This window comes from Novosphingobium decolorationis, from assembly GCF_018417475.1.
Lineage (GTDB): Bacteria > Pseudomonadota > Alphaproteobacteria > Sphingomonadales > Sphingomonadaceae > Novosphingobium > Novosphingobium decolorationis.
In genome coordinates this window covers 1,395,001-1,622,563 of record NZ_CP054856.1, presented here as the reverse complement: position 1 = coordinate 1,622,563, position 227,563 = coordinate 1,395,001, and the positions used below count along the sequence as shown (strand labels likewise).

Below are 227,563 nucleotides of genomic sequence, written 5' to 3'. Positions count from 1 at the left end.
TCATCGAGCCGCTCGAAAAGGCGCCCGCCGTGGAAGAATTCAGGCTGATCGAGCCGATTCCGCCCTATGAAGTGCCTTGAGTGGCCTGCCCGCCTTGACTTTCGGGCACCCATGACGCAAGGGGCGCAACCTTGAAGGGCGGCGCTGCAAAGCCACCCGCTTCATTTTCAACGCAGATGCCGGCCTGCCAGGGCGGCTGAAACGAGAGATTACAGGAAACCGCCATGGCGAAGCCCGCAACCGTCAAGATCCGTCTGGTCTCGACCGCTGACACCGGATTTTTCTACGTCACGAAGAAGAACCCCCGGAACACGACCGAGAAGATGAACTTCCGTAAGTACGATCCCGTCGTGCGCAAGCACGTCGAGTTCAAGGAAGCCAAGATCAAGTAAGGTTCACCGTCGGTTCAAGGCGCTGGGCCCAGGAGCCCTTGCCATGAAGACACTGACGAAGACCTTCCGCATGATTTCCGGCGCGGCGGCCCCCATTGCCTTGGGAGCGGCCGCGCTTGGCGTTTGTGCCACGCTTTCGCCCGCTCCGGTTCTGGCCGCGCCCGCCAGCAGCAATGCCGCCAAGCTTGACCAGGCGGTGAAGGCGCTGCGCGCGATCACGACGCTCAAGGCCGACTTCATCCAGCGCGACCGCAACGGCGGGCAGGTGAGGGGCACGCTGACGCTCAAGCGTCCGGGCCGCATCCGCTTCGAGTACGAGAAGAGCGTGCCGATGCTGATCGTGGGCGACGGCAAGGCGCTGACCATGATCGACTACGAGGTCAACCAGGTTCAGCGCTGGCCGATCAAGAACAGCCCGCTCGGCGCGCTGCTCGATCCCAGCCGCGATGTCGCCAAATACGGCACCGTGCGCGACACCGGAAATCCGGACGTGATCTCGGTCGAGGTGCGCGACAGCGAGCATCCCGAGTACGGGATCATCACCCTGATCTTCACCCGCAAGGCGTCCGCGCCGGGCGGTCTTGAACTGGCCTACTGGGTCGCGCTCGATGCGCAGAACACGCGCACCACGATCCAGCTTTCCAACCAGCGCTACGGCGTGGCGGTGGGCGAGGACGCGTTCCGCTGGAAGGACCCGCGCCCGCGCCGCAGGACACACTGAACGCCGTTGCACGCCCTGGGCACCGCGCGATTCGCACAGTCGCACAGTCGCACCGGGGATTTCCCAAAGAGGGTCCGGACCGTTTCCGGGCCCTTTTTCGTGTGTGGCTGGGAATCGCGCGGAGGGGCTTGCGTGCGCGGTTCGTCGACGGGATTCGGCATCTGGTCGCGGGTGTGCACATTCTTGCGACAAACGGCGACATTTTCGCGCGATCTGTTCACTTAACAGACAGCCAAATCGTCCTACATAGGGGGTGTCGGAACGGTCCGAGGCGGGTTTCCCCCCTGTTGCCCATGCCTCTCAAGAGACCGACCGGCAAGCGTGACGAACGCTGACAGGACCCTCGAGCCCTTGCCCCCGGCTCGAGGGTTTTTGTTTGCCCGGCGGAGATGCGCTCCGGCCTCCGGCCACATGCGAAAAGGGGAAGCGCGCCCTCTGGCCTTTCGGCGACGCGCTGCCTAAAGCGGCTCCCATGAAAATTGCCACGTGGAATATCAACTCCGTCCGTCTGCGCATCGACCAGGTCGAGCGCTTCCTGACCGAGCAGGCGCCCGATGTCCTGTGCCTTCAGGAGATCAAGGTCGCCGAGCATCTCTTCCCGCACGAGATGTTCGAGCGCCTGGGCTATACCCACCGCGCGATCTGCGGCCAGAAGGGCTATCACGGCGTCGCCACCGTCTCGAAGGTCCCCTTCGTGGAGTGCAGCCGCTACGATTGGCAGGACAACGGCGAGGCTCGCCACGTCGGCGTCGAGCTGCAGGGTGAGGGCAAGGGCCTCATCGTCGAGAACGTCTACATCCCGGCGGGCGGCGATGTCGCCGACCGCGAGGTCAATCCCAAGTTCGGCCAGAAGCTCGACTTCCTCGCGCGCATGACCGAGTGGGCGGCGAAGATTGATCGCCCCACGCTGATTGTGGGGGACTTCAACATCGCCCCGCTCGAAAGCGACGTCTACGACCACAAGGCGCTCCTGAAGGTCGTCAGCCATACGCCGATCGAGGTCGAGACGCTGGGCAAGTTCCGCGATGCGCACGGCTGGGTGGATCTGGGCCGTCAGTTCATCCCCGCGCCCGAGCGCAACTACTCCTGGTGGTCCTACCGCAGCTACTGGCGCCAGAAGGACCAGGGCCGCCGTCTCGACCACATGTGGGCCTCGCCCGACCTCGCCGCGAAGGCGCGCGCGCACCACATCATCGAGGAAACCCGCAAGTGGGAGAAGCCCAGCGACCACGTGCCGCTGATCACGGAGTTCGCGCTCTGAGCACGGCGCCGGCCTTTTCCCTCCCGGCGCGCCGGGTGGCGCTGGCCATCGACGCGCTGCGCCATGGCTGGCCGATCCGCGTGGGGCCGCAGGTGGGGGAGGGCGAGATCCTCCTGCCCGCCGAGACCGGCTTTGCGCCGGGTACGGCCGCGCCGCGCATGCTGATCTCCTCGGCCCGCGCGGTGACGCTGAAACTTGCGAACCAGCGCGAGGCGGCGGTGCCCGAGGCCCCGGTGCTGATCCGCGCGGCGGAGCCCTTCACGCTGGAGACCGCGCGGGCAATCGCCGATCCCGCGCTCGATCTCGACTACCCGATGAAGGGTCCTTTCGCGGCGCTGCCGCTGGCCGAAGGCTTTGGCGATGGCGCAGCTGCGCGCGTGGCGATGGAGCTGGCGCGCCTTGCCGGCATCCTGCCGGCCTTCCTCGTTGCGCCGGATATCGAGGCCGGGGCCGCGCAGACGCTCGCCGTCGCCGACCTCGACGCCTGGAAGGACACCGCGCGCCTGGGCATTGCCTCGCGCGCGCGCCTGCCGGTCGAAGTCTGCGAGAACAGCGAGATCGTGGCCTTCCGCTCGGCCGATGACATGCGCGAGCACGTCGCGCTGGTGATCGGCACGCCGTCCAAGGCGCGCGTGCCGTTGGTGCGGCTCCATTCGGAATGCCTGACAGGCGACATCCTGGGCTCGCTCAAGTGCGACTGCGGGCCGCAGCTCCAGGCGGCCCTCAGCGCGATGGCGGCCGAGGCGGAGGAAGGGGGCTGGGGCGTCCTTCTCTACATGCGCCAGGAAGGGCGCGGGATCGGGCTCATCAACAAGCTGCGCGCCTATCGCCTGCAGGACCAGGGGCTCGACACGGTCGATGCCAACAATCGCCTGGGCCTTCCCACCGAAGCGCGCGACTTTCCCGTCGCGGCGCGGATGCTGGACCTGCTCAAGGTCGGCGCGATCCGGCTGATGACGAACAACCCCTCCAAGGTCGAAGCGCTCAAGGGCGTGGGCGTCGATGTGGTGGAGCGCGTGGCGCACAAGCTGCCAGCGAACCCGCACAACGCGCGTTATCTCGATACCAAGCGGGATCGGACCGGACACATTCTCTAAGCCGAAGAGGGAAGGGTTTTTTCAAGGGGCCATCGCCCCTTGACCCCAAAACGGGCGACCTCACCTCTCTCAACCCGCGTGGCGCAAGAGCCTTGAGGTCGACAGTTCGGGGAGCCCGAGGGCGATGGCCCTCGGAAATGATCTCCATCGGAAAGTTTGGAAGCCGGGGCGCGCGCGGGATGCTTGGGGGGAAACGCGCCCCGGCTTCCGCCGTCAGGGCGCCATGAGGGATAGCGCGCCCGCGACGGCTGCGACCGTCCCAAGCACGACAAGCAGCCGGCCAATTCTTCTCGGTCCGGAAACTCCGTAATGGGCGGCGCGGAACGCGCGGTAGTGGGGGGCGATGGTCGGGTCCTGCGCCAGCGCGAGGACGTCGGCCGGGGTGGCGACGCGGTCGAACCAGTTGGTGAGGTCCTCGGTCTCGCGCAGCGTGAGTTCGTGGGGATAGCGTGTCAGCAGATAGGCGACGTGGGCGCGCTCTTCGGCGGCAACGACGCCTGCGTTCTCGATGGGCAGCATGCAGAGTGTCCTGAAACGAAGCGGGGGGGAGGGCGCGCCAAAGGGCGCACCCGGCCGGGGTCGGTTCAGGCGCGGGGCGGGGCGGTGCTGTTCGGGGGGCGTGCGGGATGGCGCTGGGGCGGCGGAGCCTGCGCGCGCGGGGCCAGCAAGCGCCGCGAGCACGGCAGGCGCATTCGGGCTCAAGCCTGCGGTGCTGCGCTCGGGAAGCGGCTGGGAGGCTGGGGCGGTGTCCTGCGCGCCGTCCTCACCGCGCCGCGAGGGCGAGAGCGCAAGGTCGCTTGTCGCCGAACTCCAGGCCGAGCCCGGGGCGCGTTCGAGCGGGGCACGGATGGGCTCTGCCGCCTGGAGGCCAATCGCGGCCAGCAGCAGAAGCGCCCAAATGCGCATGCGCAGGAGGAAGGTGAGGCCAAAGCTCATCGCCTCGCCGTGTATACGAGGATACATTATCACGCAACGCGCTTGCGGTGAGGCGTGGGGTCTCGGCTGGCGGGGCGCATGGGCGACCTCACCGTTCTCAGCCAGCGTGGCGCAAGAGCCTTGAGGTCGACAGTTCGGGGAGCCCGAGGGCGATGGCCCTCGGAAATGATCTCCATCGGAAAGTTTGGAAGCCGGGGCGCGCGCGGGATGCTTGGGGGGAAACGCGCCCCGGCTTCCGCCGTCAGGGCGCCATGAGGGATAGCGCGCCCGCGACGGCTGCGACCGTCCCAAGCACGACAAGCAGCCGGCCAATTCTTCTCGGTCCGGAAACTCCGTAATGGGCGGCGCGGAACGCGCGGTAGTGGGGGGCGATGGTCGGGTCCTGCGCCAGCGCGAGGACGTCGGCCGGGGTGGCGACGCGGTCGAACCAGTTGGTGAGGTCCTCGGTCTCGCGCAGCGTGAGTTCGTGGGGATAGCGTGTCAGCAGATAGGCGACGTGGGCGCGCTCTTCGGCGGCAACGACGCCTGCGTTCTCGATGGGCAGCATGCAGAGTGTCCTGAAACGAAGCGGGGGGGAGGGCGCGCCAAAGGGCGCACCCGGCCGGGGTCGGTTCAGGCGCGGGGCGGGGCGGTGCTGTTCGGGGGGCGTGCGGGATGGCGCTGGGGCGGCGGAGCCTGCGCGCGCGGGGCCAGCGAAAGCGCCGCGAGCACGGCAGGCGCATTCGGGCTCAAGCCTGCGGTGCTGCGCTCGGGAAGCGGCTGGGGAGGCTGGGGAGCGGTGTCCTGCGCGCCGTCCTCACCGCGCCGCGAGGGCGAGAGCGCAAGGTCGCTTGTCGCCGAACTCCAGGCCGAGCCCGGGGCGCGTTCGAGCGGGGCACGGATGGGCTCTGCCGCCTGGAGGCCAATCGCGGCCAGCAGCAGAAGCGCCCAAATGCGCATGCGCAGGAGGAAGGTGAGGCCAAAGCTCATCGCCTCGCCGTGTATACGAGGATACATTATCACGCAACGCGCTTGCGGTGAGGCGTGGGGTCTCGGCTGGCGGGGCGCATGGGCGACCTCACCGTTCTCAGCCAGCGTGGCGCGAGAGCCCCGAGGTCGACAGTTCGGGGAGCCCGAGGGCGATGGCCCTCGGAAATGATCTCCATCGGAAAGTTTGGAAGCCGGGGCGCGCGCGGGATGCTTGGGGGGAAACGCGCCCCGGCTTCCGCCGTCAGGGCGCCATGAGGGATAGCGCGCCCGCGACGGCTGCGACCGTCCCAAGCACGACAAGCAGCCGGCCAATTCTTCTCGGTCCGGAAACTCCGTAATGGGCGGCGCGGAACGCGCGGTAGTGGGGGGCGATGGTCGGGTCCTGCGCCAGCGCGAGGACGTCGGCCGGGGTGGCGACGCGGTCGAACCAGTTGGTGAGGTCCTCGGTCTCGCGCAGCGTGAGTTCGTGGGGATAGCGTGTCAGCAGATAGGCGACGTGGGCGCGCTCTTCGGCGGCAACGACGCCTGCGTTCTCGATGGGCAGCATGCAGAGTGTCCTGAAACGAAGCGGGGGGGAGGGCGCGCCAAGGGCGCACCCGGCCGGGGTCGGTTCAGGCGCGGGGCGGGGCGGTGCTGTTCGGGGGGCGTGCGGGATGGCGCTGGGGCGGCGGAGCCTGCGCGCGCGGGGCCAGCGAAAGCGCCGCGAGCACGGCAGGCGCATTCGGGCTCAAGCCTGCGGTGCTGCGCTCGGGAAGCGGCTGGGGAGGCTGGGGAGCGGTGTCCTGCGCGCCGTCCTCACCGCGCCGCGAGGGCGAGAGCGCAAGGTCGCTTGTCGCCGAACTCCAGGCCGAGCCCGGGGCGCGTTCGAGCGGGGCACGGATGGGCTCTGCCGCCTGGAGGCCAATCGCGGCCAGCAGCAGAAGCGCCCAAATGCGCATGCGCAGGAGGAAGGTGAGGCCAAAGCTCATCGCCTCGCCGTGTATACGAGGATACATTATCACGCAACGCGCTTGCGGTGAGGCGTGGGGTCTCGGCTGGCGGGGCGCATGGGCGACCTCACCGTTCTCAGCCAGCGTGGCGCGAGAGCCCCGAGGTCGACAGTTCGGGGAGCCCGAGGGCGATGGCCCTCGGATATCTTTTTCCCTTCTGCCCCTGTAGCGAACCTCAGCGCGCCTCGAACCGGACGAGCCCTGCGCCCAGCGTGTTGCCCTCGATGCGGATGGGCTCCTTCGTCCAGTCGGCGACAAAGGCGCTGCGCCGCTCGATCCCCGGCGCGAAGCGGGCGTTGTTGCCGTGGACCGAGAGGCCTGCCGAGGGGTGGTTCCGGTGTTCGGCGGCGAGCGCGATGAAGGCGGAGTAGTTCTCCTTGTCGCGGCCCTGAACGAACCAGTTGTCGGCGATTTCACCGGTCGCGCCATCGGGCAGGTCGATCATGTAATTGGTGGCGCGCCCCTGCGTGTCGTCGAAGCTGGAGTTGAGGATGGCGACGCGCGCGGCCCGGCTCTTGACGTAGTGCCCGCCCGTGCCCGCCTCGAAGCGGCTGCGCGTGACGGTCAGCGTGCCGTAGTCGCCGATGTAGAGCGAGTGCGCGCAGCCCGGCCCCTCGCACGTACCCAGGCGCGTGAAGGTCGACTTGTCGATGGCGATGCGCCCGTCCGGGTCGCTGCCCGTCAGGATGCCCTGCTCGCTGTCGCGAAACCAGCTTTGCGAGACCGAGAGGTCGCCGTGTTCGAGGCGGACGCCTGCGCCGTTCTTTTCGGGCACGCGGAAGTTGGCGAAGACGAGCCCCTCGATGCGTGCGGCGCGTCCGCGCAGGACCAGCGCGGCCTTGCCCTCGCAGGTCACGCCATCGAGGACGGCCTGCCCGGGGACCTGCGCCTGGTAGGTGATGGAGCCTTGCGTCTGCACCGCGCAGTCGGCGTAGCGGCGCGGGGCGAAGCGGATCGTGCCCGTGCCATCGCCGATGGCGTCGACCGCTTCCTGCAGGCGCGCGTAGCTGCGCTGGCTCTCCACGACGGTGTACGGCGTCTCCTGCCCTTGTGCGGAGGAGGCGGCGGGGAGGAGCGGGCTGGCTCCCAGCAGGGCAGCCGCAAGGGCGAGTCGGGTCGTGCGCATGGCAAGGTCTTACGCCCGGTTGGGGCGCAAAGGGTAAACGCGAAAGGCCGCCGTCCCGCTTCGGTACAGGCGGCCCTAGTCGGTGCGCCCCCAGCGCCAGCGCCAGCCGCCCCGCGTGTGGTGCGCGCAAATCGGCAGGACAAGCGCGCTGACGGCGAGGAACAGGCCGATGGCGCTGCCCCGTGCGCCGGTGGTCCCCGTCTGGAAAAGAGCCACGCAGCCCGCGATGGCGGCGAGGTAGAGGGCGTAGACCAGCCAGCCCTGCCAGCGGATCGGAAGGCCCGAGCCCAGGCCATAGCGCTTGGGGGCGAACCAGGCGCGGGCCTCGGCCTCTTTCCTTGCCTTCTCGGCGCGGGCGGCCTCGCGGGCCTTGCGCGTATTGCGGGTGCTCATGTCTCCTCACTCCCGGGCTTTGACGTGGACGTTGCAGGCGGACGGCCGCGCCGCGAGGGCGGGCTGACCGGAACCTTCACCCCGCGCCGGGCGAGCGCCTCGCGCAGCAGGACCTCGATCTCGGCATTCACCGAGCGCAGGTCGCCTGCGGCTGCGCGCTCCAGCGCGGCGTGAAGCTCGGGATCGAGCCGCAGGGGAAAGGCCTTCTTCGCGGAACTGGGCATGACGGGCCGCCGCAGCGCCTTACTACTGGTAGAGCGAGCCGGCGTTGACGACGGGCTGGGTGTCCCGCTCGCCGCACAGCACGACCATGAGGTTGGAGACCATCGCCGCGCGGCGTTCGTCATCAAGCTCGACGACCTGCTTCTCCGAGAGCTGCGCCAGCGCCATCTCGACCATCGAGACCGCGCCCTCGACCAGCTTGCGGCGCGCGGCGATGACCGCTTCGGCCTGCTGGCGGCGCAGCATGGCGCCCGCGATCTCGGGGGCGTAGGCAAGGTGGGTGAGGCCGCATTCGTCGACCGTCACGCCGGCCACGCGCAGCCGCTCGTTCAGTTCCTCGCGCAGCTCGCGGTTGACGTCCTCGTGGCTGCCGCGCAGCGTCGTGTCCTCGTCCTCGCCATCGTAAGGGTAGCGCGAGCCGATGGTGCGCACGGCCGCTTCGATCTGGACGTCGACGAAGCTGTGGTAGTCGTCGACATCGTAGAGCGCCTGGGCGGTGTCGGAGACGCGCCAGACCACGTTGGCGGCGATCTCGATGGGATTGCCGCGCAGGTCGTTCACCTTGAGCTTTTCCGAGACGATGTTGTTGGTGCGCACCGAGACCTTGGACTTCATCATCCACGGCCAGGTCCAGCGCAGGCCCGTCGTGCGATCGGTCCCGCGGTAGCTGCCGAACAGGACGATGGCCGCGCCCTGGTTGGGCTGGATCATGTAGAAACCCGGAAGCACGAGCAGCGCGGCGAGCGCGCTGGGGACCAGCAGGAGCAGAAAGACCGGAGAGCCCGTACCGACCCCGCCCCCCACACTGAGGAGGGCAAGCAGTGCCAGCCCCAGAAGCACAACCAGCATGAGGTAGCCGTTGAAGGCGGACGCGGGGCGTTCGCGGCTGGCGTTCATCGGCTGAAGGTTGGCGGACATCGATAGGCTCTCCCTGTTAAAGTGATATCATATTAATATCGTTTTGCGCGGCAGGTCAAGGCGTGTGAGGACATGTGCGGGAAGGCGCGGTTGTAACAAGAGCGTTTTGGTCTTATATGGATGGAGCGGGCCGGGCCCCTCTGGCGCGAGCGATTGAGCCTCTTCCATGCGGAGCGCTGATCGCCGCGTGATGTCGGACCGCATCGGGAAAGACCGATGCAACGATCCGGGTCGCGCATGTATTCCACGGGTCCAAATTGCGGTTTCAGGGGCAAACTTGCACCGCCCCATGCAACCAAGCGTCGTCTCGACCGATCGAACTATCACATGCGTTCGACAGGGAATGACCGATGACCGATAAGATGTATGCAATGCTTGAGACGCTGGCGCGACTGGATTCGCGGCTTCGTCGCCTGCAGGCCGGACGCACGTCCGATCCGGCCCTGATCGCCCTTCTGCTCACGGCAAAGGAAACCCTTCGGAACAGGCTCCAGCGCCTGCCATCCCCCATGGCGACGGCCTGACAACGGCCTGTTCCCGCGCCGGCGCGTAAGTCCCCCTCCGACGCGCCGGCGCTTCCTTTTCCCCGTACCAAGCAGGTCCTGATCCATGGAATTTCTATCGACCTACTGGATGGGCACGAGCCTGTGGTTCTGGCTCGCGTTCATCGCCATCGTCATCGCCTTGACCGCCTTCGATCTTGGTGTCCTGCACAAGGACGACAAGGAAATGGGCATCGGCGAATCGCTCAAGCTGTCGGTCTTCTACATCGGCATCGCCATGATCTTCGGCGGCTGGATCTGGGTCCAGAAGGGCCCCACGGCGGGCATGGAGTACTATACCGGCTACTTCATCGAGAAGGCGCTCTCGATCGACAACGTCTTCGTCATTTCGATGATCTTCAGCTTCTTCGCGGTGGAGCGCAAATACCAGTACCGCGCGCTCCTGTGGGGTATCCTGGCGGTCATCGTGCTGCGCGGGATCATGATCGCGGGCGGCGCGGCGATGATCGAGAGCGCGTACTGGGTGATGTACCTGTTCGCCGCGTTCCTGATCTTCACCGGCCTCAAGATGCTGGTGACGGGTGAGAGCGAGCCGGACGTGGGCAACAACGCGGCCGTGCGCTGGATCTCCACGCACCTTCGCGTCACCAAGGAGCACCACGCCGAGCATTTCTTCGTGAAGGTCCCGGCCAATCCCGAGGCACCCGAGGGCGCGCGCGGGAGCCGTCTGGTCTGGGCCGCGACGCCGCTGTTCCTGGCGCTGGTGGTCATCAACCTGGCCGACCTTGTCTTTGCGGTCGATTCGGTGCCCGCGATCTTCACGATCACGCGCGACACCTTCATCGTCTACACCTCGAACATCATGGCGATCCTGGGCCTGCGCGCGCTGTACTTCGCGCTCGCCGCGATGGTACACCGCTTTCACTACCTGCAGTACGCGCTCGCGCTCGTCCTCGTCTTCATCGGGGGCAAGATCTTCGTCTCCGACTTCCTGCTGTCGGGCGCCAAGATCCCGCCGGTCCTGAGCCTGGGCGTGACCGTGGCCCTCATTGCGGGCGGGGTGATCTGGTCGCTGGTGATGACGCGCGGGGAGGGGGCGAAGAAGGCCTGAGGGCCATCGCCCTCGGGCTGACCTCACCTTGCGCGCGCTGCCCTAGCGGAGAAAGGTGAGGCGGCCCATTCCGGGGTCAAGGGGCGATGGCCCCTTGAATCCACCTTCCTTCTTCAACCCTCACCGCGCAACAGAGCGTGCCGTTCACGCACCAGGGCAATGTCGGGGCCGGAGAGGTGCTCTGCGGCCTGCTCGGCCAGTCGGTCCATCTCTTCCAGCAGCAACCGGCGCCGGTGCGCGGAGGTCACCTGCTGCGATGCGGTGTGGAGGGACTCCAGCGCCATCAGCGCGGCAAGGCGGCTGGTCGCCACCGCGCTGCGCATGGCGACAAACCCACGCTGGAGGAAGTGCGCGAAATCGCTGTGGAGGCGCGCGACGGGGCAGGCCGGATCGCCCGTGTTCCAGGTCTCGAAGGCAAGGTCCCGGCGTCCGAAATCGGCGGTAGCCGCGCCGATCCAGTGGAGCGCGGTGATCGCGGTGAAGGGATCGTTGATTCCCGGCGACAGCGCGCGCAGCGCAATCTCGACCAGTTCGTCCATCGAGAACTCGATGTCCTGCTCGGCCGTGCGCGAGGCGCCAAGCGCCATTGTCGCGCGCACTTCGCCGGCAAACGAACCGTCGAGGCGGCGCGCGTCGGTATGGGCGAGGACGACGCCGGGATAGACGAAGTCGCCGGTGCGCACGGCCAGATTGACGAGCCGATCGTGGCGCGCGGCGACCTCGCACAGGGTGTCGAGTTCGATCACGCGCACGTAGCCGGTCTCCTGCGCGCAGATGGCCTCACCCCGCGGGGTCGCGCGGCGGGCCGGGTCGCGCGAACCTTCCTCGGGATAGCGCGTGGCGATCTGGCGCAGCAGGCGCCGACCGATCGCTTCGAGCACGGTGTCGATGCGGATGCTGGCGGGGATGTGGTGGAGGAAATAGACCAGCACCGCCGTCGTCACGATCAGGAAGGCGAAGGCGACAAGGAGCGAGATCTGCGGCACGAAGGCCTCGTCCTCGCCCCCGCCGCCGCGCATCGCGCGCATGACGGTAAGGCCATAGACGAAGGTGCCGATGAAGGTTGCAAGGCTGAGCTGGTTGCCCTTGTCCTCCATGAAGTTGGTCAGGAGGCGTGGGCCATAGTTGCCGCTGGCATAGGCCACCGCGGCAATCGTGATCGAGAACACCGTGCCCGCCACGCCCAGCATCGAGCCGGTCGCCACGCCCAGGAGATCGCTTGCGTCCGAGGCGTGCATCGGGCGCAGCCAGCCGTCCTCGACGAAGCGCGCAAGGAGGTCTGTGTGGTCCAGTTCCACCGTCAGTGTGCCCAGCAGCACCGAGCACAGCGCAAAGAGGGCAGGGTAGAACCAGTAGCTGGCGCGCAGGGCGTACCAGTACGAATGCAGGCGGGCGATCATTGACGTTTTCCTTCCAACCGGCAAAGTGCACGAAAGCACACGCTTGTTCCCCCCCCAATCCGGTCGGAGACCCCTTTTCGCGATGGCGCGCCTCATCCTGTTCAACAAGCCCTTCGACGTGCTCTCGCAGTTCACCGATGCCCGCTCGGCCAGTCCGCGCGCGACGCTGTCGGACTATATCGACGTGCCCGGTGTCTATCCTGCCGGGCGGCTCGACCGCGACAGCGAGGGGCTCCTGCTCCTGACCGACGACGGGTGGCTGCAGTCGCGCATCTCGGACCCGAAGTACAAGACCGAGAAGACCTATCTCGTCCAGGTCGAGCGCGAGCCTGACGAGGCCGCGCTCGCCGCGCTGCGCAAGGGCGTGATGCTGAAGGACGGGATGACCCGCCCGGCCGACGTGCGCCGGATCGACGAGCCGGACCTGTGGGCGCGCACCCCGCCTGTGCGCTTTCGCAAGTCGGTGCCCGACTGCTGGCTGGAGCTCACTATCCGTGAGGGCCGCAACCGGCAGGTGCGGCGCATGACCGCGGCTGTCGGCCACCCGACGCTGCGGCTGGTGCGCTGGCGCATCGGGGACTGGAGCCTCGAGGGCATCGCCAACGGCGAATGGCGCGAGGCGTGAGGGGGATGCGCGCAAGGGTTGCCTTTGCCGCGGCCCTGGGGCTGGTCCTCGCAGGCCCGGCCTTCGCGCAGGACGGGGAGGACCCTCTGAACCGGCCCGTTGCGCTGCAATATGCCGAAGCTTTCGGGGAGCCCGGGCCGCCGCGTCTCGTCCATGGGGCGACCTGGTCGCTGGGCTCGCCCACGCTTGCGGTCACGCTGATCGACAGCGGGGCAGGGCTCGTGCTGATCGATGCCGGGCTTGCGCAGTGGGCCCCGGTCATCGAGGCGCACCTTGAACAGATCGGCTATGCCATTGCCGACGTGAAGCTGATCCTCAGCACCGAGCCGCACTACGATCACGCCAGCGGCCTTGCCGCACTGGCCCGCGACAGCGGCGCGAAAGTGCTGGCCAGTGCCGCGGGGGCCGAGGTGCTGCGCGCAGGCCATTCGACCCGCAGCGATCCGCAACTGGATGAGCTCTTCACCTATGCTCCGGTGCCTGAGGTCACGGTGGTCGGCGATGGCGAGGTGGTGCGTCTGGGCGCTCTGGAGCTGACCGCGCACGCGACGCCCGGCCACACGCCACGCAGCCTCACCTGGTCCTGGCAAAGCTGCGCGAACGCGGACGGCTGCCGCAACCTTGTCGCGGCGGCCAGCCTGACCTCGCGCACCGATGGCACCTACCGCTATTCCGCGCCCGAGAATGCCGGGGCGCTGGCCGCGTTCCGCGACGGGCTGGCGCGCCTGGCGGGGCTTCCCTGTGACCAGGTGCTCAGCCGCCATCCCGCCCATGCGCAAGCGGCGGGCGCGACAGGGGCGGAGCCGTGCAAAGCGCTCTCGGCGCATTTCGGGGCGGCGCTCGACGCGCAGCTGGAACAGGAAGCGGCCTCAGGGCAGCCCTGAGGCGGGCGCGGTCAGCACGCCGCGCGCGACGAGATCGCGGATGCGTGCGCGCTGGGCCTGTGCGTGATCCTCGCCGGGCGCGGGCGGCGCATCAAAGCGCGCGGCGGCGTAGTCGGGTGCGTGCAGACCGCTCTGGAGCTGGAGCAGCGCGTTGGCAGGCCCGGGCGTGCAGCGCGCGCGACGCTGGGCCTCGATGTCGAGCGTGGCTGTGATCGCGCGGGCACTTGCATCGCTCGAGGCGGCGAGCACGTTGCCGTGGTAGTCCACGATTTCGCTCGGCTGCATGGCCCCGAGAGGATTGCCGTCTGCCTCCCCCACCGGACCCAGGTTCGCGGTCAGCATGTAGGCCATGTTCTCATAGGCGCGCAAGCGCCGGGCCATGACGGGCAGCGCCGGGTCGTTGGCATCAGGGGCGTTCGCGGCGCGCTGTGCCGGGGAACTGGGCGTGACGTTGGGCGAAGCGAGGCAGGTGGCCACCACTTCGGCGCCCCGCAAGGCCAGGCTGCGCACCATCTCGGGCCAGTTGGCGTCGGTCCCCACCGTCAGCCCGATCCGGCCCAGCGGCGTGTCGGCCACGGGAAACAGCGAATCGTCCCCATAGAGGTCGCGCCATTGCGGCAGGACGTCGCTCGGCCGGGTCTTGCTGGTGAGGTCGTAAAGCTTGCGGTAGGTGAGCGCGATCTCGCCTGAGGGGGAGAGCAGCAGCCCGGTCAGGAAGTAGCGCCCGGGAAACGCGGCGATGGCCTCGACAGGATTGAGGACGACGTAGGCGCCCGCGCGCTGCGCGGCGGCGCGAAGCCGGGCGATCTCGGGGCCTGCAAGATCCACCGCGCCCGCTTCCCATTGTTCCGGCGAGAGGCGCACGAGCGGCATCTGCAGGCAGAATTCGGAAAAGACGAGGAGCTTCGCGCCGCTCTCGCCCGCCGTGCGTGCAATGGCGTCAGCGACGGTCTCGACATTGGCGGTCCGCGCTTCGGGGGGCGGTGCGCCGCTGGAGGACCAGGTGGGAAGGACGCGGGTCTGCACGCAGGCCGCCGTGTAGGGCGCGATGGCACCGGGCACAGCCGCGCGCGACGTGGCGGAAAGGAAGGGAGCGCCCGCAGCCAGTCCTGCGCCCAGCAAGGCGCCTTCACGCAGGACGGTGCGGCGGGCGGGCATGTCTCAGCGGGTGCCCAGGTCGCCCTTGCCGACCGTGCCCGAGGCCATTTCGAGCATGGCATCGAGGCTCTTCTTGGCATCGAGCCGCAGGGTTTCCTCGATCTCGATCTTCGGCTCCAGGTCGCGCAGCGCGATGTAGAGCTTTTCCATGGTGTTGAGCGCCATGTAGGGGCAGATGTTGCAGTTGCAGTTGCCGTCCGCGCCGGGGGCACCGATGAAGGTCTTGCCGGGCAGCGCGCGTTCCATCTGGTGGATGATGTGCGGCTCGGTGGCCACGATCAGCGTGTCGCCTTCCATCGCCTTCGCGTAGTTCAGGATACCGCTGGTCGAGCCCACGTAGTCGGCGTGGTCGACGATGGTCGGCGGGCATTCCGGATGTGCGGCGATCGGCGCGCCGGGGTGCTGCGCCTTGAGCTTCAGAAGCTCGGTCTCGCTGAAGGCCTCATGCACGATGCACACGCCCGGCCAGAGCAGCATCTCGCGGTTGAACTTGCGCGAGAGGTAGCCGCCCAGGTGCCGGTCGGGGCCGAAGATGATCTTCTGGTCGGCCGGGATTTGCTGGAGGATCGTCTCCGCGCTGGAGCTGGTCACGATCACGTCCGAGAGCGCCTTCACCTCGGTCGAGCAGTTGATGTAGGTGAGCGCGATGTGGTCCGGGTGGGCCTCGCGGAACGCCTTGAACTTTTCAGGCGGGCAGGAGTCTTCGAGGCTGCAGCCCGCTTCCATGTCGGGCAGGATCACGGTCTTCTCGGGCGAGAGGATCTTGGCGACTTCGGCCATGAACTTGACGCCGCAAAAGGCGATGACGTCCGCGTCGGTCTCGGCGGCCTTGCGGCTGAGTTCCAGACTGTCGCCCACGAAGTCGGCCAGGTCCTGCAACTCGGGCTTCTGGTAGTAGTGGGCGAGGATGACGGCGTTGCGCTCCTTGCGCAGACGCTCGATCTCGGCCCGCAGATCGAGGCCCTTCAGATCGGCACGATCAGGCATGGCAGTCATGGCGGATTTCCCTTCGGTCCTTGTCCGGGCGTCTCGGTTCGCGGCGCGCCTGCGCCAGTCCGATCCCCTTTTGCGGCCTACTTAGGGGCGGGTGTGCAAGGACCCAAGGGAAAAATGCGCAAGGGCGCGGCGGGTGGCGGCCTGGCCGCCAGGTGGACGCGCTCCTGTCAGGGCTTAGCCTTGCGCGATGCGTTCGGCCAGCGCGTGGACGGCGGGGAGGCGGCCCATCATCTCGACCAGGGTGTGCGAGAAGGCCACGGCCCCAAGCGAGACCAGCGTGGCGCGGTGGACCCGCCCGAACTGGGCCAGATCGTGGCGTGCGACCAGAGCCAGGACGCCCAGCTGCAGCACCATGACGGCAAATTCGCCCCAGGGCTGCATCAGCGGGAAGGGCAGGAGACGCCCCAGCGCGGGCTCCAGGATCATCACGTTGGCGCCCACGATCAGGCGCGGGTGCGCCGTGATGTCACGCCCAAGCGCGACCACCGCGCCCAGCACCAGCGCACCGAAAGTCGCGATGTTGATGGTGTTGAGCGTCAGGAAGTACGACGGCGCAAAGAAGCCGGGCACGTGGCGGCTCGCCACGCTCATGTAGGTGGAGTAGGTCCCCAGAACCACGACGCCGAGCGCGAGGACAAGAGCGATGGCCCCGGTCTGGCGATGGCGGGCGACGTCGCCGCGTGCGATCAGCGTGGGCTGGAGAACGAAGAAGCCGAGCCAGGCGAGCATCGCGGCGGCGTGAAGATGGATCCACAGCGGCGCGGCGCCGACATCGGCGAATCCGCGCGCGGTAAATTGCAGGAACGCGAAGAGATCGAACGCCGCGATTCCCAGCGCGACTTTTTGCCAGAAGCTCAGTGCCTTGGTCTTGGCAGGTGCCAGGCTTGCCATATGTCTTCCCCCAGTTTTTCGGTTTTTTCTGGGGGCAGAGTACGCCAACTCGTGCGATTTGCGAAATCCTGTTTTACATTTTCGCAATTATCGCCGGGGTGCTGTCAAGCGATTCCCTCGGGCAAACGCCACGCATCGCCGCAGCGCAGGACCAGGTCGCGGCGCTCCAGGTCGATGAGGTGGGCCAGCACGGAGCGGCCTGCCGCGGGCCACAGACGCTCGTCGACGCCCTTGTACATGGCAGGGACCATGGCCGGGATGGTGGTGTTGCCGGCCTCGATCTGGCGCAGGATCTGGCGCTCGCGGCTGCGGCGGTGGCCGAGCATCCCGCGCACGAGCTGGTGGGGCTTGGTAATCGCGGGGCCATGCGCGGGAAAGTAGATGGTGTCCTGCGTACGCTCGTAGAGCCGCGCGAGGCTGGCGAGGTAGTCGCTCATGTCGCCATCGGGCGGGGAGACGACGCTGGTCGACCAGCCCATGACGTGATCGCCGGTGAAGAGCGCGCCGGTCTCCTCCAGCGCAAAGCACAGGTGGTTGGAGGTGTGGCCGGGTGTCGCAACCGCGGTGAGCGTCCAGCCTTCGCCCGAAATGCTCTCGCCGTCGGCGAGCACGCGGGAGGGGCGGTAGTCGGCGTCGAAGGCCGCATCGGCACGCGGGCCGTCGTCTTCCAGCGTGAGCGGCGCGCAGCCGATGATGGGGGCGCCCGTGCGCGCGCTCAGCGGCGCGGCTGCGGGGGAGTGGTCGCGGTGGGTGTGGGTGCACAGGATGGCTGTGAGGCGGGCCTCGCCCAGCGCGTCGAGGATCGCGGTGATGTGCTCTTCCTGCGCCGGGCCGGGATCGATCACGGCAACCTCGGCGCCATCGCCCACGAGGTAGGTCTGGGTGCCGGTGTAGGTAAAGGGCGAGGGATTGCGCGCGAGCACGCGCCGTACCTTGGGGGCAATCGTCTCGGCCAGGGCATAAGGCCGCTCGGGTTCCGCGTCGCTCTGCATGGAGGCGCTATGGGGGCTTGGGGCGCGCATGTCGAGGCGTGTCGGCCGGCGAAAAGAGCCGCGCCGGGCACTCAGCTGGCGAGGCGGCCCTCGATGCGCTGGCGCAGCCGCTCGATGGCGCTGGCCGCCGCGGCTTCCTCGCGCGACAGGCTCCAGGTCTCGTCAAGGCGCTCCAGGCGCGCGTAGAAGGTGCGGGTGCGCGCGACGAGCCGGGTGATCCCGGCATCGAGCAGGGTCTCGTCGTCGGCGCGTCCCTCGCGGGCATGGCGCAGGTCCTGGGCGAGCCGTCCGTGGCGGCGCAGCTGCTCCGCGCCGATCTCGCCCATGAAGTAGGCGCGGTGCTGCAGCAGCCAGGCAATCGCGTGCATCATGCGCGTGGTCGTGGCGAGGCCCACGCGCGAGTAGGCGATGCGGATGCGGTCCTCGTCGGTGGAGGATGTCCTCGCGCCGGATGTCGGCCGGGCCGGGGGCGCAAGCTGGCCGGACATCTGCCCAGACGCGGAGAAAGTCCCGCGCACGTCTTCCGACAGCGCGAGCGCCTCGCGGTAGAGGCCCTCCACGATGCGGGGGCAGATGGCCAGCGTGTGGGTCATGGCCAACAGCTATTTCGCATGCGCGAATCAGGGGCAATGGGAAAGGTACGCAAACGCCGGCTGGACAGGGCATGTGTCCCTGACTGGCACGGTTTAAGGTTGACGTACTTTAACCTTTATTGCGGATTTGCCCTGATTTTTCACGTTGCCCTGATTTTTCACAGGGCCCCGAGAGTCGCGCGCCGGATTGCGGAGCATCTCAGGCGATGATGTCGGGAATCAGGTAGTCCTCGATGTGGCTGATCTGGTCCTTCAGGCCCAGCTTGCGCTTTTTCAGGCGTGCGATCTGCAGCTGGTCGGTGCCGCCTGCCGCGCGCAGGGCATCGATCGCGGCGTCGAGATCGCGGTGCTCGATCCGCAGGATTTCCAGCCGTTTACGCATTTCCTCTTCGGTCACGGCGGATTCCTCGAACGCTAGAATGGGCCCGTTTGTGCAGTGCGATTGGTGAATCCGGCCTGACGCAGGTTTCACGCAACTCACCGATATGTAGCAATCCCGGACTTCGCAAGATGCTGTGAATGTGGTTCCCTTCGATTGCGCCGGTCCCTGAGAACCGAGTCGCCAATCCGGGCCACCGGAAAGAGGGATCGCGTATCCACGAAAGAGGAGACACCATTCATGGAAAGTTCTCACGTCAGCGCCTTGCAGCTCAAGCACGCCGGTATCGATCGCCGGCTTCACGACGAATTGAGCCGCCCGATGCCTGATGCCGTGGTGATACAGGCCCTCAAGAAGCGAAAGCTGATGATCAAGGAGGAGATCGGCCGGGGCTGAACGCTTCGCGCTGGGCCTCGCGCCGCGCGTGACGCGGCGGTTTCCAGCCCTGTTTTGGGACAAGCTCCTCCGGAAACGGAGGCCTTATCCATAGCTGGGTCGATTTGCGCGCTCCAACCGCGTTTCCAAACGCCCGCGTTTGGGGTACTCCCCAAGGCATGACCAGCGGAGCCGTCGACGCAGCACGAAACATCCTCACCGGCCTTCACGAGGTGATGGCCTCGCGCCAACACGCGCAGGCCAAGCTCAATACGGTCGTGGAAGTGATCGGGGAGAGCCTCCATTCGGAGGTCTGCTCGATCTACCTCCTGCGTGAGGGCATGCTGGAACTCTTCGCCACGCGCGGCCTGGCCCAGGAGGCCGTCCACGTGACGCGCCTGGCCATTGGCGAGGGTCTCGTCGGCACGATTGCCGAGAAGATCGAGACCCTCAACCTGGCCGAGGCCGCCGCGCACCCCGACTTCTCCTATCGTCCGGAAACGGGCGAGGAAAAATTCCACTCCTTCGCGGGCGTGCCCATCGTGCGGCGCGAGCGGGCCGTGGGCGTGCTGGGTGTCCAGCATGTCGAGCGGCGTCGCTACGAGGAAGTGGAGATCGAGGCGTTGCAGACCGTGGCGATGGTGCTCTCCGAGCTCATCACCAACGCAGGTCTGATTGACGACGATTACGCCGCCTCGCTGGATCCCACGCACAACGCCCCCGAGCAGCTGCGCGGCCTGCCGCTGGTCAAGGGACTGGCACAGGGCACGGCGGTCTACCACCAGCCGCGCGTCACCATCGAGCACATCGTCGCCCAGGACACCGAGGCCGAGCGCCAGCGCGTGATCCTCGCCTTCGACAAGATGCGCGAGCAGATCGACCGCATGGCCGGGCAGGCCGAGTTCGGCGTGGGCGGCGAGCACGAGGAAGTGCTCGAGACCTACCGCATGTTCGCCTACGATGAAGGCTGGACGCGCCGCATCAACGAGGCGATCGATTCCGGCCTTACCGCCGAAGCCGCGATCGAACGCGTGCAGCAGCGCACCCGCATGCGCATGCGCCAGATCGACGACGCGCTCCTGGCCGACCGCATGCACGATCTGGAGGACCTGGCGAACCGCTTGCTGCGCATCGTCTCGGGCCAGATCGGCACGGCGGCCTCGCTGGGCCTGCGCAACGATGCGATCCTGATCGCGCGCAACCTGGGGCCGGCCGAGCTCCTCGAATACGACAAGCGGCGTTTGAAGGGCGTGGTCCTGGAAGAAGGCTCGCTCACCAGCCACGTGGTGATCGTGGCGCGGGCGATGGGCATTCCGGTGCTGGGCCGCGTGCGGGGCCTTCGCGGCTATGTGCGCGAGGGCGATACGCTGCTGCTCGATGCCGAGCAGGGCATGGCCACGGTCCGCCCCTCGCCGGGCGCGATCGAAGCGTTCGAGGCGCGCTTTGCCAAGAACCGCGAGAAGCAGGCGGTCTACGCCTCGATGCGCGATGTCGAGCCGGTCACGAAGGATGGCACGCGCATCCAGGTGCGCATCAACGCGGGCCTGCGCGACGATATCGCCAATCTCAGCCTGACCGGCGCGGACGGCATTGGCCTCTTCCGCACCGAGTTCCAGTTCCTCGTCTCGGCCACGCTCCCTGCGCGCGAGCGCCAGACGCGCCTCTACCGCGACGTTCTCGATGCGGCGGGTTCCAAGCCGGTGGTCTTCCGCACCGTCGACATCGGCGGTGACAAGACGCTGCCCTACCTGCGCCATGATGACGGCGAGGGCGAGGAGAACCCGGCGATGGGCTGGCGCGCGCTGCGCGTCGCGCTCGAACGCGAGGGCCTGCTCAAGGTCCAGGCGCGCGCGCTGCTCGAAGCGGCCGGAGGGCGCGAGCTCAACGTGATGTTCCCGCTCGTCGCCGAACCCTGGGAATTCGACGAGGCCAAGGCCGTGTTCGAGGGCCAACTGGCGTACCTGCGCAAGACCAAGCGGATGCTGCCCGAGGCGATCCGCTACGGCGTCATGCTGGAGGTGCCCGCGCTGGCCGAGCAGCTCGACATCCTCGCGCCCAAGATCTCGTTCCTGTCCATCGGCACCAACGATCTGACCCAGTTCCTCTTTGCCGCGGACCGTTCCAACCCCAAGCTGGCCGAGCGTTACGACTGGCTCAGCCCTGCGATCCTGCGCTTCCTGCGCCGGGTGGTGACTTCGCTGGAGGGCAGCAACGTCGATATCGGGGTGTGCGGCGAGATGGGCGGGCGCCGTCTGGAGGCGCTGGCCCTGTTGGGGCTGGGCATCCATCGCCTTTCGATCACCCCGGCCTCGGTCGGGCGCATCAAGGACCTTGTCGGCAAGACCGATCTGGGCGAGATCGAGACCGCGATGCGCGGCTGGCTGGCCGAGCCGCCCGCCAACCTTCGCGAGACGATGCACGCCTGGGCCTCGGCACGCGGGCTTCTCACCGACTGATCCTTGGTGATCCCAAGTGATCCTTTCGTGCGGCCTGTGCACCGTCATGGCTCGCACGCGGCGCAAGAGCGGGAAATGCGAACGGCAGGCGTGCAAATTGCACGTCCTGGCGCGCGATGGTGGGAAGGTGTTAAAACTTTTTGGTTCCAGAGGCCCTCTTCGATTGACTTTGTCGTGTCGTAAAGGTTGGTTAGCGCGCGCAGACAGACCGTGTTCTGATCGCCGCTCGTGCCCCTCGGAGCCTAATGGATAACGTGGAAACACCCGAACCGACCTCGCAGCCCCTCACTGCGGGCCAGACCCTGCTCAAGGCCCGCGAAGAGGCCGGTCTCAGTCGCGCCGACATCGCCTCGCGCACCAAGGTTGCCGAGCGCCATATTCTCTCGATCGAGGAGGACCGTTTCGAGGACCTCGCCGCGCGCACCTATGCCGTTGGTTTCTCGCGGGCCTATGCCCGTGCGATGGGGCTCGATGAAAAGGTCATCGCCGAGAAGGTGCGCGCCCAGCTTGACGCGCACGAGCCCTATGCGCCGGTCACCCAGCCCAGTTTCGAGCCCGGCGATCCCGCCCGCGTGCCCTCCAGCGGCCTCGCCTGGCTGGCGGGCGGCGCGGTCGTCCTGGTGATCGGCCTCGTCTTCTATTTCTGGAGCAGCGTGTTCTCGCCCGAAGGCGAGCTGCCCTCGCTTCTGCCCGGCGATGAACCGAGCGCGGCGCCCACTCCGGCGCAGGCTGTCGCCGCGCCATCCCCTTCGGCCGCGGTCCCGTCCGGGCCGGTCGTGCTGACGGCCAACGCCGACCAGGTCTGGCTGCGCGTCTCGGATGGCAGCGGCGCCACTCTGGTGGAAACGGTGCTGGCGCGCGGCGAGAGCTGGACCGTGCCCGCCGATGCCGACGCGCCCACGCTGCGCACCGCGCGTCCCGACGCCCTTGCGATCACCGTGGGCGGCACCGCGGTACCTGCGCTTTCGGACAAGCCCGAGACCGTCTCGGGGGTTTCGCTCGCGCCGCGCGATCTGCTCGGGAGCACCGCTCCCGCGCCCGCCTCGAGTCCGGCCGCCACGCCCGCCCCAACGTCCACGCCCACGGCTGCGAGCACGCCTGCGCCCCGCGCGACCTCGACGCCGACCGCGCGCACCAGTCCGGCGGCCAGCCCGCGTCCCAGCCCGACGCCGAGCCGCACGGCCACGGCGCGCCCGAGCCCGGCGCCCAGCCGCACGGCTGCTGCACGTCCGGCCACGGCCCGCCCGAGCCCGAGCACGCCGGCCACGCAGGAGAGCGGCGGCCCGGTCTCGATCCTGCCGACCGGCAACGCAAGCCCGAGCCCGACCACGGTATCCACGACTTCCGAATAAGCCAGCCTCGACAGGTGCAGGTGCCTTGCGGCAAGCAGGGGGCCTGTCGCCCGTGGTTCATCCCCTGTTCGATGCCGGGCGCCCATGGTTGCAGCCGCCGGGCCTCAGGGGCCCAGAGACGGAGAAGAATTAGGCGATGATTGCGTATCCCACCAAGACACAGGTGCTCCGCCGCCTGCCGCGCACCTCGGCCCTGGCCGCACTGGCCGTCGCGCTCGTGGCGAGCGTGAGCCCGGTTTCGGTGGCCGCGCAGGACAGCACCGACGCGCGCCTGCGCAAGGTCGAGAAGGAAGTGAGCGCGCTCCAGCGCAAGGTCTTCCCCGGCGGCAGCGGCACTTTCTTCGAGCCCCAGATCACCGCGCCCGCCGCCGGATCGCCGGAGCCCCAGACGGCCACGAGCACGCCGGTCAGCGATCTTCTGAACCGCATGGAAGCGGTGGAATCGCAGATGGCGCGCCTGACCTCGCAGGTTGAGCAGAACAGCAACCGCCTGGCCCTCCTGGAGGAAAAGGTCGCCGCCTCGGCTCCGGTTGCCGCCGCGCCCGCGCCCCAGAGCACCCCACAGGCAGAGCCGGTCAGCGCCTCGCAGAACAACCTGTCGGCGATGAGCGGCGGGGTCATCAAGACGCCCCCGGCTTCGGCTTCGGCTGCGGCTGCAAAGCCTGCGCCCGCCCAGCCTGCTCCGACCCAGCCTGCGCCTGCCACCAGCGCCCGCGCGCAGGGCGTGCAGGCGATCGTCAAGCCGCAGACCGCCGATGCGGGTGAGGACGAGTACACCTACGGCTTCCGCCTGTGGGACGCGGGCTACTTCCCCGAGGCGCGCCAGCAGCTCAAGATCTACCTTGAGAAGTACCCCAACCACCGCATGGCGAGCTATGGCCGCAACCTGCTGGGCCGCGCCTGGCTCGACGACAAGAACCCGTCCGAAGCGGCCAAGTGGTTCCTCCAGAACTACCAGGCCGACAAGCAGGGCGCCCGCGCGGCCGACAGCCTGCTGTACCTGGGCATCGCGATGAAGCAGCTCAAGGACACCAAGCGCGCCTGCATCGCGCTGGCCGAATTCAGCGAGACTTACGCCTCCGAAGCGGCCGGACGTCTGGGCTCGCTCTATTCCACCACGCGCAATGGGCTTGACTGCAACTGATCCCGCGCTGGTCCCGGCTCCCGAGGCGGTCGATCGGTTTCGCGCCGATCTGACCGCGCTGTGGGGCTGGGCGCTGGCGGATGAGGCCGTGCGCCTGGGCCTTGCGGTTTCGGGCGGGCCGGACAGCACCGCGCTGCTGCTGCTCGCCGCCGCGGCCTTTCCGGGCCGGGTCGAGGCCGCGACCGTCGAGCATGGCCTGCGCCCCGAAAGCGCGCAGGAGGCCGCCGATGTCGCGGCGCTCTGCGCGACGCTGGGCGTGCTCCATGCCATTCTCCCCGTTACCGTGGCCGAGGGCAACGTGCAGGCCATGGCCCGCGCCGCGCGCTACGCCGCGCTGGCGACCTGGGTCGAGGAGCGGCAATTGGCCGCGATCCTCTCGGCCCACCACGCCGACGACCAGGCCGAGACACTGCTGATGCGCCTCAACCGCGCGAGTGGAGTGGCCGGACTTGCCGGAACGCGTGCGCTCGGCCGGGTACCCGAGACGCAGATCCCGCTTTTGCGCCCGGTGCTGGGCTGGCGCCGCAGCGAGCTGGCCCAGATCGTCGAGGCGGCCGGGGTCGAGGCCGCGCAGGACCCCAGCAACGCGAACGAGCGCTACGACCGGGTGCGGCTGCGCAAGGCGCTGGCGCAGGCGGACTGGATCGACGTTTCGGCGGTCGCGCAAAGCGCCGCACACCTGGCCGAAGCGGACGCCGCGCTCGCGTGGATGGCGGACCTCGAATACCGCTCGTGCCTCAAGAAGGAGCCGATGGGGCTGCGCTACAAGCCGCAGGCCCCGCGCGCGGTGGCCCTGCGCGTGGTCGCCCGGATCGTCACCGAACTCGACGGACAGGAACCGCGCGGAAGCGCCGTTGCACGCCTGTTCGAGGCGCTGTGCGCGGGCGAGCCTGCCTCTATCGGCAATCTTGTCGTGCGACCCAACGCGGGCGGGTGGAGCTTTGCCAAGGCGCCGCGCCGGGCGGTGAAGAGTTAGAAGAGGGATATCCGAGGGCCATTGCCCTCGGGCTCCCCGAACTGTCTAGCTCACCTTGCGCGGGCTGCCTTGGCTGAGCGTGGTGAGGTCGCCGATTCTATCAGGTCCTACCCCTCGACGAGGCTGTCCCCCATGCCCACGTGCTTGCCGCGCGTGATGTAGACCTTGTCGCCCAGCTTGGTCATCTGGAACAGCTTGGCCGCGAAGGGATCGGGCATGCCCACGCAGCCGTGGCTGGCAAATCCCTTTTCCACCTGCGAGCCGTGCAGCGAGACGCCGTCGTTCGTCAGGCGCTGCATGTAGGGCATCGGCGCGCCGGTGTAGATGTTCGAGACGTGGTCGATGTCCTTCTCGGTAATGGGAAAGACGCCGGTGGGGGTGGGCTTTTCCTGGCTGCCGAGCAGAACGGCCGTCGCCCCGATCTCGTAGCCGCCGCGAAAGACCGAGAGCACGCGCGCGTCGAGGTCCACGGTGATGACCAGCGGGCCATCGGGCACGCCGTCCTCGTCCCAATGCCATTCGCCGTAGCGGATCGGGCCTTCGATGGGGAGGATGCGCTTGATGACGAACGGCTCGTCCGGCGCGGGGGCAGGGGGCTCGGCTGGGGCTGGCGCTGGCGCAGGTTCGACCTTGGCAACCTCCACCGGACTCGGCGAGGCCTCAGGCGCCGGATCCGAGCGGCCTACAAGCGTCAGCACGCCGCCGATGACCACGATGGCGCCAAGGCCGGAAAGCAGGAGAAGGCGGGAACTCACGTCGGCGGGTCACTTCGTGTGGGGTCTGTCTACCCGGTCCTGATCGCAGATCGCCCGCCTGTGCGCCAGTGCCTTGGCGCCGGGTGTCCCGGAGCGGGAAAGGGGCCTTACCCCGCCGGGTCGTCACCGTGCGCGGTGATCCCGCCGCGCAGGATGGCGTTCGCGATCTCGGCCACTTCGGCGGGGCTGCGGTCCTGTGTCCACACGGCGTAGCGCAGCCCCAGGAACACGTTCATGCCCATGATCGCCCAGGCGTGGGCTTCCTCCACGTCGGCGCGCAACTCACCCTTGCGCACCCCGTCGGCGAGGCGCTCGGTGATGCGGCTCGCGGTGCCTTCGTAGTGCGCGCGGAAGGTCGCGGGATCGACGAACTCGCACTCGTCGATGATCCGGTAGATCTCCTTGTGCTCGTTCGCGAACTTGAGGAAGTTGGTGAGCGCCACGCGCTCGGCTTCCAGCGCGGGAAGCTCGGTGCGCCGGGCCTCGCGCGCGGCTTCGCGTACGCGCGCGCTGAGGTCGCTGACGAGCGCGCGGTAGATCTCGTCCTTGGAATCGAAATAGGTGTAGAAACTGCCCAGCGCGGTTCCGGCGCGCTGCGTGATCGAGGTGATCGAGGCCTCGTGAAAGCCCCGTTCCCCGAATTCGATGGCCGCCGCGTCGAGCAGCTTGCGCCGCGTCTTGCGCCCGCGCTCGGTGCGCGGAATCTTGTCCGCTGGCGGGTTTGCGCCATTTTCGGTGGGGGACGGCGCGCCGTTCGGATCCTCCAGGGGGGGCTTTTCTGTGCTCACGAAGCCACAGCTATCGGCTCTTGCGAGCCTTGGCAAATCTTTGGAGTTGAAACCCGGTTCAAGTATCAATAAGCAGAGCCCAACAAGAATTGGTTCATTGGGAGTGAATGCTATGAACAAGGCGCGATTCCGCGTTCGTGAGGTGAGTGCGCTGGCGCTTCTCGCCGGGTTGGGGGCTCTTGTCGTTTCGGCTCCGGCCACCGCACAGGAGGCGGAGGCCGCCCCCGCACAGGCCGAAACGCCGCCCGAGGCCACCGGCGGCGCGATCATCGTCACCGCCCGCCGGCGCGAAGAGCGCCTCGTCGATGTGCCCATCGCGGTGACCAGCTTCAGCGGGGAGCAGCTTGCCAAGACCGGCGCGCTCGATGTCACCGAGATCGCCCAGTCGGCCCCCAACGTGACGCTCGAACCCTCGCGCGGGACCAACTCCACGCTGTCGGCCTTCATCCGCGGTATCGGCCAGCAGGACCCGGTCTCGGGCTTCGAGCAGGGCGTGGGCATCTACCTTGACGATGTCTACCTCAACCGTCCGCAGGCCGCCGTCCTCGACATCTATGACGTTGAGCGCATCGAGGTCCTGCGCGGGCCGCAGGGTACGCTCTACGGACGCAACACCATTGGCGGTGCGGTCAAGTACGTGACCCGGAACATGCCGATGGAACCCTCGATCAAGGTGCGCGGGACGCTGGGTACCTACGACCAGGCCGACGTGGTGGTGACGGCCTCGACGCCGCTGACCGACCTTGTCCGCGTGGGCGGTTCGTTCGCGCGTCTTTCGCGCGGCGGCTTTGGCGACAACCTCACCACGGGAGAGGAAAACTACAACAAGGACATCTGGGCGGGACGCGCCAGCCTCGAGATCGGCGGCTACGGCGAGCCGGTGCTCATCAAGATCTCGGGTGACTACACCAAGGACAATTCCAACGCGCGCGGCGGCCACCGCCTGATCCCGGGCTTTTCGAGCGGCGCGCCGGTGCTGGACGATGTCTACGACACCCGCGGCGGGCTGATGGACCCGGCCCAGTACGTCGAGGCCTATGGGCTTTCGATGAACGCGACGGCGGACCTCTCGGACACGCTGACGCTCAAGTCGATCAGCGCCTGGCGCAAGGATTCCAGCGCCTCGCCGATCGACTTCGACGCGCTGCCCGCGGTCGACCTCGACGTCCCGGCCTACTACCGCAACGAACAGCTGAGCCAGGAATTCCAGCTGCAGTACGATGACGGCGGCGCGCTCCAGGCGCTGGTCGGCTTCTACTACCTGACCGCCACCGCCGACACCCAGTTCGACGTGCGCCTGTTCACCGCGTTTGACGGCCTCACCGCCTTCACCCAGGCCGATGTCGACACCGACACCTGGGCGGCCTTTGCCGACTTCACCCTCGATATCACCGACCAGCTCAGCCTGTCGGGCGGTGGCCGCTACACCTGGGACAAGCGCTCGGCCTCGATCCTGCGCCAGAACTACCTCGGCGGTGGCTCGCCGGTCTTTGGCGGCGCGGGCATTCCCTTCGGCGAGGCGAGCACCAACTTCTCGGGCTCGGCGACCTTCAAGAAGTTCACCCCGCGCGTCTCGCTCTCGTTCAAGCCGACCCCTGACCACAACATCTACGGTGGCTTCAGCCAGGGCTTCAAGGGTGGCGGCTTCGACCCGCGCGGCGTGGGCGTGAACGCGCCGACCAGCAACCCGAGGGGCATTCCCAGCGACGGCGAGATCGCCGATTACCTGAGCTTCGATCCCGAAACGGTGAACAGCTACGAGATCGGCTACAAGGGCAACCTCTTCGGCGGTGATCTCTACGTGGCGCTCGCGGCCTTCCACATGGACTACAGCGACGTCCAGATCCCGGGCTCGGCGGGCTGCACGGTGGACGGCATTCCGACCTTCTGCGGGGTCATCACCAATGCGGGCAAGGCCAAGATCGACGGTATCGAACTGGAGACCAACGCCACGCTTGCCCGCGATTTCCTCGGCATGGGTGACCGCCTGACCTTCGCGGGATCGCTGGGCTGGATCGATGCGCGCTACACCGAGTACGAGGGCCTCATCGCGGGCGTTCCGACCGACGTCTCGGACTACCGCAAGATCCAGAACACGCCCGAATGGACCGGCAGCGGTACGCTGGGCTACGAAACGCCGGTCGGCGATGGCGACCTCTCGTTCAGCTCGACCCTCTCGTTCCGCAGCAAGACCTACCAGTTCGAGGTGCCCAACCCCTACCTCGACCAGGGCTCCTATGCGCTCATCGATGCAAGCATCGTCTACACCGCGCCCGGCGGGAACTGGAGCCTGGGCGTCCACGGCAAGAACCTGACCGACAAGCGCTACAAGACCTCGGGCTACACCTTCATGGCCGCCGATCCGCTGACCGGCGCGCTGGCGAGCCCGCTGACCCCGACGCTGGGCACCGAGGGCACGCTGACCGCGTTCTACGGCAACCCGCGGCAGGTCTTCGTGACCGCGTCGCTGGAATTCTGAACGTAGACACGCACTAGAGGCAGGGCCTACCGGTCCGGCTGGGCGGCGATGCTGGGGGGCATGCCGCGCGGCCGGACCGGACCAGACCGGACGAGGGACGGGCTTTGCCAGGAAAGGATATCCCAACGATGGACTACGCGCTCCACCGCTATCGCAGCGCCTGTGGGCGGCTGGATCTGGTCGCGCGCGACTATCCGGCCGCGCGCCCCGACGCGCCCGTGCTGCTGCTCATGCACGGGCTCACCCGCAACAGCGCCGACTTCGCGCCGGTCGCGGCCTATCTTGCAGGCGAGTACCGCCTGATCGTGCCCGACCAGCGCGGGCGCGGGCTCTCGCAGTGGGACCCGGACCCGGCGCAGTACCGGCCCGACATCTACTGCGCGGACATGTTCGCGCTGCTCGACGGACTGGGCATTGAGGACTGCGGCGTGATCGGCACCTCGATGGGCGGGCTGATGGCGCTGGTCATGCAGGCGATGCGCCCGGGCTTTGCCAGGGCCATGGTCTTCAACGACATTGGCCCTGTTCTCGAGGCCGAGGGCCTGACCCGCATCCAGGGCTATGTCGGGCCGGGTGGTCCCATGGCGGACTGGAATGCGGCCGCCGCGCGGTGCCGGGCCATCAATTCCTCGGCCTTTCCCGATTTCGGGCAGGCGGACTGGATGGCCTTCGCGCGCCGGACCTGCGTGGAGAACCCGGACGGGACGGTCTCCTTTGCCTACGACCCGGAAATCTCGAAGGGCGTGTCGGGCGAGGATGCGACCGTGGTGCCGCCCGATCTGTGGCCCTTGTGGGACGCGCTCGATGCGATCCCGGTGCTGGTCATTCGCGGCGCGATTTCGGACCTCCTGAGCGCGGCGACCGTTGCCGAGATGGCCAGCCGTCATTCCGGGCCCTATGAAGCGGTGGAAGTTCCGCGCGTGGGCCATGCCCCGATCCTCGACGAGGCGCCCGCGCGCGCCGCGATCACCGCCTTCTGCAAGGAGCACATGGGCTGACATGGCCACACTGGACACCTCCCGCGCCGCGCCCCCACCCGCACCCGCTTCCGCACCTGCTTCCGCACTGGGGGAGCGCAAGGCCGCGTCGCCCAACCTGGTGCTGGCGATGCTGCTGCTGGTCTACATCTTCAATTTCGTGGACCGGCAGATCCTGGCGATCCTCGCCGCGCCGATCCAGGCGGATCTCGACCTGTCCGACGCGCAGATGGGCCTGTTGGGCGGGCTCGCCTTCGCGATCCTCTATTCGACGCTGGGTGTGCCACTGGCCTCGCTGGCGGACCGCACGAGCCGCTCCTGGGTCATCACCGGCTCGCTCGTGTGCTGGAGCCTGTTCACCGCCATGTGCGGTCTGGCGCAGGGGTTCTGGCACATCTTCCTGGCCCGGCTTGGTGTGGGCATCGGCGAGGCGGGCGGCGTTGCGCCGTCCTACGCGGTGATCGGCGACCACTTCCCGTCCGAGCGGCGCGCCTTCGCGCTCTCGATCTACTCGCTGGGCATTCCTCTGGGTTCGGCGGCCGGCGTGCTGGCGGGTGGCTATGTCGCGGCGACGGTGGACTGGCGCGCGGCCTTTGCGGTGGTGGGCCTGTGCGGCCTCCTCATCGCGCCCGCCTTCAAGTTCGTGGTGCGCGACCGCCCCAAGCCCGCCGTGGCGGACCGGGGCCCGGCTGCACCCACGCTGGGCGCGGTGGCCCGCGTGCTTGCGCGCAAGAAGGCGTTCTGGCTGCTGAGCTTCGGCGCGGCCTCCAGTTCGATGCTGGGCTATGGCCTCGCGTTCTGGCTGCCGAGCCTCCTCCAGCGCAGCTTCGCGCTCGACCTTGTCCACACCTCCTGGTTCATCGGGGCGGTGCTGCTGATCGGGGGAACGGTGGGCGTCCTTCTGGGCGGTATCCTGGCCGACAAGCTGGGCAAGGCCGACCGGGCCTTCTACGGCTGGGTTCCGGCGATGGCCTATACCGTCGCGGTGCCGCTCTTTGCCGCCGGGATCTGGACCTCGAGCGTGCCGCTGGCCTTTCTCCTCTTCCTCGTGCCCCAGGCGCTGGCCTACGTCTGGCTGGGGCCGGTGACTTCGGCGATCCAGCATCTGGTCGATCCACCCGCGCGCGCGACCGCTTCGGCGCTCTTCCTCCTCATCAACAACCTCATCGGGCTTGGTGGCGGGATCTATGCGCTGGGCGCGCTCTCGACCGCGCTGACGCCGGTTTACGGGAGCGAGGCGCTGCGCATGTCGATGCTCTTCGCGCTGGTGCTCTACCTTGTCGCCGCCACGCTGATGGCGTTGGCCGGGCCGTTTCTGCGCCGGGAGTGGGTGGACGAAGTAAAGTAGGAGCCCGAGGGCCATCGCCCTCGGAATCCCCAAACTGTCGACCTCACCTTACGCGCGCACCGCGGCGTGAGAGAGGTGAGGTCGCCCGTTTTGGGGGCAAGGGGCGATGGCCCCTTGAAGCAATCACTTCTCTCCATCTTTTCAGATCGGTAGCTCGGTCGTCGACTTGATCTGCGAGAGCGCCACGATCGAGTTCACTTCCTGCACGCCGGGCAATTGCGAGAGCTTGCCGAAGAAGAAGCGCTCGTAGGCCTTGATGTCCTCGGCGACGACGCGGATCATGAAGTCGATCGAGCCCATCATCACGTAGCAGTCGAGCACCTCGGGAAAGTCGCGGATCTGTGCGGCGAACTCGTCGAGGTTGGCGCGGCCGTGGGCGTTGAGCTTGACCTGCACGAAGACGTGCGCGTTGAGCCCCACTTTCTCGCGGTCGATGATGGCCACGCGGCGCACGATCACGCCCTCGCGTTCAAGCCGGTCGATGCGCCGCCAGCAGGGGGATGCAGACAGGCCCACCTTCTCGGCGATCTGCGCCGTGGTCTGGCTGGCGTCGCGTTGCAGCTCGCGGAGAATTTTTCGCTCATAGGCGTCAAGCTCGGTCATATTGACCTATATAGTCCCTTCTGGAGGATGGTCCATTCACTGGGAGGCTCGACGGGGCCGGAATGAGAAAAGATTTTCCGTGGCGCACACGCTATAGGCGGTCTCCCAAGCAAAGGAGTGATACGATGGTTGTCGCCGCCACGCGCAGCGTACCCGAAGAATGCATCCGCCTCGAAGATCCCAAGGCCGGTCTCGATGGCTACATCGTCATTCACTCCACCGCACGCGGCCCCGCGGCGGGCGGCTGCCGGTTCTGGACCTACGATGCCCCCGAGGCGGCGCTTGCCGACGCGATGCGCCTTGCCGAAGGCATGAGCTACAAGAACGCCTCGGCCGAACTGCCGCTGGGGGGCGGCAAGTCGGTGATCCGCCGTCCCGCCGGGGACTTCGACCGCAAGGCCCTGTTCGAAGCCTTCGGCGAGGCGGTCGAGCGCCTTGGCGGGCGGTATGTCACCGCCGAGGACGTGGGCACGACGATTGCCGACATGGAAGCCATCGCCACCAACACCCGCCACGTGGCCGGGCGTACGGCGCGTCCCGGCTTTGCGGGCGGCGATCCCTCGCCGTGGACGGCGCTGGGCGTGTTCGAGGCGATGAAGGCGGCGGCAAAGCTGCGCTTCGGCGGCTCGCTGGCGGGAACGACCGTGGCGGTGCAGGGCGTAGGCAGTGTGGGCGGTCGCCTCGCGCGTCTGCTTGCCGAGGAGGGTGCAAAGCTCGTCCTCGCCGATATCGACGGCGCGCGTGCGTCCGCGCTCGCCGAGGAACTGGGCGCGCAGCTGGCCTCGATCGACACCATTGCCGGGATCGCCTGCGATGTCTTCGCGCCCTGTGCGCTGGGCGGCGCGCTCGATGGTGCAACCGTCGCGGGCCTCAAGGCCGGGCTCGTGTGCGGGGCGGCCAACAACCAGCTTGCCACCCCCGAGATGGCGCAGGCGCTGGCGGCGCGTTCGATCCTCTACGCGCCCGACTACGTCGTGAACGCGGGCGGCATCATCAACGTGGCCGCCGAATACCTGGGTGAAAGCGAAGACCAGGTGCGTGGCCGCGTGCTGGCAATCGGGCCGCGCACGGCCGGGATCCTGGAGATGGCCGAGGCGGAAGGCCTGACCAGCTCGGCGGTCGCGGACCGTGAGGCGGAAGCCAAGATGCGCCGCCCCGAGGTCGCGGAAACCGCCTGAATTCAGGCGGCGCGCAGGAGGTTGCGACCTTCGCGCTTGGCCCGGTAGAGGGCGCCGTCCGCTTCGGCAAGTAGCTGCTCGGCGCCTTCTGTCCCCTTGAGCGTGGCGACCCCGATACTGGCGGTGACCGAGTCGGGGCCATCGGCGCCCCAGTCCGCGGTCTCGATGGAGACGCGCACCCGCTCCCCCACGTTCTGCGCGGTGGCGCTGTCGGCGCCCGGCAGGATCAGCACGAATTCCTCGCCGCCAATGCGTCCGGCCATGTCGGAAGAGCGCACCGCGCCGCTGCACAGGGCGGCCGTCTTGCGGATGACCGCATCGCCCGTGCCATGGCCGTAGCGGTCGTTGATGCTCTTGAAATGGTCGATGTCGAGGATGGCGACGCTGAGCGGTGTGCCGTCTTCGAGCGCGTGACGCATCTCGGTTTCCAGAAAGCTGAGCGCGCTGCGCCGGTTGGCGATGCCGGTGAGGGCATCGGTCTGGGCCATGAGCATCGCCATGTCCGCCTGCTTCTCGGCCAGTTCGCGCGCCTCGGCCAGCCGCAGGTTGGCAATCGTGGTCTCGGTCACATCCTGGAAGATCCCGAACAGGCCCACCGCATCGCCCGCGGCGTTGCGCTCCACATCGCCGCGGCTGCGCACGTAGCGTTCCTCTCCCTGGACGGTGAACAGGCGGGCCTGGAAATCGAAGGGCTCGTGGGTTTCCACCAGCTTGGCGAGGAAGGCCTCCACCTTGGGTCGGTCATCGGGATGGTAGTAGTTGATCGCGCCCTCAAGCGGCGGGTTGGGACCCGGCTCCAGCCCGTGGATGTGAAACACCTCGTCCGACCAGAACACTTTCTGCTTGGCCAGATCGAGCCGCCAGTGGCCGACATGGGCAAAGTGCTCGGACATCTCCAGCCAGCGGTTGGCGCGGCTGACCTCGGTGATGACCCGGTCGCGCGCGCCCAGGAGCGCGGCCAGCGGAAGCGCCGAAAGCAGCAGTACGAGCAGGTAGAACTGCATGAACAAGGTAGCCGCAAAGGGGCTGCGGTCGCGCATCAGGTGGATCGGCCCGCTGTCGGTCAGGGTCAGGCTCGAGCCGATGACGGCAATGATGAGGATGCTCGTCATCGCGCCGTTCGGGCCGATCAGGTAGGTCGCGATGATGACCGCCATGAGCGGAACGAACAGCAGCGGGAAGGTGCTCTGGTGGAACACCACATAGCTGACGACGGCAACGGTCGCGAGGATCAGGACCGGCGTGAGGAGAAGCCGCGGATGGCGCAGCAGGCTCGCGGAATATCCGTGGGCAATGTTGAGGATGAGGGGCACCACGATCATGATGCCAAGGCTCACCGTGGTCGCCCAGGAGACGAACATGATCGACAGTCCCGCGCCCGTCAGCGCCGAGGCAATGGCGCCGCTCAGCGTGCCGGTCAGGAGCGCGGCGATGCAGAACTGCACGACGCTCAAGGGTCTGTAGATCGTTTCGCGCTCGCGATTGATTTCCCGGATGCAGAAATAGCCGATGGCCGCTTCCAGCGTGTTCGCGGTGGTGAAGGCCGCGATCTCCACGACCGGGATCTGGGCATAGAGATTGGCCGCGAAGCTGGCGAGGGCGATGGCGAGGAACATGGCCGGCCGCTGGGCGGAGCGGCACAGGAGCAGTCCGGAAATCGAAATGCCGCTCGCGGGCCAGACGGTGGCGATCCCATCGGTGCCTTCGGTCAGCTTGAGGGCGATGGCCGCACAGGCAAAATAGGCAACGCCGACCAGGGCAGGCCAGATGCCCACATGAGTCGAAAGACGTTGGCCGTTTTGCATAAGGGCGTTTCGCATTGGGGCAGTTAATTCCCACTAAACAGATTTGCGGAGCGTTGGAAAGTCCCGTGCGTTCCCCTCGGGGAAAGCCGATAAGGCCCCGGAAAGTTCCATAATTGGCAGGGCCCTGGCCAGGATGCACGTGTGCATTCGATTGCCGGGGGGCGGTACACAGGTTAGCTTCGCAGCCAAACCGACGGGCCCGCAAGAAGGAGTTAGGAAATGGTCGCAGCGCGGGCGCTTGGATTGGATCTGGCCTTGCAGGGCGGAGGCGCGCACGGCGCCTTTACCTGGGGGGTGCTCGACCGCCTGCTGGCCGAGGAGCGCATCTGGATCTCGGCCCTGAGCGGGGCGAGCGCCGGGGCGGCCAACGCCGCGGTCTTTGCCAGTGGGCTCGTCACCGGCGGGCGCGAGGGCGCGGCGGCGGCGCTTGCGCGTTTCTGGGAGGCGATCCACCGCTCGGGACGCAGCGCAGGGCCGCTGCTGCCGATGATGGAGGCCTTCCCGGCGACCTTCGAGGCGCTCTCGCAGATGTGGAGCACGATGCTGGGCAACGTCACCTTGCCCAGTTCGCCCGACATGGGGGCGCGCACGCAGGCTCTCCTGCGCGAGGTCTTTGCCGAGCATATCGACTTTGCGGCGCTGCGCCGGCCCGAGGCGCCCCGCCTGTTCATCTCGGCCACCGACGTGCGCACGGGAAACGCGCGCATCTTCGAGAACGAGGAGCTTTCAAGCGACGTGCTGCTGGCCTCGGCCTGTCTGCCGCTGCTCTTTCCGCCGGTCACCATCGACGGCGTGGACTACTGGGACGGGGGCTATAGCGCCAACCCGCCGATCTTTCCGCTGATCCAGAACAGTCCGAACGATGACATGCTGCTGGTCACGATCAACCCGATGTCGCGCGCAGACACCCCGCGAAGCGCGGCGGAGATCTCCAACCGGCTGACCGAGTTCTCGTTCAACCAGACCCTGATCAAGGACATGCGCGGGCTCGTGCTGATCCAGAACGAGGTCGGCCCGCTGGCGTTCGGCAAGGGCCTGCTGGCGCGCCTGCGGCGCCTGCGCGTCCATGAGATCCACGACGAGGCGACGCTGGGCGCGATGCCCGCGGGCTCCAAGATGATGCCCGTGCGCGAGGTGCTGGAGCACCTCCACGATGCCGGACGCGACGCGGCGGACAGCTGGCTGGCGGCGCATGGTGAGGACCTGGGACGGCGCGGCACGGCCGACCTGGCAACCCGCTACGCGCCCTGAGTGCAAGCGGCGCGACAGGCCCTCAGGTGAATTCCTGAGGGGAGCTACAGGGCAACACACTTTCCAAAGCCCTGAAATCGGCTATTCTTGCCTCTTCCAGATAGGAGCAGGCAGGACAGGCATGGACACAGGCAGCACCAGACCCGAGGGCGCCGAGCCGGGCCCGGGCAACCAGCCGATCGCGGGGCAACTCGCCGAGATCCGCGAGCGTCTGTGTGCCGCCTTTCCCCGCGCGAAGAGCGTGCTGCTGGAGTTCGATGGCACCTTCAAGGCGCATATCGACGTGCGCGAGGGAGAGCTCGTCCCGGCCATCGAGGCGCAGCTGGCGCATATCGACAACGGGCGCTTTACCCGGGTGGAGCATGGCGCAACGCCGCACCACCCCTTCCTTCACCGCATCAGCGCGGTGATCTCGGCCTGAACGCACCCTTGCGGTGAACGCGAAAAGGGGCGGCCTTCCCGGTGTGGAAGGCCGCCCCTTTCGTGTCGGTTCGTGCCCCGGATCAGGGCCGGATATCAGTGGTTGTCGCGCGGCAGACCACGGGTCTGGTGGATGCGCTGGAACTTCTCGGTGCCCTCGAGGATCATGCCGGTGTTCATCTGGCCGACGATCCCGCGCTGGATTTCCTGCCAGGGGGTCTGCGAGGCGGGGTAGGGGTAGCCACCGCGCGCTTCGAGGTCGGCACGGCGCTGGCTCAGTTCCTCGTCCGAAATGAGCACGTCGACGCGGCCCTTGCGAAGGTCCATGCGCACGCGGTCGCCGGTCTGGATGAGGGCAAGGCCGCCCATCGCTGCCGCTTCGGGCGAGGCGTTGAGGATCGAGGGGCTGCCCGAGGTGCCCGACTGGCGTCCGTCGCCGATGCAGGGGAGCGCGCCCACGCCTTCGGTGATGAGGTAGCTGGGCGGACGCATGTTCACGACCTCGGCCGCACCCGGATAGCCGATGGGGCCGGCGCCGCGCATGAACAGCAGCGTGTCGGTGGTGATGCCGACCGAGGGATCGTCGATGCGCGCGTGGTAGTCCTCAGGACCGTCGAACACCACGGCCGGGCCTTCGAAGGCTTCCGGATCGTCGGGGTTCGAGAGGTAGCGTGCGCGGAATTCGTCCGAGATCACGCTGGTCTTCATGATCGCCTGGTCGAACAGGTTGCCGGTCATGACGATGAAGCCGGCTTCCTTCTTGAGCGGGGCGTCGAAGGTCTTGATGACCTTGTCGTCCTCGATCGTGGCGTCGCGGCAGTTGTCGCCGATGGTCTGGCCGTTCGCGGTGATCGCGTCCTCGTTGATGAGGCCCTGGCCCATGAGCTGGGCAACGACCGCAGGCACGCCGCCCGCATGGTAGTAGTCTTCGCCCAGGTACTCGCCAGCGGGCTGCAGGTTCACCAGCAGCGGGATCTTGTGGCCCTTCTCCTCCCAGTCGGTGAGGGGCAGGTCGACGCCGACGTGGCGGGCCAGTGCGGCCAGGTGGATCGGCGCGTTGGTCGAGCCGCCGATGGCCGAGTTGACGCGGATCGCGTTGTGGAAGGCGTCGAGCGTCAGGATGTCGGAGGGCTTGAGGTCCTCGTGCACCATGTCGACGATGCGCTTGCCGGTGCGCCATGCGCATTCCTGGCGGTCGCGGTAGGGCGCGGGGATCGCGGCCGAGCCGGGCAGGGACATGCCCAGCGCCTCGGTCAGCGAGTTCATCGTCGTCGCCGTGCCCATGGTGTTGCAGTAGCCGGTCGAGGGCGCCGAGGAGGAGACGAGCTTGATGAAGCCCTCATCGTCGATCTTGCCCGCGGCCAGCATCTCGCGGGCCTTCCACACGATCGTGCCCGAGCCGGTGCGCTCGCCCTTGTGCCAGCCGTTCAGCATCGGGCCGACCGACAGGGCGATGGCCGGAATGTTGACCGTTGCGGCGGCCATCAGCGCGGCGGGCGTGGTCTTGTCGCAGCCGATCGTCAGCACCACGCCGTCGAGCGGATAGCCGTAGAGCAGTTCGACAAGGCCGAGGTAGGCGAGGTTGCGGTCGAGCGCAGCGCCCGGACGCTTGCCGGTTTCCTGGATCGGGTGGACCGGGAATTCCATGGGAATACCGCCCGCTTCGCGGATGCCTTCACGCACGCGCTCGGCCAGCACCAGGTGGTGGCGGTTGCAGGGCGACAGGTCGCTGCCCGACTGGGCGATGCCGATGATCGGCTTGCCCGAGCGCAGTTCCTCCAGGCTGATGCCGAAGTTGAGGTAGCGCTCCAGGTAGAGCGCGGTCATGTCGATGTTCTCGGGGTTGTCGAACCAGGCGCGCGAACGCAGCTTGGGTTTGGTCTGATCGGTCATGGTGGATCTTGCCTTGCTCAACGCTCGACCGAAACGCGATAGACCATGACATGCCGGTAAGGCGTGCCGGGATCGACGCGGGCCGAGACGAAGTTGGAATGGTTGGGCGCATCGGGGAACTTCTGCGGTTCAAGCGCAATGCCGTCGCCCATGCGGTAAAGGTGGCCGTGCTTGCCGAGGAACGTGCCGTCAAGGAAATTGCCGGAGTAAACCTGGAGGCCCGGTTCGGTCGTCAGCACTTCGAGGACGCGGCCCGATTCGGGATCGGAGAGCCGTGCAGCAAGCTCGGGAGTCTTGGTGAGGCCCTTGTCGAGCGCGAAGTTGTGGTCAACCCCGCGGCCATAGACGATCTGCTGGTCGGTGCCGTCGCGCAGACCCTCTTCCATCGCCTTGCCCGCGCGGAAATCGAACGGGGTGCCTTCGACCGCGGCGAGTTCGCCGGTCGGGATCAGGGTCTCGCTGACCGGGGTGTAGTGGCTGGCGGGCACCGTGAGCACGTTGCCCATCGCGCCTTGCGGTGCGCCTTCACCCGCCATGTTGAAGATGGCGTGGTTGGTCATGTTGATCACGGTCGGCTTGTCGGTGGTCGCGTCGAACGCGATCTGGAGCGAGCCGTGGTCATCGAGGGTGTACGTCACGCGGGCCTGGACAGTTCCGGGATAGCCGGCCTCGCCGTCGGGGCTGGTACGGGTAAAGATCGCGCGCGCGACCTTGCCCGAGGAGACCTTCTCGACCTTCCAGTTCTGCACGTCGAAGCCCTTGCCGCCGCCGTGCAGCGAGTTTTCGCCGTCGTTCTGGGGAAGCTGGTAGGCCGTGCCGTCGAGGGTGAAGCGGCCGTGGTCGATGCGGTTCGCGTAGCGGCCGACCGTGGCGCCCCAGAAGTTGGGTTTGTCCTTGAACAGCTGGAGGTCGTCATAGCCCAGCGTGATGTCGGCAAGTTCGCCGTCACGGTCAGGCGCCATGAACTTCCACAAGGTCGCGCCGAAGGAGAGGATCGTGACCGAGACGCCGTCCGCGCCGGTCAGCGTGACCGAAGTCACCTTGGTGCCGTCGTCCAGCGTGCCCGCGGTGTCCTGGCTCGCCTCGGCGGCGAGGGCAGGCAACGCGCCCGTGGCGGCAAGCGCCATCGCCGCGGTCGACATGAATGCCTTGCTCAATAACCTCACAATCCTGGCTCCCGTAGTATTCTGCAGTCGAATTTTGACTTTCGCGTGATTTTCGTCGGCCATTGACGTGGCCGCTGGCTGCATATAGTCCGACAAATAGATAGAGCGCAAGCCGGATTGCGTCGATGGCACCCGGCCGATGTGACGAGAGGATCACCATGCCTTCAGTTGGAACTTCACCCAGCGCCCCGGTGGCGCAATCGCAGCCTGCGGGCGTGCGGTACGGCCCCGCGCTGGCTCTGCTGGCCAGCCTGTTTTTCATGTGGGGCTTCATTACGGTCATCAACAACACGCTGCTGCCGCACCTGCGTAGTGTGTTCGAACTCAATTACACCCAGACGACTCTCATCGAATCGGTCTGGTTTATTGCCTATTTCGTGGCCTCGATTCCCTCGGCCAAGCTGATCGAGTGGGTTGGCTACAAGAAGTCGCTGGTCATCGGCCTGCTGACCATGGCCGCGGGCGCAGTGGGCATGATGCTGGCCGCGATGATCCCCTCCTACGGCGTGACGCTGGTGATGCTCTTCATCATCGCCAGCGGCATCACCCTGCTGCAGGTGGCGGCGAACCCCTATGTCGCGGTCTGCGGCAAGCCCGAGACCGCCTCGGCGCGCCTCAACCTGGTGCAGGCGCTCAACTCGATGGGCACCATGCTGGCCCCGATGTTCGGCGCCTACCTGATCCTGGGTCGCACCAAGGGCGGTACGGCGGCAGAGGGCGCGGTCGCGCTCACCCAGGCCGAGCGCCTGGCCGACGCGCAGTCGGTCATCCTGCCCTACGCGCTCGTGGCAGGCGTGCTGGTGGTGCTCGCGATCATCATCGCCCGGTTCCCGCTTCCCGCGATGGTCTCGGAAAGCGATGACGCGAAGGAAAAGCGCAAGCACATCATCAACCCGGAACTGTTCAAGCACCGCAACCTGGTGTTCGGCATCCCGGCGATCTTCATCTACCTCATCGCCGAGATCGGCGTGGGCAACCTCTTCATCAACTTCGTCTCGCGCCCCGACATCGGCAACATGTCGCTCGAGCAGGCCGGTCACTACCTGACTTTCCTGTGGGGCGGGATGATGGTGGGCCGCTTCGTCGGCTCGGCGATCATGAGCCGTTTCGATGCCGCGCACGTTCTGGCCGTCTTCTCGGTCGGCGCCTTCATCACCATGCTGGTGACGAGCTTTGCCGATGGCCATGTCGCGATGTGGTCGCTGATCCTGGTGGGCCTGTTCCACTCGATCATGTTCCCGACCATCTTCACGCTGGGCATCAAGGGCCTGGGCCCGCTCACCGAGGAAGCCTCGGGGCTTCTGGTCATGGCGATCGCGGGTGGCGCGCTGGTCTTCGTGCAGGGCTGGATTGCCGATGCCTATGACCTCCAGACTTCATTCCTGCTGACTGCGGCCTGCGAGCTTTACGTCCTGTTCTACGCGCTGTGGGGCTCCAAGCCGACGCACGCCGAGCCGGAACCGGAGCCGGAACCGGACGCGCTGTTCGACTGAATTTGCTCTCCCTTCCGTGAGCAAAGTGCCCCGCGGGACCCTTCGTCAGGTTCCGCGGGGCTTTTTCATGTGTGGTGCGGGCAAAAGAAAAGGGGGCGCGATGGCCCCCTTTTGTACGTGTGCAGGTCTGTGCGATTTACTCCCCGGTGAGCGCGTCCGGCTGGGCCTGCGGGGCGTCGCGATCCTCGATGGCGCTGCGGGTGTCTTCCAGCGCGAGGTCGACGAGCACGTTCATCGCGTCGGCCGCCGCGGCCTCGTCGCCCGCCGCGATGGCGTCGTAGACGCGCACGTGGTCGGGGATCGGGTTGCGGGGCAGGGCGCGGGCGCGCTGCTTGAACTGGGTCGTCCAGTTGACCGCCGCGCCGATCGAGGCGCTGAGCACCATGAGCGCGTCGTTGCGCGTGGCGGTGAGGATGGCGTTGTGGAAATCGCGGTCGGCCGCGCGCCCGGCGTCGGTCGTCAGCGTGTGACGGCGCATCGCGGCCAGCGCGTCCTTCATCGTCTTGAGGTCGTCCTTGTCGCGGCGCCTTGCGGCAAAGCGCGCGGCGGCGGGCTCGACGATGGCGCGCAGTTCGAACAGCGAGCGCACGAATTCGATGTCGGGTTCGCCCGCGAAGGCCCAGCCCAGGACATCAGGATCGAGCAGGTTCCAGCGTTCGCGCGGCAGGACGCGCGTGCCCGCCTTGGGGCGGCTCGCGACAAGGCCCTTGGCCGTCAGCACCTGGATTGCCTCGCGGTAGGCGCTGCGCGAGACTTTCAGCTCCTCGGCAAAGGCCACTTCGCCCGAGAGAACGTCGCCGGGCGCATATTTGCCTGACAAGATGTCGGTGCCCAATCGGTGCGCAATCGCGCCATGAAGCCGGCGCCCCGGTCCGCGCGTTTCATCGGTCTTCCTGGACGTTTCGTCCACCTTCATATTTTTCCCAGTTGTCACAGAAATTCGCACCTCCCACGTGCAACCTACACGCCATCCCGTGCCGAAGGAATGACAAACATTGCGTTTCCTGATCGCACATAATATGTCGGAGTAAATAGGGAGACTTTTCTATGACCGAATTCCGTTCCATCGCAGCCGCAACCGGCGAGCCGCACGGGGACGCCTTTGCCGTCAACACGCCCGCCGATGTCGCAGAGGCCTGCGCCAAGGCGGCGGCCGCGTTCGACACCTACCGGGCGATCGACCTCGAATCGCGCGCCAAGTTCCTCGAGCGAATCGCCGACGAGATCATGGCGCTCGGCGAACCGCTGCTCGAAGCCTACCTGACCGAAAGCGGGCTTCCGCGCGCGCGTTCGGAAGGTGAGCGTGGCCGTACCTGCGGCCAGCTGCGCATGTTCGCCGACGTTGTCCGCAAGGGCCAGTTCCTGCAGATGCGCATCGATCCCGCGCTGCCCGACCGCGCCCCGCCGCGCCCGGACCTGCGCCTGCGCATGATCCCGGTTGGCCCCGTCGCCGTGTTTGGCGCGTCCAACTTCCCGCTCGCCTTCTCGACCGCGGGCGGTGACACCGCCTCGGCGCTTGCCGCCGGTTGCCCGGTCGTCGTGAAGGGCCACCCCGCCCACCCGATCACCGGCAGCCTGATTGCCCAGGCGATCAGCAAGGCGGTGGCCGATTCGGGCCTGCCCGAGGGTGTCTTCCAGCACCTCGTCGGCCCCTCGAACGATCTGGGCGCCGCGCTCGTGCAGGACCCCAACATCATGGCGGTCGGCTTCACCGGCTCGCGCGCGGGCGGTCTTGCCCTCACCAGGCTGGCGCAGGCCCGCGAAGTGCCGATCCCGGTCTACGCCGAGATGTCGGCAATCAACCCGGTCGTGATCCTGCCCGAAGCGCTCAAGGCGCGCGGCGCTGCGCTGGGTGAAGCCTTCGTCGGCTCGCTGTGCATGGGCGCAGGCCAGTTCTGCACCAACCCCGGCCTTGTCGTGACGGTCGAGGGCGATGGCCTTGACGACTTCGTTCAGGCGGCGGCCACGGGCGTCAGCGGTGCCAAGCCGCAGACCATGCTCACCACCGGCATCGCGGACGCCTATGCCAAGGGCGTCGAGAAGCTGGCGGGTGCGCCGGGCATCGAGGAAGTGGCGCGCGGCGAAGCCGGTTCGGCCACCACGGGCGGCGCGGTCCTGTTCCAGACCACGGCCGAGAAGTTCCTCGCTGACAAGGCGCTGGGCGAGGAAGTCTTCGGCTCCTCCTCGGTGATCGTGCGCTGCAAGGACGAGGCCGAGCTCAAGACCCTCCTCGAAGGTCTCGAAGGCCAGCTTACCGCCACGATCCACATGGACGATGCCGACGAAGGCGCGGCTGCCAAGATCCTGCCCACGCTGGAGCGCAAGGTTGGCCGCATTCTCGTCAACGGCTGGCCCACGGGCGTCGAGGTGTGCCACGCGATGGTCCATGGCGGTCCGTTCCCGTCGACCACCGATGCGCGCACGACCTCGGTCGGCAGCCTCGCCATCGACCGCTACCTGCGTCCGGTGAGCTACCAGAACATGCCGCAGAGCCTGCTCGCGCCCGAACTGCGCGACGCGGCCTTCAGCGACGGCGCGCCGCGTCTCGTCGACGGCAAGCTCACCCTCAACTGATCCAATCCATGCCCCGCAGCGCGCCCACCTCATAAGAAGGCGCGCTGCGGACCCTGGGAGAGACCCCTGACATGACTACTCTTCGCCTGCTGCAGCACCGTGCCGAGGACGGCACCCGTTCCGTCATCCTCGCCGAGGGCGATGCCGCGCACGTCCTGACCGGCGTTGCCTCCGTGCGCGAACTCGCGCTGCGCGCCATCGAGGAAGGCAATTCGCTGGCCGCGACCGCACGCGCCTGCGGCATTGGCGATGCCATCGACATTGCGGCCGAGCAGGCGGCGGGCCGCCTCATCGCGCCGATCGACCATGCCGATGACGCCCACGTGCTGCTGACCGGCACGGGCCTCACCCACCTGGGTTCCGCGGAAGGTCGCAACAAGATGCACCAGGCCGCAGCTTCGGGCGAGAACGTCACCGATTCCATGCGCATGTTCTTGGAAGGCCTCGAAGGCGGCAAGCCCGCTGAGGGCCAGGAAGGCCAGCAGCCGGAATGGTTCTACAAGGGCGACGGCTCGCAGCTGGTCGGCCCCGGTGAGGCGCTCACCATGCCCTCTTTCGCCAAGGACGGCGGCGAGGAGCCCGAACTGGCGGGCATCTACATCATCGGCAACGACGGCCAGCCCTATCGCCTGGGCATCGCGCTGGCCAACGAGTTCTCCGACCACGTGACCGAGCGCCACAACTACCTGTGGCTTGCCCACTCCAAGCTGCGCCAGGCGGCACTGGGCGCCGAGCTGCTGCTGGGCGAAGTTCCCGAGAAGATCGAGGGCACCAGCAAGATCGTGCGCGGCGGCGAGACGATCTGGGAAAAGCCCTTCCTTTCGGGCGAGGGCAACATGTCGCACAGCTTTGCGAACCTGGAGCACCACCACTTCAAGTACGACCTGTTCTGCCGCCCGGGCGACATCCACATCCACTTCTACGGCACCGCGACGCTTTCGTTCAGCGACGGTGTGCAGACGGAGGAAGGCGACGTCTTCGAGATCGCGGCCGCGCCCTTCACCCTGCCGCTCGCCAACCCGCTGGCCCGCGCCGCCGAGCGCGCGGTCACCGTCAAGGCGCTCTGAGCCATGGACCCGATCCGCATTGCCATCGTGGGCCTGGGCAAGATTGCCCGGGACCAGCACATCCCCGCCATTCGCGGCAACGGCAACTTCGACATCGCCGCGACCGTGAGCCCGCACTCGCCGCCGATGGAAGGCATCCCCCAGTTCGCCTCGATAGAGGAGCTGCTGGAGAAGGGCCCGGCGGTCGACGCGGTCGCGCTCTGCACCCCGCCCCAGGTGCGCTATGACATTGCCGTCACGGCGCTGAAGGCCGGGATGCACGTCTTCCTCGAGAAGCCGCCGGGCGCCACGCTCGCCGAAGTCGAGGCGCTCAAGGATCGGGCCGACAAGGCCGGCGTCACGCTCTTTGCTTCGTGGCACTCGCGCTTTGCCGCAGGGGTTGCGCCTGCGCGCGCCTGGCTTGCCGAGCGTACGGTGAAGAGCGCGAAGATCGTCTGGCGCGAGGACGTGCGCGTGTGGCACCCGGGCCAGGACTGGATCTGGCAGCCGGGTGGTCTGGGCGTCTTCGATCCGGGCATCAACGCGCTCTCGATCATCACCCACATCCTGCCGCGTCCGATGTTCCTCAAGGACGCGACGCTGAGCCTTCCGGCCAACCGCGCCGCGCCGATTGCCGCCGACATCGATTTCCAGGACACGGCGGGCGCGCCGATCCACATGGACCTCGACTGGCGCCAGACCGGCCCGCAGTCCTGGGACATCACCGTCGAGACCGACGCGGGCGAGCTCAAGCTCTCCAGCGGCGGCGCGGTGCTGACCCTGCCGAGCGGGACCGAGCGTAACGAGGACCTGGAATACGCCGGGCTCTACGCGCGTTTTGCCAACCTCATCCGCGGCGGGCGCAGCGACGTCGATGTCGCGCCGATGCGGCTGGTGGCCGACGCCTTCCTGCGCGGCAAGCGCGAGACGGTTGACGAATTCCACGATTAAGAACGCCCTGGGAGGGGATAGAAGACATGATGAAGGCATTTCGCCACACCGCCGCCACCCTGCTTCTGGGGGTGAGCGTCTTTGCGAGCACGGGCGTCCTGGCCGACACCGCCGGGACCCCGACGCGCGCGACGATCCACGCCGATACGCCGGGCCCGGTCTACGACAAGGACATCTTCACCCAGTTTGCCGAGCATCTGGGTGAGGGCATCTACGGCGGCCTGTGGGTCGGCGAGGACAGCGCGATCCCCAACACCAACGGGTTTCGTAACGACGTGGTCGGCGCGCTGCGCGATCTCTCGGTGCCGGTCATCCGCTGGCCGGGCGGCTGCTTTGCCGACGAGTACCACTGGCGCGAGGGCGTGGGTCCGAGGAAGGACCGCCCGACCAAGGTCAACACCCACTGGGGCGGCGTGACCGAGCCCAACACTGTGGGCACGCACGAGTTCTTCGAGCTGACCCGCCAGGTCGGCGCAGAGGCCTATGTCGCGGGCAACGTGGGCAATGGCTCGCCGCGCGAAATGGCCGAGTGGATCGAGTACATGACCGCGCCTGCTGGCACGTTGGCCGAAGAGCGCGCGGAGAACGGCCACAAGGAGCCCTGGAAGGTCAAGTACTTCGGGGTTGGCAATGAACTATGGGGCTGCGGGGGCAACATGCGTCCCGAGTACGCCGCCGATGTCACGCGCCGCTACTCCACCTTCATCAAGCCGCCTGCGGACACGAAGATCCTCAAGGTCGCGGCGGGCGCCAATGTCGAGGACTACAACTGGACCGAGCAGATGATGAAGATCGCGGGCAACATGCTCGATGGTCTCTCGCTGCACTACTACGTCCACCCCGCAGGGGGCTGGCCGCCGCGCGCACCTGCCGTCGATTTCGACGAGAGCGGCTGGGCCGACGCGCTCCACGAAGCCTGGCGCATGGATGAGCTGATCACCAAGCACAGCGCGATCATGGACAAGTACGATCCCGAGAAGCGCCTGTTCCTGGCCGTGGACGAATGGGGTTCGTGGTATGCCCAGGACGAGGGCACGCACCCCGGCTTCCTGCGCCAGCAGAACACCATGCGCGACGCGCTGATCGCCGCGATCAACCTCGACATCTTCGCCAAGCACGCCGACCGCGTGCGCATGACCGCCATCGCGCAGATGGTGAACGTGCTCCAGGCGATGATCTTCACCAAAGACGACCAGATGGTGCTGACGCCCACCTACCACGTCTTCGAGATGTACAAGCCCTGGCAGGACGCGACCGTGCTGCCGATCGACATCCAGACGCCGACCTACAAGGTGGGGGACTACACGCTTCCCGCCGTCAGCGGTTCGGCGGTCAAGGGCAAGGACGGCAAGATCCACGTCGGCCTCTCCAACGCCGATGCGAAGGAGGCGAACACCGTCACCATCGCGCTCGACGGCGTGAAGGCGGGCAAGGTCTCGGGTCGTATCCTGACGGCGGGCGCGATCAACGCGCACAACACCTTCGAGAACCCCGAGGTGGTCAAGCCCGCCGCGTTCAACGGCGCGCGGGTGAAGGGCGGCACGCTCACCGTCACCCTTCCGGCCAAGTCCGTCGTGGTGCTCGAACTGCAATGAGCCGCGTCCACGTCCTTGGCGATTGGGGCACGACCCACCTTCGGCTCTACCGGGTCGAGGACGGGCGTGTCACCGACAGGCTCGACGGTCCCGGCGCGCTGAGCGCCGATCCCGCCGGTATCCTTGCCGCGCGCCTGGCGCAGTGGCAGGAGCAGGGCCCGCTCGAGGACGTGGTGCTGTGCGGCATGGCGGGCGCGAAGGGCGCGCTCGTCGATGCCGGGTACGTCACGTGCCCGGCCCGTCGCGACGACTGGCTGGCCGGCCCCACCCGCACCACCGTGGCCGGACTTCCCGTCACCGTGCTGGCGGGCGTGTGCGGCCACATGGGCGGCGTGGTGCCCGATGTGATGCGCGGCGAGGAAACGCAGATCTTCGGCGCCATCGCGCTCCAGCCCGAACTGGGTGAGGGGCGTCACCTGATCGTCCTGCCCGGCACCCACTGCAAGTGGGTGGAAGTGACGGACGGCGTGCTGACCGGCTTTCGCACCCATCCCACCGGCGAGCTTTTCGCGCTCCTCACCGGCCACTCGACACTGACCGGCCCGGACACGGATGGGGAGGGACGTTTCGAGGACGGCTTCGCGCGCGGTCTCGAACGCGCGGGCGAACCGCTGACCGGCGCTCTCTTCGAGGCGCGCGCGGCACGCCTGCTCGATGGCCGCTCCAAGGCGTGGTCGCACGGCTACCTCTCTGCGCTTCTGATCGGCGGCGAAGTCGTCGCCGAGGCGAACGCGGGGGCCTCGGTGGTTCTCATCGGCGATGGCAAGATCGTCGATCTCTACGAAAAGGCGCTTCCCCTTTCCGCCGCGGTGGCGCAGCGGATCGATGGCGAGGCAGCCGTACTGGCGGGCCTCGCGCTCGCTACAGGAGTGAAGGCATGAAGATCGCAGACGTTCTGGCGCAGGGCGCCGTCCCGGTGGTGGCCATCCTGCGCGGGGTCGAAACCCACGAAGTCGTCGCCATCGGCGAGGCGCTGGTCGAGGCAGGCGTGCGCCTGATCGAAGTGCCGTTCAACTCGCCCGATCCGGCGGGCTCCATCGCCGCGCTGTCCGCCGCGCTCGAAGACCGCGCGGCCATCGGCGGGGGTACCGTCATCTCCACCGGACTGGCCGAGGATCTTGCAGGGGCCGGTGGCACCTTCATGGTTTCGCCCAACACCGACCACGCGGTCATTACCCATTCGCTGGCGCTGGGCATGGATGTCCTGCCCGGTTTCCTCACCCCGACCGAGGCGTTTGCGGCGGTGTCCGCAGGCGCGCGCGACCTCAAGCTCTTCCCCGGCTCGGTTCTGGGCGCGTCCTACGTGAAGGCGATTCTGGACGTGCTGCCCCGCGAAACCCGCGTCTGGGCCGTGGGCGGCGTTGGCCCGGCGAACATTGCCGAATACCGCAAGGCCGGGGTCTTCGGCATCGGCGTGGGCGGCAGCCTCTACAAGCCCGGTGATACGCCCGCGCAGGTGGGCGAAAAGGCGCGCGCGCTCGTCGCCGCCTGGGCCGCGAGCGAGGGGTGAGGGCGATGGTCCGCACATTCTCCCGCTTTCTGGCCCTGGGCGCGCTGGCGCTTGCGATGGGCGTTTCGGCCAAGGCGCCGGAGGCCGACGCTCCGGTCCTGAACGACCGGCTGACGGGCGCGCTCGCCCCCACGCACGATCCCGTCCTGATCCGTGAGGGCGACACCTACTACGTTTTCAACACGATAGGCCGCTACATCGGCATCAAGACCTCGCACGACCTCGTCCATTGGCAGGAGGCCGGTTCGGTCTTCGCTGAGCTTCCCGAGTGGGCGACGAAGGCCGTACCGGGCACCGAGGGGATCTGGGCGCCTGACATTCAGCGCGTGAATGGCGAATACCGCCTCTACTACTCGGTCTCGACCTTCGGCTCGAACCGTTCGGCGATCGGCCTTGCGACCGCCAAGACGCTGGACCCGACCTCGAAGGACTATGGCTGGAGCGACAAGGGCCTTGTCGTCCAGTCGACCCACGCCGACGATTTCAACGCCATCGACCCCAACCTGGTGATCGATGAAAAGGGCGGGCAGTGGCTCTCGCTCGGCAGCTTCTGGACGGGTATCAAGCTCTTCGCCGTGAACCCTGAGACCGGCAAGGTCGATGCAGGCACCCGGCCTGTTTCCATCGCGCGCCGTCCGGCCCCGGCCGGAGCGCCCGCGCCGGTCGAGGCGCCGTTCATCCTCAACCACGGCGGCTGGTACTACCTCCTCGTCAGCTACGACTATTGCTGCAAGGGCGTGAACTCCACCTACTACACCGTGATGGGCCGGTCGCGCGACGTGAAGGGGCCCTATCTCGGCAAGGACGGCTCGAAGCTGATGGAGGGCGGCGGCACGATCCTGCTGCGCGCGGACCTGGAAGAGAAGGAGCGCTTCCGCGGCCCCGGCCACGTCGGCGCCTTCACCGACACCGATGGCACCACCTACCTCGTCTACCATGCCTACGACCGCGAGGCGAACGGCGCGCCCACGCTGCGCATCGCGCCCCTGACCTGGGACGCGGACGGCTGGCCGGTGGCGCAGTACTGAACACCACCAACTGGCCCCCCGCATCCACGCCGGGGCGGGGGGCCGTTTTTTTGACGCTTTTGCCGCGATCCGGCCTCCGCAAGAGAGGTCCCTCGCGCCCGACCAGAGACCGGAGAGGACTTATGCCGTTTTCCCTTTCGCGCCGCACCTTTGCCCTTGGCGCAGCGCTTCTTCCCATCGCCTGCAGCGAGGCGGGCCGCACGGTCCTTGCCGACGGTGAAGACGCCGATGGCGCCGCCACGCCCGCCGTTCCGGTCAACCCGCTGGTCAAGAACCGCGCCGACGCGCAGGTCTTCCTCCACACCGACGGCTACTATTACATGATGGGCTCGGTGCCCGAGTATGACCGTCTGGTCCTGCGCCGCGCCAAGACGCTGGCGGGCCTCACCGACGCAGAGGAGCGCGTGCTGTGGCGCCACGAGGAGGAGGGCCCGCTCTCCGGCTTCATCTGGGCGCCCGAAATGCACCAGATCGACGGGCGCTGGTACGTCTACTTCGCCGCGGGCCCCTCGGGCGGGGGCGAGGACGTCTTCCGCATCCGCACGTATGCGGTGGAATGCGCGGGTGAGGACCCGATGACGGGCACGTGGTCGGTGAAGGGCGAGTTCAAGGCGCCCTGGGACAGCTTCAACCTTGATTCCAAAGTCTTCGTCCACCGGGGTGAGCGCTACTTCACCTGGGCCCAGCGCGAGCCGGGCATCGAGACCAATTCCAACCTCTACATCGCGAAGATGACCGGCCCGCTGACGGTCGGCCCGGCGACCCGCCTTTCGGTCCCGACCTACGACTGGGAAATCCGGGGCTTCAAGGTCAACGAAGGCGCCGCCGTGCTGGAAAACGCGGGCAAGCTCTACATGACCTACTCGGCCAGCGCGACCGACGACCGTTACTGCCTGGGCATGCTCTCCATCGACGCCGAGGCCGATCTCCTTGTCGCCGAGAACTGGACCAAGTCGCCCGAGCCGGTCTTCCAGACCAGCGTCGCGACCTCGGTCTATGGCCCGGGCCACAACGACTTCACGGTCGACGAGCAGGGGCGGCCGATGCTCGTCTACCATGGCCGCGATTACAAGGAGATCGAGGGCGATCCGCTGTTCAACCCGGACCGCCACACCCGCGTCCAGCGCGTCTACTTCGATGAAAAGGGCGCGCCCGATTTCGGCGTGCCGGTGGGCAATGGTCCGCTGCCCGAGCGTTTCCTCAGCGCGGCCAGTGAGGGCGCGTTCCTGGCGCACGAGGACGAGGCGCTGGTGATCGGGGCCCCGGCGCTGCCCCAGACCCAGATCCGTTCGCTTCCCGTCAAGGATGGGACCGTCCAGCTCTCCCCGATCCTGCTGCGCGAGATGTGCCTCACCGTGGGCGGGGATGGCGCCTGCACGCTGGCGCCGCGCGCCGAAGGCGGCGCGCAGGACGGGGCCGACCGCTTCCGCCGCAAGGTGGAGGGGGAAGGCAAGGTGCGCTTCGAGTCGGTGGCGCAGGCCGGAAAGGGGCTTGCCGCAATCGACGGCAAGGTCGCCCTGGCACCGCTCTCGGACCCGCGCACGCTGTGGACCGTGGACTGATACATTCGTTCTAAAACTCGGACAATAATGTCGCGGATTTGCGCGGTTTTGTGAGGGCGTGTGGCGCGCAGTGATGCGAAGATGCCACGCTCCCTTACGAGTTGCTGAATTGTAAGGCAGGCTTGCACTTTTCGCTTGCACAAAATAACTCCGACAAATAATCAGGCCCCCACGAACACGGCGCAGGAACCGCTGCGCGCTTAAAATTGGGAGGGTTGATCATGGCATTCCGGCCATTCGCATTCTGCACAGCTTCTGTTCTGGCCCTGGGCATCGCCGGCGTGGCGAACGCGCAGGAGGCCGCCCCCGCCCCGCAGGCCGATGGAGCCAGCGACCCCAGCGCCGAGGAAATCATCGTCACGGGCGTGCGCGCCTCGATCCTGGGCGCGCTCAACGTGCGCAAGAACAACGTCCAGATCGTCGATTCGATCGTGTCGGAAGACGTCGGCAAGCTGCCCGACAACAACGTCGTCGAGGCGCTCCAGCGCGTCACCGGCATCCAGATCACCGACCGCGCGAGCGGCGAGGCGCAGACCGTCACCATTCGCGGGTTGAACGACCCCGTCACCACGCTGAACGGCATCAACGTCTTCACCGCATCGGGCCAGAGCTTCTCGCTCCAGGACATCCCGGCGAACCTTGTGAAGCAGGTCAACGTCTTCAAGACCCGCTCGGCCGACCAGCTCGAAACCGGCCTTGCCGGCCAGATCGACGTCAAGACCCGTCGTCCCTTCGACTTCAGCGGCTTTGCCGTGTCGGGCCAGGCGCGCGGCACCTACGACGAGATCGCCGACACCTTCAATCCGAGCGGCGCGCTGCTGGTCGCGGACAGCTGGGACACGGGCATCGGGCGCATCGGTGTCCTTGTGAACGCCAGCTACATCCGCGCCAAGTACCGCACCGAAAGCGCGACCGCGGGCGCGCTCGTGCCCTTCCTCACCGACAGCAACCTGCCCACCGTCAGCTCGGCGCCGGGCGCCTGCGCGGGTGGTGCGGCCTGGGTCCCCTACGAGCGTATCCAGCCCAGCGACTGCCGCAGCGTGACCGCGGGCAATCCCGACGGCAACATCTGGCAGCCGGGTCTCAACGCCGGTCTCTCCACCGATCCGGGCGCCACGCTCAACATCAACGGCCAGGACGTGCCCTATGTCCTGTCGCGCGACGCGGTGTTCTCCTCGGACCTCTACGGCAAGCGTGAGCGCCCCGCGTTCAACGCCGCGCTGCAGTGGGCGCCCAATTCCAGCTCGGTCTACACCGCCGAGATGTTCTATACGGGCTACCGCTCCGAGACCTTCAACAGCCTGCAGTTCAGCTTCGTCGACTGGTGGGGCAACCCCGGCGCGGTCGAGCTTTACGATGGCACCAACATCGTCAAGTCGCGCACCGTGGGCGATGTCTACGGCTTCAATTCGGCTGACCTCAACAAGTCGAAGACCGACAGCTACGTCTACCACCTCAACGGAGCGTGGGAAGTCGGCGACGGCGATGGCAAGATCACCAGCGACCTCGCCTACCAGACCAGCACGTTCGAAAGCTCGTTCATCGCGATGCGCACGAGCCGCGTGGCCGACGAGATCACTGCCGACTTCAACGCGGGCGGCGGCATTCCTTCCTACCACTTCTCGGACGACAGCCTGCTGACGCAGCCCTCGACCTGGGCCGTGGGCGAGCTGTACGACAACGCCAACAAGGACAAGGGCAGCGCGCTCACCGGCAAGCTCGATGGCTACTACGGCTTCTACGAGGGCTTCCTGCGCCGCGTCGCCGCGGGCCTTCGTGTCGACCGTCGCAAGGCGGCCAGCTACATCCGCACCGGCGATGCCGTGGCGCTGGGTGGCAACCTGACCGACCTGCCCGAAGAGGCCCTGTTCACCAACTCGGGCTTCTTCAAGGGTGAGGGCGACCTGCCGCGCAGCTGGGTCAACATCGACGGCAACTGGCTCTACGACAACGCGGACATGGTGCGCGGGCTCTATGGCCGTCCCACCAGCGACCAGCTTTCGCTGGGCCAGACCTTCGGCATCGAGGAAACCACGATGTCGGGCTACGTGATGGCCGACGCGCAGATCTCGATCTTCGGCAATCCGCTCGATCTCCAGGCGGGCGTGCGCTACGTCAACATCGACACCGATTACGACTTCTACGACCGCCTCGACAACTTCGCGCGCAGCTCGGTTTCGCGCGGGTCGGCCAAGTTCCTGCCCAGCTTCACCGCGCGCTACGAGATCACCCGCGATCTGCGCCTGCGCTTCAACTACGGTGAGACCCTGCGCCGCCCCAACTTCACCGACGTCAACCCGACCTACCAGCTGACGGGTGACCTCACCAACGTGGGCTACGGCAGCGGTTCGGCCGGTACGGCCACGCTCAACCCGACGCATTCGAAGAACATCGACGTCGCCATCGAGTGGTACTTCGAGCCCAACAGCGCGATCACGGTCACCGGCTTCCGCCGCGAGATCTCAGGGCTTGTCGTGCCGATTTCGAGCTACGAGTACATCCCGAACAACGACATCGAGGCAGGCGCGACCGACTACTTCACGATCACCCGCCCGGCCAACGCCTCGGACGGCGTGCTCAAGGGCGTCGAAGTGGGCCTGACCTACTTCCCGACCTACCTGCCCAGCGTTCTGGATGGCCTGGGCTTCCAGGGCAGCCTGACGGTGCTCGACTCCAACCAGTCGATCCCCGAGACCAACCAGCTGGGCGAAGTCGTGGGCTACACGCAGTCGGACTTCTTCAACGTCTCGAAGCTCTCGTACAACGCGACGCTCGCCTACCAGCGCGGTCCCATCGGCGCACGTCTGTCGTACGTGTGGCGCAAGGGCTTCCTGCACAACAACGAGGCGCGTCTCTTCGCCAACCCGATTGGCGTGTGGTACAAGTCCTCGGGCTACATGGACTTCCAGCTGACCGCCAACGTGACGGACGACATCGCGCTGACCTTCGATGCGCGCAACCTCACCAAGGAAAACCAGCAGAGCTTCTACAAGTACGGCGCGGCCGGCGGCGCGGAGACGATGAACCTGGGCACGACCCTGGTTCCGCGCACCTTCGCCATCGGCGCACGCTTCACCTTCCAGTAAGCACTTTGGCGATCCCGGACCTGCCCCTCGCTTTTGCCATTCTGCGAAGGGGAGAGGGGCCGGGATCGGCATGAGGCGACCGTTTTCCCGGGGCACATTCTCCTCTCCCGACGCCCCGGGGGGACGGTCGCCTTTTCCTTTTCAAGGGACCATTCCTTCTAGACGACGGGGCACAGAGCATGATCGCACGAACGGCACGGGTACTTGGGACCAGCGCGCTGCTGGCCGGAACGGCAACGCTGCTGGCGGGTGCGGCCCCGCCTGCCGCTCCGGTGATGGCTCCGATGATGGCGGCAGCCTCCGTCGCGCCCTCCGCCGTCCCCGTGCTCGACACCAGGGCGATCGCCCGCGCGCGCTTCGGCAACGATGCGCCCTGGTACGAGGATCGCATCCCCTTCTTCGAGAGCGCGGACCCCAAGATCGACGCGGTCTGGTACTACCGCTGGTCGATCTACCGCGCGCACCAGCGCGACCTGGGCGCAAAGGGCTTCATCACCACCGAGTTCGCCGACGATGTGGGCTGGCAGCGTGAGCCCTACGCCAGCCTCAACGATGCGAGCGGCTTTCACATCGCCGAGGGGCGCTGGCTCAACGACCGGCGCTTTGTCAGCGATTACATCGACTTCATGTACGAGGGCGGCAACGACCGCCACTTCACCGACCACATGGCGGATTCGACCTGGGGGCGCTACCTCGTCGATGGTGACCGCGCGGCGGTGACCCGCCACCTCAAGGTGATGCGCCATATCTACGGCCTCTGGGAAGACCACATGGACTGGTCCAAGGGGCTCTACTGGGTCGAACCGCTGCTCGATGCGACCGAGTACACCGTCTCCTCCATCGACGCCTCGGGCGGCAAGGACGGCTTTGGCGGCGGACATGCGTTCCGTCCCTCGGTCAACAGCTACATGATCGCCAACGCCCGCGCGATTGCGCGCATCGCGGAGATGACCGGCGACACAGCGCTGGCCGACGAGTTCGAAGGCAAGGCCAGGGCGCTGCAGGATCGCATGGTGGCGGACCTGTGGAACCCGCAGCTGGCGCACTTCACCGACCGCTACCGCACCCACAACGAACACGTCTCCTACTGGGACTTCATCCGCGCGCGCGAGCTGGTCGGCTTCCTGCCCTGGATGTTCGATGCCGTGCCCGACGAGGCCAAGTACGCGCAGGCCTGGGCGCACCTCCTCGATCCCCAGATGCTGGCAGGTGAGGCCGGGATGCGCACGGTCGAACAGTCCTACGAATACTACATGCGCCAGTACCGCTATCTGGGCGATGCGCGTGAGTGCCAGTGGAACGGGCCGATCTGGCCTTACCAGACGACGCAGGTGCTGACCGGCATGGCCAATCTCCTCGACCACTACGAGGAGACGGGTCCGGTCACGCGCAGCACCTACATGCGCCTCCTGCGCCAGTACACGCAGCTCCATTTCCAGGGCGACAAACTGGATCTGGAGGAGGACTACGATCCTGCGACGGGCAAGCCCATCGTCGGGCTCGACCGCAGCCACCACTATTTCCACTCGGGCTACAACGATCTGATCCTGACCGGGCTTGTCGGCATCCGCCCGCGCGCCGATGACGTGCTGGAGGTGAACCCGCTGCTGCCCCAGGCGGGCGATCCCGAGGCCTTGCCCTGGTTCCATGTCGAGCGCGTGCCCTACCACGGCCATATGATCTCGGTGACCTGGGACGCGGATGGATCGCACTATGGCAAGGGCGCGGGGCTGACCGTCGCGGCCGATGGCAAGGTGCTGGCCCACCGCGCGGATCTGGGCCGGATCGAGGTGCCGCTCGCCCGCAAGGCGCCTGCGCCCATCGTGCGTGAGACCAACCACGCGGTGCAACTGGTGCGCGGCGACTTCCCCAAGGCGAGCGCGTCGAGCGGGGCCGAGGCGGAGAACCTGCACGACGGGATCGACGGTCGCCTCTGGTTCTACCCTGAGCTTCCCAACGGCTGGACCTCCGGGGCGGGAACGGCGTCGCAGTGGTACGCGGTCGACTTTGGCGCGCCCCAGCCGGTCTCTTCGGTGAAGCTCGCCTTCTTCGACAACGGCGCGGACATCCGTGCGCCGGGCAAGGTTACACTCGAGGGCTGGCAGGACGGCGCCTGGCGCGATCTCGGCTCGGCAACGCCGCTCGCCAATGGCGTGACCACGCTCACCTTCACCGCACGCCCGCTGACCAAGGTGCGCGCGGTGATGACACCCACGCAGGGCAAGGCGATCCGTATTGCCGAGCTGAAGGCGCTCTCGGACAGCTGACCTAGAACAGGTACCCCGAGACGAGGAAGGCCGCCGCCGCGATGATCCCGGCGGCGGGCAGCGTCACCACCCAGGCCAGCGCGATGGGCTTCATCAGGCCCCAGTTGGTCTGGCGGTTGACGATGCCGATGCCCAGCACCGCGCCGATCAGGATGTGCGTGCTGGAGACCGGGATGCCCAGGCTCGAGGCGAGCATGACCACGCAGGCCGCGCCCAGCTCGGCGCAGAAGCCCGAGGCCGGGTGCATTGCGGTGAGGCCATGGCCCACGGTCGCGATGACCTCCTTGCCGATGAACCACAGCCCCACGACAAGCGTGATGCCGAACGAGATCATCACCATCGGCGGCACCGCGGCCGAGGAGGTGATGACGCCGGTGCGCAGCACGTCGAGGATCGCGGCAAAGGGCCCGACCGCGTTGGCGATGTCGTTGGCGCCGTGGCTGAAGGCAAAGCCGCAGGCGGTGAAGACCTGCATCCAGCTGAAGAGGAGGAAGGTCGCGCGCTCGAGCGGGGCCTGGCGCAAGGTGCGCACGAAAAGGAAGGTCGTCGCCCAGGCAATGGCGGCGACCATCGCCATGATGAGGTAGTTGGTCAGCGTCGCAAGGCCCAGCTCCATGTGCTTGAGGCCCTTGAAGAGCAGCATCGCGGAAATGACCGCCGCGCCCAGCGCCGCGACCAGCGGCACCCAGAGCTGGAGCGCATGGTGGGTCTCCACCTCGTCGCGCTGGCGCTCGATGGCGTACCACTTGCGGTAGTAGTCGGTCTCCAGTTCCTCAGGGTGAAAGTCCTCGCTGCGCAGCACGTCCATGTCGCGCACCAGCATCGTGTTGTAGTTGACCTGCTGGAGTTCGGTCAGGCTTTCAAACGCGCTGCGGTGGTCGCGGCGCAGCGCCTTCTGTTCGGCGCGGATGGCGCGCACGCGCGCCTCGGCGCGCTCGTTGTAGAACAGGACATGGTGCTTGATGAGGCGGAACAGGCCATAGGAAACCAGCCCGCCCAGCAGCGGCGAGATCACCCAGGAAAGCGCGATGCGCGCGATCTCGTCCCACTGCACGAGGGCGAGGGCAGAGGATGTGCCCCCCAGGCTCACGCCCAGCACCACCGAGGCGCCGACGATGCCCCCGATGATCGAATGGGTGGTCGAGACCGGCCAGCCCCGGCGGCTGGCGAACAGCAGCCAGAACGCGGCGGCGACGAGCGCGGCCATCATCACCCGGATGAACTGGAGCGGGCTGACCGCAAGGGCGCCGAGATCGACGATGCCGCTGCGGATCGTGTCGGTGACATCGCCGCCTGCGATGACCGCGCCGCTGACCTCGAAGATCGCGGCAACCCCCAGCGCCTGCCCGATGGTGAGGGTGCCCGCGCCCACGCTGGTGCCGAACGAGTTGGCCACGTCGTTGCCGCCGATGTTGAAGGCCATGAACAGCCCGAACAAGGTCGCCAGAACGAAGATCAGCAGGCTGCCTGAACCGATGTAGCCCGCCCCCCAGACAAGGAACGCGCCCCCGCTCAGCGCCAGCAGCAGGGCAAAGCCGATGTTGGGCAGGGCAAGCCGGGGCCGGGAACCGGACGCGGTGAGATCGGGCAGGGGGGAATTGAGCGTGGCCATCGTGTGCGCGGGCGGTCCGTGGTCGTTATCAGGGTTCAACCATAGGGACTTAACCGGGGTAGATGACCGTCGTGTGGCGAGCGTGCTGCGCCAGGCAGGGCGCGACTCGGAGGGATCGGAGTGGAGCGCAACGCGGCGATCCGGGGCTCGTACAGCTCCGGGGCCGCCTTCGCAGGCGCGGCAAAGCGGGGCCAGGCGGCCGATCCGTTCACGCCCCTTGCAAGATAACCTAGCTAAGTATATCGGCGGGGCACGCGTTCGGGCCTTGCGCCTTCACAGGGACGCAATCGTATGCCGATACGGGCAAGTCACTGATTGGCGATGACTTGCCGTTCGCCTTGGGCGGGCCGTCCGGCCACGCCGCAACCGTTCAGCCCAGCACGTGGAGGGCGCCGACAAACACCAGCAAGGCACTGGCACTTGCGCCGCACAGCAGCATGAAGGGACACCGGCTGATCGCAGGATCGTACCGTTCCATGGGAACCTCTCCCGGTTCTTGTTCTTTCTGATGCGATTTTGCGCCTCTTTTCGCGGCAAGGCAAAAGATAATCGCGGGACCTGCGTGGGCCGCGTCCTCCATCGCGAGGGCGGTTTCGTGAAGGGCCTGCAACGCGCGGCGCACCTGCGCCCGCAACACGGAGTTGAGACTGGCAATGGTGAGTGAAAGCGCCGCGAACGCATCCGAACAGGCGGCAGGCAACAGCGATGTCGGGGATGGGGCCGGGGATGAGGCCAAGGACACGGGCCGCAAGGGTCTGAGCGGCAAGACCAAGCGCAACCTCCTCATCGCGGCGATCCTGATCGCGATCGGCGGCGGGCTCTGGTTCATGCGCTACGAAACCTACGGGCAGTACTTCCAGGAAACCAACGACGCGCAGATCGACGTCGACATGGTGGCGATCGCTCCCAAGGTCAGCGGCTATGTCTCCGAGGTCCTCGTCGAGGACAACCAGGACGTGGCCAAGGACGCCCCGCTCGTGCGCATTGATGCGAGCGACTATGATGCCCGCGCGGCGCAGGCCCGCGCCCAGATCGCGCAGGCCGAGGCTTCGGTCGAAAACGCGCGTGCGGGAATTGCCGAGCAGCAGGCCGCCGTCGCGCAGGCCCGCGCGCAGCTCGCCGCCGCGCGCGCCAAGGCCCGCCACGATGCGGGCGAGGTTGCCCGTTACGCCCCGCTCGTCGCCTCGGGCGCGGAACGGCGCGAGACGCTCGACCAGCTGAAACTTGCCGCCACCCAGTCGGCCGAGCAGGTGCGCCAGCTCGAAGCCGCGCTCACCGCGCAGCAGCGCCGCATCGCGACGCTTGAAACCCAGGTCGCGCAGGCCCGCGCGCAAGGCGAAGGCGCGCAGGCGCAGCTCGATGCCGCCGACGTGGATCTGAAAGCCACGCTCATCCGTGCGCCCATCGCGGGCCGGATCGGTGACCGCACCGTGCGCACCGGCCAGTTCGTCCAGGCGGGCACGCGGCTGATGTCGGTGGTGCCGCTCGACAAGCTTTACGTGACGGCCAACTTCAAGGAAACGCAGCTCGCCCTCATGCGTCCGGGCCAGCCCGCGCGCATCTCGGTCGACGCCCTGGAAGGCACCGAGATCAACGGGCGCGTTGCCAGCGTCTCGCCGGGCACCGGCGCGCAGTTCTCGCTGCTCCCGCCCGAGAACGCGACCGGCAACTTCACCAAGATCGTTCAGCGCGTGCCCGTGCGCATCGCCATCGAGGCGCCCGCCAGCGCGCGCAAGCTGCTCGTTCCCGGCCTCTCGGTGACAGTCACGGTCGACACCCGCAGCGCCGAGGGCGAACTGGACCAGATCGAAGAGGCGAGCGACGAACAGGTCGCCCGCCGCGCGCAGCCGAAGGCCCGCGGGACGCGCTGACATGGCGAGCGCGGCTCTTGATGCAAACGCAGGTGGCAGCGGTGCACAGCCGCGCCGCAACGCGGACCTGGGCGCCTGGCTGGCGGTGGCGGCCGGCACGATGGGCGCGCTCATGGCGACGCTCGACATCTCGATCGTCAACTCGGCGCTCCCCACGATCCAGGGCGAGCTGGGCGCGACCGGCACTGAAGGGGCCTGGGTCGCCACGGCCTACCTTGTCGCGGAAATCGTCATCATCCCGCTTTCGGCCTGGCTGGAGCGGATGCTGGGGCTGCGCAGGTTTCTCCTGATCGCCGTCACGCTTTTCACCATCTTCTCGGTGATCTGCGGACTTTCCACCTCGCTTTCGATGATGGTCTTCGGGCGCGTGGGGCAAGGCTTTACCGGCGGCGCGCTGATCCCGACCGCGCAGACGATCATTGCCCAGCGCCTGCCGCGCCACCAGCAGTCGATCGGCACGGCGGCCTTTGGCATTGTCGCGATCCTCGGCCCGCTGCTTGGCCCTCTTGTGGGTGGTTGGCTGACCGAGAGTGTCTCCTGGCACTACGCCTTCTTCCTCAACGTGCCGATTTCGGCGGTCCTGCTCACGCTCCTGTTCGTGGGGTTGCCCGCCGAGAAGTCGCGCCTCCACCTCATCCGCGAGGCCGACTGGTTCGGCATCGCCGGGCTCGCGCTCGGCCTTGGAGGGCTCACCGTGTTCCTGGAGGAAGGCGCGCGCGAGGAGTGGTTCGCCTCCGAGCTGATCCGCTACATGGCGCTGGTCACCGTGGTCGGCTTCGGCTTCCTGTTCTGGGGGCAGGCGACCGCGCGGCGGCCCGTGATCAAGCTCAGCCTGCTGCTCGACCGCCAGTTCGGGGCGGTCGCGACGATGGGCATTGCGCTGGGCGTCGTGCTCTACGGCACGTCCTACGCGATCCCGCAGTTCCTCGCCGCGATTGCCGACTACAACGCACTGCAATCGGGCAAGGTGGTGCTGCTTTCGGGCATCCCCTCGATCCTGATGATGCCCTTCGTGCCTTTCCTCATCCGCAAGGTCGACATCCGCCTCGCGGTCGGCTTCGGAATGCTCATCATGGGGCTTTCGGCCTACCTGGAGACGAGCCTCACGATCCAGTCGACGGGAGGTGACTTTACCGAATCCCAGCTGATGCGCGGGCTCGGCACGATCCTGGGGATGCTGTTCCTGAGCCAGGCCTGCGTCCAGTCGGTTCCCCCTGAGGACGCGGGCGATGCTTCGGGTCTGTTCAACGCGATGCGTAACCTGGGCGGCAGTTTCGCGCTCGCGGGTATCTCGATCCTCCAGCAGAACCGCGTCTGGCTGCATTCGCGTCGGATCGAGGAGAGCCTGCACGCCAATGACCCGGCCGTGCAGGACTACGTCTCCAGCATGGGGCGGATGCTCGGCAGCCCCGAGGCGGGCCTTCGCGCCATCGGCCAGACCATCCAGGGCCAGGCGCTGACGATGACCTACAACGATATCTTCTTCGCGATGAGCGTGGTGACCGTGCTGGTGTTTCCGCTGGTCTTCCTGCTCAAGCCGCTGCCCAAGGATGCCTCCGCAGGAGCCATGCACTGATGTTTGTCCCCCGTCCCCCTCTCGCGTCCGTCGGCGCGCTCGCCATTCTCTCGCTCGCCACTGCCTGCACCATGGGCCCGGACTACGCAGGCCCGCCCGAGGTGATCGCGCCCGGCACCAATGGCGGGGCCTTTGTGCGCGCGGACGACAGCGTGCGCGCCGAGGCTCCGCAGCTCGCCCGCTGGTGGGAGAGCCTCAGCGATCCGCTGCTCACCCGGCTCATCGACGACGCGCTGGCACACAGCCCCACGATGGACCTGGCCGCAGCGCGCATCGCCGAGGCGCAAGGCAGCCTCGCCGAAGGCAAGGCCGGGCTCATGCCCAGCGTGTCGCCCAATGCGATGTACGTCCACGCGCGCCTGCCGGGCTCGGCCATCGGGGGAAGTGGAGAGGGTGAGGACGGCGCGGAGGGCGAAAGTTCAGGCGGCAGCTCCTCGCTCGACTTCTACAACGTGGGCGCCAACGTCTCGTGGGAGCCGGACCTGTGGGGCGCGCGGCGCCGGGGGATCGAGGCCTCGCGCGCGCAGGTCGGCCAGCGCTACGCCGAACTGGCCGATGCGCAGGTGTCGCTGAGCGCGCAGGTTGCGCAGACCTACGTGAACCTGCGCGATGCGCAGGCGCGCCTGGCGCTTACCCGCGAGGCGGTCGCCAAGCAGCGCCGTGCGCTCGAACTCACCCGCCAGCGGCTGGCCGCAGGCACGGCGTCCGACCTCGAGGTGGAGCGGCTGCAGGGTGAGCTTGCCGCCAACGAAGCGCAGACGGTGCCGCTGGATACGCAGGTTCTTCTCTACAAGAATGCGCTTGCCGTCCTGACCGGACAGGCACCCGGCGCGCTCGATGGCGAACTGGAGGCCGAAGGCGCGCTGCCCCTGCCGCCCGCCGAAGTCGCGGTGGGCGATCCGGCGGGGCTCCTTGCGCGCCGCCCGGACATTCGCGCGGCCGAGCGCGCGCTGGCCGCCAGCACCGCGCAGATCGGGGTCAAGGAAGCGCAGCGCCTGCCCGGCATCTCGTTCATGGGGATCCTAGGGATCGGCGGAACCGAGCCGGGCGATGTACTCGATCCGGGCAACCTTGCGGCCCTCCTCATGCCGCAGATCAGCTGGCCGCTCCTCGACTTCGGGCGCACGGGCGCGCAGGTGCGCCAGGCCCGTGCGCAGGCCGACCAGGCCGAGGCGCAGTACCGCCAGAGCGTGCTCGAAGGCCTGCAGGACGCCGAGGACAGCCTCGCCCGCTTCGGTGCGACCCGGCGCCAGCTGGCCCGGCTGGTCGCCTCGCAGCAGAGCGCCGAGCGGGCTGCGCACCTCAACCGCCTGCGCTTTGCCGCGGGGACCAGCTCGCTGATCGACCAGCTCGATATCGAACGCCAGGCGCTGACCGCCGCCTCCAACGTCGCGCAGGCCAAGGCGCAGCTCACCATCGACTATATCGCGGTGAACAAGGCGCTGGGGCTGGGCTGGAGCGAATAGGATTTTTCAAGGGGCCATCGCCCCTTGGACCCCAAAATGGGCAACCTCACTTCTCTCAGCCAGCGCGGCGCGCGGGAGGTAAGCTGGACAGTTCGGGGAGCCCGAGGGCGATGGCCCTCGGCAAATCCTTTCCTTCTCCTTGCCCCTTCCTGATGCCTGCGGCACAGGGGAGGCCAGACCCGAACCAACAATCCAGCGGGAGCTTGCCATGGCCGTCACCCATCCTTTCCACCTCGCCTTTCCGGTCGATGACTTGGAGGCCGCGCGCGCCTTCTACCTGGGCGTGCTGGGCTGCAACGAGGGGCGTTCGAGCGACGAGTGGGTCGACTTCGACTTCTTCGGCCACCAGATCGTCGCGCACTTGGCTCCTGAGGAGACGGGCGCAGTCAAAGCCAACGCGGTCGATGGTCACGGGGTCCCGGTGCGCCATTTCGGCATCGTGCTTTCCATGGCCAAGTGGCAGGCGCTGGCCGATACGCTGGAGGCCGCGGGGATCGACTTCATCATCGCGCCCTACATCCGTTTCAAGGGCGAGCCGGGCGAGCAGGCGACGATGTTCTTCGCCGATCCGGCGGGCAACGCCATCGAGATCAAGGCCTTTGCCGACATGGAGCAGCTCTTTGCCAAGTGAGGCCCTGCGGCCCGTCACGGTCGCGATTGCGGGCTACGGCAATATCGGGCGGCAGGTGGCCGTGACGCTGCTGGAGCGGCGCGCCCGCTACGCGCAGGTCCATGGCTGCGATGTGCGTCTCGTGGCGGTGTGTGGTTCGCGAACAGGGGCCGCGAGCGCGCAGGGCTTTGCTGAGGCGTCCGGGATCGCGCTGGAGGACGGGCGGACGGGGCCTGAGTTCCTCGCGGAAATCGCGCCCGATGTGCTGATCGAGGCCGGGCCGACCGACTTTGCGACCGGTGGGCCTGCGCTGGGCTACCTGACGATGCATTTGGGGGCAGGGCGCGACGCGGTCGTGGTCTCCAAGGGCGCGCTTGTCCATTCGGGCGCACGGCTGCGCGAGCTGGCGCGTGCGAGCGGCGCGGCGCTGCGCATCAGCGGGGCGACGGCCGCCGCGCTTCCCACCATCGACCTGATCGAGACGGGGCTGCGCGGGGCGAAAGTGCTGGCGCTCGAGGGCGTGTTCAACGCGACCACCAACTTCCTTCTCAACGCGATGATGGCGCGCGGCTGCACTTTTGCCGAGGCTCTGGGCGAGGCGCAGGCGGGCGGCTTTGCCGAGCGCGATCCGAGCCGCGACATCGAGGGTTGGGATACGGCCTGCAAGCTCACCATCCTTGCCAATTTCGGGCTCGATGCCGGGCTGGCGCTGGAGGATGTCGCGGTGTCCGGGATTGGCGACGTGACGCCGGAGCGGGTCGCGCTCTGGAAGGCGCAGGGGCAGGTGCCGCGCCTTGTCGGGCGGCTGGACTGCACAGGGGACGCGCCGGTCGCCTCGGTCGACGTGCGGACCTATCCGCTCGACCATGCCTTTGCGCATATTCCCGGCAAGACCAAGGCCCTGCGTGTCGAGACCGACTGCATGGGCGAGATCCTGACAATGGGCGGTGGGCCTGAGCCGCTCGCGACCTCGTGCGCCGCGCTCAAGGATTTCGAGCTGGTGCTGGAGGCGCAGGCGCGCCGGGGCTGACGCGAAGGTCACAGCCCCGGCGCGCATGTCCTCACACCTGCGCGAGCATCTGCTGCGAGGCGGCGAAGTAGTCGTTCGAGAGCTGGGTGGGATAGGCCGTCCCCAAAAGGCGCCCGGCAATTGCCGCGCCGCCGTTGGAGAGGGCGTAGTCCGCTTCCTGGCCGCTCACCACGTCGATCCAGGCCGGGATCGGGCGGTGCTGGGCGAGGCACGAGCGCCAGTAGCTGGCAACCGGCGCGGTGAGATCGGTGCGGTTGCCCTGCGCGCCCCACAGCGCGACGCGGATCGCATCGTAGCCAAAGCGCGGCGGCTTGTCGGGGGCCGGGGCAACGCTGCGCGTGCCGGTCACCCGGATCCAGTCGCAGGGAAGATCGTGGCGTCCGAAGCGCGAGAGGCGCAGGAGGTCTTCGCTGTCGCGGATCACACGGCCCCAGGTCGCCATCCCGTCGGCCTTGGCAAACTGGTCGAGCGCGGGCCACACGAAGTAGCTGGGGTTGAGCGTGACGCCTGCGTCCTCGACGAAGCCCTGCAGGCCCGGGATCAGCAGCTGGCGGTTGTAGCGCGTGATGACGCAGTGCTTGCGGATCGCGGCGCGGACCTCGCGGGCGCGTTCGGTCCAGCGCGGCTCGTTCCAGCGCTCCCCAGCCAGCGCCAGCGCCCAGGCGATCACGATATCGCCGTCGGTCGCGTTGTTGGTGTCGGTCATCGCGCGCGCCGCGGGCTCCCAGCGCCAGCCGTAGAGCGCCATGTCGCGGCGCGCGAGGTTGGCCTCGGTCCATTCGGCGATGCGCGTGAAGGTGTCGCGCTCGCCCGCCTGGTAGGCCAGCAGCAGGCCGTAGCTCTGGCCTTCGCTGTGGCTGATGTCGCCATTGCCGGTGTCCACGACGCGGCCCTCGGGCGCGAGGAAGTGGGTGCGCCACGCGTTCCAGAACGAGGTGGCGACAGGGCTGGGGGCGGGAAGCGTGGGACGGGGCGCGGTGTGCATGCCGGGCATGGCGGCCTCGCTCTTCTGGCTCTTGTTGCAGGCGGCAAGCGCGGCCATCAGGCCGATCGCGAAGGTGCGCCTGTCGATACGTCTGTAATCATCGACCATGGCGAAGCTCGAGCGTATCCCCTTTCCATTCGGCAGTGGTGGTGAGCGCCGGGCCGCTGCCCAGCGTGCGGAACCAGCTGTCGTAGGCGCCTTCGAGAACGCCTGCGAGCATCGTGGCCCAGTGGCCGCGCGGATCGGGAGCGATGCCGCGCGGAAGATTGGTGTGCTGGACGATAATTCCCTCGTCGGTCAGTTCGAGCTTGGCTTCCCCCCAGTCCAGCGCGCGCCAGAAATCGTTGATGCGCATCGAGAGCAGGGCGGCATCGGAGAGATCATCGAGACTTTCGAGCGCGGCCATGCGCCGGCCGATTGCGGCGAAGAAGCCGCGGGCCTGGAGCTCGGGCACCGCCTCGCAGATCTCGGTCGCGCTCGCGATCGCGAGCAGGGCAAGGCCGCCCAGCCCGGTGTCGTCGCTGGACCGGCTGCGGGAGGGAAACGCCTGGTAGTTCATGTTACTTCGTACTCCCGAAGCTTTGGCGCACGCCGAGCATGCCGCGGAATTCATCGTAGGAACCGAACGTGTTGTAGCTGGCCTCGCCCCCGATGCGGGTGGAGTTGCTCAGCTTGTAGTAAAGTTCGCCCTCTGCCGACAACGCGAAACCCGTCTCGCTGATCCCGTCATAATAGGACCGCACGTCGTCGTTCTCGAGCTTGAGGCCATCGAGCAGGCCCTGGAGGAGAGGTTCGGTCGGATAGAGCAAGCTGCGATCCTGGCTGTAGCTTTGAAAACCGGGCGTGAACGAGGCACGGCCGACAAAGCGTTCGTCCTCGATCGCGTAGTTCACTGGGAAGCCGACCGAGATGAAGCTTTGCGGGCTGAAATAGCCGCCATTGCCGAAGGTGAAGTAGTTCTGGCTCTTGTCGTAGCCCTGGTAGTTCACGTTGAGGCCGACCGTGACCGAGTCCGTGCGGCCCTGGTAGGCGCGCAGGTATCCGCCCGCGTTGGCCTCGAAGCCGGAGTTCTTCGCGACATTGGTGCCGGTGAAGCGGTAGTAGCGGCCCTCGCCGTACACGCCGTTGCCGTTGCGGTCGTAGGACAGCCCGCCGCCTGCGCCAAAGCGCATGACCTGGCCCCAGCGCACCCCGGTGACGGGATCGCGGGTGCCTGCATAGGAGACCACCGAATCGGTGACGGGCTTGCGTTCGACCCAGGCGCTGGCGCGCACGTCGCGCCCGATCTTGGGGGTCGCCGCGGCGCGGTAGGTGACCTTCGTTTCGCCCATGCCGATGGGGGTCGTGCCCACTTCGACCTGCGCGAAGTCGTTGGTATACCCGGCCGAGAACGCGACGCCCGAGGCGTGCTGGCTGTCTGCATTGACGAGCGGCGAGGGCTGCTCGGCGACAATTGCGGCCGCCTCGATCACGCCGTTCGCGCCGAAGCGGGCAAGCCCCGAGCCGGTGGGACGGCCTGCATCGATGACGCTGGCTTCGGCCTTGGCGTAGACGCGCCCGCCCGCAAGGCCGGTCGAGAGTTCGGCCGAGCCCTTGATCTCGTCGAGCTGGCTGAGGCCGGTTTCGCCCGAACGGCGGCGGTAGGCGGTCTGGACTTCGCCGCGCGGGCCGGTGTCCTGCGCCAGTTCGGCGATCTCGGACTGGATCCGCGCCAGCACCGGATCACCGCCGTAGCGGGTCGGTATGCTCGCTCCTGCCCTCTGCGGGGCTCCTGCAGGGGCGTAGGCGGGGGCGGGGGCAGCGCCCGCGCCGTATCCGGCCGCGCTTTGCGTCGCGGTGGCGCTGCCTGCGAAGGCGGCGGGCGCGGAGGCGCTGCGGCTGGCGTAGGCGGGGGCGGCGCGGCCCTGGCTATAATCGGGGCCCGCATCGTAGCTCGGCGCACTGGAGGCCTGGGCTGCGTAGCCCTGGGCGCCATACCCCTGGCCCGTGTAGCTCTCGTTCGCCGCGGCATAGCCTGCAGAGGCACCATAGCCGCCCATCGGCTGGGCCTGCGGGGCGTAGGAGGGGGCGGGAAGGCGTGTGCCGCCGCCCAGCGCGAAGGGGTTGACCGGCTGGGGCTGGGCCATGGCCGGGCCCTGGTTGCGGAACGGGTTGGCTCCGGCCTGGCCCTGCATCCCGGCAAAGGGATTGCCGCCCAGCGCCACAACGCTGGTCGCGTTGTGCTGGCGGGCGTAGAGTTCGCGCGCCTGCTTGAGGTAGCGCACCGCCTTCCTCTCGTTGCCCGCGACGCGCTCGACATCGGCGAGCGCCATGTAGACCTGGTAGTCCTGCGGGTAGGAGCGCAGCAGCGCGTCGGCCGCCTCGTCGGAGAGCCTGCCGTCGCCCGCCCGCTGGGCGCTCTGGGCAAGGCCGATCAGGCCGTCCTTGTCGCCCGGCTTCTTGGCCAGGTACAGCTGCCAGGTCTGCGCGGCGCGCGGCGCCATGTTGCCGTTCTCGTACAGGCGCGCGAGCCCGGCGAGGATCTCGACGTTGTCGGGCGCGGAACTGTACGCGCTCTGGAGGATGTCGAAGGCTTCGGCGTAGCTCCCGGCAAGGCGCGCGCGGTCGGCCTGCCCGATCATCAGCGTCGCCTGCATTCGGCCATAGGCCTGCTGGCCCTGCGGCGAGGAGCCGGCCATCTGCCCGGCGCGCTGGAGGGCGGTCTGGGCGAGGTCGTCGCGGCCGGTCTGGACGAGGACGCCGATCAGCCCTTCGTATTCGCCAAGGTCGGTCACTTCGCCGTTGAGCGCGCGCTGGGCGACCTCGGCGGCACCGGCCTGATCGCCCAGGTCGAACAGGGCGCTGGCGATGGCGGCCTGCTTGCCTACGGGAATGGCGCGCATCTCGCCCAGCTGGCGCAGCGAGCCCAGCGCCTGCTCGCGCTGGCCGTTCTGGGAAAGCGCCCGGGCCCGCGCGATCGCCGCGTCGGTCTTCACCCCGATCGCGAAGGTGCGCATCGGCGCGGTGCGCTGGGTCTCGGGGATCATCGAAAGCAGGCGCTCGGCCTCGGCAGGACGGCCCAGGTCCTCGTTGAGGAGCGCGGCGGCATAGAGCGCGTCGGGCGCGCCGATGCTGACGAGCGCGCGCAGCAGCGATTCCGCCTCGGGCATGCGCCCGCGCTTGATCATGTATTGGGCGAATTCGTAGCGGATCCACGGGTCCTCGGGATCGGCCATGAGCCCGGCCTGGAACTCCTGGACGGCGCCGGTGTCATCGCCGCGTTCGGCCGCGGCAAGGGCGCGGCCCCGCGCGGCGCGCATCTGCAGGCGGTTCTCGTCGGCATTGGCGCCCTCGGCGGCCTGGCGGTAGAGGTCGGCAGCGTCGGCGTAGCGGCCCTGCTGCTCGTAGACCTGGGCGAGGATCTCCAGCGCGGGGGCCGGTTCGGAGTAGTTTGACCGGACCAGTTCCTCGGCGCGGGCCTGGGCGGCGCCCAGCTGGCCCCGGTCGAGCAGGTCCTGCGCGTCCGCGACGCCCGCGAAGTAGCGCGCCGAGGCAAGCCCTTCGGCCCACTGGCTGGCTTTCCCGGCGCGCGAGGCACGTTCGAGCAGGTCAGCCGCCTCGGCGAACCTCTGCTGGCGCAGGCGCACGATGCCAAGCCCGCCCAGCGCATCGGGATCGCGGGAATTGATGGCAAGGGCCTTCTCGAACTCGGTGGCGGCGGTTTCGAGGCGTTCGCCTTCGAGAGCCTCGAAACCGGCCACACGGGCACGGCCTGCGCGGTCGGCCGCGCTGGGCCGGGCCGGGGCTGCGCGGCGGGCCGGTGCGGCGCTGCGCGCGGGGCCTGGCGCGCTCGTGCGGGCGGCGGACTGGCTCTGGCGCGAAGGCTTCTCGGCCTGCGGGGCAGGCGCGGGTGCGGCGCGGGAGGCGGCGGCAATCGCGGGATTGTCGGGATCGATGGCGCGCGCGCGGCGCAGGGCCTGCTGGGCAAGGTCCTCGCGCCCCTTGGAGCGCCAGTACTTCGCCTGCTCGATCAGCGCAGCAACCCCGTCGTCCTGGGCGAGGGCGGCGACGGGGAGGACCGAGCCCATGGCGCAGCCGCCCAGCAGCGCGGCCAGAGCCGCCGTGCGCAGGGCGCGACTGCGCGTCGGGAAGGGGACACGGGGCTCGATCATGCGTTGTCGTCCTCGGCGCCGAGGCGGCGCTGGGCCTGTCGGCGGAAGTAGAGATAGGCGGGGCTGGCGAGCACGATGGCCAGCGCGAGGGCAAAGACGCCGAGCAGCAGCGGGCGCTGGCTGATCCAGTAGGCGATCTTCATCCAGAACGGCAGCGAGCCGCTCCAGTACCGCTCGCCCAGCGCGAAGCTGGCCATGCCATCGCCCTCGGTGACCGAGAGGTCGCCCTGGATCATGGCGTTGATCTTGGCATCGGCCATGCCCTCGACGAGCTGGGGCAGGGCCGGGCCGCTGTCGGCCAGAAGCGCGACGACAGTGCGGTCCGAGGCAAAGGGCGAACGGAAGCTGACGATCCCGGAAAAGCCGCGCGCGTTGTAGATCACGGGTTCAGCGGCCATCGGATCGTCGCGTTCGGTGCCACCGAAGAGCGCGGCGACGTTCTGCAGCATCGAGCGCTCGGAGACCGAGAGGCGGCCGCCTGCAAAGCGCAGCGGCGAGCCTTCGAAGAGCTCCTCGTGGCCCGCAAGCGCGGTGCCGCCCACGACCAGCACGTCCTGCGCGGAGAGGGCATCGGCATCGACGTCGGTGGCCACCGTGACGGAGGTGGCGGGAACGCCGGTGGAATCCCCGAAGCGGCCCATCAGCTCGAGGAAGGCCCGGATCGCGGCCGTGCTCGGCTTCTCGCCCATGATCACGGTCGTCTGCGACAGGTCGGGGCTGACGGTGAAGGGGAAGCCCGCGCTGGCAAAGGTCGCAAGGTCGGGCATCTGGATCGCGTGGTAGGCCGAGGTGAGGTCGATCGTGCTGTTGGGATCGACCGAGACGTGCACGTTCTCGGGCAGGGTGCCGGTGCACTTCTTCTTGTCGGCGATGATCATGTTGTAGTCGAAGGTGACCTGGTTCTGCCCGAACATGGTGTAGCGCGGCAGGGTCAGGGTGGCCTCGGAATCGTGGCTCTTGGCGCTGGCGTGGCCCAGGAGGCCATCCCACCAGTCACCGCCCAGACCCAGCGTCTTCAGATACTGGCCATTGAGCGAGACGTCGAGGCGCGAGGCGCGGCGGTCCATCCACTTGGCGACCGGGTAGCGGTAGCCCAGGTTCAGGCGGCCCCCCTGGCGCGGCCAGAAGAACAGGTCGGGTGCCATGCGGAAGCGGGCCGAGATGGGGCCGGGGCGAATGCCCATGCCCTGGAGCGCGTAGGGCTCCATGATCTCACCCAGCTTGACCGGCTTCTCGGTCGAGACCCAGCGCAGCGCGCTGTAGCGGTCCCAGACCGGGATGCGCACGCCCTCGAAGCTCATGCGCGCGCCGCCAAAGACGCCTTTGCCGATGGCCACGGCGGAGGCGGCAAGGCGCAATTCGCCGTTGTTGCGGCCCATCAGGACGAGCAGGGTTCCGCCCGCATCGGCCGGGTTGCGCACGACCGCCGCGCTCGGCCCCTGGGCGGGCGCGATCTCGAGGCCGGGGAGCGACTGGCCGCTCTTGAGGAAGACGATCGCATTGCCCCTGGGCAGCGCGCCGATGACCGGCTTGAAGGTGAAGCCGCGGTAGCTCGCTAGCGAGCCGAGCCAGGACGCCGAGGCGGCGGCCGCCTCCAGTTCGCCGCGGCCGGGCGCGCCGGCAAAGACGAAGGGCATGTCGAGCGGCATGTTCTGGCCCTTGTCGAAGAAGGGCAGCGGCAGGCGGGCAAGGTCGGGCTTGTAGGGCAGGCGCGCGTATTCGACATCAAGCCACGAGCGGGTGTTCGAGATATTGGCCCAGAGCGCGGAGTGGAACGGGTCCTCGCAGTCGCGCGCGTAGTGGCCGATGAGGCGCAGGTTGAGCTGGTTGTCGCCGGGCAGGAACAGCGCCGGGTTGACCGCGACGCGCACGATCCGGCCCTGGGCGTTGGCGCGGGTGAGGCGCAGCGTGTCCACCACCTCGCCGTTCAGCATCACCACCAGCTGGCTCAGGTCGTCGAGCATCGAGGGTGACCAGGCCATCTGCAGGACGAGCGTGGCCTTGGTGACGACGCGGTCCTGGCGCATGCCGAAGGGGATGCCCATCTCGCCCTGGGTGCCCAGCAGGCGGATCGGGGTGGTGACGCGCAGGTCCTCGAAGGTGAGGCGGTCGGTGAGACCATCGCCTTCAAGCGCGGCCGGGGTGGCCTCGCTCGCGCTGGCCGTGGCGGCATGGCTCTGGCTGGCGCCGAAGAAGATGCCCGCCGTGCCCAGGAGCAGGGCCCCGGTGATGGCGGCGGCCTTGGCGATCCGGGCTGCCTTGCCCTTTTCCTTGGCCTTGCCCTTTTCCTTGCTCTTTGCCTCGGCCTTGTTCGCGCTGTCCTTTTCCGCGTCGGCGGCGCTCGACGCAGAGTTGTCGTTGTCCGCCTCGGCCTGGCGCATCGCGCGGCGTTCGGCGAAGTTGAGGCGCAGCATGCGCTTCAGGGTAACCAGGTCGACCAAGATGATATCCGCAAGTGAGCGAAGTCCGGTAACGGATTCGCGGGGAGCAACAGGCTGCCAGGCGTCGGCCCGGCCCATGACGGCGCGCACGAGGTGGCGACCGGCCATGATATCGAGTTTTTCAAAGCGCACATAGGTGTTTGCGCCCTGGGTGCGCATCGTCTCGACGGGGATGCACAGCACTTCGTTGCCCATCGACATGGTGATGTGGCGCACCGAACGGTCCTTCACCGGCAATTCCTCGGGCAAGGCCAGCGCCGCGCCGCCCATCGAGATGTCGAGGGTGGTGGCGGGTACCACGTGCCCGCTTTGGAGGTAGGCGCTGACCGGGAGCTTGACCGGGATGCGGATGTCCTGGCGCGCCTGGCGCGTCTCGCGCGCGACCGCGATGGCGGCGATGAGGATGATCAGGCTGAACATCGCCCAGGCCAGGTTCAGCACCAGCGTATCGGTCTGGATGTTGAACATGTAGGGGAAGAAGGCCCATTTGCTGATGGCCATGAGCATGCCCGCAACGATGATCCCGACGCAGATCAGGTGCGGCTTGACGATGGCCCAGTCGAAGTAGGTCTTGTCGAGCAGCGAGCCCTTGTCGGTCACGTTGAACTTGCCCTTACGCGGCTGGAACCAGGTCATCACCGTCGGCTTGACGAGGTGGAAGGCCAGGATGGTCTCGTAGACCTCGCCCCAGAACGGACGGCGGTCCGAGCCTTGCGTGCGCTCGTTGGCGACCGAGGAGCAGTAGAGGTGGGGCATGGCGTAGGCGAAGATCAGCGAGGCCGAGGCCTGGATGATGTTCTGGCCGAACATGAGATAGGCGAGCGGGCTGGTCAGGAACACGATCCGGGGGATCGGGTACTGGAAGTGCAGCATGGCGTTGAGGTAGCACAGGCGCTGCTGCCAGGTGAGGCCCTTGCCGAAGAGCGGGCAGTCGATGCGCAGGATCTGGGTCATGCCGCGCGCCCAGCGGATGCGCTGGCCGACGTGGAGGACGAGGCGCTCGGTGGCGAGCCCTGCGGACAGGCGCGCGCTGATATAGGCGGTGTTCCAGCCGGTGCGCTGCAGCTTGAGCGCGGTGTGCGCGTCCTCGGTCACCGTCTCGCCGGCAAATCCGTTGGTCTCTTCCAGCGCTTCGCGGCGGATGATCGCGCAGGAGCCGCAGAAGAAGGTCGCGTTCCACAGGTCGTTGCCGCCCTGGACCGGGCCGTAGAACAGGTCGCCCTCGCCGGGCATGTCGCCCATCGTGGAAGCGAGGTTACGCTGCACCGGGTCGAGCGAGTACATGTGGTGCGGGGTCTGGATCAGGGCGAGGCGCTTGTCCTTCTGGAACCAGCCGATGGTCAGCTGGAGGAAGGCGCGGGTGGGCACGTGGTCGCAGTCGAAGATCGCGATCAGTTCGCCGTCGGTCTTCTTCATCGCCGCATTGAGGTTGCCCGCCTTGGCGTGCAGGTTGTTGTCGCGCGTGATGTAGCCGCAGCCCGCTTCCTTGGCGAAGGCGCGGAATTCCGCGCGCTTGCCATCGTCGAGGATGAACACGCGGTAGCGCTCGACCGGGTAGTCGAGATCCATCGCGGCAAACACGGTGTTGCGCACGATCTCGAGGCTCTCGTTGTAGGTCGGGATATAGATGTCGACGGTCGGCCAGTCCTCGGGATCGCCCTCGGGCTCGATCACCGGGCGTTCGAGCGGGAAGCTGGTCTGCAGGAAGCCCAGCATGAGGATGACCCAGGCGTAGAGCTCGGCCAGGTAAAGGACGCCGCCGAAGGCGAATTCGGGGAGCGTGCCGAAGGAGAGCGTCTGCGTCGTGCGCCACACGATGTAGCGGGTCGACACGAGGATCGCGAGGAGACCCAGCGCAAGGCCGCCGCGCGGGCTCTTCCAGCGGCGCAGCGCCACCGCGCCGGCAATCGTGACGCCGGCGCAGACCCACTGTGCGGTCCCGTCCAGCGGCACCGCGATCACCACCGCCGCGATGAAGACGATGGGGATGAGGGCAAGGTAGCGCAGCGCGCGCGTCGACGTCAGCGCCTTGATCATGCGGCGTAGCTCGAGCTCTTTGCGCCGGACCAGATGCTGATGTCGGTATCGAGCGCGGGCAGGACGATGTCGACCAGGCGGCGCACGTCGGCGAGCGCGGCGCTGGAGGGGGCATAGCGCGCCAGGGTCTGGAGCATCGCGATCGATTCGGGAACCGATTCGTCCAGCCGGATGCGCCCGATCAGGCGCGGCCCCATCAGTTCGCGCACGAAGGCGGCGTTGTGGCGCGCGAGGCGGCGGGTGTCATCGAGCCGGTTGATCACGAACGACGTGCGCGACAGGCCACCCTTGCCCGCCTCGTCGAACATCTGCGGCAGCAGCGCGAGGGTCTCGGGCGCGGTGTCGAGCGCGCACAGGTGGGCGCAGGCGTGATTGACGAGGCGCCGTGCGAGGTTGCGCTCGCACGAGGGCACATCGAGGATCAGCGTGCGCTCGCGGCCGGTCTGGAAGTAGCCCAGGTCCTTGAGCATCGGGATGAAGTCGGGGTCATTGGGCGCGTTCTGCGCATGGCGCAGGTCGATCCCCGAGACCACCACCGCATCCTCGCTCGGGGCATGGAGCGCGGACAGCGTGGTCGAGGGGGGCAGCGCGAAGTGGAAGGGGAGCGTGTCGTGCGCGGCCATGGAGAGCACGGTCACGTCCGCTCCGGCCTCGGCCAGCCCGAGCGCCATGTGCGCGGCGAGGAAGGTGTTGCCGGTGCCGCCCTTAGGCGAATGGCAGACGATGAGGGCCATCAGATCTCTCCTCGCGAACCCAGCTCGGACAGGTGGCGCAGCATCGCGCGCACGTCCTGGCCCGATCCCGCAGGGGCAGGCGGGGCAGGGGCCGCGGCCGCGTTGGGGCCTTCGTAGCGGCGGAACAGGGCGCCGATCGAATCGGTGGCCACAGGCTCGGGAGCCGGTGGCGCGGCCGGGCGTGGGGGCGTGGGGGCGAACTCGGCTGCCGGGGCCTGCGCGCTCGGCAGCTTTTCCGGGGCAGGGGCAGCTGCGCCGCTGGCCGCCGCGCCGTCGAGTTCGAGCAGGCGCGGGTCCTTGAGCAGCGCCTCGAGCATCGGCCACAGCTCCAGCTCGGTGAATCGGTCCTCGAACTCCTTGTACGAGAAGTCCTGACGGCCGAGCCGATTCAGAAGGTTTGAAGCGTCAACTCTCATGCGGTGCCCCCTGTAAGTGCTCTTAGGGATTGGCACTTAATGGTTAACAAATGACTTAACCTTTTTCGCAAGTGTGCCAACCGTGAGGGGGGCTCACCGCCCTCGGAAGGCACTTATATACGAATACCTTAAGGCTGTAAGGAAATCCTAAACCTTCGGCGCTAGACGAGTCTACACCTTGCTAGCTACGTGAACGAGGACCATGGACGTCCAGCACTTTTCAACGTTCGACCGGGACGACGGCGTGGATGATTACACGCCGGAAGACTTGCTGCCGCCCCTCGATGGGCCGCAGGAAACCGACGATTGCGAGTCCGAAGTCGCTTCGGATCGGTACTCTTACGGAGGATTGATGAAGATGGGACGTTCGGAGCGATCCGGCGGGCGGCCGCGCAAGAAGCCGGTGCTCATGCTCGACGACAGCGAGCGCCGCGACGCGCTGCGCGAACTCGACATGGTCGCGGTCCAGGACTTCGGCGAGGCGATTCCCATGGAACGTCCGGTCCGCATGCAGGGCCTCACGCCCGTCGAGGCGGTCGATTCGGCCAGCCTGAACACCCCTGTTCCCGAGGCTCCGGCCCCGCAGGCCCCCGAGCCCGCGGCCTATATGCCTGCGGCTCCGATCCCCGCAGAGCCGATGGCTTCGGAATCGATGCCCTCGGAATCCATGGATATCCCGGCATCCGCCAGCCCGACGCCGCGCTTCGGTGCGCTGGGCGGCGAGGGTTCGGTCCTCGGTCGCGATCCGTTCCCGGCGGCCTTCGAGGACGCGGCCTTCGAGGACGGGGGCGAGGATGAGGACGAGCAGGGCCTGGACGAAGCCGCCTACGGTTCGCTGTTCGGAAAGGCTGCGCCGAGCGCCCAGCCCGCCCCGACGCCCGCTCCTGCCCCCGAGCCGGTTGCGGCGCGTCCGGCTCCCATGCCCGAGCCTGCTCCCGCCCCGCTGGCCCCGGCACCTGTCGAGGCCGAGCCCGCGCCCGTTTTCGCGCCGCAGGTCGAAGCCGTTTTTGCACCGCAGGTCGAATCCGAGCCGGCTCCGGTGCGTTCGGCCTCGGGCCATGCCCTGCGCGCGCGCATGCAGGCCGAAGAGGTCTCCGCCCCCGAAAGCGAATCGCTTCTGGCGCGAATCGGCCGTTTCTTCGCTTGGCTGGGCAGCCTGCTGCGCCGCTGACGCGCCGGTGCGAGACATGGCAGGCGAATCGTAAACGCCTGCCTGTCTGTGCAAGTCAGCAAGGCTGAGTAAGAAGTGAAATGCCTTTCAAGGGGCCATCGCCCCTTGGACCCCTGAATGGGCGACCTCGCCTTTCTCGGTGCGAGAGGTGCGCTCGACAGTTTTGGGAGCCCGAGGGCGATGGCCCTCGGACCCCTTTTTATCCTTTTTCCCGCTTTCGCGCGTGTCCGAATACGCGGAGTAGCCCCTTGCCTGATTTCGCAAGAGGTTAAGGCGTTGGCTAACAGGTGCCGCGCCCCGGCCGAGAGACGTCGGGCCTATTGGTAGTAGTCCCTTTGCCGAACTTGCCGCCACGGGGCTGCGCTGCTTTGCAAGGGCACCTGTTCGCGAAGGTTTCGCGAATGGCGTGACCAGTCGGGGAGGGCGGATGACGGCAGGCCAGTCCCTTGTTGAGGAGCGGGTCGCTGACGCCAGCCCTGCTTCCGATCACCAGCTCCCGCGCCATTTTCCCGCGCTTGATGGCGCGCGCGGTGTCGCGGCGATGGCCGTGGTGGTGTCGCACTGCGCGAACGCTGGGTACTTTCCCCATGTCCTGGGAGAGGGAACCGGACAGATGGGCGTGCTTCTCTTCTTCCTCCTGAGCGGCTTTCTCATGGCCTTCCTCTATGGTCCGCGCGCTTTCACCCGCGAGCAGGTGCTACGCTACGCGACCCATCGGATCGCCCGCGTGTTCCCGCTCTTCTATCTGGTCATTGCCCTTTCGCTGGTCGTGGGGGCGGGCGGCCCGATCCGGTTCTTCGATCTGTCCGGCGGGGAATGGGTGTGGCCGGTGGCTCTCGTGACAGGCACGAGTGTCCTTTGGACCATTCCCGTCGAGGTGCAGTACTATCTCGTCTTCGTGCTGATCTGGGCGGCGGCGAAGCGCTTTCCGCTCGGAGTCTGGATCGCAGCGGGGTTTGCCGCGCAACTGCTTGCCCTGGCCTTGCTGCGCCTCACCGTTCGCGGGAACCAGTTCCTTCCCTACTGGTTTCACGCCTTCTTCCTGGGGACGATCGCGGGCTATCTGCTGCACCGCCATGCACGGGCTTTTCTCAAGGCCGCACGGGCACCTGGCTTGCAGGGCCTTGGCTGGATCATTCTGCTGCTGGTGCCGCTGTCGCTGCCCGAATTGCGGCGCATGGCCGGTTTTCCCATGCTGCCCAACTTCATCGATCCCGTCACCTTCGGCATGCCGGTTCTCGTCTTCCTGGCCGCACTGGGCGGCCTCGGGCCATTCCGGTATCTCGCCTGGCCCGTGTTCACGCAGCTGGGCGCGGTGTCCTACGCCATCTACCTGCTGCACAAGCCGGTGATGTGGACGCTGGAACCCTGGCTCTCGGGGCGGGTCCCGGACCTTGCGCTGGGCCTTGCCATTGTGGCGCTGAGCATCCTGATGGCCGCGGTCTCGACCTACGGTTTCGAGCGCCCGGTCCAGATGATCCTGAACGGCCATGGCGCGCGGCTGAGCCGCCGGTTCGCGTGATTGCTGGAATGGCTGGGGAAGGAGAAGGTGGTGCCGGTTGCAGGAGTCGAACCCGCGGCCTGATGATTACAAATCAACTGCTCTACCAGCTGAGCTAAACCGGCACACGTCTCTCAAGAGACGGGGCCCTTACCAAGCTCAAGGCCACTTGGTCCAGCGGGATTTTCGCCAAGGTGGGGAAAAGCCGGATTTCCTAACCCTGGGAGGTTTTTCCGCGCTGCGCCTGCCAGTCCTCGTAGACGGGGCGGGGCATGTCGAACAGGTCGCTCTGGCGTGCGTACCAGCCGCCCCCGTGCATGCGCGCGACAAGGTCGAGGCCAACCGTGTCGACGTAGAGCTTCTCGGCGTCGATGTAGGCGTCCTGGATGTGGAAGTGGAGCACTTCGCCAAGGACGATGGTGGTGCTGCCTGCCGGGATCGCCTGGTAGAGACGGCATTCCATGGCGACCGGCGCATCGGCCAGCCGCGGCACGGCGACCGCGCTGGAGGGCACGGTCTTCAGCTCTGCGAGGGCCGTCTCGTCGATGTCGGCGGGCGCGTCCATGCACGTGATGTTCATGGCCGGCGCCAGCGCTTCGCTGACGAGATGGACGACGAATTCTCCGGTTTCCAGGATGTTGGACGCGGTGTCCTTGAGCTGGCCGTCGGCGCGGGTGATGAGGCCGAGCGCGATCAGCGGCGGGTTTGCGCCCATCGCGTTGAAGAAGCTGAAGGGGGCAAGGTTGCCCACGCCCGCCGCCGATTGCGAGGCGACCCAGGCGATCGGGCGCGGGGTGATGCTGGAGCCGAGCAGCTTGTAGCGTTCCTGCGGGGTCAGCGTCGCGAAATCGAAATCCATGGGGTCGTCTCTCCTTGGGGCGCGGGTGCGGTGTGGTCCCGCCTGGCGCATCCGCTGTCTCTGGGGTGCGTCTGGATTACAGGGCGCCGAAGGTCCAGCCCTCGCGTGTGGCCAGTTCAGGGGTAAGTTCGGGCGGGTGCCACAGTTCCCGCCGCGCCGCGGCTCCGCGCAGCCAGGCGCTGGTCACAAGCGCGTCGGCGCTGTGGTCGTCGATCGGGCCGGTCTCCCCGCGCGGCTGCGATCCCAGAGCGTCCAGCGCTCTATCGAGCTCGCCCCGCTCGGTGATCTTGGCGCGGCCCGCCCGGCGCCCGGCCTCGACGGCGGCGAGCGTGGTGTAGATTTCGCAGACGACACTGCCCGAGGGAGGCAGCGGATCGATTGGCCAGACCGGAAGCGTTCCGGTGAGGCGGTGGAGCAGGCGCATGCCCGTCAGGCTGGACTTGCCGACCTGCGCCGCGCCCACGAGGTTGAAGTTGGAGTAGGGCTTGCAGCCGAGGCGCGCCTGCGCCGCCTCGGTGACGCGCAGGCGACCGCGGCGGTGGTCGCTGGCGGGCAGATGGAAGCGCGCGCCCTCACGGCCGCCATGGCGGCGGAAATAGGGCGCGAAATCGGGGTGGTCGACGAAGGCATTGGCACCCAGGTCCTCCTCGCCCTCGCAGATGCGGTCAATCCGCGCCCACAGCGCGCGGGCTGTGTCCGGGCTTTGCGCAAGGCCGGGGAAGAAGGTGCCTGCATCGGCAAAGGGAAGCGCGATGCCAAGGTCGAGGCCGACCAGCGTGCGCGCGGGCAGGTCCTCGCGCAGGTAGCGCAGCACCGCCTCGCGGGACCAGCCGCGCGGGGAGGGCGGGGAGAGCAGCGCGGGCGCGCCTGTCCCTTGCCCGCACAGGCCCAGCGCAATGCCCTTGTGATGGCGCCCGCGCGCGCCTGACCAGTCGATGGCCAGGAAATGGTCGAAGGCGGGGGGCGCGAGGACCACCGCGATCAGCCGCCGCGCCGCTCGACGCGCTTCTTCTGCCACCATTCGAGGCGCTTCTTCAGTTCGCGCTCGAAGCCGCGTTCGTTGGGTTTGTAGAACTCCTGCGCGGGCACGCCGTCGGGCCAGTAGTTGTCGCCCGAAAAGGCATCGGGCTGGTCGTGGTCGTAATGGTAGGCCGCGCCGTAGCCCATGTCCTTCATCATCTTGGTTGGCGCGTTCAGGATATTCATGGGCGGGGCCACCGATCCGGTCTCGCGCGCGACCTCCATGGCGATGCCCTTGGCCAGGCAGGCCGCGTTCGACTTGGGCGCGCTGGCGCAATAGATCACCGCCTGGGCGAGCGGGAGTTCGCCTTCGGGCGAGCCGAGAAACTCGAAGGACTGCTTGGCGGCCATGACCTGGACCATCGCCTGCGGATCGGCGAGGCCGATGTCCTCGCTCGCGATCGCGGCGAGGCGGCGCAGGATGTAGAGCGGCTCCTCGCCCGCTACCAGCATGCGCGCCATGTAGTAGAGCGCGGCCTGCGGGTCGGAACCGCGCACCGACTTGTGAAAGGCCGAGATGAGGTTGTAGTGCCCGTCGCGGTCCTTGTCGTAGACCGCCATGCGCCGCTGCAGGAACTTGCCGAGCGGGCCCGGGCCCAGCGGTTCCTCGATGTGCGCGGCGTAGAGCGTTTCGGCCTGGTTGAGCAGGAAACGCCCGTCGCCATCGGCCGTGGCGATAAGGGCCGCGCGCGCCTCGTCGGTGAGGGGGAGGGGGCCTTCCAGCGCTTCGGCCTTGGCGAGCAGCATGGAGAGCGCCATCTCGTCGAGACGGTTGAGGACGAGCACCTGCGCGCGGCTGAGAAGCGCTGCGTTGAGGGCGAAACTGGGGTTCTCGGTGGTCGCGCCCACCAGCGTGACCGTGCCGCGTTCGACAAAAGGCAGGAAGCCGTCCTGCTGGGCGCGGTTGAAGCGGTGGATCTCATCCACGAAAAGCAGCGTGCGCTGGCCCGCCCTGGCTGCCGTTTCCGCTTCGGCAAAGGCCTTGCGCAAGTCCGCGACGCCCGAGAACACGGCCGAGACTGCGGCGAAGCGCATGCCCACCGCCTTGGCCAAGAGGCGCGAGGTGCTGGTCTTGCCGGTGCCGGGCGGGCCCCACAGGATCATCGAGGAGAGCTTGCCCGCGGCCACCATGCGCCCGATCGCGCCTTCGGGCCCGGTCAGGTGCTCCTGGCCCACCACGTCGTCCAGCGTGCGTGGGCGCAGGCGGTCGGCCAGCGGGGCGTCCTCGGCCAGCGGTTCCTCGCTCTCGGGCGGGGGCAGATCATCTCCGAACAGGTCAGCCATGGCGGTTCCCTAGCGCGTTGCGCGCGCGATTGCATCGGTCCCGGCGCGGCGAAACAGCGCCTTACCCCGAAAAAGTGCGTGAGCGCGCCGCGGGTTGCCAAGACGGGGCGGCTGCGGCAAAATTTGGACAACTGCGCAAGTCAGGGCCGCGAGCGAGGTGCGTATGGTGAATAAGGCACGGGTTCCGGCCTGGTATTGGACCGTGGCGGTCGTCGCCGTCATCTGGAACGGCTTTGGCTGTTTGGACTATCTCATGACGGTCACCCGCAACGCGGGGTACCTGTCCGCGTTCCCGCGCGAATATGTGGCCTACCTCGACACCTTGCCGTTGTGGCTGGTGGGGTTCTGGGCGCTGGGCGTGGGCGGCGGGCTGGCGGGGGCGCTGCTGCTCCTGCGCCGGGCGCGGCTGGCCGCGTCGGCCTTCGGGGTCTCGCTCCTGGGCCTTGCGGTGACAAGTGTCACCCAGTGGAGCGATGCCGAGGCACCCGCGAGCAGCAGCGCGGACGTCGCGATCAGCGGCGCGATCTGGCTGATCGCGCTTGCCCTGCTGGTCTTCTCGCTGCGGATGCTGCGGGCGGGGGTGCTGCGCTGATACAGGCCACGCCCCCGTGCCCTAGCCCCTCGCGCGCTGGCGGATGAGGCGCAGGTAGGTGTCGGCGACGGCCTGGTTGATCTTGTCCCAGTCGAAATCGTTGGCGCGCAGGGCCCCGGCCTGGCCGTGGGCGCGGCGCAGGGCCGGGTCCTCGATGTAGGCGCGAATGGCCTCGGAGAACTGGCTGACCGCGCCCGGCGGCACCAGCCGTCCCGAGATCCCGTCGGCGACCAGGCTCTGGCTGCCGGTAGCGGCCGCTGCGACGACGGGCAGGCCGCAGGCCATGACCTCGAGCGTGACGTTGCCGAAAGTCTCGGTGACAGACGGGTTGAACAGGACGTCCATCGAGGCCACCGCGCGGCCAAGGTCCGCGCCCTGCTGGAAGCCGACGAAGGCGCCGTCCGGCAGGCGGCTTTCGAACCATTCGCGCGCGGGCCCCTCGCCGATGACGATGACCTTGAAGGGGACGCCCCGGCGGCGCAGGTCGTCGAGGGTGTCGGCGTAGACGTCGAGCCCCTTTTCCATGACGAGGCGGCCCAGGAAGCCGATCGCGACCTCGTGGTCGGCGATGCCCAGGCTGCGGCGCCATTCCATGTCGCGGCGTTCGGGGTTGAAGGTCGTGCGATCGACTCCGCGCGACCAGATCGTGACGTCGTAGTTCATGCGCTGTTCGCGCAGGAGCTGGGCCATCGATTCGGACGGGGCCACCAGCGCGTCGCAGCGGCGGTAGAAGCGGCGCAGGATCGCCTCGATCACCGGCTCGCCCCAGGCCATGTTGTAATAGCGCAGGTACGTCTCGAACCGGGTGTGCACCGAGGCCAGCACGGGCAGGTCGCGCTTGCGCGCCCAGGTCACGGCCCGGTGGCCGACCGGGTCGGGGGAGGAGACATGCACCACGTTGGGGGCGAAGGCCTTGAGATCGCGGCGCGCCTTGCCGGCAATGGCGAGCGGCACGCGGTATTCGGCGCGGCCCGGGATCGGCAGGGCGCCCACGCCGACAAGGTCGCCGGTCGCCGGGAAGGCGGGCTCCTCCACGACGGGGGCATAGACACGTACCTTCGCACCCTGGCGGAGCAGGTAGTCGACGAGGCGGTTGAGCGCCTGGTTGGCGCCATCACGAACGTAATTGTAGTTGCCCGAGAACAGGGCGATGCGAAGGTCGGAAATATCCATGGTGGGCGGCCCATAGCGCCCGCAGGCGGACTTGGCGAGGGGCTGCGGCGCGCTTTGCGCGCGTACGCGGTTGCCGCCCTCTCATCTCGAGGCGTGGCAACCGCGCCCGCCGCCTGCCAGGCTCAGCGCCGGCCGCGCCGGTGATGGCCGTGCCGGCCGCGATCGTGGTGCCGTCCATGACGGCGCGAATAGTGCCGACCGCCACGCCAGTCGCGCCCACCCCGGCGCCAGTCGCGGCGGGCATGGTGACGGGGCGCACGCCAGTCACGGCGATGGCTGCGGTAATAAGGCGCGTAGTATCGGCTGTAATAGCGGTCGCGGTAATACCGGTTGGGGCGGTCGGCGTAGTAGTAATAGTAGCCGGGGCGTCCGCGAACGGTGACGTAGCGGCGCGAGGGGTACCAGTCACGATCATAGTAATAGCGGTCGTCGCGGTCCGCGAGGGCCGCACCCACGGCAAGCCCCAGTACGCCCGCTCCGATGGCAATGGCGGCGTCGTTGCCGCCGTCGCGGTACCGGTCGCGGGCCATGGCCGGGGTGGCGGCGAGCAGGGCACCGGCCGCCGCCGCGGCGCCAATTCCCAGCTTCAAGCCAATGTTTCGAAACGCAGATTTCATCAAATTCAGCTCCCTTCCTGTGCCGGCCAAATACGGCGGGTTCGGCGGGCCGTGATGCCGCTGGGGCTAGCGGGGCGGGACTGAATGCCGACTGAATTCAGCGTGTGCGGGGGTGGGGCGAGGCAGGGGTAAGGCGGGCTGTTGCGCGCCACGTTCTCTCAAGAACCGTGCAGGTAAGACTTTCGTAGGTAAAAGTATCGCATTAGTGGATGCGCAATGATTCGCCTCAGCATGTCTTTTTTGCGTCGTTTTGAAAGAACTACGCATGTTTCTGGACTGCTGCTGTTGCTTGTCCTTCTCATCTTCGCGCTTCCGGTCACCGCTTCGGCCGCGACGTCACATGTACTCGCCCCGACGTGCCATGCCGTGACGCCTCTGGCCCATCCCGGGGCGCCGGAAGCGGGTTTCCCGCACTTCACCTGTGCGGACGGGGCGCCCGAGCGCAGCCGTTACCAGCGTTCCAGCCTGTGGTACCGCATCGGCCTGGCCCAGTGGGACCGCGCCAACCATGCCGCTGAGGGCGGCCCGGTGCTGATGGTGGGAACCTCGCGTTTCGATCGCCTCGAGGTCTATTTCCGCTACGCCGATGGCGAAGTCCGGCGCCAGTCGGTGGTGCAGGGTGACTTTGGTGGGCACTGGCGCGCCGGGGGGCAGATCGCCTTCGAGCCGCCGGTGCGCGACCAGCCGCTTGCCGATATCGTGGTGCGTTTCGATCGGCTCGCCAGCGCCCGCCTGCTGCGGCTGCGGCTGGTCGATGTCGAGGATCTGAACTGGCAGGCGACGGCGCTCGCCGTTGCAGTGGGGGGCGCGTTGGTCCTGCTCGCGGTGGGGGCAATCTACAACTTGACGCTGGCGCTGACCGCGCACCGCCAGTTCGCGCTGTGGCAGAGTGGCTGGGCGGGCGTGATGTTCGTCTGGGGTGCCCTGTGGTCGCAGCTGGCGCTGTTCATCTGGCCGGGAATGGCCGGGGCTCCGGCGGCGCAGGTGTGCACCATGCTGTCCTGTTTCGCCGTGGCGCTGGCAACCCTGAGCGCGGTCACGGCGCTGGAAGAGGGCAAGCTGCCCCGGGGCTTGCGCCGGGCCGTACTGCTCCTGGCAGGGCTGATCGCGCTTGTCGGCATTCCCCTGGGGCTGCTGCGCACGGGGCCGATCGCGACGATCTCCAACCTGCTGGGCGTGGCGGTTCTCCTCGACTTGCTGCTGGTGGCGCTGTGCCTTGCGCTCGCCTGGCGGCGGGGCAGCCGCAAGGCGCGGCTCTACACCGCGGCCTGGGCGCTGCCGATGGCGACGCTCGGGCTCATCGAGTTCGCCGACATCGACGTCTGGTTCTATGGCGCGGGCTCGCAGATCCTGGTGCTGTGCGCGGCGGCCTGGCAGACCATCCTGCTGGCGGTCGCGATCTCGCGGGCCAGTGGGCAGGTGCGTATCGAGCGCGATCTGGCGCTGCGCAGCGAGGCCCAGGCCCAGGCCCAGGCGCGCCTCGACCCGCTGACGGGCCTGCGCAACCGCCGCGGCTTCATGGAGGCCATCGCGCCCATGCTCGAGGCGGCGGACCGGGAGGGGGCTTCCTTTGCGCTGCTGCTCTTCGATGTCGACCGTTTCAAGCTGGTCAACGACACCTATGGGCACGACATCGGCGATGACGTGCTGGTTGCCATTGCGCAGGTTCTGGGCGCGCGCGAGGGACCTTTCTGCCGCGTCGCGCGTCTGGGCGGCGAGGAATTCGCGATGGCCGTGGCGGGCATGTCGGGCTTTGCGCTGCGCCGTTTTGCCGACAGTGTGCGGCGCGCGGTCGAGGGCATTGAGCACACCGGCGTGCTGGCGGGAAGCAAGGTGACCGTGTCGATCGGCCTTGCCGGCGTGTCGGAGCAGAAGGACCGGACGCTCGAGGGGACCTTCGCGCCCCTGCCGACCTTTCGCGATTTCTACCGCGACGCGGACGCAGCGCTCTACCGGGCCAAGCGCGAAGGGCGCAACCGGGTCGCCGCGGCCATGGACGGGGATAGTCCGGGAGACGGCGAGGGTGAGGAAGCCGAGGCCAGCGCGGTGCGCTGAGGCGTCTCAGCCGGGCAGGGCGCCTGTCTGGCGCAGCGCTTCGCCCAGCGCCAGCGCGGCCGCAGTCGCCAGGTTGAGCGAGCGCACTTGGGCACGCAGGGGAATGCGCACCTGGGCATCGCACACCTGCGCAATCGTGTCGGGTACCCCTGCGCTTTCCTTGCCGAACAGCAGGATGTCGTCCGCGCGGTAGTCGAAGGCATAGGCGGACATCGTCGCCTTGGTGGTGAAGAGCACGCGTCGCTGCCCAGCATGCGCGCCCTGGAAGGCGGCGAAGTCGGCGTGACGGGTGAAGTCGACATGGTCGATGTAGTCCATCGCCGCGCGGCGGACCCGTCGGTCGTCCCAGGCAAAGCCCATGGGCTCGATGAGGTCGATGGCTGTCCCCAGGCACGCGCCCAGGCGCAGGATGGCGCCGACGTTGCCGGCAATCTCGGGTTCGTAGAGAGCAATGCGCATGGCTCCGCTTGGCGGGCCTCGAGGCGGCTGGCAAGTCCTTGCGGCCACGGGAAACGGACGCCGTTATGGGTCGGAACATCTCTTTTTCGGTATTCAGCAACACTTCGTTACATTTCGGACGGTGGATCGACACTGCACGTGTCCAGAAATGCGCCTGCCCATTGCGAAGAGGGGCACGCGTTCCATGCCTCTGGGGCAGCTTCGGCTGCCGGGGAAAGGGGCCGGACAGGGCCGCGACGTCGGGGCCGGGGAGGACGCCCGGAGCCGCGCGTGGCTGGCCTGCCCGAGTGAAATCCTCTCGCGCGGGGACGGCTATCCTGACGAAAGGTGGCCGTTTTCCTTCGTCGGATGCGGACCCGGGAGCCTCTCCCGGGGAATTTCGTTTTCCTCCCGTCCTTTACTCCTCTCATCCCGTTTGCGTCCGGAATCGGGTGGGGGTATAGCCAGAGAAGAACCAGATGCTTGAGCCGATGAACGTGTCCTCCACCAATACCTTTTCCAGCCCGCCGCAGTCCGGCCCCGCCACCGTTCTCCTGGTCGAGGACGACGGCGCGCTGCGCACGCTGACCGCCCGCGCGCTGCGCCAGAGCGGCTTCAACGTGCTCACCGCGGCCACCGGCGCGGAGATGTGGGTGACCTTGCGCGAATCCCCGGTCAGCCTTGTCGTGCTCGACATCATGCTGCCGGGCACCAGCGGCTTCGACCTGTTCCGCCGCCTGCGCCGCGAGAGCGACATTCCCATCATCTTCATCAGCGCGCGCGGCAGCGAGGAGGACCGGGTGCTTGGCCTTGAGCTGGGCGCCGACGACTACCTTGCCAAGCCCTTCAGCACGCGCGAGCTGGCCGCCCGCGTCAGCGCGGTCCTGCGCCGGGGCAACACCGTGGGCGAAAGCGTCGCCGATTTCGGGGGCGATACCCGTTCGGCCGACACCATCACCTTCGATGGCTGGCAGCTGTCGCAGGCCCGGCGCGAACTGCGCTCGCCCGATGGCGCCATCGTCGACCTGACCGGCGCGGAGTTCGACCTGCTCTCCACGTTCCTGGGCTATCCCCAGCGCGTGCTCGGCCGGGAGCGGCTGATGGAACTCTCGCGCTCGCGCATCGGTGACAGTTCGGATCGCAGCATCGACGTGCTGGTCAGCCGCCTGCGCCGCAAGCTCCAGGCCGAGGGCGGCGAATCGCCGATCGTGACCGTGCGCGGCGTGGGCTACATGTTCCGGGCCGAAGTGACCCGTCTCTGATGCTTCAGCGGGGGCTGGCCTTCGTCCGGCGCCTGGGATTGCCCGAGCGCCTGCTGGCCGTGCTCCTGCTGGTTGCGCTGGTCGATTTCGCGGCCAACACGCTCCTGTTCGAGAGCGCCAATTCCTTCGAGCTGCGGCGCGACGATGCCGAACGCATTGCCGAGAACCTGCTGCTGGCCTCGCGGGCGGTGGAGCGGGTGGCGCCCGAGGCGCGCCCGCAGGTGACCAGGGCGCTCAGCACCTCGCGCTTCACGCTCGAATGGATCCCCTCCAGCCGCCGCTACCGGGGGCCTGTGGGGCTGGCCAAGCTGCGCGAGCAGGTCGTCGCCTTCGAGCCCGACCTTGTGCGCTCGGACATCGAGCTCCATCTCGACGAGGTGCCCGGGCGCGGCAATATCGGGGGCTCGATGCTGCTGGCCGACAGCAGCGTCCTGAAGTTCCACACCCACGCCAACGCGGCCTGGAAGCTGACGGCGGGACGGCTGGCGAGCATGATCCTGCCGACGCTGCTCCTGATCCTGCTGGCCTGGGTGCTGCTGCGCGCCGCACTTGGCCCCTTGCGCGCGGTGATCGGGGCGACCCACGAGTTCGGTTCAGGACCGCTGCGCCTCGTGCCCGAACGCGGGCCGGACGAGATGCGCCAGCTCATCCGCGCGATGAACGCCATGCAGGAGCGCATCCATCAGTCGCTCAATGATCGCACGCAGACGATGCTGGCGATCGGGCATGACCTGAAGACGCCGCTCGCGCGTATGCGCCTGCGTCTCGACGACGAGCGCCTCGCGCCCGACATGCGCGAGGGGATGTCGCGCGACATCGACGAGATGCGCATGCTCATCGAATCGATCCAGGCCTATGTCGACACCGGCGGTGAGGCGATCCCGACCGAGCGCATCGACGTCGCCGTCATGGCCCAGACCCTCGTCGACACCCAGGCCGACCACGGCGCGGATGCGACCTACGAGGGGGCCTCCCATGCCGTGGTGCGGGCTCGTCCGGTGCAGATCCGGCGCGCGCTTTCCAATCTCATCGAGAACGCGCTGCATTACGGGGGCAACGTGCGCGTGCACCTGCGCAAGGACGGGGACGGGGTGGAGATCGTCGTCGAGGACGATGGTCCGGGCATCCCGGAAGAGCGCATTGCCGATGCGATGCAGCCCTTCGTCCGGCTCGATTCGGCGCGTGCACGCGATACGGCGGGCATGGGCCTTGGCCTTCCCATCGTCCAGCGCGCGGTGCGCATGGAGAACGGAACGATCGACCTGCGCAACCGCGCCGAAGGTGGCTTGCGCGCAACGGTGCGACTTCCCCTTGCGCCAAGTTCCTGACTTTGTTTCGGAAATTGCAACGCATATTGCCCTGAATGCAATCAGCAAGACTTCGTTACATTCACGAACATGGGCGGACACCTGCCTGACATAGATTTCGGTGCATTCTTGGCGCCTGTGTGCGCCAGGTTGCCCGATTCCTATTGTGAGGTGACGAAACGTGAACGAACTCATTGGTCGCGTCTTCCATTTCGAGAAGTCCATCTTTCCGGCCAGCAGTGAGCTGTTCGGGAAACTCGCCACCCATGGTCAGTCGCCCAAGGCGCTGATGATTTCCTGCGCGGATTCGCGCATCGTGCCCGAGCAGATCATGCAGGCGCAGCCCGGCGACCTGTTCGTGTGCCGCAACGCGGGCAACATCGTGCCCACCTATTCCACCCACAACGGCGGTGTCACCTCGACGGTCGAGTACGCCGTGGTCGCGCTCGGTGTCAGCGACATCATCGTGTGCGGCCACTCGGACTGCGGCGCGATGAAGGCGCTGGCCGATCCCACGGGGCTGGAGGCGATGCCCAACGTCGCAGGCTGGCTCCGGAACGGCGCGGCGGCCGAGCACATCGTCTCGACCTGCCACCCCGAACTGACCGGTTCGGAGCGCGTGCGCGCCATCACGCTTGAAAACATCATCGCGCAGATCGCGCACCTGCGCACCCATCCGTCCGTCGCGGCGGGCATCGCGCGCGGGGAAATCACCCTTCACGGCTGGTTCGTCGACATCCACGCCGGCCAGGTTCTCGGTCTCGATGGTGAGACTGGCGAATTCGTGGCGCTGCGCGAAGATCGCGAACTTCCCGTGGCCCTGCGCGCCAAGGCGCGCATCGCCACCGAACTTGCAGAGGCTGCCGAATAATGAGTACCTCCCCCACCGCGCCGGCGTCCGAAGGGCGCTCCGGCCTTTTCGCGCACTTCGGGCGTGACTTCACCGCCTCGATCGTGGTCTTCCTGGTGGCCATGCCGCTGTGCATGGGCATTGCCATCGCCTCGGGCGTGCCGCCCGAAAAGGGGCTGGTGACGGGCATCATCGGCGGCATCATCGTGGGCCTCTTTGCAGGCTCGCCGCTTCAGGTTTCCGGGCCCGCTGCGGGTCTGGCCGTGATCGTCTTCGAATTCGTGCGCGAGCATGGGCTCGAGGCGCTCGGCCCCGTGCTGCTGCTTGCGGGCGTGCTCCAGCTCGTGGCGGGTTGGGCAAAGCTGGGCGGCCTGTTTCGCGCGATCAGCCCGGCGGTTGTCCACGGCATGCTGGCGGGCATCGGTGCGCTCATCGTGATCGGCCAGTTCCACATCCTCTTCGATGAGAAGCCGCTCTCCAACGGCGTCGAGAACCTCGCCGCGATCCCCGGCCGCGTCTTCGGCCTCGATTTCTCGAGCGTCGCGGCGACCGAGATCGCGTTGGGCCTGGGCGTCCTCACCATTGTCGTGATGGTCGGCTGGGAAAAGCTGCGTCCCAAGTCGATGGCGCTTGTTCCGGGTGCGCTGCTCGGCGTCGTCTCGGCCACCGCAGTCGCCTGGGGCATGGGCCTCGACGTCGCGCGCATCGAGGTGCCCGCCTCGATTGGCTCGGCCTTTGCGCTGCCCACCAGCACCGCCTGGTTTGCCCCGCTTGCAAGCCCTGCGCTCCTTGTCACCGCGCTTGCCATCGCCTTCATCGCCAGCGCCGAGACGCTGCTTTCGGCCGCGGCGGTTGACCGCATGCACGACGGTGTGCGCACCAGGTACGACAAGGAACTGAGCGCGCAAGGTATCGGCAACATGCTGTGCGGCCTTGTCGGCGCGCTGCCGATGACGGGTGTCATCGTGCGTTCCTCGGCGAACGTCCAGGCGGGGGCGAAGACGCGCCTGTCGACGATCTTCCACGGGATCTGGATCCTGGGCTTCATCGCGCTGCTTCCCTGGCTCCTGCGCGAAGTGCCGATGGCCTCGCTCGGCGGTGTTCTGGTGATCACCGGCTGGCGCCTCGTCAGCCTCAAGCACGTCACGCACCTCTACAAGAACCACGGCTATCTGCCTGCGGCGATCTGGGCGGTGACCTTCGTGCTGGTCGTCACCACCGATCTGTTGACCGGCGTTCTCGTTGGCCTCGCGCTCTCGGTCGTCGAACTGCTGCCGCACCTTCGCGACATCCGTCTCAAGGTGCATGAGCATGACGAGGAACACGGCCGCCGCGTCGAGCTGCACGGGGCCGCGACCTTCCTGGGTCTGACCAAGCTCAACACCGTGCTCGAGCGCCAGCCCCACGGCGAGCCGGTTCACCTCGACCTCGAACGCGTGAAGGGCATGGACCACACCACGGCCGAAACGCTGGCCGAGTGGATCGCGCGCCGCCGTCAGGGCGGGCACGAGGACCGCGTTACGGGCGATGCCTCGATCATGGCCGCCATGCGCGCCTGAGGCATCATTACCCTGAGTTTTGCAATGTGAAGCGGCTCTTCGCCCGCGCTGGATCGGTCCGGCCGGGCGGAGAGCCGAATTCGTTTGTGGTCCCAATATTGCGCTATTTGCACGACAAATATGCGTTTGTTGCAACAAGGCAACAATATTAGATCAAAGTGATCACTTGTGAAACGAAGTGATTTGCAAAGGGCCGCGTTAAGCTTATTCCGAGCCTTGCTGTTTCGGAACGGGTCCACCTCGAAGTGAAGGCCCGGCGGGGGAGCCGCAGGATGGAACGTAAAAACCACATGAAAAATGAGGGACGTTCCAGAAATGAAGATTCGTATGCTCGCAGGCGCGGCCTGCCTTGCCCTTTCGTGCTTCGCCGTCGCCAACCCTGCGGCAGCCCAGGACGATTCCGGCCTCACCGTCTCGGGTGAAGCGACCCTGGTGACCGACTATCGCTATCGCGGCGTCTCGATGACCGACCGCGAAATGGCGATCCAGGCGGGTATCCAGGTTACCCATGAAAGCGGCTTCTACGCCGGTACCTGGGGCTCGAACCTTTCGGGCTGGGGCACCTTCGGCGGCTCGAACACCGAGCTCGACCTCTTCGCGGGCTACAGCACGGACCTGGGTAACGGTCTCAATGTCGATGCGGGCCTGACCTGGATCATGTTCCCCGGCGGCCTCGACACCACCGACTTTGCCGAACTCTACGCGACCGTGTCGGGCGACGTGGGCCCTGTGAACATCGGCGTGGGCATCAACTATGCGCCCAAGCAGGAAGCGCTCGGCACCTGGTACTACAGCGGCTTCTCGGACGGCTACGACGATCCGGGCGACAAGGGCGACAACCTCTACCTGCACACCGACCTCAGCGCCGGGATCCCCGACACGCCGCTGACGCTGAACGCGCACTTTGGCTATTCGAACGGCAATGCAGGCCTCGGCCCCTGGGGCACCAGCCTCGCGCCGACCGGCGAGTACATCGACTGGAGCCTGGGAGCGGACTACGCGCTCGGCCCGCTGACGCTCGGCGTCGCCTATGTCGACACCGACATCTCGCGCTCGGAATCGAACTACCTCGGATCGGGCTTCCGTTCGAGCAAGAACGGCTCGGTGATTTCCGGCTCGACCGTGGTCTTCAAGGTTTCGGCCGGCTTCTGATCGCGTTTCCTTCGGGAATGCAGGAGGGCCCCTCGGCGCATATGTGCCGGGGGGCTTTCCTTTTATACGGTGCATGTGCGCATGCGCGGATTGCAGGGAGCCGGGCGCGGGGGCGGTGCGTTGCAAGGGCATCTGGCCCGACAGACGGGCATCCTGAAAAACCCAAGGACCCCACATGCAACGCTTCACCGACAAGACCGTCATTGTCACCGGCGCCTCGAGCGGGATCGGCGCGGCCGCCGCGCGCCGCTTCGCCTCCGAGGGCGCCAACGTCGTTCTCAACGCTCGTTCGCGCGAGGACCTGGAAGCACTCGCGGCCGATCTGGATCCGGCCCGAACGCTGTGTGTCGCAGGCGATATCGCGCAGATCGGGTTTCCGGACGATCTCGTCGCCAGGGCGGTGGCGAAATTCGGAGGCCTTGACGTGCTTTACGCCAACGCCGGCGTCGCGACTTCGGGGGCGTTCGGCGAGGCGAGCGATGAGGACATCGACCGGGTGATCGACATCAACGTCAAAGGTTCGCTGCGCTGTGCGCGGGCGGCCTATGCCGAACTCAAGAAGAGCAAGGGCGCGATCGTCTTCACCTCCAGCGCCTCCGGGATCGGGGGCGACTACAACATGGTCATCTACACCGCCTCGAAGGGCGCAGTGACGCAGATGACGCGCTCGATGGCGCTCGAATGGGGACAGGATGGCATTCGCGTCAACGCGGTGTGCCCCGCGATGACCCGCACCAGGATGGCGGGCGACCTGATGGAAAACCCCGCGATCGAGGAGGCCTTCTACCAGCGCGCGGCGATCAAGCGCTTCGGCGAGCCCGAGGACGTCGCCGATGTCGTCGCGTTCCTGGCCTCGGACGATGCGCGCTTCGTGACGGGGGTGAACCTGCCGGTCGATGGCGGGGTGAGCGCCTCGAACGGCCAGCCCAATTTCCCCGCGCTCTCGTGAGGTCTCAGTAGCCGGTGTAGCGGCCCGGGCGGTGCCAGACGTAAAGGATGCCGCCCGTCGCCGCGACACCCAAGAGCGACCACAGCATGCGGGTGAGGTCGAGGCTGATGAGCGAGAAGGCGAGCACGCAGGCATCGAACAGCATCTGGGAACGGCCCGCGTTCCACCCGCGCGTGCGGTAGAGCCACAGGACGATGGCGCCCGATCCGCCCGAGCCAGCGGCGTGGCGGGCCAGCGCCAGCGCGCCCATGCCGATCACCGTGCCCCCGACAATGGCGGCCACCGGCGTGCTGATCCGGGCGATCTCGAAGACATGGGGGGTGATCCCGGTCAGCGCGAAGACGCCGAAGGTGACGATCAGCGTCTTGACCAGAAACGCGCGGCCCATGGAACGGATGGTAATGGCCAGCATCGGCAGGGTCAGGCCGCCGTAGAGCACGCCAACGGGAAGGCCGGTCAGGTAGCTCAGCGTCAGCGCCATGCCCGCAACGCCGCCCGTGGCAAGTTCCGCCTTCTGCAGGATGACCACGCCCAGCGAGAGCAGGACCGTGCCCACGCACAGCGCATAGACGTCCTCGAACAGGCTGTGCGGCGTGCCATCGGGAATCGCCCCCTGACGCGCCCGGGTCAATTCGGGCCGCTCCATGGTCTCGGCGGGCACAGGGGTATCCGTCACAACGCAATCCTCTTCAAAGCCTTGCGCCTTTCCGGCACCGCGCCGCCGGATCATCCTGCCCCTGTTTTTATGTTGCGCAATTGTAGTTCAAAATACCTCGCTTGTGCAAGGTAATATCTTGGGCCAATTGCATGGGAGGGGCTTAGTAGACCGTGCGGTCAAGGGAAGGCGTTAGCCAAACGACAGGCATCTGAAATGGAAGAGGAAAAGGATGATTCCGAGGGCCATCGCCCTCGGGCTCCCGAAATCGAAGAGGGCAGGCCGTGCCGAGGAATAGGCGCTCTGCCGTCACCCTTGGCTTCCTGTGTTTCGCGGGCGTAGGTGCTATGGCGGCTGGGCGCCCATTCTAGCCATTCAGAGCGGCTAGCGCCCTATCCGAAAGCTGCCGATCAGGCTGCTCCGGCATCCATCAATTTAGTAAGTCGTGGCTGGCCCAGCCTCAAGGCCTCGGCTTCACTATAATGCGGTGATATGCTGCCAATGCACCCGGGAACTATCGCGAAACAGTTCCCGGGAATAGCGAACAAAGTGGCCAGCACTATTTCCCCAATTTGACGGTGACGTCCTTGAGCACACCCTCGAAGGTGAAGGGGCCGGTGTAGTCGTACGTCACCGGAGTGCCGGTATCAGTCCCGATGTCCTGGTTCTCGGACAGCGAGTACTTGAAGGGCGTGGTGCGCGCGACGGGTCCTGTGGCCACTTGCTGGCCATCGACCGAAAGCGTCAGCGTGCCGTTCTTGCCCATCTCGCTGCCGCCCGCATAAGCGAACTGCATCGTCAGTTGATGCTCGCCCGCTGGCACCGGCGTGGTGCTCGCCACCGCATAGCGCTCCACGTCGATGAAGTTGTGCGCCGCCTTGAGCAGGCCGTCCTTGAGGTAGAACGCCCAGCCGCCGGTGTTGCCGCCCTGGGTGAAGATCACGCCGTTCGCGTTGGCATCGATCATCACATTGGCGGTCACGCTGAAGGACTTGTTCTTGAGATCGGGCGCGGAGGCCTCGGGCAGGCCCGCCATGATCCCGTGGTAGGTAAAGGTGGTGCGGCCCGCGGCCAGGTTGGGCTTGCCGGTGGCTTCCGCACTGAAGCGCTCGGCCCCGCGCCAGTCGAGCGGCAGCGCCTTGTTGGCAGACGCCTGCGCCCACCACAGCGCCTTCAGTTCCTCCAGCTTTTCGGGGTACTTGGTGGCGACATCGACCGCCTGGCTGAAGTCGGTCTCCAGGTTGTAGAGTTCCCACTTCGCGGTCATCGGGTCGAATTCACCGCGCTCGGGCTCCCAGGGTTCGAAGGCGAGCGAGGCCGCCCACCAGCCCTCGTGGTACATCGCCCGGTTAGTGACCATCTCGAAGTACTGCATATTGCGGATGGCTTCGGCGCTGGGATCGTTGAGAGTGGGCAGGAAGCTCTTGCCCTGGATCGGGGTCTGCTCGACCCCGTTCACGCTGCGCGGCTGCGCGATGTGCGCCGCCTCCAGGATCGTGGGGGCGACATCGATGACGTGGACGAACTGGTCGCGCACTTGCCCCTTGGCGGCAGTCGCGCGCGGGTACTTCACGATCATCGGGTTGCGCACTCCGCCCAGGTGACTGGCGACCTGTTTGGTCCACTGGAAGGGTGTGTCGACTGCCCAGGCCCAAGCCGCCGGGAAGTGGTTGAAGTGCATCTCGGTGCCGATCTCGTCGATCCGCGCGAGCATGTCGTCTGGCGTCATCAGGTAGGAATTGAAGAACGCGTTCTCGTTGAGCGTGCCGTCAAAACCGCCTTCGGCCGAGGCGCCGTTATCTCCCACAATGTAGATGATCATCGTGTTGTCGGCATCAGGTAGGCTTTCCACGTAGTCGATGACCCGGCCCACTTCCTGATCGACCTGGTATCCGAAGGCCGCAAAGACCTCCATCATCCGCGCGTAGAGCCGCTTCTGGTCGGCATCGAGAGTGTTCCAGGCAGGCAGGCTCTTGGGCCGCGGGGTCAGCTTCGCGTCGGCCGGGATGATCCCCATCTCCTTCTGCCGCTGGAAGGTCATCTCGCGGTAGGCGTCCCAGCCCATGTCGAACTGGCCCTTGAACTTCGCAATGAGTTCGGGCGGCGCCTGGTGCGGAGCGTGGGTGGCCGCGGGCGCAAGGTAGGCCAGCCAGGGCTTGTCGGGCTGCACCGATTCCAGCTGCTGGAGCCAGTTGATAGTCTTGTCGGCAAGGTCGGTGGAGAGGATGTAGTCATCCCGCGTCGGGGTGCCGACCGCGGTCTGGTTCTCGTAGAGATAGGGGCGGATCTGGTTGGTGTCGCCCGCCATGAAACCGTAGAAATAGTCGAAGCCCAGCCCGTTGGGCCAGTGGTTGAAGGGCCCCATCACGCTGGTCTCGTAGATCGGGGTGTTGTGGTTCTTGCCGATCCAGGCGGTGACATACCCGTTCTGGTGCAACGTCTCGGCGAAGGTGGCCGTGTCGGCGGGGATGATCCCGGTATAGCCGTCATAGCCCGTCGCCAGCTCGGTGATGACGCCCGTGCCCGAGACGTTGTGGTTGCGGCCCGTCAGCAGGGCGGCGCGCGTGGGCGAGCACAGCGCGGTGGTGTGAAAGCGATTGTAGGTGACACCGTCCGCCGCAAGCTTTTCCATGGCGGGCGAAGGCACTGCCCCGCCGGTCACGCTGAACTGTCCGAAGCCCACGTCGTCGAGCAGGACGAGGAGCACATTGGGCGCCCCCTCGGGCGCGGTGATCGGTGCGGGAAACTGCGGCGCGTCGGAATTGAGATAGGTCGTTCCGACCGCGCCTGTGAACTTCTTCTCGGCATAGGGCAAGGTCACCTGCCCGTCCTGCGCGGCCAGCGGCTCGGCCGGCTCCTGGGCCTGCGCCGGGATGGACAATCCCATGGTGCTGCAGGATGCCATGAGTATTGTCGAAACCTTTGCCAAGAATTTCATTGTCATCGCCCCATCTAGGCAGGCCAGCGCCTGCGTCTCGCACAGGGAGGCTGTCACGCCTCTAAAGACGATGGCATAGGGGATTACCCTGATAGGTCTCGCGCAGCACCCCTGATCTGGAGAGGGCCGACTTGCGCCCATGCTGGTCGTTCAGGGCCGATTTGTCGTCTCCGGAAGCAGCCAGTCTGGTTGCCTTTTCCGACCTGGAGATCTGCAGTCTCCCATAGCGGATCTCGCTGGTGCGGGTTATGTGTTCGCCATGCCGCCCGCCAACCCGCCAACCCGCCGACACCGCCGCAGAAGCCCTGCAAACTCACGCCCGAGCAGGCATCTTTTATCCGAGAAGCTGCACAACGTATTTTTGGTGCCGATGTAGTCGTTCGAAATTTTGGCACCGATCCCGACGCTCTTCGCATCCATGTCGAAACCAGCCATGAAGGTGGAGTGGTTGCTGACTTTCTCGGTGCTCTTGTAACTCATATCGATCACATGCCGACCGTGTCGCGTACAGAACGCGGAGCCAAAGCCCGGGGTGATGCCAAGATCGCCTATCGACAGGGTGAAGTGCTTTAGGTGACTGCGCGCCCTTATTGGTCGTTTGGGGCCGAATCTACGCGCCAGGAAGCGGACCTTGCTACCGCAGCGCCTTCGGCTAACATTCCAGAATATGGACGCGCATATTTCTCTTGCTGATGTGAGCCAGCTGGTGGTGACGGAAATCGAAACCTTCGTTGTACCGGCCCCGCGTCCTGACCAGCTAGGAGAGGCTCTCCCTGAGACATGGTTTGCGCAGCAATTAGATGAGATGAGAGCGTCTTTGATCGAGCCTTATATCATCGAGATTGATGGTGACGGGCGCTTCCCTGGAAGCATCCCCAAGCCGGTGCCAAGGCGGGTTGCCATTGTCGCTGAGGATGACGATATCTTCCTCGCTTATGATCCTGACCCTGACGGTGATTTCGCTTTGATATTCAAGTCAGCTTCCGGCTTTGGGGTATCGCCCAATCGTGGGCATGCCGTGGATTGCTTCATGTCGCGCTAGGCAAGGCGATTGCCCAAATCGGTGGCATGGAAGGACCGCAAAGGGGCGTGCGCTGAAATTCCGCCATGCGCCCACCCAAGCCGTTTAATGGCAATTTCGCCATTGCTGGAAGCAGACATTCCGCCCGCTTCCAGGAAATCCAGCTTCCGTCAGAACTAGACATTGTCGGCTGACCGTATCCATAGTTGGATTCATGAAGAAACGCTGTCTTCCGCCTATTAGGTTTTAGCCGGCGGTGAGCAACCAGAGGGTTAACTGAGTGTCCAAAATTCGCCAAGTAGTTGATCTTGTCAGCCTAGCCGAGAGCCTTCCTGACCGACTCCAAGAATTGAAGCGGCTTATCTTGCAGCTTCGGGATGCACATTCGATGCGAACCGATCTTCAGATGGCGATCGACTTCATCGGAACCATGGAAGGCTTACGGGACCGTGCGACCACCGCACAAGTCGCGTCGGCAGACGAAAACGCCTTTCTTGGCTTGCTCTACAGTTCGATCTATCTTTACGCCCGCGTGACAAAGACATCATCGAAGCATCGAAAGTATCGATTCAATTTTCTAAAGGAATATGCCGATGATGAAGTCGCAAAACATTTAATGCTTTGCGAGTTGCGTGATAACGCGCTGGCGCACTTCGGGCCAGGCGAGATACATGGTGGAAAAGTGTTCCATTCGGACGGTGTTTTTCTCATGTTAAACCCTGATGGGTCGACCCAGGTCGTAACCTTGAGTAGTCGTGTGGTCATTCAGCCGCGCCTGATTGACACGCTGCGTCAGATGACACAGCGGGCATTGACACTAATCGGTGACCACACTCAGAAACTTAACGCTCAAGTAACTAGCGCTTTAAATCATGAAGCCGGTGAATCGACTGAGCTCTCGCAGCTAGCACAAAATCACTTCACCGATCTAGCTACTTTCGCTGGAAGTGAGGGTGCGGCGCGAGATATCCTCGAAGGGTCGAGAAGCGGCTACCGTAGGGGCTCGGCGAGAAGCTAATTCGATTGCTTTGAGCCTTGGCGCTCTCTGCTCGGCCGAAAGACGAACTGGAAATTTATGAGGACACTGTCACTCGTGTTCACGATAGCGCGCGTTGGATGTAGCTGATTAGCTTGCAGAATGTCGGCATTATCTGATTTTTTATCGAAACCCGACATTCCGCTACCGGCCCGTCTATGGCACTCCGGATACGGCGCTTCGAATACAGCGGCCATCCTTCATGGATTGAGGCGAAAAGGCAGAGCTGCGCTCGACAGTTTGGGGAGCCCGAGGGCGATGGCCCTCGGAAATCCGCTTCTTTCCGCTTTTTCAGCTGCATTCTCGGGCACGGCACGCGAGAGGATGCCGGCAGGGCCTTGGCCTTGCGCGCGGTGAGATTGGATTTTCCTACACCGGTGTGCCTGCGGTATTCTCTCCGTTCGCTCTGCCGTGTTGGGGGCGGGCGGAAAGGAAAGGGATGCGTCTCGGCACAATTCTGCAGCGACCGGACGGCGGGGCGGGCTGGCCCAGGCAGACAGGTGACACAATCTTCCCCTGGACGGTGTCAACTGTGTCAACCTGGGTGTCACCCTTGGGCCCGACCCCGAAGCCTTCGACTTTGGATGAGCCCTGAAAGGCCAGGCTGCGCTCGACAGTTCCGGGAGCCCGAGGGCGATAGCCCTCGGGAATCACTTTTTGTCCGGTCTTCTCGAAGGAAGCGGGCGGGTCAGATCCCGCCGAAGACGGCGGTGCGGCCGAGGGCCTGGAGGCCGGTGGTGAGGGCGCGGGTGCAGGCGGCGAGGTCGTCGGCTTCGGTGGAGCGCACGACGAAGTTGGCGCCGGTGCGTCCTTCGCCCCAGAACGGGTAGGAGCCGATCTGGCAGGTGGGGTGGGCCTTTTCGGTCTCGCGCAGGAGCTCGGCGACTTCGCTTTCGCCGACCCAGCAGCCGATGGTCTCGGAGAGGAGCGGCGCGCCGCCTTCGAGCGTGCCGGTCAGTGCATCGAGCATGCCCGCGGTGATGCTGGGGACGCCGGCCATGATGAAGATGTTTTCCGCGCGGATACCCGGGGCCCCGGTGTAGCGGTTGGGGATGAGGCTCGCGCCTTCGGGCGTGCGGGCCATGCGCAGGCGCGCTTCGGTGAGGCCGCCGCGGGTGGTGTAGTACTCTTCCAGGATCGCGCGCGCTTCGGGGTGGACGATGACGGGCACGCCCAGCGCCTGCGAGATGGCATCGACGGTGATGTCGTCATGCGTGGGGCCGATGCCGCCAGTGGTGAAGAGGTAGTCGTTGCGCGCGCGCAGGGTGTTGACGGCCTCGACGATGGCGTCGGTCTCGTCCGCGACGACGCGCACCTCCTTCAGGCGGATGCCCTGGATCTGCAGCCAGGAGGCGACTTGCGCGATGTTCTTGTCGTGCGTGCGTCCCGAGAGGATTTCATCGCCGATGACGACGAGGGCGGCCGTGTAGATTCGCGAAGGAGTAGGCATGTCCCTTCGCTAGGCCAAATGCGCGCACGGGGCCAGACCCCGCAGCCTCAAGGGGCTGATTCCCGATGTGAAAAGCGGCTCTGATCGCAGGGCAAAAAAAAGGCCGGCCCGAAGGCCAGCCTATGGAAGTTTTTTGGGAGAGGATGCCTGAAAGGCGCATTCTGTATGCGCCGGGACGGGCTTCGCTGCAAATGCGAAAAAAGCTGGCAACATTGCATTTTGCGCAATCGAATGGTGCATGAAATGCGTCTTTCCTCGATATTAACCTGCTAACATGCTGGAAATGCGCCATTATCGCGTATCGCGCAGATACGAAAAAGGACCCCGCGCCGGGCGCGGAGTCCTACCAAGTTCGACTATAGTATTACGCCTGGGCGATGGCGCCGAACAGATCGTGCTCGTCGGCGTCCTCGATGTGCACTGCAACGATGTCGCCCGGAGCGAGATTCGGGTCGACGTCGCGCAGGTACACGGCGCCGTCGATCTCGGGGGCGTCGGCCTGCGAGCGGCCGGTTGCGCCGACATCGCCGTCCTCGTCGGGCGCGCCCACCTCGTCGATGATGACGGGGAGCACGCGGCCGATCTTGGCCTGGAGCTTGGCGGCGCTGATCGCGGCGGTCTTCTCCATGATGCGCGCGTAACGCTCTTCCTTGACCTCTTCGGGCACGGCGCCCGGCAGGTCGTTCGCGGCCGCGCCTTCGACGGGTTCGAAGCGGAACGCGCCGACGCGGTCAAGCTGGGCCTCCTCGAGCCAGTCGAGCAGGTACTCGAAATCGGCCTCGGTCTCGCCGGGGAAGCCGACCACGAAGCTGGAACGGATCGCGATGTCGGGGCAGATCTCGCGCCAGGAGCGCAGGCGGTCGAGGACCTTGGCCTCGTTCGCCGGGCGCTTCATCGACTTGAGGACGGACGGTGCGGCGTGCTGGAAGGGAATGTCGAGGTAGGGCGTGATCAGCCCCTCGGCCATCAGGGGGATGACCTGGTCGACGTGCGGGTAGGGGTAGACGTAGTGCAGGCGCACCCAGGGGCGCTGGCCGCTAGCGTCGGTCAGCTGGCCCAGTTCGCGCGCGAGGTCGGTCATGTGGGTGCGGACCGCGTGGTCCTTCCAGGTGCGCTCCTCGTGGCGCACATCGACACCATAGGCCGAGGTGTCCTGGCTGATGACGAGCAGTTCGCGCGTGCCAGCCTGGACCAGCTTCTCCGCCTCGCGCAGCACCGCATCGATCCGCCGGCTGGCGAGCTTGCCGCGCAGCGAAGGGATGATGCAGAACGAGCAGGCGTGGTTGCAGCCCTCGGAAATCTTGAGATAGCCGTAGTGGCGGGGGGTCAACTTGATGCCGCCGTCCGCGCTGTCGGGGGTGAATTCGCCGCCGCGCGCCTGCGGGATGAGGTCGACGTAAGGCGAAAGCTCCGGCGGGGCTGCGTCGTGCACGGCGCCCACCACGTCCTCGTACTGATGTGCGCCGGTAATGGCGAGCACGTCGGGGAAGCGCGCACGGATAGCGTCGGCCTCGTTGCCCATGCAGCCGGTGACGATCACGCGGCCGTTCTCGGCCATCGCTTCGCCGATCGCGGCAAGGCTTTCCTCCTTGGCGGAATCGAGAAAGCCGCAGGTGTTGACGAGGACGACGTCGGCACCCGCATAGTCGGGGCTCATCGTGTAGCCGTCGGCACGCAGGCGCGTGAGGATACGCTCGGAATCGACGAGCGCCTTGGGGCAGCCGAGGCTGACCATGCCGACCTTGGGCGGAGAGGGAATTTCAATAGCCATGGGATGGGGCGCCCGATACGCGCTTTGCGGCGCGGAGTCACGCAAAACGAACGCTTGGTCGCGACCTGTGGAGTTCACGAGGACCAAGGCCTTGTTTCTCAAGGCTCAGGCTGCAAGGACAGGGCAATTCCGAAGAACGAGGAAAGAGATGGGTCCTGTAAACTGGCTGGCGGTGGTGCTGGCGACGATCGTGGCGATGGTCATCGGCCTGCTGTGGAATGGGCTTCCGCTGCAGGAACGCCGCTTCCAGCCGCGTCCGGCGCGCCGCGTGGGGGCCTATGTCGGGGTCACGCTCGCCTGTTTCCTGGCCGCGGCCATGTTCGGCCATTCCTTCGCCCGGATCGGTGCGGCGACGCTGCAGGCCAAGCCCTGGCTCTACTTCATGCAGACCGGCGGCATCGCGCTGGCCTTCGTGATCCCGGCGGTGTGGATCACCAATTCGCGCAACCGCACCCAGGCGCCCCAGTTCCTGGCCGACTGCCTGTTCTGGCCGGTGATCTACCTGGCCATGGCGGTGGTGTTCTGGCTGCTGGGCTGAGGCTGACTGCGCTCATCAGGGTGTCGGATCGTCCTCTTCCCAGCCCGTGGACGTGATCTCGACGACGATATCGCCCGGCTCCAGCGTGTGCGCCTCGTCCTGCCAGAAGCCGATGGCCCTGGTGCCGCGATAGATGCGAAGGCCCTTGCCGGTGGTGATCTCGGCAAGGGGGCGGCCGATCTCGTCCCTGGCGACGGGGCGCTCGACAAGCTGGACCCGGCCGGTCACCGAGGCGAGGTCGGAGAGGTATTCCGAGATGTGCTTGCCCTCGGCGGAACCGGCCAGCAGGAGCCCTGTGAAACGCACCGGGTTGATGACGTTGTCCGCGCCTGCCTGGCGGGCGAGCAGTTCGTTGTCGTCCGCGCGCACGACGGCGGTAATCGGGACCTTGGGGGCCATGTGGCGGGCGGTCAGGATGATGAGGATGGTGGTGTCGTCGCGCCCGGCCGAGACAAGGACCGTGCGGGCGCGGTTGATGCGCACCGCGTTCAGGGTCTCGTCGCGGGTGGCGTCGCCCTCCAGCACGTTGCACCCGGCCTGTTCGGCCAGCGCGAGGCGTGCCGGGGAGGGGTCGATGACGACGATGCACGAGGGATCGGTGTCGCGGGCGATCAGCTCGGCCACCGCTTCGGAGCCGCTGACGCCGTAACCGAGCACGACGATATGGTCCTCGAGGCGTTCCTGGATGCGCTTCATGCGCCACTTCTCCCAGCTGCGCTTGATGATGAAATTGTAGGCCGTGCCGACGAAGATGTAGATGACGGCCAGACGGATCGGGGTGACGATGATGGCTTCGACCAGCCGCGACTTGTCGCTGACCGGCGCAATGTCGCCAAACCCGGTCGTGGTGATCGAGATCATCGTGAAATAGACGACGTCGAGGAAGCTGACTTCGCCATCGAAGCTGTCGCGCAGGCCATCGCGGTCGAGCCAGTGGACCAGCACGACGATCGAGATGAGCGCGAGCGCCGCCCCGATGCGCAGCGCCACGTCCGCCCAGACCGGCACGGCGAGCGCGCGGCGTAGCGGCTTGAACATGGCGGGAAGGGGACGTCGCCGGGGGCGCTGTGATTTCAGCATGGGGCCAAGGCTTAGGGAGCCTTGGGCAATTCGTCCACCGGGTTCACCGGCGCGCCGTCGTGGCGGATCTCGAAGTGGAGCTCGTTGCCCTTGGCCTCGCCCGTATCGCCGACCAGCCCGATGCGCTCACCCTTGGCGACGTTGGTGCCGTTCTTGACGGTGATGCGGCTGAGGAAGGCGTAGGCGGTGAACCAGTCACCGCCATGGTCGATGACGACGAGGTTGCCGAACTGTTCCTTCTCCAGCCCGGCAAAACGCACCGTTCCCGCTGCGGCGGCGCGCACCATCGTGCCGCGTGCGGCCTTGATGTCGAGACCGTCGTGGTAGTCGGACCCGAGCTTGAAGCCCCTGTTGATGGGGCCCTTTACCGGCCAGAGGAAGCGGGTGCTCGGTGCCGGGGCTGCGGGCTTGGGCGCCGTAGTTGCCGTCGCGGCCGCTGGGGTTGCCCTGGTCGCGACAAGCGAGGGGATGACGAGTTCCTGCCCGGGACGCACAGAGGCGTCCGGTTCGATTCCGCTGGCCACGGCAATGGCGTCCCAGGGCACGCCGTATTCGAGCGCGATGGAAAAGCCGCTGTCGCCCTTGGCCACGGTATGGCGGCGGGTGCGCGGGATGGCGAGGCGCTGGCCGACCTTGAGCACGTAGGGCGGTTCGAGCCCGTTGGCCTCGGCAATGAGCACGCGCGCGACGCCGGTACGCTGGGCAACGCCGCCCAGCGTCTCGCCGCTCTTGACCAGGTAGGTCTCGCCCTTGAATTCGGGGGCGGGCTGCGAGGTCGGGGCGGGGGCGGACGGTGCCTTGGGAGCCTGCGTGCCCGGAATGGTGAGCGTCTGCCCGATGCGCACCCCATAAGGCTCGGCAAGGCCGTTGGCCCGGGCGAGCTCGGCCGGGGAGACGCCGGTGCGGTTGGCGATGCCGTTCAGGGTCTCACCCGAGGTGACGGTGTAGGTGCGCGCCTCCCGAGCCGGTGCGGCCTTGGGGGCAGCGGCTCTGGTCGTGGCGGCGCTGCGCGGGATCGTCAGGCTCTGGCCGAGGCGCACGACATAGGGCGGCTCAAGCCCGTTGGCGCGCGCGAGCGCGTCGGGTGAGACCCCTGCGCGGTTGGCGATGCCGTTCAGCGTCTCGCCGGGGGCGACAACGTGCGTGCTTTCCTGGGACGCGGGGGCGGCAAGAGCGCATGTGGGCAGGGCCAGCGCGAGGGCCACCGCTCCGGTAAGGCGCTTCATGCTTCGAATCGCTGGGCAAGCGCGGCGAGCGAGGCCTCGTGCGTCAGGTCGAGCTGGAGCGGGGTGACCGAGACGAAACCTTCCGAGGTGGCTTCAAGGTCGGTGTTGGCGCCGATCGTGTGCTCGATGCCCTGGAGGCCGAACCAGAAATAGGGAAAACCGCGCGGGTCGACCGATTCGACAAGCGTGCCACGTTCGTAATCGTGGAAGCCCTGGCGCACGACGCGCACGCCCTTCACGTCCTTGCCCGGCAGCGCGGGGAAGTTGACGTTGAGGAGGGTGCGCGGGGCGAACTCGGCCTCCACCAGCGGCTTCAGCACCTTGGCACCCCATTCCTCGGCCGCCGAGAAGCTGACGTCGTGGCCGGAATCGTTACGCGTGATGAGCTGGCTCATCGCAATGGCGGGAATGCCTGCCAGCGCGCCTTCCATCGCCGCCGAAACGGTGCCCGAATAGGTGATGTCATCGCCCAGGTTCGCGCCGCGGTTGACGCCCGAGAGGATGAGGTCGGGCTTGCCGGGCAGCACCTTGCGCAGCGCCATCGTCACCGAATCGGTGGGCGTGCCCGTCACCGAGAAGCGGCGCGGGGCATGTTCGCGCAGCCGCACTGGCCGGTTGAGCGTGAGCGAATGCCCCGCCCCCGACTGCTCCTCGCTCGGCGCGCAGATCCAGATGTCGTCCGAAAGCTGGGCGGCGATCTTCTCCAGCACGTAGAGTCCGGGGGCGTTGATGCCATCGTCGTTGGTGAGGAGGATACGCATGGAAATCTCGCAAGGGCAGTCGTTGACAGGTCGGGTGGGAAAAGGACGGGGCCCGTGCAGGGCCCCGTCACCTCTCTTAGCGGAGCGGGGTGAGGGCCTCGAGGCCGCCCATCCAGGGCTTGAGGACTTCGGGCACACGCACCGAGCCGTCCTCCTGCTGGTAGTTTTCCAGCACGGCAACGAGCGTGCGGCCCACGGCAAGGCCCGAGCCGTTGAGCGTGTGCAGGAACTCGGTCTTCTTGGAGCCTTCGGGCTTGTAGCGCGCGTTCATGCGGCGGGCCTGGAAGTCGCCGCAGTTCGAGATCGAGCTGATCTCGCGGTAGGCGCCCTGGCCGGGCAGCCAGACTTCAAGATCGAAGGTCTTCTTCGCGGTCGCGCCCATGTCGCCGCTGCACAGCAGTACCTTGCGGTAGGGGAGCTCGAGCGCCTGGAGGATGCCTTCGGCCGCGGCCACCATCTTTTCGTGCTCGGCTTCGCTCTCCTCGGGGCGGCACACGGTGACAAGCTCGACCTTCTCGAACTGGTGCTGGCGGATGAAGCCGCGCGTGTCGCGCCCCGCTGCGCCCGCTTCCGAACGGAAGCAGGGGGTGAGCGCGGTCATGCGCAAGGGGAGTTCGGCGTTGTCGACGATCTCACCCTGCACCGCGTTGGTCAGCGAAACCTCCGCGGTCGGAATCAGCCAGCGGCCATCGGTGGTCTGGAACAGGTCTTCCGAGAACTTGGGCAACTGGCCGGTGCCGTAGGCGGTCTCGTCCTTGACGAGCAGCGGCACGTTGCATTCCATGAAGCCGTTGGCCGTGGTCTGCGTGTCGAGCATGAACTGGGCGAGCGCGCGGTGGAGGCGCGCCATCTGGCCTTTCAGGAAGGTGAAACGCGCGCCCGAGATCTTCGCGCCGGTCTCGAAGTCGAGGCCGAGCGCGGGGCCGATGTCGGCGTGCTCCCTGGGCGTGAAGGCATACGTGCCCGGCGTGCCCCACTTGGCGACTTCGACGTTGTCGTTCTCGTCCGCGCCCTCGGGCACTTCGTCGACGGGGATGTTGGGAAGCGCGGCCAGCAGCTCGTTGAGCTGGGCGGTGACGGCCTTTTCCTCGGCCTCGAGCGCGGGCAGGCTCTCCTTGAGCGCGGCGACTTCGGCCTTGAGCGCCTCGGCGGTCGCGGTGTCGCCCTGGCCCATCGCCTTGCCGATGGCCTTGGAGGCCTCGTTGCGGCGGCTCTGGCCTTCCTGCGCGCGGGTGGCGAGCGCGCGGCGCTGCTCGTCGAGGGCCAGGATCTGGGCGGACTGCGGCTCCACCGAGCGACGCGCCATGCCGGCGTCGAAGGCTGCGGGATTCTCGCGGATCGAACGGATATCGTGCATGGGGCGGGCTATGCCGCCTCAGCCGTGCCGGCGCAAGCGGGAGAACGCGCCTGTCGGGGCTGGCGTCAGTCTCTGGGACAGGTGCGAATCCCCAGGAGGGTATAGAGCGGGCAGATCCGTACGAACCCGGTGACGAGCGGGATCACGCCGATCCAGCCCCACGGCGTCTTGGGTCCTACAAAAACCAGCGCGATCAGAACGATACCAAGCGCGATGCGAAGCAGGCGGTCGATCCCGCCGACATTGGCCTTGAACATGGCGTATCTCTCCCAGGGGATGATGGGAGGCAAGGATACACCAGGACGCACGAACGCTTGTTGATGTCGCGCAATCTGGAAATGTCGGGAAAATCGCCTTGGTGCGAAATCGAAACCATCCGGGTAGGATGGTGGGCGCGACAGGGATTGAACCTGTGACCCCACCCGTGTGAAGGGTGTGCTCTACCGCTGAGCTACGCGCCCGCTACCAAGTGCGGAAGGCGCCACTAGGCGATCCAAATGGGCTTGGCAAGCCCTCTTTTCATCGCTCGATTGACAGGGGCGCAAGGGGCTCTAAATCGCACCCCATGACCGAAGAGACCACTGCCGGCCCCGACGTGCCGCCCGATCACATCGCGATCAACCCGCGCAGCCCGCACTTCGATGCGGAGAAGCTGCAGCGCGGCATCGGTATCCGCTTCAAGGGTACCGTGCGCACCAACATCGAGGAATACTGCATTTCCGAGGGCTGGGTGCGCGTGCAGGCGGGCCGTTCGCTCGACCGCCACGGCAACCCGCTGACGATCAAGCTGAAAGGCCCGGTCGAAGCCTGGTACGAAGACCTCGGCGACGAGGCACCGGTGGCCAAGGCCTGATTTCCTGGATTTCGTGAGGCGCTGTCCTCGCCGGACCTCAGAAGGCTCCGGCGATGATGGTGCCGATCGGATCGGACCGGGACGACGAGGCGGCCCTGATCGTCCTTGTGTCTTCGCTCCGATTCGCCGATGCCGTCCCGGTGCGCGCAAGCTGCGTGTGCGGAGCGGCGTTGTAGATGAAGCCATCGACCGGCCAGTGCGCGGCGCCCAGCGTCTGCGAGGGGCCGTACCAGATGCGCACTTCGCTCCAGTCGCCGTTGGGCGACACGTCGAGCGCGGCCACGTCCCGCTCGACCTTGCCGGGGTAGGACCAGTTCGCGTGGGTGAGCAGCACCGTGCGCGAATCGATCACCTCGCTCACCATCGCAACATGGCCGTTGTGCGAATTGCCGTGCGGCCGGATCGCCATCACGGCCCCGACGCGCGGCGTATGGCCCCTCGCGTAGCGCCCCTTGGCCTGCGTCCACCAGGTATGGGCATCGCCCGAGAGGCGGATCCCGGAGACTTCGCGGGCGAAGGGCACGCATTCGAGCAGGCCTGAGGACGCGCGCTCGCGCACCTCGCTGATGTCGGCGCGGGCCCCGGCAGGGGCCGTGAACAGACCCCAGGCGGCGAGGCTGAAGGCCATGCAAAGCGCTGATCGGGCGGCGAATGTCCGTGCGGTGCGATGTTCCGTCATGGCTCCGGGTTTGCCCGGAGATAGTTATTCATGGACTGTCAGGTTCGGTTAACGGGCAGGTAAGAATTTGCCTTGCCTGCGCACAGTTCTTGCCAAACCGCTCCGAAGTCCCCAATCGGGTGGGAATCATGCTTCCACAAGTCATCATCATCGGCCGACCCAACGTCGGCAAGTCCACGCTGTTCAACCGGCTCGTCGGCAAGCGCCTTGCGCTTGTGGACGATCAGCCGGGCGTGACGCGCGACCGTCGCTTCGGCGATGCGCACCTCCTCGGCCTCGATTTCACCATCGTGGATACCGCCGGGTGGGAGGACGACGAGGCCGAAACGCTGCCCGGGCGCATGCGCCAGCAGACCGAGGCCGCGCTCGCCACGGCGGACGTTGCCCTCTTCGTGATGGACGCGCGCGCGGGCCTGACCCCGCTCGACGAGGAAATCGCGCAGTGGCTGCGCGCCTCGCCGGTGCCGGTCATCCTCCTTGCCAACAAGGCTGAAGGCCGTGCGGGCGAATCGGGCCTGCTCGAAGCCTATTCGCTAGGGCTGGGCGATCCGGTCGCGATCTCGGCCGAGCACGGCGAGGGCATGGGCGACCTCTTCGAGGGCCTGCTACCCCATCTCGAGCCGCTCCAGCCGCCCGAAGAGGACGAACTGGAGGAAGAGGACGAGGAAGCGCTGCTGCGTGGCCCCCTCAAGCTGGCCATCGTCGGGCGACCCAACGCGGGCAAGTCCACGCTCATCAACCGCTATCTCAAGGAAGATCGCCTGCTCACCGGCCCCGAGGCCGGGATCACGCGCGATTCGATCGCGATCGACTGGGTCTGGCACGATCCCAAGACGGACGAGGACCGCGAGGTGCGCCTGATCGATACGGCGGGCATGCGCAAGAAGGCGCAGGTCACCGAGAAGCTGGAGCGCCTGGCCGTCCAGGACGCGCGCCACGCGATCGACTTTGCCGAAGTCGTCGTGCTCGTGCTCGATGCGACGCGCGGGCTTGAGCACCAGGACCTCAAGATCGCCTCGATGGTGCTCGAGGAAGGCCGCGCGCTGATGATCGCGATCAACAAGTGGGACGTGGCCGAGGACGCCAGTTCGCTGTTCAACGGCATTCGCGATGCGCTCAACGAAGGTCTGGCGCAAGTGCGCGGCGTGCCGCTGCTGGCGATCTCGGGCCGCACCGGCAAGGGCCTCGACGAGCTCATGACGGCGGCCTTCTCGATCCGCGAGGCGTGGAGCCGGCGCGTGCCGACTTCGGCGCTCAACCGCTGGTTCGACGATGCGCTGTCGGCCAACCCGCCGCCCGCGCCCGGAGGCAAGCGCATCAAGCTGCGTTACATCACGCAGGCCAAGACCCGCCCGCCGGGCTTCGTCCTGTTCGGGACCCGTCTCGACATGCTGCCCGAAAGCTACAAGCGCTATCTCATCAACGGGATCCGGCGCGAGCTGGGCTTCGATGCGGTGCCGATCCGGCTCAACCTGCGCAGCGCGAAGAACCCTTTCGCAACCAAGAAGTAAGGGCGCAGGACCCCACACGAAAAAGCCCCCCGCAAGCCGTGCTTCCGGGGGGCTTTTTCGTGCGCAGGGCCCGCCGGTCAGCCCGGATGAGCCTCGGCTTCGCTGCGGGCGGCGTCGGCCTCCTCCTCGCTGAGCGCGGTGTCGAGCGGACGGCGCGCTTCCTCGCGCTGCTCGCGCACGATGTTCCACATCGCGATGAACAGGGCCGCGATGACAGGCCCGACGATGAAGCCGTTGAGGCCGAAGAGCTGGAGCCCCGAGAGCGTCGCGATCAGCACCACGAAGTCGGGCAGGCGCGTGTCGCGACCGACGAGGATCGGGCGCAGGACGTTGTCGATCATGCCGATGATGAACATGCCCGCCAGGATCAGCACCACGCCCTGCCAGACCGCGCCGGTGGCAAGGAGATAGATCGCGACCGGGACCCACACGAGCCCGGTGCCCACGGCCGGAAGCAGCGAGAGAAAGCCCATCAGCACGCCCCACAGGAGCGCGCCCTCGATCCCCAGCAGGGAGAAGATGATCCCGCCGACAAGCCCCTGCATGACGGCGACGACCACCGTGCCCTTCATCGTCGCGCGCACGACGACGGTGAAGTGGGCAAACAGCGAATCGCGCATCTTGGGGCGCAGTGGCATCGCGCCGCGCACGAGCTCGGTGTAGCGCTGCCCGTCGCGCAGCAGGAAGAAGGTGAGGTAGAGCATGACGCCCAGCGCAGCGAGGAAGCTGAGCGCGCCCTGGCCCAGCACCAGCGCCTGCGAGGCGACGGTCTGGAGCCCGGTGGTCACGCTCGATCCGAACATGCGGCGCAGCGTGTTGAAGTCGGTCAGGCCGTACTGGCGGATGAACTGGAGTATGCTGTCGGGCAGTGACCCCTCGATCTGCTTGAGCATGGCCGGGATCGAGATGTCGCCCGCCTTGATCTTGGCGTAGACCGCGGAGGCCTCGTTCACGAGGCTGATGCCGAGCACGATGGTGGGCAGGATGACCAGCGCCAGCAGCAGGATCAGGACCAGGGCGGCGGCCAGGTTCTTGCGCCCGCCGAGTGTGCCTGCGAGCTTGCGCGTCATCGGCTCGAACATGAGCGCGGCGACCACGCCCCACAAGACGGCGCCGAAGAAGGGCGCGACAAGATAGGCAAAGGCGAAAGTCACCAGGACGAGGAGGGCGACGTAGCCGCCGTCCTCGACTTCAAAGGCGGGCTTTTTCAACTGGGGCATCGGCTTCGTGTGCTCATCCATGAAAGTGCCGGCCTTTCCATCATGGCCGTGCGAAAGTCATAGCGAGGGTGGATTTTTTCAGGGCGACGCGCAAGACTTGGCGCATCCGAAGTATGGGGAGAAAGACCGTGGCCGCAAAGCGTTGGATGATGTTCGTGGCAAGTGCCGTGGCCGTGGGCGTCCCGTACGCGCCAGGCGCGCTGGCGCAGGAAGCTCCCGCGGCCGCCGCCGCCGCAGAGGCCGGGCCCGAGCGCGGCTTCGTGCCCGGCGACCTGTTCCGCCTCCAGGGGGTGACCGATCCGCAGATCTCGCCCGATGGCAAGCAGGTCGTCTACGTGCGCCAGGCCGCCGACATCATGACCGACCGTGCCGTGCCCTCGCTCTGGCTGGTCGACGTGGCAAGCGGCACGCAGCGTCCGCTGGTAGCGGGCAAGGGCGCGCACTTCGCGCCGCGCTGGTCGCCCGATGGCGCGCGCCTTGCCTATATCTCCAGCGATGGCGAGGGCGCGCCGCAGCTGCATGTGCTCTGGATGGAGGGGGGCGCGGATGTCGCCGTGACGGGCCTGCCCGACAGTCCGGGCAGCCTCGCCTGGTCGCCCGATGGGAGCCAGATTGCCTATGCGACGCGGGTTCCGGGGGAGGGGCTTTCACTGGGCTCGGCCCCTGCGGGCAAGCCGGAAGGGGCGCAGTGGGCCGAGCCGCTGGAAGTCATCGACAAGGTCACCTACCGCAGCGATGGCGGCGGTTACGTCAAGCCGGGCACGGCGCATGTCTTCGTGGTGCCGGCAACGGGCGGCGCGCCGCGCCAGCTGACCTTCGGAAATTTCGCGGATGAGGGCGGGCTTGCCTGGAGCGGGGATGGCACGCGCATCTTCTTTACCGGCAATCGCAAGGCCGACTGGGAGGTGAAGCCCTCCGACGGCGAGATCTACGCCGTTGATGTGGCCAGCGGCGTCGTGAGTGCGATGACCAGCCGGTTCGGTCCCGATGCGGGGCCGCTGGTTTCGCCCGATGGCCAGCGCATCGCCTACTTCGGTTTCGACGACGCGCTCCACTCCTACACCAACACCGAGCTTTACGTGATGAACGCCGATGGCAGCGCCAAGCGCTCGCTGACGGGTGCGCATGACCTCAGCATCGACGATGCGATCTGGGTGGGCAATTCGACGCTCTACGTGCTCTACGACGAGAAGGGCGTGCGCAAGGTCGGCAAGGTGGGCCTCGATGGATCGCTCAAGGTCCTGGTCGAGGGGCTGACGCAGGGCGGGCACTTCGACCGGCCCTATACGGGCGGCAGCTTCTCGGTCTCGAAGGGCGGGCGCATCGCCTATACCGCGAATGGCACCGACCGCCCGGCGGACCTGTGGGTCAGTAGCGGGGGCGGAAAGGGCGAGCGGCTGACCGATCTCAATGGTTCGTGGATCGACCACAAGGCGATGGCGCCGGTGCGCAAGCTCGCCGTGACCGCGCCCGACGGACGGCCCGTCGATGCCTGGCTGGTCACGCCGCCAGGGCTCGCGCCGGGCGAAAAGGCACCGCTGATCCTGGAAATCCACGGCGGCCCGATGTCGGCCTACAGCGGGACCTTCTCGACCGACGACCAGCTTTACGCGGCGCACGGCTATGCGGTCCTCTACACCAACCCGCGCGGCTCGACGTCCTATGGTGAGGAGTTCGCCCGGCTGATCGACCGCAACTACCCGGGCCCCGACTACGAGGACCTGATGGCCGCCGTCGACGCGGCGATTGCCGACGGCGTGGCCGATCCCGACAACCTGTTCGTCACCGGCGGCTCGGGTGGGGGCGTGCTGACCGCCTGGATCGTGGGCAAGACCGACCGCTTCAAGGCCGCCGCTTCGCAGAAGCCGGTGATCGACTGGGGCAGCTTCACGCTGACCTCCGACGGCGCGCCGGTCTACCACGACCACTGGTTCGACAAGCCGGTCTGGGAAGAGCCGATGGTCTACTGGAAGCGCTCGCCGCTCAGTCTGGTCGGCAATGTGAGGACGCCCACGCTCGTGGTGGTGGGCGCGGAGGACTACCGCACGCCGGTCAGCGAATCGGAGCAGTACTACACCGCGCTCAAGATCCGGGGCGTGCCGACCGCGCTGGTGAAGGTGCCCGGCGCGAGCCATGGCGGGATCGCGGCGCGGCCTTCACAGTCGGCGGCAAAGGCCTCAGCCATTCTCGACTGGTTTGACCGCTACCGCACTGATACGCGCAGCGCGCAGATGCCTACGCCGGGCGCTGAATAGCGGCGAGTTCGGCACCCAGGGTGCGGACGAGATCGGCCGCGCCCATCGGGCGCACGCGCGGCGCGCCGGTCCCGGCCCACTGCGCGCCGTAGCCGGTCTCTCCGGCGGCTTTCGCGGCCGCGTTGAGCGCTTTTCCGGCGTCGTAGGCGCGCGGATAGGCGGGCACGTCGGGCAGGCCGGGAATTTGCGCCAGAGCGGTGAAGTCATTGGCCAGGCAGCGTGCGGGCCGCCCCGAGATAAGGCGCGTCATCACCGTCTCGTAGGCCGCATCGGAGGCAAGGCGCGCGCGGTAGGCGGCGTCGCTCGCGCTTTCGGGGCAGGCGAGGAAGGCGGTGCCCATCTGGACGGCGGTGGCTCCGGCTTCGAGCGCGTCGGCGATGCCGCGCCCATCCATGATGCCGCCCGCCGCGATAACGGGCAGTTCGCCCCAGGCGACAAGATCGGCAAGGAGCTGCGCGGTGGGGAGCTGCGCGTCCTGCGCCTCGGGATCGAATACGCCGCGATGGCCGCCCGCTTCCCACCCTTGCGCGATCACCATGTCGATCCCGGCCCGGCGCGCCGCTTCGGCCTCGGCGCGCGAGGTCACGCTGGCCAGCAGCCGCGAGCCTGCGGCCTTCAGCGCGGCGATGGCGGGGGCTTCGGGCAGGCCGAAGTGGAAGCTGACGACGCGCGGGGCGGCGGCCAGAACCACGCCGAGCATGGCCGCGTTGCCGGTGAAGCTGTCGTAGATGGTGGAGAGCTCTGCGGGCGGCGCTGCCCCGAAGGCGGCAAAGCGCGGGCGCAAGGCGTCAAGCCAGGCAGCCTCGCGGGCAAGGTCGACGGCGGCAGGCGCGTGGGCAAAGAGGTTGACGTTGAAGGGCCGGTCGGTGCGGCTGGCAAGGTCCGCGAGCGCCGCGGCGGCTCCGGCCGGATCGAGGTGGCCGATGGCAAGCGAGCCGAGCGCACCGGCGCGGCAGACTTGCGCGGCAAGGGCGGGCGTCGAGGTGCCCGCCATCGGGGCCTGGATCAGCGGAAGGGCAAGATCCAGGCCTTTGCAGAAGTCCGTCATCGCGCGCGGTGCGTCCGGTTCGTGTCGGCTCAGGCCTGGGCGGCCTCGCTCTGGAGCTGGCAGTAGTTCTGCAGGCCCATGCGCGCGATCATGTCGAACTGCTTTTCCAGGTAGTCGACGTGCTCTTCCTCGCTCTCGAGGATGCGCTCGAAGATTTCGCGGCTGACGTAGTCGCGCACCGCTTCGCAGTGGGCGATGGCTTCCTTGAGGAGCGGGATCGCGTCATGCTCGAGCGCGAGGTCGCACTTGAGGATGTCTTCCACGTCCTCGCCCACGCGCAGCTTGCCGAGTGCCTGGAAGTTGGGGAGGCCATCGAGGAAGAGGATGCGGTCCGCCAGGATGTCGGCGTGCTTCATCTCGTCGATGGATTCGTGGCGCTCGTACTCGGCGAGCTTCTTGATCCCCCAGTTGTCGAGCATGCGGTAGTGCAGCCAGTACTGGTTGATCGCGGTAAGTTCGTTGAACAAGGCCTTGTTCAGGTAGTCGATGACCTGTGCGTCGCCCTTCATGGCGCATCTCCTGCTGGGAATTTGCGCGCGAGTATGATCGCCCAGACGCACATGGGCAAGGCAAGGCAATCGATTTTTACCCGCCTGTCCCGAGACGCGGGCAGGCTTTTTCCCATCCTCTCAGCAGAATGGGAGAGACTTCAGGCCGCCGCGGGGTAGCTGGCGGCTTCCACTTCCTCGGCGATGATCTCTTCGGCCTCGTCGAGGCATTGTCCGCATTGGGGCTTGCGGCCCATGGCGGCGTAGACGGCTTCGGCATCGCCGTTCATACGCCGGGCGGCGCAGCGCAGGTCCTTCTCGCGGATGGCATTACAGATACATACGTACATGAGCGAATCCTCGTTGAGGTCCACTATACGCATGTGAGAATGGATCGCAATAGTATTGCTAACGATTCTTAGAAGCCGTTATGGAGCCAGCGTTTTTCGACCAGCGAACGCCACAGCCACTCCAGCGGACCGCGCCGGAATCGCCTGAGAAACGGCGCGCTCAGCCCCAACATGAGCGCCCAGCCCAGAAGCACGAAGGGCACTTGCGCGGCGGGCCCGAAACGGGCGAACAGGCCCAGCCCCCAGCCGTAGAAGATGGCGGTCATGACCAGGCTGGTGGCGATGTAGTTGCTGAAGGCCATGCGCCCTGTCGCGATCAGGCGTTGCCCCAGGCGGGTGGGAGCAAGGCGGGGCGTGGCATGGATTAGCAACGATGCGTAGCCCATCGCGGTGAGGAGGTGGGGGAACGCGAGGCCCCAGGACAGGGCCGCCTCCATCGCGACCGGCGGGAAGTCATGGACAAGGGCCCAGGCTGTGAACGTCGCGCTGAAGGCAAGGCCGCTCATGCCGCAGGCAAGTCCTGCGTAGAGCCGCAGTTTTACCGCCTTTGCCGGATCGAAGAAGCCGCTGCGCACCAGCACCATGCCCAGCAGCATGAGCGGAAGCGTCTCGGAAAAGATGTTCCAGGTCATGCTCACCTGCCAGAACGGGCGCTCGCGCAGTTTGGTGAGGGCAAGCTCGAGGTAGGGGTAACGCGCCTCGGTGAGATCCTCGGTGATCCCGGCGCGCACCGCTTCGAACCAGGCGGCGACGCTTTTGGCCTGCGCCGCGCTGGCGTGGCCCTCGCGAAGGGCCGTCTCGGCCCGCACGATCGGGGCCAGTTCGAACAGGCCCCATAAGTGCCATCCATAGAAGAGCGCGAGCGCCACGATCACCAGGGGGCGCGTGGGCAGGGGGCGCAGCATCAGCGCGGCGAGGCCGCACAGCGCATAGACAAAGAGGATATCGCCCCACCACAAGAGGACATAGTGGAGGAAACCGAAGCCCAGCAGCCAGGCGAGGCGTCGCACCTGCAGGACATCGCCATCCGCCCCGCGCCGCTCGGCGCTCTGCCAGAACAGCATCACGCCTGCACCAAAGAGCAGCGAGAATAGCGCGCGCATCTTGCCCTCGAACAGCACGAGCGAGACCGCGAAGGCGGCGTTGTCCCAGGGCGAGGTGATCAGGGTATGCGCGCGGGTCAGGGCCGGGCTGATCGTGCCCGCAAGCGGGCCTGCAAACCCGGCAATGTTGATGGCAAGGATGCCCAGAACCGCGACGCCGCGCAGCAGGTCGAGCGAGAGGAGCCGCGCTCCGGCGGCGACCTCCTCGGGTGAGGAGGCGCTGGGGCGGGCGGTGTCCGCGATGGGGTCAGTTCCGGGTCACGAGGCAGTCGTAGCCGCCCGCCTTGAGCTTGGCGCAGGCCGAACTCGCCGCGCTGCGCGAGGGATAGCCACTGGCGAAGAGCACGGTCAGGCGTCCGGCCGGCTCGGTGCGCCGGACGGCACCCTGGACCTCGGGGCGGGTGCGCACCTTGTTCCACAGCTTCTGGGCATTGCCCTCCACCCCGAAAGCGCCGAGTTGCAGTTCCCATGGCCCCGTCATGCGCGGTGTGGCCGGTTTCGCGGCAGGCGGCGTGGTTTCGCTGGTCGGTCGGCGCGCCGCCGGGGACGCCTTGGCCTTGGCTGTAGGTACGGAACTGCCTGATCCGAACGCGACGCTGGGGGCTGGCCATGCGTTGGCCGCAGGGGCTGGGGGCGTGTTTCCGGCGCTTGGGCGCGCGTAGTCGGCGCCCGCCTCGGCGGCGCTTGCACCGCGGGCACGTGTCGCGGCTTGTACGAGAGGATCGGGCTCGCGGGAGGCAGTTCTCGCTCCGGGAGCGGAGTCCTGTGAAGGGCCTGCAAGTTCGTTCGTCGTGGCCTGGCGTGTGCGCTCGGCCCGGCTCTCCTGCGCGAGTTGGCCTGCGCGCGCGATGCCTTCCTGGCGCTGGTCGAGCGGGATGTAGCCGTCCATCTGCGCCAGGGCCTTGGTGGCCTGGGGCAGGCCGTCCTGCCGCGCCAGTGTCAGCAGGGCATAGGCTTCGACCCAGTCCTTGGGCACGAAGTCGCCGTTGAAGTGGGCGATGCCAAGGACGTACTGCGCGCGCGGATCGCCGCGACGGGCGGAAGCCTTGATGTAGGGCAGGGCCGTCTCGCGTTCGCCTTCCTGGAAGAGGAGCAGGCCATAGGTGTCGGCGGCCTGGACGTGGCCGAGCGCGGCGGCACGCCCGTAGAGGCTGCGCGCCTGGTCAAGGTCCTCGGGGACGCCGCGTCCCAGCTTGTAGGCCTGGGCAAGGTTGAACAGGGCGTCGGGATCGTCCTTCGCGGCAAGCGGTTGCCACAGGGCGACGGCCTCGGCGTAGTTTCCGGCCGACCAGGCATCGACGCCCGCCTTGACGTCTGCGCGCGCCGCAGCGCCTGTGTCCTGCGCCGCGTGTGCGGGCGGGCTCGCGGCGAGCAGCGCCAGTGCGGCGAATCCCCCCGTGAGCGCGCGACGAAGCGGCAGGTGTGGGCGGCGGCAGTGGATCAAGGCAGGTCCCTTCGCGAATCTCATGGCGCAAGCATAGGAGGGCGCGCGACTTTTGTCCTCGCCTGCGGAGTCGCAGGTGCTTGCCCGCAATCTGCATGGGTCCGGTAAAGGCCGGGTTAGGGAAAAAGTCCCCTGCAAAAGCCGCGAAAACACCCGGCTGCACGGATCGAGTGTGCAAAATTTACGCTGATTAACGGTAAATTAGGAACGGTCTGCGATTCCAGTTCCCGACATTCTTCAGACCCCGCTTTGGGGTTTTCGTGGGGGACCGACTTTGCGAGTACTGGCACTGGCTTCACAGAAGGGCGGATCGGGCAAGACGACTCTGTCCGGCCACTTGGCGGTTCAAGCGCAGCGCGCCGGGGCAGGCCCGGTCGTTCTGATCGACATCGACCCGCAGGGTTCGCTGGCCGACTGGTGGAACGAGCGTGAGGCCGAACTGCCCGCCTTCGCGCAGACCACCGTCGCGCGCCTTGCCAATGACCTTCAGGTGCTTCGCCAGCAGGGCTTCAAGCTCGCGGTGATCGACACCCCGCCGGCCATTACCATGGCGATCCAGAGCGTCATCTCGGTGGCCGAACTGATCGTCGTCCCGACCCGCCCGAGCCCGCACGATCTGCGCGCCGTGGGTGCAACAGTGGATCTGTGCGAACGCGCGGGCAAGCCGCTGATGTTCGTGGTCAACGCGGCAACCCCCAAGGCGCGCATCACCGCCGAAGCCGCAGTCGCGCTCTCGCAGCACGGCACGGTGGCCCCGGTCACGCTGCACCAGCGCACCGACTTTGCGGCCTCGATGATCGACGGGCGCACGGTGATGGAAGTGGATCCCAACGGACGCTCCTCGCAGGAAGTGGGCGCGCTGTGGAACTACATCGCCGACCGCCTGGAAAAGAACTTCCGCCGCACCGTCTTTGCCGCGCCCGGCCAGAGCGCTCCGGCGCAGGGCATGGCCCGTCCGGTCGGTGGCTTCGGTCGCCGCGTCGCGGGCTCGTAAGAGCCCTCGCACCCGCGACCCATCGACGAGGAGCTGCCGGATGTCCCGAGTGAACCTTTCCCCGCGCCAGGCTGGCCTTGCCGTCTGTTCCGCGCTTGCCGCGTCCTTGCTGGGCGGTTTCGTCAGCCATGCCGCGCTTGCGCGCAGCGAGGCGGAGAGCGTGTCGAGCGAGGCGTACGCCGCAGAGGTTTCCAAGGACATCCTCAAGGCCGAGAAGCGGGTCGAGCGCGCGTTCGAATCGGCCTCGCGCCGCAGCGAGCTTGCGCACACCTATCTGGCTGCGGGCCGCTTCCAGTCGGCCGAAACGACCTTCCGCGACGCGCTTGCGCTGGGCGATGAAAACCCGCGCACCGCGCTTGGCCTCGTCCTCTCCAGCATCGGTGCGGGGCACAATGCCGACGCGCTGCGTGTCCTCGCGCAGTGGCGCGACCGCATCCCGGCCAGCGATCTTGGTCTGGCCGTTTCGCTGGCAGGGCGTCCGAGCCAGGGCGTCGCCATCCTCACCGATGTCGTGCGCGGCGGGGAGAACACCCCCAAGTCGCGCCAGAACCTTGCCTATTCCTATGCCCTGAGCGGTCAGTGGGCTCAGGCGCGGATCATTGCCTCGCAGGACGTTCCGGGCGACCAGCTTGATGCGCGTCTGGGCGAATGGGCCCGCAGCGCGCGCGATGCCGACAGCGGCCTGCGGATCGCAAGTCTCCTCGGAACGCCGCTCGATGTGCGCGATCCCGGCCAGCCCGTGGCGCTTGCGCTCAACGGCCGTTCCGACGGCGCGGCGTTCGCCAAGGCCGACGCGGTGCCGCAGTCGCTGGCAATGACCGACACGCCGGTCCAGGCACAGGCCGAGCTTCCCGCTCTCGCAGCCGCTGCGCCGATGGCTTCGCCCCCGCGCACGCCGGCCAAGGCTGACATTGAATCCATTCCGGCGCCCAAGCCCGAGGCCGTCCTTGCCGTCGCGCCCGAGACCGCCGGATCGGTCCGTTTCGTGTCGACGCCTGTCGTCCAGCGCCTTCCCGAAGTGCGCATGGGCCGTTCGGCTCTGGCGGCGAAGGCTCCGGCCAAGGCCGCTGCTCCGGTCCGCACCGCGTCGGCGGACACGGCCAGCACCGACGACACGCACCTTGTCCAGCTTGGCTCGTTCCGCACGATGGAAGGTGCCGAGCGCGCTTGGGGCATCTTCGTGGCGCGCGATCCGCGTCTCAAGAACCACACCATGCGCATCACCGAGGCCGAAGTCGCCGGACGCCGCTATTTCCGCGTTGCCGCGGAAGGTTTCGATGGACGTGCCGCGAAGTCGATGTGCGCGGCGGTGAAGAACCGCGGCGGGGGCTGCTTCGCCTACGCCGAGACGCGCCCGCTGCCCGGCGCGCTCCTTGCTCGCAATTCAAGCGGTCCGCGCTACGCGCGCTGATCCGTTTCAACCAGTTCCATGTGAACCTGAAGGCCATCGTCCCCCCGGGGACGGTGGCCTCTTTTGTGTGCCGGGCACGGCGTTGATGCAGGAGGTGTAAGTCCTTTGCAGGCCTGCTGGTGGGAACTGCTAGCTGAAGGCAACTGCGTCGCCGCGAGGCGGGGTGGGGAGGAAGCCGGAGGCAAAGCTCGGAGCTGACGAACAGGAATCGGATAGAAGGCCGGTGCGGCGGGATAACCCAGCAATGGATGGGGATGTCCGATAGCCAGACAGACGCGCGCATTGGTAAATCCGGCAGCGACCGAGTGAAGGATCAACGTCTTACCCCGGGAGATCTCCTGGCCTCTCCGGACGATCCGGAGAACAGCGGCAGTGATGTTGCTGGATGGGCCCGGAGAAGTCAGCAGCGGTCATAGTAGCGGGCGCAAGCCGGCGAAGGACCAAATTCGGTACCCAAGGAGCAAGACTGGGCACATTCGATGGGTGTGGAGCGGCAGCAAGGTAGCGGGAAGCAGCAGGACTTCTTCGATGAAGCCCTGAAGGCATCGCTTGGCCACGACGTCACCGGCAAAGGCGGAACTGGCGCTGGGACGATCGAGGAGCGGCAATCACCCACGGCATGGGCCGAGCCCCTCGCCTTGACGCGTTACGTGATGGAGGAGGTGGCCAGCTCGGCCAACCTGAACCAAGCCTACAAGCGGGTGAAAGCGAACACGGGGGCGCCGGGCGTGGACGGGATGACCGTCCCCGACCTGCGTGACTGGATTGCAGGAAACCGTGAGAGGCTGATCGCCTCGTTACTCGACGGTACTTACCGTCCAAGCCCGTGCGCGGAGTTGAAATTCCCAAACCCGGCGGGAAAGGAGTGCGCCAGCTGGGCATTCCGACGGCTGTCGACCGGCTGGTACAACAGGCGATACTGCAAGTCCTGGATCCCGTCCTTGATCCGACATTCTCGGCATCGAGTTTTGGGTTCCGCCCCGGACGCGGCGCACACGATGCGCTGCGTCAGGCCCGGGACTATGTGCGGGACGGCTATGCGATCGTCGTAGACCTCGACCTGGAGAAATTCTTTGATCGGGTGAACCACGACATCGTCATGGCCCGTCTGGCCCGGCACATCGCCGACCCACGCCTGCTCGTCATCATCCGCCGGTTTCTACAGGCCGGGATGCTGTCGGGTGGTGTGCACGTCGAACGGCAGGAGGGGACCCCGCAAGGCGGCCCTCTCTCGCCGCTGATCGCTAACCTCATTCTGGATGACCTCGACAAGGAGCTCGAACGCCGGGGCCACCGGTTCTGCCGCTACGCCGACGACTGTAACATCTATGTACGGTCACAGGCAGCGGGGAGCGCGTCATGGCTCGGTTACCGCCTTGCTGGAAGGCAAGCTCCGACTCCGCGTCAATCAGGCCAAGAGCGCGGTTGCACACGTCCGGGAACGTACCTTCCTCGGCCACCGTCTGACAGCGGGAGGCTTTTTGAGCATAGCGAACAAAAGTCTCACGCGGCTGAAGGAGCGGCTCAGGGCGATTACGCGCCGCAACCGAGGCATCAGCCTCGCGGCGATGATCGCACAGACCAATGCCTTCACTACAGGGTGGGTCACCTACTACCGACACGCCCGGGCTCAGACGGTTTTGCGCGAGATCGACAGCTGGCTCCGGCGCAAGCTTCGCTGCGTCCGGCTCAAACAGTGCAAGCGCACCATGACGATCGCCACTTTCTTAAGGGAAAACGGCGTCCCAGAATGGCAGGCTTGGATCTTCGCGCTCTCGGGAAAGGGCTGGTGGCGCCTGTCGGGCAGCCCTCAGGCCGCCCACGGCATGCCCAACGCATGGTTCGATCAGGCAGGTCTCTCGCCTCGCTCTCCAACATGCCGCCTTAAACCGTACCGGAAACCGCCGTGATACGCAGTACGTACGTCCGGTGGTGTGAGTGGGGGGCGCCGTGAGGCGCCCCCCTACTCGATTGTGTGCCGGGCACGGCGTTGATGCAGGAGGTGTAAGTCCTTTGCAGGCCTGCTGGTGGGAACTGCTAGCTGAAGGCAACTGCGTCGCCGCGAGGCGGGGTGGGGAGGAAGCCGGAGGCAAAGCTCGGAGCTGACGAACAGGAATCGGATAGAAGGCCGGTGCGGCGGGATAACCCAGCAATGGATGGGGATGTCCGATAGCCAGACAGACGCGCGCATTGGTAAATCCGGCAGCGACCGAGTGAAGGATCAACGTCTTACCCCGGGAGATCTCCTGGCCTCTCCGGACGATCCGGAGAACAGCGGCAGTGATGTTGCTGGATGGGCCCGGAGAAGTCAGCAGCGGTCATAGTAGCGGGCGCAAGCCGGCGAAGGACCAAATTCGGTACCCAAGGAGCAAGACTGGGCACATTCGATGGGTGTGGAGCGGCAGCAAGGTAGCGGGAAGCAGCAGGACTTCTTCGATGAAGCCCTGAAGGCATCGCTTGGCCACGACGTCACCGGCAAAGGCGGAACTGGCGCTGGGACGATCGAGGAGCGGCAATCACCCACGGCATGGGCCGAGCCCCTCGCCTTGACGCGTTACGTGATGGAGGAGGTGGCCAGCTCGGCCAACCTGAACCAAGCCTACAAGCGGGTGAAAGCGAACAAGGGGGCGCCGGGCGTGGACGGGATGACCGTCCCCGACCTGCGTGACTGGATTGCAGGAAACCGTGAGAGGCTGATCGCCTCGTTACTCGACGGTACTTACCGTCCAAGCCTGGTGCGCGGAGTTGAAATTCCCAAACCCGGCGGGAAAGGAGTGCGCCAGCTGGGCATTCCGACGGCTGTCGACCGGCTGGTACAACAGGCGATACTGCAAGTCCCGATCCCGTCCTTGATCCGACATTCTCGGCATCGAGTTTTGGGTTCCGCCCCGGACGCGGCGCACACGATGCGCTGCGTCAGGCCCGGGACTATGTGCGGGACGGCTATGCGATCGTCGTAGACCTCGACCTGGAGAAATTCTTTGATCGGGTGAACCACGACATCGTCATGGCCCGTCTGGCCCGGCACATCGCCGACCCACGCCTGCTCGTCATCATCCGCCGGTTTCTACAGGCCGGGATGCTGTCGGGTGGTGTGCACGTCGAACGGCAGGAGGGGACCCCGCAAGGCGGCCCTCTCTCGCCGCTGATCGCTAACCTCATTCTGGATGACCTCGACAAGGAGCTCGAACGCCGGGGCCACCGGTTCTGCCGCTACGCCGACGACTGTAACATCTATGTACGGTCACAGGCAGCGGGGAGCGCGTCATGGCTCGGTTACCGCCTTGCTGGAAGGCAAGCCCGACCCGCGTCAATCAGGCCAAGAGCGCGGTTGCACACGTCCGGGAACGTACCTTCCTCGGCCACCGTCTGACAGCGGGAGGCTTTTTGAGCATAGCGAACAAAAGTCTCACGCGGCTGAAGGAGCGGCTCAGGGCGATTACGCGCCGCAACCGAGGCATCAGCCTCGCGGCGATGATCGCACAGACCAATGCCTTCACTACAGGGTGGGTCACCTACTACCGACACGCCCGGGCTCAGACGGTTTTGCGCGAGATCGACAGCTGGCTCCGGCGCAAGCTTCGCTGCGTCCGGCTCAAACAGTGCAAGCGCACCATGACGATCGCCACTTTCTTAAGGGAAAACGGCGTCCCAGAATGGCAGGCTTGGATCTTCGCGCTCTCGGGAAAGGGCTGGTGGCGCCTGTCGGGCAGCCCTCAGGCCGCCCACGGCATGCCCAACGCATGGTTCGATCAGGCAGGTCTCTCAAGCCTCGCTCTCCAACATGCCGCCTTAAACCGTACCGGAAACCGCCGTGATACGCAGTACGTACGTCCGGTGGTGTGAGAGGGGGGCGCCGTGAGGCGCCCCCTACTCGATTGTGTGCCGGGCACGGCGTTGATGCAGGAGGTGTAAGTCCTTTGCAGGCCTGCTGGTGGGAACTGCTAGCTGAAGGCAACTGCGTCGCCGCGAGGCGGGGTGGGGAGGAAGCCGGAGGCAAAGCTCGGAGCTGACGAACAGGAATCGGATAGAAGGCCGGTGCGGCGGGATAACCCAGCAATGGATGGGGATGTCCGATAGCCAGACAGACGCGCGCATTGGTAAATCCGGCAGCGACCGAGTGAAGGATCAACGTCTTACCCCGGGAGATCTTCCGCCTCCGGACGATCCGGAGAACAGCGGCAGTGATGTTGCTGGATGGGCCCGGAGAAGTCAGCAGCGGTCATAGTAGCGGGCGCAAGCCGGCGAAGGACCAAATTCGGTACCCAAGGAGCAAGACTGGGCACATTCGATGGGTGTGGAGCGGCAGCAAGGTAGCGGGAAGCAGCAGGACTTCTTCGATGAAGCCCTGAAGGCATCGCTTGGCCACGACGTCACCGGCAAAGGCGGAACTGGCGCTGGGACGATCGAGGAGCGGCAATCACCCACGGCATGGGCCGAGCCCTCGCCTTGACGCGTTACGTGATGGAGGAGGTGGCCAGCTCGGCCAACCTGAACCAAGCCTACAAGCGGGTGAAAGCGAACAAGGGGGCGCCGGGCGTGGACGGGATGACCGTCCCCGACCTGCGTGACTGGATTGCAGGAAACCGTGAGAGGCTGATCGCCTCGTTACTCGACGGTACTTACCGTCCAAGCCCGTGCGCGGAGTTGAAATTCCCAAACCCGGCGGGAAAGGAGTGCGCCAGCTGGGCATTCCGACGGCTGTCGACCGGCTGGTACAACAGGCGATACTGCAAGTCCCGATCCCGTCCTTGATCCGACATTCTCGGCATCGAGTTTTGGGTTCCGCCCCGGACGCGGCGCACACGATGCGCTGCGTCAGGCCCGGGACTATGTGCGGGACGGCTATGCGATCGTCGTAGACCTCGACTCGAGAAATTCTTTGATCGGGTGAACCACGACATCGTCATGGCCCGTCTGGCCCGGCACATCGCCGACCCACGCCTGCTCGTCATCATCCGCCGGTTTCTACAGGCCGGGATGCTGTCGGGTGGTGTGCACGTCGAACGGCAGGAGGGGACCCCGCAAGGCGGCTCCTCTCGCCGCTGATCGCTAACCTCATTCTGGATGACCTCGACAAGGAGCTCGAACGCCGGGGCCACCGGTTCTGCCGCTACGCCGACGACTGTAACATCTATGTACGGTCACAGGCAGCGGGGAGCGCGTCATGGCTCGGTTACCGCCTTGCTGGAAGGCAAGCCCGACCCGCGTCAATCAGGCCAAGAGCGCGGTTGCACACGTCCGGGAACGTACCTTCCTCGGCCACCGTCTGACAGCGGGAGGCTTTTTGAGCATAGCGAACAAAAGTCTCACGCGGCTGAAGGAGCGGCTCAGGGCGATTACGCGCCGCAACCGAGGCATCAGCCTCGCGGCGATGATCGCACAGACCAATGCCTTCACTACAGGGTGGGTCACCTACTACCGACACGCCCGGGCTCAGACGGTTTTGCGCGAGATCGACAGCTGGCTCCGGCGCAAGCTTCGCTGCGTCCGGCTCAAACAGTGCAAGCGCACCATGACGATCGCCACTTTCTTAAGGGAAAACGGCGTCCCAGAATGGCAGGCTTGGATCTTCGCGCTCTCGGGAAAGGGCTGGTGGCGCCTGTCGGGCAGCCCTCAGGCCGCCCACGGCATGCCCAACGCATGGTTCGATCAGGCAGGTCTCTCAAGCCTCGCTCTCCAACATGCCGCCTTAAACCGTACCGGAAACCGCCGTGATACGCAGTACGTACGTCCGGTGGTGTGAGAGGGGGGCGCCGTGAGGCGCCCCCCTACTCGATTGGGGCAGTGAAGTGGGCCGAAAAAAGATGCCTATTTTCAAGGGGCCATCGCCCCTTGACCCCATAACTGTCTACCTCACCTTTCGCAGCCACCCTGGCGTGCGGAACGAGAGGTCGACAGTTCGGGGAGCCCGAGGGCGATGGCCCTCGGATCAATTTTTCCGCCTTTGTGCCTGTTCTTAGGCCGCCTTGGTCTTGAGCGTCATGCCGCCCTTGAACAGCGCGAGCACGCGCCCCTGGACGGGCTGTTTGTCGAAGGGGGTGTTGCCCGCGGTCGCGGCCATCTTGTCCGAATCGACGATCCAGGGGCGGTCGGGATCGATCACCGCGATGTCTGCCTCGGAGCCCACTTCGAGGCGACCGGCGGGAACTCCCAGCAGCTTTGCCGGGGTCGCGGCGAGGAGATCGAAGGCGCGGGCCATGTCGATCACGCCGTCGCGCACCAGGTTCATGGTGAGCGGGAGCAGCGTTTCGGCCCCGGCGGTACCGGGTGCGGAATCGGCGAAGGGCAGGCGCTTATCTTCCGAGCCGCGCGGGTCGTGGCCCGAGGCGATGACATCGATGGTGCCATCGCCGATGGCCGCGATCACGGCCTTGCGGTCCTCCTCGCAGCGCAGCGGGGGCGAGAGGTGGGCGAAGGTGCGGAACTGCGCGACGGCCAGGTCCGAAAGCATGAAGTAGCCTGGCGACACGCCTGCGGTGACCTTGAGGCCGCGAGCCTTGGCGGCGCGCACGAGGTCGAGCCCGGCGCGCGTGGTCACGTTGCGGAAGTGGATGGCCGCGCCCGCCAGCTCGGCAAGGGCGACGTCGCGTGCGATGGCGATGGCTTCGGCTTCGGCAGGCGCGCTCGGCAGGCCCAGGCGCGTGGCGATCTCGCCCGCAGTCGCCACGGCCTTGCCGGTGATGCCGGCGTCCTCGGCGTGGGCGATCACGGTCATGCCCAGCATCGAGCAGTACTGCAGGAGACGCAGCATCGTCCCCGAATCGCCGATCCAGCGCCGTCCGGTCGCCACGGCTTTGGCGCCAGCCTCGCGCATAAGTGCGATCTCGGCGAGCGATTCGCCCTTGAGTTCACGCGTCGCGCCGCCCAGCGGGTGGACCCAGAAGTCCGGCTTTCCCGATAGCGCGGCGAAGCGCACGCGCGAGGGAATATCGAGCGGGGTCGGCTGGTCGGGCATCAGCGCGGCGCGGGTGATGCCGCCGAAATGGAAGGCGGGCTTGTCGATGGCAAAGACGCCCAGATCGACAAGGCCGGGAGTGACGAGCCGTCCGCGTGCATCGTGCACGGTGTCGCCCTCGCGCGCGGTGACGTCGGGGCCCATCTCGGTGATGAAGCCGCCCTCGGCGCGCAGCGTGCCCTCGGCAATGGTGCCGTCGGCGTGGAGGATGCGTCCGTTGCGGATCGTCAGCGGTGCGTGCTGGCTCATGCCCAACCCTCCATCTTGCGGCCCTTGCGGGTGAGCACTTCGAGGCAGGCCATGCGCATGGCAACGCCCATCTCGACCTGGGTGGTGATCTGCGAGCGGTCGATCATGTCGGCAACGTTGCTTTCGATCTCGATGCCCCGGTTCATGGGGCCGGGGTGCATGACCAGCGCGTCGGGCTCGGCCAGCTTGAGGCGCTCCTGCGAGAGGCCGTAGAGGTGGCGGTATTCGCGCGGCGAGGGGATGAACTGGCCCTCCATGCGCTCCATCTGCAGGCGCAGCATCATGACCACGTCCGAACCCGCCAGCGCGGCGTCGAAGTCGTGGAAGACCTTGACGTTCATGCGCTCGATGTCGGCGGGCATGAGCGCGGGCGGAGCGCAGACACGCACATCCGCGCCCAGCGAGGTGAGGCACAGGATGTTCGAGCGCGCGACGCGGCTGTGCAGGATGTCGCCGCAGATCGTCACGCGAAGGCCGTTGAAGGCGCGCTTGGCGTGGCGGATGGTGAGCGCATCGAGCAGCGCCTGCGTCGGATGCTCGTGCTGCCCGTCGCCCGCGTTGAGGACCGGGCAGTCGACCTTGTCGGCAATGAGCTGCACCGCGCCCGAGCTGGAGTGGCGGATGACGATGGCATCGGCGCGCATGGCGTTGAGCGTCATGGCCGTGTCGATGAGGGTCTCGCCCTTCTTCACGCTGGAGGTGGCCACGGCCATGTTGACGACGTCCGCGCCCAGGCGCTTGCCCGCGATCTCGAAACTGAGCAGCGTGCGCGTCGAATTCTCGAAGAAAGCGTTGATGATGGTCAGCCCGGACAGGACGTCACGGCGCTTTTGCGCTCCCCGGTTGAGTTCGACCCATTGTTCCGCCTCGTCGAGGAGGAACCAGATCTCGTGGGGCGCAAGGCCGGCGATACCGACAAGGCCGTCGTGCGGGAACGCCGCGCGGCCTTCGGGATAGGTATATTCTGGAGCTGTCATCGAAGACAGGGCCTTAGGCCCGCTCCCGGTCCCACTCAAGCCCCATTCGCACAACGCTGATCGGTGCGTGTTGCACGCCGGGCGAAGAGGGCCTTCCCCAGCTGCGGGCAGGGCGCTAGGTTCGGTCGATTTTATCCGGGAGTTCCAATGCAATTCGCCTCCAAGGTGTGGAAGCTGCTGGTCGGCATCAAGGACGCGCTCGTCCTCCTTTTGCTGATCGGCTTTTTTACGGTGCTGTTTGCCGCGCTGAGCCTGCGTCCAAGCCCGGCAAAGGTGGAGGGCGGCGCGCTGCTGCTCCAGCTCGACGGCGTGCTGGTCGAGGAGAAGAGCACGCCCGACCCCTTCCAGCTGCTACTCGCGCAGCAGGCGCCGGTGGGCGAATACCCGGTGCGCGACGTCGTGCGCGCGCTGGAGAGCGCGGCAAAGGATGAGCGGATCACCGCGGTCGTGCTCGATCTCTCGCGCTTCCTCGGCGGGGGGCAGGTCCATGAACGCGCGGTGGCTGCCGCCATCGACAAGGTGCGCGCAGCAAAGAAGCCGGTTCTGACCTTTGCCAATGCCTACGCCGATGACGGGGTGATGCTGGCCGCGCACGCGAGCGAAGTCTGGGTCGATCCCATGGGTGCGGCCTTCGTTTCGGGGCCGGGGGGCAACCACCTGTTCTACAAGAACCTGTTCGATCGCTTCGGGGTCAAGGCCCACGTCTACCGGGTGGGCACCTACAAGAGCGCGGTGGAGCCTTACCTGCGTGCAGACATGTCGGACGCGGCCAAGGCCAATTACGAGGACATTTATAGCGCGCTGTGGGAGGGCTGGAAGGCCGATCTTGCCAAGGCACGTCCCAAGGCGTCGGTCGCGCAGATGACGCAGGACCCGGCGGCCTGGATTGCGGCGGGCAAGGGCGATCTGGCCGACGCCTCGAAGGCGGCCGGGCTTGTCGACCGTATCGGCGACAGGACCGAGTTCGAACAGCGCGTCGCGAAGATCGTCGGCGAGGCGAAGGGCAAGGACACGAGCGATCACGCGGCGCGCTACCGCCACACCGCGCTTGCGACCTGGCTGACCGCCAATCCGGCTCCCACCAAGGGGGAGACGATTGGCGTCATCACCGTGGCGGGCACCATCGTCGATGGCGATGCGGGGCCGGGAAGCGCCGGGGGCGATCGCATCGCACGCCTGCTCGATGACAATCTCGACAAGGGCTTCAAGGCGCTGGTGGTGCGGGTCGATTCCCCGGGCGGCTCGGCCATGGCCTCCGAGCGCATCCGACGGGCCATCCTGCGTTACCGCGAAAAGAAGATCCCGGTGGTCATCTCGATGGGCAACTTGGCCGCGAGCGGGGGCTACTGGGTCTCGACCGCGGGCGAGAGGATCTTTGCCGAGCCCGACACGCTCACAGGCTCCATCGGGGTCTTCGCGGTCGTCACCAGCTTTGAGAAGACGCTGGCGGACCTGGGCATTACATCGGACGGGGTGAAGACTACGCCGCTGTCGGGTGAACCGGACATCCTGGGCGGTTTCTCGCCTGAGGTGGACGCGCTTCTGCAAGGCTCGGTCGAATCGACTTATGCCAAGTTCCTGAGTGTGGCTGGCAAGGCGCGCGACATGTCGCCGCAAGCGGTCGACGCTGTGGGGCAGGGTCGGGTCTGGTCGGGGCGCGAGGCGATGGAACGCGGTCTTGTCGACGAGATGGGCGGCCTCGATGCCGCGCTGGCCTATGCCGCGAAGAAGGGCGGCGTGGGCAACAAGGCCTGGCACGCGGAGTACCTTGCCGAGCCTGCCGATCCCTTCGATTCGCTCCTGGCGCAGGTCCTTGCCCGTCCCTCGGGCGAAGAGGCGGCGATCTCGGACTACGCCGCGCTGGCCGCGCAGGTCCATGCGCGGCGGATGGCGCAGGCGGGCCGTGCGGTCGAAGCGCTTGCCGGGACCAGCGGTATCCAGGCCTACTGCCTTGCCTGTACGGCGGTGGATGGCGCGGTTTCCGGCGGGCCGGGGGCGGCCCGATCCGCCGGATCAGGCGGGCTTGGCAGCTGGCTGCGGCTTTTCGCAGCCGGGGCGCAGGCGGGCTTCTAGAGGCCCGGCAATTCGGCGGGCCCTGTATCCGGGGCATCGGTGTCGGGCCCGGGAAAGGGGGCCTCGTCGGGCACGGGCGCAGGGCCCGGGTCGCTGGGCACGGGCGGGGTTTCGGGCGGTGTCTGGCCGGGCGTATCGTCGGGACGGGTTGCCATCGGGACCTCCTCGCGTTGGCCTCGCCACGCACGGCGAGGCTTGTCTCCTCGAAGTGGGGAGGGGGGATTTGGCCTGCAAGGCCCCCTGTTTCGGGACATGCGCCCCGGGCAATGCGACTCGCGGAGCTTGCCCTTTTGCCCGTGGCCTTATAAGGGCACGTCCCTTGAGTTTTAGGCTTCATCCGAATGCGGGCGTGGCGGAACTGGTAGACGCGCCAGATTTAGGTTCTGGTATCGCAAGATGTGGGGGTTCGAGTCCCTTCGCCCGCACCAGTCCGTCGCGCATGGCCGGATGTGGCATGCGAATCGGTCGCGCCCGGCATTTGGCCGTGCACGGCTCCACGGATTGCACAGGAAGGCATTGAGATGCAGATCGTCGAAACCACCAACGAGGGCCTGAAGCGCGCCTACACGGTGACCATCCCGGCCACCACCATCACCGACCGCATCGAGGGCGAGATCAAGAAGATCGCCCCGCAGGTCCGCATGCCCGGTTTCCGTCCCGGCAAGGTTCCCGCCAACCTCGTGCGCAAGATGCACGGCGACGCGATCCACCAGGACATGCTCAACAACGTCATCCGCGAAGCGATGGACAAGCTGGTCGCCGACAACGCGCTGCGTCCCGCGATGAACCCCGACGTCTCGCTCGGCGAAGGCTATGAGCAGGGCAAGGACGCGGAACTGAGCGTTGCGCTTGAAATTCTCCCCGAGATCGACACGCCCTCGATCGATGGTCTCAAGCTCGAAAAGCTGACCGTCCCCGTCGCCGAGGACGCCGTCACCGAGCAGGTCGAGAAGATCGCCAGCCAGCAGCAGCGCTTCGAGACCAAGGACGGTGCAGCCGAGGACGGCGACCAGGTCATCTGCGACTTCACCGGCAAGCTCGACGGCGAGCCTTTCGAGGGCGGTGCGGCCGAAAAGCAGCCGATCACGATCGGTTCGGGCATGCTGATCCCGGGCTTCGAAGAGCAGCTTGTGGGCATCAAGGCCGGTGACGAGCGCGTCATCACCGTGACGTTCCCCGAGGATTACCAGGCCGCGCACCTCGCCGGCAAGGAAACCACCTTCGACATCGTCGCCCACGAGATCAAGGCGCCGGTCGAGAGCACCGTCGATGACGAGTTCGCCAAGCAGCTCGGCCTCGAAAGCCTCGAGCAGCTTCAGGGCCTCATCAAGGGCCAGCTCGAGCAGGAGACCGCCGGTCTCACCCGCACCGCGATGAAGCGCCAGCTGCTTGACCAGCTTGCCGCCGGTCACGATTTCGACGTGCCGCCCTCGATGGTCGAAGCCGAGTTCAACCAGATCTGGCAGCAGCTCGTCCAGGAAGCCTCGAACGAGGAAGATCCCGAAGCCGCGCTCAAGGAGATCGAGGACGAGAAGGACGATTACCGCAAGATCGCCGAGCGCCGCGTGCGTCTTGGCCTGCTCCTGTCGGAAATCGGCCAGGCCAACGGCGTCGAAGTGACCTCGCAGGAAATGTCGATGCTGGTCTCGCAGGCTGCCCAGCAGTACCGCCCGGAAGACCGCCAGCGCTTCATGGAATACGTCCAGCAGGACCCGATGATGGCCGCCCAGCTGCGCGCGCCGCTCTATGAGGACAAGGTCGTCGACTTCCTCATCGAGAAGTCGGAAGTGACCGAGCGTGAAGTGACCCGCGAGGAACTTCAGGCCGCGATCGAGGCCGAGGAAAGCGAAGCCGAGAAGGCCGAAGCCAAGCCCGCCAAGAAGGCGCCGGCCAAGAAGGCCGCGGCCAAGAAGGCTGACGACGCCGAAGCCGGTGACGAAGCGGCCGAGAAGAAGGCCCCGGCCAAGAAGGCTCCGGCCAAGAAGGCCGCTGCCAAGAAGACCGAGGACGGCGAGGCCAAGCCCGCCGCCAAGAAGGCTCCCGCCAAGAAGGCTCCGGCCAAGAAGGCCGCTGCCAAGAAGACCGAGGACGGCGAGGCCAAGCCCGCCGCCAAGAAGGCTCCCGCCAAGAAGGCTCCGGCCAAGAAGACGGCTGCCAAGGAAGACTGATCGCGTTCGCGGAGCCCGGCTCCGCGTTCGATCGGCTCACGAAGGCCCGGCATGGTCGCCATGCCGGGCCTTCTTGCATCCGGGCTCCGGGCTTCCAGCTTAGTTGGTTCGACGGGGGAGGGGACGGTCGCTGGCGATCCAGCCGTAGCCCACGCGCGTCAGCGTGAGTGTGTCGAGCGCGAAGCCCTGGCCGCGCAGGTGGGCCCAGATTTCGGAGGCGGTGAAGCGGCTGTCCGGATCATGTTCGGCCCAGAACAGGTTGGGGCAGTCGCGCGAAAGGGTGCGGGAGCCTTGCGGGGCAAGCCTGAAGCCCAGGTGCCGGGCAACCTCCCGATAGGCGAAGGGCACGACGCGGGCGTTGTCGGCCGGGGGCATCGCGATGAGATCGGCGTTCCAGTAGGGATCGATGAAGACCCGGGTCCCGGGGCAGGCCGCCTGCACGCGCGCGATGATCCGGCCGGTCCCGTACCAGGTTTCGCGCTCGGCCGCCCACAGGGCGTTGTGGCGCAGTTCAAGGCCGCCCACCACCAGCGCGGCCAGGAAGAGCAGGCTGGCAAGATGGGCGGGCCAGGCGCGCACCAGGCGTGCGGCGCACAGGCCCAGGAGGACGGCCAGCACGCCCACGGCGGGGGCGAGGTACTTTTCGATCAGAATCGGTCGCAGGCCAAGGTGGAGCGCGCTTAGCACGAGAAGGCCGAGCGCGAGCCCACCGCCCAGCAGCAGGCTTCCTGCCGCGTGGGGCGCAAGGCGGCGCGTCCTCCAGGTCTCGCGGACGAGGAGGAGCCCGCCTCCCGTGGCGGCGGCGAGCAGCAGCAGATTGGCCTCGAGCGTGCGCTGCAGGGCATAGCGCAGCGTGTCCAGCAGCGGGCCCAGGCCTCCCTCGATCCAGAAATGGGCCGTATTGGCCCCCCAGTAGCGCGCCTGTGTGGCGGTGACCCCCAGAAAGACCGCGCCCGCGACCAGTGGGGCTGGCAGGAGCGCGCGCAGGCGCGGGCCATCGCGCAGCGCCAGCGCCGCGGCCACGAAGGGCATATAGAGCGCGCCGCACAGCAGCGTCGTCACGATATGCGTGTTGAAGGCGAGGAAGGTCGCGGTGAAACCGGAGACAAGGGCGGCTCGGTCGCGGTCCTTGGGCGCGGTCCAGCTGCGCACGAGGGAAAGCGCCAGCACCGCGCCCAGGCACAGCGACAGGAAATAGGAGCGCAGCTCGCTCGCCGTGTGGATCGTGGCGCGCGCACCGAGCAGCACGAGCAAGGCGGCAAGGGCGCTGGCGCGCAGCTGCGGGTCGCGCCGGACAAGGGCCCACCCGGCAAGCCCGGCTGCGGCCAGGATGGCAAGATGGACAAGCCGGTGGCGCGGGACAGGTCCCAGCCAGGCGCTCGCGCGCATCAGCGCATAGTAGAAGGGGGGATGGTTGTCGCGCAGCCAGCTCGTGCGCAGCGCGTCGCTCCAGCTGCGCGTGGGCAGGGTGACCGCCTGGGTGTAGAATTCGTCGTACCAGGGGCCCCGGTGCCGGGTGACCCAGGCGATCGCGAAAAGCAGGAGGGCAAAGGCGCTCGCCGTGATCAGGGCGTTCCAGGGGATGCGCCCTGCTGCGGCGCGCGCGTTCATTTCGAGGTCATGCCTTGTCTCCGGGGCCGGTCCGGCGGCCCGGGCGGTACATTGACCGGGAACTGCGCGGATTCGGTGGCTGCGACATCCGTGGTGGGGAGTGCACGCAGGCCTGTCAATTTCCCCGCCTTCAGGCGTCCGAGTGCGGGACGGAGCGGGGTGGTTTGGGCAATTGTGGAGCAATTGTCGCAATCCATACACCGATTGATGGGTTTATGCCCTTGAACATCGGGATAGGGCACGCGAAATAAGGCAGGCAACCAGATGAGGAATCCCATGCTCGACCTGTTTGGCGCGTCAGGCGCTCAAGGAAAATTCACCACCGATCCCGTGACCGGCGCGCTCGTGCCGATGGTCGTCGAGCAGACCAGCCGGGGTGAACGCAGCTTCGACATCTATTCGCGCCTCCTGCGCGAGCGCATCGTCTTCGTGACCGGCCAGGTCGAAGACCACATGGCCTCGCTGATCGTCGCGCAGCTGCTGTTCCTGGAATCGGAAAATCCCTCGAAGGACATCTCGATGTACATCAACTCGCCGGGCGGTGTCGTCACGGCGGGCATGGCGATCCATGACACCATGCAGTACATCAAGCCGCGCATCTCGACCGTGTGCATCGGCCAGGCCGCCTCGATGGGCAGCTTCCTGCTCGCAGCCGGTGAGCCGGGCATGCGCATCGCGCTTCCCAATGCGCGCATCATGGTGCACCAGCCCTCGGGCGGGGCGCAGGGCATGGCCTCGGACATCGAGATCCAGGCCCGCGAGATCCTGCGCATGCGCCGCCGCCTGAACGATCTCTATGTGAAGTACACGGGCAAGTCGCTCGACGAGATCGAGAAGGCGATGGACCGTGACACGTTCCTCGAGGCCGAGGAAGCCCTGGCCTTTGGCCTGGTCGACAAGGTCTTCGAGACCCGTCCCGACGCGGACAAGCCGGAGGGCTGATCGCCTCCCGGGCGTGGACAGGGAGGGGCCGGAATTGGCGGATCGGTCCCTTCACCCCCTGTCAACGTTGACCGCCTAGGATTGCTAAACCGCCCCCGTCCAAGGTAGACTCGTCGAGTCGCCCGCGATGGGGCCTTTAGATGGAATGCGAAGAAATTGAGCGGATCTGACGCGAAAAGCACCCTGTACTGCAGTTTCTGCGGGAAATCGCAGCACGAAGTGCGCAAGCTGATCGCGGGACCCACGGTCTTCATCTGTGACGAGTGTGTCGAGCTGTGCAACGACATCATTCGCGAAGAGACGAAGGCGGGGATCGCGGGCAAGAAGGATGGCGGCGTGCCGTCCCCCCGTGACATCTGCGAGACGCTGAACGACTACGTGATCGGCCAGGAGCGCGCCAAGCGTGTCCTGTCGGTGGCTGTCCACAACCACTACAAGCGCCTCAAGCACGCGGGCAAGCAGGGCGACGTCGAACTGTCGAAGTCGAACATCCTGCTCGTCGGGCCGACCGGCTCGGGCAAGACCCTTCTCGCCCAGACGCTGGCCAAGACCTTCGACGTGCCCTTCACGATGGCCGACGCCACCACGCTGACCGAAGCCGGTTACGTGGGCGAGGACGTGGAGAACATCATCCTCAAGCTGCTTCAGGCCTCCGACTACAACGTCGAGAAGGCGCAGCACGGCATCGTCTACATCGACGAGATCGACAAGATCAGCCGCAAGGCCGAAAACCCGTCGATCACGCGCGACGTGTCGGGCGAAGGCGTGCAGCAGGCTCTGCTGAAGCTGATGGAAGGCACCACGGCCTCGGTTCCGCCGCAGGGCGGACGCAAGCATCCGCAGCAGGAGTTCCTGCAGGTCGACACCACGAACATCCTGTTCATCTGCGGTGGCGCCTTCGCGGGGCTGGAAAAGATCATCGGCGATCGCCTCCAGAAGCGCTCGATCGGTTTTGGCGCGCACGTCGCCGATCCCGACAAGCGCCGCGTGGGCGAACTGCTCCAGAAGAGCGAGCCCGAGGATCTTCTCAAGTTCGGGCTCATCCCCGAATTCGTCGGCCGTCTGCCGGTCATCGCGACGCTTGAGGACCTCGACATCGCCGCCCTGGTGATGATCCTCAAGGAACCCAAGAACGCGCTGATCAAGCAGTACGCCAAGCTCTTCGATCTGGAGGACGTCGAACTGACGTTCACCGACGAGGCGCTCGAGGCGATCGCCCAGAAGGCGATCGACCGCAAGACCGGCGCGCGCGGCCTGCGTTCCATCGTCGAAGGGCTCCTGCTCGACACGATGTACGACCTGCCGACCGAAGAGAACATCGCCGAAGTCGTCGTCGATGGCGACGTGGTGGCAGGCCGCAAGGAACCTGTCCGCGTCCTCAAGGGCGACAAGGCCGAGGAAGCCGCCTGACCGGCACGCCTCCCGCCTGAGCGGAAATAGTAGAAAAAAGGGCCCGGGGATCGCAGGATCTTTCCGGGCCTTTTTCATGGCGTGGGAAGAGCTACAGATCCGAGGACCAGTGCCCTCGGGCTCCCCATCCCGTCTAGCCCACGTCCCGCGCGCCATCTCAGGCCGAGAAACGTCAGGTGGCCGGGTTTGGGGTCAAGGGGTGATGACCCCTTGAAAAGCCTTCGTCTTCCTGAGCCTTAACGCCCTTCCATCTGCGGTCCGGCAATCGCCATGGCGCGGGGAGGCGGCGTTTCGCGAAGAGGCTCGGGGGCATCGTTCAGGCGGGCCTGGCGGATGACCTTGCCGTCCTGTGTGACGGTCATCTCCTGCGAGGTCGTGGTCTTGAGCTTCCAGCCGTCCTCGCCGTGGACCCAGGTATCCTCGGCCAGTGCGATCATCTCCATCGCGTGCCCGCGAACCTGTGCGCTGGCCGTCATCGTCTGCCGGACCCTGGCCTCCGTGCCATCGAGGGTCAGGGCCTTGATCGTGGTGCGGGTGTCGCGGTCGGGGTCGGCGGGGGCGTCCTGCACCTCGGCGATCATGGCCTTGGCATCAAGCGTGCGGCCGCTGAGTTCGGTGCTGGTGAAGTCGGGGGCAAGCAGGGCCTCGATGCCCGGGGCCGAGCGCTGCTCCATCGCCTGCCTGAGCTCGTCATAGCGCTGCTGGAGTTCGGCACGTGCCGCATCGGCCTGCAAGGCAGGCGCGTCCGAAGTGGTCGCGGCAAGGCTTGCGCCGGTGGGCACCGCAAGGCCGAGAAGGGCGCAGCTGGCAAGCAGCGATTTTACGGAAAGCAACGGCATGGGTGGGCGGCTCCTTGGACAGCATCGCGCATCGGTGCGTCAGAACGGCGCAACCGGATGGGAGCTGCAATGCGCCGAATGGGGCGCGGTGCCATGCCGCGCCGACGAGGCGGGCCGTCTGTGCGTCAGACCGTGTCGGGGCTTGCCAGCGCGCAGGTCTCGGCGTGCCCGGTCTCGACCTGGATCGTGGGATGGCCGATGCCGAAGTCGTGCGCCAGCTGCTCGGCGATGGCGGCGAGAAACGCATCGTCGGCGGGGCCATCGGGCTTGACGAGGTGGGCGGTAAGCGCGGTTTCGGTGGTGCTCATCGGCCAGACGTGAAGGTCGTGGACATGGCTGACACCGGGCTGGCTTTCAAGCAGACGGCGCACCCTGGCGATGTCGATGCCATCGGGCACGGCGAGCATGCCCATGCGCAGCGAATCGCGCAGGATGCTCCAGCTCGACCAGGCGATGACCAGCGTGATGATGAGTGAGGTGATGGGATCGAGCAGGGCGATCCCGGTCGCCCAGATGAGGCCGCCCGCAATGACCACGCCGGCGGAGACGGCGGCGTCGGCCATGAGATGGACAAAGGCCGCGCGCAGGTTGAGGTCCGACTTCGAGCCTTTGGCGAAGAGCAGCGCGGAGAGCGCGTTGATGGCAATGCCGATGGCGGCCACGACCATCATCGTGGTGCCTGCGACCTGGGCAGGCTCGAACAGGCGGCGCAGGGTTTCGACCAGGATCGCGCCCACCGTGCCCCACAGAAGTGCCGCGTTCGCGATCGAGGCCAGGATGGACGAACTCTTGAGGCCGTAGGTGAAACGCTCGGACGGCGGACGTGCGGCAAGGATGGCCGCGGCCCAGGCCAGCAGCAGCGAAACCACGTCGGTCAGGTTGTGCCCGGCATCGGCGAGAAGCGCGATGGAGCCGCTTACGAAGCCCGCAATGGCCTCGACCACGACGAACACCACGTTGAGACTGACGGCAATGGCAAAGGCCATGTTCGCGCCGCCCGGGGGAGGGCCGTGATGGTGGTGATGGCCGTGCCCGTGGCTATGCCCATGCCCATCATCGTGACTATGGGAATGTCCGTGGGGGCCATGGCCGTGCGGGGGTGTGGCTAAGGTCTCGTGTTCCATCGAAAATGTGTCTCTCATGCCACGCCGGGGCGATTCAACTGTTGTTGTAACATGTCATTCACAATTCCCGCTTTCTCCAGAGCACGGATAAGAGAACTTGCTTCGTGACATTTTTGCCGCAGTGCAAAAATGTACGTTAAAAAATAATCCATTAAAAACAATATCTTGTTTTGGTCATTTGGATGATAACGCGCTTCACGTTGCAAAATTGCGCCGTTGCAGCAGCAAATGGCTCCCAACCGTCAGAAAGCTGTCATATGTCACTGCGCATAGCCACCGCAGCGCATGCAGTGGCTCACAAATCCCATCGCATGTTGAATTTACCCAGTCTGACACCTTCAGGGGGCACTGATGAAGTTTAGTTCTGTTCTCAACACCGCGACGAGCGCAATTGCCGTCGGTGTTGCTTTCCTGGCCGTACCGGCCTTCGCGCAGTCGACCGGTTCGGTCGACTTCGAAGAGGACGCGATCGTCGTCACCGGCCTGCGTGCCGAAGATGTTGCCGGTCTCGAAATTCCGGCGACCCCGAAGGCCAAGCAGGTCCTGACCGCCGAGCAGATCCAGCGCGCGCGTCCGGGGCAGACGATCAACGACATCATCAACCTGGTGCCGGGCGTCAGCTTCCAGAACAACGACCCCTGGGGCTCGATGGGCGGTGGCTTCACCATCCGCGGCTTCGGCGCGGACCGCGTGTCGCAGACCCTTGACGGCCTGCCGCTCAACGACTCGGGCAACTACGCGCTCTACACCAACCAGCAGGTCGACACCGAGATCCTGGAATCGGTGAACGTGAACCTGGGCGTGACCGACGTCGACAGTCCGACTGCGTCGGCTTCGGGCGGTACCGTCAACATCCGTACCCGTACCCCGGGCGATGATTTCGGCCTGTTCACCACCATGACCATCGGTGACGTGCTCTCGCCGGGCAGCTACTCGGACAGCCTCTACACCCGCGCGTTCGGCATGATCGACACCGGTGATTTCACTGGCGTTGGCACCAAGGCCTTCATCTCGGCGAGCTACCAGAACTACGGCGTGCCCTACAATCCGTACGGCCGCGTCGACAAGACCCAGCTCAACGCCCGCCTCTACCAGGACCTGGGCAGCAACGGCGACTTCGTCTCGGTGGCGGGCCACTGGAACCAGAACCGCAACAACTTTGCCGGTTCGGAGAACGTCAACACGCTGCTCGGCTACTACAACGACGAGTTCAGCAAGCGTGACCGCTTCACTGTCTACACCGCAGACGGTCAGTTCCCCTATCCCTGCTCGCTGCCTGAAGGCACCGTGTACGGCGGCGGCGGCGTCAATGGCCAGAGCGAACGCTACAGCGACTCCAGCTCCTCGGGCGATTGCGGCGCTCCGTTCTATCGTCGTTACAACCCCTCCGACACGGGCAACATCCGCGGTTCCTCGCGCTTCACGCTGGCCGACGGCCTGATCCTGACGGTCGACCCGAGCTACCAGTACGTGAAGGCCAACGGTGGCGGCCCCGACGACCTTCGCGAAGGCTTCTTCACGGTCAATGGTGTCAACTACACTGGCGCCTTCAACGGCGGGTATTACTTTGGTCGTGACCTCAACGGTGACGGCGACATCCTCGACCGCGTGGGCGGCATCGATCCCAGCCAGACCCGCACCGACCGTCTTGGCGTGATCGCGAACATGATCTGGGAAATCAACGACGACCACCGCGTCCGCGTTGCCTACACCTGGGATCGTGCGCGTCACCGCCAGACCGGCCAGATCGCCCCGATGCTGGCGAACGGTGAACCCACCGACGTCTTCGCGATCGATGATGCTCTGCTCGACCTCAATGGTGAGGAAGTGAACAAGCGTGACCGTCTGTCCTGGGCGATCCTGCACCAGGTCTCGGGTGAATACCGCGGCACCTTCGGTGACTTCACCGCCGTTCTGGGCCTGCGCGCGCCGTTCTTCACGCGCCGTCTGACCCAGAACTGCTACACCACCTCGATCAGCGGCTTCGTCGACTGCCCCGCTCCGGGTCAGGACATGACCGCCTATGAGGCGGCCAACCCCAACTACGCTCGTCCGCAGTCGCGCAAGTACACGTACGACAAGCTGCTCCCGAACGTCGGCTTCACGTACAACTTCCTGCCGACCGCCTCGGTCTTCGCGAACTACGCCAAGGGCCTTTCGGTCCCCGGTACCGACCCGCTGTACGACTCGCTCTACCTGCCCGACGGCGACTTCGCCCGTCCGGTTCCCGAGACGACCGACAGCTTCGATGTCGGCTTCCGTTACCGCGAAGGTCGCCTGACCGCGCAGCTTGCCGGCTGGTACACCAAGTACAAGAACCGTCTGGCCTCGGCCTTCGATCCGAATGCCAACAACGGCGAAGGTGCGACGGTCTACCGTAACCTCGGAACGGTCGACAAGTGGGGTATCGACGGCTCGATCGCGTATCAGCCGACCAGCAACTCGCTCATCTACATCTTCGGTTCGTACAACGACTCCGAGATCAAGGATGACGTCCTGTCCGACGGCGGCGTCGTCGCGACGGCCGGCAACATGGAATCGGGCTCGCCGAACTACTCGTACGGTGCCCGCGGCCAGATCGCCTTCGGCGCTCTGGAACTGGGTGGCCAGGTCAAGCGTACCGGCAAGCGTTGGCTTGATGATGCGAACACCCAGCGCGTCCCGTCCTACACGCTCGTCGACCTCGACGCGCGCCTGGTCATCGGCGAAGGTCCGACGGGCGGCGACGTTGCGCTGCAGCTCAACCTCACCAACCTGTTCGACGAATACTACGTCGGCTACTTCGGCGGCTCGCTGAACGGCGAGAGCTTCGCCCAGATCGGCGCTCCGCGCGCGGGCAGCCTGGCGCTCTCGGTCGGCTTCTGATCCCAAACGATCAGGCCGAACGGCACGAAAAGAAGGGGAGGGGCTTTCGGGCCTCTCCCTTTTTTGTGTGCCGGGCACGGCGTTGATGCAGGAGGTGTAAGTCCTTTGCAGGCCTGCTGGTGGGAACTGCTAGCTGAAGGCAACTGCGTCGCCGCGAGGCGGGGTGGGGAGGAAGCCGGAGGCAAAGCTCGGAGCTGACGAACAGGAATCGGATAGAAGGCCGGTGCGGCGGGATAACCCAGCAATGGATGGGGATGTCCGATAGCCAGACAGACGCGCGCATTGGTAAATCCGGCAGCGACCGAGTGAAGGATCAACGTCTTACCCCGGGAGATCTCCTGGCCTCTCCGGACGATCCGGAGAACAGCGGCAGTGATGTTGCTGGATGGGCCCGGAGAAGTCAGCAGCGGTCATAGTAGCGGGCGCAAGCCGGCGAAGGACCAAATTCGGTACCCAAGGAGCAAGACTGGGCACATTCGATGGGTGTGGAGCGGCAGCAAGGTAGCGGGAAGCAGCAGGACTTCTTCGATGAAGCCCTGAAGGCATCGCTTGGCCACGACGTCACCGGCAAAGGCGGAACTGGCGCTGGGACGATCGAGGAGCGGCAATCACCCACGGCATGGGCCGAGCCCCTCGCCTTGACGCGTTACGTGATGGAGGAGGTGGCCAGCTCGGCCAACCTGAACCAAGCCTACAAGCGGGTGAAAGCGAACAAGGGGGCGCCGGGCGTGGACGGGATGACCGTCCCCGACCTGCGTGACTGGATTGCAGGAAACCGTGAGAGGCTGATCGCCTCGTTACTCGACGGTACTTACCGTCCAAGCCCGTGCGCGGAGTTGAAATTCCCAAACCCGGCGGGAAAGGAGTGCGCCAGCTGGGCATTCCGACGGCTGTCGACCGGCTGGTACAACAGGCGATACTGCAAGTCCTGGATCCCGTCCTTGATCCGACATTCTCGGCATCGAGTTTTGGGTTCCGCCCCGGACGCGGCGCACACGATGCGCTGCGTCAGGCCCGGGACTATGTGCGGGACGGCTATGCGATCGTCGTAGACCTCGACCGAGAAATTCTTTGATCGGGTGAACCACGACATCGTCATGGCCCGTCTGGCCCGGCACATCGCCGACCCACGCCTGCTCGTCATCATCCGCCGGTTTCTACAGGCCGGGATGCTGTCGGGTGGTGTGCACGTCGAACGGCAGGAGGGGACCCCGCAAGGCGGCCCTCTCGCCGCTGATCGCTAACCTCATTCTGGATGACCTCGACAAGGAGCTCGAACGCCGGGGCCACCGGTTCTGCCGCTACGCCGACGACTGTAACATCTATGTACGGTCACAGGCAGCGGGGAGCGCGTCATGGTTTCGGTTACCGCCTTGCTGGAAGGCAAGCTCCGACCCGCGTCAATCAGGCCAAGAGCGCGGTTGCACACGTCCGGGAACGTACCTTCCTCGGCCACCGTCTGACAGCGGGAGGCTTTTGAGCATAGCGAACAAAAGTCTCACGCGGCTGAAGGAGCGGCTCAGGGCGATTACGCGCCGCAACCGAGGCATCAGCCTCGCGGCGATGATCGCACAGACCAATGCCTTCACTACAGGGTGGGTCACCTACTACCGACACGCCCGGGCTCAGACGGTTTTGCGCGAGATCGACAGCTGGCTCCGGCGCAAGCTTCGCTGCGTCCGGCTCAAACAGTGCAAGCGCACCATGACGATCGCCACTTTCTTAAGGGAAAACGGCGTCCCAGAATGGCAGGCTTGGATCTTCGCGCTCTCGGGAAAGGGCTGGTGGCGCCTGTCGGGCAGCCCTCAGGCCGCCCACGGCATGCCCAACGCATGGTTCGATCAGGCAGGTCTCTCAAGCCTCGCTCTCCAACATGCCGCCTTAAACCGTACCGGAAACCGCCGTGATACGCAGTACGTACGTCCGGTGGTGTGAGAGGGGGGCGCCGTGAGGCGCCCCCCTACTCGATTGGGGCAGTGAAGTGGGCCGAAAAAAGATGCCTATTTTCAAGGGGCCATCGCCCCTTGACCCCATAACTGTCTACCTCACCTTTCGCAGCCACCCTGGCGTGCGGAACGAGAGGTCGACAGTTCGGGGAGCCCGAGGGCAATGGCCCTCGGAATTATCCTCTTGTCTTTTTAGCCCAAGAGCAATGCGCCGTACTGGGCGATCAGGGCCCTACTCGTAGACGCAGGCGTCGAAGCCGCTGTTGCGCACCGTGCCGATGCGCGCGGAGATCGTGTTGCCGTAGCGGCGGGTGAAGCCGGCCGGGTTCTTGACGCTGCGGGTCTTGGGGCTGGGCAGGGCGGCGGCCATGCGCGCGGCCTGGAGCGGGGTGAGGCTGGCCGCAGACTTCCCGAAATAGCGCTGCGCGCCCGCTTCCACGCCATAGGTACCGATGCCGGTTTCCGCGACGTTGAGGTAGACTTCCATGATCCGGCGCTTGTCCCACAGGTGCTCGATCAGGAAGGTGAACCAGACTTCCAGGCCCTTGCGCGCATAGCGGCTCCAGCCCTCGCCCTGCCACAGGAAGACGTTCTTGGCGGTCTGCTGGCTGATCGTCGAGCCGCCGCGCAGGCGCCCGCCTTCGGCGTTGCGCTTCATCGCGTTCTCGATGGCCTGGGTGTCGAAGCCGTTGTGGGTGCAGAACTTTCCGTCCTCGGCCGCAATGGCGGCGGCGACCATGTTGCGGTCGATGTCCGAAAGCTGTGTCCAGTCCTTGGTGATGCCGTTTGCGTCGGTGAGCATGGTGATCGTCACCGGGACCGGCACGAAGCGGTAGAGCAACGTAGTCCCGACACTCAGCAGCAGGAAGGCAATCACGATCTTGAGGAGCAGGCGCATCGGGGCAGGGGCTTTCCGCGTGGGAGACAAACGAATGCGCGTGATAAACGCGCGGTGCAGGAGCGTCCAGCGCCACGCGTGCGAGGCCAAGGGGCTGGCCCTAGCCGGAGACAGGTTCCAGCTGGCCCCGATCACGCGGGGCATCGTTGCCCGGCGCGGCAACGACCACGCGGTCTCGGCCTTCATGCTTGGCGCGGTAGAGCGCGGCGTCGGCCTTGCGGTAGAGATCGCGGAAGACTTCCCCGGGGATGGCGGGGCAGACGCCGAAGCTCACCGTCATGGCAAGGCCGGGGATCGGGGGCAGGACGGTGCCCCCGGCATCGGGGTCACCGGGCCGCGCGGCAGCGATGGTGCGGCGCAGGTCCTCGGCGATCATGGCCGCGCGCAGCGCTGCGGGCCCGCTCAGGAGCAGGGCGAACTCTTCGCCGCCCAGGCGCGCCGCGATGCAACGGGCGTTTTCACGCGCGGCAAGGGTGCGCGCGAGCGCGACCAGGACGTCGTCCCCGGTGTCGTGCCCGTACGTGTCGTTGATGTGCTTGAAGAAGTCGATGTCGAGCAGCAGCAGCGCGGCGACTTCGCGTCCGTGGGTGACTTCGGCGAGGATCGGTTCGATCATCTCGATGAAGCCGCGCCGGTTGCGCAGCGAGGTGAGCGGGTCGCGGCGGGCCAGTTCGCGGGCCTGGGCCTCGGCACGCCGGGCGGCGGCGTGCTCCTGGCGCAGCCGCGCGTGGGTGCGCGACGCGGCCGCGGCCAGCCACAAGGTCTGCCAGGCGGCGGCGAAGATGACCATGAGCTGCGGACCGCCGCCCCGGAACAGCGTGCTCGAGCCGACGAAATCGGCCGTGCTGAGAAGGATGATCGGGAAGATCCAGGCGGTCGCGAAGTTGCGGGCCTCGGCCGAACCCTTGCGCCAGGCGAAGGCGAGGCAGCCTCCTACGCTCAGCATCGTCAACATCAGGAGCACGCCGATGATCGCGGCGAGCAGGTCGACAGGGCCGGTGCGGATAAAGGAGACGGGAAGGCCGAACAGCGAACACAGTGTCGCCAGGGTCAGCACCGTGCGGCGCACGATGCGGGGGACGTCGTGCGAGCCGATCGAGGTGATCGCGCTGAACGTCGCGCAGGTGATGGCAAGGCAGGCAAGGGCGGAGCACAGCTGCGCCGAGAAGGCGCCGGCAAGGCCGGGCACGAGCATCAGGTGTGCCTGCGACCAGATTGTGCCCCACAGCAGCATTCCCCCCGACCACGCCGCCTGCCAGAGCGGAAACTGGCGTCGCAGCGAGACGGCGAGGACCGCGTTGTAGAGCGTGCCGATCAGCAGCAGCGTCAGCGCTCCGCCGACCCACAGGGCCAGCGTGGTCGTCCGGCTGGCGGCCTCGTCGCGCCCCACCAGGCGCAGGCGCAGCATGTCCTGGCTGGCCAGCCGGTTGAAGTGGAGGACGATGTCCTGAAGCGGTGCCGTGCGTACCGGGGGCGCGAACTCGAGCTGGCCGCCGATGCGCCAATGTCCCGCAAAGTCTCCGTTGCGCACGCTTTCGCGCGCACGCGTCCCGTCTGTGTAGAGGAAGGTGACATCGAGCCGGTCGAAACGGGAATAGTGGACGAGGAGCGCAGGTTCCTCGGCAATGTCAGCGGGCAGGTCCCGGGCGGGGATGCGCAGCCACAGGCTGCTGTCCTGGTAGGCCTGCGGTGTGCCTTCGCAGGAAAAATGGGCCGGCAGGGCATCTGTGGACTTTGGCTGGGGGCTGGTGGCATGGCACAGGTCCGCACCATTGAAGACCTGCGCCCACGCGGGCGACAGGCCCGCGAGCAGTGCGGCGCCGAACACGGCCAGAAGGGTTACGCATAGTGCCCGGGGAATGCGCAAGATAGTCAACATCTTGCGAGAATACGTACACATTTGACCGGGCGTTGGCTAGGTAAAGGCAGGCTTAACCCTGACCTGCGGACATGAAAAAAGGCCGGGGGATGGCCCGGCCTTTTTTCATGTGATGGTCTGCGCCGTTGTTGCGGATCAGGCCGCGGGCAGGAGCTGCTTGTCCGTGGCGATGCGGTTCATCGCCTTTTGCAGCTTTTCAAAGGCGCGCACCTCGATCTGGCGCACGCGCTCGCGGCTGACGTTGTAGACCTGGCTCAGTTCCTCAAGGGTCTTGGGATCTTCCGACAGGCGGCGCTCGGTGAGGATATCGCGTTCACGCTCGTTGAGCGCGTCCATCGCCTCGACCAGCATGTCGTGGCGCACGGTCTTTTCCTCGGCCTCGGCGACGATTTCATCCTGCAGCGGATTGTCATCCTGCAGGATGTCCATCCACTGCCCTTCGCCTTCCTCACGCAAGGAGACGTTGAGCGACGCATCGCCCCCCATCATCATGCGGCGGTTCATGTTGACGACCTCAGTCTCGGACACGCCCAGCGTCGTCGCGATCTTGGTCACGTCGTCGGGGCGCAGGTCCGAATCTTCGTAGGCGTCGAGATTCTTCTTCATCCGGCGCAGGTTGAAGAACAGCTTCTTCTGCGCGGCGGTGGTGCCCATCTTCACGAGGCTCCACGAACGCAGGATGTACTCTTGAATCGAGGCCTTGATCCACCACATGGCATACGTGGCAAGTCGGAAACCGCGATCGGGTTCGAACTTCTTCACGCCCTGCATGAGGCCGATATTGCCTTCGGAGATAAGCTCGGAGACGGGCAGGCCATAGCCGCGGTATCCCATCGCGATCTTCGCGACGAGGCGCAGGTGACTGGTGACGAGCTGGGCCGCAGCGTCGGAATCTTCATGTTCCTTGTAGCGCTGGGCGAGCATGTATTCCTGCTCGGGCTTGAGCACCGGGAACTTGCGGATCTCGGCGAGGTAGCGGTTGAGACTCTGCTCCCCGCCCAGGGCCGGGATTGCCGGTAGGTTTCGTTGGGTGTTGCTCACAGTTTCCGTCCTTCTTTTCGGTCGGCGCGCGGTCTAAGACCCTTCGCTAGGCATCTTAACTTGCGGCCACCTGTTCATCCTAGCACACAAATCCGATTTCAGAGTCGCAATTCGTCGATCAGGGTCCGCATGTCGTCGGGCAAAGCGCTCGCGAAATGCACGTTGTTACCTGTAACGGGATGGACGAAGCCGAGTTCCGCAGCGTGGAGTGCCTGCCGCGAAAAAGCGAGTCGGGAGAGGAGAGCCCGGAGGGGCTTTGGTGTGCGTCCATATACAGGATCACCCAGTAGCATGTGCCCGATTGACGACATGTGAACACGCACCTGGTGGGTGCGGCCGGTTTCCAGGCGGCATTCGATCAGGCTGGAATGGGCAAGGTTTTCCAGCGTGCGGTAATGGGTGACGGCGTGCTTGCCGCGTCCGTCCTCGACAATCGCCATCTTCTTGCGGTTCTGGCTCGAGCGCGCGATGGCGCCGCGCACGGTGCCGGCCGGTGGGATCGGGCGTCCGGCGACGACCGCCTGGTAGGCCCGGATGATCGAGTGATCGGCGAACTGGGCGGCCAGGCCTTCGTGGGCGCGGTCGGTCTTGGCGACGACCAGGAGCCCGGAGGTGTCCTTGTCGATGCGGTGGACGATGCCCGGACGCGCGACCCCGCCAATGCCGGAGAGCTGGCCCCGGCAATGGTGCAGGAGCGCGTTGACGAGCGTGCCGTCGGGATTGCCCGCGGCGGGATGAACGACGAGCCCGGCGGGCTTGTCGATGACGATCAGCGACTCGTCCTCGAAGACGACGGTGAGCGGGATGTCCTGCGCGATGGCCTCGGCGGGCGCGGCCTCGGGCACCGCGATGGCAAAGGGCGTTCCCGCGGCCACCTTCACCGAGCCTTGCCCCGCGGGTTTGCCGTCGATCGTGACATGGCCTTCGGCCAGCAGCGCCTTCACGCGCTCTCGTGAGAGGCCGCTCGCCTCGGCCAGCGTCTTGTCGAGGCGGCCTCCGGGCGGCGGGATAAGTCCTTCGAGGATGTTTTCGCCACGCTCCATGGGCGCTAGCCTTCGGCCATGGATATCGACGTGACAAGAGAGGTGCTCGAAACGCTCCACAGGCTGGCCGTGGCCGCGCATCCGCACGAATGCTGCGGGCTGCTGCTGGGCGCGCCCGGCAGCCGGACGGCGGGGGAGGGGCGGGAGTGCATCGTCGCCGTTCGGGAAAGCGCCAATGTCGATCCCGACCCGGCAATCCGATTCGCGATTGATCCTTTGATTCTCCTGCAGGCGCACAAGGCCGCGCGCCATGGAGGCCCTCCGGTGCTGGGCTACTACCATTCGCATCCTACGGGAAAACCGGCGCCATCCGTCACGGATTGTGAACATTCCACCGGCGATTGTCGCATATGGGCGATCGTTGCCGGGGGCGATGTTGCTTTCTGGCGCGATCGTGGGAATGGCTTTGATCCGCTCGCCTTCCAGGAGGTGTGAGGCCGCGCTCTTTACTTCGCGCAGGCCCTCTCCATCTGGAGGGACCATCCATCATGTCCCTTGCGCCTTCGCGACACCAAAAACGGAAAGACGATCATCATGACGACGAGTTCGCTCGACCTTGCCAGCCTGCTGTGTTCGCGCCTGTGCCATGACATGCTGAGCCCCGTGGGGGCGCTGTCGAACGGGCTGGAGCTGCTCGCCGACGAGAAGGACCCGGAGATGCGCCAGCGCTGCTTCGAGCTGCTCGAGCAGAGCGCGCGGATCTCGGCGGACAAGCTCAAGTTCTTCCGCCTTGCCTATGGCGCAGCGGGTGGTTTCGGCGAGCATGTCGCGGTGGCCGAGGCGCGCGCGCTGGTCGATGCGCTGGTCGCCAGCAACGCGCGCATCACCGTCAACTGGCAGGTCTCCTCCGACGCGCTGCCCAAGAGCGCGATCAAGACGCTGCTCAACTTTGCGATGTTCGGGATCGAGGCGCTGCCGCGTGGCGGTACGCTGGACCTCGCGGCCGAGTGGCGCGCGGATGAGGCGGGCGGACACGCCGCCGAGATCGTCGTGCGCGCGGCGGGCCCGCGGATCGCTTTCGATGCGGCGGTGGGCCGCGCCCTTGAAGGGACGCTGCCCGAAGAGGAACTGTCCAGCCGCACCGCCCCCGCCGCGATGCTGCATCAGCTTGCACAAGGGGCGGGCGGGCAGATGCAGTTTGCCATCGAGGAGGATGCCCTGATATTGGGAGCCGTGCTGTTCGACGCCTGAGCCCCGAACGGGGTGGCGCGCGTCTCGGGGGCGGCACGGGTGTGATGGTGCGAAGGAGTGATGGGCGACGATGAACCGATGGCTGGTCAACAGGTTCGTGCAATCGCCCAACTGGAACGCGCGCAAGCGCCCGATCCGCATGGTCGTCCTGCACTACACCGGCATGCAGACCGCCGAGGAAGCCTTGGAGCGCATGTGCGATCCGGCCGCTGAGGTCTCGGCCCACTACATGATCGACGAGGAGGGGATCGTCACCTCGCTCGTCTCCGAAGAGAACCGCGCCTGGCACGCGGGGCGCTCGTACTGGCGCGGCGAAAGCGATGTGAACTCGGCCTCGATCGGGATCGAGCTGGTCAATCCGGGGCATGAGTGGGGCTATCGCCCCTTTCCCGAGGCGCAGATGGATGCGCTGCTGCCGCTTCTTGCCGACATTCTGGAACGCCACGATATCCCGCGCGCCAATGTGGTCGGGCATTCCGACATCGCGCCCGCGCGCAAGCAGGACCCGGGCGAACTCTTCGACTGGGGACGGCTGGGCGATCTGGGCCTCGCGCTCGAGATTCCGGCGGCGCGGATGAACCTGTTCTACGACAATCCGGGCAAGTTCTATCTCGCGCTCGAACGCTTCGGCTACGACATCACCGATGGGCGCGCGGCCGTCACCGCGTTCCAGCGTCGCTGGCGCCCGGGGCTTATCGACGGTGAGATTGACGGGGAAATCGGAGGCATCCTGTTCGAACTCCTGTTGGAGCGCGACACCGGCCGTGCTAGGTGAGCGCCCGTGCCGGGGAGCCGGGCAGCCGCGGGTGGGCGTATCGATTCATCGAAACGCCTGCGCGAGGAAAGTCCGGGCTCCACGAAACAAGGGTGGCGGGTAACACCCGCCGGACGAGTGCGGTTTTCAGGCCGTGCGAAGTTCAGGGACAGTGCCACAGAGAGCAGACCGCCGATGACCCCCACTTCCTTGTGGAGTGACGGGAACAGGTAAGGCTGAAAGGGTGCGGTAAGAGCGCACCGCGCTGCCGGTGACGGTAAGCGGCATGGTAAACCCCACCCGGAGCAAGACCGAATAGGGACTGCGCGCCATCTTGAATGGCCGGTCGGTTTCGGACCGAGGCAGTCCGGGTTGGTTGCTTGAGCGCATCCGCAAGGGGGCGCCTAGAGGAATGGCTGCCGCCGCGGCGTAAGGTCCCTCCTGAAAGGGAGACCACGCCAGGCACAGAACCCGGCTTACAGGCTCCCCGGCACACGAGGCTTTCCGAGAATGCGAGGTCGTCTCAGGCCGCGACGGTGGCGCCTGTCTGATGGTTCTCGTGCGTCCCGTCTTCGGCGGTGAGGTACCAGCGTTCGGTGCCCTCGATCCCGACGGCGGTCAGCGTGCCGTGAACGTAGGCGCCGGTGTCGATGCCCAGGCGGTTGTCGCGCTCATCCGGTTCCTCGGTGATCGTGTGGCCATGAACCACGAAGCCCCCGAAGTTGCCGGTGTGGCTGAGGAAGGGCTCGCGAATCCAGCGGCAGTCGCTGCCCAGTTGGGTTTCGATGGAGACGCCCGGGCGCAGCCCTGCGTGGACGAAGATGTAGTCGCCAATGCGCACGAGCTTGCGGAAGCTGCGGATGAACTCGAGGTCCTGCTCGGGAATGTGCCGGCGCGCCGCGTCCCGGACTTCGTCGATCTCCATGTCCGCGACCGTCTCGGGGGCAAGCCCATAGGAGGCCAGCGTTTCCAGGCCGCCGAAGCGCAGGAAACTGCGCAGCGCCGTGCTGTCCTCGAGGCTGGTCAGGAGCATTTCCTCATGGTTGCCGCAAAGGATCTCGACGTGCCGCTCGCTGCTCAGCTGGCGTGCGCGCGCCAGGACCCCGGCGCTGTCCTGACCGCGATCGATCAGGTCGCCCAGGAGGACCAGTGTCGTCTGGGCAGGCCCACGCGCGGCCTCGTCATCCTTGATCGTCTCGAGCAGCGTCTCGAACAGGTCGAGGCGCCCGTGGATGTCACCAATCGCGTAGACGCGCTCTCGATGCGGCAGCGAGGGCTTTTGCGCGGGTGTCGGATTGGCGAAGAGTTTTCGAAGTTTTCCAAGCATGAGCTCGACATAGATACGTTCGCGGCCCGGGAGGGGCAAGAGCAGGTCGATCCATAGTGGCGTACGTGTCGGGCATGTGGCCGCGAAGACGCACCTGGGTGGCTTTGGTCTTGGTCGTGGCCGTGGGATTGGCTAGAGCAGGTGGCGCGCGCGGCGTGCGGCCCGAGCGGCAGGTGACGCTTGCCCTGTTCGGACGCTCCGTGCCCCTCCTCCCTCCAGACCAAGGATAGCTTTTCTCGTGACCCGCTACCTCCACACCATGATCCGGGTGACCGACCCCGACGCCACGATCCGCTTCTTCAATCTCATCGGCCTTGAGGAAACCCGCCGTATCGAAAGCGAGCAGGGGCGCTTCACGCTGATCTACCTCGCGCCCAAGGGGCAGGAAGAAACCGAGGTCGAGCTGACCTGGAACTGGCCCAACGCGGATGGGACGCCCGCCGAGACCTACACCGGTGGCCGCAATTTCGGTCACCTCGCCTTCCAGGTCGAGGACATCTACGCGACCTGCCAGACGCTGGCGGATGCCGGGGTGACCATCAACCGCCCGCCGCGCGATGGCTGGATGGCCTTCGTGAAGACTCCGGACGGGATCTCGATCGAATTGCTGCAGGATGGCAAGCTCGAACCGAAGGAACCCTGGCTCAGCATGGAAAACACCGGCTCCTGGTAATAGAGGGCCCGAAAAGGGGAGGCGGCCAAGCAGGTTTCGCCTCCCCTTTTTTCTTTAAGGGTTAACTTTCCTTCATATCCCATATTACGGGTTTGATATTAACCAGTCTGGCCTAGGCTTTTCCCTAAGCATTGAGGGGGCGGTGCATGTGCGCGCCGACGTGCCCAAACGTGCGACGGGGGTGATCGTGGCGGAACTGGAAGCTGTGAACACGGTAGTGGCCTGGCTCGCAACCTTCGAGCGGGAACTCCTCCTGTTCTGCGCGTTCTGGTTCGTGCTGGGCGCACTCGACGACCTTCTGGTGGATGGCCTGTGGATCGCGATCAAGCTTCGCGGCAAGGCCCGCGAGGGTTCGATCACGGCCCTGCAGGCCCGTGCTCCGCTGCGCGCAGAGGCGGCCATCCTCATTGCGGCCTGGCACGAAGAGCAGGTCATCGCGCATACCATCCGCCATGCGCTCGGCGCCTGGCCGCAACAGGGCTATATCCTCTATATCGGTTGCTACGCGAACGATCCGGGCACCATCACGGCGGCGATGGCGGCGGCGGGAGGCGATCCGCGCGTGCGCGTGGTGATTCATGCCAGCGCCGGTCCCACCACCAAGGCCGATTGCCTCAATCGTCTCTACGCCGCGCTGTGCCTCGACGAGCAGCGCCGCGGCGCGCGCTTTGGCTTTCTTGTACTCCACGATTCCGAGGACATGGTCCATCCGGCGGAACTCGCCGTCTATGATCGGGCACTGGCTACGGCCGATTACGTGCAGTTGCCGGTACGTCCCGAGCCGGTGCGCGGGTCGCGCTGGGTCAGCGGCCATTACTGCGACGAGTTCACCGAATCGCATGCCAAGGGGATGGTCGTGCGCGATGCCCTGGGCCTGGGCATCCCGGCTGCAGGTGTGGGATGCGCTTTTGGACGCGGAATGCTGGATCGCATCGCCAGAGTGCGCATGGCGGCCGATGCCCAGGGGCCCTTTGCCTGCGAATGCCTCACCGAAGACTACGAGATGGGCCTGCTCGTGCAGCGTGAGGGGGGGCGTTCACGGTTCCTGCGGGTGCGCGATGCCGATGGCGAACTGGTGGCGACACGGGCGTGCTTTCCGGCCAGCCTGCAGGCCTCGGTTCGGCAGAAGACGCGCTGGATTCTGGGCATCGCCTTCCAGGGCTGGGACCGGCTCGGCTGGGATGCGCGGCTGCGCGATGCCTGGATGGTCCTGCGTGACCGGCGCGGGCCTCTGTCCGCGCTCGTGCTGGCCTGTTCCTACGCGCTGCTCCTGACCGAGACGCTTCTGGCGGGGGCCTGGCTGGGCGGCGTCTATACGCGCGTGCCGTTTCCGCCGCTTCTGGAGGGCCTGCTGTTGGTGTGCCTATGGGCGTTTGCCTGGCGCGTGGCCAACCGGTTCGCCTTCACCGCGTCCGAATATGGTCTTGGCGAGGGGCTTTGCGCGATTGCCCGGATACCGGTGGCGAACGTGATCGCGATCATGGCCGGACGCCGCGCCCTTGCCGCCTATGTGCGCAGTTTGCAGGGCACCATGCCGACCTGGGACAAGACCCAGCACGCCGAGCACGCGGCCCATCACGGGAGAGCGCGCGCATGACCGCGGCGCGGCGCAACCGGGGGCAGCCCCTCGTCGTGTTCGTGGCGCTTGTCGCCGGGTGGCTGGGGGGACGTGTTGCCGCGTTGGACCCGGTCTCGCTCCTGGCAGTGGGCGTGCCGCGCACGGTGGCGCCGGTACCTGGCCAGCGAGCCGTGTCCGAGGCGCAACCGGTTGGCGAGGGCGCGCCCCTGCGGCTGGCAGGGCCTCAGTCGTTTGCGCAGATCGATCCCGCGCTCGGCGGATCGGAGAGGGAGAGGCAGGTCTCCGGCGGGATCGACCTTGCCGAACTCGTGACGGTCCTGCTCGACACCCGCCGCGTGACGCTGGCCGCGCACAGGGGACCTGCGCGCGTGGCGCTCCCGCAGGAGGAAGGCGCCAGGGCAGGGCGTGGCACGCTCGGACCAGGCGGCGGGGAGGGGTACTATCTTGCGCCCGGGCGCATGGGGTTTGGCGAGGGGGATCCCATGCCCCCCGGTTACGCTCCGGCGCCTTCGGGCGATGCCTTGCCGGATGCGAAGGTCGCCACCCGTCCCGGCGCAGGTCAGGACGCTGCGGGCGAGGAGCGGGCAAAGCCACGACGCTGGTCGGCCGATGCCTGGGCTCTCGTGCGCGGAAAATCCGCGAGCGGACTGGGCGCCGCGCCGCTGCCCCCCACCTATGGCGGAAGCCAGGCAGGCGCGGTCCTTCGCTATCGCCTGGCGCTCAAGAGCGCCTGGCAGCCCCAGCTCTACATGCGCACGACTTCGGCGCTGGGCGAGGTGTCCGAAACCGCCGCCGCGCTGGGCATATCGGCACGCCCTGTTCCGGGCCTTCCTCTCGATGCGGCACTGGAAGGGCGGCTGGTCAATGGGATCGGCGGCAACCGGGTCCAGGGCGCCGCGCTGGTCACCACGCGTTTCGCACCACTGCTTCTGCCCGGCGACTTTCGAGCCGAGGCCTATGGCCAGGCAGGCTACGTGGCCGGCAGGTACGCGACCGCATTCGGGGATGGCCAGGCGCGGCTCGACAAAGGTGTCGTGAGGGTCGGCAAGGTCGAGGCGCGTCTGGGCGCGGGTGTCTGGGCGGGCGCGCAGAAGGGAGCCTGGCGGGTCGATGCAGGCCCCTCGGCGCTGATCACGATGCCGCTCAACAACAGGATGTTCGGGCGCCTCGCGCTCGACTGGCGCCAGCGCATGGCCGGCGATGCCGAGCCCGGCTCGGGCCCTGCGGTAACCCTGTCGGCAGGTTTCTGAGACTTTATCGCCCTTTCGGGAACCTGACCGGGCACAAGCGCCTTTTCACGCAAGCCCCGCTGCGGTAGCGAGAAAAGCGGTATGGACGTCTACCTTCCCATCGCGAACCTTTCGGTCAACGGCTTCGTCATCGTCGGGCTGGGGGCACTCACGGGTATCCTCTCGGGGATGTTCGGCGTGGGCGGCGGCTTCCTGACGACCCCCCTGATGATCTTCTACGGCATTCCGCCCACGGTCGCGGCCGCCTCGGCGGCCAGCCAGGTGACCGGGGCCAGCGTGTCGGGCGTGTTCTTCCAGTCGCGCCGGGGCGGTGTGGACTACCACATCGGTACGGTGATGGTGGTGGGCGGCATCATCGGCACCGGGATCGGCGCGCTGCTGTTCCGCCTGCTCGAGCGGATCGGCCAGATCGATACCGTCATCAGCATTCTCTATGTCCTGCTCCTGGGCTCGATCGGCGGGCTCATGGCCAAGGAGAGCATCCAGGCGATCCGGGCCGAGCGCTCGGGCACGAAGATCGCGGCGAAGAAGCGCCGCCACCATCCCATGGTCGCCAGCCTCCCGATGCGCTGGCGCTTCTACCGCTCGGGGCTCTACATCTCGCCGCTGGCCCCGCTGCTGCTGGGCTGCGCGGTGGGTATCCTGACGATGCTGATGGGCATTGGCGGAGGCTTCATTCTGGTTCCCGCAATGCTCTACATCCTGGGCATGAGCGCCAACGTGGTGGTCGGCACGAGCCTGTGGCAGATCCTCTTCACCACCATCGCGACGACGATGATGCACGCGCTGACCACGCAGGCGGTCGACATCGTCCTGGCCTCGATGCTGCTGTTCGGCTCGGTCACGGGCGCGCAGGTCGGCTCGCAGTTCGCCCAGAAGAGCAGTCCTGTAAAGCTGCGCCTGGTGCTGGCGGTCATCGTGCTGCTGGTTGCGCTGCGCATGGCCTTCGGGCTCACCTACATTCCCGACGACATCTACACCGTGGCGCCGCTGTGAACCGGCTGCTTGTTTCCCTTCTGGCGCTGTGCGCGTTCGTGTTCCTGGGCGGCGCGCGCGATCCCATTCTCGTGACGGAAGTCTCGCAGCACCAGATCAACCTGCAGCAGGGCTTCAACGGCACCGACCTTCTGCTTTTTGGCGCGGTGCTGACGCCCGAAGGTTCGCGCGCGGCGCAGGACTACGATATCGTCGTCGTGCTCAAGGGGCCGACCCAGTCGGTGGTGCTGCGCGAGAAGCAGAAGGTCGCCGGGATCTGGGTCAACGCGGCGAGCACGGAACTGCGCTCGGCCCCGTCCTACTATGCCGTCGCCTCGACCCGGCCCATTGCCGATATCGTCGATGAGAAGACCGCCGCGATCTACGAGCTGGGCCTGCAGTGGCTGCAGCTCTCTCCCATCGGCGCGATCGATCCCGAGGAGCAGGCCCGCTTTTCCGCTGGCCTCGTCGCGCGCAACGTCGATGCCGGGCTCTACCGCGAGGATGAGGGCGGCGTCAGCGTCAGCGAGCAGGTCCTCTACCAGGCACGCATTCGCCTGCCCTCGCAGGTACCCATCGGGCGCTACACCGCCGAAACCTTCGCGATCAGCGAGGGGCGCGTGGTCGCCTCGGCGAGCAGCGATGTCGAGGTGCGCAAGCTTGGCATCGAGCGCGCGATTGCCGACTTCTCCCAGAACTGGGGCTTTGCCTATGGTCTGCTGGCCGTCTTCGTTTCAGTTGGCATGGGCTGGCTCGCCGGCCGCCTCTTCGCGCTGGTCTGATCCGGGGGCTGATCCGGGGCTTGGGCGAGCTGGAAAGCGGCCCTACAAGGCATCGGTTTAGGCTTACATTAACCGCCTGTCTTCTAGGCTGAAATCGATACAGGTTTCGGCCTTCAGCAGCTTTCGGTGTGCGATGAATCAGATGGATATGGGTGGTTTCGGTGCGGTCCCGGGCGGAGCCGGCGCGCAGGCGGCAAATCCGCAGGCAACCGCCTCGCAGGCGCGTTCCTCGGCGCGTGAGCCGATCGGCTACATCGTCGAGATCGGCGGTTCGGGCAGCCGCATCGCCTTCGACCTCGGCCGTCTTACCGATATCGCGCAGGAAGAGGACCCTTCGGTTTCGATCTCCGGGCAGGTCGGCAGCCAGGTCAAGGTGCGCGTGGGCAACGGCTGGCTCTTGGCCAGCGTGCGCAACCAGAAGCAGGATGGCTCGGTCAGTGGAGGCATCGTTGCCGACGTCGACTTCCTCGGCGAAGGCGAGGAAGAACGCCTGACCGGCCGCATCCACGGCTTCCGCCGCGGTGTCACGGCCTACCCCATCCCCGGAGCGCCGGTCTATCCCGCGACCAGCCAGGACCTCCAGCAGATCTATTCGAGCGACGGGCGTGCCAGCATCGGCATCGGCAAGGTGTTTCCGACCAAGGATATCCGCGCAGGTCTCTACGTCGACGCGCTGCTCGGCAAGCACTTTGCCCTCCTCGGTTCGACCGGTACCGGCAAGTCGACCAGCGCCGCGCTGATCCTCCACCGGATCTGCGAACACGCGCCCGAAGGCCATATCATCATGGTCGACCCGCACGGTGAGTACTCGGCCGCGTTCCGCAATTCGGGCATCATCCTCGATGTCTCGAACCTGCAGATGCCCTACTGGCTGATGAACTTCGAGGAGCACTGCGAGATCCTCCTCTCGACCACCGGGGACGAGCGCCAGCTTGATTCCGAGATCCTGGGCCGCGCGCTGCTGGAGGCCCGCTCGAAGAACCGTCTCGCCGAGAAGCTGGGCAAGCTGACGGTGGATTCGCCGGTCCCCTACCTGCTCTCGGACCTCTCCAACATCCTCAACAACGCGATGGGCAAGCTCGACAAGGGGCACTCCAGCGCGCCCTACATGCGCATCAAGAACCGCCTTGATGAGCTCAAGACCGACCCGCGCTACCAGTTCATGTTCTCAGGGATGCTGGTGGGCGACACGATGACCGACTTCATCGGCAAGATCTTCCGCCTGCCCTCGCGCGGGCGGCCGATCTCGATCATCGACGTGTCGGGCGTGCCGACCGAGATCACCAGCACCGTGGTTGCCGTGCTCTCGCGTCTCGTCTTCGACTTTGCGGTCTGGGCGCGCGATGAACAGACCCGCCCGATCCTCCTCGTCTGCGAGGAAGCGCACCGCTACGTCCCCAACGAGCGCAACGCGGATGGCTCCTCGGTCGGGCGCATCCTGTCGCGCATCGCCAAGGAAGGGCGTAAGTACGGCATTTCGCTGGGCCTCATCACCCAGCGCCCGTCCGACCTTGCCGAGGGCGTGCTCTCGCAGTGCGGCACGATCATCTCGATGCGTCTCAACAACGACCGCGACCAGGCCTTCGTGCGTGCGGCGATGCCCGAAGGCGCGCGCGGCTTCCTCGACTCGATCCCGGCCCTGCGCAACCGCGAGTGCATCATCTGCGGTGAGGGCACCGCGATCCCGATGCGCGTGCGCTTCGACGATCTGGAGGAATACAAGCGTCCGGCCTCGGCCGACCCGTCCTTCACCGATCTGTGGAGTCAGGCGGGCGGCGAAGAGGAGATGGTCGCGCGCACCGTCCAGCGCTGGCGCGCGCAGGGGCGCTGAACCGCCCCTTCCGCTGGGACTTCAGGAGAGAGGGCGTGCGAGGGACTTCCCTTCGCGCGCCCTTTCGCGTTTCTCAGCGGTTCTTTCGCCAGTCGACCATGAGGTAGTACGCCATGGTGAGCGCGACGGTGACCACCGAGCCGAACGGGAAGGACCACCAGACCGCATCGCCCGCCAGCTGCGGCTCGAGCAGGTAGTAGAAGCCCAGGCGGCCCGGGTAGAGACCGATGCCCATGATGATGAGCGGGGCGATGACGACGCCGTAGGCGCGCAGCGTGCCCTGGATGATCATCGTCACCGAGACGATCACGAACGAGGCGGTGCAGATCAGCTGGATGTGCTCGGCAATCGGCATCGCCGGGCTGTCCCATCCCAGGAACAGCGAAAGCAGCGGGCGGTCGAAACCTACGATCAGCGCGGCCATGGCGGTCGTCAGCACGAGGTTGGCGATCATGCCGACATTGGCGACGGCATCGACGCGTTCGTGGTTGTCCGCGCCGATCGCCTGGGCGACCATGGCGCTGACCGCGGTGCCCATCGCAAAGGCGGGCATCTGCAGGTAGTTCCAGAGTTGCAGCGAGGCGCCGTAGGCCGCCGATGCGTTGAGGCCGAGCTGGTTGACGAGGCCGATCATGATGAGCCCGGCCGAGGAGACGAGCAGCATCTGCGCGCCCATCGGCAGGCCCTTAGTGACGATATAGGCCAGCTCGTCGCGGCGCGGGCGCAGGAAGCCCAGTTCCGGACCGCGCAGGCGCATCGGCAGGTCGTGGCGGTAGATGCGCCAGATGAGGAAGACGAGGCCGCCCAGGTTCGCGATGGCCGTGGCGATGGCCGAGCCCGCGATGCCCAGCTCGGGCAGTGGCCCCGCGCCCATGATGAGCACCGGGTTGAGGCCGATGTCGAGCAGGACGACCATGATCATGGCGTAGAGCGGGCTGCGCGAATCGCCCGCACCGCGCATCCCCATCGAGACCATCATCGAGACCGAGCCGAAGGGCAGGGTGATGAAGATCACCTGCAGGTAGGCCAGCGCCTGGGCCTTGCTGGCGCCCGGCGTGCTCATGAGGTCAAGGAGGGTGTCGGCCAGGAACCAGCCGGCAAGGCCGGTGAGCGCGGCGACGACCGAACAGAAGCCGACGCCGCTGCCGAAGGTGCGGCGTGCGGCGACCAGGTCACGCGCGCCAAAGCTTTGCCCGACGCGCACCGTGGTCGCCATCGAGAAGCCGAAGACGGCGGCAAAGAGCAGGAACATGATGACGTTGGCGTTGGCGGTCGCGGCCAGCGCGCTCTCGCCGATGAGGCGCCCGACCCAGATCGCGTTGACCGAGCCGTTGAGCGTCTGGAGCACGTTGGAAAGCAGCATCGGGAGCGAGAAGAGCATCAGTGTCTTCAGGATCGGGCCCTGCGTCAGGTCCCCCTGCATCGCCCCGGCCTTGGGCGGGTGGGCCGCGTCCTCACCCGGTTCCCATTCCCCTTCGGGTATCGGCGATGCTTCGTTCATATGTCCCATCCCAGATGCGGTGCCTGGTGCGCGATGGCGCGCCATCGCTCAGGTGCCGCGCGTGTCGCCCCACAGGTGAATGTGGAGGCGGTCGGTAAAGTTGAACCCGTGCTCTGCGCATAGGTCGCCCAGCCAGCGTGCCCGCGCGCGCAAGGTCGCGCTGTCGCGCCCTTCCGGCATCAGAAAGACGCGCGAGGGCAGGATGGAGTGGGCCGCGACAAGGCCAAGAACTTCTTCGATGTCTGATCGCTCGGCGATCACGAACTTGAAGAAGGCGCGCGGATCGGCGGCGTAAGCGGCGAGGCGCTCGGGGATGAGCGCGAGGCTGGCCGGGTTGCCGCTGTGCGCCAGTTTCGGGCTGACGTTGAACTGGTCGATCAGCGGATCGAGCGCGGGATGCGGGGCCACTGACCCGTTGGTCTCGATCTCGACGTGAAATTCGCCGCGCAGCTCCTTGAGCGCCGCCACCATGCGCGCCAGCGCCGCGCCCTGGAGCAGCGGCTCGCCGCCGGTCAGGACGAGCCGGTCGGGCTTGAGCGCGGCGACCATCTGCGCGACCTCGGCCTCCTCCAGCTTCACCTGGTTCGCTTCGCGCGCGAAGTCGAGGCCGTCGGTGTGCGGGCGGTTGTCGCCCGAAAAGCGCCAGGTGTAGGCGGTGTCGCACCAGTGGCAGGCGAGGTTGCAGCGCGAGAGGCGCACGAAAGTGCTGGGCTTGCCCACGCTCGCCCCTTCGCCCTGCAAGGAGGCGAAGATTTCCGGTTCTGAGGGCGTGGTGGTGGCAAGGGTCAGCATGGCGGGCGCTTCAGTCGCGAATAGGGGATGGTTACGGGGTGGCGCAGGTTGACACGGTTGACACTGTCCAAGGGTGGCACCTGCACGGCCGCCCAAGAGGCGCTTTTGCGCGGTTTTGCAAGAAAATTCGCGGGCAGGGCAGCATGGCCGGGACTGTGTCAGGTTTGGCGCGTGTAGGAAAATGCTTTTGCTTTCCCAGCTTTCGATATTACCAATGTGGAAATTGGTGATAATGAAGCGGAGGCGAGGAAATGGCGGGACTGGGACGGGCGCTGGCGGGACTCGCGCTGGTGCTGGGTGCAGGGGCACCCTTGCTCAGCACCGCCGCCATGGCGGCCGAGGCACCGGCCAAGCCATCCCTTGTTCCCGCCGACTTTGCGGTCCCCACGCGCGCGGTGGGGGAGGGCTTCCAGATCGTCCCGCTCGCTCCCGAACTCGCCGCGATCGACAAGGCGGCCTACATGTCCTCGATCGCGCACCTCCAGCAGACCTTTACCCGCAGCACCGCCTGGCCGCACGAGGGCATCACCGATGCCGAGGCCCTGACCGACATGGAGACCGAACAGGCCCGCTTTGCCGCGCGCACCTCGTTCGCCTACGCCGTCCTCACCCCCGACGGCACGCGCGAACGCGGCTGTGTCTACGTCCAGCCCAGCCCCGTCCCCGGCTACGACGCGGTGGTGCGCCTGTGGGTGACCAAGGCCGAATACGAGGCCGGGTTCGAGGACGAACTCTACGCCTTCGTGCGCGGCTGGATGGCGAAGGACTGGCCCTTCGCCCGCGTCGCCTATCCGGGCCGCACCATCGACTGGGCGAGCTGGGACGCGCTGACCATTCGCGGCGAAAAGTAAGTGAAGAGGGTAGTCATATGCGCTTCCTCATTCACGAACTCGGCGTGTCATTAGGATGAAGTGCAGTGTTTACGAATTTTGAATTACTGTTCATCCGTGAGCAGGAATTTCAAGAGCAGTCGCCAAGCGATGGCATCGGTGAGGCGCGTCTTCGTTCGAATGGCTGAAACCGCGCCTTATTCGATGGTGTTGGTGAAGGTCATCTTGTTCGCAGGAGCTTTGGGCCTGTGCCTTGGTGCCCTGTCCGTTCCCGAGGTTAGGACCTGGATCGGGGAAACGTGGATTGAGATAAGCTCGTCTTTGGATGCCCGCACCCGGAAGCCGCAAGCAGGCGATTGGTGGCGAGACTGCAACGATGCTCGCGCGGCAGGGACTGCCCCGATCTATAGTTACGAGCCTGGCTATCGATCGGAGTTGGACAGGGATGCAGATGGGATCGCGTGCGAACCGTATCACTGAAAGGGCGGCCCCGTACGCGGATCGCGCCCCCCGGCTCGCGCCTAAGGCCGGGCGGCGTTGAAGACCGGGTTTCAGCCGCCCGGGTGCGGGGGGAGGTCCTTGCCTTCGGCGCGCTCGCGGTTGAGCCGGTCGACGATCAGCTTGATCTCGTCCGGGTTCAGGATCCAGGCGCGGGTCTTGCGGCCCGGCTTGAATACCGGGCGCGTCAGGAGGATGCGCGCCTGCTCCTTGGCGAAGGGCTTGAACAGCGAGAAGTGCATCACGCATTCGAGGAAGGATCCGATCACCGGCGTCTTGCCGTCGAGATCGATGAGCGTCGCGGGCTGGTCCCAGGGAATGTCCATCATCGCTCCCGCCTATCGTCGAAGCGAGGCCAAGAAAAGGGAAGAAGTGCTCCGAGGGCCATCGCCCTCGGGCTCCCCAAACCGTCTATCGCAGTTCACGCTTGCCGCGTCCGGCACCCACTGCGGGGCCCCGGTATACAGGGTCAAGGGATGGTAAATCCCTTGTATCGCCTTTCCTTCTTTCCAAAAGAAAGGCCCGCGAAGCGGGCATAGCTTCGCGGGCCTTCCGGCATCTTATGGGACTTTACCCTTAGCCCAGACGCTCCAGCGCGGCGGCGAGGCGCTGCGCTTCGGCGGTGTGGTGGGCGTGGTCGGCGCGGGCCTTTTCGACCGCTTCGGGCTTGGCCTTTTCCACGAACTTGGGGTTCGAGAGGCGCCCGTCGAGCGACTTGGCTTCCTTCTGCGAGGCGGCAAGCGCCTTTTCGAGGCGGCTCTTTTCCGCCGCGATGTCGATCACGCCTTCCAAGGGAATGGCCAGCATCGCATCGCCCGCGCCCACCTGCAGGACCGGCCCTGCAGGCGCGGCCTCGAAGTGGATCGCATCGAGGCGCGCGAGGCGGTCGATCACGGTGGCGTTGGCGCCGATGATGGCGCGCGTCGCGTCCGAGACCTGCGCGATGTAGGCGGTGAGGCGCGCGCCGGGCGCAATGCCCAGTTCCGCCTTGGCGCCGCGCAGCGAGCCGATCAGCGCGATGAGCCACTCGACCTCGGCCTTGGCGGCGGTGTCCACGCTGGCGTCCGGGGCGGGCCAGGCCGAGACGATCAGGTCGGCCTCGCGCGCGCCCATCTTCGACCACAGCTCTTCGGTGACGAAGGGCATGAAGGGGTGGAGCATGACGAGGATCTGGTCGAGCACCCAGCCGGCGACGGCGCGGGTTTCTTCGTCGAAGTTGCCCTTCACCAGTTCGATGTACCAGTCGCAGAAGCTGTCCCACACGAAATGGTAGATCGTGTTCGCGGCGGCATCGAAGCGCATGTCGGCCATGGCCTTGTCGAGCTCGGCCACGGTGTCGACGACTTCGCCGATGATCCAGCGGTTGACCGCCGAGGTCGCGGCGGGCGCGGCGACGGAGGTCGAGGCGACAACGCCGTTCGACTGGCAGAAGCGCGCCGCGTTCCACAGCTTCGTGGCGAAGTTGCGGTAGCCCTCGATGCGCTTGTCATCCATCTTGATGTCGCGGCCCTGGCTTTCCATGGCGGCCATGAAGAAGCGCAGCGCGTCGGCACCGTACTGGTCGATAAGGCCCAGCGGATCGACCACGTTGCCCTTCGACTTCGACATCTTCGCGCCATCGGCGGCGCGCACGAGGCCGTGGAGGTACAGCTTCTTCCAGGGCACCTCGTCCATGAAGTGCAGGCCCTGCATCGCCATGCGCGCGCACCAGAAGAACAGGATGTCGAAGCCCGAGATCAGAAGGTCGTTGGGGTAGTGCTTGGCGAGGAGGTCGGTCTTTTCCGGCCAGCCCAGCGTCGCAAACGGCCACAGCGCCGAGGAGAACCAGGTGTCGAGCACGTCCTCGTCGCGGGTCAGCGCCACGCCGTCGCCCGCGAGCGCCTGCGCGGCCTCTTCGGTCTCGGCGACGTAGACCTTGCCATCTGCAGCATACCACGCCGGGATGCGGTGGCCCCACCAGAGCTGGCGCGAGACGCACCAGGGCTGGATGTTGTCCATCCAGTTGAAGTAGGTCTTCTCCCAGGTCTTGGGGACAACTTCGATCTGGCCGTCCTGCACCGCCGCGATGGCGGGCTTGGCCAGCGTTGCCGCATCGACGTACCACTGGTCGGTCAGCCAGGGCTCGATCACCACGCCGCCACGGTCGCCGTAGGGGGTCTGGATGGTGCGCGGTTCGGCGTCCATCTCGGTGGTTTCGGTCTCACCGTCCTTGGTCGTCTTGGTGACGACGTGGGGGATGAGGAAGCCCAGCTCCTTCATCTCGGCCACGATCGCCTCGCGCGCGGCGAAGCGTTCCATGCCAAGGTACTTCTCGGGGACGAGGCCGTCCTCGGTCTGCACGACATTGGCGTCGGCATCGAACATGTTGAGCATCTCGGCTGGCTTGAAGCCCGCGCGCTTGCCCACTTCGAAGTCGTTGAAGTCATGCCCCGGGGTGATCTTCACCGCGCCCGAGCCCAGTTCGGGATCGGCGTGCTCGTCGGCGACGATCTGGAAGCGGCGCCCGGTGATCGGCTGGAGGATCTCCTTGCCGATCACGCTCTTGTAGCGCTCGTCCTCGGCGTTCACGGCAACCGCCATGTCGGCCAGCATCGTTTCGGGGCGCGTGGTCGCGACCTCGATGAAGTCCTGCCCGTTATCCAGCGTCACGCCATCGGCGAGCGGGTACTTGAAGTGCCAGAAGCCGCCCTTGACCTCGCGGGTCTCGACCTCAAGGTCGGAGATCGCGGTCTTGAGCTTGGGGTCCCAGTTCACCAGCCGCTTGTCGCGGTAGATGAGCCCCTCGTTGTAAAGGTCCACGAAGACCTTGACCACGGCTTCTGTAAAGTGCGGGTCCATGGTGAACTGCTCGCGGCTCCAGTCCATCGAGCAGCCCAGGCGGCGCAGCTGGCGCGTGATCGTGCCGCCGCTCTCGGCCTTCCATTCCCAGACCTTCTCGACGAAGCCCTCGCGCGAATAGTTGGTGCGCTTGTCCTGGCTCGCTTCCATCTGACGCTCGACCACCATCTGCGTGGCGATGCCCGCATGGTCGGTGCCCACCACCCACAGCGCGTCCTTGCCCTTGAGGCGCTCGTGGCGGATCACGATGTCCTGCAGCGTGTTGTCGAGCGCGTGGCCGATGTGCAGCGAACCCGTCACGTTGGGCGGCGGGTTGACGATGGTGAAGGGCTGCGCGTCGGGGCGCTCGGGGCGGAAGAGGCCGGTCTCTTCCCAGTGCGCGTACCAACGGGCCTCGATCGCGGCGGGATCGAAGGTCTTGTCGAGGGTGCTTTCCGGCGTGGTTTCGGGCGTGGTCTCGGTCATGGGGCGGGCTTTGCCAGCGCCTTTCCCCTTGCGCAAGCGGCCAGTTGCACGATTGCAACCGCAAGCGGTTCCCACTGCCGCAGTTTTGCCTTATCGGCCTGCCACATAGCGGCAATCACAGGGCGGTATGCGCCCTCGGCGGCGCATTCCGTCGCAGACCGGGAACCACTTGCCGGGGAGGGTGTTCTTCCCCATTACGGGCGCACACGAGATAACATGCGACAATGGTCTGATTTCACGGTGTCGGAGAGCGACGGGGGCAAGGCGCCGGTACTGGCGTTGAGCGGTTCGTTGCGCGTCCACGCCATCGGCGATCTGGAAAAGCGCCTGAAGGAGCTCGACGGCACCTATTCGCGCCTCGACATCTCGGGCCTGACCGACATCGACACCACCGGCGCCTGGATCGCGCTCGACTTCGCGCACGAGCGCGGGATCGAGATCACCGGCGCGAGCGAGCGCGCCAAGCGCCTCTTTGCGGCCATCGGCGATGTCGACGGTGCCGATGCCCGGCCCGAGCGCCTGCCCTTCGTGCGGCGCAGCGTGGGCGAGCTGGGCATCCTCGTCAGCGGCTGGGGCCGGGGCTTTGGCCAGACGGTCGGGTTCCTGGGCGAACTGATCTGCGCCTTTGGGACCACCATCGCGCACCCCTCGCGCTTTCGCGGCAAGGCGCTGGTCCACCACATGCAGCACGTGGGCGTCAACGCGCTGTGGATCGTGGGCCTGATGAGCTTTCTCATCGGCATCGTCATTGCCCAGCAGGGCGCGGTGCAGCTCGCCCAGTTCGGCGCGGAATTCTACACCATCAACCTGACGGGCCGCCTGTCCATGCGCGAGCTTGGCGTGCTGATGACCGCGATCATGGTCGCGGGCCGCTCGGGCTCGGCCTTCGCCGCGCAGATCGGCACGATGAAGCTGACCGAGGAAGTGGACGCGATGCGCACCATCGGCGTCTCGCCGATGGAGGCGCTGGTCCTGCCGCGCGTGCTCGCCGCGATGATCATGATGCCGCTCCTGGGCTTCTACGCCGCGATCTGCTCGATCATCGGGGGCGCGTTCATCTCGAACTTCGCGCTCGACATTCCCTTCTTCGCGTTCCTGCGCCGCACCCAGGAAGTGGTGCCGCTGACCGACGTGTGGATCGGCTTCATCAAGGCCCCGGTCTTCGCGCTGATCGTGGCGCTCGCGGGCTGCTATCAGGGCATGCGCGTCTCGGGCAACGCGGAAGAAGTGGGCACGCGCACCACGCAGGCCGTGGTCACCGCGATCTTCACCGTGATCGTGCTCGACGCCTTCTTCGCCGTGTTCTTCACGGAGATCGGCTGGAAATGACCGACCTTACCGACGATTATTCGGGCGACTACCCGATCAAGGTGCGCGGCCTCACCAACGCCTTTGGCGAGCACGTCATCCACGAGGAGCTGGAGCTCAAGGTCCGCCGCGGCGAGGTCCTGGGCGTCGTCGGCGGCTCGGGCACTGGCAAGTCGGTGCTGATGCGCTCGATCATCGGCCTGCAGCAGCCGTCTTCCGGCGAGGTCGAGGTGCTGGGCCACGACATGATGACAGGCGGCGTCGAGGACGACATCGACATCCGCTCGCGCTGGGGCGTGCTGTTCCAGGGCGGCGCGCTGTTCTCCACGCTCACCGTGGGCGAGAACGTGGAAGTGCCGCTCAAGCAGTTCTACCCCGAGATTTCCGATCACCTGCGCCAGGAAATCGCGCGCTTCAAGGTGCGCCTGTCGGGCCTTCCCGACGAGGCCGCGTTCAAGTTCCCGAGCGAGCTTTCGGGCGGCATGAAGAAGCGCGCCGGGCTTGCCCGCGCCTTGGCGCTCGATCCTGAACTGCTCTTTCTCGACGAGCCGACCGCGGGGCTCGACCCCATCGGCGCGGCCGCGTTCGACAATCTCACGCGCGAGCTCAAGGAAACGCTCGGGCTTACCGTCTTTCTCATCACCCACGATCTCGACACCCTCTATGCGATCTGCGACCGGGTGGCGGTGCTGGCGGACAAGAAAGTGATCGCGGTGGGCACGATCCCCGAGCTCCTCGCGCTCGACCATCCCTGGATCCAGGAATATTTCAACGGCCCGCGCGGGCGCGCTGCGCTTGCAGGCAAGGAGGACCCCCGGATCGACGCCGCCGTGGAGGACGCGCCCGATGGCGCGGACGCGGGCGGGAGTGACACAACCCGAGAAGCGGGGGCATAAGGCACAACCATGGAAACCAAAGCCAATCACGTCTGGGTCGGGGCCGTCACCCTCATCCTGCTGGCGCTCGCGGCGGGCTTCGTCGTCTGGCTGGCGCGCCTCAACGAAGGCAACCAGCAGCAGTACGACATCTTCTTCACCCAGTCGGTGGACGGCCTGGCGCTGGGCTCGGAAGTGAACTTCTCGGGCGTGCCGGTGGGCCAGATCTCGCAGATCGAGCTGTGGCCCAAGGACCCCAGCTTCGTGCGCGTGCGCGTCAAGGTGAACGAGCGCGTGCCGATCACGGTGGGCACCACCGCGACGATTCAGGGCAGCTTCACGGGCGTCTCGGACATCCAGCTCGAAGGCGCGGTCAAGGGCGCTCCGCTGCTGGAGGAACCCGGCCCCGAAGGCGTGCCGGTGATCCCGACCAAGCGCGGCGGCTTCTCCGAAGTGCTGGCCAACGCGCCGCTGCTGATGGAACGCCTCGCGACGCTGACCGAGAACCTCAACCAGCTGATGTCGGCCGACAACCGCCGCTCGATCACGGGCATTCTCGCCAACACCGAGAAGATGACCCGCGACCTTTCGCAGGCAACCCCGCAGATGCGCGGCGCGATGGCCGAACTGCAGGGCACGCTCGACCAGGCGACCAAGACGCTGGCCGCTTTCGAGGGCGTGGCGAACAAGACCGACGACCTGCTCGGCTCGAAGGGGACCTCGCTTGCCGAGCAGATGCGCAAGACCCTGAAGTCGGCGCAGGAATCGATGGACCAGCTGAACCAGACGATGGCCCACGCGCAGCCCGCGCTGGACCAGGTCTCGCAGAGCACGCTGCCCGCCGCCGAATCCGCGATCCGCGACCTTCGCGCGACCAGCCGGGCGCTGCGCAACGTGACCGAGACGATCGAGGAACAGGGGGCCGGTGCCCTGCTCAAGGGCCAGAAGCTGCCCGACTACAAGCCCTGAGCCGGGCAAGGACGAAACGATGATGACGATGAAAAGCCTGTTCTGGATGTCCTCCCCCGCACGCGCCCTGGCCTTCGGGCGCGGGCGGCTCGGCGCGGCTGCGGCTGCGGCTGCGGCGAGCCTGGCGCTCGCGGGCTGCGTCAGCTTTGCGCCCGAGGTGCCCGATACCCTGATCCGCCTGACCCCCGATCACACCGCGCCTGCAGGCTCGGTCGCGCGCGGCAAGCTCTCCGATGCGATCGTCGTGCTCGAGCCCGAGACCGAGCGCAGCCTGGAAGCGCTGCGCGTGCCCGTGCGCATCGACCCGGCGAATATCGCCTACCTCAAGGGCGCGGGCTGGATCGAGAAGCCCACGCGCCTGTTCCGCGCGCTTCTGGCCGAAACGATCCGCGCGGATACCGACCAGATGGTGCTGGAAGGCGCGGACTACGAGGTGAAGGGCAAGACCTTCATCGGCGGGCGTCTGCGGGACATGGGCTATGACGCGCAGACCAGTTCGGTGATCGTGCGCTATGACGCCGTGCGCTGGCAGCGCGGCAACGAGGAACTGGAGCGCCGCCGCTTCGAGGCGGTCGTACCGGGTGTCGCGGCCGAGGCTGCCGCGGTGGGCCCCGCGCTCAACCAGGCCGCCAACCAGGTGGCGAGCGAGGTCGCTGCCTGGGTCAAGGGCGGCTGATCGCCGCCGCGACGATCCTTCGTACAGGATAGGGCAGGGGCCTCGCTTCGATAGGAGCGGGGCCCCTCTCGTTTGGGAGCTCGGGAAGGGGGATGTTCCGAGGGCCATCGCCCTCGGGCTCCCGGACCAGTCGAGCTCAATGCTCTCACGCCGCGTTGGCTGAGGAAGGTGAGGTCGCCCGGTTTGGGGTCAAGGGGCGATGGCCCCTTGGAAAAGGACCCTTCCTTCTTTCGCCTGAGGCTCCGCGGCCCGTCCTGCGTGTCTGGATTGTTTCCCAATCGTCAGTTTGCGTACGCACATGCAGGCGCTGCAAGCGGACGAGATGGACCCGAATCACGTAGAACCGTCGATGTGGGAGGAGGGTGGCTGATTCGCCGTGTTGCAGAATTGTAAACAGCAAGTTCTGCAATATCAAAAACATAGGAGTTCATTCTGCGAATTAAAGACCCTGCATGACAAAAAAATTACAGCCGCTCGGAGCGAAATCGGCGCGCGCGGCATTTCTGGCGGAAAGCTGGGCTCTGCGCACATGTGTCCACATGCCGGGGTGTGATCCCAAGGACACAGTTCCCGGGGGTGACCGGGCGGAAACAGGGGCTGGGCATTGCACCGCGGGCTGCGGGGCGTATGTGGCGGCGGCCCGCTGGCCACGTGACCAGATAAGGGCAGGTTTTCAGGAGTTTACAATGAAGAAGATTGCTCTTCTCGCCGCCAGTGCTGCACTGTTCGCCCTCCCCGCTGCTGCCAACGCCCAGGCGTTCGTGCAGATCGAAGGTGGTCTCGACGTGGCGCAGCACGACGGCGATTCCGAGGCGGGCGTTCAGTATGGTGTTTCGGCAGGTTACGACTACCAGCTCTCCAACAACCTTTTCGTCGGTGTGCAGGGAAGCTACGGCGACAGCTCGGCCCGCGACTGCGCGCATGATGTCCTCGAAGCCGGCGACCGCGCCTGCCTCGAAGCGCGTCGTGACCTCGCAGCCGTCGTTCGCCTCGGCACCAACATCGGCGCGCGCAACAAGCTTTACGTGCTGGGTGGCTACACCAACACCCGCGTCGGCGTGAGCTACAAGAGCGACACGCTCGACCAGAACCTTGCCGGCTTCAGCGACCTCGGCGCACACGACACGCTCAACGGCTTCCGCGTTGGCGCGGGCTACGAGTACGACGTGACCAGCAATCTCTTCATCAAGGCGGAATACCGCTACTCGAACTACGGTTCGGACTTCAGCCGCCACCAGGGCGTGCTGGCTGTCGGCACCAAGTTCTGATCCTTCTTACAGGCTCAAGAAGAGGGCCCGCTCCGGTTATGCCGGGGCGGGCTTTTTTCATGGGTGAAGGGGAAGAAAAGGTATGGAATCCGAGGGCCATCGCCCTCGGGCTCCCCAACATGTCGAGTTTTGGGTGCTCGCGCTGCCTTGGCTGAGGAAGGCGAGGTTGCCGGTTCTGGGGTCAAGAGGCGATGGCCCCTTGAAGGGTTCTGCCTTCATTCACCCGTTGCCCTCAATCCGCGCCACGATCTCGGCCAGCCACGCGCGCGGGGCCTCGGCGCGGCCGATGTCGCAGATGAATTCCTGCCCGCGCCTTGCGGAATCGAGGCGGGGGCCGTGGCGGGCGCTGGCCCGTTTCCAGCGCTCGGGGCGTTCGTGGTAGGTCAGCCCGCGGCGTCTGAGCCAGGGCGGCACGTCCCACAAGTTGAGCGGGCCGCCTGACGCGGTCAGGCGCAGCGCCGGGTCGGCGGTCTTCGCGCAGGTGCCGGGGCCGATCCACAAGCTGTTATTGGCGCTCCATTCCCCGATCTCATGGGGGTGGGGGAGCGGTGGTTCGGGCCAGTCGGGCCGGGCGCGCAGCTCCTGAGGGCTGCCTGTCATGCGCACCTGCATATGGGCAAAAATGCGGTGGTGGCGCTCGCCCGTCTCCGGGTCGGCGAAGAGGCCGAAGAAGAGGAAATGGTCGCCCACCCCGACGCCGTGCTTCGCCAGATGCCCTTGCGCGGCCCCGAACTGCCCGAACCAGCACAGCGCCTCACCCTGCGGGGAGCGGCCGAACATCGGGTCGTCATGGCACAGCGCATCGGCGGCCAGGCGCCCGCGCGTTACCTCTTCGACCAGATGGCCCAGGCCCCGCTGCGCATAGGTCGTGACCGAGCGGCCCGGCGTCGGGATCGGGAGCGAGACAGGCGCGCCGTCCACGATGGGCGAGGGAACCCCGCCCGCCGTGGTGTCGAAGCCCTTGCGGCTGAAGACGATCTTCATGCGCGCCGGGCAGGGGAGCAAGGCCCCGCGATCAGTGCGCCCTTGCGAGCTTGGCGACGCGCATGGCGAGTTCGAAGGCGGCAAGGCGCGCGGCGCGGTTCTCGGCCGCCTCGGCGTCCTCGCCCCACAGTTCCACCTGCCAGTCTTCTTCGAGGTTTGCCGCCTGCCACAGCGCGGCGGCATCGGCCTCTTCCTCCAGCGCGGCGAGCGCGATGATGAGCGAAGCCGCCAGGCTTGCCATCATCTTGAGCGCGGCGAGGGTGAAGGCATCGTGGCGCGCCAGTTCCTCGGCGATCCGGCTGAGGGTTTCCTCCGGGTGGGCACGGTGCATGATCCCGGAAATACGCGCAAAGCGCACGCCCAGGCGCTCTTCGGTGGCGGTGAGGATCGGCTCCCACACCGCGAGCTGGCGCTTGTAGAGCGCCTCGTCGGGATCGGCCCGGTAGCACAGCGTGTCGGTCTCGGCGTAGGGCAGCAGCTCGGTGAGCACGGTCTCGCGCTGGGGCGCCACGGCGTCGAGCGCGAAGTCGACAAGGTCGCGCGTGACGAAGCGGGCGGTGTCGATCTCTTCGCCTTGCGCGGCCCACTCGGCGGCGAGCACCTCGGCCAGCGCCTGGCTGGGCACGACCTGCGGGCGGCCGCCGGCCGTCTTGATCGCGCGGCCATCGAGGCGCACGCACCAGCCCGAGCCGTCCTCGAGCGGGGTGGCGGTCACTTCCTTGTAGAAACGTTTCACGAAACTTCAGCTCTCTGGTTGGTCGCCCGGTCGGCTGCGCCACTTGCGGGCGAGGAGGGCGGGGATGAGGAAGAGGTCGACAAGGCCATTGGCGACAAGGACATAGCCCAGCGCCGGAGGGGCGGGGGCAAAGAGCCCGCCCTTGGCGATGAGGATGCCCACGACCACGCAGGCGACACCCAGGAGGCGCACGGCCTGGATGATGAAGAAGCGCCTGGCGGCGGGATCGGGCGCGCCGGAGGGGGCGGGCGGGGGCGCGCTCATGCCAGCAGGTGCGCGCGCAGCTGGTCAGGCGTTTCGGCGACGAATTCCGCGCCCGCCTTCATCAGCTCCTCGGGATGGTGGTAGCCCCAGTCGACCCCCACGCCGCGCACCCAGGCGGCTTTCGCCATCTCCATGTCGTAGGCGGTGTCGCCGATCATCACGGTCTGCTCGGCGTTGGCGCCCGCCTCGAACATGGCCTCTTCCAGCATCGCGGGGTGCGGCTTGGAGGGGTGGCGGTCGGCGGTCTGGAGGCTGACGAAGAGCTCGGCGATGCCGTTGTTGGCAAGGCAATGGGCAAGGCCGCGGTCGGACATGCCGGTGGCCACCGCCAGCGTCCAGCCCGCCGCCTTGAGCGCTTCGAGCGTCTCGCGGATGCCCTCGAAGAGCGGTTGCGAGACGCGGCCCTCGGTGCGGGCCTGGCGGAACGCCTGCTTGTAGGTCTCGGCCATGGCGTGCTGCTGCTCGCCGTCGCTTTCGGGGAGCAGCGCGCGCATCGCCTGGGGCAGCGAGAGGCCGACCGCGCGGCGGATCGTGGCGCGCGGCGGCGCTGTCAGATCATGCGCGGCGAAGGTGGCCTCCATAGCCTCGCAGATCGCGGCCTGCCCGTCGATCAGGGTGCCATCGCAATCGAAGACCGCCAGTTTCATCAGCGCGTTTCCTTCCTTAGGACTTGGGCCTTGGCACTTGGGCTCAGAACCTGGGCCTTAGCGCTTGGGCGCCTTGCCCTTGGGCACGGGGCTGCCCTTGCCCTTCTTGGGGCCGGACTTCTTGGGGCCGGACTTCTTGGGCACGCGGGTGCCCGGAGGGCCCTTGTGCAGGCCCTTGCCCGGCGTCTTTCCCTTGCCGCCACCGGCGCGCGGGCCCCGGCCGCCTTCCTCCGAACGGCCGGTCGTGCGCGTGCGGCGCTCACCCCGGCGCTCCTTGCGGATCTGCTTGGAGTGCTGCTTGGCGGCGCGCTTCTCATCTTCCTTGGTGATGGGGGCGGGGCCGGGGGGCAGCTCGGCGCCGTCGGCCTCGTCGAAGCCCAGGTTCTCCATGGAATTGGCAAAGTGCTCGGGCAGCGGTGCGGTGACGTCGAGCGGAGCGCCGTCGGGGTGCTCGATGATGAGGCGGCGTGCGTGCAGGTGCATCTTGCGGCTGATCGTGCCCGACAGGAACGCGTCCTGCCCGCCGTACTTGCCATCGCCCACGATCGGGTGGCCGATCGCGGCCATGTGGACGCGCAGCTGGTGGGTGCGGCCCGTGAGCGGGTGCAGTTCGACCCAGGCGGCGCGGTTGCCCGCGCGGTCAAGCACGCGGAAGCGGGTGCGCGCGCTCTGGCCGTTTTCCTCATCGACGTGCATCTTCTCGCCGCCGGTGCCCGGCTGCTTGGCGAGCGGCAGTTCGATCATGCCATCATCGATGTTGGGCACGCCCATGACGAGCGCCCAGTAGATCTTCTGCGCCGAGCGCCCCGAAAAGCGCTTGGAAAAGTAGGCGGCGCTGCCCGGCGTGCGCGCGATGAGCAGGACGCCCGAGGTGTCCTTGTCGAGGCGGTGGACAAGACGCGGGCGAGGGCCGTCGGGGGCATAGGCGTCGAGCAGGCCGTCGACGTGCTGCTTCATGCCCGAGCCGCCCTGCGTGGCAAGGCCCGGCGGCTTGTTGAGGACGATGGCGGCGCGGTCCTGCGTCAGCACCATCTGGTCGGCGAGTTCGAGTTCCTCTTCGGTCAGCTCGCGCTTGGGGCGGGGCGCCTGGCCGCCGGGCCGGGCCTCGCCGCCGGGCGGTACGCGCAGGACCTGGCCTGCGGTGAGGCGCGTGTCCACGTCCGCGCGCTTGCCGTCGACGCGGATCTGGCCGGTGCGCGCCCAGCGCGAGACCATCGCGAAGCCGACCTTGGGCAGGTGGCGCTTGAACCAGCGGTCGAGGCGTACGCCCTCGTCGTCGTGGCCGACGGTGAACTGGCGGACGATGTCGTCGTTACCGGCCATGAATTAGATGCTCCGCATGATAAGGAGGCCCAGAAACAATCCGGCGAACCCTGCAAGCAGCGAGGCGCCGACATAGAGCGCGGCAAGGCCAGGTTGCCCGCGCTCGAGAATGGTGATGAAGTCGAGGCTGAACGAGGAGAAAGTGGTGAACCCCCCGAGCAGGCCGACTGCGATGAACAGCCGGGTGCCTTCGCCGTGGCTCCCATAGCGTGCAAGTGCGCCGATGAGGAGTCCCATGAAGAGCGAGCCCAGCACATTCACGGTGAGCGTGCCGTAGGGAAAGACTCCCGCGCGCGCGGGGCCGAGCGCGGCAGTCCAGGCGCGGCCGACGAGAAACCGCAGCCAGGCGCCGGTTCCGCCGCCCAGCGCCACGTAAAGCGAGGCGGCAAGGAAGGATGGTTGGGGCATAGAGGCCCGCCTTACCCGCGATTCGCGCAATTTCCAATCGCTGCTTGCCCCGCTTCGGGGGCGGGTAAAGCGCCGTTATTGGCGGTTTCGGGCGTTTTGGGGAGTCTTTGGGTTGTCTTGGGCGCGTCACTTTGATATTGGCGCCACCAACCCAGTCGGACCTTTAGCGGGATTCGGCGCTTTTGGTTCCATTTGATTCGCGGTTCGTCTCGCCATGTAGGAGGTGTGGGGCGGGCTTCGTTCGTATTTTTGAGGTGTGGTAGTTTTATGCAGATCATGGTTCGCGACAACAATGTTGACCAGGCCCTTCGTGCGCTCAAGAAGAAGCTGCAGCGTGAAGGCGTCTACCGCGAAATGAAGCTGCGTCGCCACTTCGAGAAGCCGTCGGAAAAGCGCGCCCGCGAAAAGGCCGCTGCCGTGCGTCGCGCCCGCAAGCTGGAGCGCAAGCGCATGGAGCGTGACGGCGTCAAGTAAGACGGCGTTTGCCGAACGTGCACCATCGGGTGCGCGTTCGGGCACCTCGATACAGGCCTTGGACTTGAATGCCGGGGCCGCTTGAGCCATGAGGGCGCGACCGTAACCGGTTCGCGCCCTTGGTGCATCTGGCAACCCCTCAAAAAGGTGGCTTTGCGCAGAGGCTTGGGGGCGCTATCTGCGCACATGTGCCGAGTCTGCGGCACACATTCGTCACGAGGCCACACGATACGATGACTGAGATCACCCGCGTCCCGCTCCAGCCCGTCAAGAAGGGCTCCCTGTCGAAGATCTGGGTGGGCGCGCTTGCTCTCGCGCTGGCCGGCGTTGGCGTTGCCTATGCCGCGATGCCCGCGCAGGTTCACGTCAAGACCCTGACCAAAGGCCACGGCCCCTCGCCGACGACCGAGGACATGGTGCTCATCAACTACAAGGGCACGCTTCCCGACGGCAAGGTCTTCGACGAGGCCAAGCAGGTTCCCATGGAACTGACCGGCGTGATCCCCGGCTTCTCGACCGCGCTGCAGAAGATGCAGGCGGGCGGCAAGTACACCGTCGATATCCCCTCCGAGCTGGCCTACGGCGACAAGGGCCAGGGCGAGATCGCACCCAACACCGACCTCACCTTCGAGATCGAGCTGCTCGACTTCCGCAGCAAGGCCGAAATCGAACAGCAGCAGCGCATGATGCAGCAGATGATGCAGATGCAGCAGATGCAGGGCGGCGCTCCGGGCGCGCCTGAGGCTCCCTCCGAGTAAGTCGGAGCTTCCCGCGATGAAGAGCATCACGACCGCTGTGGCCGCCCTGGCCGCGGCGGTCTTGTTCGTTCCGGCCGGCGGTGCGGCGGTGCGGGCCCAGGAGGCCGCGACCACCCCGGTTCCCCCCGAGGAAGCCGAACCCCAAGTCGTCGTCGAGACACTGAAGGACGGCGAGGGCGATCCGCCGCCCGCCGGCTCCTTCGTGCTCGTCAACTACAAGGGCATGCTGACCGATGGCACCGTGTTCGATGCCAACGAGCGCGTGCCGATGGACCTCAACGGCGTCGTCCCCGGCTTTGCGCAAGGGCTCATGCAGATGAAGCGCGGCGGGCGCTACCGCCTGACCATCCCGCCCGAACTGGGCTACGGGGCGCGCCAGTCCGGCCCGATCCCCCCCAATTCCAAGCTCATCTTCGAAGTCGAGCTGATCGACTACAAGACCCCGCACGAAATCCGCGAGATGATGGCCGCGATCCGCGCCGAGCAGGAAGCCGCCGCCAGGGCGCGCATCGAGGCGGCGCAGGGGGAAGCCAGGGAAGAGCCGAAGAAGTAAGGCCATTCCATCGCCTACGGGTGAAAGTGACAAAAGCCGAACAATCGGAAAAAAGGTGCTCCGAAGGCCATCGCCCTCGGGCTCCCCGAACTGTTCAGCTCACCTTTGTCGCGCCGCTCTGGCTGAGAAAGGTGAGGTCGCCCATCTTGGGGGCAAGGGGTGATGGCCCCTTGATGTGGTTGTGTCCTTCTGGCGTCCCCTGTTCCGGCTCCGCCTGTCTCCCGCTTGAAGCGCGGGCCCGCCGGTGCTAGCGGCTTTGGCCTGCTGCGCGGCGCGTGTTCGCCGCCGTGAAGAGAACAACCTTCGAAAAGGAACGTCATGTCGGTCGATACCGCAACCGTTGCGAAGATCGCGAGCCTTGCCCGCATCAAGGTGACCGAGGGTGAGCTGGAGGCGATGGTGCCCGAGCTCAACGGGATCCTCAACTGGGTCGAGCAACTCGGCGAGGTCGACACCTCGAATGTCGAGCCGATGACCGCGGTGATCCCCAACACGCTGCGCCTGCGCGAGGACGTGGTCGATGCCGATCCGCTGACCGGCGGCGGCAAGCGCGCGGAAGTCCTCGCCAACGCGCCGGTGGCCGAGCACGGCTTCTTCGGCGTGCCCAAGGTCATCGAGTGACCTGGCGGGCATCCGCCCACCCTTTCGTCCTTCCCGCACAGCCGGGAAGCCCGCTTGCTATCTGCCCTGCGGCGCGCAACCGCGCCCGGGCGACAGGTGAGAACCAATGACCGATCTTACAGAACTTGGCGTCGCGCAGATCCGCGACGGCGTGAAAGCCGGTGACTTCACCGCCGTGGAAGTGGCCGAGGCGTTCAACGCCAACGTCGCGGCCGCGCAGGAGGCCCTGAACGCCTTCATCGTCCCCACTCCCGAAAAGGCGCTCGACGCCGCCATGGCCACCGACGCCAGGCGCGCGAAGGGCGAGGACCTTGGCAAGATGGGCGGCGTGCCCATCGGCATGAAGGACCTCTTTGCGACCTTCGACGTGCAAACGACGGCCGCCAGCCACATCCTCGAGGGCTTCAAGCCGCAGTACGAATCGACCGTGTCCCAGAACCTGTGGAACGCGGGCGCGGGCATGCTGGGCAAGCTCAACCTTGACCAGTTCGCGATGGGCTCCTCGAACGAGACCAGCTACTTCGGCAACGTGATCTCGCCCTGGCGCAAGGCCGGCTCGAACGCGCAGCTGGCGCCGGGCGGTTCCTCGGGTGGTTCCTCGGCGGCCGTGGCGGCCCGGCTTGCTCCGGCGGCGACCGGCACCGACACCGGCGGCTCGATCCGCCAGCCCGCCGCCTTCACCGGCACCACCGGCATCAAGCCGACCTACGGGCGCTGCTCGCGCTGGGGTGTCGTGGCCTTTGCCAGCTCGCTTGACCAGGCGGGCCCGATGGCCCGGGACACGCGCGACTGCGCGATCATGCTCGAAGCCATGGCCGGGTTCGATCCCAAGGACGCGACCAGCCTCGACATGCCCGTGCCCAACTGGGAGGAGCTCCTCTCGGCGGACCTTTCGGGCAAGACCGTGGGCATCCCGCGCGAATACCGCATGGACGGGATGGACGCCGAAATCGTCGCGCTGTGGGACCAGGGCGTGGCCTGGCTCAAGGACGCGGGCGCGAAGGTCATCGACATCTCGCTGCCGCACACCAAGTACGCGCTGCCGACCTATTACATCATCGCACCGGCCGAGGCGTCCTCGAACCTCGCGCGTTATGACGGTGTGCGCTATGGCCTGCGCGACCTTCCCGAGGGCGCGAACCTTCAGGACATGTACGCCGCCACCCGCGCCGCCGGTTTCGGCGACGAGGTCAAGCGCCGCATCCTGATCGGCACCTACGTGCTCTCGGCGGGCTTCTACGATGCCTACTACACGCAGGCCCAGAAGGTGCGCACGCTCATCTCGCAGGACTTCCAGAAGGCCTTCGAGGAATGCGACGTGATCCTTGCCCCGACGACCCCGACCCCGGCCTTCGCGCTGGGCGAGAACGTCGACGATCCGCTCTCGATGTACCTCAACGACGTGTTCTCGGTCCCCGCCAGCCTCGCGGGTCTTCCGGCCATGTCGGTGCCCGCCGGGCTCTCGAAGGACGGTCTGCCGCTGGGTCTCCAGATCATCGGCAAGGCGTTCGACGAACAGGGCGTCCTCAACGCAGGTCTCGCGCTCGAGCAGCGCGCACAGTTTACGGCCAAGCCGGAGAAGTGGTGGTGAGTGCAAGCGAACTGTCTGGAGCAGGTGTTTTCGAGCGCCTGTCCCCGATGGTTCGCAGTGCTTCACTGAATTCGTGGCTAGTCATTATTGGGGCGGTCGTGGGCTTCAATTTCGAGAAGTTTTTACTTCTTGAGAGCGGAGCGGTGGTGCTTGGGGGCTGCATTGCAGCCATCGCACTTTCGACCTTTCTGCTGGATCTGAGCCTCCTGTGTTTCCAGGGTTTGAAATTTTCCGGCGCATTCGGTTGTCTTATAGGGGCATCATTTACGAACTTATATTTAGGGTATCTGTTGTCGCTTGTGATTGGCCATCCTTCGCTGGCCTACACACTCGCACTGGCGCCTTATATTTCGTATGCCTTCCCAATGGCTGTCATGTTGTACGTTCTCCCATCGAAAAGTAAGTGAATTGATATGAGCACCTATCGTATTCAGGGCGCAACGGGCGAGTGGGAGGTCGTGATCGGCCTTGAAGTCCATGCGCAGGTCTCCTCGCAGGCCAAGCTGTTCTCGGGCGCGGCGACCGAATTCGGCGCTGAACCCAACACGCAGGTCGCGCTGATCGACGCGGCGATGCCCGGCATGCTGCCCGTGCCCAACAAGGAGTGCATCCGCCAGGCGGTGCGCACCGGCATGGCGATCAACGCGCAGATCAACAAGTACTCGCGTTTCGACCGCAAGAACTACTTCTACGCCGACCTTCCGCAGGGCTACCAGATCAGCCAGCTCTACCACCCGATCGTGGGTGAGGGGCAGCTTGTCATCGAGGCCGACGAAAAGGCCGGGATCCCCGAAGACAAGGTCATCGGCATCGAGCGCATCCACGTCGAGCAGGACGCAGGCAAGCTGATGCACGATCAGCACCCGACGATGTCCTACGTCGACCTCAACCGCGTGGGCGTGGCGCTGATGGAAATCGTCAGCCGCCCGGACATGACCTCGCCCGCCGAGGCCGGGGCCTACCTCTCGAAGCTGCGCACGATCCTGCGCTACGTCGGCTCGTGCGATGGCAACATGGACCAGGGCTCGATGCGCGCGGACGTCAACGTCTCGGTGCGCAAGCCGGGCGAGGAACTGGGCACCCGTACCGAGACCAAGAACGTGAACTCGGTGCGCTTCGTCATGCAGGCGATCGAGCACGAGGCGATGCGCCAGGTCGACGTGCTCGAAGCGGGCGGCAAGATCGTGCAGGAAACGCGCCTGTTCGATCCCAACACCGGCTCGACCCGCTCGATGCGTTCGAAGGAAGATGCGCACGATTACCGCTACTTCCCCGATCCCGACCTCTTGCCGCTGATCCTCGAAGACGACTTCCTCGAGGATTGCCGCAACTCGCTGCCCGAGCTGCCCGATGCGAAGAAGGCGCGCTACGAGAACGAGCTGGGTCTTTCGGCCTACAACGCACAGGTGCTGACCGCCGACGTCGACACCGCCAGGTGGTTCGAGCGCCTGCTGGCCGAAACCGCCAAGGCTTCGGGCAAGGCACCCGCTGAGGTCTCGAAGCAGGCCGCCAACTGGCTGATCTCGGAACTGTTCGGCGCGCTCAACAAGCTGGGCACGAGCCTTGAGGAATCGCCCGTAACCCCTGAAAAGGGCGGCGATCTTCTGGCGCTCATCGCCAAGGGCACGATCTCGGGCTCGGCCGCCAAGCAGGTCCTCGAGATCATGCTCGATACTGGCGACGAAGCCGAAGCCATCGTCGAGCGCGAAGGCCTCAAGCAGGAGTCCGACACCGGCGCCATCGAGGCCGAGGTCGACAAGATCCTCGCCGCCAACGCCGACAAGGTCGAACAGTACAAGGGCGGCAAGGTCGCGCTCTTCGGCTTCTTCGTCGGCCAGACGATGAAGGCCATGAAGGGCAAGGGCAACCCGCAGGTCGTGAACGAGATCCTGAAAGCCAAGCTCGGCTGATCTTTCGACCCGACGAACACGAAAAGCCCCGGCGGAGCGATCCGCCGGGGCTTTTTCATGGGAGCAGAGCTAGCCCCTTATTTGGTAGCGACGCGCGCGGCTGCCGTCGTGCGCTCGTTCTTCGCGTATTCGCTGAAGTTGGCCTTGAACACGCCGACCAGTTCGTCGAGCGCGGCGATCGTGTCCTCGCCTTCCTTGGGGGGGAAGAGCTTGAGGCCGTTGCCGCCCCAGGCCTTGTATTCAAAGGCGATCTTCTGCGCAGCGTCGAACTTGCGCAGCATGAACAGGGTCTTGAGCGAGCGTCCGTAGATCGCGGCCTTCTGGTAGAACACGTCCGCGACGATGAGTTCGGAATAGCAGGCGGCCTGCGAATCCGAGCGGCGGGTCTTGACCTTGTTCATCGTCTTGCGTTCGAGCGGCTCGTCGTGGACCACGAACGTCGTCCCCGCCGAAAGCGCCAGTTCCTCGCGCAGGTCCAGCGCGAGCAGCGCGTCGAGCTGGCTCTGGCTGTCGAGCGCGCTGGCGAGCAGCGACTTGTTGCTGGCGTCCTTGCCGGAATGAAGCGCGGCATCGAGCAGGCCCCCGCCAAGGAGGCCGGTTGTCACCGAGTTCATCCGTTCGGCGGGCCAGATATGCAGTTCGCAGCCATCGGCGGCCACGCTGGGAAGAAGGCCCTCGTGCGGCGCCGCTGGAGCGGCGGCAGGCGTGGCTTCGGACGGCACAGCGGCCGCCTCATCGGTCAGGTCCTGCGCGTGGACAAGGGCAGGTGCGGACGCGCTGGCGAGGCACACACACACGAGAAGACGAAAGGACTTCATGGAACCTCCAGATTGTAGGGTGGGTAGGCAATTTCGGGGCGGAAGGACCCCGTGGATATATCAGCGCCGCTTGGGCGCAGGCGCGTTCAGGGCGGCGGCGAATTCGCGCACGGTGGCGGCATAGGTCGCGTCGAGATCGCGGCGGGCGGCATCTTCCTCGCCGGGTGCCGAAGCGGGAAAGGCGGTCAGGCGGGCCTGCGTGAACGTGCCGAACTGGCGCGTCATGGCCCCGCCATCGAAGCGGCGGAAGCGGAACAGGGCCTTGATGAAACGCCCGTTGACGATGTCCTCCTGGAAGAAGATGTCATCGACGAAGAGCTCGGCGTGGCAGTCACCCGCGTCGGCCTGCACGGGCGTACGGGCCTGGCGCACGATCCGGCTGGGCAGGGCCTCCTCGTGAACGGTCACGAGGTAGGGCGTGCCCTCGGCCGCGATCAGATCGCCAAGAGGCAGTTCCCGCAGCAGGTCGGCTTGGTGTTTCGCGGTGAGCGGTTCCTCAGGCAACTGCCGATAGCCCTTGCGGCCATCCACGGCGCCATCCACGAGCCCGCCGTGGAACCACCCATGGTAGCTGGAACGCAGCCCCGAGGAGGGCCAGACATGGAGCGTGCAGGCGGGCGGCGCTTCTGTCGTCGGCGTGGACCCGGACATGGCCTCATCGCCGCCGGTCTGGGGCAGCGAGGCCAGAAGGAAGGCGGCCAACGCCTTCCCGAATAGCGATGATGGCAAGGTAACGTATCTCCCGGGGAGCCCGGTGTGTTCCCTGTTCCACCCGGATTGCCCGCAAGATCACTATTTCCTGGCACGGATTCGCGCAAGAATATTTTTAGCCTGTTAACTAAAGAAATGCCCGGGGGCTGTCCGGGATGCCGATCATGTCGTGGCCTTGGCTGCCCCCTTGATTGCAACGTCAGCCGATCCGGGTGCCTTTCAGCTCCATCGTGCCGAAGAAGCCGGCCTTGATCGTGCCGGTGAGGTCGTCGCCTTCGATGCTGGCCTTGCAGTCGAGGTCGATCTTCATCGGCGAGGTCATCGTCATCTTCCAGGCGATGGTGGTGCCCGAAATGGTGCCGTTCTCAAGCTCCATGGCGCCAAGGTCGCCCGCGATCGTGCCGGTGAAGGTGTCGCCTTCGGGCACGATGGTGAGCACGCCCTTCTGCGTGCCCATCGGCGTCTTCGTGGTGCATTCGTAGCGTCCGGCTACCGACATCGTGTTCTCTCCCTGATCGCTTATTCGCTGTCCGTGGCTGTGGACGGGGCGGGCATGACCTCGATCGGCAGGCCCAGGCTTTCGAGTTGCGGCTCGACCACGGTACGGTCACCGACGACAACGAAGGTCAGTTCGTCCGGTTGCAGGTAGGCCTGCGCGGCCTTGCCGATATCCGCGGCGTCGATGCCCCGGTAGGTCTGCGCGAGCGTCGCGTAGTAGTCCTCGGGGCGACCGAGGCGCTGGTTCATGCGGATCGCGCCATCGACCGCGGCGTTGGTCTCGAACTGGTTGGGAAGGCCCCGGATCGCGCCTTCGGTGACGCGCTGGAGTTCTTCGGCTGTGACCGGCTTTTCGCCGGGAAGCGCGGCCATGTCGGCGCGGATCGCGGCGATGGCATCGCCGGTGCGGTCGGCCTGGACGGGCGCGCGCACGAGCAGGGCGCGGGGGCCTTCGTTCTTCGTGACTCCCGAGTTGACGCCGTAGCTCCAGCCCTTGTCCTCACGGATGTCGGCGTTGAGGCGCGAGAGGAAGCCGCCGCCTAGCACGTCGTTGGCGAGGTCGAGCGCCTCGCCGTTCTTCGCGGTGCCGTCCATGGGCAGGACGCGGCCCGCCATGATCACCGACTGGGGCGAATTGGGCCGGTCGACCAGCAGGATGCGCGCGCGCGCCTGCGGGGTGGCCGCGTCGAGGTGCTTGACGGGCGCCGGGGTCGCGGGCGCCGTCCAGCCGCCAAAGGCGCGTTCGAGGAGCGGTTTCAGCTCGGCCATCGTCACATCGCCCACCACCGTGATGCGGGCCAGATCCGGGCGCAGCCACTTGGCGTGCGCGGCCTTGAGGTCCTGCGGCGTCAGTGCGGCGAGCGAAGCGGCGTCCCCCAGGCCATCGCTGGGCTGGGCATAGGGGTGGGTGCCGTAGAGCGCGGCGCCAAGGGTGCGCTGGGCCAGCGAATTGGGGGAGCTGAGCGCCTGCGACAGTTCGGCCTGCCGGGTTGCCTTGAGGCGCGCGACGTCCTCAGGGGCAAAGGTCGGGTGCAGCAGGATCCCGGCGGCGAGATCGAGCGAGGGGGCGAGGTTGTCGCTCAGCGCGACGAGGTTGAGCACGCTGGCATCGGTGCTGGCGCCGGTCTGGATGGACGCGCCGATGCGCTCCTGCGCTTCGGCCAGCTGGGTCGCATCAAGGCCGTTCGCGCCCTCATCGAGCATGTCGAGCATGAGCGCCTGGGTGCCGGGCGTGTCGAGCGCGTCGGCAGACGTGCCCGCATCGAACTCGATGGTCAGCTGCAGCTTGGGGACCGCGGTGCGGCGCGCGAGGGTGACGGGCACGCCGTTCGAAAGCGTGGCGTGTTCGAGCGTGGGGAAGGCGAGATCGCCGATGGTGCCGAGCGGGGGCGCGGTGCGTTCGGGCGCCGGGGCCAGTTCGGGGGCGGGGGCCTTGTCGTCGGGAGCGGGAGCCGGGGTCGTGTCCTCATCGCCCCAACCGCCCAGCGCGCCGCCATCGAGCGTGCGCTCACCGGGTACGGTGGCGAGCTTGAAGACCGGGCGCGAGAGCCACTTGGCAAGGACGGCACGCACCTTTTCGGGTGTGAGTGCGGCCATGGCTTCGAGGCGTGTCTTGTAGAAGGCGGGATCGCCCGAATAGACCATGCCCTCGGCGAGCGTCGCGCCCTTGCCGGCAAAGCCGCCGACGCGTTCGAGCGCGCCGATCTCGTTCGAGAGGGTGGAGACGACCGCGCGCTTCAACTCGTCCTTGCTCGGCCCTTCCTTCAGGTACGTGGCAAGGACCGCATCGAAGGCGGCTTCGGCTTTGGCGCGCTCGACGCCGGGCTTGACCATCATCGCCATCGAAAGCTGGCTCATCGCCTCGTAGGTCTGCGCGCCGGCGGTGACGCCGACCGCCAGTTCCTGTCCGCGCACCAGCGCGTTGTCGAGGCGCGAGGAGGCAAGGCCGCCCAGGATGTGCATGCCGATCTCGAGCGCGGGGGCGTCGGGATCGTTGAGGCCGGGGCCCGTCCAGGTGCGGGTGAGGCGCAGGACCGGCACCTGGTCGGTGATGTCGCGCGAGGCGCTCTTCTCCAGCGTCACCGCGCCCGCCGTCACCGGGTGGATCGCGGGGCCGCGCGGGATTGCGCCGAACCACTTCTGGACCATCGGCCGCGCGGTCTTCGCGTCGATGTCGCCCGAAAGCACGAGCACGACGTTGTTGGGGCCGTAATGGTCGGTGAACCAGGCGCGCACGTCGGTCAGCGAGGCCGCATCCAGGTCCGCCATCGAGCCGATGGTGCTGTGGCGGTAGGGGTGGCCGACGGGCAGCAGGCCTTCGGAAATCACATAGTCTTCAAGCCCATAGGGCTGGTTGTCGCCCTGCCTCTTCTCGTTCTGGACGACGCCGCGCTGCTGGTCGAGCTTCTCCTGGCTGACCGCCGGGAGCAGGTAGCCCATGCGGTCGCTCTCCATGAAGAGCGCAAGGTCGAGCGCGCCGGTCGGCACGGTCTCGACGTAGTTGGTGCGGTCGTACCAGGTCGAGCCGTTGGTGGGCGTGGAGCCCGCCGCCTCGAGCGGAATGTCGAAGTTGGGCACATTGGCCGAGCCGCCGAAGAAGAGGTGCTCGTAGAGGTGGGCAAAGCCGGTGCGCCCGCGCGGCTCGTTCTTCGAGCCGACCTTGTAATAGGCCGTGACGCCCACGATCGGGGCCTTGCGGTCGGTGTGGACGATAGTGGTCAGCCCGTTTTCGAGCTGGAAGCTCTCGAAGGGGATGTCGACCTTGGCGACGAGCTCTTCGGGGGTGGCCGCGCCCGGTGTAGCGGCAGGCGCGGAGGCTTCGCTCCGGTCGCGGGCCGCAAGCGGCTGCTGCGCGAGGCTGGTGACGAGAAGGGCGGCGGCAAGAGCTCCAAGGCTCGCACGGGTTCCGATACGCATGGCCGCGAAGCTAGCAAAGTTGCCGAGCCGCGCAATCGAAATACGGTGCGGAAAAAGGGCGCGAATTCATCCTCTTTTGCACGGGTGCGCGCGCAAGGACGCGCTTGCCGGGCGGGGGCGGGTCTGCAATCGTTCGCGCACGGGAACACGAACGGCCCAGCGGCCGGAGAGGAGTGGATATGGACCGGGACGCGAAGGCGCCGATGTGGAACCGCCGAGGGCTGCTGCGCAGGGGCGCGGGCTGGGGACTTGCGGGCCTGGGAGCCGGATTGGGTATGGGGCTGGCCTTTCCGGCAAACGCGCAGGGGCTCGGCGGGACGCTGACGGGGCTGCTGGTCCAGGCCAGCGACAGCTCGCTCGACAAGCTGGCGCGGCCCGGCGCGTTCTACGACGACCCGGACGTGCGCATCGACCTGCCGCTGATCGGCGGACTCCTGGGCGGAAAATCCGGCACCAGGGGCGGCTTCGGGCAGGGGCTCGGCGCGATCCTGGGCGCGGGCAGCCCGCTCGATCTCACCGGCGGGCTGGTGCGCGCGGTGAACGATGCGGCGGGCGTCGCGGCGGGGGCGGCCAAGCCGGTCTTCCGCACCGCGATCCGCGACCTCGACGTGACCGACGTTCCGGGCATCGCCTCGCGCTCCGACGGGGCGACGCGCTATCTGCGCACGAGCGCGGGCGAGGAACTGCACGGCGCGCTGCGCCCGCTCGTCGATGATGGGCTCGAAGAGGTCGGCGCCTACCGCCAGCTCGACCGCCTGACGACCTCGTCGCGGCTGGTGAAGAGCGCCGGGCTCACCCGCGACGCGCTGGGCGGCTCGGTGACCGAACAGGCGCTCGACGGGATCTTCGCCTACATCGGCCGCGAGGAGGCGAACCTGCGGGCCGATCCCCTGAAGCCGCTGGGCGGTTTGCTGCGCGGCGTGCTGGGGCAGTAGTAAGTGGATTTTCAAGGGGCCATCGCCCCTTGACCCCCGAACTGTCCAGCGCACCTTTCTCACGCAGCGAGGCGTGCGAGGTGCAGGCTGGCCAACTTTTGGCTGATTTGATCCCGGGCAATTGAATTGGCCGGAAAAGCGCCCAGATAAGGCCATGGAAAATTTTGGTGGGGCACCTCTTGTGTTGCAAAATTGCAACACCATATCCGGGGTGTCAGGAGGCAAAACAGACCATGAATCTCGAAAAGTTCACCGACCGCGCGAAGGGCTTCCTTCAGGCCGCGCAGACCGTGGCCATCCGCAACAACCATCAGCGCATCAGCCCCGAGCACATCGCCAAGGCCCTGCTCGAAGATGGCGAGGGTATGGCCGCGGGGCTGATCCAGCGCGCCGGTGGCAATCCCAAGATCGCGGAAAGTGCGATCGACAAGGCGCTGGCCAGGATGCCCGCCGTGTCGGGCTCGGGCGCGCAGGCGACCCCGGGGCTCGACAACGATGCGGTGCGCCTGCTCGACCAGGCCGAGCAGCTCGCCACCAAGTCGGGCGACAGCTACGTGACGGTGGAGCGCATCCTGCTCGCGCTGGTGCTGGCCGCCACCACCGAGGCGGGCAAGGCGCTGGCCTCGGCCAACCTCAACGCCAAGGCGCTGGAGGGGGCGATCACCGAACTGCGCGGCGGACGCACGGCGGACAACGCCTCGGCCGAAAACGCCTACGATGCGATGAAGAAGTACGCGCGCGATCTCACGCAGGCCGCCAAGGACGGCAAGCTCGACCCGGTCATCGGGCGTGACGAGGAGATCCGTCGCACCGTCCAGATCCTCGCGCGCCGCACCAAGAACAACCCGGTCCTCATCGGCGATCCGGGCGTGGGCAAGACCGCCATCGCGGAAGGCCTTGCGCTGCGCATTGCCAACGGCGACGTGCCCGACAGCCTCAAGGACCGCACGCTGATGGCGCTCGACATGGGCGCGCTGATTGCGGGCGCGAAGTACCGGGGCGAGTTCGAGGAGCGTCTGAAGGCCGTGCTCGACGAGGTGAAGGGCGCCGAAGGGCAGATCATCCTGTTCATCGACGAGATGCACACGCTGATCGGCGCGGGCGCCTCGGAAGGCTCGATGGATGCGGGCAACCTCCTGAAGCCCGCGCTCGCACGCGGCGAACTGCACTGCATCGGCGCGACCACGCTCGACGAATACCAGAAGTACGTCGAGAAGGACGCGGCCCTCCAGCGCCGGTTCCAGCCCGTCTTCATTGGTGAGCCCACGGTCGAGGACACCGTCTCGATCCTGCGCGGCATCAAGGAGAAGTACGAACTGCACCACGGCGTGCGCATCACCGACGGCGCGCTGGTGGCGGCCGCGACCCTCTCCAACCGCTACATCACCAACCGCTTCCTGCCCGACAAGGCGATCGACCTCATGGACGAGGCCGCGAGCCGCATCCGCATGGAAGTGGAGAGCAAGCCGGAAGAGATCGAGAAGCTCGACCGCCGCATCATCCAGCTCAAGATCGAGGAGCAGGCGCTCGCCAAGGAGAACGACAGCGCGTCCGCCGACCGTCTCGTCACCTTGCGCGAGGAGCTGGCGAACCTCGAACAGCAGTCGAGCGAGCTGACCACCCGCTGGCAGAACGAGCGCGACAAGATCGCGGCGGAAGGCAAGATCAAGGAGAGCCTCGACAAGGCACGCACCGATCTCGACCAGGCGCAGCGTTCGGGCGATCTCGCCCGTGCGGGCGAGCTGTCCTACGGCACCATCCCCTCGCTGGAACGCCAGCTGGCCGAGGCGCAGGCCCAGTCGGCCAACGCGCTCCTGCGCGAGGAAGTGACCGAGGACGACATCGCGGGCGTGGTGTCGAAGTGGACCGGCGTGCCGGTCGACAAGATGCTGGAAGGCGAGCGCGAGAAGCTCCTCAAGATGGAGGAAGTGCTGGGCAAGCGCGTGATCGGGCAGCGCCAGGCGGTGCAGGCCGTCTCCAAGGCGGTGCGCCGTGCGCGCGCCGGTCTGCAGGACCCCAACCGTCCGCTCGGCTCGTTCCTGTTCCTGGGCCCCACGGGCGTGGGCAAGACCGAGCTCACCAAGGCGCTCGCCGAATTCCTGTTCGACGATGACAGCGCGATGGTGCGCATCGACATGTCCGAGTTCATGGAGAAGCACGCGGTCGCCCGCCTGATCGGCGCGCCTCCGGGCTACGTGGGCTACGAGGAAGGCGGCGTCCTGACCGAGGCCGTGCGGCGCCGTCCCTACCAGGTCGTGCTCTTCGACGAGGTGGAAAAGGCGCACCCCGATGTCTTCAACGTCCTGCTGCAGGTGCTCGACGACGGGCGCCTGACCGACGGGCAGGGACGCCAGGTGGACTTCACCAATACGCTCATCATCCTGACCTCGAATCTGGGCAGCCAGTTCCTGACGCAAATCGAGGACGGCAAGGACGTCGAGAGCGTCGAGCCCCAGGTGATGGACGTGGTGCGCGGGCATTTCCGGCCTGAGTTCCTCAACCGTCTCGACGAGGTCATCATGTTCCACCGGCTGGGCCAGGACCACATGGGACCGATCGTCGATATCCAGGTGGCGCGGGTGCAGAAGCTCCTCAAGGACCGCAAGATCGTGCTCGACCTGTCGGACGCGGCCAAGGCCTGGCTGGGCCGGGTGGGCTACGATCCGGTCTATGGCGCGCGGCCTTTGAAGCGCGCGGTGCAGAAGTACCTGCAGGACCCGCTCGCCGAGAAGCTACTGGCGGGCGAGATTCCCGACGGGTCACACCTGGCCATCGGCGATGGCGACGGGGCACTGACGATCACGGTTGAGTAAGAAGGGAGATTCAAGGGGCCATCGCCCCTTGGACCCCCAGACTGTCTATCGCACCTTTCTCTTCTGACCCAAAAGAAAGGGCCCCGGGATCGCTCCCGGGGCCCTTTTCGTTGTGCCGTGCGGCGCGGCTATCAGAAGCGCGCGGTCACGCCGACCTTGTAGTAACGGCCCATGAAGCCGCTCCAGTAGGTGTCGAGGCCGCCACCGGCGGGTGCCGGGTAGGGCGCGTTGGTGTCGAACACGTTGTCGACCATCAGGCGCAGGGTGTAGTCCTCGTTGATGTCGTAGCTGATCGAGCTGTTGACGAAGGCCACCGCCGGACGGGTCGGGTACTCGTAGGTGTTCGCCGAAGCGTCGGGATCGCGCTCGGCCTTCCCGATGTACTGCACCTGCGTGTAGGCCGTGAAGGGCCCGTTCATGTAGCTGGCGTTCACCGTGAACTGGTGCTTCGAGTAGCCGATGCTGCCACGCGAAGTGGAGAGGTCACCCGTGCCGATGCGCGTTTCAAGCGTATCGATGTACTGGTACGAGGCGCCCAGCTGGATCGCGCTGTTGGCGCCCAGGAACGGGGTTTCGGTGAAGTAGTGCAGTTCGCCGATCAGGCCCTTGTACTTGTACGAGGCCGCGTTGAGGTAGCCGGTGCGGATGAATTCCACCTGGCCGTCCGCATCGCGGTCGATCTGGTCACAGGCCGCGCTCGGGAAGCTGGTCGCATCGTAGCAGGCTTCCAGCGTGCCGTCGGCATCAACGCTGACGATCGCGTTCTTCAGGTTCACGCTGACCCAGTCCACCGCGAGCGAGAAGCCGGGCAGGAAGGTCGGGGTGAAGATACCGCCGATGGTCCAGCTGTCGGCGGTCTCGTTCTCGAGGCTGGTGTTGCCCGAAAGCGAGCCACGCGAGGTGAAGTCGACGATGTTCGAGGTGAAGTCGGCGGGAAGACCGTCGGCCGCACAGTTCGCCGCACGGTTGGCCGGGTTGGGGCCTGCGGTGATGAAGCGTGCATCGCACGGATCGTCGGCGGTGGTGAAGATCTGGCTCGTCGGGTTGTAGAGCTCGGTGATCGCGGGCGCGCGGATCGAGCGCGTGAAGTTGCCGCGAATGCCGAAGTCCTTGAGGAAGTTGACCTTACCACCTGCGGTCCAGGTGAGGTCGCCGCCCGCCAGCGAGTTGTCGACGTAGCGCCCGGCGCCGTGCAGCTCGGCCGAGTACAGGAACGGAACGTTCATGTCGGGCGAGATGAGCGGAACCTGGAGTTCGCCGAAGACTTCGTTGGTGTGGTAGCTGCCGCGGACCGGATCGATCGGGATCGAGCGGCCGTACTGGGTGCGCGCGCCATCGGGATCGTTGGGGTCGACCGCGCCGTAGAAGAAGGCGCCCGGATCGAAGTCCGACTTCTCGTTGCGGTGCTCGTAGCCCAGCGCGAAGCCGACGCCGCCTGCGGGCAGGTCGAACAGCGTGCCGGTGATGTCGGCGGTGACCATCCACTGCTCGTTGAGCGCGGTGGGGTGCGCGGTCGTGGTGATGTACTCACCCACTTCCGGACCGTTCTGGTTGCCGAACGGGTTGAACGGGACACAGGTGGCCGAACCGGTCTGGATCGGCGAGTTGGTGTAGCCGTCCTGGCAGCCGGCCAGCGCGTTCTCGAAGTTCTGCTGAACCAGCTCGCGGCTCGAACCGCGGGTCTTCGAACGGCCGTAGTTGCCGATCACTTCCCAGGAGATGTCGCGGCCCGCGACGTTGAAGTCACCCTCAAGACCGCCGGTGATGCGGTAGAGTTCCACCGTCGAGCTGCCACGGCCCGAGACGAGGTCGGTGTTGGCACGGCCCAGGTAGAACACGTCCTGGCCCTCGGGCAGCTGCGCGGCAATGGTCTGGCGCGCGGCATCGCTGAGGAACGGGTTCGACAGCGGGATGATGAGGTTGCCGTCGGGATCGCCCGCGTCGCCGAACAGCCAGGTGTTGTAGACCGGCTGGGTGCGCAGTTCGGTGCCCTTCGAGCGGGCGTAGTTGAAGTCGACCGTGGCCTTGATGCCGTCGGTCAGCTCGTAGTCGGCGTGGGCGTAGCCCAGGTAACGCTCGACCGGCGAAAGCAGGTTCGAGAGCGGGACCAGGCTCATGCCGTTGCCGCCCGCCGACGCGGTGGCGCCGTGCACGGTGCCGAAGTCGATCGGGGCGAGGTTGCCGTTGCGGTCGAAGCCGAGCGTGTTGCCCTGCGCGTCGAGGATGCCGTAGTTGAGGCCCGGCGCGCCGAGCGGGCCGAGATCACCGGGGATGATGTCGATGGTGGTGGGCAGGCCGTAGGGGCTCAGCGCCGGGATGCGACGATCCTCGATGATGACCTGGCTGTAGGGCGAATCCTCGATCGGCGAGGTGTAGAACAGGCCCGCCGCGGTGCGCTTGCGCGCCTCGTAGGTCATGCCCTCGGTGCGGTTGTACTCGAACGCGCCCACGATGTGGCCACGCCCGCCACCGAAGCTGGTGCCCGCCAGCGCGCCAAGGCGGTGGTTGGCGCCGTCACCGCGCTTGGACAGGCCAGTCTGCGCGTTGAGCTCGATGCCCTCGTAGTCCTGCTTGAGCAGGATGTTGACGGTGCCCGCGATCGCGTCGGCGCCGTAGATCGGTGCGCCGCCCACGGCGATGGTCTCGATGCGGTCGAGCGCGAGGGTCGGCAGCGTGTTGAGGTCGACCTGCGAACCGGCGGCGGAGGGGCCGAAGATCGAGGCGGTGTTCGAGCTGACGAAGCGGCGGCTGTTGACGAGGGTCAGCGTGCGCTGCGAGCCCAGGCCGAAGAAGTTGATGAAGCTCTGGCCCGAACCGAAGCTGCCGCCCTGGCCGCCCGTGGGGCTGGCGCCGGGGGTGCCGAAGGCGGGAACCGTGCTCAGCGCGTCGGCGATGTTGGTGAGGCCGCGCTTCTGCAGAAGCTCGCTGTCGATGATGATCGACGGCTCGTAGGTGTCGGCGTTGGTGCGCGCGATGCGCGAGCCGGTCATCACGATGATCTCTTCGCCGACGATCTCGGCAGCGGGTGCGGTGCTATCCTGCGCGAGGACGGGGGTGGCGCTCAGCGCAACGGTCGTCAGACACGTCGCCCCGATCAGCGCGGTGCGCATGATGTTGGTCTTCAATGGTTTGCCCCTTGTTTTACACACACGCTGCGGGCGCTCGCCGGCACCGTGCGGTGCTGGGTCGGCAAGCGAAACGGAGTAGGAGGGCTACCCCCTCGCAGCGTCGGGGGCAGGGATCGCGCCGATGGCGCTCCGGGGCAACTCCTAAGACAGTTGACTTAGAACATTTCATAAGTGGTGTAATAAAGTTGCCACACTCGGGTGGTTAGCAGTGTGCTGTACTGCCCATTTTGTGTTTCTGAATGTACAAACTGTGCAACTTTACGCATCGCTGTGCGTTTTATGGCGGGTTTTGTTGCACGCGCGCGAAATCTTCATGGGCGGCCAGCCTCCCGCCGCGTACGCGAGCGGCTGCCCGTCAGCGCACGCGGTGCGCCTTGACCCCCATGTGGCCGTTGAGCCGCATCCAGTAGGTGCCAAAGGCCGCCGCCTCGAATTCCACGCTGTCGCCCACCTTGGGGGCCGATGCGCTGCGGCGCTTGGTGGTGGTTTCCCAGACCGCATCGGCCTCGGCAATGGTCACGCGGTAGTAGCCGCGCGGAAGGCCCTCGACCTTCGTGATCGTCGAGACGAGGGTGTCCTCGTCGCCATCGCGGGCTTCTTCCTCGCTGTCCGCTTCGGCGGTTTCGGCCTTGGCGCTGCGGGTCTTGGAGAAGATCCCGATCTCGGGCACGGCAAAGCCATAGAGCGAACGGCGCACCTGGCGGGCCTCGTCCTCGTCGACGATGGCAACCGCGCCGGTATCGCTCGCCGCCAGGAGCGCGGCGCTCTCCCGGTCAAAGCAGGCGAGGCGCGCGGCATCGTCACCCAGCGCGCGGCACTGGGCAAGCCCGCGCAGCGCGGCGGGCGGCTCGCCGCTCTCCTGCGCACCTGCGGCCAACGGCGTCAGGGCCAGAGCGGCGCCGAGCGCGGCGGCCAGCGTGACAGGCGTCGCGAAGGGCGTGGGCAGGCGCTTGGTGCGGGCAGGACGGGAGGTCTTGGCAGCCATCGGTCTTCAGGTCTCCTCGGCACGCGTGGCGGTGCTTGACGCCGAACATAGCAGCGGCCTGGGCAAAATGAAAAGGCGCATCATGTCGCGGAAAACGCGCCGGAAACGCTCAGGCCGGGACAGGTCCTGTGCGCATCCATCCGGTGACCGCATAGCGCCGGTTGGGGGCCGCGCGGGTCACTTCGCTGACCGAATGGGCCTGGCCGACGCGGATGAGGTCGAGCGTGTTGAAGGCAGGCACGGCGATGCGTCCACTCTGGCCTGCGTCATGGAGCAGCAGCAGTCCGCCCCATTCCGCGCGCCAGGCCGGATTGAGGCCCAGCACGTAGGCGGCATGGCGCCGTTTGCCCGCCACCGCATCGTCGTGCGCGGTAAGAAAGTCGCCCGGCGCATAGGCGGTCCCTTGCGCGTCGGCGAAGGTAAGCGCCCCCTCGCCGGTGACCGCGCCCAGCAGCGCGCTTACGGGCGCCGAGGACATCCAGGTCGCGAAGCGGGCGAGCGTATCGGAGCTTTTCGCCCGCGCTTTGGCGCTGTCGGGGACGCGCAGGGCCTCGTAGCGAAACTGGAAGCCGCTGCGCGCGCCCGCGTAGACCGCATCGTCCATCGCCTTGGCCTGTTCGGGCGAGAAGCTCTTGCGGGTGGGCCGGTCGAGCTCGAAGCTCTTGTCGCCGCTGTTGATGACCTGGACCCAGTCCTCGCGGGCGCGCAGTTCGCGCCAGAGCGCCTCGGCGCAACTCTCTTCCAGGAAATCCGTGAGGCGGGTGTGGCCGCCTTGCGCGAACTGGTCGGCGGCCGCCTTCGTGTCGAGAGCGGGATTGAGCGTAAAGGTCAGGGACATGGCAGGGTGCGCGGCTTCGTCTGTGATTTCCATCAATGCACATCGCCGGGCGGCTTGGGAAAGACGCGGTGCCTGTGCTACTTGCGGAGCCACGATGACGCTATCCCTCTTCGAGATCAATCCCGCGCTCGACCGCGCGGCCCTTCGCGCGAAATTCCTGGAGCATGGCCGGGTGCAGGTGCGCGATTTCCTGAAGCCCGAGGCCGCGCAGACGATCCGCGGCGTTCTGGAAAGGGAGACGCCCTGGGGCCTTGCCTGCCAGGCCGGGGAGGAGCCGCACACGACGCTGCGCCCCGAACAGATCCAGGCGATGCGCCCTGAGGAGCGGCAGGCGCTGGCGCAGAAGATCTACGGCGCGGCGGCCCGGGGCGAATACGCGGTGCGCTTTGCCAACTACCCGATGCTCGAAGCCTACCTTCAGGGCTGGGACCGCAACGGCCCGCTCGCGCTCCTGCTCGAACACATCAACGATGCACCCTTCCTGCAGCTGGCGCGCGATATCTGCGGCATCCCGGAGCTGCGCAAGGCCGACGCGCAGGCGACCCTGTTCGCGCCGGGTGACTTCCTGGGGCCCCACACCGACAGCCACGTCGCCGAAGGCTGGCGCGTCGCCTACGTGATGAACTTTGCGCCAGCGGACTGGCATCCCGACTGGGGCGGCTATCTCCACTTCCTTGATGAGGATGGCGATGTGGTCGAGGGCTGGCGCCCGCGCTTCAACGCGCTCAATCTGCTGCGCGTGCCGCAAAGCCACATGGTGAGCTATGTCGCGCCCTTCGCGCCCGCACGGCGTCTGGCCATCACCGGCTGGCTGCGCGACCGGTGAGCGCGCCGCTCGACATGGCGCGCATCGGCCAGTTGCGCGAAGCCGCGCTCAGCGCCGAGAAGGCGGGGCGCGCGGGCGAGGCGCAGGGCCTCTTCGATGCGGCGCTCGCGCTGGCACCCAGGGAGCCCCGGCTGCTCAACAGCGCCGGGGGCAGCGCGCTGCGGCTGGGCGATACGACACGCGCCGAGGCGCTCTATGCGCGCGCCTGCAAGGCCGCGCCGGGGGAGCTGGAATACGCGGTCAACCACGCCATCGTGCTCGAACAGCTGGACCGCGCGGGCGAGGCGGTGCGGCTCCTCCGGGGGCTTGAGGCGAAGGGGCGCCACGACGCGCGCTACTGGTCGACGCGCGGTTCGGCCGAGCGGGCGAGCGGCGATCTGGCCGCGGCCTCGGCCAGCTACGAGGCGTGCCTGGCCCTTAACGCGGGGCATGTGCGCGGCCTGCATGGACGTGCGCGCATCGCGCTCGAACGCGGCGAGGGGGATGCGAGCGCGCGCTACGCCAAGGCGCTCGCGGTCAACCAGGGCGATGCGAACCTGTGGCTGGGCCGCGCGATGGCGCTGGAAGCCGAAGGCCAGTTTGCCGAGGCGCGCCAGATCGCCGATGCGCTCTCGGCGCAGATGCCCGGCTGGCTCGATGTGCACCGCTACCTGGCCGAACTGCGCCTCAACACCGAGGAGGGTGCGCTTCAGGACGGGCGCTTTGCCGACCACTACGCGGCGGCCAGCCGCGCGCTGCCGGGCAACGCCGGGCTCGCGCTGGCCTGGGTTGGCGCGCTGAGCGGCGCGGACTGCACGGTCGAGGCGCACGCTGTGGGCGAGGATGCTCTGGCCCGCATGCCCGAGGACCCCGACGTGCGCGTGGCCGCCGCAAGCGCGGCGAGCGCGGCGCGCGATCTCGCGCGGGCCGATGCGCTCTTTGCCGATCTGCCCGCGCGTGAGGGCGCTGCCGGCGTGCTCGCCCGGGTCGAGGAAGCGCGCCACCGCCTGCGCTGCCGCGACCCGGAACGCGCCGAGGCGCTGCTGGCGCGCGCGCTGGACGACGCGCCCCACGATGTCTCGGGCTGGGGGCTGCGCTCGCTGGCCTGGCGCATGCTGGACGACCCGCGCGAGGAATGGCTCCACGGCCAGCCGAACATGGTGCGTCGCCTGCCGCTCGCCATCTCCGATGCCCAGTGGGACGAGATCAAGGCGCTGCTCCACGCGCTGCACGAAACCTCCTTCGTGCCGGTCGGCCAGTCGGTGCGCGGCGGCAGCCAGACGCGCGGTGGGCTCTTCGCACGCACCGAGGCGCCGCTGAATGTCCTGCACGATGCGATTCTGGAGGTGATCGAGACCTACCGGGCGGGCCTGCCCCCGTGCGACCCCGGCCATCCGCTGCTCGCACGGCGCGACGAGAAACTGGCCATCGCAGGCTCGTGGTCGGTGCGGCTGGGGCCGGGCGGACGCCACACGGTCCATATCCACCCCCAGGGCGTGCTCTCCTCCGCGCTCTACATCGACCTGCCGCCACTTGCCGAGGATGCCCCCGGCGCAGGCTGCCTCGAAGTGGGCGGCGCGCCGCCCGAAATGGGCCTCGACCTGCCCCCGCGCCAGATCGTGCCCCCGCTCGAAAAGCACCTGACGCTCTTCCCCAGCACGCTCTTCCACGGCACCGCGCCGTTTGCGCAAGGAAGGCGCATGACCGTGGCTTTCGACGTGGCGGTGCGGAGCTAAGGCTTACAGAGCTTTCGAGAAGGGCAGGGGAAAGGAAGAAGGAATTCCGAGGGCCATTGCCCTCGGGCTCCCCATACTGTCTGGCGCACCTTTCGCGCGCCGCTGTAGCGCAGAGAGGTGAGGTCGCTCATTCTGGGGGCAAGGCGCGATGGCCCCTTGAGAAGAGGTCTTTCCAGTCTCCTTCGTTCGCTGTTCCCGATCAGGGACCGAAGGCCGCGCGTACACATTCGGCATCGGTTGGAACATCTGAAGTGGGGGAAAGCGGACGCGTACCTCCTCACCCTTGTTGGCCTTGGCTAGTTGCCAGCTGACGTGGCGTGATCCGTTCCCGGCCGTAGCTTCTTCCATGCCGGACCAACCTCCTCGATGCTGTCCGTCCAGATAATTCCACGAAACCCGTGAGGAATGGCGGCAAGATCAGCGGGGTCAGTAATACCAGGTGCACCATTTTCGCTTTGCACATCGCCAAGCAATATAACCTGAGTGTTGGAAGCCGACATCCTTTGAAGGAAACGATTGGGCCAGCCCCAGTAGAAGTTGCGCCATGCGATCGGCACGGCGATTACGCCGTCCTTGCATTCGGAAGGGACAGAGCCGGACCAGCCCAGCTTCTCATAGGCAATCGTGCAGGACTTCAAGGAAGCTTTGGAGAAAGCCCATCCGTCGGAAGTCAACTCTCGCCAGACACGGATCGGGCGCTCGTGACCGTAGACCATGATCTGTCGGCCAATGTCGATGTCGTGAGCCGTCAGGTAGGCGAATAGCTGCTCAGCTTCGCGAGAGGAACGGCTCTTGATGTTCAGGAGAAAGCGTCGATCGGGAAACGCCTCCAAGATTTCTGACAGGCTTGGCATCATCCCTATGCCTTCCCCCCGGAACGGGTATGACTTCCCGCCATCGGCCGTATAGCCCCAGCCTATATCCAGCGCTTTCAGCTCTGGCATCGAATGATCGCGGGTGACCCCGGTCCCATTGGTCCGACAATCGAGCGTCCAATCGTGAAAGACGGCGAAGTCACCATCCCTCGTCGGATGGATATCGATTTCCAGAATATCCGCGCCCCTGTCGAAACTGGCAGCGATCGACGGGATCGTATTTTCCAGCAGGCGATTGGTTGGCGGGAAAATACGCGTTGCCGTGCAACTCTCTTTGTCGATACCGGCTCTGTCATAAAGCTGATGCACCCCGCGATGGGCAAGCAGCAACGGTCGCCCTTCGGGGCTTGGTGCAAGCCATGACGCATTGGCGAAGTAAATCGCCATGACCACTATCAAGACGACGGCAACGCTTGATCGGAATATGAGTTTCGAGCGCGACTTTCCCTGCACGACGCCCCTACCTCAGTACGACTGAAAGGCTATAGCTTTAGAGAAGTCCTGAGATGAACGCATCCATTTCCTGAAAGAGGAATTGCGAATATCCCAAAGGAATGAAACTGGTCGTTCGCAGACCGGAAGCTTTTTTCGCGGCGAAGGGCTTGGCTCATGCTTCGCGAATGGCTGCTCGCGAGCAATGGAATTGAGGTGCTGGACGGGAATGTAGGGGCGTTGTCGGCCGTGATCGGCCTCGTGCGCTGTGCTCGACAGTTTGGGGAGCCCGAGGGCGATGGCCCTCGGAACATCTACCTTCTGGTTTCTGTCTCAGTCCTTCTCGCCGAACAGGCGGCAGGCGACGGCGTCGAGGCGGCGGACAAGGGCGGGGTCGCGCGCGTCGGGCGCGGTGATGAGTGCGTATTCGAGCGCGGTGTCGATGCCCACCGGCTCGCGCCGTTCGGGCAGCCCCCTGGCCAGTTCGCGCACGGTCTTGCGCGCGATTTCGGCGTTCTTGTGCATGACTTCGAGCACGTGGCTGACTTCCACGCCCTCTTCCTCCTCGCGCCAGCAGTCGTAGTCGGTGACCATGCCCAGCGTGGCGTAGGGGAGTTCGGCTTCGCGGGCGAGGCGCGCTTCGGGCATCGCGGTCATGCCGATCACATCGGCGCCCCAGGCCTGGTACATCCGGCTTTCCGCGCGGCTGGAGAACTGCGGGCCTTCGATGCACACGTAGGTGCCCGTGGTGTGGACGTGGCCGCCCGCCAGGCTCGCGGCCTCGCCCAGCGCCTCACGCAGGCGCGCGCAAGTGGGATCGGCCATCGAGACATGGGCGACGAGGCCGGTGCCGAAGAAGCTGTTGGTGCGCTGGCTGGTGCGGTCGATGAACTGGTCGACCATGACCATGTGCCCGGGCGCCATGTCCTCGCGCAGCGAGCCGATCGCCGAAAGCGAAACGACGTCGGTGACGCCGCAGCGCTTGAGGACGTCGATATTGGCGCGGTAGTTGATCTCGGACGGCGGGATTGCGTGGCCCGCGCCGTGGCGGGCGAGGAACGTGAAGCGCACGTTGCCGATACGTCCGGTGGTGACCGGGCCGGAGGGTTTGCCGAAGGGGCTGGCGACCTCGATCTCCTGCGCGTCCTCCAGTTCGATACCGGCCGCAAGACCCGATCCGCCAAGGACCCCGATGTGCCAGAACGGCGATTTTTCAGCGCGCAAGGATACCTGCCATGATGATGTCGAGAGTGTGTTCGCGATAGCGGTCGCGCAGGGTCTCGGTCAACGTGTCCTGGTCGAAGCAGTGCTTGAGCACCAGGCGCGCCGAGAAGAAGCGGTCGGCCGCCCCGGTCACGGTGAAGTAGAAAAGCTGCGGGTCGGTGGGGCGGAAGACCCCGGCCGCTACGCCGTCGCCGATCAGGCTTTCATAGGCGCGGTACATCGGTGACAGGTAACAGTCGGCGATGCGGCGTGCCTCGGTATCGTCGCTCTCGCGGATGACGCGCATGGTCAGGCGGTTGAGGTAGGGCACCTCGTAGAAGGTGTCGACGACCTTGAGGATATGGCGCCGCAGCTTGGCCTCGGGCGCCCAGCCGTCCTTGGCGACCAGCGCGTCGACCGAGGTGACGATGGCTTCCCAGTCGCGGTCGAGGAGGGCCTTGAGCAGCCCCGCCTTGTTGCCGAAGTAGTACTTTACCAGCGCGGAATTGAGGCCTGAGCGCAGCGAGAGTTCGGAGAGCGAGATGTCGATGACATCGCCGTCGCGCATGATCGCGCTGGCCGTGTCGAGCAGCAGCGCCCGCGCGCCCGGAGGGGCATTGAGATCCTGTTTGTCCGCCATGTCCTTGCCCTTCCTCCCTCCGGCCGCATGGTGCAAGCCCTTTTGCGTGCTCTCTTTTTCTGCTTGGCTTTTTACTTCGGTCCCATGCGCACCGCGCCGTCGAGACGGATCGTGGCGGCGTTGAGGTAGTCGTTCTCGGCGATGAACAGCGCGAGGCGCGCGTATTCCTCGGGCTGGCCCAGGCGCTTGGGGAAGGGGACGGCCGCGCCCAGCGCGTCCTGCACGGCCTCGGGCATGCCCGCGACCATCGGCGTTGCAAAGATGCCGGGCAGGATCGTGTTGACGCGGATGCCGTCGGCCATGAGGTCGCGCGCGAGGGGCAGCGTCATCGCCGCCACCCCGCCCTTGGACCCGGCGTAGGCGGCCTGGCCGATCTGTCCGTCCTCGGCCGCGATCGAGGCGGTGTTGATGAGGACACCGCGCGCGCCGTCCGGCCCTTGCGGGGGCAGCGCGGTCATGCCCTGTGCGGCATGACTGCAACACCGGAAGGTCCCGACGAGATTGATCGCGACCGCCGCCTCGAACAGCGCCATGTCGTGGCGCGTGCGCGCCCCGCTTTCCCGGTCGCGCCCGACGGTGCGTGCGGCCGGCGCGATCCCGGCGCAGTTGACCAGGATCCGCTCCTGCCCGTTGGCCGCGCGGGCCTTGGCAAACCCTTGCGCGACGCTCTCCTCATCGGTGACGTCGACCACGCAGGGGACGGCTCCGATTTCCGCGGCCAGCGCGGTGACAGCCTCGGGATTGCGGTCGAACAGGGCGACCTTCACACCCCGCGCCCGCAAGGCGCGGGCGGTGGCGGCGCCCAGGCCCGAGGCCCCTCCGGTGACGATAGCTGCAGCATCCTCTGCCAGTTTCATGGCCTGTGATTCCCTTCTTTGGCTCGCACCATTTTGCCCTTGCAGCATGGGCGGCAGGGGCACCGTTGCATTCTTGCAATCGGCTTGATCCGGGTGCGGCTTGTTTAACCGCGTGATTAAGTCGGGGGGGCGGAAGGGTCAATCGCGCTCGGCGGAATGTCGGCACTAAGCAACAAGATTTCACGATCATGTGATTTTTCGAAAGATGGTCTCCTGTAAACCGAGCGCATGCGCACTTGTCGTGCGGGGGTGCGATGCGGTGGAAATCGACCGACAAAACGCCAGCAACAATCGGCGACCACAGCGATGTTGCAACAAGGCAACAGGCGTCGCGTCATTTTTCCGTCATGCACAACATGGGATTGAAAGGCGCCCCTGAGAACGCAACAAAACTGACGCATGGCGGTCCTGCGCGCAACGCGTGTTGGACCACCGGCATCCGGGTCACCTGGCAGGATTGGTCACGCACCTGTCGGGAGATCTGAAGCAACAAGGGACACACAACTAGTGAAAACACACCTGAAGAAGGCCGCGCTGATCAGCGCGACGAGCCTGACCGCGGCGGCGGCTCTGGTCTCGACGAACGCCTATGCCCAGACCGGGCCGGCCGAGGCGTCCGAGCCCAGCGGCGAGATCATCGTCACCGGTTCGCGCATTGCGCGCCGCAACGTGGAATCGGCAGCTCCTGTTGCCGTCGTCGACAGCGAAGAGTTCGCCCTGTCGGGTGCGGTGAACGTCGAAAGCGTCATCAACACCCTGCCGCAGGTCATTCCGGGCACCACCTCGTTCTCGAACAACCCGGGTGGCGGCGTTGCGACGCTCAACCTGCGCGGTCTGGGTTCGGCCCGTACCATGGTGCTCGTCAACGGCCGTCGCTGGATGTTCTACGATACCCAGCAGATCGTCGACCTCAACACCATCCCCTCGTTCCTGATCGAGTCGGTCGACGTGGTGACCGGCGGTGCTTCGGCCGTGTACGGTTCGGACGCGCTTGCAGGTGTCGTCAACTTCCGCCTCAAGGACGTGCAGGGCCTTGAAATGGGTGCGCAGTACGGTGTCACCAGCCGTGGCGACGGCCAGCGCCTGACTGCCAACTTCGCCTTCGGCGGCGAATTCGCCGACGGCCGCGGCCACGCCACCGTCTATGGCGAATACTACGACCGCAAGGACGTCTTCGCCGGTGCCCGCAAGTTCTCGGAAAACGTGAACTGGGACGACTACGAAGGTAACATCGTCCCAGGCGGCTCGGCCACGACCCCGCAGGGCCGCTTTACCTCGGTCCTCCCGACTTCCTCGGACGATCCGACCGCGCAATTGTGCCCGACCGGCAATATCTTCTGCTCGCCTGGCGCCTTCTACGAAACGCCCGGTTCCAGCCGTCCTCGCACCGCGAGCGACCTTTATAACTACGGTCCCGTCAACTACCTGATGGTTCCGCAGGAACGCTACCTGATGGGTGGCTACGCGGACTACGAATTCTCGGACGGCCACACCGCCTACGCCGAAGTCTCGTTCGTCAACAACCGCGTTGCCAACGAGCTCGCCGCCACCCCGGTGACCGGCACGTTCAACATCGACGTGGCGACGGCCTCGCAGTTCATCTCGGCTGCCGATGCGGCTGCGATGAACCAGCTCGACACCGATGGTGACGGTCTGGTCCGCATGTCGGTGACCCGCCGTACCGCCGAAGTGGGCGCGCGCAACTCGCTCGACGAGCGCAACGCCTTCCGCGTCCTGCTCGGTGCGCGTGGTGAAATCACCAGCAACATCAACTACGATGCGTACTACATGTTCGCGCGTACGCGGAACTCGAACATCCAGACCGGCAACGTGTCGCGTTCGGCCTTCCAGGCTGGCCTCGATGGCACCGGGACGGACATCAACATCTACGGCCCGGGTACCCTGACCCAGGAGATGGTGGATGCGATCTCGATCACCGCGCAGAACACCGAGATCTCGACCCTGCAGGTTGCCTCGGGCGTGATCAGCGGTTCGCTGTTCAACACCGGCATGAGCCGCGATGATATCGGCTTCGCGATCGGTGCGGAATACCGCCGCGTTTCGTCGGAGTTCATCCCCGACACCGCGCTCTCCTCGGGTGACGTGATCGGCTTCAACGCCGGTAACCCGACAGAGGGTGCCTACGATGTGAAGGAAATCTTCGGCGAGCTGCGTCTCCCGCTGGTCACCGACACGCCCGGCATCTACCGCCTCGAACTGTCGGGCGCCGTGCGCTACTCCGACTACTCGCTCGGCGCCGTGGGCGGCGTGTGGGCCTATGCGGGTGGCATCGAATACGCGCCGATTCCCGACGTGACCTTCCGTGGTCAGTACCAGCGTGCGGTTCGTGCACCGAACGTCCAGGAACTGTTCGGTGGTCTCGCCCAGGGCTTCCCGGGTGCAACCGACCCGTGTTCGTCGCGTCAGCCGGCCGAAAACCGCACTGATGTCGTGCGCGATCTCTGTATCGCCACCGGTGTTCCGTCCTCCGCGGTGTTCACCGCGGCCGTACAGCCCAACTCGCAGATCCAGGGCCTGTTCGGCGGCAATCCGAACCTTCAGGAAGAAACCTCCGACTCCTGGACGGCCGGTGTGGTCGTGACCCCGACCTTCTTCCCCGGTTTCACCGCCACGCTGGACTGGTACAAGATCAAGGTCGATGGCGCGATCGGTGACTACGGCGGCGGTCTGAGCAACACGCTCAATCTGTGCTACAACGTCTTCCAGGACATCAATAACGAGTACTGCCAGGCAATCATCGGTACCCGTAACGCCAATGGTATCATGGACGGCGAGAACGTTCCCTCGATCCTCGCGGCCAACACCGGTGGTCTGAAGGTTCAGGGTCTCGACTTCGAGCTGAGCTACATCACCAGCCTCGGCGGTGGTCTACTCAGCGAAGATGCGCGGATTTCGTTCAACTTCCTCGGCAACTACACGATCGACAACATCTACATCCCGGTCGCGAGCAACCCCGAGGAACAGTACCAGTGCGCCGGAGCCTTCGGCAATCTGGCCTGCGGTACGCCCACGCCGAAGTGGAAGTGGACCTCGCGTCTGAGCTTCATCGACGGCCCGCTCACCACCAGCCTGCGCTGGCGCCATGTGGGTGCGGTCAAGGATGACGATGACACGACCCCCTATGCGGTGGAGCGTCTGAGCTCGTACGACCAGTTCGACCTCACCTTCTCGGCCGACGTGACCGAGAACTTCTCGCTGACCGCAGGTGTCAACAACCTGTTCGACAAGCAGCCGCCGACGATGGGCGACAACCAGCAGCAGACCAACACCTGGCCGGGTGTCTACGACGTGCTGGGCCGCGACTTCTTCATCTCGGGCCGCATGACCTTCTAAGGTCTGCAACCGGGACGAAAGTCCACGCGAATTGGGGGCGCCGGGCATCTGTCCGGCGCCCCTTTTTCATGGGTATGAGGAAGGTCGGGGCCGAGGGCCGTAGCCCTCCGGCTGCCCGAATTGCCAACCTCACCCTTCGCGCGCTGCGGTGGTTGCGAAAGGTGAGGTTGCCCGTTTCGGGGTCAAGGGGCGATGGCCCCTTGAATCTGGGTTGTCTTGCTTTGCTTTTTTCCTGGCGAAAGCGGGAAAGAGGACTTTTCCGAGGGCCATCGCCCTCGGGCTCCCCGAACTGTCGACCTCACCCTTCGCGCGCTGCGGTGGCCGCGAAAGGTGAGGTTGCCCGTTTTGGGGGCAAGTGGTGATGGCCCCTTGAATTTGGGTTGTCTTGTTTTGCTTTTTTCCTGGCGAAAGCGGGAAAGAGGACTTTTCCGAGGGCCATCGCCCTCGGGCTCCCCGAACTGTCGACCTCACCCTTCGCGCGCTGCGGTGGCCGCGAAAGGTGAGGTTGCCCGTTTCGGGGTCAAAGGGCGATGGCCCCTTGAATCTGGGTTGTCTTGTTTTGCTTTTTTCCTGGCGAAAGCGGGACAGAGGAACTTTCCGAGGGCCATCGCCCTCGGGCTCCCCGAACTGTCGACCTCACCCTTCGCGCGCTGCGGTGGTCGCGAAAGGTGAGGTTGCCCGTTTTGGGGGCAAGGGGCGATGGCCCCTTGAATCTGGACTGTCTTCTTCCGCTTCCTTCCTGGCGAAGGAGAAAAGGCGAACGTGCCGAGGGCATCCGCAGGGGTCTGGACGGGGCTGGAACTCTGCGGGTAAGGCGCAGGACATGGCCCGCAAATCCCGGAAGAAGCGCTATCTCACCGCCACGCTGCCCGATGGCTACGTGAAGACGTTTGGCCCCACGACGGATCCTTTCACCCATTACTGGCGCATCGTCGCCGAGTTGGAGAATGGCAAGACAGAGGTCTTCTGGGGGCACACCCGCAGTCTGGCCGAGGCGAAGAAGTTGAAAGGTCCCGCTGGCGATGGCGCGCGCAAGCGGGGCTGGACGGGTTATCGCTTCGAGATCGCCGAACTCGTCGAAAGCGAAGAGCCGCCCGAATCCCAGCCGTAGGCGGGCCCCCGTGAAGCCGTGCCTGCTTGTGCGGGGCGTGTGGGCGGGACCAGTGGTTCGAGGACCTGCCACAGCCGTTCTCCGGCGGCGTCCCAGCTCAACTGCGCGGCGCGCTCGGCCCCCCGGGCGACAAGGTGGCCGACAAGCTCGCGGCTGGAGAGCAGGGCGTCCAAGGCTTCGCGCCAGGCTTGCGGATCCTCGGGCGGGACAAGGAGGGCGCCATCGCTGCACACCTCGGGCATGGCTCCGGCATGGGCGGCGATGACGGGCGTGCCGCTGTGCATCGCCTCGACAGGAGGGAGGCCGAAACCTTCGGTCAGCGAAGGAAACAGGAAGGCGCTGGCGCCTGTATAAAGCGCGCGCAGTTCGGCATCGCTGACGAACCCGGTGAAGAGGGCATGGGCGGGGGGCGTCCAGCCCCGATCATGGTAGGCGAGCGCCCCCGGTCCTCCGGCAACGACCAGCCGCTGGCCCCCGGCAGGAGGATCCCTCAGCGCCTCGAAGATGGTGCGCATGTTCTTGTACCCCTTGGCCGATCCCACCGTCAGTACGTAGCTTCCGGGAGCGAGGCCGAGCCGGCCCAGTATCTCCGGGTCGGGCGCCTCGCGGGTCAGATGATCGGTGCCGTTGTGCACTACGTCGATCTTGTCGAGCGGGGCGATGCCGAAGCTGGCGAGGCTTTGCCGCGCGAATTCCGAGACGGTGAGGACGCGGCGCGCGCGGCGCCCGATCCAGGGCAGCAGGCGGCGATAGGCGCGGGCCTGGCGCCCGGAATAGTCCTCCGGGTAAAGGAAGGTCTGCGCGTCGTGGATCATCACCGCGCTGTTCGCGTGCAGCAGCGGGGCCAGGTTGCAGAAATTGACCAGCAGGGAGCCGCGGGCGGCGCGCGGCAGGGTGAGCATCTCCCAGCCCTGTCCGGCTCCGAAGGCGCCTTTGCGCACTTCGGGCGTGAGCCCCGCCAGCGCTTGCGCGCCGGGGGGGCTGAGCAGACGGACGGTGTGCCCGTTTTCCTCCTGCCCTCGCGTGCCGCGCGCGCACGAGGCCGCATGTGGATCGGGCCGGCGGGCCCGGCGCACGAGTTGCTGCGTGAATTCGGCTGCGGTGCGATGGACGCCGTTGAGCCCGGCGCCCAGGAACTTGGCGTTGACGAGGATTTCACCCATGGACCTGCTCCCCGGTTCGCGCCGCGGAGGGGCAGGCCGCTGCGCACGCTGCCCTGTCGACCTTGCCGATCCGGGCCGGATGCGCGCGGGGCGCGGGCCGGATGGCGGCGGCGTTCGGGAACCTGTGCATCGCGATTACTCCGTGGGGTGGTTGGCAGGGCCGCAAGGGACATAAGGGGGCAGGGCGGACAGGAAGCCTCACCCGGAAAAGACCGAAAGGTCGAGGACGCGCAGGCGCAGCGCGAGCGCAAGGGTGGGCAGTGCCAGCAGGGCGGCAAAGGCCAGGCGTCCTCCCAGGGCCGGGAGGGGCCCCGGCGGCAGCAGCGGCTCGAGCCCATGGCACCCCAGCCCCAGCAGCAGGCCGAAATTCGCGCAGAGCAGGATTGCGAGCGCGAGATTGCGCAGGCTTGGCCACACGTCGAGCCGGCCGCGCCGCGAGAGCAGGGCGAAGGCATAAAGCGTGGAGGCCGCGACCACCCCGACCTGCGCCCAGGCCAGCGCGGCAAGGCCCCAGGCCGAGGCGGCGAAGACCGCGGCGACCGCGACCAGGCTGGTTACCAGGTTGAAGTACATGACCGAGGTGGTGCGTCCGAGCGCGGCGAAGGCGGGCTCGATAAGCAGCTTGCCCGCGCCCGCGAGCGCCCGCAGCGCCATGGCATAGGTGACGAGGAGGCCCGCGGCGTAGCTGGGTTGGAAGAACAGCGCGATCATGTCGTCGGCGAGCACGATGATCCCGGCGCCCAGCATGCCGGCCGCCAGGGCCAGCGTCCCGGAAAAGCGGGCAAGCGTGGCGGAGAGGTCGTGCCCCTTGCGCGCGGCGGCGCCCATCTGCATGGCCGCGAAGCTGGCCATGGGCTGCATCGCGGTGTCCGTGATCCCGGTCGCCACCCGGTTGCCGAAACGGTAGAGGCCGACCGCGGTCGGGCTGTGCAAGAGGCCGAGCAGGAGGTCGGCGGCGTACTGCGCCAGAAAGCCGAGCCCGCGTGAGCCGTAGAGCCCGGCCGAAAAGCGGGTAGCGCCGCGGGCAAGCGCAACGTCGAAGCGCAGCTGGGGGCAATCGCGCGCGAGGAAGGCGTAGAGCAGGGCGCCGGAAAGCACCCGGATGGCCCGGAACGCGACGAGCGCGTAAAGCGAATGCCACGTCCACACCAGCGCCGCCCCGCCCACGAGCGCGAGCAGGTTCTGCGCGAACATGATCCGGAAGTTGAGCATGGCCGCGCCCCGGCGCAGCAATGCGGCGGAGGACCAGGCCCCGATTCCCGCAAGGGGCTGGAGCAGGGCAAGCAGGAGAATCACGCCGCCCAGGTCCGGGGCCTGGAACAGCCACTGGAGCGGCCAGGCGGCGAGCGCGAGCAGCGCGGAGGCGGCCCCGACGAGCCCCAGAATCAGCCAGAAGCAGGTCGAGAGAACCGCCTCGTCCGGCTCGCGCGAGGTCAGGATGAACTGGTAGAAGCCGGTATAGGTCAGCGTCTGGATCAGGATGATGAAGACGATCGCCAGGCTGTAGACGCCGTAGTCGCCAGGGGCGAGGAAACGGGCCGCCAGCAGCGTGATGACCAGCGTGGAGACCTGTTGCAGCGAGCGGGCAATCATCGCGAAGAGTGCGCGCGCACCCTGCCGTGTTGCGCGGGCAAAGCCCTGCCGCCGGTTCCTTCGCGGGGCTGTCATCTCGCCCATCGTTGCCGCCATGCTCCCTCTCAATTCCCGCCGTGGCGAAGCCTGGAGGCGTGCGCAGGTCCCCCCGGACGCCCCCTGAGTGCCCCTTGTTCTACGTGGAGACGCGGGGTTCCGGAACGCGAAGTACCGCCAAGTTGGACCTAACTCGCCGGGTGTCGGACGGCCCTGGGCCTTACCCTCGGGATACGGCGCGCGATCTGCGCCGATTCAGACCCTTGCCCGGGTCGAGCAACGTCAAGGAACAGGGGGAACGCATGCACGAGGACGCGGGACTGATCTTGCCGAGAGGAGAGGACGGCCAGGAGCTGGAGGACGCGCACGAAGGGAGGGGCGGGCTGGTGAGGGACGGGGCGGGCCGCATCGGTTGCGCTCCCCGCACATCCCTGCGCGATGCGGGGAAGCGCGGGTTGGGCTGGCTGGTCGGGCGCGCGCTTCCGCATGGCCGCTACGACAGGTGCCTTTTCGTGCTGGCGCACATGCGCTGCGGGTCGACCGCGCTCTCCAACATCGTGTGTTCGCGGCCGGATTTTTCCGGCTACGGAGAGAGCCATGTCACGCATGACGGGCTCGATGCTCCCGGGCGGCTCGCGGTCAACTGCGCACGGCGAAAGGGGTGGGATGCACGGGCGCCCTGGCAGTTCGACAAGATCCTCCATTCCCGTCTCGATGCCGCCGCGCCCCCCGCCTTCTTCTCGGCGCGGGCGATTTTCCTCGTGCGCGAGCCGTTCGCCTCGGTCCGCTCGATAGTCGATCTCTTCGCGCGGCTGGGACGGGACGAATACCGCACCCACGAGGAAGCCGCGTCCTACTATATCGGGCGCCTCGCCGCGCTGGCCGAGATGTGGCCACGCTTCGAGGCTGCACGTCGGATCGGCCTCACCCACGAGGCGCTTCTGCGCGACCCCGATGCCGTCCTCGCCGCAATATCCACGCGGCTGGGCATCACCCCGCCGCTGGTCAATGCCTATCGCAGCAAGGCGGCGTCACGCCGGGGCGGCGGGGGGGACCCGCTGGTCAGCGGCCGCCATTCCCGGATCGAGCCGGGCCTGCCCGGGCGGCCGGTGGATCCCTCCGATCTCGATCTGTCGCCGGCGACCTGCGTGCAGCTGCAGGAAAGCTATGCGGCGCTGGCCGCGCTCTTCGGACGGGACGCGGCGCAGGAGCGCCGGGGACGGAGTGAATTGCCCCAAAGTGAACCTTGATCCTGTTGCAGCTGCGAGATGCGCATGGATAGTCGCAGGACAACAAGATCGCATCGGGCCGCATCGTCACACTCACGTTCAGGGAGACCTGCCGATGTCGCAGAAAACGTACCACACTGGGCCGGGGCCTCTGGCGGGACAGTCTTTCGCTCTTGCCACAGGGGGCGGGCCGCTTGGCGCGATGGGGACGGCTTCGGGGCCCGAGCCGGGCACGCCCTCGGCGTTGCAGCATGCGGTCTGGCGGCTGTTCGATATTCTGATCGCCACGGCAATCCTTGTGCTGATCGCCCCGTTTCTGCTGCTGCTCACCGCGCTGCTCTTCCTCAACGATCCCGGGCCGGTCTTCTACGCGCACCGCCGTGTCGGTTATCGCGGACGCTTCTTTCCCTGCCTCAAGTTCCGCACCATGCGCACCGATGGCGACGAGATCCTGCAACGCTACCTCGCGGAAAACCCCGCGGCCCGGCGGGAACTGGCCGTGACCTGCAAGCTTCGGGACGACCCGCGTGTGACCGCGGTCGGTGCCATCCTTCGCAAGTTCAGCCTCGATGAATTTCCCCAGCTCTTCAATGTCCTGGCCGGGCAGATGAGCATCGTGGGGCCGCGTCCGGTGGTTCTCTCCGAAGTGGAGCGCTATGGTCGGCAGTTCGAGGTCTATTGCCGGGTTCGTCCGGGGCTGACCGGGCTGTGGCAGATCAGCGGCCGCAGCGACGTGTCCTATGCCACCCGTGTGCGGATGGACATCGATTATGTCTGCCGCAAGGGGCTGGCCTTGGACCTCTGGTTGCTGGTCCGGACCATTCCGGCCGTCGCCTGTTCACGCGGGGCGTACTGAGCCGATCTGCGCGAACGTGCGTAGATTCAGGGCCGGAGCGCCGATGTATTCGGCCTGGTTCTGTCCGGTCGTCTGACAGTTCCGCGGCAGGCGGCTGCGGACCTACCACAGGGCCAGAACGCGCGGGAGGTTCGCGTGAGAATAGGGGCGCGATGCCAGCGTGCGCCAGCCCCACTTCGGCGGGACGTAACGGAGGAAGCGGAAAACCGCTCGAACCGGTTGTGATCGCCAAGGCCGCCTTGCGAAATGACGTGTTGTCGGTCCCTCCATCGGGTGACAGGATGGGGGCGCCAGGCATCAGGAGGTCGATCATGGAACGGCGTGAACGGGATGCGCCACTTCCTGTCGAGATGCAGGGCCGGTGGAGGGACATCGAAGATCCAGCTTCTGAACTTTTCATCAAGGGCGGTGAGATCGTCTGTTTCGCACGGGTAATCGATTACGATTACATGGTGGTCGCTACAGATGATGGAGCCCTGACGGTCAGTCTGAAGTTGAACGATGCGGCGGCCGAGGAGGCCTTTCAGCGCGCGAACGTCACCGAACTCGTGATGACGCCAGATGGCGAATTGCACGCGTACAATGTCCGCTTCGCCAGCCAGTTCCAACGGATGAAGAGCTGACACGGGGACTGCGCCTGTTCGCCCGCCACGGCCGTGTGCACACATGGCAAGGAAGGCAACATGGCGTCTTGGTGTGGACGATGTATGGTTCGTGCCATGGCGAGGTCTGAACACATCGGCCGGAGGCTTTGGCGCTGGTTCATCACGCCTCCCTCGACCGTCACACTCTGGAAGCGGGCGGCCGTGTCACTCTGGACGACACCGCCCATCATGCTGTTCCCGCTGCTCCTGCCCATTCTCGAGCCCGGCACCATCCCGGCCGTTCTGGCGGAAAGCTGGCAGGTATATGCGCTGTTCTTCGGTATCCCTTTCGCCTTGGGAGTGCTTTGCTGGAAACAGGCGCGCCGTATCGAACCGACCTGATGGCCCCGTGACGGGGGCGGGCAAGGCGGCCTTTCACAGGTCGGTTTCAACCGGGGGCATCTTGTCGATGTGCAAGGGCGGGTTTTGAGGCAGTGCGGCGCGGTGCGGCGCGGCGCACCGTGGCGCGACCTGCTGCTCGCGTTTGGCCATTGGACACCATCCGTCGTAAGCGTCCGGGGCAAGCCTTCCGACATTGACGGGGCAGGATCAACCTCGTGCTCGAGGGAGGCTGTAGACTTGCGCGAATGCGCCCAAACGCTCTGATGCACCAGGCCGCGCGTTGAGGGTCGCGGCCTGGGCTGGTGGTCCGCGCTATGACCACATGCGTCCTGGCTCATCCGAGCAGGAGAGGGGGCTTGTTCCATGGCTTGGGGACGAGGAAAGGCGCCGTTCGAGGATCGGAGGGACCGGATGCCGCTTGCCGCTCGGGCCGGGCACAACGGCTCGCGGGCCCTGGGAATGGACGCCTTGGCGCTTGGCCGTTTCGGGCAGAGGTGCAAGCACCGCCGCCAAGCATCCCGGTCTTGCGGTTAACAGCCAGGCCCCCAGAGCAGTCTGCGCCGGAGGCGTGTCGATCTCCGGCCTGTCGCCCGATGGGGGCTCAAATCCGTGGGTGCCGCCTGATCCGCGCGTCCTTGGGGGCGCGGGGCGTCGTCGAAAGCGGTGACCTCCGGCGAGCCAAGTTTGCCAGGACGACCGGATCGAGCCGATCTGGGCCCCCCATCCCTGGTGCGCCGCCAGGGCCGGGAAAGGGCCCATTGCCGATCCTGTGGGCGGGGGAGCGGCTGGAAAGCGGGCTCTCCTGCTCCTTGACGGGGCGCGGAGATGCGCCATTGCGCGCGCCGGGTGGGTCAGTTTACCCGGCAGACCCGTGCGATGAAGCCGCGGTGGTCGGAGCCGAGCCAGGGCGAGGTCTTGAAGCTTTCCACGTGCCAGTGGCGACCCGTCAGCAGGTGGTCGATCTGCCATAGTCCTTCAAGGCGCCTCTTCCCGAGTTCGAGCGGCCAGGTCGGCTGGTCTGCCCGGGCGATCGCCAGGCCGTTGCGGGCAACGAAATCCCGGAGGACCGGCAGGCGCGGCGAGAGGTTGAAATCCCCCAGGATGAGCGTGTCGGCATCCGCGCCCATGCGGGCGTCGAACTCGCGCAGTTCACGGGCTTGCGCCTCGGGCGATGTCGGCCGGGACAAGTGGACGGCCGCGATGCTCCAGGCCCGTGTGCCCGGGCTCGCCGGAAATACGAGGCCCGCCCCCGATAACGTCCGGCGCTGTTCGGCATCGCCACGGGCCAGGCCGAGTTTCCCGGTGGGGGGAATATGCGTGTAGAGCCGTGTCGAACACTCTCCCTTGCGCTGACAGTTCTGCACGAAGGGGTAGTTGCGCGCGAGATAGGCGTCCAGTCCGGCGGCCCCCGAGCGCATTTCAGCCAAGCCGATCACGTCGGGGCGGGCGCGTTGCAACCACCGGCGGATAAGGTCGGGGCGCCGCACATGGAGGGCATTGAGCCAGGCGAGGGTCAGCCGCGGCGCATTCGGCGGGCACAGGGCCGGGACGCGCGTGGCAGGTTGCAGGGCAACGATCAGGATGAGGGCGATCCCGACAAGCCCGACCCCGGTAAGGCCGAAGCGGGAAGGGCTGAGCTGCGCACGGCGCACTCGCCGCGCGAGCAGACCAAGCGTGGATGCCAGGCCCAGCCACATCGCCGGCACGTGGATGAGGGCGGCAAGTCCCAGGTACGGCCAATGTCCGGCCAGTTTCGGCAGGAGCAGGACAAGCCCGGCGATGGCCAGGCCCAGGACCGCGAGCCGAACCAGCCAAATGCGCAGGCGCATACCGACAGATGTGCGCGGTGTGGGGGAATCGACCGGTGCGTGCATGCTCAGCCGTGTAGGCTGCGCGGCGGGTGGGTCAAAGGGTTTCGATCCTTTCCGGGGTCAGGCGCCCGCGGACGAGGTCGAACAGGCCAATCCAGTTGCCCCAGGCTCGGCCGCGCCGGTCCACCCAGGGTTCGGGCCTCAGGATCTTCACGTGGTTCGCCATGAGGTTACCCAGTACCAGGCGCAAGGCGAAGCCAAGCGGCATCGTTCCCTTGTGCACCAGGTAGCAGGGGTTGATGACCTGCGAATACCCCAGCCGCACCCCGGGTGTTCGGCCATGCTTGACCCCCTGGTGCACGCCGCAGAAGGCAAAGGTCTTCACGATGCGGCCGCGCGGGCGAAGGGAGGCGGCAAAGTCGATATCCTCCTGCCACGCATAGAGCTTGAGCCGTTCGTCGAAGCGCTGGGTGCCGATGGCGGCGGTGCGGTAGGCCATGTTGCATCCGTAGAGGCCTGCGAGATCGGTGACGATGCAGTTGGGCGCGCGCTCGTGTGCATCGCCGTGGGACTGCAGCAGCTGCTGGGCCTTGGCGAAGTCGATCCCGGGGCTGTTGATCCCATCGGCGATCACGTGCCCGGTCGCGCCCGCAACGTCGGGATGGGAGGCAAAGAACTCTCGGATGCGAGCCATGCTGTCCGGCGCGGGGATGAAGTCGTCATCGTAGAACACGATGACGTCGTAGTCCCTGCCCAACTGGTCCAGCGCGGTATTGCGCTGCGCACACAGGCCCTTGGGGCCCGTCACGATTTCGATGCGGTTTCCCGCGGGCGGGGGGGAGGTCCTGCGCCCCGGTGACCGAGAACAGCAGCCGATCAGGCGGCTGGCATTGCCGGGCCATCAGTTCCTGCATCTGCGTGATCAGTTCCGGGCGGCCGAGACTGGCGACGACCACGGCCACGCGCAGGGAGGCGGCATCGGCAACGGGAGCAGGAGCCGCGACGTCGGGTCTGCGCCGTGCCGCGCCTGCAGAGACGTCGTTGGCCGGCGCTGGCACTGCGGGCGCGCGGGCAAGAAGGGGAGGCAGGATAGGGTGCATGCGAACCTCGATGCAGGATGAGTGCCCGCCGCAAGGGCGCCGGATATCCTGTGACGCCCCGCGCGCCGTGCCATCAGCAGAGCCATGTGCAGAGCCATGAGCCGAGCCATCTGCAGACGCGCGAAGCGGGATGTCCGCCGGTACCTTACGAGTAGGCACGTGTTCATCCTCAGGGTGCCCCACGTGCCGGCCTGTGCCCACGCCATTTGCATCCGTTTACGAGGTAGCCCGGGTACGCGACCCGCACGATGGGACGCAGCCGCCCCGCAGGCCGGGTCTTTCCGGCTTCTTCGGACGCGATTTCGCGGGGCTTCAATCAGGTTGCAGCGCAGCATGTGTGGGCGGTTGACGGGGGTTTCTCCGGGCGTTCCGGGCGTCTGCGGCATGCTGCGGGCGCGATACCACCGAAATGGAGGCTCCTGCGGTACTATGCAGGTCTGCGTAGGGATAGTCTGGCTGCGCTGACTGGCCATGGAGAGACGCAGGATGCAGGACACGATCGAACGCCGCACAGGCATTGCCGCCGAAGCGGATGGACACCCGGGGAAGCTGGCCCCGTCTGCGGGGGCAGGGGATCGCGCGGCGGCGCTGGCGCAGGTGGCGGCGGCCCCCGGGCGGCCCAACCTGTTCGTGATCGGTGCGTCGAAGTCGGGCTCCAGCGCGCTCCACGCCTACTTGCGCCAGCACCCCGATATCGCGATGAGCACCGAGAAGGAGCCCTGCTTCTTCGTCGATCCGGCCGAACTGGCCCAGGCATGGCCGATCATGGCGCGCCGCGCCTGCTCGCATGAGCCTGAGGCCTATCTCGCGTTGTGGGAGGGGCGCGCCCAGGCCCGCTACCGCGGCGAGGGCAGCGTCTACTATTCGCAGGCTCCGGCGCGCAGCGGCGTGGCGGCGCGGATCGCGGCGAGCGTGCCCGAGGCGCGCATCATCTACGTCGTGCGCGAACCGGTCTCGCGCGCTATCGCGCACTACTGGCAGCGGGCCAAGGAATTCCAGGAGCGCCTGCCGATCGAACGGGCCATGCGGGAGAACCCGATCTACCGCGACACCTCCGACTATGCCCTGCAACTGGCCGAATACCGGGCCCATTTCGCGCCCGAGCAGATCCACGTCTTTGCGGCCGAGGAGCTGCGCCGGGACCGGCACCGCGTGCTGGACGAATGCTTTGCCTGGCTCGGCCTTCCCGGCGTGGACTACGCCAAGGCGGACCTCGCCGATCGGCACCGCTCGCCGCCCACCAGCCGGCGCGAGCGTTTTCCCTTCGTCCGGGCCTTGCGCGATTCCGCGCTCTGGGCCGGGATGCGCGGGCACCTGCCGGACAGCCTGGTCGGAAAATTGCGTTCGGCAGCAACGGTTTCCTTCGACAAGCAGGACGTCGATGAAGCGGCGGCGCGCGCCTACCTTGCCGAGTATCTCGCGCCGCGCCGGGCCGCCTTCGAGGCGATGATCGGCCGGCCGATGGACGCCTGGTAGGATGGCCTGTCGGGGGAGCGCCAAAGCGGTGCGCAGCCACGGGTGTGGTCTCGCCGCGGTGTGGCTGGGTGGGATTTGGGGAGAAGCGCGATGACACTGCTTCCTATCCTGGTTTTCTGGGCGCTCCTGGCCTGGGGGATGGCCGGGCCGCGCAGCGTCCTTCTCTACCTCTTCTTTGCGACGATGCCGTTCGGTGCCTTCGCGGTGCTCCCAACGGGACTGACCGGGGGGCTGACCTTCACGTCCACGCCGATGGTGGCGCTGGCGCTGGTCCTGCGCACCTTCGTGCGGCCGGGCGGTGCGGGCGCGCTGCTGGGGATGGCGCTGCGGCCCGAACGGCTCCTGCTCCTCGCCGCGTTCGGCGTGGTGGCGGTCATCGTCACGCTGTTCATGCCGCGCCTCTTTGCAGGGGTCATCGAAGTCGTGCCCGTGCGCGGCGACCTTGACCAGACGGTGCCCTTGCGCCCCAACCAGCAGAACATCTCGCAGCTGGCCTACCTGTTGATCGCGCTGGCCAGCGTCTTTGCCTTTGCCCGGCTTCTGCGCGGTCCGCGCCTGCGCCAGCACGCCTACCGTGCGCTGTGCCTGGGGGGCGCGGTCGCGGTGCTGACCGGGCTGCTCGATCTGGCGTCGGGGAGCCTGCCGCTCAATGGGCTGCTCGCCCCCTTCCGCACGGCGAGCTACGCGCTTGCGGTCGATGTCGAAGTGCTGGGCGGCAAGCGCGTGGTGGGCCTGATGCCCGAGGCCTCGGCCTATGGCGGACTGTGCCTGGGCTTCCTGTGCGCGATCCATTTCTATCGCCGGGCCATGTGGCAGGGAGCCGTGCGCGACATCGCGGCTCCACTCCTGGTCCTTGCCCTGATCGGGTGCATCTGGCTCGCGCGTTCGAGCGGTGCCTACGTGGGGTTCGCCGTGTTCGTGATGCTGGCCGTGGTGGACTGGTGCCTGCGGCTGGGCGCGCGCGGGCGCGGCGCGCGGCGCGGCGTCGCGGGCGAGCTGGGCTTCGTGGTGGTGCTGGTGATCGGCCTGTGCCTGGTGGTGATCGTCACGCCCCATGCGTTGGACCCACTTTATGAGCTGGTGGATCGCATGGTGTTACAGAAGGGCTCGTCGGAGTCCTTCGAGCAGCGCGGCATGTGGCGGCGCGTGGCCTTTGAGGGGCTACTCTCCAGCCAGGGTCTGGGTCTGGGGCTGGGCAGCGCGCGCACGTCGAGCAGCCTGGTCGCGATCCTGAGTGGAACCGGCCTTCTGGGCGGAGCCCTCTATTACGGCTTCTTCCTGCAGTGCCTGCTGCGCACGGGCCGTGATCGGACGGGAGAGGCGTCCTTCGTCTTCAGCGCCTTCCGTTTTGCCGCCATACCGGGCTTCGTCGTGGGCCTGATGGTGGGGAGCGCGGATTTCGGCGGCATGCTGGCCTTCGGCTTTGGCCTGGTCAGCGCGCTGGCCGACGAGGTGCGCAGCGCGGCCCGGCGACGGCCCGTTCGCCACGCGCCCCTATGGGGCCCGGAGAACGCGCTCGCCGTGCCGTAAGGGGCGAATTCCTGGAAGGAAAAGCATCCCCAAAGGGCGCTGGAAGGAAGTCGTTTCCAAGGGGCCATCGCCGCTTGACCCCAGAATCGGCGACCTCACCTCTCTTGGTCAGGGCGGCAGGCACATGGTGAGCTAGGTCGTTTGAGGAGCCCGAGGGCAATGGCCCTCGGATCTGTTTTTTCCTTCTGACTTTCGCCTTCTTCCGCCTCAAAGGGCCTTGCGCATCCGCCGGAAGGGGATGGTGAGGCCCGCCGTTTCGGCCTCGACATCCTCGACGGCGACATAGCCGCAGGCGCGGTAGAGCGGTTCACCGCTAAGCGTGGCCATGAGTTCGGCCTGGGTGAAGCCCTTGGCGGCGGCGGCCTCTTCGCAGCGCTGCAGGACGAGGCGGGCAATCCCCCGGCGGGTGAAGTCGGGGTGGGTGTACATGGCCCGGATGCGGGCGGGATCGCGCGCCGGGTCGAGCGTGGCCGGGTCGCGCAGCGCGGCGCTGTGATCGCCGCCATAGAGCGTCGCGCGGTAACTCCATCCCCCGCACCCGGCGAGCTGGCCGTCGATCTCGGCCAGGAGGTACGTGCCATCTGCAATCAGCTGGGTGTCGAGCCCCATGAGGTGGTGGCTTGCGGCGACCTGCTCGGGAGTCAGCCAGGAGGCCTGCAGCGTGTCGATCGCCGTCTGCATGAGATCGCGGATGCGGGGCAGGTCCTCGGCACAGGCCCAGCGGGTGGTGAGTTCGGAAGGCTGGGGGCTGGTCATTCCATAGGTCCGTAACGTGGGCAGGGGGAGGGCGCGGACTGGTACGCGATGGCTCGCATCCTGCCCAGAGGGGGGCGGGCGCAAGGCGTGGAAAGACCGGATCTGCATGTCGTTTTCCTGGGATCAGGGCACAGACAAGACAGATATTTTTCCGAGGGCCATTGCCCTCGGGCTCCCCAAACTGTCGAGCGCACGTCTAGCGCGCCGCCTTGGCGGACAAACGTGAGGTTGCCGATTTTGGGGGCAAGGGGCGATGGCCCCTTGCATCCAGCCTTTTGCGGCCTTCCCTTCACACGAACACCCCGCCGTGGCCGGAGCCGCGACGGGGTGTCGGGGATTTCAGGTGTGCCGCGCGGCGCTTAGAGGCCGTCGAGACCCTTGCTGACGAGGATGTTCACCGCGACGCGGCGGTTCTGCGCCTTGCCGTACTCGGTCGTGTTGTCGGCCAGCGGGTCGGCTTCGGCCATGCCGGTGGGGGTGAGCATGCGGTAGGGCTTCCAGCCGCAGGCCTGCTGCAGGTAGTTCACCACGCCGGACGCGCGCTTTTCGCTCAGCATCTGGTTGAATTCCTGGCTGCCGGTGGAATCGGTGTAGCCCACGACCAGCATCAGCGCGTTGTCCATGCCTTCGGCGGCGCTGGCGGTGGCGCACAGGTCGGCCTTGGCCTCGCTCGACAGGTTCCACTTGCCCGTGGCGAAGTTGACGTTGGTGGTGCCCTTGATGTTGTACTTGTCGATGTCACCCATGCGCCCGCGCAGCGCCTCGGTGGCGGCGGTCTGCTCGGCAAAGCCCTGCTCGGTGCCATTGCGGATCATCGCGGCGGTCTCGAAGTCGCCCTTCTGGAACTTGATGCGGCTGGCCACCAGGTCGCCCGAGGGGCTCTGCATGGTGCGCACGTCGACGGGCAGGCCGTTCAGGAGCGCCTGGTCGGTGCGGTCCTTCGAGCTGATGCCGAAGATACCCGACTTGGAAACGATCTGCGTGGTCTGGTCGAGCGTCACGACATTGCGCGCGCCGTCCTCGCCGGTGATCTGCAGGCGGTTGCCGTCGCGTGCGGAGATGAAGCCTTCCAGTTCGGGGCCCTCGACCATTTCGGCGGTGTCGGCCGGCGCGTCACTGTACATGGTGGCGGTAAGTTCGGCATCGGAGCCCTGGTCCTGCGCCGAAGCGGCACCCGCGGCGGCCAGTGCCCCCAGCGCGAGGGTGATGGCCGATGTGTTCGAAATGACTCGCATTATGTATCTTCCTCCGTTCCGTGTCCGCCGGGACAATCGCTCCGCGCAAGAAAGACGATGCCTTCCTGCGCCCCCCTCTCGGCTGTGCCCGGCGTTCAAAAACCCTTTGTCGGTCGCGTCCGGCGGAAACGAGGGCGTCCCATGGGGCGCGCCCTGATCCGCGAACGCGGTGGACTTGCTGGTTGTTGAGTCCAGGCTTGCCCATAAATGAACACACGGCCGCAGAGGCCGTCTTGTGCGGGGTTCCGAGTGCCCGGTGCGATGAACCGTGAGGGCCGATCGGGGCGAGCAGGTCTGTCTGCGGAGAGGGCGCATACGAAAAAGGAGCCGGATTGCTCCGGCTCCTTTTTCTTCAGTCCGTGAACTTCGGGACGGAAGCTACACGGATCAGGCGTACATGATGTCGCTGTCCAGGACCTCGGTATCATAGAAGATCACCGTGGTGGCGCCATAGGTCATGAAGGTGTTGCCCGAAGGCAGGTCGTAGCTCAGCTCGTAGGCGACGCCGTCCGTCAGCACCACGTGATCGATCCCGCTCTCAAAGTCGAAGACCTTGTCGTTGCCGTCGTCGGCGTCAAAGACGAAGAAGTCTTCGAAGCCTTCGTTGTCGTTGTCGTCGTTCGGGTTGTCGCCATAGAGGACGTCATCGCCGTCGCCGCCGATGATCGTGTCACTGCCATCGCCGCCGTAGAGACGGTCATTCTGGCCGCCGCCATCGAGATAGTCGTCACCCTCGCCGCCGTAGAGCTTGTCGTTCGAGCCCTGGCCGTAGAGGGTGTCGTCGCCCTCGCCGCCGTAGAGCTTGTCGCGGTTGGCGCCGCCTTTTGCGGTGTCATCGCCTGCGCCGGCCTTGATGATGTCGAGGGCGCCGCCGCCCTGAAGTTCGTCATCACCGGCGGTCCCGTTGATGACATTGTCGAACTCGTTGCCTTCAACCAGGCCGCCACCTTCTTCGGCGTTGATGATCTCAGCCATGTAAACTTCCTTTCGCATCTCACTGCATCTTGCATTTGTCGAACCGGACATCGTGTGCCCGGCGGTGTGCACAGCTTGCAGCGACCCCCTGTTGTGTGCTCCGCGGGCAGGTGCGCGAGCGAAGCCGTCGTTCTTGCAAGTCCGACCAGAACTTCGAAGTCCCGGCCATCTGTGACTTCGGGATAGCACTGCTGGGTGGCGGGCGTTCCACGGTTAAAAGTCCGAAACCGAGTTTATTTACTATGTTGTAGTACCTAGTTTTGATTTTTCGGGATTGGCTGTCCCTAGTTATTAGGGGTTTAAGATATCCTGGTTGCTTTTAACTGCCCCGTACCGGAGGCACATTCTTCGTTTCATCGTAAGATGTGCACACGTCATGGTGCTCGGAAGACTACGATCCTTTGCGTAGATTTTCCGCGGTTCGGGCGAGTTGGGGGGGAGCCCGACACTGCGCAGGGCGGATTTTCCTCCTCCGTGACGGGATTCGGAAAAACCGGCCGGACACGCGAAAAGGCCGGACCCTGCGTGCAGGGCCCGGCCTCTCCCGGTCGAGATTGGGACTTTGTATTCAGCGCAATGGGGTCAGGCGCAGAGCAGGCCCAGGTCGGTCTCGGCCATCGACAGGTCAAGCTCGCCGTAGCCGCGCAGGCGCACGACATCGTGGGTGGACCCGTTCAGGGTCATCTGCAGGATCATGGTCGTGCCCGCCTCGGTCAGCGTGAACTCGGCGCCGCTCATGTCGTCCGCGCCGACGCCGGTGAGGAGAATACGGTCGCCCTCGGCGGTGTCGAAGTCGAAGATCGTGTCGATGTTGCCGATGTCGGCGAAGTCGAGGACGAAGGTGTCCGCGCCGTCACCGCCGTAGAGACGGTCCGAACCCTCGCCGCCGTAGAGCCAGTCGTTGCCATCGCCACCCTTGAGCACGTCGTTGCCCGCACCGCCCAGCAGCATGTCGGCGCCCGAGTTGCCCTCAAGGCGGTCATTGCCCGCGCCGCCCGAGATGTGGTCGGCGCCTTCGCCGCCTTCGAGGCTGTCGTCGCCGTTGGTGCCGGTAAGGTAGGTGGCGTAGTCGGCGCGGCCCTCGTCCGCAGGGGGCGTGGCGGCCGGTTCGTCCGCAACGGGTTCCTCAGCAATGGGTCCTTCCGGAGCCGGAGCTTCGGGGGCGGGATCGGCGGGAGCCAGGGCATCGGGCGTGCCGTCGACAGGGGCGGTGTCGACCGGCGCGTCGACCGGCGCGTCGACCGGAGCGTCGCCCAGCGCGGTGGAAAGCTGCGCGAAGCTGTAGCTGCCGTTTGCCAGGACGAAGGTCTCGACGTTGGCCACGCTCGTCACTTCACCGGCGCGGGCCGAGATGTGGAGGGTGCCGTCCGCGGCAAGGCCGCCGGTGAGCGAGCCCAGGGTGGCGTCGATGACCAGCGTGTCCTGGCCCGCGCCGCCATCGAGCACGTCGTTGCCGAAGCTGAAGTAGATCGTGTCGTTGCCGCGGCCCGTGCCGATGACGTTGGCGGCGTTGCTGCCCCGCACGGTGTCGTTGCCGTCGCCGGTAAAGGCGTTCTCGATGCTCGCGTCCATGGCGATCGTCACGCCGGCCAGCTTCGTGGCGCTCTTGCCCGAAAGGTCGATGGTCGATCCCGAGGTGATCGCCGCCGCGTTCAGCGTGTCGGTGCCGCCATCGGTGTCGCGCAGCACGCTGCGCTCGGCCAGGTCGGCGCCGTCATAGAGCAGGCCCAGCTCGTCGGTGTAGACATAGGTGTCGTCGTCGAGGTCGGTGGCGTTGCCCAGCACGGTCAGGGTGACATCGCTCAGGGTGCCCGACATCGGATCGCCGCTCTTGAGGACGGCGTCGGGGTTGCGGTTGTGGATCTCCAGCGTCCAGGTGCCCTTGGCCATCTCGCCCATCGAGGCGACCGAGGAGAAGGTGAAGTCGCGCACGTTGCCCACGCGGTCGGTGCCGGGCAGGTCGTACATCAGGCGCACCTTGGTGCCTTCGGGCGAGACCAGGTAGACATCGAGGTTGCCGGTCTCGGTCCAGCGCAGGTCCATCGAGAGCTGGACGTGCTCCACCGACATCGCTTTGTCGATGACGAGGTCGACCGCGATCATGTCGGTCTTGCCCGCAACAAGGGTCTTGTTGGTGGTCACGGTCTTGGAGACACTGGCGAGGTTGGCGTAGGTCTGCTGGTCGGTCCAGGTCTCGGCGAGGCGCACCGCGTCATGGACGTTGAGGAAGCCGTAGCCGAAAGCGTCGCTGAAGTGCAGGCCGCCGCCGTTGAAGTTGGTCGCGCCGTTGGTCGTCCAGCCGTCGTTGAAGGTGACGGTGTCCGAGAGGCCCTCGCGGCGGGCCGAGTAGGCCAGGATTTCCTGCACGTCGCGGTAGCCCAGCTCCGGGTTGGCCTCGAGCATGAGGGCGATCGCGGCCGAGACGGCGGGGGCGGCGAACGAGGTGCCGTTGAAGTGGTCCCAGCGTTCGTTGAGGGTGGTGGTGAAGACATCGCGGCCCGCGGCCGAGATCAGCACGTTGGCGCCCACGCTGGTGAACGAGGAAGCCGCACCGTTCGGGTCCACCGCGCCCACCGCGATGGTGTAGGGCGAGTTCTGGAAGTTGTGGTAGTTCGACGAGCCGCCCGTGCCCACGTTGCCCGCGGCAAAGACGAGCGAGGTACCCAGGCCGTCACGCCCGTTCATCACAGGGTTGAGCAGCGCGGCGCCGTATTCGGGGTTGCGGCCGAAGTCGTCGGCGAAGTTGGAAGAGAAGCTCCAGCTGTTGTTGACGACGTCGAGCTCGGCCGAACGGTCCAGCGCGGCGAGGATGTCGGAGACGGCGGTCGACTTGTTGTAGTCGATGCCATAGCCGACCAGCGTGGCGCCCGAGGCAATGCCCACGGTGCCGACCAGGTTGTCACCCTCGGCCGAGATGATCCCGGCGACGGCGGTGCCGTGCAGGTGCGGCAGGTTTGCCGGATCGATGCTGACATTGCCGGTGCCGAGCGCGAAGTTGTAGTCGAGCGAGGTGTCATAGGCGCCCTTCAGATCGGAGTGACGAAAGTCGATCTGGCTGTCGATCACGCCGACCTTCACGCCCTTGCCGGTGTAATCCCCCCAGACCGAGAAGACATCGATGCTCAGCGAGGAATCCATGGTGGACCCGTCGAGGTACCACTGCTTCTTCTCGTACTTGTCGGTGGTGTAGAAGGCGTCGGGTGAAACGAGCGTGGCGGACGAAGCGATGACAGTCTTTTCCATGTGATCAATCCCTTGTTTTTAAATTGTTTGTCGGCGTGTCTGTCGTTGATGCAGACGGTGTGCCGCTCGACTGATCGGCGAAGTAGGTGTCCGCTAGTGAACGTCTCCTAATGGGGCGTGGTGAACTTATTTTAACGCGATATCTGCGTATTTCTTACTTGAATCCAAACATTTAGATGAGGGTTTGTGCGGTGTTTCGGGGGATGCGTAGTCGCCTGCAATCGTTGCGCGCGCCGATTTCCGCGACTGCGGCATTTTGGCGTTAGGCTCATGTTCACCATGTTGGGGTGGGGCGATCGGGCCCGACCCCGCAAGGAGGGCGGACACCTTCAAAACTAGGGGGGCGTCCGGGATGGCGCTGGCCCCGCTTGCGAGCCTCCCAAACCGCCCTTCGCGCATTTTTTTCGTGTCCGACCCCTTTTTTGTCGGCCGAGGGGAGGGGCGGCGACTCAATCCGCGTGATTCGCCACGCATGGTCGAGGCGATTCGGTGTGGGGAGGGGGAGGCTGCCGCTCCGGTGCCTCTGTATAAGGAGCGCGTTGGCGCGGACCCGGAAGGGGACGCTGCGATCCGAGAGGAATTGATGCCGCCTTATATAAGAGACGTATCCAAGAAGGTCGGGCAGGCGGATGGGATGCCGGCCAAGAGGAAGAGGACTTTCCGAGGGCCATTGCCCTCGGGCTCCCCGAACTGTCGGGCGCAGCGCCTGTACGCGCATCTGGGTGAGAGGGGGGACGCAGCAGGGGAATGGAAAGGGGGCGGCCTGCTCGGCTCCATGACCTCGCCTGTCTGGAAAACAGGGCCTGCGCGGGCGCGTCAAAAGCGACTGATTATGGGAGCCCGAGGGCAATGCCCCTCGGTTTCATCCTTCTTCCTGTCTTCGGCAAACCCGGCTCGAACGCATTTGCGGGGCTCAGGCCAGTTTTCCACAAGAGCCGTAATCGGCTTTGAAAAAAGGGTTTGACCGAATCGCAGGGCTCACTTAGAGGGCCTCTCACCGCAGCGAAGCACGCCGCCAAACACGGCGCTTCGGGGTGGTCGCCACGATAGACGGACAGCTTGTTCCCCGGGTCTTAGGAAGCGGGGATGGATGGTTGTCCGGTTGTTTCCGTCTTCGGACGGGTGTGGTTGGATCTTTGACATTGTTGGTTTTTAGATGAAGGGACATGTGGGCGACGGCGCCTGCGCCTTGGGAGCTTCGGGCTCTATGGTGCAGTTTAAATCAAGCCGATGCCTTATATGTCCTTCGTTTCCATACGTTTGACAAGTGCAGGTATCGGCTCCCGAAGGTTTCGATGTTTGCGGCTGGCAAGGCTTAGGCTTTGTGCCGTGAATGTTGTTTCACAAACTTGAGAGTTTGATCCTGGCTCAGAACGAACGCTGGCGGCATGCCTAACACATGCAAGTCGAACGAACCCTTCGGGGTTAGTGGCGCACGGGTGCGTAACACGTGGGAATCTGCCTCTTGGTTCGGAATAACAGTGAGAAATTACTGCTAATACCGGATGATGACTTCGGTCCAAAGATTTATCGCCAAGAGATGAGCCCGCGCAGGATTAGGTAGTTGGTGGGGTAAAGGCCTACCAAGCCGACGATCCTTAGCTGGTCTGAGAGGATGATCAGCCACACTGGGACTGAGACACGGCCCAGACTCCTACGGGAGGCAGCAGTGGGGAATATTGGACAATGGGCGAAAGCCTGATCCAGCAATGCCGCGTGAGTGATGAAGGCCTTAGGGTTGTAAAGCTCTTTTACCAGGGATGATAATGACAGTACCTGGAGAATAAGCTCCGGCTAACTCCGTGCCAGCAGCCGCGGTAATACGGAGGGAGCTAGCGTTGTTCGGAATTACTGGGCGTAAAGCGCGCGTAGGCGGTTACTCAAGTCAGAGGTGAAAGCCCGGAGCTCAACTCCGGAACTGCCTTTGAAACTAGGTGACTAGAATCTTGGAGAGGTCAGTGGAATTCCGAGTGTAGAGGTGAAATTCGTAGATATTCGGAAGAACACCAGTGGCGAAGGCGACTGACTGGACAAGTATTGACGCTGAGGTGCGAAAGTGTGGGGAGCAAACAGGATTAGATACCCTGGTAGTCCACACCGTAAACGATGATAACTAGCTGTCCGGGTTCTTGGAATTTGGGTGGCGCAGCTAACGCATTAAGTTATCCGCCTGGGGAGTACGGTCGCAAGATTAAAACTCAAAGGAATTGACGGGGGCCTGCACAAGCGGTGGAGCATGTGGTTTAATTCGAAGCAACGCGCAGAACCTTACCAGCGTTTGACATCCTCATCGCGATTTCCAGAGATGGATTTCTTCAGTTCGGCTGGATGAGTGACAGGTGCTGCATGGCTGTCGTCAGCTCGTGTCGTGAGATGTTGGGTTAAGTCCCGCAACGAGCGCAACCCTCATCCTTAGTTGCCAGCATTTGGTTGGGCACTCTAAGGAAACTGCCGGTGATAAGCCGGAGGAAGGTGGGGATGACGTCAAGTCCTCATGGCCCTTACACGCTGGGCTACACACGTGCTACAATGGCGGTGACAGTGGGCAGCAAGTGCGCGAGCACAAGCTAATCTCCAAAAGCCGTCTCAGTTCGGATTGTTCTCTGCAACTCGAGAGCATGAAGGCGGAATCGCTAGTAATCGCGGATCAGCATGCCGCGGTGAATACGTTCCCAGGCCTTGTACACACCGCCCGTCACACCATGGGAGTTGGTTTCACCCGAAGGTAGTGTGCTAACCGCAAGGAGGCAGCTAACCACGGTGGGATCAGCGACTGGGGTGAAGTCGTAACAAGGTAGCCGTAGGGGAACCTGCGGCTGGATCACCTCCTTTCTAAGGATTGAAACGAAAGCGCCTGGCCTTGAGCCGGGAAGAGCTTCGCTTCTTCCAAAGAACATGCCGTCGTCCTCATGTCCCTTCATCACTGGAGATAACGCTCAGATGAGCGTTGTACGCCTGAGCTGGCTCACGCCGCCCGCGGCCCACAGGGTCAGCGATGGCAGGCACGTGGGCCTGTAGCTCAGTTGGTTAGAGCGCACCCCTGATAAGGGTGAGGTCAGTGGTTCGAATCCACCTCAGGCCCACCACGTGCCGTGCAGGGCAAGCTAACCGAACCGTCAGGTTCGCAAGGCCGAACGGCCGTCCGAGCTTATGCGAGGATAGCCAAGTCGACGCATGTCGACGCCGGCGCTTGAGGCTGGCAAATACGGGCCTTAGCTCAGCTGGGAGAGCGGTTGCTTTGCAAGCATCAGGTCATCGGTTCGATCCCGATAGGCTCCACCAGCCGTACACACGAACAGTACTCCAGCGATGAAGCGAAACAGTTCCGGTCTTCGGACCGGTTAGCGGGATTTGCCCGCAGATCTTTGACATTGTGAATGGGTTTTTTAATCGATGCCGTGGCGCATGGATTATCCAGACGTTGGGTAATCAACCATGCGTTACAACAGATTTTATTATCTGGCTGAGATAAATCGTCCGCACCTATTACGACGCAGTCTCTATGCAGGGCTGTCGTTGATGGTGTGGATTCTCAAGCGTGAGGTAAGAGCATCTGGTGGATGCCTTGGCATGTACAGGCGATGAAGGACGTGGCACGCTGCGATAAGCGTCGGGGAGTTGTGAGCAAACTTTGATCCGGCGATTTCCGAATGGGGAAACCCACCTTCACCATTTCTCTCGATGGTTGCTTCGGCAGCTTTTGA

At 66.6% G+C, this 227,563-nt stretch carries 199 protein-coding genes, 4 tRNA genes, 2 rRNA genes, 1 other RNA gene and 1 pseudogene (2 of these 207 running past the window's edge); 111 read left to right on the top strand and 96 right to left on the bottom strand.

The window, feature by feature from the left end; genetic code table 11:
* From ppk2 to ribA, 5 genes are all read left to right on the top strand, one after another.
* A protein-coding gene (gene ppk2 / locus HT578_RS07340; protein WP_039392392.1) for a polyphosphate kinase 2 crosses the window boundary here: on the top strand, positions 1-80 show its end. The gene continues 709 nt to the left of window position 1, outside the view; only the last 80 of its 789 coding nucleotides appear in the window; its start codon lies beyond the left edge, outside the window; its stop codon occupies positions 78-80.
* A gap of 144 nt (positions 81-224) precedes the next feature.
* Positions 225-392, top strand: a complete 168-nt coding sequence (rpmG, locus tag HT578_RS07335) for a 50S ribosomal protein L33 (RefSeq protein ID WP_039391223.1) — start codon at positions 225-227, stop codon at positions 390-392.
* Between the two features lie 43 nt (positions 393-435).
* Positions 436-1,113, top strand: coding sequence for a LolA family protein (locus HT578_RS07330; protein ID WP_213503234.1), 678 nt, complete (start codon positions 436-438; stop codon positions 1,111-1,113).
* 472 nt (positions 1,114-1,585) lie between these two features.
* Entirely contained in the window at positions 1,586-2,374 is a 789-nt protein-coding gene (gene xth / locus HT578_RS07325; protein WP_039392394.1) for an exodeoxyribonuclease III, read from the top strand.
* A 35-nt stretch (positions 2,375-2,409) separates the two neighbouring features.
* Positions 2,410-3,471, top strand: coding sequence for a GTP cyclohydrolase II (ribA, locus tag HT578_RS07320; RefSeq protein WP_239026542.1), 1,062 nt, complete (start codon positions 2,410-2,412; stop codon positions 3,469-3,471).
* A gap of 213 nt (positions 3,472-3,684) precedes the next feature.
* Here ribA and HT578_RS22175 read toward each other — a convergent pair whose 3' ends face one another.
* The 9 genes from HT578_RS22175 to HT578_RS07270 form a co-directional block, all read right to left on the bottom strand.
* Entirely contained in the window at positions 3,685-4,434 is a 750-nt protein-coding gene (locus HT578_RS22175) for a hypothetical protein (protein WP_239026541.1), read from the bottom strand.
* A 214-nt stretch (positions 4,435-4,648) separates the two neighbouring features.
* Entirely contained in the window at positions 4,649-4,954 is a 306-nt protein-coding gene (locus HT578_RS07305; RefSeq protein ID WP_052322264.1) for a hypothetical protein, read from the bottom strand.
* 65 nt (positions 4,955-5,019) lie between these two features.
* Positions 5,020-5,403 carry a hypothetical protein gene (locus HT578_RS07300; RefSeq protein WP_239026540.1) on the bottom strand — a complete coding sequence of 128 codons (384 nt, stop codon included), beginning with the start codon at positions 5,401-5,403 and terminating at the stop codon, positions 5,020-5,022.
* A gap of 214 nt (positions 5,404-5,617) precedes the next feature.
* A complete protein-coding gene (locus HT578_RS07295; RefSeq protein WP_052322264.1) occupies positions 5,618-5,923 on the bottom strand; it encodes a hypothetical protein in 306 nt (101 codons plus the stop codon).
* 64 nt (positions 5,924-5,987) lie between these two features.
* Positions 5,988-6,371 carry a hypothetical protein gene (locus HT578_RS07290; protein ID WP_239026540.1) on the bottom strand — a complete coding sequence of 128 codons (384 nt, stop codon included), beginning with the start codon at positions 6,369-6,371 and terminating at the stop codon, positions 5,988-5,990.
* A 169-nt stretch (positions 6,372-6,540) separates the two neighbouring features.
* The gene (locus HT578_RS07285; protein ID WP_213503224.1) at positions 6,541-7,491 is read right to left on the bottom strand and encodes a right-handed parallel beta-helix repeat-containing protein; all 951 of its coding nucleotides are present in this window, start codon (positions 7,489-7,491) and stop codon (positions 6,541-6,543) included.
* A gap of 75 nt (positions 7,492-7,566) precedes the next feature.
* Positions 7,567-7,884, bottom strand: coding sequence for a hypothetical protein (locus tag HT578_RS07280; protein ID WP_239026539.1), 318 nt, complete (start codon positions 7,882-7,884; stop codon positions 7,567-7,569).
* A complete protein-coding gene (locus tag HT578_RS07275) occupies positions 7,881-8,108 on the bottom strand; it encodes a type II toxin-antitoxin system antitoxin (protein WP_039391231.1) in 228 nt (75 codons plus the stop codon). The genes HT578_RS07280 and HT578_RS07275 overlap by 4 nt, the downstream gene beginning before the upstream one ends.
* 22 nt (positions 8,109-8,130) lie before the next feature.
* Positions 8,131-9,024, bottom strand: a complete 894-nt coding sequence (locus HT578_RS07270) for an SPFH domain-containing protein (protein WP_213503222.1) — start codon at positions 9,022-9,024, stop codon at positions 8,131-8,133.
* A gap of 350 nt (positions 9,025-9,374) precedes the next feature.
* On the opposite strand from HT578_RS07270, the gene HT578_RS07265 reads away from it, so the two are divergent.
* Together HT578_RS07265 and HT578_RS07260 are read left to right on the top strand one after the other, a co-directional pair.
* On the top strand, positions 9,375-9,548 hold the full coding sequence (locus tag HT578_RS07265; RefSeq protein WP_213503220.1) for a hypothetical protein: 174 nt from the start codon (positions 9,375-9,377) through the stop codon (positions 9,546-9,548).
* Positions 9,549-9,633: 85 nt separating this feature from the next.
* Complete coding sequence (locus HT578_RS07260) at positions 9,634-10,638, top strand: TerC family protein (protein WP_213503218.1); 1,005 nt, start codon at positions 9,634-9,636, stop codon at positions 10,636-10,638.
* Between the two features lie 113 nt (positions 10,639-10,751).
* On the opposite strand, the gene HT578_RS07255 is transcribed toward HT578_RS07260, so the two are convergent.
* A complete protein-coding gene (locus tag HT578_RS07255) occupies positions 10,752-12,038 on the bottom strand; it encodes a DUF2254 domain-containing protein (RefSeq protein ID WP_213503215.1) in 1,287 nt (428 codons plus the stop codon).
* An 82-nt stretch (positions 12,039-12,120) separates the two neighbouring features.
* On the opposite strand from HT578_RS07255, the gene HT578_RS07250 reads away from it, so the two are divergent.
* Both HT578_RS07250 and HT578_RS07245 read left to right on the top strand, forming a co-directional pair.
* Complete coding sequence (locus HT578_RS07250) at positions 12,121-12,663, top strand: pseudouridine synthase (RefSeq protein ID WP_213503213.1); 543 nt, start codon at positions 12,121-12,123, stop codon at positions 12,661-12,663.
* Between the two features lie 5 nt (positions 12,664-12,668).
* On the top strand, positions 12,669-13,547 hold the full coding sequence (locus tag HT578_RS07245; RefSeq protein ID WP_213503211.1) for an MBL fold metallo-hydrolase: 879 nt from the start codon (positions 12,669-12,671) through the stop codon (positions 13,545-13,547).
* On the opposite strand, the gene HT578_RS07240 is transcribed toward HT578_RS07245, so the two are convergent.
* The 6 genes from HT578_RS07240 to HT578_RS07215 form a co-directional block, all read right to left on the bottom strand.
* On the bottom strand, positions 13,533-14,705 hold the full coding sequence (locus HT578_RS07240) for a nitrilase-related carbon-nitrogen hydrolase (RefSeq protein WP_213503204.1): 1,173 nt from the start codon (positions 14,703-14,705) through the stop codon (positions 13,533-13,535). The two genes, HT578_RS07245 and HT578_RS07240, sit on opposite strands and share 15 nt — an antisense overlap.
* 3 nt (positions 14,706-14,708) lie before the next feature.
* Positions 14,709-15,701, bottom strand: coding sequence for a quinolinate synthase NadA (gene nadA, locus HT578_RS07235; protein WP_039391245.1), 993 nt, complete (start codon positions 15,699-15,701; stop codon positions 14,709-14,711).
* 174 nt (positions 15,702-15,875) lie between these two features.
* Positions 15,876-16,592, bottom strand: coding sequence for an adenylate cyclase (locus HT578_RS07230; protein ID WP_213503202.1), 717 nt, complete (start codon positions 16,590-16,592; stop codon positions 15,876-15,878).
* Positions 16,593-16,696: 104 nt separating this feature from the next.
* Positions 16,697-17,584 (bottom strand): MBL fold metallo-hydrolase, encoded by an 888-nt coding sequence (locus HT578_RS07225; RefSeq protein WP_213503200.1) that lies wholly within the window; start codon positions 17,582-17,584, stop codon positions 16,697-16,699.
* A 71-nt stretch (positions 17,585-17,655) separates the two neighbouring features.
* Entirely contained in the window at positions 17,656-18,177 is a 522-nt protein-coding gene (locus HT578_RS07220) for a DUF1465 family protein (RefSeq protein ID WP_213503198.1), read from the bottom strand.
* 199 nt (positions 18,178-18,376) lie between these two features.
* On the bottom strand, positions 18,377-18,574 hold the full coding sequence (locus HT578_RS07215; protein ID WP_039391250.1) for a YdcH family protein: 198 nt from the start codon (positions 18,572-18,574) through the stop codon (positions 18,377-18,379).
* 222 nt (positions 18,575-18,796) lie between these two features.
* On the opposite strand from HT578_RS07215, the gene HT578_RS07210 reads away from it, so the two are divergent.
* From HT578_RS07210 to tilS, 5 genes are all read left to right on the top strand, one after another.
* Positions 18,797-18,952, top strand: coding sequence for a YdcH family protein (locus HT578_RS07210; protein WP_084592079.1), 156 nt, complete (start codon positions 18,797-18,799; stop codon positions 18,950-18,952).
* A 158-nt stretch (positions 18,953-19,110) separates the two neighbouring features.
* Complete coding sequence (gene ptsP / locus HT578_RS07205) at positions 19,111-21,387, top strand: phosphoenolpyruvate--protein phosphotransferase (protein WP_039391252.1); 2,277 nt, start codon at positions 19,111-19,113, stop codon at positions 21,385-21,387.
* Between the two features lie 245 nt (positions 21,388-21,632).
* Entirely contained in the window at positions 21,633-22,739 is a 1,107-nt protein-coding gene (locus HT578_RS07200) for a helix-turn-helix domain-containing protein (RefSeq protein ID WP_213503196.1), read from the top strand.
* 136 nt (positions 22,740-22,875) lie between these two features.
* Entirely contained in the window at positions 22,876-23,883 is a 1,008-nt protein-coding gene (locus HT578_RS07195) for a tetratricopeptide repeat protein (protein ID WP_213503194.1), read from the top strand.
* A complete protein-coding gene (gene tilS / locus HT578_RS07190) occupies positions 23,864-24,859 on the top strand; it encodes a tRNA lysidine(34) synthetase TilS (RefSeq protein WP_213503192.1) in 996 nt (331 codons plus the stop codon). The genes HT578_RS07195 and tilS overlap by 20 nt, the downstream gene beginning before the upstream one ends.
* 107 nt (positions 24,860-24,966) lie before the next feature.
* Here the strand turns inward: tilS and HT578_RS07185 are convergent, their stop codons facing one another.
* Positions 24,967-25,614, bottom strand: coding sequence for a L,D-transpeptidase family protein (locus tag HT578_RS07185; RefSeq protein ID WP_213503190.1), 648 nt, complete (start codon positions 25,612-25,614; stop codon positions 24,967-24,969).
* Positions 25,615-25,721: 107 nt separating this feature from the next.
* Entirely contained in the window at positions 25,722-26,381 is a 660-nt protein-coding gene (locus tag HT578_RS07180) for a TetR/AcrR family transcriptional regulator (RefSeq protein WP_039392401.1), read from the bottom strand.
* Positions 26,382-26,514: 133 nt separating this feature from the next.
* Between HT578_RS07180 and HT578_RS07175 the strand changes: the two genes are divergently transcribed.
* The 3 genes from HT578_RS07175 to HT578_RS07165 all read left to right on the top strand — a co-directional run bounded on the left by HT578_RS07175 (position 26,515) and on the right by HT578_RS07165 (position 31,206).
* The gene (locus tag HT578_RS07175; RefSeq protein ID WP_213503187.1) at positions 26,515-28,881 is read left to right on the top strand and encodes a TonB-dependent receptor; all 2,367 of its coding nucleotides are present in this window, start codon (positions 26,515-26,517) and stop codon (positions 28,879-28,881) included.
* 128 nt (positions 28,882-29,009) lie between these two features.
* Complete coding sequence (locus tag HT578_RS07170) at positions 29,010-29,879, top strand: alpha/beta fold hydrolase (RefSeq protein WP_213503186.1); 870 nt, start codon at positions 29,010-29,012, stop codon at positions 29,877-29,879.
* A gap of 109 nt (positions 29,880-29,988) precedes the next feature.
* Positions 29,989-31,206: a spinster family MFS transporter gene (locus HT578_RS07165; protein ID WP_239026604.1), complete on the top strand. Its 1,218-nt coding sequence runs from the start codon at positions 29,989-29,991 to the stop codon at positions 31,204-31,206.
* A gap of 141 nt (positions 31,207-31,347) precedes the next feature.
* On the opposite strand, the gene HT578_RS07160 is transcribed toward HT578_RS07165, so the two are convergent.
* On the bottom strand, positions 31,348-31,809 hold the full coding sequence (locus HT578_RS07160) for an Lrp/AsnC family transcriptional regulator (protein ID WP_039391263.1): 462 nt from the start codon (positions 31,807-31,809) through the stop codon (positions 31,348-31,350).
* A gap of 125 nt (positions 31,810-31,934) precedes the next feature.
* Here HT578_RS07160 and HT578_RS07155 point away from each other — a divergent pair, with 125 nt between their 5' ends.
* The gene (locus HT578_RS07155) at positions 31,935-32,987 is read left to right on the top strand and encodes a Leu/Phe/Val dehydrogenase (RefSeq protein ID WP_213503175.1); all 1,053 of its coding nucleotides are present in this window, start codon (positions 31,935-31,937) and stop codon (positions 32,985-32,987) included.
* 2 nt (positions 32,988-32,989) lie between these two features.
* On the opposite strand, the gene HT578_RS07150 is transcribed toward HT578_RS07155, so the two are convergent.
* On the bottom strand, positions 32,990-34,792 hold the full coding sequence (locus HT578_RS07150; protein ID WP_213503173.1) for a sensor domain-containing diguanylate cyclase: 1,803 nt from the start codon (positions 34,790-34,792) through the stop codon (positions 32,990-32,992).
* Between the two features lie 219 nt (positions 34,793-35,011).
* Between HT578_RS07150 and HT578_RS07145 the strand changes: the two genes are divergently transcribed.
* Both HT578_RS07145 and HT578_RS07140 read left to right on the top strand, forming a co-directional pair.
* Positions 35,012-36,043, top strand: a complete 1,032-nt coding sequence (locus HT578_RS07145) for a patatin-like phospholipase family protein (RefSeq protein ID WP_039391267.1) — start codon at positions 35,012-35,014, stop codon at positions 36,041-36,043.
* Between the two features lie 121 nt (positions 36,044-36,164).
* A complete protein-coding gene (locus HT578_RS07140; protein WP_052322268.1) occupies positions 36,165-36,464 on the top strand; it encodes a hypothetical protein in 300 nt (99 codons plus the stop codon).
* Positions 36,465-36,559: 95 nt separating this feature from the next.
* Here the strand turns inward: HT578_RS07140 and HT578_RS07135 are convergent, their stop codons facing one another.
* The gene (locus tag HT578_RS07135) at positions 36,560-38,356 is read right to left on the bottom strand and encodes an IlvD/Edd family dehydratase (RefSeq protein ID WP_213503171.1); all 1,797 of its coding nucleotides are present in this window, start codon (positions 38,354-38,356) and stop codon (positions 36,560-36,562) included.
* A 17-nt stretch (positions 38,357-38,373) separates the two neighbouring features.
* Complete coding sequence (locus tag HT578_RS07130) at positions 38,374-39,498, bottom strand: aldose epimerase family protein (RefSeq protein WP_213504160.1); 1,125 nt, start codon at positions 39,496-39,498, stop codon at positions 38,374-38,376.
* Between the two features lie 182 nt (positions 39,499-39,680).
* On the opposite strand from HT578_RS07130, the gene HT578_RS07125 reads away from it, so the two are divergent.
* Positions 39,681-41,015, top strand: coding sequence for a sugar MFS transporter (locus HT578_RS07125; RefSeq protein ID WP_213503169.1), 1,335 nt, complete (start codon positions 39,681-39,683; stop codon positions 41,013-41,015).
* Between the two features lie 136 nt (positions 41,016-41,151).
* Here HT578_RS07125 and HT578_RS07120 read toward each other — a convergent pair whose 3' ends face one another.
* A complete protein-coding gene (locus HT578_RS07120; RefSeq protein ID WP_052322269.1) occupies positions 41,152-41,931 on the bottom strand; it encodes a FadR/GntR family transcriptional regulator in 780 nt (259 codons plus the stop codon).
* A gap of 131 nt (positions 41,932-42,062) precedes the next feature.
* Here HT578_RS07120 and HT578_RS07115 point away from each other — a divergent pair, with 131 nt between their 5' ends.
* The 10 genes from HT578_RS07115 to HT578_RS07070 all read left to right on the top strand — a co-directional run bounded on the left by HT578_RS07115 (position 42,063) and on the right by HT578_RS07070 (position 56,634).
* A complete protein-coding gene (locus HT578_RS07115; RefSeq protein ID WP_213503167.1) occupies positions 42,063-43,589 on the top strand; it encodes an aldehyde dehydrogenase (NADP(+)) in 1,527 nt (508 codons plus the stop codon).
* A 71-nt stretch (positions 43,590-43,660) separates the two neighbouring features.
* Complete coding sequence (araD1, locus tag HT578_RS07110) at positions 43,661-44,656, top strand: AraD1 family protein (protein WP_213503165.1); 996 nt, start codon at positions 43,661-43,663, stop codon at positions 44,654-44,656.
* A gap of 3 nt (positions 44,657-44,659) precedes the next feature.
* On the top strand, positions 44,660-45,586 hold the full coding sequence (locus tag HT578_RS07105) for a Gfo/Idh/MocA family protein (RefSeq protein ID WP_213503163.1): 927 nt from the start codon (positions 44,660-44,662) through the stop codon (positions 45,584-45,586).
* Positions 45,587-45,612: 26 nt separating this feature from the next.
* Positions 45,613-47,181: an alpha-N-arabinofuranosidase gene (locus tag HT578_RS07100; protein WP_213503161.1), complete on the top strand. Its 1,569-nt coding sequence runs from the start codon at positions 45,613-45,615 to the stop codon at positions 47,179-47,181.
* Positions 47,178-48,062, top strand: coding sequence for a 2-dehydro-3-deoxygalactonokinase (locus HT578_RS07095; RefSeq protein WP_213503159.1), 885 nt, complete (start codon positions 47,178-47,180; stop codon positions 48,060-48,062). Before HT578_RS07100 ends, HT578_RS07095 begins: the two co-directional genes overlap by 4 nt.
* Complete coding sequence (locus tag HT578_RS07090) at positions 48,059-48,691, top strand: 2-dehydro-3-deoxy-6-phosphogalactonate aldolase (RefSeq protein ID WP_213503157.1); 633 nt, start codon at positions 48,059-48,061, stop codon at positions 48,689-48,691. The genes HT578_RS07095 and HT578_RS07090 overlap by 4 nt, the downstream gene beginning before the upstream one ends.
* Positions 48,692-48,696: 5 nt before the next feature.
* Positions 48,697-49,719, top strand: coding sequence for an arabinan endo-1,5-alpha-L-arabinosidase (locus tag HT578_RS07085; RefSeq protein ID WP_213503155.1), 1,023 nt, complete (start codon positions 48,697-48,699; stop codon positions 49,717-49,719).
* A gap of 122 nt (positions 49,720-49,841) precedes the next feature.
* A complete protein-coding gene (locus HT578_RS07080; RefSeq protein WP_213503153.1) occupies positions 49,842-51,281 on the top strand; it encodes a glycoside hydrolase family 43 protein in 1,440 nt (479 codons plus the stop codon).
* A 221-nt stretch (positions 51,282-51,502) separates the two neighbouring features.
* Positions 51,503-54,367 carry a TonB-dependent receptor gene (locus HT578_RS07075; protein ID WP_213503146.1) on the top strand — a complete coding sequence of 955 codons (2,865 nt, stop codon included), beginning with the start codon at positions 51,503-51,505 and terminating at the stop codon, positions 54,365-54,367.
* Between the two features lie 179 nt (positions 54,368-54,546).
* A complete protein-coding gene (locus HT578_RS07070) occupies positions 54,547-56,634 on the top strand; it encodes an MGH1-like glycoside hydrolase domain-containing protein (RefSeq protein ID WP_213503144.1) in 2,088 nt (695 codons plus the stop codon).
* 1 nt (position 56,635) lies between these two features.
* Here HT578_RS07070 and HT578_RS07065 read toward each other — a convergent pair whose 3' ends face one another.
* A complete protein-coding gene (locus tag HT578_RS07065) occupies positions 56,636-58,246 on the bottom strand; it encodes an inorganic phosphate transporter (protein WP_213503142.1) in 1,611 nt (536 codons plus the stop codon).
* A gap of 653 nt (positions 58,247-58,899) precedes the next feature.
* On the opposite strand from HT578_RS07065, the gene HT578_RS07060 reads away from it, so the two are divergent.
* From HT578_RS07060 to HT578_RS07040, 5 genes are all read left to right on the top strand, one after another.
* Positions 58,900-60,117, top strand: a complete 1,218-nt coding sequence (locus HT578_RS07060) for an HlyD family secretion protein (protein ID WP_213503140.1) — start codon at positions 58,900-58,902, stop codon at positions 60,115-60,117.
* Position 60,118: 1 nt separating this feature from the next.
* Positions 60,119-61,693, top strand: a complete 1,575-nt coding sequence (locus tag HT578_RS07055) for an MDR family MFS transporter (protein ID WP_213503138.1) — start codon at positions 60,119-60,121, stop codon at positions 61,691-61,693.
* Positions 61,693-63,159 (top strand): efflux transporter outer membrane subunit, encoded by a 1,467-nt coding sequence (locus HT578_RS07050; protein WP_213503136.1) that lies wholly within the window; start codon positions 61,693-61,695, stop codon positions 63,157-63,159. The genes HT578_RS07055 and HT578_RS07050 overlap by 1 nt, the downstream gene beginning before the upstream one ends.
* A 208-nt stretch (positions 63,160-63,367) precedes the next feature.
* A complete protein-coding gene (locus HT578_RS07045; protein WP_039391297.1) occupies positions 63,368-63,790 on the top strand; it encodes a VOC family protein in 423 nt (140 codons plus the stop codon).
* On the top strand, positions 63,780-64,799 hold the full coding sequence (locus HT578_RS07040; RefSeq protein ID WP_213503134.1) for a homoserine dehydrogenase: 1,020 nt from the start codon (positions 63,780-63,782) through the stop codon (positions 64,797-64,799). Before HT578_RS07045 ends, HT578_RS07040 begins: the two co-directional genes overlap by 11 nt.
* Positions 64,800-64,830: 31 nt before the next feature.
* Here HT578_RS07040 and HT578_RS07035 read toward each other — a convergent pair whose 3' ends face one another.
* From HT578_RS07035 to HT578_RS07010, 6 genes are read right to left on the bottom strand one after another with little or no spacing between them, the layout of a single operon-like run.
* Positions 64,831-65,892: a family 8 glycosyl hydrolase gene (locus HT578_RS07035; protein ID WP_213503133.1), complete on the bottom strand. Its 1,062-nt coding sequence runs from the start codon at positions 65,890-65,892 to the stop codon at positions 64,831-64,833.
* The gene (bcsD, locus tag HT578_RS07030) at positions 65,882-66,343 is read right to left on the bottom strand and encodes a cellulose biosynthesis protein BcsD (protein ID WP_039391301.1); all 462 of its coding nucleotides are present in this window, start codon (positions 66,341-66,343) and stop codon (positions 65,882-65,884) included. Before bcsD ends, HT578_RS07035 begins: the two co-directional genes overlap by 11 nt.
* A 1-nt stretch (position 66,344) precedes the next feature.
* Positions 66,345-69,935 carry a cellulose biosynthesis protein BcsC gene (locus HT578_RS07025; RefSeq protein ID WP_213503131.1) on the bottom strand — a complete coding sequence of 1,197 codons (3,591 nt, stop codon included), beginning with the start codon at positions 69,933-69,935 and terminating at the stop codon, positions 66,345-66,347.
* The gene (gene bcsA, locus HT578_RS07020; RefSeq protein ID WP_213503129.1) at positions 69,932-74,413 is read right to left on the bottom strand and encodes a UDP-forming cellulose synthase catalytic subunit; all 4,482 of its coding nucleotides are present in this window, start codon (positions 74,411-74,413) and stop codon (positions 69,932-69,934) included. Before bcsA ends, HT578_RS07025 begins: the two co-directional genes overlap by 4 nt.
* Positions 74,410-75,147, bottom strand: a complete 738-nt coding sequence (locus tag HT578_RS07015; RefSeq protein ID WP_052322270.1) for a cellulose synthase operon protein YhjQ/BcsQ — start codon at positions 75,145-75,147, stop codon at positions 74,410-74,412. The genes bcsA and HT578_RS07015 overlap by 4 nt, the downstream gene beginning before the upstream one ends.
* Positions 75,147-75,563 (bottom strand): hypothetical protein, encoded by a 417-nt coding sequence (locus HT578_RS07010; RefSeq protein WP_213503034.1) that lies wholly within the window; start codon positions 75,561-75,563, stop codon positions 75,147-75,149. The genes HT578_RS07015 and HT578_RS07010 overlap by 1 nt, the downstream gene beginning before the upstream one ends.
* Positions 75,564-75,915: 352 nt before the next feature.
* Here HT578_RS07010 and HT578_RS07005 point away from each other — a divergent pair, with 352 nt between their 5' ends.
* Both HT578_RS07005 and HT578_RS07000 read left to right on the top strand, forming a co-directional pair.
* Positions 75,916-76,734 carry a hypothetical protein gene (locus HT578_RS07005; protein ID WP_213504556.1) on the top strand — a complete coding sequence of 273 codons (819 nt, stop codon included), beginning with the start codon at positions 75,916-75,918 and terminating at the stop codon, positions 76,732-76,734.
* Positions 76,735-77,161: 427 nt separating this feature from the next.
* Positions 77,162-78,256: an acyltransferase family protein gene (locus HT578_RS07000; protein WP_213503032.1), complete on the top strand. Its 1,095-nt coding sequence runs from the start codon at positions 77,162-77,164 to the stop codon at positions 78,254-78,256.
* A gap of 28 nt (positions 78,257-78,284) precedes the next feature.
* Here HT578_RS07000 and HT578_RS06995 read toward each other — a convergent pair.
* The 4 genes from HT578_RS06995 to HT578_RS06980 form a co-directional block, all read right to left on the bottom strand.
* A tRNA-Thr gene (locus HT578_RS06995) sits at positions 78,285-78,360 on the bottom strand.
* 89 nt (positions 78,361-78,449) lie between these two features.
* A complete protein-coding gene (locus tag HT578_RS06990; RefSeq protein ID WP_213503030.1) occupies positions 78,450-79,094 on the bottom strand; it encodes a flavin reductase family protein in 645 nt (214 codons plus the stop codon).
* Positions 79,095-79,170: 76 nt separating this feature from the next.
* The gene (locus tag HT578_RS06985) at positions 79,171-80,115 is read right to left on the bottom strand and encodes a hypothetical protein (RefSeq protein WP_239026538.1); all 945 of its coding nucleotides are present in this window, start codon (positions 80,113-80,115) and stop codon (positions 79,171-79,173) included.
* Positions 80,076-81,398: a replication-associated recombination protein A gene (locus HT578_RS06980; protein ID WP_213503027.1), complete on the bottom strand. Its 1,323-nt coding sequence runs from the start codon at positions 81,396-81,398 to the stop codon at positions 80,076-80,078. The genes HT578_RS06985 and HT578_RS06980 overlap by 40 nt, the downstream gene beginning before the upstream one ends.
* Positions 81,399-81,561: 163 nt before the next feature.
* Between HT578_RS06980 and HT578_RS06975 the strand changes: the two genes are divergently transcribed.
* Complete coding sequence (locus tag HT578_RS06975; RefSeq protein ID WP_213503025.1) at positions 81,562-81,990, top strand: hypothetical protein; 429 nt, start codon at positions 81,562-81,564, stop codon at positions 81,988-81,990.
* Between the two features lie 21 nt (positions 81,991-82,011).
* Here HT578_RS06975 and HT578_RS06970 read toward each other — a convergent pair whose 3' ends face one another.
* Positions 82,012-83,163, bottom strand: a complete 1,152-nt coding sequence (locus tag HT578_RS06970; RefSeq protein WP_039391312.1) for a glycosyltransferase family 4 protein — start codon at positions 83,161-83,163, stop codon at positions 82,012-82,014.
* A gap of 122 nt (positions 83,164-83,285) precedes the next feature.
* Positions 83,286-83,780 carry a hypothetical protein gene (locus HT578_RS06965; RefSeq protein WP_213503022.1) on the bottom strand — a complete coding sequence of 165 codons (495 nt, stop codon included), beginning with the start codon at positions 83,778-83,780 and terminating at the stop codon, positions 83,286-83,288.
* 285 nt (positions 83,781-84,065) lie between these two features.
* On the opposite strand from HT578_RS06965, the gene HT578_RS06960 reads away from it, so the two are divergent.
* The gene (locus HT578_RS06960) at positions 84,066-85,835 is read left to right on the top strand and encodes a GGDEF domain-containing protein (RefSeq protein ID WP_213503019.1); all 1,770 of its coding nucleotides are present in this window, start codon (positions 84,066-84,068) and stop codon (positions 85,833-85,835) included.
* A gap of 6 nt (positions 85,836-85,841) precedes the next feature.
* Here HT578_RS06960 and HT578_RS06955 read toward each other — a convergent pair whose 3' ends face one another.
* The gene (locus HT578_RS06955; protein ID WP_213503017.1) at positions 85,842-86,294 is read right to left on the bottom strand and encodes a tRNA (cytidine(34)-2'-O)-methyltransferase; all 453 of its coding nucleotides are present in this window, start codon (positions 86,292-86,294) and stop codon (positions 85,842-85,844) included.
* A gap of 470 nt (positions 86,295-86,764) precedes the next feature.
* On the opposite strand from HT578_RS06955, the gene HT578_RS06950 reads away from it, so the two are divergent.
* The 6 genes from HT578_RS06950 (at position 86,765) to budC (ending at position 93,352) form a co-directional block, all read left to right on the top strand.
* Positions 86,765-87,535, top strand: coding sequence for a response regulator transcription factor (locus tag HT578_RS06950; RefSeq protein WP_213504155.1), 771 nt, complete (start codon positions 86,765-86,767; stop codon positions 87,533-87,535).
* On the top strand, positions 87,535-88,863 hold the full coding sequence (locus tag HT578_RS06945; protein ID WP_213503015.1) for an ATP-binding protein: 1,329 nt from the start codon (positions 87,535-87,537) through the stop codon (positions 88,861-88,863). Before HT578_RS06950 ends, HT578_RS06945 begins: the two co-directional genes overlap by 1 nt.
* Before the next feature lie 160 nt (positions 88,864-89,023).
* Positions 89,024-89,713 (top strand): carbonic anhydrase, encoded by a 690-nt coding sequence (locus HT578_RS06940; protein WP_039391316.1) that lies wholly within the window; start codon positions 89,024-89,026, stop codon positions 89,711-89,713.
* Positions 89,713-91,251, top strand: a complete 1,539-nt coding sequence (locus HT578_RS06935; protein WP_213503013.1) for a SulP family inorganic anion transporter — start codon at positions 89,713-89,715, stop codon at positions 91,249-91,251. The genes HT578_RS06940 and HT578_RS06935 overlap by 1 nt, the downstream gene beginning before the upstream one ends.
* A gap of 315 nt (positions 91,252-91,566) precedes the next feature.
* On the top strand, positions 91,567-92,403 hold the full coding sequence (locus tag HT578_RS06930; protein WP_039391319.1) for a TorF family putative porin: 837 nt from the start codon (positions 91,567-91,569) through the stop codon (positions 92,401-92,403).
* A gap of 175 nt (positions 92,404-92,578) precedes the next feature.
* Positions 92,579-93,352 carry a meso-2,3-butanediol dehydrogenase gene (gene budC, locus HT578_RS06925; protein ID WP_213503011.1) on the top strand — a complete coding sequence of 258 codons (774 nt, stop codon included), beginning with the start codon at positions 92,579-92,581 and terminating at the stop codon, positions 93,350-93,352.
* A gap of 4 nt (positions 93,353-93,356) precedes the next feature.
* Here the strand turns inward: budC and HT578_RS06920 are convergent, their stop codons facing one another.
* The 3 genes from HT578_RS06920 to HT578_RS06910 form a co-directional block, all read right to left on the bottom strand.
* Positions 93,357-94,028, bottom strand: a complete 672-nt coding sequence (locus HT578_RS06920) for a YitT family protein (RefSeq protein WP_213503003.1) — start codon at positions 94,026-94,028, stop codon at positions 93,357-93,359.
* 538 nt (positions 94,029-94,566) lie between these two features.
* On the bottom strand, positions 94,567-96,912 hold the full coding sequence (locus tag HT578_RS06915; RefSeq protein ID WP_039391321.1) for an arylsulfatase: 2,346 nt from the start codon (positions 96,910-96,912) through the stop codon (positions 94,567-94,569).
* A gap of 279 nt (positions 96,913-97,191) precedes the next feature.
* Positions 97,192-97,425 carry a hypothetical protein gene (locus tag HT578_RS06910; protein ID WP_213503001.1) on the bottom strand — a complete coding sequence of 78 codons (234 nt, stop codon included), beginning with the start codon at positions 97,423-97,425 and terminating at the stop codon, positions 97,192-97,194.
* A gap of 187 nt (positions 97,426-97,612) precedes the next feature.
* On the opposite strand from HT578_RS06910, the gene HT578_RS06905 reads away from it, so the two are divergent.
* Both HT578_RS06905 and HT578_RS06900 read left to right on the top strand, forming a co-directional pair.
* Positions 97,613-97,987 carry a hypothetical protein gene (locus tag HT578_RS06905; RefSeq protein WP_213502999.1) on the top strand — a complete coding sequence of 125 codons (375 nt, stop codon included), beginning with the start codon at positions 97,613-97,615 and terminating at the stop codon, positions 97,985-97,987.
* 367 nt (positions 97,988-98,354) lie between these two features.
* Positions 98,355-98,984, top strand: coding sequence for a hypothetical protein (locus HT578_RS06900; protein WP_213502997.1), 630 nt, complete (start codon positions 98,355-98,357; stop codon positions 98,982-98,984).
* A gap of 706 nt (positions 98,985-99,690) precedes the next feature.
* On the opposite strand, the gene HT578_RS06895 is transcribed toward HT578_RS06900, so the two are convergent.
* Together HT578_RS06895 and rimO are read right to left on the bottom strand one after the other, a co-directional pair.
* Positions 99,691-100,452 carry a competence/damage-inducible protein A gene (locus HT578_RS06895; RefSeq protein ID WP_213502990.1) on the bottom strand — a complete coding sequence of 254 codons (762 nt, stop codon included), beginning with the start codon at positions 100,450-100,452 and terminating at the stop codon, positions 99,691-99,693.
* Positions 100,453-100,816: 364 nt separating this feature from the next.
* The gene (rimO, locus tag HT578_RS06890; protein ID WP_213502988.1) at positions 100,817-102,223 is read right to left on the bottom strand and encodes a 30S ribosomal protein S12 methylthiotransferase RimO; all 1,407 of its coding nucleotides are present in this window, start codon (positions 102,221-102,223) and stop codon (positions 100,817-100,819) included.
* A 148-nt stretch (positions 102,224-102,371) separates the two neighbouring features.
* On the opposite strand from rimO, the gene HT578_RS06885 reads away from it, so the two are divergent.
* Positions 102,372-102,761 carry a DUF1761 domain-containing protein gene (locus tag HT578_RS06885; RefSeq protein ID WP_039391325.1) on the top strand — a complete coding sequence of 130 codons (390 nt, stop codon included), beginning with the start codon at positions 102,372-102,374 and terminating at the stop codon, positions 102,759-102,761.
* A gap of 15 nt (positions 102,762-102,776) precedes the next feature.
* Here HT578_RS06885 and HT578_RS06880 read toward each other — a convergent pair whose 3' ends face one another.
* The 6 genes from HT578_RS06880 to HT578_RS06855 all read right to left on the bottom strand — a co-directional run bounded on the left by HT578_RS06880 (position 102,777) and on the right by HT578_RS06855 (position 107,646).
* Positions 102,777-103,841 (bottom strand): potassium channel family protein, encoded by a 1,065-nt coding sequence (locus HT578_RS06880; RefSeq protein WP_213502986.1) that lies wholly within the window; start codon positions 103,839-103,841, stop codon positions 102,777-102,779.
* An 11-nt stretch (positions 103,842-103,852) separates the two neighbouring features.
* Positions 103,853-105,067 carry a LysM peptidoglycan-binding domain-containing M23 family metallopeptidase gene (locus tag HT578_RS06875; RefSeq protein ID WP_213502977.1) on the bottom strand — a complete coding sequence of 405 codons (1,215 nt, stop codon included), beginning with the start codon at positions 105,065-105,067 and terminating at the stop codon, positions 103,853-103,855.
* Positions 105,064-105,828, bottom strand: a complete 765-nt coding sequence (surE, locus tag HT578_RS06870) for a 5'/3'-nucleotidase SurE (RefSeq protein ID WP_039391328.1) — start codon at positions 105,826-105,828, stop codon at positions 105,064-105,066. The genes HT578_RS06875 and surE overlap by 4 nt, the downstream gene beginning before the upstream one ends.
* Positions 105,829-105,904: 76 nt before the next feature.
* Complete coding sequence (gene serS, locus HT578_RS06865; protein WP_213502974.1) at positions 105,905-107,185, bottom strand: serine--tRNA ligase; 1,281 nt, start codon at positions 107,183-107,185, stop codon at positions 105,905-105,907.
* Positions 107,186-107,250: 65 nt separating this feature from the next.
* Positions 107,251-107,442 (bottom strand): YgaP family membrane protein, encoded by a 192-nt coding sequence (locus HT578_RS06860; protein ID WP_039391330.1) that lies wholly within the window; start codon positions 107,440-107,442, stop codon positions 107,251-107,253.
* A 129-nt stretch (positions 107,443-107,571) separates the two neighbouring features.
* Positions 107,572-107,646, bottom strand: a tRNA-Val gene (locus HT578_RS06855).
* Between the two features lie 104 nt (positions 107,647-107,750).
* On the opposite strand from HT578_RS06855, the gene HT578_RS06850 reads away from it, so the two are divergent.
* Complete coding sequence (locus HT578_RS06850; protein WP_213502972.1) at positions 107,751-108,038, top strand: DUF3297 family protein; 288 nt, start codon at positions 107,751-107,753, stop codon at positions 108,036-108,038.
* Positions 108,039-108,075: 37 nt separating this feature from the next.
* Here HT578_RS06850 and HT578_RS06845 read toward each other — a convergent pair whose 3' ends face one another.
* A complete protein-coding gene (locus tag HT578_RS06845) occupies positions 108,076-108,717 on the bottom strand; it encodes a CHAP domain-containing protein (RefSeq protein WP_239026537.1) in 642 nt (213 codons plus the stop codon).
* Positions 108,718-108,845: 128 nt separating this feature from the next.
* Between HT578_RS06845 and der the strand changes: the two genes are divergently transcribed.
* Positions 108,846-110,228, top strand: coding sequence for a ribosome biogenesis GTPase Der (gene der, locus HT578_RS06840; RefSeq protein ID WP_039391334.1), 1,383 nt, complete (start codon positions 108,846-108,848; stop codon positions 110,226-110,228).
* A gap of 77 nt (positions 110,229-110,305) precedes the next feature.
* On the opposite strand, the gene HT578_RS06835 is transcribed toward der, so the two are convergent.
* Complete coding sequence (locus tag HT578_RS06835) at positions 110,306-111,469, bottom strand: AI-2E family transporter (RefSeq protein ID WP_239026536.1); 1,164 nt, start codon at positions 111,467-111,469, stop codon at positions 110,306-110,308.
* A 125-nt stretch (positions 111,470-111,594) separates the two neighbouring features.
* Between HT578_RS06835 and HT578_RS06830 the strand changes: the two genes are divergently transcribed.
* Complete coding sequence (locus HT578_RS06830; RefSeq protein ID WP_213504153.1) at positions 111,595-113,703, top strand: S9 family peptidase; 2,109 nt, start codon at positions 111,595-111,597, stop codon at positions 113,701-113,703.
* On the opposite strand, the gene HT578_RS06825 is transcribed toward HT578_RS06830, so the two are convergent.
* From HT578_RS06825 to HT578_RS06805, 5 genes are all read right to left on the bottom strand, one after another.
* A complete protein-coding gene (locus HT578_RS06825) occupies positions 113,684-114,751 on the bottom strand; it encodes an NAD(P)H-dependent flavin oxidoreductase (RefSeq protein WP_213502970.1) in 1,068 nt (355 codons plus the stop codon). The genes HT578_RS06830 and HT578_RS06825 overlap by 20 nt on opposite strands.
* 29 nt (positions 114,752-114,780) lie before the next feature.
* Positions 114,781-115,260, bottom strand: a complete 480-nt coding sequence (gene bfr / locus HT578_RS06820) for a bacterioferritin (protein WP_039391340.1) — start codon at positions 115,258-115,260, stop codon at positions 114,781-114,783.
* 140 nt (positions 115,261-115,400) lie between these two features.
* Positions 115,401-115,589, bottom strand: a complete 189-nt coding sequence (locus HT578_RS06815) for a (2Fe-2S)-binding protein (RefSeq protein ID WP_039392418.1) — start codon at positions 115,587-115,589, stop codon at positions 115,401-115,403.
* A gap of 68 nt (positions 115,590-115,657) precedes the next feature.
* Positions 115,658-116,692 (bottom strand): DUF418 domain-containing protein, encoded by a 1,035-nt coding sequence (locus tag HT578_RS06810; protein ID WP_239026535.1) that lies wholly within the window; start codon positions 116,690-116,692, stop codon positions 115,658-115,660.
* A gap of 247 nt (positions 116,693-116,939) precedes the next feature.
* Positions 116,940-118,136, bottom strand: coding sequence for an SPOR domain-containing protein (locus tag HT578_RS06805; RefSeq protein ID WP_239026534.1), 1,197 nt, complete (start codon positions 118,134-118,136; stop codon positions 116,940-116,942).
* Between the two features lie 274 nt (positions 118,137-118,410).
* Here HT578_RS06805 and HT578_RS06800 point away from each other — a divergent pair, with 274 nt between their 5' ends.
* The 11 genes and pseudogenes from HT578_RS06800 (at position 118,411) to HT578_RS06750 (ending at position 126,287) form a co-directional block, all read left to right on the top strand.
* Entirely contained in the window at positions 118,411-119,130 is a 720-nt protein-coding gene (locus HT578_RS06800) for a ParA family protein (protein WP_039391344.1), read from the top strand.
* A gap of 40 nt (positions 119,131-119,170) precedes the next feature.
* Positions 119,171-120,541, top strand: a complete 1,371-nt coding sequence (locus HT578_RS06795) for a tetratricopeptide repeat protein (RefSeq protein WP_213502966.1) — start codon at positions 119,171-119,173, stop codon at positions 120,539-120,541.
* A gap of 826 nt (positions 120,542-121,367) precedes the next feature.
* Positions 121,368-121,826: pseudogene (locus HT578_RS22550) on the top strand (reverse transcriptase domain-containing protein); the annotation flags it as partial.
* A gap of 196 nt (positions 121,827-122,022) precedes the next feature.
* Entirely contained in the window at positions 122,023-122,451 is a 429-nt protein-coding gene (locus HT578_RS06785; RefSeq protein WP_213502964.1) for a group II intron maturase-specific domain-containing protein, read from the top strand.
* Between the two features lie 477 nt (positions 122,452-122,928).
* Positions 122,929-123,501, top strand: coding sequence for a reverse transcriptase family protein (locus HT578_RS06780; RefSeq protein WP_213502962.1), 573 nt, complete (start codon positions 122,929-122,931; stop codon positions 123,499-123,501).
* The gene (locus HT578_RS06775) at positions 123,453-123,914 is read left to right on the top strand and encodes a reverse transcriptase domain-containing protein (protein WP_479684957.1); all 462 of its coding nucleotides are present in this window, start codon (positions 123,453-123,455) and stop codon (positions 123,912-123,914) included. Before HT578_RS06780 ends, HT578_RS06775 begins: the two co-directional genes overlap by 49 nt.
* Before the next feature lie 14 nt (positions 123,915-123,928).
* Complete coding sequence (locus HT578_RS06770; RefSeq protein WP_213501431.1) at positions 123,929-124,387, top strand: group II intron maturase-specific domain-containing protein; 459 nt, start codon at positions 123,929-123,931, stop codon at positions 124,385-124,387.
* Between the two features lie 445 nt (positions 124,388-124,832).
* Positions 124,833-124,994 carry a hypothetical protein gene (locus tag HT578_RS06765; RefSeq protein WP_213502960.1) on the top strand — a complete coding sequence of 54 codons (162 nt, stop codon included), beginning with the start codon at positions 124,833-124,835 and terminating at the stop codon, positions 124,992-124,994.
* On the top strand, positions 124,991-125,296 hold the full coding sequence (locus HT578_RS06760) for a hypothetical protein (RefSeq protein WP_213502958.1): 306 nt from the start codon (positions 124,991-124,993) through the stop codon (positions 125,294-125,296). The genes HT578_RS06765 and HT578_RS06760 overlap by 4 nt, the downstream gene beginning before the upstream one ends.
* A gap of 135 nt (positions 125,297-125,431) precedes the next feature.
* Positions 125,432-125,590, top strand: coding sequence for a hypothetical protein (locus HT578_RS06755; protein ID WP_213502956.1), 159 nt, complete (start codon positions 125,432-125,434; stop codon positions 125,588-125,590).
* Between the two features lie 118 nt (positions 125,591-125,708).
* Entirely contained in the window at positions 125,709-126,287 is a 579-nt protein-coding gene (locus tag HT578_RS06750; protein WP_213502942.1) for a group II intron maturase-specific domain-containing protein, read from the top strand.
* Positions 126,288-126,500: 213 nt separating this feature from the next.
* Here the strand turns inward: HT578_RS06750 and HT578_RS06745 are convergent, their stop codons facing one another.
* Positions 126,501-127,748 carry a dihydroorotase gene (locus HT578_RS06745; RefSeq protein ID WP_213502940.1) on the bottom strand — a complete coding sequence of 416 codons (1,248 nt, stop codon included), beginning with the start codon at positions 127,746-127,748 and terminating at the stop codon, positions 126,501-126,503.
* Complete coding sequence (locus HT578_RS06740; RefSeq protein ID WP_039391350.1) at positions 127,745-128,725, bottom strand: aspartate carbamoyltransferase catalytic subunit; 981 nt, start codon at positions 128,723-128,725, stop codon at positions 127,745-127,747. The genes HT578_RS06745 and HT578_RS06740 overlap by 4 nt, the downstream gene beginning before the upstream one ends.
* A 147-nt stretch (positions 128,726-128,872) precedes the next feature.
* Between HT578_RS06740 and sppA the strand changes: the two genes are divergently transcribed.
* A complete protein-coding gene (gene sppA, locus HT578_RS06735) occupies positions 128,873-130,798 on the top strand; it encodes a signal peptide peptidase SppA (protein ID WP_213502938.1) in 1,926 nt (641 codons plus the stop codon).
* Here the strand turns inward: sppA and HT578_RS06730 are convergent.
* Complete coding sequence (locus tag HT578_RS06730; protein WP_199904381.1) at positions 130,795-130,953, bottom strand: hypothetical protein; 159 nt, start codon at positions 130,951-130,953, stop codon at positions 130,795-130,797. The genes sppA and HT578_RS06730 overlap by 4 nt on opposite strands.
* A 188-nt stretch (positions 130,954-131,141) precedes the next feature.
* Between HT578_RS06730 and HT578_RS06725 the strand changes: the two genes are divergently transcribed.
* Together HT578_RS06725 and tig are read left to right on the top strand one after the other, a co-directional pair.
* Positions 131,142-131,226, top strand: a tRNA-Leu gene (locus HT578_RS06725).
* A gap of 93 nt (positions 131,227-131,319) precedes the next feature.
* The gene (tig, locus tag HT578_RS06720) at positions 131,320-132,966 is read left to right on the top strand and encodes a trigger factor (RefSeq protein WP_213502936.1); all 1,647 of its coding nucleotides are present in this window, start codon (positions 131,320-131,322) and stop codon (positions 132,964-132,966) included.
* Positions 132,967-133,065: 99 nt separating this feature from the next.
* Here tig and HT578_RS06715 read toward each other — a convergent pair whose 3' ends face one another.
* The gene (locus HT578_RS06715) at positions 133,066-134,577 is read right to left on the bottom strand and encodes a hypothetical protein (protein WP_213502929.1); all 1,512 of its coding nucleotides are present in this window, start codon (positions 134,575-134,577) and stop codon (positions 133,066-133,068) included.
* Positions 134,578-134,853: 276 nt separating this feature from the next.
* On the opposite strand from HT578_RS06715, the gene clpP reads away from it, so the two are divergent.
* Positions 134,854-135,519, top strand: coding sequence for an ATP-dependent Clp endopeptidase proteolytic subunit ClpP (gene clpP, locus HT578_RS06710; RefSeq protein ID WP_039391357.1), 666 nt, complete (start codon positions 134,854-134,856; stop codon positions 135,517-135,519).
* Between the two features lie 156 nt (positions 135,520-135,675).
* Positions 135,676-136,929, top strand: a complete 1,254-nt coding sequence (clpX, locus tag HT578_RS06705; RefSeq protein ID WP_039391358.1) for an ATP-dependent Clp protease ATP-binding subunit ClpX — start codon at positions 135,676-135,678, stop codon at positions 136,927-136,929.
* A 236-nt stretch (positions 136,930-137,165) separates the two neighbouring features.
* Here the strand turns inward: clpX and HT578_RS06700 are convergent, their stop codons facing one another.
* The 3 genes from HT578_RS06700 to HT578_RS06690 form a co-directional block, all read right to left on the bottom strand.
* Positions 137,166-137,768 (bottom strand): nuclear transport factor 2 family protein, encoded by a 603-nt coding sequence (locus tag HT578_RS06700; RefSeq protein WP_213502927.1) that lies wholly within the window; start codon positions 137,766-137,768, stop codon positions 137,166-137,168.
* A gap of 125 nt (positions 137,769-137,893) precedes the next feature.
* Positions 137,894-138,892 (bottom strand): cation diffusion facilitator family transporter, encoded by a 999-nt coding sequence (locus HT578_RS06695; RefSeq protein WP_213502925.1) that lies wholly within the window; start codon positions 138,890-138,892, stop codon positions 137,894-137,896.
* Positions 138,893-138,906: 14 nt separating this feature from the next.
* A complete protein-coding gene (locus tag HT578_RS06690) occupies positions 138,907-139,098 on the bottom strand; it encodes a hypothetical protein (RefSeq protein WP_213502923.1) in 192 nt (63 codons plus the stop codon).
* A gap of 145 nt (positions 139,099-139,243) precedes the next feature.
* Here HT578_RS06690 and HT578_RS06685 point away from each other — a divergent pair, with 145 nt between their 5' ends.
* The 4 genes from HT578_RS06685 to HT578_RS06670 all read left to right on the top strand — a co-directional run bounded on the left by HT578_RS06685 (position 139,244) and on the right by HT578_RS06670 (position 143,692).
* A complete protein-coding gene (locus HT578_RS06685) occupies positions 139,244-141,757 on the top strand; it encodes a TonB-dependent receptor (RefSeq protein WP_213502921.1) in 2,514 nt (837 codons plus the stop codon).
* A gap of 826 nt (positions 141,758-142,583) precedes the next feature.
* Positions 142,584-142,832: a reverse transcriptase domain-containing protein gene (locus tag HT578_RS22545; RefSeq protein ID WP_422394376.1), complete on the top strand. Its 249-nt coding sequence runs from the start codon at positions 142,584-142,586 to the stop codon at positions 142,830-142,832.
* 4 nt (positions 142,833-142,836) lie between these two features.
* Entirely contained in the window at positions 142,837-143,001 is a 165-nt protein-coding gene (locus tag HT578_RS06675; RefSeq protein WP_213501978.1) for a hypothetical protein, read from the top strand.
* A 232-nt stretch (positions 143,002-143,233) separates the two neighbouring features.
* Positions 143,234-143,692 (top strand): group II intron maturase-specific domain-containing protein, encoded by a 459-nt coding sequence (locus HT578_RS06670; protein ID WP_213501431.1) that lies wholly within the window; start codon positions 143,234-143,236, stop codon positions 143,690-143,692.
* Between the two features lie 243 nt (positions 143,693-143,935).
* On the opposite strand, the gene mtgA is transcribed toward HT578_RS06670, so the two are convergent.
* From mtgA to HT578_RS06650, 4 genes are all read right to left on the bottom strand, one after another.
* Positions 143,936-144,601: a monofunctional biosynthetic peptidoglycan transglycosylase gene (gene mtgA / locus HT578_RS06665; protein ID WP_213502910.1), complete on the bottom strand. Its 666-nt coding sequence runs from the start codon at positions 144,599-144,601 to the stop codon at positions 143,936-143,938.
* 100 nt (positions 144,602-144,701) lie between these two features.
* A complete protein-coding gene (locus HT578_RS06660; protein ID WP_213502908.1) occupies positions 144,702-146,468 on the bottom strand; it encodes a GGDEF domain-containing protein in 1,767 nt (588 codons plus the stop codon).
* A gap of 147 nt (positions 146,469-146,615) precedes the next feature.
* Positions 146,616-147,521 carry an RNA polymerase sigma factor RpoH gene (gene rpoH, locus HT578_RS06655; protein ID WP_148629156.1) on the bottom strand — a complete coding sequence of 302 codons (906 nt, stop codon included), beginning with the start codon at positions 147,519-147,521 and terminating at the stop codon, positions 146,616-146,618.
* Positions 147,522-147,619: 98 nt separating this feature from the next.
* The gene (locus tag HT578_RS06650; RefSeq protein WP_039391366.1) at positions 147,620-148,564 is read right to left on the bottom strand and encodes an RluA family pseudouridine synthase; all 945 of its coding nucleotides are present in this window, start codon (positions 148,562-148,564) and stop codon (positions 147,620-147,622) included.
* A gap of 18 nt (positions 148,565-148,582) precedes the next feature.
* Here HT578_RS06650 and HT578_RS06645 point away from each other — a divergent pair, with 18 nt between their 5' ends.
* The 4 genes from HT578_RS06645 (at position 148,583) to rnpB (ending at position 151,004) form a co-directional block, all read left to right on the top strand.
* Entirely contained in the window at positions 148,583-148,999 is a 417-nt protein-coding gene (locus tag HT578_RS06645; RefSeq protein ID WP_213502907.1) for a M67 family metallopeptidase, read from the top strand.
* Between the two features lie 99 nt (positions 149,000-149,098).
* The gene (locus tag HT578_RS06640) at positions 149,099-149,755 is read left to right on the top strand and encodes a histidine phosphotransferase family protein (protein ID WP_213502905.1); all 657 of its coding nucleotides are present in this window, start codon (positions 149,099-149,101) and stop codon (positions 149,753-149,755) included.
* A 70-nt stretch (positions 149,756-149,825) separates the two neighbouring features.
* Positions 149,826-150,530, top strand: a complete 705-nt coding sequence (locus tag HT578_RS06635; protein ID WP_213502903.1) for an N-acetylmuramoyl-L-alanine amidase — start codon at positions 149,826-149,828, stop codon at positions 150,528-150,530.
* Positions 150,531-150,539: 9 nt separating this feature from the next.
* Positions 150,540-151,004: RNase P RNA component class A (gene rnpB, locus HT578_RS06630), an RNA gene on the top strand.
* Between the two features lie 28 nt (positions 151,005-151,032).
* Here the strand turns inward: rnpB and HT578_RS06625 are convergent.
* Positions 151,033-151,836: a metallophosphoesterase gene (locus HT578_RS06625; protein WP_213504144.1), complete on the bottom strand. Its 804-nt coding sequence runs from the start codon at positions 151,834-151,836 to the stop codon at positions 151,033-151,035.
* A gap of 238 nt (positions 151,837-152,074) precedes the next feature.
* Between HT578_RS06625 and HT578_RS06620 the strand changes: the two genes are divergently transcribed.
* From HT578_RS06620 to HT578_RS06595, 6 genes are all read left to right on the top strand, one after another.
* A complete protein-coding gene (locus HT578_RS06620) occupies positions 152,075-152,509 on the top strand; it encodes a VOC family protein (protein WP_039391371.1) in 435 nt (144 codons plus the stop codon).
* Positions 152,510-152,651: 142 nt separating this feature from the next.
* A complete protein-coding gene (locus HT578_RS06615; RefSeq protein ID WP_338422173.1) occupies positions 152,652-154,106 on the top strand; it encodes a glycosyl transferase family protein in 1,455 nt (484 codons plus the stop codon).
* On the top strand, positions 154,103-155,338 hold the full coding sequence (locus tag HT578_RS06610; protein ID WP_213502901.1) for a hypothetical protein: 1,236 nt from the start codon (positions 154,103-154,105) through the stop codon (positions 155,336-155,338). Before HT578_RS06615 ends, HT578_RS06610 begins: the two co-directional genes overlap by 4 nt.
* A gap of 81 nt (positions 155,339-155,419) precedes the next feature.
* Positions 155,420-156,334, top strand: coding sequence for a sulfite exporter TauE/SafE family protein (locus tag HT578_RS06605; RefSeq protein WP_039391374.1), 915 nt, complete (start codon positions 155,420-155,422; stop codon positions 156,332-156,334).
* Positions 156,331-157,095: a TIGR02186 family protein gene (locus HT578_RS06600; RefSeq protein WP_039391376.1), complete on the top strand. Its 765-nt coding sequence runs from the start codon at positions 156,331-156,333 to the stop codon at positions 157,093-157,095. Before HT578_RS06605 ends, HT578_RS06600 begins: the two co-directional genes overlap by 4 nt.
* 142 nt (positions 157,096-157,237) lie before the next feature.
* Positions 157,238-158,926, top strand: a complete 1,689-nt coding sequence (locus tag HT578_RS06595) for an ATP-binding protein (protein ID WP_422394391.1) — start codon at positions 157,238-157,240, stop codon at positions 158,924-158,926.
* 73 nt (positions 158,927-158,999) lie between these two features.
* Here HT578_RS06595 and HT578_RS06590 read toward each other — a convergent pair whose 3' ends face one another.
* Together HT578_RS06590 and HT578_RS06585 are read right to left on the bottom strand one after the other, a co-directional pair.
* Positions 159,000-160,427, bottom strand: coding sequence for an MATE family efflux transporter (locus HT578_RS06590; RefSeq protein WP_213502899.1), 1,428 nt, complete (start codon positions 160,425-160,427; stop codon positions 159,000-159,002).
* A gap of 48 nt (positions 160,428-160,475) precedes the next feature.
* A complete protein-coding gene (locus HT578_RS06585; RefSeq protein ID WP_213502897.1) occupies positions 160,476-161,219 on the bottom strand; it encodes a 7-carboxy-7-deazaguanine synthase QueE in 744 nt (247 codons plus the stop codon).
* A 251-nt stretch (positions 161,220-161,470) separates the two neighbouring features.
* Between HT578_RS06585 and HT578_RS06580 the strand changes: the two genes are divergently transcribed.
* A complete protein-coding gene (locus HT578_RS06580) occupies positions 161,471-162,070 on the top strand; it encodes a twin-arginine translocation pathway signal protein (RefSeq protein ID WP_213502895.1) in 600 nt (199 codons plus the stop codon).
* Between the two features lie 129 nt (positions 162,071-162,199).
* On the top strand, positions 162,200-162,529 hold the full coding sequence (locus HT578_RS06575) for an excalibur calcium-binding domain-containing protein (RefSeq protein ID WP_213502892.1): 330 nt from the start codon (positions 162,200-162,202) through the stop codon (positions 162,527-162,529).
* Positions 162,530-162,600: 71 nt separating this feature from the next.
* On the opposite strand, the gene HT578_RS06570 is transcribed toward HT578_RS06575, so the two are convergent.
* Together HT578_RS06570 and HT578_RS06565 are read right to left on the bottom strand one after the other, a co-directional pair.
* Positions 162,601-162,876 carry a hypothetical protein gene (locus tag HT578_RS06570; RefSeq protein WP_213502890.1) on the bottom strand — a complete coding sequence of 92 codons (276 nt, stop codon included), beginning with the start codon at positions 162,874-162,876 and terminating at the stop codon, positions 162,601-162,603.
* Positions 162,877-163,123: 247 nt separating this feature from the next.
* Positions 163,124-165,850, bottom strand: a complete 2,727-nt coding sequence (locus HT578_RS06565) for a valine--tRNA ligase (protein ID WP_213502888.1) — start codon at positions 165,848-165,850, stop codon at positions 163,124-163,126.
* A gap of 216 nt (positions 165,851-166,066) precedes the next feature.
* Here HT578_RS06565 and HT578_RS06560 point away from each other — a divergent pair, with 216 nt between their 5' ends.
* From HT578_RS06560 to HT578_RS06540, 5 genes are all read left to right on the top strand, one after another.
* Entirely contained in the window at positions 166,067-167,179 is a 1,113-nt protein-coding gene (locus tag HT578_RS06560) for an ABC transporter permease (protein WP_213502871.1), read from the top strand.
* Complete coding sequence (locus HT578_RS06555; RefSeq protein WP_213502869.1) at positions 167,176-168,054, top strand: ABC transporter ATP-binding protein; 879 nt, start codon at positions 167,176-167,178, stop codon at positions 168,052-168,054. Before HT578_RS06560 ends, HT578_RS06555 begins: the two co-directional genes overlap by 4 nt.
* Before the next feature lie 9 nt (positions 168,055-168,063).
* Positions 168,064-169,002: an MlaD family protein gene (locus HT578_RS06550; protein WP_213502867.1), complete on the top strand. Its 939-nt coding sequence runs from the start codon at positions 168,064-168,066 to the stop codon at positions 169,000-169,002.
* A 19-nt stretch (positions 169,003-169,021) separates the two neighbouring features.
* Positions 169,022-169,678, top strand: coding sequence for an ABC-type transport auxiliary lipoprotein family protein (locus tag HT578_RS06545; protein ID WP_239026531.1), 657 nt, complete (start codon positions 169,022-169,024; stop codon positions 169,676-169,678).
* A 686-nt stretch (positions 169,679-170,364) separates the two neighbouring features.
* Positions 170,365-170,946, top strand: a complete 582-nt coding sequence (locus tag HT578_RS06540; RefSeq protein WP_213502865.1) for an outer membrane protein — start codon at positions 170,365-170,367, stop codon at positions 170,944-170,946.
* Between the two features lie 219 nt (positions 170,947-171,165).
* Here the strand turns inward: HT578_RS06540 and HT578_RS06535 are convergent, their stop codons facing one another.
* Genes HT578_RS06535 through crcB form a run of 6 tightly spaced genes read right to left on the bottom strand, consistent with a single transcriptional unit; the run spans position 171,166 to position 175,308 of the window.
* Positions 171,166-171,930: an Nmad3 family putative nucleotide modification protein gene (locus HT578_RS06535; RefSeq protein ID WP_213502863.1), complete on the bottom strand. Its 765-nt coding sequence runs from the start codon at positions 171,928-171,930 to the stop codon at positions 171,166-171,168.
* 31 nt (positions 171,931-171,961) lie between these two features.
* The gene (locus HT578_RS06530; protein WP_213502861.1) at positions 171,962-172,666 is read right to left on the bottom strand and encodes an ATP12 family protein; all 705 of its coding nucleotides are present in this window, start codon (positions 172,664-172,666) and stop codon (positions 171,962-171,964) included.
* A 6-nt stretch (positions 172,667-172,672) separates the two neighbouring features.
* Positions 172,673-172,930: a hypothetical protein gene (locus HT578_RS06525; protein WP_213502859.1), complete on the bottom strand. Its 258-nt coding sequence runs from the start codon at positions 172,928-172,930 to the stop codon at positions 172,673-172,675.
* Entirely contained in the window at positions 172,927-173,577 is a 651-nt protein-coding gene (locus HT578_RS06520) for an HAD-IA family hydrolase (RefSeq protein WP_039392433.1), read from the bottom strand. Before HT578_RS06520 ends, HT578_RS06525 begins: the two co-directional genes overlap by 4 nt.
* A 57-nt stretch (positions 173,578-173,634) precedes the next feature.
* On the bottom strand, positions 173,635-174,900 hold the full coding sequence (locus tag HT578_RS06515; protein ID WP_213502857.1) for an RluA family pseudouridine synthase: 1,266 nt from the start codon (positions 174,898-174,900) through the stop codon (positions 173,635-173,637).
* Between the two features lie 3 nt (positions 174,901-174,903).
* A complete protein-coding gene (gene crcB / locus HT578_RS06510) occupies positions 174,904-175,308 on the bottom strand; it encodes a fluoride efflux transporter CrcB (protein ID WP_039391402.1) in 405 nt (134 codons plus the stop codon).
* 267 nt (positions 175,309-175,575) lie between these two features.
* Here crcB and rpsU point away from each other — a divergent pair, with 267 nt between their 5' ends.
* The 7 genes from rpsU (at position 175,576) to gatB (ending at position 181,215) form a co-directional block, all read left to right on the top strand.
* Positions 175,576-175,782, top strand: coding sequence for a 30S ribosomal protein S21 (gene rpsU / locus HT578_RS06505; RefSeq protein ID WP_039391404.1), 207 nt, complete (start codon positions 175,576-175,578; stop codon positions 175,780-175,782).
* A 233-nt stretch (positions 175,783-176,015) separates the two neighbouring features.
* Positions 176,016-176,540: an FKBP-type peptidyl-prolyl cis-trans isomerase gene (locus HT578_RS06500; RefSeq protein ID WP_213502855.1), complete on the top strand. Its 525-nt coding sequence runs from the start codon at positions 176,016-176,018 to the stop codon at positions 176,538-176,540.
* Positions 176,541-176,556: 16 nt separating this feature from the next.
* Positions 176,557-177,093, top strand: a complete 537-nt coding sequence (locus HT578_RS06495; protein ID WP_213502853.1) for an FKBP-type peptidyl-prolyl cis-trans isomerase — start codon at positions 176,557-176,559, stop codon at positions 177,091-177,093.
* A 318-nt stretch (positions 177,094-177,411) separates the two neighbouring features.
* Complete coding sequence (gene gatC / locus HT578_RS06490; protein ID WP_039391407.1) at positions 177,412-177,714, top strand: Asp-tRNA(Asn)/Glu-tRNA(Gln) amidotransferase subunit GatC; 303 nt, start codon at positions 177,412-177,414, stop codon at positions 177,712-177,714.
* A 106-nt stretch (positions 177,715-177,820) separates the two neighbouring features.
* The gene (gene gatA, locus HT578_RS06485; protein ID WP_213502851.1) at positions 177,821-179,305 is read left to right on the top strand and encodes an Asp-tRNA(Asn)/Glu-tRNA(Gln) amidotransferase subunit GatA; all 1,485 of its coding nucleotides are present in this window, start codon (positions 177,821-177,823) and stop codon (positions 179,303-179,305) included.
* A complete protein-coding gene (locus HT578_RS06480) occupies positions 179,302-179,712 on the top strand; it encodes a hypothetical protein (RefSeq protein WP_213502849.1) in 411 nt (136 codons plus the stop codon). Before gatA ends, HT578_RS06480 begins: the two co-directional genes overlap by 4 nt.
* Before the next feature lie 6 nt (positions 179,713-179,718).
* Positions 179,719-181,215: an Asp-tRNA(Asn)/Glu-tRNA(Gln) amidotransferase subunit GatB gene (gene gatB, locus HT578_RS06475; protein ID WP_239026530.1), complete on the top strand. Its 1,497-nt coding sequence runs from the start codon at positions 179,719-179,721 to the stop codon at positions 181,213-181,215.
* 77 nt (positions 181,216-181,292) lie between these two features.
* Here the strand turns inward: gatB and HT578_RS06470 are convergent, their stop codons facing one another.
* The 4 genes from HT578_RS06470 to HT578_RS06455 form a co-directional block, all read right to left on the bottom strand.
* Positions 181,293-182,033 (bottom strand): hypothetical protein, encoded by a 741-nt coding sequence (locus tag HT578_RS06470; RefSeq protein WP_213502847.1) that lies wholly within the window; start codon positions 182,031-182,033, stop codon positions 181,293-181,295.
* 60 nt (positions 182,034-182,093) lie between these two features.
* The gene (locus tag HT578_RS06465; RefSeq protein WP_213502845.1) at positions 182,094-182,762 is read right to left on the bottom strand and encodes a hypothetical protein; all 669 of its coding nucleotides are present in this window, start codon (positions 182,760-182,762) and stop codon (positions 182,094-182,096) included.
* 181 nt (positions 182,763-182,943) lie between these two features.
* Entirely contained in the window at positions 182,944-183,243 is a 300-nt protein-coding gene (locus HT578_RS06460) for a lipocalin/fatty acid-binding family protein (protein ID WP_213502843.1), read from the bottom strand.
* Between the two features lie 20 nt (positions 183,244-183,263).
* A complete protein-coding gene (locus HT578_RS06455; protein ID WP_213502841.1) occupies positions 183,264-186,158 on the bottom strand; it encodes a M16 family metallopeptidase in 2,895 nt (964 codons plus the stop codon).
* 179 nt (positions 186,159-186,337) lie between these two features.
* Here HT578_RS06455 and HT578_RS06450 point away from each other — a divergent pair, with 179 nt between their 5' ends.
* Positions 186,338-187,093, top strand: coding sequence for a DUF4197 family protein (locus tag HT578_RS06450; RefSeq protein ID WP_239026529.1), 756 nt, complete (start codon positions 186,338-186,340; stop codon positions 187,091-187,093).
* Between the two features lie 233 nt (positions 187,094-187,326).
* The gene (gene clpB, locus HT578_RS06445) at positions 187,327-189,906 is read left to right on the top strand and encodes an ATP-dependent chaperone ClpB (protein ID WP_213502839.1); all 2,580 of its coding nucleotides are present in this window, start codon (positions 187,327-187,329) and stop codon (positions 189,904-189,906) included.
* 131 nt (positions 189,907-190,037) lie between these two features.
* Here the strand turns inward: clpB and HT578_RS06440 are convergent, their stop codons facing one another.
* The 3 genes from HT578_RS06440 to HT578_RS06430 all read right to left on the bottom strand — a co-directional run bounded on the left by HT578_RS06440 (position 190,038) and on the right by HT578_RS06430 (position 194,890).
* Entirely contained in the window at positions 190,038-193,031 is a 2,994-nt protein-coding gene (locus tag HT578_RS06440) for a TonB-dependent receptor domain-containing protein (protein WP_213502836.1), read from the bottom strand.
* A gap of 358 nt (positions 193,032-193,389) precedes the next feature.
* Positions 193,390-194,019 carry a hypothetical protein gene (locus HT578_RS06435; protein WP_213502834.1) on the bottom strand — a complete coding sequence of 210 codons (630 nt, stop codon included), beginning with the start codon at positions 194,017-194,019 and terminating at the stop codon, positions 193,390-193,392.
* Between the two features lie 109 nt (positions 194,020-194,128).
* Positions 194,129-194,890, bottom strand: coding sequence for a 2OG-Fe(II) oxygenase (locus HT578_RS06430; RefSeq protein WP_239026528.1), 762 nt, complete (start codon positions 194,888-194,890; stop codon positions 194,129-194,131).
* A 61-nt stretch (positions 194,891-194,951) separates the two neighbouring features.
* Between HT578_RS06430 and HT578_RS06425 the strand changes: the two genes are divergently transcribed.
* Entirely contained in the window at positions 194,952-195,683 is a 732-nt protein-coding gene (locus tag HT578_RS06425; protein WP_213502814.1) for a 2OG-Fe(II) oxygenase, read from the top strand.
* On the top strand, positions 195,680-197,398 hold the full coding sequence (locus HT578_RS06420; protein WP_213502811.1) for a putative 2OG-Fe(II) oxygenase: 1,719 nt from the start codon (positions 195,680-195,682) through the stop codon (positions 197,396-197,398). The genes HT578_RS06425 and HT578_RS06420 overlap by 4 nt, the downstream gene beginning before the upstream one ends.
* 296 nt (positions 197,399-197,694) lie before the next feature.
* Here the strand turns inward: HT578_RS06420 and HT578_RS06415 are convergent, their stop codons facing one another.
* The 4 genes from HT578_RS06415 to HT578_RS06400 all read right to left on the bottom strand — a co-directional run bounded on the left by HT578_RS06415 (position 197,695) and on the right by HT578_RS06400 (position 201,405).
* Positions 197,695-198,660, bottom strand: a complete 966-nt coding sequence (locus HT578_RS06415; protein WP_239026527.1) for a glycerophosphodiester phosphodiesterase family protein — start codon at positions 198,658-198,660, stop codon at positions 197,695-197,697.
* A 378-nt stretch (positions 198,661-199,038) separates the two neighbouring features.
* A complete protein-coding gene (mtnP, locus tag HT578_RS06410; protein WP_213502808.1) occupies positions 199,039-199,929 on the bottom strand; it encodes an S-methyl-5'-thioadenosine phosphorylase in 891 nt (296 codons plus the stop codon).
* Positions 199,919-200,548 (bottom strand): TetR/AcrR family transcriptional regulator, encoded by a 630-nt coding sequence (locus HT578_RS06405; protein ID WP_213502806.1) that lies wholly within the window; start codon positions 200,546-200,548, stop codon positions 199,919-199,921. The genes mtnP and HT578_RS06405 overlap by 11 nt, the downstream gene beginning before the upstream one ends.
* A 71-nt stretch (positions 200,549-200,619) precedes the next feature.
* Entirely contained in the window at positions 200,620-201,405 is a 786-nt protein-coding gene (locus HT578_RS06400) for an SDR family oxidoreductase (protein WP_039391421.1), read from the bottom strand.
* 507 nt (positions 201,406-201,912) lie between these two features.
* On the opposite strand from HT578_RS06400, the gene HT578_RS06395 reads away from it, so the two are divergent.
* Complete coding sequence (locus tag HT578_RS06395) at positions 201,913-204,759, top strand: TonB-dependent receptor domain-containing protein (RefSeq protein ID WP_239026526.1); 2,847 nt, start codon at positions 201,913-201,915, stop codon at positions 204,757-204,759.
* Positions 204,760-205,582: 823 nt separating this feature from the next.
* Positions 205,583-205,870, top strand: coding sequence for a hypothetical protein (locus tag HT578_RS06390; protein ID WP_213502796.1), 288 nt, complete (start codon positions 205,583-205,585; stop codon positions 205,868-205,870).
* On the opposite strand, the gene HT578_RS06385 is transcribed toward HT578_RS06390, so the two are convergent.
* Positions 205,810-207,033 (bottom strand): glycosyltransferase family 4 protein, encoded by a 1,224-nt coding sequence (locus HT578_RS06385; RefSeq protein WP_213502794.1) that lies wholly within the window; start codon positions 207,031-207,033, stop codon positions 205,810-205,812. The two genes, HT578_RS06390 and HT578_RS06385, sit on opposite strands and share 61 nt — an antisense overlap.
* Before the next feature lie 198 nt (positions 207,034-207,231).
* The gene (locus HT578_RS06380; RefSeq protein WP_213502792.1) at positions 207,232-208,722 is read right to left on the bottom strand and encodes an oligosaccharide flippase family protein; all 1,491 of its coding nucleotides are present in this window, start codon (positions 208,720-208,722) and stop codon (positions 207,232-207,234) included.
* A gap of 242 nt (positions 208,723-208,964) precedes the next feature.
* On the opposite strand from HT578_RS06380, the gene HT578_RS06375 reads away from it, so the two are divergent.
* The 4 genes from HT578_RS06375 to HT578_RS06360 all read left to right on the top strand — a co-directional run bounded on the left by HT578_RS06375 (position 208,965) and on the right by HT578_RS06360 (position 211,733).
* Positions 208,965-209,912 (top strand): sulfotransferase, encoded by a 948-nt coding sequence (locus HT578_RS06375; RefSeq protein WP_213502790.1) that lies wholly within the window; start codon positions 208,965-208,967, stop codon positions 209,910-209,912.
* A gap of 94 nt (positions 209,913-210,006) precedes the next feature.
* Positions 210,007-210,747 (top strand): sugar transferase, encoded by a 741-nt coding sequence (locus HT578_RS06370; RefSeq protein ID WP_239026525.1) that lies wholly within the window; start codon positions 210,007-210,009, stop codon positions 210,745-210,747.
* 311 nt (positions 210,748-211,058) lie between these two features.
* Positions 211,059-211,370 carry a hypothetical protein gene (locus tag HT578_RS06365; protein ID WP_213502788.1) on the top strand — a complete coding sequence of 104 codons (312 nt, stop codon included), beginning with the start codon at positions 211,059-211,061 and terminating at the stop codon, positions 211,368-211,370.
* Positions 211,371-211,454: 84 nt separating this feature from the next.
* The gene (locus tag HT578_RS06360) at positions 211,455-211,733 is read left to right on the top strand and encodes a hypothetical protein (protein ID WP_213502786.1); all 279 of its coding nucleotides are present in this window, start codon (positions 211,455-211,457) and stop codon (positions 211,731-211,733) included.
* Between the two features lie 851 nt (positions 211,734-212,584).
* On the opposite strand, the gene HT578_RS06355 is transcribed toward HT578_RS06360, so the two are convergent.
* The gene (locus HT578_RS06355; RefSeq protein ID WP_213502784.1) at positions 212,585-213,562 is read right to left on the bottom strand and encodes an endonuclease/exonuclease/phosphatase family protein; all 978 of its coding nucleotides are present in this window, start codon (positions 213,560-213,562) and stop codon (positions 212,585-212,587) included.
* 76 nt (positions 213,563-213,638) lie between these two features.
* Complete coding sequence (locus tag HT578_RS06350; protein ID WP_239026524.1) at positions 213,639-214,352, bottom strand: glycosyltransferase family 2 protein; 714 nt, start codon at positions 214,350-214,352, stop codon at positions 213,639-213,641.
* 778 nt (positions 214,353-215,130) lie between these two features.
* On the opposite strand from HT578_RS06350, the gene HT578_RS06345 reads away from it, so the two are divergent.
* Complete coding sequence (locus HT578_RS06345) at positions 215,131-216,120, top strand: sulfotransferase family protein (protein ID WP_213502782.1); 990 nt, start codon at positions 215,131-215,133, stop codon at positions 216,118-216,120.
* A 90-nt stretch (positions 216,121-216,210) separates the two neighbouring features.
* The gene (locus tag HT578_RS06340) at positions 216,211-217,650 is read left to right on the top strand and encodes a hypothetical protein (protein ID WP_213502780.1); all 1,440 of its coding nucleotides are present in this window, start codon (positions 216,211-216,213) and stop codon (positions 217,648-217,650) included.
* A 207-nt stretch (positions 217,651-217,857) separates the two neighbouring features.
* Here the strand turns inward: HT578_RS06340 and HT578_RS06335 are convergent, their stop codons facing one another.
* From HT578_RS06335 to HT578_RS06315, 4 genes are all read right to left on the bottom strand, one after another.
* On the bottom strand, positions 217,858-218,406 hold the full coding sequence (locus HT578_RS06335; protein ID WP_213502778.1) for a GNAT family N-acetyltransferase: 549 nt from the start codon (positions 218,404-218,406) through the stop codon (positions 217,858-217,860).
* Between the two features lie 359 nt (positions 218,407-218,765).
* A complete protein-coding gene (locus HT578_RS06330; RefSeq protein ID WP_213502776.1) occupies positions 218,766-219,641 on the bottom strand; it encodes an OmpA family protein in 876 nt (291 codons plus the stop codon).
* A gap of 387 nt (positions 219,642-220,028) precedes the next feature.
* Positions 220,029-220,616 (bottom strand): calcium-binding protein, encoded by a 588-nt coding sequence (locus HT578_RS06325; protein ID WP_213502774.1) that lies wholly within the window; start codon positions 220,614-220,616, stop codon positions 220,029-220,031.
* A 582-nt stretch (positions 220,617-221,198) separates the two neighbouring features.
* Positions 221,199-223,859: a S8 family serine peptidase gene (locus HT578_RS06315; RefSeq protein WP_213502772.1), complete on the bottom strand. Its 2,661-nt coding sequence runs from the start codon at positions 223,857-223,859 to the stop codon at positions 221,199-221,201.
* 1,345 nt (positions 223,860-225,204) lie between these two features.
* Between HT578_RS06315 and HT578_RS06310 the strand changes: the two genes are divergently transcribed.
* From HT578_RS06310 to HT578_RS06300, 3 genes are all read left to right on the top strand, one after another.
* Positions 225,205-226,691: ribosomal RNA gene (locus HT578_RS06310) — 16S ribosomal RNA — on the top strand.
* Positions 226,692-226,867: 176 nt separating this feature from the next.
* A tRNA-Ile gene (locus HT578_RS06305) sits at positions 226,868-226,945 on the top strand.
* Positions 226,946-227,392: 447 nt separating this feature from the next.
* Positions 227,393-227,563, top strand: a 23S ribosomal RNA gene (locus HT578_RS06300) (it continues 2,621 nt past the right edge of the window).
* Together the 16S and 23S rRNA genes with 1 tRNA gene alongside form the textbook arrangement of a ribosomal RNA operon.

Coding starts and splice junctions, on each gene's coding strand:
- HT578_RS06970 (WP_039391312.1), bottom strand. CDS start 83,163: ATGGATATTTCCGACCTTCGCATCGCCCTGTTCTCGGGCAACTACAAT.
- HT578_RS06885 (WP_039391325.1), top strand. CDS start 102,372: ATGGGTCCTGTAAACTGGCTGGCGGTGGTGCTGGCGACGATCGTGGCG.
- HT578_RS06945 (WP_213503015.1), top strand. CDS start 87,535: ATGCTTCAGCGGGGGCTGGCCTTCGTCCGGCGCCTGGGATTGCCCGAG.
- HT578_RS06450 (WP_239026529.1), top strand. CDS start 186,338: ATGGACCGGGACGCGAAGGCGCCGATGTGGAACCGCCGAGGGCTGCTG.
- HT578_RS07245 (WP_213503211.1), top strand. CDS start 12,669: ATGCGCGCAAGGGTTGCCTTTGCCGCGGCCCTGGGGCTGGTCCTCGCA.
- HT578_RS07150 (WP_213503173.1), bottom strand. CDS start 34,792: ATGCAAAACGGCCAACGTCTTTCGACTCATGTGGGCATCTGGCCTGCC.
- rpmG (WP_039391223.1), top strand. CDS start 225: ATGGCGAAGCCCGCAACCGTCAAGATCCGTCTGGTCTCGACCGCTGAC.
- HT578_RS06385 (WP_213502794.1), bottom strand. CDS start 207,033: ATGGGTGAAATCCTCGTCAACGCCAAGTTCCTGGGCGCCGGGCTCAAC.
- HT578_RS06990 (WP_213503030.1), bottom strand. CDS start 79,094: ATGGATTTCGATTTCGCGACGCTGACCCCGCAGGAACGCTACAAGCTG.
- HT578_RS06730 (WP_199904381.1), bottom strand. CDS start 130,953: ATGGCAACCCGTCCCGACGATACGCCCGGCCAGACACCGCCCGAAACC.
- HT578_RS22175 (WP_239026541.1), bottom strand. CDS start 4,434: ATGTATCCTCGTATACACGGCGAGGCGATGAGCTTTGGCCTCACCTTC.
- HT578_RS06810 (WP_239026535.1), bottom strand. CDS start 116,692: ATGCGCGCGCTATTCTCGCTGCTCTTTGGTGCAGGCGTGATGCTGTTC.
- HT578_RS06360 (WP_213502786.1), top strand. CDS start 211,455: ATGGTTCGTGCCATGGCGAGGTCTGAACACATCGGCCGGAGGCTTTGG.
- HT578_RS07255 (WP_213503215.1), bottom strand. CDS start 12,038: ATGATCGCCCGCCTGCATTCGTACTGGTACGCCCTGCGCGCCAGCTAC.
- HT578_RS07010 (WP_213503034.1), bottom strand. CDS start 75,563: ATGAGAGTTGACGCTTCAAACCTTCTGAATCGGCTCGGCCGTCAGGAC.
- HT578_RS07210 (WP_084592079.1), top strand. CDS start 18,797: ATGGAAAGTTCTCACGTCAGCGCCTTGCAGCTCAAGCACGCCGGTATC.
- HT578_RS07240 (WP_213503204.1), bottom strand. CDS start 14,705: ATGCCCGCCCGCCGCACCGTCCTGCGTGAAGGCGCCTTGCTGGGCGCA.
- bcsD (WP_039391301.1), bottom strand. CDS start 66,343: ATGAACTACCAGGCGTTTCCCTCCCGCAGCCGGTCCAGCGACGACACC.
- HT578_RS07125 (WP_213503169.1), top strand. CDS start 39,681: ATGCCTTCAGTTGGAACTTCACCCAGCGCCCCGGTGGCGCAATCGCAG.
- HT578_RS06470 (WP_213502847.1), bottom strand. CDS start 182,033: ATGAAGTCCTTTCGTCTTCTCGTGTGTGTGTGCCTCGCCAGCGCGTCC.
- HT578_RS06965 (WP_213503022.1), bottom strand. CDS start 83,780: ATGAAATCTGCGTTTCGAAACATTGGCTTGAAGCTGGGAATTGGCGCC.
- HT578_RS06625 (WP_213504144.1), bottom strand. CDS start 151,836: ATGCTTGGAAAACTTCGAAAACTCTTCGCCAATCCGACACCCGCGCAA.
- HT578_RS06390 (WP_213502796.1), top strand. CDS start 205,583: ATGGCCCGCAAATCCCGGAAGAAGCGCTATCTCACCGCCACGCTGCCC.
- HT578_RS06830 (WP_213504153.1), top strand. CDS start 111,595: ATGATGTTCGTGGCAAGTGCCGTGGCCGTGGGCGTCCCGTACGCGCCA.
- HT578_RS07140 (WP_052322268.1), top strand. CDS start 36,165: ATGGACACAGGCAGCACCAGACCCGAGGGCGCCGAGCCGGGCCCGGGC.
- HT578_RS06850 (WP_213502972.1), top strand. CDS start 107,751: ATGACCGAAGAGACCACTGCCGGCCCCGACGTGCCGCCCGATCACATC.
- HT578_RS07045 (WP_039391297.1), top strand. CDS start 63,368: ATGGCCGTCACCCATCCTTTCCACCTCGCCTTTCCGGTCGATGACTTG.
- HT578_RS06685 (WP_213502921.1), top strand. CDS start 139,244: ATGAAGTTTAGTTCTGTTCTCAACACCGCGACGAGCGCAATTGCCGTC.
- HT578_RS06650 (WP_039391366.1), bottom strand. CDS start 148,564: ATGGAGCGTGGCGAAAACATCCTCGAAGGACTTATCCCGCCGCCCGGA.
- HT578_RS07195 (WP_213503194.1), top strand. CDS start 22,876: ATGATTGCGTATCCCACCAAGACACAGGTGCTCCGCCGCCTGCCGCGC.
- HT578_RS07130 (WP_213504160.1), bottom strand. CDS start 39,498: ATGTCGACCGCGGCGATGGCGCTTGCCGCCACGGGCGCGTTGCCTGCC.
- HT578_RS06325 (WP_213502774.1), bottom strand. CDS start 220,616: ATGGCTGAGATCATCAACGCCGAAGAAGGTGGCGGCCTGGTTGAAGGC.
- gatC (WP_039391407.1), top strand. CDS start 177,412: ATGTCGGTCGATACCGCAACCGTTGCGAAGATCGCGAGCCTTGCCCGC.
- HT578_RS06430 (WP_239026528.1), bottom strand. CDS start 194,890: ATGGAAATCACAGACGAAGCCGCGCACCCTGCCATGTCCCTGACCTTT.
- HT578_RS06860 (WP_039391330.1), bottom strand. CDS start 107,442: ATGTTCAAGGCCAATGTCGGCGGGATCGACCGCCTGCTTCGCATCGCG.
- HT578_RS07000 (WP_213503032.1), top strand. CDS start 77,162: ATGACGGCAGGCCAGTCCCTTGTTGAGGAGCGGGTCGCTGACGCCAGC.
- HT578_RS06915 (WP_039391321.1), bottom strand. CDS start 96,912: ATGGCATCCTGCAGCACCATGGGATTGTCCATCCCGGCGCAGGCCCAG.
- HT578_RS07250 (WP_213503213.1), top strand. CDS start 12,121: ATGGCGCGCCTCATCCTGTTCAACAAGCCCTTCGACGTGCTCTCGCAG.
- HT578_RS07330 (WP_213503234.1), top strand. CDS start 436: ATGAAGACACTGACGAAGACCTTCCGCATGATTTCCGGCGCGGCGGCC.
- HT578_RS06635 (WP_213502903.1), top strand. CDS start 149,826: ATGAACCGATGGCTGGTCAACAGGTTCGTGCAATCGCCCAACTGGAAC.
- HT578_RS07060 (WP_213503140.1), top strand. CDS start 58,900: ATGGTGAGTGAAAGCGCCGCGAACGCATCCGAACAGGCGGCAGGCAAC.
- HT578_RS07275 (WP_039391231.1), bottom strand. CDS start 8,108: ATGCCCAGTTCCGCGAAGAAGGCCTTTCCCCTGCGGCTCGATCCCGAG.
- HT578_RS07270 (WP_213503222.1), bottom strand. CDS start 9,024: ATGTCCGCCAACCTTCAGCCGATGAACGCCAGCCGCGAACGCCCCGCG.
- HT578_RS06640 (WP_213502905.1), top strand. CDS start 149,099: ATGACGACGAGTTCGCTCGACCTTGCCAGCCTGCTGTGTTCGCGCCTG.
- HT578_RS07005 (WP_213504556.1), top strand. CDS start 75,916: ATGAAGATGGGACGTTCGGAGCGATCCGGCGGGCGGCCGCGCAAGAAG.
- HT578_RS06795 (WP_213502966.1), top strand. CDS start 119,171: ATGTCCCGAGTGAACCTTTCCCCGCGCCAGGCTGGCCTTGCCGTCTGT.
- HT578_RS06695 (WP_213502925.1), bottom strand. CDS start 138,892: ATGGAACACGAGACCTTAGCCACACCCCCGCACGGCCATGGCCCCCAC.
- HT578_RS07075 (WP_213503146.1), top strand. CDS start 51,503: ATGGCATTCCGGCCATTCGCATTCTGCACAGCTTCTGTTCTGGCCCTG.
- HT578_RS07145 (WP_039391267.1), top strand. CDS start 35,012: ATGGTCGCAGCGCGGGCGCTTGGATTGGATCTGGCCTTGCAGGGCGGA.
- HT578_RS07170 (WP_213503186.1), top strand. CDS start 29,010: ATGGACTACGCGCTCCACCGCTATCGCAGCGCCTGTGGGCGGCTGGAT.
- clpB (WP_213502839.1), top strand. CDS start 187,327: ATGAATCTCGAAAAGTTCACCGACCGCGCGAAGGGCTTCCTTCAGGCC.
- HT578_RS06875 (WP_213502977.1), bottom strand. CDS start 105,067: ATGAAGCGCCTTACCGGAGCGGTGGCCCTCGCGCTGGCCCTGCCCACA.
- HT578_RS07070 (WP_213503144.1), top strand. CDS start 54,547: ATGATCGCACGAACGGCACGGGTACTTGGGACCAGCGCGCTGCTGGCC.
- HT578_RS06950 (WP_213504155.1), top strand. CDS start 86,765: ATGAACGTGTCCTCCACCAATACCTTTTCCAGCCCGCCGCAGTCCGGC.
- HT578_RS06745 (WP_213502940.1), bottom strand. CDS start 127,748: ATGAGCCAGCACGCACCGCTGACGATCCGCAACGGACGCATCCTCCAC.
- HT578_RS06515 (WP_213502857.1), bottom strand. CDS start 174,900: ATGGCCGGTAACGACGACATCGTCCGCCAGTTCACCGTCGGCCACGAC.
- HT578_RS06595 (WP_422394391.1), top strand. CDS start 157,238: ATGGATATGGGTGGTTTCGGTGCGGTCCCGGGCGGAGCCGGCGCGCAG.
- HT578_RS06700 (WP_213502927.1), bottom strand. CDS start 137,768: ATGCCGTTGCTTTCCGTAAAATCGCTGCTTGCCAGCTGCGCCCTTCTC.
- budC (WP_213503011.1), top strand. CDS start 92,579: ATGCAACGCTTCACCGACAAGACCGTCATTGTCACCGGCGCCTCGAGC.
- HT578_RS07065 (WP_213503142.1), bottom strand. CDS start 58,246: ATGGCCACGCTCAATTCCCCCCTGCCCGATCTCACCGCGTCCGGTTCC.
- tig (WP_213502936.1), top strand. CDS start 131,320: ATGCAGATCGTCGAAACCACCAACGAGGGCCTGAAGCGCGCCTACACG.
- HT578_RS06545 (WP_239026531.1), top strand. CDS start 169,022: ATGATGACGATGAAAAGCCTGTTCTGGATGTCCTCCCCCGCACGCGCC.
- HT578_RS06570 (WP_213502890.1), bottom strand. CDS start 162,876: ATGATGGACATTCCCTGGGACCAGCCCGCGACGCTCATCGATCTCGAC.
- HT578_RS06610 (WP_213502901.1), top strand. CDS start 154,103: ATGACCGCGGCGCGGCGCAACCGGGGGCAGCCCCTCGTCGTGTTCGTG.
- HT578_RS07015 (WP_052322270.1), bottom strand. CDS start 75,147: ATGGCCCTCATCGTCTGCCATTCGCCTAAGGGCGGCACCGGCAACACC.
- HT578_RS06355 (WP_213502784.1), bottom strand. CDS start 213,562: ATGCGCCTGCGCATTTGGCTGGTTCGGCTCGCGGTCCTGGGCCTGGCC.
- HT578_RS06905 (WP_213502999.1), top strand. CDS start 97,613: ATGGACGCGCATATTTCTCTTGCTGATGTGAGCCAGCTGGTGGTGACG.
- nadA (WP_039391245.1), bottom strand. CDS start 15,701: ATGACTGCCATGCCTGATCGTGCCGATCTGAAGGGCCTCGATCTGCGG.
- HT578_RS06520 (WP_039392433.1), bottom strand. CDS start 173,577: ATGAAACTGGCGGTCTTCGATTGCGATGGCACCCTGATCGACGGGCAG.
- HT578_RS06585 (WP_213502897.1), bottom strand. CDS start 161,219: ATGCTGACCCTTGCCACCACCACGCCCTCAGAACCGGAAATCTTCGCC.
- HT578_RS06845 (WP_239026537.1), bottom strand. CDS start 108,717: ATGACGGAACATCGCACCGCACGGACATTCGCCGCCCGATCAGCGCTT.
- HT578_RS07155 (WP_213503175.1), top strand. CDS start 31,935: ATGGTTGTCGCCGCCACGCGCAGCGTACCCGAAGAATGCATCCGCCTC.
- HT578_RS07285 (WP_213503224.1), bottom strand. CDS start 7,491: ATGCGCACGACCCGACTCGCCCTTGCGGCTGCCCTGCTGGGAGCCAGC.
- HT578_RS07080 (WP_213503153.1), top strand. CDS start 49,842: ATGCCGTTTTCCCTTTCGCGCCGCACCTTTGCCCTTGGCGCAGCGCTT.
- surE (WP_039391328.1), bottom strand. CDS start 105,828: ATGCGTATCCTCCTCACCAACGACGATGGCATCAACGCCCCCGGACTC.
- HT578_RS06460 (WP_213502843.1), bottom strand. CDS start 183,243: ATGTCGGTAGCCGGACGCTACGAATGCACCACGAAGACGCCGATGGGC.
- HT578_RS06550 (WP_213502867.1), top strand. CDS start 168,064: ATGGAAACCAAAGCCAATCACGTCTGGGTCGGGGCCGTCACCCTCATC.
- HT578_RS06405 (WP_213502806.1), bottom strand. CDS start 200,548: ATGGCGGACAAACAGGATCTCAATGCCCCTCCGGGCGCGCGGGCGCTG.
- araD1 (WP_213503165.1), top strand. CDS start 43,661: ATGACTACTCTTCGCCTGCTGCAGCACCGTGCCGAGGACGGCACCCGT.
- HT578_RS07290 (WP_239026540.1), bottom strand. CDS start 6,371: ATGTATCCTCGTATACACGGCGAGGCGATGAGCTTTGGCCTCACCTTC.
- rpsU (WP_039391404.1), top strand. CDS start 175,576: ATGCAGATCATGGTTCGCGACAACAATGTTGACCAGGCCCTTCGTGCG.
- HT578_RS07135 (WP_213503171.1), bottom strand. CDS start 38,356: ATGACCGATCAGACCAAACCCAAGCTGCGTTCGCGCGCCTGGTTCGAC.
- HT578_RS06780 (WP_213502962.1), top strand. CDS start 122,929: ATGGGTGTGGAGCGGCAGCAAGGTAGCGGGAAGCAGCAGGACTTCTTC.
- HT578_RS07260 (WP_213503218.1), top strand. CDS start 9,634: ATGGAATTTCTATCGACCTACTGGATGGGCACGAGCCTGTGGTTCTGG.
- HT578_RS06930 (WP_039391319.1), top strand. CDS start 91,567: ATGAAGATTCGTATGCTCGCAGGCGCGGCCTGCCTTGCCCTTTCGTGC.
- HT578_RS07295 (WP_052322264.1), bottom strand. CDS start 5,923: ATGCTGCCCATCGAGAACGCAGGCGTCGTTGCCGCCGAAGAGCGCGCC.
- HT578_RS07300 (WP_239026540.1), bottom strand. CDS start 5,403: ATGTATCCTCGTATACACGGCGAGGCGATGAGCTTTGGCCTCACCTTC.
- HT578_RS06335 (WP_213502778.1), bottom strand. CDS start 218,406: ATGACCAGCCCCCAGCCTTCCGAACTCACCACCCGCTGGGCCTGTGCC.
- HT578_RS06580 (WP_213502895.1), top strand. CDS start 161,471: ATGGCGGGACTGGGACGGGCGCTGGCGGGACTCGCGCTGGTGCTGGGT.
- HT578_RS06900 (WP_213502997.1), top strand. CDS start 98,355: ATGCGAACCGATCTTCAGATGGCGATCGACTTCATCGGAACCATGGAA.
- HT578_RS06330 (WP_213502776.1), bottom strand. CDS start 219,641: ATGCGAGTCATTTCGAACACATCGGCCATCACCCTCGCGCTGGGGGCA.
- HT578_RS06425 (WP_213502814.1), top strand. CDS start 194,952: ATGACGCTATCCCTCTTCGAGATCAATCCCGCGCTCGACCGCGCGGCC.
- HT578_RS06525 (WP_213502859.1), bottom strand. CDS start 172,930: ATGAGCGCGCCCCCGCCCGCCCCCTCCGGCGCGCCCGATCCCGCCGCC.
- HT578_RS06415 (WP_239026527.1), bottom strand. CDS start 198,660: ATGGCGATTTACTTCGCCAATGCGTCATGGCTTGCACCAAGCCCCGAA.
- HT578_RS06500 (WP_213502855.1), top strand. CDS start 176,016: ATGACTGAGATCACCCGCGTCCCGCTCCAGCCCGTCAAGAAGGGCTCC.
- bfr (WP_039391340.1), bottom strand. CDS start 115,260: ATGAAGGGCGACGCACAGGTCATCGACTACCTGAACAAGGCCTTGTTC.
- mtgA (WP_213502910.1), bottom strand. CDS start 144,601: ATGCGCCTGCTCCTCAAGATCGTGATTGCCTTCCTGCTGCTGAGTGTC.
- HT578_RS06740 (WP_039391350.1), bottom strand. CDS start 128,725: ATGACAGCTCCAGAATATACCTATCCCGAAGGCCGCGCGGCGTTCCCG.
- HT578_RS06380 (WP_213502792.1), bottom strand. CDS start 208,722: ATGGCGGCAACGATGGGCGAGATGACAGCCCCGCGAAGGAACCGGCGG.
- HT578_RS06345 (WP_213502782.1), top strand. CDS start 215,131: ATGCAGGACACGATCGAACGCCGCACAGGCATTGCCGCCGAAGCGGAT.
- HT578_RS07165 (WP_239026604.1), top strand. CDS start 29,989: ATGCTGCTGCTGGTCTACATCTTCAATTTCGTGGACCGGCAGATCCTG.
- HT578_RS06375 (WP_213502790.1), top strand. CDS start 208,965: ATGCACGAGGACGCGGGACTGATCTTGCCGAGAGGAGAGGACGGCCAG.
- HT578_RS07035 (WP_213503133.1), bottom strand. CDS start 65,892: ATGGTCGATGATTACAGACGTATCGACAGGCGCACCTTCGCGATCGGC.
- HT578_RS07200 (WP_213503196.1), top strand. CDS start 21,633: ATGGATAACGTGGAAACACCCGAACCGACCTCGCAGCCCCTCACTGCG.
- HT578_RS07050 (WP_213503136.1), top strand. CDS start 61,693: ATGTTTGTCCCCCGTCCCCCTCTCGCGTCCGTCGGCGCGCTCGCCATT.
- HT578_RS06590 (WP_213502899.1), bottom strand. CDS start 160,427: ATGAACGAAGCATCGCCGATACCCGAAGGGGAATGGGAACCGGGTGAG.
- HT578_RS07305 (WP_052322264.1), bottom strand. CDS start 4,954: ATGCTGCCCATCGAGAACGCAGGCGTCGTTGCCGCCGAAGAGCGCGCC.
- gatA (WP_213502851.1), top strand. CDS start 177,821: ATGACCGATCTTACAGAACTTGGCGTCGCGCAGATCCGCGACGGCGTG.
- gatB (WP_239026530.1), top strand. CDS start 179,719: ATGAGCACCTATCGTATTCAGGGCGCAACGGGCGAGTGGGAGGTCGTG.
- HT578_RS06750 (WP_213502942.1), top strand. CDS start 125,709: ATGGCTCGGTTACCGCCTTGCTGGAAGGCAAGCCCGACCCGCGTCAAT.
- HT578_RS07280 (WP_239026539.1), bottom strand. CDS start 7,884: ATGAGCACCCGCAATACGCGCAAGGCCCGCGAGGCCGCCCGCGCCGAG.
- HT578_RS07160 (WP_039391263.1), bottom strand. CDS start 31,809: ATGACCGAGCTTGACGCCTATGAGCGAAAAATTCTCCGCGAGCTGCAA.
- HT578_RS06455 (WP_213502841.1), bottom strand. CDS start 186,158: ATGCGTATCGGAACCCGTGCGAGCCTTGGAGCTCTTGCCGCCGCCCTT.
- HT578_RS06565 (WP_213502888.1), bottom strand. CDS start 165,850: ATGACCGAGACCACGCCCGAAACCACGCCGGAAAGCACCCTCGACAAG.
- HT578_RS07085 (WP_213503155.1), top strand. CDS start 48,697: ATGGTCCGCACATTCTCCCGCTTTCTGGCCCTGGGCGCGCTGGCGCTT.
- HT578_RS06765 (WP_213502960.1), top strand. CDS start 124,833: ATGGGTGTGGAGCGGCAGCAAGGTAGCGGGAAGCAGCAGGACTTCTTC.
- HT578_RS06895 (WP_213502990.1), bottom strand. CDS start 100,452: ATGCCTACTCCTTCGCGAATCTACACGGCCGCCCTCGTCGTCATCGGC.
- HT578_RS06955 (WP_213503017.1), bottom strand. CDS start 86,294: ATGCGCATTGCTCTCTACGAACCCGAGATTGCCGGCAACGTCGGCGCC.
- sppA (WP_213502938.1), top strand. CDS start 128,873: ATGCAATTCGCCTCCAAGGTGTGGAAGCTGCTGGTCGGCATCAAGGAC.
- HT578_RS06985 (WP_239026538.1), bottom strand. CDS start 80,115: ATGGTGGCAGAAGAAGCGCGTCGAGCGGCGCGGCGGCTGATCGCGGTG.
- HT578_RS07225 (WP_213503200.1), bottom strand. CDS start 17,584: ATGCAGAGCGACGCGGAACCCGAGCGGCCTTATGCCCTGGCCGAGACG.
- HT578_RS06910 (WP_213503001.1), bottom strand. CDS start 97,425: ATGAGTTACAAGAGCACCGAGAAAGTCAGCAACCACTCCACCTTCATG.
- HT578_RS06340 (WP_213502780.1), top strand. CDS start 216,211: ATGACACTGCTTCCTATCCTGGTTTTCTGGGCGCTCCTGGCCTGGGGG.
- HT578_RS06315 (WP_213502772.1), bottom strand. CDS start 223,859: ATGGAAAAGACTGTCATCGCTTCGTCCGCCACGCTCGTTTCACCCGAC.
- HT578_RS06815 (WP_039392418.1), bottom strand. CDS start 115,589: ATGTACGTATGTATCTGTAATGCCATCCGCGAGAAGGACCTGCGCTGC.
- HT578_RS06370 (WP_239026525.1), top strand. CDS start 210,007: ATGTCGCAGAAAACGTACCACACTGGGCCGGGGCCTCTGGCGGGACAG.
- HT578_RS07120 (WP_052322269.1), bottom strand. CDS start 41,931: ATGAAGGTGGACGAAACGTCCAGGAAGACCGATGAAACGCGCGGACCG.
- HT578_RS07025 (WP_213503131.1), bottom strand. CDS start 69,935: ATGATCGAGCCCCGTGTCCCCTTCCCGACGCGCAGTCGCGCCCTGCGC.
- HT578_RS06605 (WP_039391374.1), top strand. CDS start 155,420: ATGGACGTCTACCTTCCCATCGCGAACCTTTCGGTCAACGGCTTCGTC.
- HT578_RS07090 (WP_213503157.1), top strand. CDS start 48,059: ATGAAGATCGCAGACGTTCTGGCGCAGGGCGCCGTCCCGGTGGTGGCC.
- HT578_RS07175 (WP_213503187.1), top strand. CDS start 26,515: ATGAACAAGGCGCGATTCCGCGTTCGTGAGGTGAGTGCGCTGGCGCTT.
- bcsA (WP_213503129.1), bottom strand. CDS start 74,413: ATGATCAAGGCGCTGACGTCGACGCGCGCGCTGCGCTACCTTGCCCTC.
- HT578_RS06540 (WP_213502865.1), top strand. CDS start 170,365: ATGAAGAAGATTGCTCTTCTCGCCGCCAGTGCTGCACTGTTCGCCCTC.
- tilS (WP_213503192.1), top strand. CDS start 23,864: ATGGGCTTGACTGCAACTGATCCCGCGCTGGTCCCGGCTCCCGAGGCG.
- xth (WP_039392394.1), top strand. CDS start 1,586: ATGAAAATTGCCACGTGGAATATCAACTCCGTCCGTCTGCGCATCGAC.
- HT578_RS07220 (WP_213503198.1), bottom strand. CDS start 18,177: ATGACCCACACGCTGGCCATCTGCCCCCGCATCGTGGAGGGCCTCTAC.
- HT578_RS06645 (WP_213502907.1), top strand. CDS start 148,583: ATGGATATCGACGTGACAAGAGAGGTGCTCGAAACGCTCCACAGGCTG.
- HT578_RS06575 (WP_213502892.1), top strand. CDS start 162,200: ATGGCATCGGTGAGGCGCGTCTTCGTTCGAATGGCTGAAACCGCGCCT.
- HT578_RS06435 (WP_213502834.1), bottom strand. CDS start 194,019: ATGGCTGCCAAGACCTCCCGTCCTGCCCGCACCAAGCGCCTGCCCACG.
- clpP (WP_039391357.1), top strand. CDS start 134,854: ATGCTCGACCTGTTTGGCGCGTCAGGCGCTCAAGGAAAATTCACCACC.
- HT578_RS07230 (WP_213503202.1), bottom strand. CDS start 16,592: ATGGCAAGCCTGGCACCTGCCAAGACCAAGGCACTGAGCTTCTGGCAA.
- HT578_RS07115 (WP_213503167.1), top strand. CDS start 42,063: ATGACCGAATTCCGTTCCATCGCAGCCGCAACCGGCGAGCCGCACGGG.
- crcB (WP_039391402.1), bottom strand. CDS start 175,308: ATGCCCCAACCATCCTTCCTTGCCGCCTCGCTTTACGTGGCGCTGGGC.
- HT578_RS06935 (WP_213503013.1), top strand. CDS start 89,713: ATGAGTACCTCCCCCACCGCGCCGGCGTCCGAAGGGCGCTCCGGCCTT.
- HT578_RS06980 (WP_213503027.1), bottom strand. CDS start 81,398: ATGGCTGACCTGTTCGGAGATGATCTGCCCCCGCCCGAGAGCGAGGAA.
- HT578_RS07265 (WP_213503220.1), top strand. CDS start 9,375: ATGACCGATAAGATGTATGCAATGCTTGAGACGCTGGCGCGACTGGAT.
- rimO (WP_213502988.1), bottom strand. CDS start 102,223: ATGGCTATTGAAATTCCCTCTCCGCCCAAGGTCGGCATGGTCAGCCTC.
- HT578_RS07095 (WP_213503159.1), top strand. CDS start 47,178: ATGAGCCGCGTCCACGTCCTTGGCGATTGGGGCACGACCCACCTTCGG.
- HT578_RS07100 (WP_213503161.1), top strand. CDS start 45,613: ATGATGAAGGCATTTCGCCACACCGCCGCCACCCTGCTTCTGGGGGTG.
- HT578_RS06835 (WP_239026536.1), bottom strand. CDS start 111,469: ATGGATGAGCACACGAAGCCGATGCCCCAGTTGAAAAAGCCCGCCTTT.
- HT578_RS06535 (WP_213502863.1), bottom strand. CDS start 171,930: ATGAAGATCGTCTTCAGCCGCAAGGGCTTCGACACCACGGCGGGCGGG.
- HT578_RS06495 (WP_213502853.1), top strand. CDS start 176,557: ATGAAGAGCATCACGACCGCTGTGGCCGCCCTGGCCGCGGCGGTCTTG.
- HT578_RS06400 (WP_039391421.1), bottom strand. CDS start 201,405: ATGAAACTGGCAGAGGATGCTGCAGCTATCGTCACCGGAGGGGCCTCG.
- HT578_RS06825 (WP_213502970.1), bottom strand. CDS start 114,751: ATGACGGACTTCTGCAAAGGCCTGGATCTTGCCCTTCCGCTGATCCAG.
- ptsP (WP_039391252.1), top strand. CDS start 19,111: ATGACCAGCGGAGCCGTCGACGCAGCACGAAACATCCTCACCGGCCTT.
- HT578_RS06880 (WP_213502986.1), bottom strand. CDS start 103,841: ATGCTGAAATCACAGCGCCCCCGGCGACGTCCCCTTCCCGCCATGTTC.
- HT578_RS06555 (WP_213502869.1), top strand. CDS start 167,176: ATGACCGACCTTACCGACGATTATTCGGGCGACTACCCGATCAAGGTG.
- HT578_RS06560 (WP_213502871.1), top strand. CDS start 166,067: ATGCGACAATGGTCTGATTTCACGGTGTCGGAGAGCGACGGGGGCAAG.
- der (WP_039391334.1), top strand. CDS start 108,846: ATGCTTCCACAAGTCATCATCATCGGCCGACCCAACGTCGGCAAGTCC.
- HT578_RS07105 (WP_213503163.1), top strand. CDS start 44,660: ATGGACCCGATCCGCATTGCCATCGTGGGCCTGGGCAAGATTGCCCGG.
- HT578_RS06715 (WP_213502929.1), bottom strand. CDS start 134,577: ATGAACGCGCGCGCCGCAGCAGGGCGCATCCCCTGGAACGCCCTGATC.
- HT578_RS06365 (WP_213502788.1), top strand. CDS start 211,059: ATGGAACGGCGTGAACGGGATGCGCCACTTCCTGTCGAGATGCAGGGC.
- serS (WP_213502974.1), bottom strand. CDS start 107,185: ATGCACGATATCCGTTCGATCCGCGAGAATCCCGCAGCCTTCGACGCC.
- HT578_RS06975 (WP_213503025.1), top strand. CDS start 81,562: ATGGTGAATAAGGCACGGGTTCCGGCCTGGTATTGGACCGTGGCGGTC.
- HT578_RS07055 (WP_213503138.1), top strand. CDS start 60,119: ATGGCGAGCGCGGCTCTTGATGCAAACGCAGGTGGCAGCGGTGCACAG.